At 65.6% G+C, this 224,949-nt stretch carries 214 protein-coding genes, 1 tRNA gene and 7 pseudogenes (2 of these 222 cut by a window edge); 130 read left to right on the top strand and 92 right to left on the bottom strand.

Going from position 1 to position 224,949, the window contains the following annotated elements; translation table 11 throughout:
• From EV675_RS01365 to EV675_RS01350, 4 genes are all read right to left on the bottom strand, one after another.
• Positions 1–933: the 5' portion of an FAD-dependent oxidoreductase gene (locus tag EV675_RS01365; protein ID WP_130355647.1), read on the bottom strand. It extends 708 nt beyond the left edge of the window; only the first 933 of its 1,641 coding nucleotides appear in the window; it begins with the start codon at positions 931–933; its stop codon lies beyond the left edge, outside the window.
• 28 nt (positions 934–961) lie between these two features.
• Positions 962–1,945, bottom strand: a complete 984-nt coding sequence (locus tag EV675_RS01360; protein ID WP_165404377.1) for a Bug family tripartite tricarboxylate transporter substrate binding protein — start codon at positions 1,943–1,945, stop codon at positions 962–964.
• Positions 1,946–2,079: 134 nt separating this feature from the next.
• Positions 2,080–2,526 (bottom strand): MarR family winged helix-turn-helix transcriptional regulator, encoded by a 447-nt coding sequence (locus tag EV675_RS01355; protein WP_165404376.1) that lies wholly within the window; start codon positions 2,524–2,526, stop codon positions 2,080–2,082.
• A 137-nt stretch (positions 2,527–2,663) separates the two neighbouring features.
• On the bottom strand, positions 2,664–2,936 hold the full coding sequence (locus EV675_RS01350; protein WP_130355644.1) for a hypothetical protein: 273 nt from the start codon (positions 2,934–2,936) through the stop codon (positions 2,664–2,666).
• A gap of 142 nt (positions 2,937–3,078) precedes the next feature.
• Here EV675_RS01350 and EV675_RS01345 point away from each other — a divergent pair, with 142 nt between their 5' ends.
• The 3 genes from EV675_RS01345 to EV675_RS01335 all read left to right on the top strand — a co-directional run bounded on the left by EV675_RS01345 (position 3,079) and on the right by EV675_RS01335 (position 6,413).
• Positions 3,079–3,321, top strand: a complete 243-nt coding sequence (locus EV675_RS01345; RefSeq protein ID WP_130355643.1) for a hypothetical protein — start codon at positions 3,079–3,081, stop codon at positions 3,319–3,321.
• 1,518 nt (positions 3,322–4,839) lie between these two features.
• Positions 4,840–5,187 carry a hypothetical protein gene (locus EV675_RS01340; RefSeq protein ID WP_130355642.1) on the top strand — a complete coding sequence of 116 codons (348 nt, stop codon included), beginning with the start codon at positions 4,840–4,842 and terminating at the stop codon, positions 5,185–5,187.
• A 599-nt stretch (positions 5,188–5,786) separates the two neighbouring features.
• Positions 5,787–6,413, top strand: a complete 627-nt coding sequence (locus tag EV675_RS01335) for a TetR family transcriptional regulator (RefSeq protein WP_130355641.1) — start codon at positions 5,787–5,789, stop codon at positions 6,411–6,413.
• Between the two features lie 486 nt (positions 6,414–6,899).
• Here EV675_RS01335 and EV675_RS01330 read toward each other — a convergent pair whose 3' ends face one another.
• The gene (locus EV675_RS01330) at positions 6,900–8,171 is read right to left on the bottom strand and encodes a citrate synthase family protein (protein ID WP_130355640.1); all 1,272 of its coding nucleotides are present in this window, start codon (positions 8,169–8,171) and stop codon (positions 6,900–6,902) included.
• Between the two features lie 78 nt (positions 8,172–8,249).
• On the opposite strand from EV675_RS01330, the gene EV675_RS01325 reads away from it, so the two are divergent.
• The 7 genes from EV675_RS01325 (at position 8,250) to EV675_RS01295 (ending at position 15,419) form a co-directional block, all read left to right on the top strand.
• Complete coding sequence (locus EV675_RS01325) at positions 8,250–9,065, top strand: SDR family NAD(P)-dependent oxidoreductase (protein ID WP_165404375.1); 816 nt, start codon at positions 8,250–8,252, stop codon at positions 9,063–9,065.
• Positions 9,062–10,126 carry a flavin-containing monooxygenase gene (locus tag EV675_RS01320; RefSeq protein WP_130355638.1) on the top strand — a complete coding sequence of 355 codons (1,065 nt, stop codon included), beginning with the start codon at positions 9,062–9,064 and terminating at the stop codon, positions 10,124–10,126. Before EV675_RS01325 ends, EV675_RS01320 begins: the two co-directional genes overlap by 4 nt.
• Positions 10,123–10,569 carry an NAD(P)/FAD-dependent oxidoreductase gene (locus EV675_RS01315; protein ID WP_165404373.1) on the top strand — a complete coding sequence of 149 codons (447 nt, stop codon included), beginning with the start codon at positions 10,123–10,125 and terminating at the stop codon, positions 10,567–10,569. Before EV675_RS01320 ends, EV675_RS01315 begins: the two co-directional genes overlap by 4 nt.
• Before the next feature lie 9 nt (positions 10,570–10,578).
• On the top strand, positions 10,579–11,487 hold the full coding sequence (locus EV675_RS01310) for an alpha/beta hydrolase (protein ID WP_130355636.1): 909 nt from the start codon (positions 10,579–10,581) through the stop codon (positions 11,485–11,487).
• Between the two features lie 40 nt (positions 11,488–11,527).
• Complete coding sequence (locus EV675_RS01305; RefSeq protein ID WP_130355635.1) at positions 11,528–12,526, top strand: Bug family tripartite tricarboxylate transporter substrate binding protein; 999 nt, start codon at positions 11,528–11,530, stop codon at positions 12,524–12,526.
• A gap of 127 nt (positions 12,527–12,653) precedes the next feature.
• A complete protein-coding gene (locus EV675_RS01300) occupies positions 12,654–14,150 on the top strand; it encodes an aldehyde dehydrogenase family protein (protein WP_130355634.1) in 1,497 nt (498 codons plus the stop codon).
• Positions 14,151–14,252: 102 nt separating this feature from the next.
• The gene (locus EV675_RS01295; protein WP_130355633.1) at positions 14,253–15,419 is read left to right on the top strand and encodes an ABC transporter substrate-binding protein; all 1,167 of its coding nucleotides are present in this window, start codon (positions 14,253–14,255) and stop codon (positions 15,417–15,419) included.
• Between the two features lie 154 nt (positions 15,420–15,573).
• Here EV675_RS01295 and EV675_RS01290 read toward each other — a convergent pair whose 3' ends face one another.
• Positions 15,574–16,152, bottom strand: a complete 579-nt coding sequence (locus EV675_RS01290) for a TetR/AcrR family transcriptional regulator (protein WP_165404372.1) — start codon at positions 16,150–16,152, stop codon at positions 15,574–15,576.
• A 166-nt stretch (positions 16,153–16,318) separates the two neighbouring features.
• Positions 16,319–17,362 (bottom strand): DUF6282 family protein, encoded by a 1,044-nt coding sequence (locus EV675_RS01285; protein ID WP_130355631.1) that lies wholly within the window; start codon positions 17,360–17,362, stop codon positions 16,319–16,321.
• Between the two features lie 156 nt (positions 17,363–17,518).
• Between EV675_RS01285 and EV675_RS01280 the strand changes: the two genes are divergently transcribed.
• Both EV675_RS01280 and EV675_RS01275 read left to right on the top strand, forming a co-directional pair.
• The gene (locus tag EV675_RS01280) at positions 17,519–18,496 is read left to right on the top strand and encodes a Bug family tripartite tricarboxylate transporter substrate binding protein (RefSeq protein ID WP_130355630.1); all 978 of its coding nucleotides are present in this window, start codon (positions 17,519–17,521) and stop codon (positions 18,494–18,496) included.
• A 7-nt stretch (positions 18,497–18,503) separates the two neighbouring features.
• Positions 18,504–19,349 (top strand): amidohydrolase family protein, encoded by an 846-nt coding sequence (locus tag EV675_RS01275; RefSeq protein ID WP_130355629.1) that lies wholly within the window; start codon positions 18,504–18,506, stop codon positions 19,347–19,349.
• Positions 19,350–20,033: 684 nt separating this feature from the next.
• Here EV675_RS01275 and EV675_RS01270 read toward each other — a convergent pair.
• The 7 genes from EV675_RS01270 to EV675_RS01240 form a co-directional block, all read right to left on the bottom strand.
• Positions 20,034–21,236 (bottom strand): Gfo/Idh/MocA family protein, encoded by a 1,203-nt coding sequence (locus tag EV675_RS01270; protein WP_130355628.1) that lies wholly within the window; start codon positions 21,234–21,236, stop codon positions 20,034–20,036.
• Entirely contained in the window at positions 21,233–22,174 is a 942-nt protein-coding gene (locus EV675_RS01265) for a PDR/VanB family oxidoreductase (protein ID WP_242621296.1), read from the bottom strand. The genes EV675_RS01270 and EV675_RS01265 overlap by 4 nt, the downstream gene beginning before the upstream one ends.
• A 35-nt stretch (positions 22,175–22,209) precedes the next feature.
• On the bottom strand, positions 22,210–23,172 hold the full coding sequence (locus EV675_RS01260) for an ABC transporter substrate-binding protein (protein ID WP_130357861.1): 963 nt from the start codon (positions 23,170–23,172) through the stop codon (positions 22,210–22,212).
• A 41-nt stretch (positions 23,173–23,213) separates the two neighbouring features.
• Positions 23,214–24,530, bottom strand: a complete 1,317-nt coding sequence (locus tag EV675_RS01255) for a Rieske 2Fe-2S domain-containing protein (protein ID WP_130355626.1) — start codon at positions 24,528–24,530, stop codon at positions 23,214–23,216.
• Positions 24,531–24,646: 116 nt separating this feature from the next.
• Positions 24,647–25,657, bottom strand: coding sequence for a Bug family tripartite tricarboxylate transporter substrate binding protein (locus tag EV675_RS01250; RefSeq protein WP_130355625.1), 1,011 nt, complete (start codon positions 25,655–25,657; stop codon positions 24,647–24,649).
• A 113-nt stretch (positions 25,658–25,770) separates the two neighbouring features.
• Entirely contained in the window at positions 25,771–26,733 is a 963-nt protein-coding gene (locus tag EV675_RS01245) for a Bug family tripartite tricarboxylate transporter substrate binding protein (protein WP_130355624.1), read from the bottom strand.
• An 83-nt stretch (positions 26,734–26,816) separates the two neighbouring features.
• Positions 26,817–28,286 carry an alpha/beta hydrolase family protein gene (locus EV675_RS01240; RefSeq protein ID WP_130355623.1) on the bottom strand — a complete coding sequence of 490 codons (1,470 nt, stop codon included), beginning with the start codon at positions 28,284–28,286 and terminating at the stop codon, positions 26,817–26,819.
• 444 nt (positions 28,287–28,730) lie between these two features.
• On the opposite strand from EV675_RS01240, the pseudogene EV675_RS01235 reads away from it, so the two are divergent.
• Positions 28,731–29,271, top strand: a pseudogene (locus EV675_RS01235) (MarR family winged helix-turn-helix transcriptional regulator).
• A 135-nt stretch (positions 29,272–29,406) separates the two neighbouring features.
• Positions 29,407–29,883 (top strand): rhombosortase, encoded by a 477-nt coding sequence (rrtA, locus tag EV675_RS01230; protein WP_165404371.1) that lies wholly within the window; start codon positions 29,407–29,409, stop codon positions 29,881–29,883.
• A gap of 132 nt (positions 29,884–30,015) precedes the next feature.
• Here the strand turns inward: rrtA and EV675_RS01225 are convergent, their stop codons facing one another.
• Genes EV675_RS01225 through EV675_RS01215 form a run of 3 tightly spaced genes read right to left on the bottom strand, consistent with a single transcriptional unit; the run spans position 30,016 to position 32,426 of the window.
• Positions 30,016–30,807 carry an amidohydrolase family protein gene (locus EV675_RS01225; protein WP_229828157.1) on the bottom strand — a complete coding sequence of 264 codons (792 nt, stop codon included), beginning with the start codon at positions 30,805–30,807 and terminating at the stop codon, positions 30,016–30,018.
• Between the two features lie 57 nt (positions 30,808–30,864).
• Positions 30,865–31,392 (bottom strand): cupin domain-containing protein, encoded by a 528-nt coding sequence (locus tag EV675_RS01220; RefSeq protein WP_229828156.1) that lies wholly within the window; start codon positions 31,390–31,392, stop codon positions 30,865–30,867.
• Between the two features lie 59 nt (positions 31,393–31,451).
• On the bottom strand, positions 31,452–32,426 hold the full coding sequence (locus tag EV675_RS01215; RefSeq protein ID WP_130355620.1) for a Bug family tripartite tricarboxylate transporter substrate binding protein: 975 nt from the start codon (positions 32,424–32,426) through the stop codon (positions 31,452–31,454).
• A 309-nt stretch (positions 32,427–32,735) separates the two neighbouring features.
• On the opposite strand from EV675_RS01215, the gene EV675_RS01210 reads away from it, so the two are divergent.
• From EV675_RS01210 to EV675_RS01195, 3 genes and pseudogenes are all read left to right on the top strand, one after another.
• A complete protein-coding gene (locus tag EV675_RS01210; RefSeq protein WP_130355619.1) occupies positions 32,736–33,473 on the top strand; it encodes a maleate cis-trans isomerase family protein in 738 nt (245 codons plus the stop codon).
• A 23-nt stretch (positions 33,474–33,496) separates the two neighbouring features.
• A pseudogene (locus EV675_RS30265) lies at positions 33,497–34,473 on the top strand (Bug family tripartite tricarboxylate transporter substrate binding protein).
• 86 nt (positions 34,474–34,559) lie between these two features.
• Positions 34,560–35,474 carry a LysR family transcriptional regulator gene (locus tag EV675_RS01195; protein ID WP_130355616.1) on the top strand — a complete coding sequence of 305 codons (915 nt, stop codon included), beginning with the start codon at positions 34,560–34,562 and terminating at the stop codon, positions 35,472–35,474.
• Between the two features lie 357 nt (positions 35,475–35,831).
• Here EV675_RS01195 and EV675_RS01190 read toward each other — a convergent pair whose 3' ends face one another.
• Positions 35,832–36,497, bottom strand: a complete 666-nt coding sequence (locus EV675_RS01190; protein WP_130355615.1) for a TetR/AcrR family transcriptional regulator — start codon at positions 36,495–36,497, stop codon at positions 35,832–35,834.
• A gap of 364 nt (positions 36,498–36,861) precedes the next feature.
• Between EV675_RS01190 and EV675_RS01185 the strand changes: the two genes are divergently transcribed.
• Together EV675_RS01185 and grxB are read left to right on the top strand one after the other, a co-directional pair.
• A complete protein-coding gene (locus EV675_RS01185; RefSeq protein ID WP_165404370.1) occupies positions 36,862–38,133 on the top strand; it encodes an NAD(P)-binding domain-containing protein in 1,272 nt (423 codons plus the stop codon).
• 383 nt (positions 38,134–38,516) lie between these two features.
• Positions 38,517–39,164 (top strand): glutaredoxin 2, encoded by a 648-nt coding sequence (gene grxB / locus EV675_RS01180; RefSeq protein ID WP_130355613.1) that lies wholly within the window; start codon positions 38,517–38,519, stop codon positions 39,162–39,164.
• A 14-nt stretch (positions 39,165–39,178) separates the two neighbouring features.
• Here grxB and EV675_RS01175 read toward each other — a convergent pair whose 3' ends face one another.
• A complete protein-coding gene (locus tag EV675_RS01175) occupies positions 39,179–40,060 on the bottom strand; it encodes a LysR family transcriptional regulator (RefSeq protein WP_130355612.1) in 882 nt (293 codons plus the stop codon).
• Between the two features lie 133 nt (positions 40,061–40,193).
• On the opposite strand from EV675_RS01175, the gene EV675_RS01170 reads away from it, so the two are divergent.
• The gene (locus tag EV675_RS01170) at positions 40,194–41,186 is read left to right on the top strand and encodes an alpha/beta fold hydrolase (RefSeq protein ID WP_130355611.1); all 993 of its coding nucleotides are present in this window, start codon (positions 40,194–40,196) and stop codon (positions 41,184–41,186) included.
• 29 nt (positions 41,187–41,215) lie between these two features.
• On the top strand, positions 41,216–43,177 hold the full coding sequence (locus EV675_RS01165) for an FUSC family protein (protein WP_165404369.1): 1,962 nt from the start codon (positions 41,216–41,218) through the stop codon (positions 43,175–43,177).
• Here the strand turns inward: EV675_RS01165 and EV675_RS30160 are convergent.
• A complete protein-coding gene (locus EV675_RS30160) occupies positions 43,134–43,418 on the bottom strand; it encodes a LysR substrate-binding domain-containing protein (RefSeq protein ID WP_278044764.1) in 285 nt (94 codons plus the stop codon). The two genes, EV675_RS01165 and EV675_RS30160, sit on opposite strands and share 44 nt — an antisense overlap.
• Positions 43,366–44,097, bottom strand: a complete 732-nt coding sequence (locus EV675_RS01160; protein ID WP_278044751.1) for a LysR family transcriptional regulator — start codon at positions 44,095–44,097, stop codon at positions 43,366–43,368. The genes EV675_RS30160 and EV675_RS01160 overlap by 53 nt, the downstream gene beginning before the upstream one ends.
• 118 nt (positions 44,098–44,215) lie before the next feature.
• On the opposite strand from EV675_RS01160, the gene EV675_RS01155 reads away from it, so the two are divergent.
• From EV675_RS01155 to EV675_RS01140, 4 genes are all read left to right on the top strand, one after another.
• Positions 44,216–45,190, top strand: coding sequence for a Bug family tripartite tricarboxylate transporter substrate binding protein (locus EV675_RS01155; RefSeq protein WP_130355609.1), 975 nt, complete (start codon positions 44,216–44,218; stop codon positions 45,188–45,190).
• Entirely contained in the window at positions 45,187–46,497 is a 1,311-nt protein-coding gene (locus tag EV675_RS01150) for a sulfatase-like hydrolase/transferase (RefSeq protein ID WP_242621295.1), read from the top strand. The genes EV675_RS01155 and EV675_RS01150 overlap by 4 nt, the downstream gene beginning before the upstream one ends.
• A gap of 1,315 nt (positions 46,498–47,812) precedes the next feature.
• The gene (locus EV675_RS01145) at positions 47,813–48,922 is read left to right on the top strand and encodes a J domain-containing protein (RefSeq protein ID WP_130355608.1); all 1,110 of its coding nucleotides are present in this window, start codon (positions 47,813–47,815) and stop codon (positions 48,920–48,922) included.
• Positions 48,923–48,934: 12 nt separating this feature from the next.
• Positions 48,935–49,693, top strand: a complete 759-nt coding sequence (locus EV675_RS01140) for a hypothetical protein (RefSeq protein WP_130355607.1) — start codon at positions 48,935–48,937, stop codon at positions 49,691–49,693.
• Between the two features lie 127 nt (positions 49,694–49,820).
• On the opposite strand, the gene EV675_RS01135 is transcribed toward EV675_RS01140, so the two are convergent.
• Positions 49,821–50,036, bottom strand: a complete 216-nt coding sequence (locus tag EV675_RS01135; RefSeq protein WP_130355606.1) for a hypothetical protein — start codon at positions 50,034–50,036, stop codon at positions 49,821–49,823.
• Between the two features lie 205 nt (positions 50,037–50,241).
• Positions 50,242–50,531 (bottom strand): annotated as a pseudogene (locus EV675_RS01130) (integrase); the annotation flags it as partial.
• Between the two features lie 456 nt (positions 50,532–50,987).
• Between EV675_RS01130 and EV675_RS01125 the strand changes: the two are divergent.
• Positions 50,988–51,281 carry a hypothetical protein gene (locus EV675_RS01125; RefSeq protein WP_130355605.1) on the top strand — a complete coding sequence of 98 codons (294 nt, stop codon included), beginning with the start codon at positions 50,988–50,990 and terminating at the stop codon, positions 51,279–51,281.
• Between the two features lie 147 nt (positions 51,282–51,428).
• Here EV675_RS01125 and EV675_RS01120 read toward each other — a convergent pair.
• The 4 genes and pseudogenes from EV675_RS01120 to EV675_RS01110 form a co-directional block, all read right to left on the bottom strand.
• Positions 51,429–51,530: pseudogene (locus EV675_RS01120) on the bottom strand (integrase); the annotation flags it as partial.
• A 16-nt stretch (positions 51,531–51,546) separates the two neighbouring features.
• Entirely contained in the window at positions 51,547–52,293 is a 747-nt protein-coding gene (locus EV675_RS01115; RefSeq protein WP_242621294.1) for a hypothetical protein, read from the bottom strand.
• 48 nt (positions 52,294–52,341) lie between these two features.
• A pseudogene (locus EV675_RS30260) lies at positions 52,342–52,563 on the bottom strand (Rieske 2Fe-2S domain-containing protein); the annotation flags it as partial.
• Positions 52,564–52,637: 74 nt separating this feature from the next.
• Positions 52,638–53,695, bottom strand: a pseudogene (locus EV675_RS01110) (ABC transporter substrate-binding protein).
• Between the two features lie 265 nt (positions 53,696–53,960).
• On the opposite strand from EV675_RS01110, the gene EV675_RS01105 reads away from it, so the two are divergent.
• The gene (locus EV675_RS01105) at positions 53,961–54,884 is read left to right on the top strand and encodes a LysR family transcriptional regulator (RefSeq protein ID WP_130355603.1); all 924 of its coding nucleotides are present in this window, start codon (positions 53,961–53,963) and stop codon (positions 54,882–54,884) included.
• Between the two features lie 395 nt (positions 54,885–55,279).
• Here the strand turns inward: EV675_RS01105 and EV675_RS01100 are convergent.
• The 10 genes and pseudogenes from EV675_RS01100 to EV675_RS01055 form a co-directional block, all read right to left on the bottom strand.
• Positions 55,280–56,098 (bottom strand): annotated as a pseudogene (locus EV675_RS01100) (DUF1501 domain-containing protein); the annotation flags it as partial.
• A 4-nt stretch (positions 56,099–56,102) separates the two neighbouring features.
• Entirely contained in the window at positions 56,103–57,509 is a 1,407-nt protein-coding gene (locus EV675_RS01095; RefSeq protein WP_130355602.1) for a DUF1800 domain-containing protein, read from the bottom strand.
• A gap of 114 nt (positions 57,510–57,623) precedes the next feature.
• Positions 57,624–57,887 (bottom strand): BrnA antitoxin family protein, encoded by a 264-nt coding sequence (locus tag EV675_RS01090; RefSeq protein ID WP_242621292.1) that lies wholly within the window; start codon positions 57,885–57,887, stop codon positions 57,624–57,626.
• Positions 57,877–58,161 (bottom strand): BrnT family toxin, encoded by a 285-nt coding sequence (locus EV675_RS01085; RefSeq protein WP_130355600.1) that lies wholly within the window; start codon positions 58,159–58,161, stop codon positions 57,877–57,879. The genes EV675_RS01090 and EV675_RS01085 overlap by 11 nt, the downstream gene beginning before the upstream one ends.
• A gap of 100 nt (positions 58,162–58,261) precedes the next feature.
• The gene (locus EV675_RS01080) at positions 58,262–58,600 is read right to left on the bottom strand and encodes a hypothetical protein (protein WP_130355599.1); all 339 of its coding nucleotides are present in this window, start codon (positions 58,598–58,600) and stop codon (positions 58,262–58,264) included.
• 68 nt (positions 58,601–58,668) lie between these two features.
• Positions 58,669–59,640 carry a Bug family tripartite tricarboxylate transporter substrate binding protein gene (locus tag EV675_RS01075; RefSeq protein WP_130355598.1) on the bottom strand — a complete coding sequence of 324 codons (972 nt, stop codon included), beginning with the start codon at positions 59,638–59,640 and terminating at the stop codon, positions 58,669–58,671.
• A 41-nt stretch (positions 59,641–59,681) separates the two neighbouring features.
• Positions 59,682–60,629: an SMP-30/gluconolactonase/LRE family protein gene (locus EV675_RS01070; RefSeq protein WP_130355597.1), complete on the bottom strand. Its 948-nt coding sequence runs from the start codon at positions 60,627–60,629 to the stop codon at positions 59,682–59,684.
• Positions 60,613–61,413: an SDR family NAD(P)-dependent oxidoreductase gene (locus EV675_RS01065; protein WP_130355596.1), complete on the bottom strand. Its 801-nt coding sequence runs from the start codon at positions 61,411–61,413 to the stop codon at positions 60,613–60,615. The genes EV675_RS01070 and EV675_RS01065 overlap by 17 nt, the downstream gene beginning before the upstream one ends.
• 37 nt (positions 61,414–61,450) lie before the next feature.
• Positions 61,451–62,002, bottom strand: coding sequence for a carboxymuconolactone decarboxylase family protein (locus EV675_RS01060; RefSeq protein ID WP_130355595.1), 552 nt, complete (start codon positions 62,000–62,002; stop codon positions 61,451–61,453).
• A gap of 45 nt (positions 62,003–62,047) precedes the next feature.
• The gene (locus EV675_RS01055) at positions 62,048–62,917 is read right to left on the bottom strand and encodes an amidohydrolase family protein (protein ID WP_130355594.1); all 870 of its coding nucleotides are present in this window, start codon (positions 62,915–62,917) and stop codon (positions 62,048–62,050) included.
• Between the two features lie 107 nt (positions 62,918–63,024).
• On the opposite strand from EV675_RS01055, the gene EV675_RS01050 reads away from it, so the two are divergent.
• Positions 63,025–63,924: a LysR family transcriptional regulator gene (locus EV675_RS01050; protein ID WP_130355593.1), complete on the top strand. Its 900-nt coding sequence runs from the start codon at positions 63,025–63,027 to the stop codon at positions 63,922–63,924.
• Between the two features lie 21 nt (positions 63,925–63,945).
• Here EV675_RS01050 and hmpA read toward each other — a convergent pair whose 3' ends face one another.
• Positions 63,946–65,124 carry an NO-inducible flavohemoprotein gene (gene hmpA, locus EV675_RS01045; RefSeq protein ID WP_130355592.1) on the bottom strand — a complete coding sequence of 393 codons (1,179 nt, stop codon included), beginning with the start codon at positions 65,122–65,124 and terminating at the stop codon, positions 63,946–63,948.
• Positions 65,125–65,289: 165 nt separating this feature from the next.
• On the opposite strand from hmpA, the gene norR reads away from it, so the two are divergent.
• Both norR and EV675_RS01035 read left to right on the top strand, forming a co-directional pair.
• Positions 65,290–66,873: a nitric oxide reductase transcriptional regulator NorR gene (norR, locus tag EV675_RS01040; protein ID WP_130355591.1), complete on the top strand. Its 1,584-nt coding sequence runs from the start codon at positions 65,290–65,292 to the stop codon at positions 66,871–66,873.
• A gap of 34 nt (positions 66,874–66,907) precedes the next feature.
• Entirely contained in the window at positions 66,908–67,783 is an 876-nt protein-coding gene (locus EV675_RS01035; protein ID WP_165404367.1) for a LysR family transcriptional regulator, read from the top strand.
• Positions 67,784–67,792: 9 nt separating this feature from the next.
• Here the strand turns inward: EV675_RS01035 and EV675_RS01030 are convergent, their stop codons facing one another.
• From EV675_RS01030 to EV675_RS01015, 4 genes are all read right to left on the bottom strand, one after another.
• The gene (locus tag EV675_RS01030) at positions 67,793–68,599 is read right to left on the bottom strand and encodes an SDR family NAD(P)-dependent oxidoreductase (RefSeq protein WP_130355589.1); all 807 of its coding nucleotides are present in this window, start codon (positions 68,597–68,599) and stop codon (positions 67,793–67,795) included.
• A 10-nt stretch (positions 68,600–68,609) separates the two neighbouring features.
• Positions 68,610–69,614 carry a tripartite tricarboxylate transporter substrate binding protein gene (locus EV675_RS01025; protein ID WP_130355588.1) on the bottom strand — a complete coding sequence of 335 codons (1,005 nt, stop codon included), beginning with the start codon at positions 69,612–69,614 and terminating at the stop codon, positions 68,610–68,612.
• 108 nt (positions 69,615–69,722) lie between these two features.
• Positions 69,723–70,835, bottom strand: coding sequence for a mandelate racemase/muconate lactonizing enzyme family protein (locus EV675_RS01020; RefSeq protein ID WP_165404366.1), 1,113 nt, complete (start codon positions 70,833–70,835; stop codon positions 69,723–69,725).
• 35 nt (positions 70,836–70,870) lie between these two features.
• A complete protein-coding gene (locus EV675_RS01015) occupies positions 70,871–71,848 on the bottom strand; it encodes a Bug family tripartite tricarboxylate transporter substrate binding protein (protein WP_130355586.1) in 978 nt (325 codons plus the stop codon).
• A 131-nt stretch (positions 71,849–71,979) separates the two neighbouring features.
• Here EV675_RS01015 and EV675_RS01010 point away from each other — a divergent pair, with 131 nt between their 5' ends.
• Positions 71,980–72,909 carry a LysR family transcriptional regulator gene (locus tag EV675_RS01010; protein ID WP_130355585.1) on the top strand — a complete coding sequence of 310 codons (930 nt, stop codon included), beginning with the start codon at positions 71,980–71,982 and terminating at the stop codon, positions 72,907–72,909.
• 145 nt (positions 72,910–73,054) lie between these two features.
• Positions 73,055–73,912: a universal stress protein gene (locus EV675_RS01005; RefSeq protein ID WP_130355584.1), complete on the top strand. Its 858-nt coding sequence runs from the start codon at positions 73,055–73,057 to the stop codon at positions 73,910–73,912.
• Here EV675_RS01005 and EV675_RS01000 read toward each other — a convergent pair.
• Entirely contained in the window at positions 73,909–74,841 is a 933-nt protein-coding gene (locus EV675_RS01000; RefSeq protein WP_130355583.1) for an AraC family transcriptional regulator, read from the bottom strand. The genes EV675_RS01005 and EV675_RS01000 overlap by 4 nt on opposite strands.
• A 183-nt stretch (positions 74,842–75,024) precedes the next feature.
• On the opposite strand from EV675_RS01000, the gene EV675_RS00995 reads away from it, so the two are divergent.
• The gene (locus EV675_RS00995) at positions 75,025–76,008 is read left to right on the top strand and encodes a Bug family tripartite tricarboxylate transporter substrate binding protein (RefSeq protein WP_130355582.1); all 984 of its coding nucleotides are present in this window, start codon (positions 75,025–75,027) and stop codon (positions 76,006–76,008) included.
• Positions 76,009–76,012: 4 nt separating this feature from the next.
• Complete coding sequence (locus tag EV675_RS00990) at positions 76,013–77,635, top strand: sulfatase family protein (RefSeq protein ID WP_130355581.1); 1,623 nt, start codon at positions 76,013–76,015, stop codon at positions 77,633–77,635.
• Positions 77,636–77,644: 9 nt separating this feature from the next.
• Here EV675_RS00990 and thpR read toward each other — a convergent pair whose 3' ends face one another.
• Genes thpR through EV675_RS00975 form a run of 3 tightly spaced genes read right to left on the bottom strand, consistent with a single transcriptional unit; the run spans position 77,645 to position 80,071 of the window.
• Positions 77,645–78,187, bottom strand: coding sequence for an RNA 2',3'-cyclic phosphodiesterase (thpR, locus tag EV675_RS00985; protein WP_130355580.1), 543 nt, complete (start codon positions 78,185–78,187; stop codon positions 77,645–77,647).
• A gap of 22 nt (positions 78,188–78,209) precedes the next feature.
• Complete coding sequence (locus EV675_RS00980) at positions 78,210–79,175, bottom strand: glycerophosphodiester phosphodiesterase family protein (protein WP_130355579.1); 966 nt, start codon at positions 79,173–79,175, stop codon at positions 78,210–78,212.
• Positions 79,172–80,071, bottom strand: a complete 900-nt coding sequence (locus EV675_RS00975) for a LysR family transcriptional regulator (protein ID WP_130355578.1) — start codon at positions 80,069–80,071, stop codon at positions 79,172–79,174. The genes EV675_RS00980 and EV675_RS00975 overlap by 4 nt, the downstream gene beginning before the upstream one ends.
• 82 nt (positions 80,072–80,153) lie before the next feature.
• On the opposite strand from EV675_RS00975, the gene EV675_RS00970 reads away from it, so the two are divergent.
• The 13 genes from EV675_RS00970 (at position 80,154) to EV675_RS00910 (ending at position 92,515) form a co-directional block, all read left to right on the top strand.
• A complete protein-coding gene (locus tag EV675_RS00970; RefSeq protein ID WP_165404365.1) occupies positions 80,154–80,987 on the top strand; it encodes an alpha/beta fold hydrolase in 834 nt (277 codons plus the stop codon).
• The gene (locus EV675_RS00965) at positions 80,984–81,934 is read left to right on the top strand and encodes a D-2-hydroxyacid dehydrogenase family protein (RefSeq protein ID WP_130355576.1); all 951 of its coding nucleotides are present in this window, start codon (positions 80,984–80,986) and stop codon (positions 81,932–81,934) included. The genes EV675_RS00970 and EV675_RS00965 overlap by 4 nt, the downstream gene beginning before the upstream one ends.
• Positions 81,935–81,975: 41 nt before the next feature.
• On the top strand, positions 81,976–82,977 hold the full coding sequence (locus EV675_RS00960) for a Bug family tripartite tricarboxylate transporter substrate binding protein (RefSeq protein ID WP_130355575.1): 1,002 nt from the start codon (positions 81,976–81,978) through the stop codon (positions 82,975–82,977).
• Positions 82,978–83,103: 126 nt separating this feature from the next.
• Complete coding sequence (locus EV675_RS00955) at positions 83,104–84,420, top strand: aromatic ring-hydroxylating oxygenase subunit alpha (protein ID WP_130355574.1); 1,317 nt, start codon at positions 83,104–83,106, stop codon at positions 84,418–84,420.
• The gene (locus EV675_RS00950; RefSeq protein ID WP_130355573.1) at positions 84,417–84,923 is read left to right on the top strand and encodes an aromatic-ring-hydroxylating dioxygenase subunit beta; all 507 of its coding nucleotides are present in this window, start codon (positions 84,417–84,419) and stop codon (positions 84,921–84,923) included. The genes EV675_RS00955 and EV675_RS00950 overlap by 4 nt, the downstream gene beginning before the upstream one ends.
• 10 nt (positions 84,924–84,933) lie before the next feature.
• Positions 84,934–85,620 carry a GntR family transcriptional regulator gene (locus tag EV675_RS00945; RefSeq protein ID WP_165404364.1) on the top strand — a complete coding sequence of 229 codons (687 nt, stop codon included), beginning with the start codon at positions 84,934–84,936 and terminating at the stop codon, positions 85,618–85,620.
• Positions 85,621–85,658: 38 nt separating this feature from the next.
• Positions 85,659–87,371 carry a dihydroxy-acid dehydratase gene (ilvD, locus tag EV675_RS00940; RefSeq protein WP_130355571.1) on the top strand — a complete coding sequence of 571 codons (1,713 nt, stop codon included), beginning with the start codon at positions 85,659–85,661 and terminating at the stop codon, positions 87,369–87,371.
• Between the two features lie 31 nt (positions 87,372–87,402).
• A complete protein-coding gene (locus tag EV675_RS00935; protein WP_130355570.1) occupies positions 87,403–88,284 on the top strand; it encodes an NAD(P)-dependent oxidoreductase in 882 nt (293 codons plus the stop codon).
• A 54-nt stretch (positions 88,285–88,338) separates the two neighbouring features.
• Positions 88,339–89,313 carry an ABC transporter substrate-binding protein gene (locus EV675_RS00930; RefSeq protein ID WP_130355569.1) on the top strand — a complete coding sequence of 325 codons (975 nt, stop codon included), beginning with the start codon at positions 88,339–88,341 and terminating at the stop codon, positions 89,311–89,313.
• Positions 89,314–89,374: 61 nt separating this feature from the next.
• Entirely contained in the window at positions 89,375–90,151 is a 777-nt protein-coding gene (locus EV675_RS00925) for an ABC transporter ATP-binding protein (RefSeq protein ID WP_124691427.1), read from the top strand.
• A complete protein-coding gene (locus EV675_RS00920; protein ID WP_130355568.1) occupies positions 90,148–90,930 on the top strand; it encodes an ABC transporter permease in 783 nt (260 codons plus the stop codon). Before EV675_RS00925 ends, EV675_RS00920 begins: the two co-directional genes overlap by 4 nt.
• Positions 90,927–91,694, top strand: a complete 768-nt coding sequence (locus EV675_RS00915; RefSeq protein ID WP_130355567.1) for an ABC transporter permease — start codon at positions 90,927–90,929, stop codon at positions 91,692–91,694. Before EV675_RS00920 ends, EV675_RS00915 begins: the two co-directional genes overlap by 4 nt.
• Positions 91,695–91,735: 41 nt before the next feature.
• A complete protein-coding gene (locus EV675_RS00910) occupies positions 91,736–92,515 on the top strand; it encodes a hydroxypyruvate isomerase family protein (RefSeq protein WP_130355566.1) in 780 nt (259 codons plus the stop codon).
• A gap of 15 nt (positions 92,516–92,530) precedes the next feature.
• Here EV675_RS00910 and cobA read toward each other — a convergent pair whose 3' ends face one another.
• The 9 genes from cobA to EV675_RS00865 all read right to left on the bottom strand — a co-directional run bounded on the left by cobA (position 92,531) and on the right by EV675_RS00865 (position 103,883).
• Positions 92,531–93,277, bottom strand: coding sequence for a uroporphyrinogen-III C-methyltransferase (cobA, locus tag EV675_RS00905; protein WP_130355565.1), 747 nt, complete (start codon positions 93,275–93,277; stop codon positions 92,531–92,533).
• A 24-nt stretch (positions 93,278–93,301) separates the two neighbouring features.
• On the bottom strand, positions 93,302–96,010 hold the full coding sequence (locus EV675_RS00900; protein ID WP_130355564.1) for a nitrate reductase: 2,709 nt from the start codon (positions 96,008–96,010) through the stop codon (positions 93,302–93,304).
• A 14-nt stretch (positions 96,011–96,024) separates the two neighbouring features.
• Positions 96,025–96,351: a nitrite reductase small subunit NirD gene (gene nirD, locus EV675_RS00895; protein WP_207221954.1), complete on the bottom strand. Its 327-nt coding sequence runs from the start codon at positions 96,349–96,351 to the stop codon at positions 96,025–96,027.
• Complete coding sequence (nirB, locus tag EV675_RS00890; protein ID WP_130357858.1) at positions 96,351–98,795, bottom strand: nitrite reductase large subunit NirB; 2,445 nt, start codon at positions 98,793–98,795, stop codon at positions 96,351–96,353. Before nirB ends, nirD begins: the two co-directional genes overlap by 1 nt.
• Before the next feature lie 283 nt (positions 98,796–99,078).
• Positions 99,079–100,239, bottom strand: a complete 1,161-nt coding sequence (locus EV675_RS00885; protein ID WP_130355562.1) for a CmpA/NrtA family ABC transporter substrate-binding protein — start codon at positions 100,237–100,239, stop codon at positions 99,079–99,081.
• A 14-nt stretch (positions 100,240–100,253) separates the two neighbouring features.
• Positions 100,254–100,832: an ANTAR domain-containing response regulator gene (locus tag EV675_RS00880; RefSeq protein WP_130355561.1), complete on the bottom strand. Its 579-nt coding sequence runs from the start codon at positions 100,830–100,832 to the stop codon at positions 100,254–100,256.
• Between the two features lie 9 nt (positions 100,833–100,841).
• Positions 100,842–101,642: an ABC transporter ATP-binding protein gene (locus EV675_RS00875; RefSeq protein ID WP_130355560.1), complete on the bottom strand. Its 801-nt coding sequence runs from the start codon at positions 101,640–101,642 to the stop codon at positions 100,842–100,844.
• 17 nt (positions 101,643–101,659) lie between these two features.
• A complete protein-coding gene (ntrB, locus tag EV675_RS00870; protein ID WP_423213205.1) occupies positions 101,660–102,580 on the bottom strand; it encodes a nitrate ABC transporter permease in 921 nt (306 codons plus the stop codon).
• A 22-nt stretch (positions 102,581–102,602) separates the two neighbouring features.
• Complete coding sequence (locus EV675_RS00865) at positions 102,603–103,883, bottom strand: CmpA/NrtA family ABC transporter substrate-binding protein (protein ID WP_130355559.1); 1,281 nt, start codon at positions 103,881–103,883, stop codon at positions 102,603–102,605.
• A 366-nt stretch (positions 103,884–104,249) separates the two neighbouring features.
• On the opposite strand from EV675_RS00865, the gene EV675_RS00860 reads away from it, so the two are divergent.
• Together EV675_RS00860 and EV675_RS00855 are read left to right on the top strand one after the other, a co-directional pair.
• A complete protein-coding gene (locus EV675_RS00860; protein ID WP_130355558.1) occupies positions 104,250–106,466 on the top strand; it encodes a TonB-dependent receptor domain-containing protein in 2,217 nt (738 codons plus the stop codon).
• 67 nt (positions 106,467–106,533) lie between these two features.
• Complete coding sequence (locus EV675_RS00855) at positions 106,534–107,751, top strand: multidrug effflux MFS transporter (protein ID WP_087838538.1); 1,218 nt, start codon at positions 106,534–106,536, stop codon at positions 107,749–107,751.
• Here EV675_RS00855 and EV675_RS00850 read toward each other — a convergent pair whose 3' ends face one another.
• From EV675_RS00850 to hemA, 6 genes are read right to left on the bottom strand one after another with little or no spacing between them, the layout of a single operon-like run.
• Complete coding sequence (locus tag EV675_RS00850) at positions 107,752–108,141, bottom strand: hypothetical protein (RefSeq protein ID WP_087838537.1); 390 nt, start codon at positions 108,139–108,141, stop codon at positions 107,752–107,754.
• On the bottom strand, positions 108,138–108,656 hold the full coding sequence (locus EV675_RS00845; protein ID WP_130355557.1) for a nucleoside 2-deoxyribosyltransferase: 519 nt from the start codon (positions 108,654–108,656) through the stop codon (positions 108,138–108,140). Before EV675_RS00845 ends, EV675_RS00850 begins: the two co-directional genes overlap by 4 nt.
• Before the next feature lie 16 nt (positions 108,657–108,672).
• Positions 108,673–108,999 carry a Grx4 family monothiol glutaredoxin gene (gene grxD, locus EV675_RS00840; RefSeq protein WP_087838535.1) on the bottom strand — a complete coding sequence of 109 codons (327 nt, stop codon included), beginning with the start codon at positions 108,997–108,999 and terminating at the stop codon, positions 108,673–108,675.
• A gap of 37 nt (positions 109,000–109,036) precedes the next feature.
• Positions 109,037–109,858 (bottom strand): peptide chain release factor N(5)-glutamine methyltransferase, encoded by an 822-nt coding sequence (gene prmC / locus EV675_RS00835; RefSeq protein WP_130355556.1) that lies wholly within the window; start codon positions 109,856–109,858, stop codon positions 109,037–109,039.
• A gap of 5 nt (positions 109,859–109,863) precedes the next feature.
• On the bottom strand, positions 109,864–110,943 hold the full coding sequence (gene prfA / locus EV675_RS00830; protein WP_130355555.1) for a peptide chain release factor 1: 1,080 nt from the start codon (positions 110,941–110,943) through the stop codon (positions 109,864–109,866).
• 6 nt (positions 110,944–110,949) lie between these two features.
• Positions 110,950–112,227, bottom strand: coding sequence for a glutamyl-tRNA reductase (gene hemA / locus EV675_RS00825; protein ID WP_130355554.1), 1,278 nt, complete (start codon positions 112,225–112,227; stop codon positions 110,950–110,952).
• Positions 112,228–112,453: 226 nt separating this feature from the next.
• Between hemA and EV675_RS00820 the strand changes: the two genes are divergently transcribed.
• The 4 genes from EV675_RS00820 to EV675_RS00805 all read left to right on the top strand — a co-directional run bounded on the left by EV675_RS00820 (position 112,454) and on the right by EV675_RS00805 (position 115,451).
• Positions 112,454–112,529: transfer RNA gene (locus EV675_RS00820), tRNA-Phe, on the top strand.
• A 361-nt stretch (positions 112,530–112,890) separates the two neighbouring features.
• Positions 112,891–113,433 carry an IclR family transcriptional regulator domain-containing protein gene (locus EV675_RS00815; RefSeq protein WP_165404363.1) on the top strand — a complete coding sequence of 181 codons (543 nt, stop codon included), beginning with the start codon at positions 112,891–112,893 and terminating at the stop codon, positions 113,431–113,433.
• 222 nt (positions 113,434–113,655) lie between these two features.
• Entirely contained in the window at positions 113,656–115,017 is a 1,362-nt protein-coding gene (gene chrA, locus EV675_RS00810; RefSeq protein WP_423213204.1) for a chromate efflux transporter, read from the top strand.
• Positions 115,018–115,043: 26 nt separating this feature from the next.
• Positions 115,044–115,451, top strand: a complete 408-nt coding sequence (locus EV675_RS00805) for a GFA family protein (RefSeq protein WP_130355551.1) — start codon at positions 115,044–115,046, stop codon at positions 115,449–115,451.
• Positions 115,452–115,459: 8 nt separating this feature from the next.
• Here EV675_RS00805 and EV675_RS00800 read toward each other — a convergent pair whose 3' ends face one another.
• From EV675_RS00800 to EV675_RS00785, 4 genes are all read right to left on the bottom strand, one after another.
• Positions 115,460–116,437, bottom strand: a complete 978-nt coding sequence (locus EV675_RS00800) for an amidohydrolase family protein (protein ID WP_130355550.1) — start codon at positions 116,435–116,437, stop codon at positions 115,460–115,462.
• A gap of 2 nt (positions 116,438–116,439) precedes the next feature.
• On the bottom strand, positions 116,440–117,423 hold the full coding sequence (locus EV675_RS00795; protein WP_130355549.1) for a Bug family tripartite tricarboxylate transporter substrate binding protein: 984 nt from the start codon (positions 117,421–117,423) through the stop codon (positions 116,440–116,442).
• A 50-nt stretch (positions 117,424–117,473) separates the two neighbouring features.
• A complete protein-coding gene (locus EV675_RS00790) occupies positions 117,474–118,412 on the bottom strand; it encodes an amidohydrolase family protein (protein ID WP_165404362.1) in 939 nt (312 codons plus the stop codon).
• 288 nt (positions 118,413–118,700) lie between these two features.
• Complete coding sequence (locus tag EV675_RS00785) at positions 118,701–119,483, bottom strand: IclR family transcriptional regulator (RefSeq protein WP_130355547.1); 783 nt, start codon at positions 119,481–119,483, stop codon at positions 118,701–118,703.
• A gap of 139 nt (positions 119,484–119,622) precedes the next feature.
• Between EV675_RS00785 and EV675_RS00780 the strand changes: the two genes are divergently transcribed.
• Positions 119,623–121,548 carry an FAD-dependent monooxygenase gene (locus EV675_RS00780; protein ID WP_130355546.1) on the top strand — a complete coding sequence of 642 codons (1,926 nt, stop codon included), beginning with the start codon at positions 119,623–119,625 and terminating at the stop codon, positions 121,546–121,548.
• Between the two features lie 26 nt (positions 121,549–121,574).
• Here the strand turns inward: EV675_RS00780 and EV675_RS00775 are convergent, their stop codons facing one another.
• Positions 121,575–122,480, bottom strand: a complete 906-nt coding sequence (locus EV675_RS00775; RefSeq protein WP_130355545.1) for a LysR family transcriptional regulator — start codon at positions 122,478–122,480, stop codon at positions 121,575–121,577.
• A 147-nt stretch (positions 122,481–122,627) separates the two neighbouring features.
• Between EV675_RS00775 and EV675_RS00770 the strand changes: the two genes are divergently transcribed.
• The 5 genes from EV675_RS00770 (at position 122,628) to EV675_RS00750 (ending at position 127,023) form a co-directional block, all read left to right on the top strand.
• On the top strand, positions 122,628–124,265 hold the full coding sequence (locus tag EV675_RS00770) for a tannase/feruloyl esterase family alpha/beta hydrolase (RefSeq protein ID WP_130355544.1): 1,638 nt from the start codon (positions 122,628–122,630) through the stop codon (positions 124,263–124,265).
• 71 nt (positions 124,266–124,336) lie between these two features.
• The gene (locus tag EV675_RS00765) at positions 124,337–125,275 is read left to right on the top strand and encodes a tripartite tricarboxylate transporter substrate binding protein (RefSeq protein ID WP_165404361.1); all 939 of its coding nucleotides are present in this window, start codon (positions 124,337–124,339) and stop codon (positions 125,273–125,275) included.
• A 10-nt stretch (positions 125,276–125,285) separates the two neighbouring features.
• Entirely contained in the window at positions 125,286–126,479 is a 1,194-nt protein-coding gene (locus tag EV675_RS00760; protein ID WP_130355542.1) for an FAD-dependent monooxygenase, read from the top strand.
• Between the two features lie 134 nt (positions 126,480–126,613).
• On the top strand, positions 126,614–126,817 hold the full coding sequence (locus tag EV675_RS00755; protein ID WP_130355541.1) for a hypothetical protein: 204 nt from the start codon (positions 126,614–126,616) through the stop codon (positions 126,815–126,817).
• Positions 126,818–126,819: 2 nt separating this feature from the next.
• Positions 126,820–127,023 carry a hypothetical protein gene (locus EV675_RS00750; RefSeq protein ID WP_130355540.1) on the top strand — a complete coding sequence of 68 codons (204 nt, stop codon included), beginning with the start codon at positions 126,820–126,822 and terminating at the stop codon, positions 127,021–127,023.
• A gap of 35 nt (positions 127,024–127,058) precedes the next feature.
• Here the strand turns inward: EV675_RS00750 and EV675_RS00745 are convergent, their stop codons facing one another.
• The 7 genes from EV675_RS00745 to EV675_RS00715 form a co-directional block, all read right to left on the bottom strand.
• Complete coding sequence (locus EV675_RS00745; protein ID WP_130355539.1) at positions 127,059–128,273, bottom strand: PepSY-associated TM helix domain-containing protein; 1,215 nt, start codon at positions 128,271–128,273, stop codon at positions 127,059–127,061.
• Positions 128,274–128,280: 7 nt separating this feature from the next.
• Positions 128,281–130,776, bottom strand: coding sequence for a TonB-dependent receptor (locus tag EV675_RS00740; protein WP_130355538.1), 2,496 nt, complete (start codon positions 130,774–130,776; stop codon positions 128,281–128,283).
• Positions 130,777–130,897: 121 nt separating this feature from the next.
• Positions 130,898–131,914: a FecR domain-containing protein gene (locus tag EV675_RS00735; RefSeq protein WP_130355537.1), complete on the bottom strand. Its 1,017-nt coding sequence runs from the start codon at positions 131,912–131,914 to the stop codon at positions 130,898–130,900.
• The gene (locus tag EV675_RS00730) at positions 131,911–132,435 is read right to left on the bottom strand and encodes a sigma-70 family RNA polymerase sigma factor (RefSeq protein ID WP_130355536.1); all 525 of its coding nucleotides are present in this window, start codon (positions 132,433–132,435) and stop codon (positions 131,911–131,913) included. Before EV675_RS00730 ends, EV675_RS00735 begins: the two co-directional genes overlap by 4 nt.
• A 63-nt stretch (positions 132,436–132,498) precedes the next feature.
• Positions 132,499–133,743, bottom strand: coding sequence for an NAD(P)/FAD-dependent oxidoreductase (locus EV675_RS00725; protein ID WP_130355535.1), 1,245 nt, complete (start codon positions 133,741–133,743; stop codon positions 132,499–132,501).
• Entirely contained in the window at positions 133,734–134,954 is a 1,221-nt protein-coding gene (locus tag EV675_RS00720; RefSeq protein ID WP_130355534.1) for a dipeptidase, read from the bottom strand. Before EV675_RS00720 ends, EV675_RS00725 begins: the two co-directional genes overlap by 10 nt.
• Positions 134,955–134,967: 13 nt before the next feature.
• Complete coding sequence (locus EV675_RS00715) at positions 134,968–135,969, bottom strand: Bug family tripartite tricarboxylate transporter substrate binding protein (protein WP_165404360.1); 1,002 nt, start codon at positions 135,967–135,969, stop codon at positions 134,968–134,970.
• A 132-nt stretch (positions 135,970–136,101) separates the two neighbouring features.
• Between EV675_RS00715 and EV675_RS00710 the strand changes: the two genes are divergently transcribed.
• The 13 genes from EV675_RS00710 to EV675_RS00650 all read left to right on the top strand — a co-directional run bounded on the left by EV675_RS00710 (position 136,102) and on the right by EV675_RS00650 (position 149,281).
• Positions 136,102–136,989 carry a LysR substrate-binding domain-containing protein gene (locus tag EV675_RS00710; protein ID WP_130355532.1) on the top strand — a complete coding sequence of 296 codons (888 nt, stop codon included), beginning with the start codon at positions 136,102–136,104 and terminating at the stop codon, positions 136,987–136,989.
• Positions 136,990–137,172: 183 nt separating this feature from the next.
• Positions 137,173–138,168 carry a Bug family tripartite tricarboxylate transporter substrate binding protein gene (locus EV675_RS00705; protein WP_130355531.1) on the top strand — a complete coding sequence of 332 codons (996 nt, stop codon included), beginning with the start codon at positions 137,173–137,175 and terminating at the stop codon, positions 138,166–138,168.
• Between the two features lie 29 nt (positions 138,169–138,197).
• Positions 138,198–139,154, top strand: a complete 957-nt coding sequence (locus EV675_RS00700; protein WP_130355530.1) for a Bug family tripartite tricarboxylate transporter substrate binding protein — start codon at positions 138,198–138,200, stop codon at positions 139,152–139,154.
• Positions 139,155–139,183: 29 nt separating this feature from the next.
• Positions 139,184–140,083, top strand: coding sequence for an SDR family oxidoreductase (locus EV675_RS00695; protein WP_130355529.1), 900 nt, complete (start codon positions 139,184–139,186; stop codon positions 140,081–140,083).
• Positions 140,080–140,532, top strand: coding sequence for a Zn-ribbon domain-containing OB-fold protein (locus EV675_RS00690; RefSeq protein WP_130355528.1), 453 nt, complete (start codon positions 140,080–140,082; stop codon positions 140,530–140,532). Before EV675_RS00695 ends, EV675_RS00690 begins: the two co-directional genes overlap by 4 nt.
• On the top strand, positions 140,529–141,683 hold the full coding sequence (locus tag EV675_RS00685) for a thiolase (protein WP_130355527.1): 1,155 nt from the start codon (positions 140,529–140,531) through the stop codon (positions 141,681–141,683). The genes EV675_RS00690 and EV675_RS00685 overlap by 4 nt, the downstream gene beginning before the upstream one ends.
• Before the next feature lie 44 nt (positions 141,684–141,727).
• Entirely contained in the window at positions 141,728–142,633 is a 906-nt protein-coding gene (locus EV675_RS00680; protein ID WP_130355526.1) for an SDR family NAD(P)-dependent oxidoreductase, read from the top strand.
• 30 nt (positions 142,634–142,663) lie between these two features.
• Positions 142,664–144,046, top strand: coding sequence for a class-II fumarase/aspartase family protein (locus EV675_RS00675; RefSeq protein WP_130355525.1), 1,383 nt, complete (start codon positions 142,664–142,666; stop codon positions 144,044–144,046).
• A complete protein-coding gene (locus EV675_RS00670) occupies positions 144,043–145,599 on the top strand; it encodes an AMP-binding protein (protein ID WP_130355524.1) in 1,557 nt (518 codons plus the stop codon). The genes EV675_RS00675 and EV675_RS00670 overlap by 4 nt, the downstream gene beginning before the upstream one ends.
• The gene (locus tag EV675_RS00665; protein WP_130355523.1) at positions 145,596–147,044 is read left to right on the top strand and encodes a CoA transferase; all 1,449 of its coding nucleotides are present in this window, start codon (positions 145,596–145,598) and stop codon (positions 147,042–147,044) included. Before EV675_RS00670 ends, EV675_RS00665 begins: the two co-directional genes overlap by 4 nt.
• 27 nt (positions 147,045–147,071) lie before the next feature.
• Complete coding sequence (locus EV675_RS00660; protein WP_165404359.1) at positions 147,072–147,974, top strand: LysR family transcriptional regulator; 903 nt, start codon at positions 147,072–147,074, stop codon at positions 147,972–147,974.
• A gap of 10 nt (positions 147,975–147,984) precedes the next feature.
• Positions 147,985–148,818: an enoyl-CoA hydratase/isomerase family protein gene (locus tag EV675_RS00655; protein ID WP_165404358.1), complete on the top strand. Its 834-nt coding sequence runs from the start codon at positions 147,985–147,987 to the stop codon at positions 148,816–148,818.
• Positions 148,793–149,281: a MaoC family dehydratase gene (locus tag EV675_RS00650; RefSeq protein WP_130355520.1), complete on the top strand. Its 489-nt coding sequence runs from the start codon at positions 148,793–148,795 to the stop codon at positions 149,279–149,281. The genes EV675_RS00655 and EV675_RS00650 overlap by 26 nt, the downstream gene beginning before the upstream one ends.
• Before the next feature lie 46 nt (positions 149,282–149,327).
• On the opposite strand, the gene sorU is transcribed toward EV675_RS00650, so the two are convergent.
• From sorU to EV675_RS00625, 5 genes are all read right to left on the bottom strand, one after another.
• Complete coding sequence (gene sorU / locus EV675_RS00645) at positions 149,328–149,657, bottom strand: SorU family sulfite dehydrogenase c-type cytochrome subunit (protein ID WP_130355519.1); 330 nt, start codon at positions 149,655–149,657, stop codon at positions 149,328–149,330.
• A 64-nt stretch (positions 149,658–149,721) separates the two neighbouring features.
• Complete coding sequence (sorT, locus tag EV675_RS00640) at positions 149,722–150,945, bottom strand: SorT family sulfite dehydrogenase catalytic subunit (RefSeq protein ID WP_130355518.1); 1,224 nt, start codon at positions 150,943–150,945, stop codon at positions 149,722–149,724.
• 35 nt (positions 150,946–150,980) lie between these two features.
• Positions 150,981–151,571, bottom strand: coding sequence for a hypothetical protein (locus EV675_RS00635; protein WP_130355517.1), 591 nt, complete (start codon positions 151,569–151,571; stop codon positions 150,981–150,983).
• Positions 151,568–152,113, bottom strand: a complete 546-nt coding sequence (locus EV675_RS00630) for an RNA polymerase sigma factor (RefSeq protein ID WP_130355516.1) — start codon at positions 152,111–152,113, stop codon at positions 151,568–151,570. Before EV675_RS00630 ends, EV675_RS00635 begins: the two co-directional genes overlap by 4 nt.
• Positions 152,114–152,186: 73 nt before the next feature.
• Positions 152,187–153,152 (bottom strand): LysR family transcriptional regulator, encoded by a 966-nt coding sequence (locus tag EV675_RS00625; protein WP_130355515.1) that lies wholly within the window; start codon positions 153,150–153,152, stop codon positions 152,187–152,189.
• 109 nt (positions 153,153–153,261) lie between these two features.
• On the opposite strand from EV675_RS00625, the gene EV675_RS00620 reads away from it, so the two are divergent.
• From EV675_RS00620 to EV675_RS00570, 11 genes are all read left to right on the top strand, one after another.
• Entirely contained in the window at positions 153,262–154,227 is a 966-nt protein-coding gene (locus tag EV675_RS00620; RefSeq protein WP_130355514.1) for a Bug family tripartite tricarboxylate transporter substrate binding protein, read from the top strand.
• A gap of 2 nt (positions 154,228–154,229) precedes the next feature.
• Positions 154,230–155,006, top strand: coding sequence for an SDR family oxidoreductase (locus EV675_RS00615; protein WP_130355513.1), 777 nt, complete (start codon positions 154,230–154,232; stop codon positions 155,004–155,006).
• 13 nt (positions 155,007–155,019) lie between these two features.
• The gene (locus tag EV675_RS00610) at positions 155,020–156,762 is read left to right on the top strand and encodes a thiamine pyrophosphate-binding protein (protein WP_130355512.1); all 1,743 of its coding nucleotides are present in this window, start codon (positions 155,020–155,022) and stop codon (positions 156,760–156,762) included.
• Positions 156,759–157,550, top strand: coding sequence for an HpcH/HpaI aldolase family protein (locus tag EV675_RS00605; protein ID WP_130355511.1), 792 nt, complete (start codon positions 156,759–156,761; stop codon positions 157,548–157,550). Before EV675_RS00610 ends, EV675_RS00605 begins: the two co-directional genes overlap by 4 nt.
• A 27-nt stretch (positions 157,551–157,577) precedes the next feature.
• Entirely contained in the window at positions 157,578–158,249 is a 672-nt protein-coding gene (locus tag EV675_RS00600) for an RraA family protein (RefSeq protein WP_165404357.1), read from the top strand.
• 144 nt (positions 158,250–158,393) lie between these two features.
• Positions 158,394–159,377 carry a Bug family tripartite tricarboxylate transporter substrate binding protein gene (locus EV675_RS00595; protein WP_165404356.1) on the top strand — a complete coding sequence of 328 codons (984 nt, stop codon included), beginning with the start codon at positions 158,394–158,396 and terminating at the stop codon, positions 159,375–159,377.
• Positions 159,374–160,804, top strand: coding sequence for an aldehyde dehydrogenase family protein (locus EV675_RS00590; RefSeq protein WP_165404355.1), 1,431 nt, complete (start codon positions 159,374–159,376; stop codon positions 160,802–160,804). The genes EV675_RS00595 and EV675_RS00590 overlap by 4 nt, the downstream gene beginning before the upstream one ends.
• 3 nt (positions 160,805–160,807) lie before the next feature.
• Positions 160,808–161,305 (top strand): MaoC family dehydratase, encoded by a 498-nt coding sequence (locus EV675_RS00585; protein WP_130355507.1) that lies wholly within the window; start codon positions 160,808–160,810, stop codon positions 161,303–161,305.
• A 103-nt stretch (positions 161,306–161,408) separates the two neighbouring features.
• Positions 161,409–161,882 carry a MaoC family dehydratase gene (locus EV675_RS00580; protein WP_130355506.1) on the top strand — a complete coding sequence of 158 codons (474 nt, stop codon included), beginning with the start codon at positions 161,409–161,411 and terminating at the stop codon, positions 161,880–161,882.
• 7 nt (positions 161,883–161,889) lie between these two features.
• Positions 161,890–163,461: a class I adenylate-forming enzyme family protein gene (locus tag EV675_RS00575; protein ID WP_130355505.1), complete on the top strand. Its 1,572-nt coding sequence runs from the start codon at positions 161,890–161,892 to the stop codon at positions 163,459–163,461.
• An 11-nt stretch (positions 163,462–163,472) separates the two neighbouring features.
• Positions 163,473–164,240 carry an SDR family NAD(P)-dependent oxidoreductase gene (locus EV675_RS00570; protein ID WP_130355504.1) on the top strand — a complete coding sequence of 256 codons (768 nt, stop codon included), beginning with the start codon at positions 163,473–163,475 and terminating at the stop codon, positions 164,238–164,240.
• A gap of 11 nt (positions 164,241–164,251) precedes the next feature.
• Here EV675_RS00570 and EV675_RS00565 read toward each other — a convergent pair whose 3' ends face one another.
• Positions 164,252–164,878: a glutathione S-transferase family protein gene (locus tag EV675_RS00565; protein WP_130355503.1), complete on the bottom strand. Its 627-nt coding sequence runs from the start codon at positions 164,876–164,878 to the stop codon at positions 164,252–164,254.
• Positions 164,879–164,953: 75 nt separating this feature from the next.
• Entirely contained in the window at positions 164,954–165,748 is a 795-nt protein-coding gene (locus EV675_RS00560; protein ID WP_130355502.1) for an IclR family transcriptional regulator, read from the bottom strand.
• A 149-nt stretch (positions 165,749–165,897) separates the two neighbouring features.
• Between EV675_RS00560 and EV675_RS00555 the strand changes: the two genes are divergently transcribed.
• From EV675_RS00555 to EV675_RS00540, 4 genes are all read left to right on the top strand, one after another.
• Positions 165,898–167,304, top strand: coding sequence for an FAD-dependent oxidoreductase (locus tag EV675_RS00555; RefSeq protein ID WP_130355501.1), 1,407 nt, complete (start codon positions 165,898–165,900; stop codon positions 167,302–167,304).
• Positions 167,305–167,387: 83 nt separating this feature from the next.
• Positions 167,388–168,359 (top strand): Bug family tripartite tricarboxylate transporter substrate binding protein, encoded by a 972-nt coding sequence (locus tag EV675_RS00550; protein ID WP_165404354.1) that lies wholly within the window; start codon positions 167,388–167,390, stop codon positions 168,357–168,359.
• A 214-nt stretch (positions 168,360–168,573) separates the two neighbouring features.
• Positions 168,574–169,713, top strand: a complete 1,140-nt coding sequence (locus tag EV675_RS00545; protein ID WP_130355499.1) for an FUSC family protein — start codon at positions 168,574–168,576, stop codon at positions 169,711–169,713.
• Between the two features lie 99 nt (positions 169,714–169,812).
• The gene (locus EV675_RS00540) at positions 169,813–171,009 is read left to right on the top strand and encodes a GGDEF domain-containing protein (protein ID WP_130355498.1); all 1,197 of its coding nucleotides are present in this window, start codon (positions 169,813–169,815) and stop codon (positions 171,007–171,009) included.
• A 16-nt stretch (positions 171,010–171,025) separates the two neighbouring features.
• Here EV675_RS00540 and EV675_RS00535 read toward each other — a convergent pair whose 3' ends face one another.
• Positions 171,026–171,916, bottom strand: a complete 891-nt coding sequence (locus EV675_RS00535) for a LysR substrate-binding domain-containing protein (protein ID WP_165404353.1) — start codon at positions 171,914–171,916, stop codon at positions 171,026–171,028.
• A 136-nt stretch (positions 171,917–172,052) separates the two neighbouring features.
• Here EV675_RS00535 and EV675_RS00530 point away from each other — a divergent pair, with 136 nt between their 5' ends.
• The 3 genes from EV675_RS00530 to EV675_RS00520 are packed head-to-tail and all read left to right on the top strand — an operon-like array spanning position 172,053 to position 174,385.
• The gene (locus EV675_RS00530; protein ID WP_130355496.1) at positions 172,053–173,033 is read left to right on the top strand and encodes a Bug family tripartite tricarboxylate transporter substrate binding protein; all 981 of its coding nucleotides are present in this window, start codon (positions 172,053–172,055) and stop codon (positions 173,031–173,033) included.
• Between the two features lie 25 nt (positions 173,034–173,058).
• Positions 173,059–174,069 carry an isopenicillin N synthase family dioxygenase gene (locus EV675_RS00525; RefSeq protein WP_165404352.1) on the top strand — a complete coding sequence of 337 codons (1,011 nt, stop codon included), beginning with the start codon at positions 173,059–173,061 and terminating at the stop codon, positions 174,067–174,069.
• 40 nt (positions 174,070–174,109) lie between these two features.
• Complete coding sequence (locus tag EV675_RS00520) at positions 174,110–174,385, top strand: DUF1330 domain-containing protein (RefSeq protein ID WP_130355494.1); 276 nt, start codon at positions 174,110–174,112, stop codon at positions 174,383–174,385.
• 4 nt (positions 174,386–174,389) lie between these two features.
• Here the strand turns inward: EV675_RS00520 and EV675_RS00515 are convergent, their stop codons facing one another.
• From EV675_RS00515 to EV675_RS00505, 3 genes are all read right to left on the bottom strand, one after another.
• Positions 174,390–175,853, bottom strand: a complete 1,464-nt coding sequence (locus EV675_RS00515; protein ID WP_130355493.1) for a GTPase domain-containing protein — start codon at positions 175,851–175,853, stop codon at positions 174,390–174,392.
• Positions 175,846–177,270 (bottom strand): DUF2868 domain-containing protein, encoded by a 1,425-nt coding sequence (locus EV675_RS00510; protein ID WP_130355492.1) that lies wholly within the window; start codon positions 177,268–177,270, stop codon positions 175,846–175,848. Before EV675_RS00510 ends, EV675_RS00515 begins: the two co-directional genes overlap by 8 nt.
• 68 nt (positions 177,271–177,338) lie before the next feature.
• The gene (locus tag EV675_RS00505) at positions 177,339–178,385 is read right to left on the bottom strand and encodes a phosphate/phosphite/phosphonate ABC transporter substrate-binding protein (RefSeq protein WP_165404351.1); all 1,047 of its coding nucleotides are present in this window, start codon (positions 178,383–178,385) and stop codon (positions 177,339–177,341) included.
• 79 nt (positions 178,386–178,464) lie between these two features.
• On the opposite strand from EV675_RS00505, the gene EV675_RS00500 reads away from it, so the two are divergent.
• The gene (locus EV675_RS00500; RefSeq protein WP_242621290.1) at positions 178,465–179,301 is read left to right on the top strand and encodes a GntR family transcriptional regulator; all 837 of its coding nucleotides are present in this window, start codon (positions 178,465–178,467) and stop codon (positions 179,299–179,301) included.
• Here the strand turns inward: EV675_RS00500 and EV675_RS00495 are convergent.
• Positions 179,285–180,235: a ribokinase gene (locus EV675_RS00495; protein ID WP_165404350.1), complete on the bottom strand. Its 951-nt coding sequence runs from the start codon at positions 180,233–180,235 to the stop codon at positions 179,285–179,287. The two genes, EV675_RS00500 and EV675_RS00495, sit on opposite strands and share 17 nt — an antisense overlap.
• A 219-nt stretch (positions 180,236–180,454) precedes the next feature.
• Between EV675_RS00495 and EV675_RS29650 the strand changes: the two genes are divergently transcribed.
• Positions 180,455–180,625, top strand: coding sequence for a hypothetical protein (locus tag EV675_RS29650; RefSeq protein ID WP_165404349.1), 171 nt, complete (start codon positions 180,455–180,457; stop codon positions 180,623–180,625).
• Between the two features lie 19 nt (positions 180,626–180,644).
• On the opposite strand, the gene EV675_RS00490 is transcribed toward EV675_RS29650, so the two are convergent.
• Positions 180,645–181,550 (bottom strand): LysR family transcriptional regulator, encoded by a 906-nt coding sequence (locus tag EV675_RS00490; protein ID WP_130355488.1) that lies wholly within the window; start codon positions 181,548–181,550, stop codon positions 180,645–180,647.
• A gap of 116 nt (positions 181,551–181,666) precedes the next feature.
• On the opposite strand from EV675_RS00490, the gene EV675_RS00485 reads away from it, so the two are divergent.
• The 7 genes from EV675_RS00485 to EV675_RS00455 all read left to right on the top strand — a co-directional run bounded on the left by EV675_RS00485 (position 181,667) and on the right by EV675_RS00455 (position 186,910).
• Positions 181,667–182,650, top strand: coding sequence for a 2Fe-2S iron-sulfur cluster-binding protein (locus tag EV675_RS00485; protein WP_130355487.1), 984 nt, complete (start codon positions 181,667–181,669; stop codon positions 182,648–182,650).
• A 44-nt stretch (positions 182,651–182,694) separates the two neighbouring features.
• Positions 182,695–183,954 (top strand): aromatic ring-hydroxylating dioxygenase subunit alpha, encoded by a 1,260-nt coding sequence (locus EV675_RS00480; protein WP_130355486.1) that lies wholly within the window; start codon positions 182,695–182,697, stop codon positions 183,952–183,954.
• Between the two features lie 18 nt (positions 183,955–183,972).
• The gene (locus EV675_RS00475) at positions 183,973–184,446 is read left to right on the top strand and encodes an aromatic-ring-hydroxylating dioxygenase subunit beta (protein WP_130355485.1); all 474 of its coding nucleotides are present in this window, start codon (positions 183,973–183,975) and stop codon (positions 184,444–184,446) included.
• Positions 184,447–184,453: 7 nt separating this feature from the next.
• Positions 184,454–184,765: a non-heme iron oxygenase ferredoxin subunit gene (locus EV675_RS00470; protein ID WP_130355484.1), complete on the top strand. Its 312-nt coding sequence runs from the start codon at positions 184,454–184,456 to the stop codon at positions 184,763–184,765.
• Positions 184,766–184,788: 23 nt separating this feature from the next.
• On the top strand, positions 184,789–185,166 hold the full coding sequence (locus tag EV675_RS00465) for a chorismate mutase (RefSeq protein ID WP_130355483.1): 378 nt from the start codon (positions 184,789–184,791) through the stop codon (positions 185,164–185,166).
• The gene (locus EV675_RS00460) at positions 185,159–186,145 is read left to right on the top strand and encodes a Bug family tripartite tricarboxylate transporter substrate binding protein (protein WP_130355482.1); all 987 of its coding nucleotides are present in this window, start codon (positions 185,159–185,161) and stop codon (positions 186,143–186,145) included. The genes EV675_RS00465 and EV675_RS00460 overlap by 8 nt, the downstream gene beginning before the upstream one ends.
• Positions 186,146–186,250: 105 nt before the next feature.
• A complete protein-coding gene (locus EV675_RS00455) occupies positions 186,251–186,910 on the top strand; it encodes a TetR/AcrR family transcriptional regulator (RefSeq protein WP_165404347.1) in 660 nt (219 codons plus the stop codon).
• Here EV675_RS00455 and EV675_RS00450 read toward each other — a convergent pair.
• Positions 186,903–187,841, bottom strand: a complete 939-nt coding sequence (locus EV675_RS00450; RefSeq protein WP_130357856.1) for an NAD(P)H-dependent flavin oxidoreductase — start codon at positions 187,839–187,841, stop codon at positions 186,903–186,905. The genes EV675_RS00455 and EV675_RS00450 overlap by 8 nt on opposite strands.
• Before the next feature lie 158 nt (positions 187,842–187,999).
• On the opposite strand from EV675_RS00450, the gene EV675_RS00445 reads away from it, so the two are divergent.
• Genes EV675_RS00445 through EV675_RS00400 form a run of 10 tightly spaced genes read left to right on the top strand, consistent with a single transcriptional unit; the run spans position 188,000 to position 196,848 of the window.
• Positions 188,000–189,562 carry an AMP-binding protein gene (locus EV675_RS00445; RefSeq protein WP_130355480.1) on the top strand — a complete coding sequence of 521 codons (1,563 nt, stop codon included), beginning with the start codon at positions 188,000–188,002 and terminating at the stop codon, positions 189,560–189,562.
• A gap of 25 nt (positions 189,563–189,587) precedes the next feature.
• A complete protein-coding gene (locus EV675_RS00440; RefSeq protein ID WP_130355479.1) occupies positions 189,588–190,547 on the top strand; it encodes a Bug family tripartite tricarboxylate transporter substrate binding protein in 960 nt (319 codons plus the stop codon).
• A 3-nt stretch (positions 190,548–190,550) separates the two neighbouring features.
• On the top strand, positions 190,551–190,835 hold the full coding sequence (locus tag EV675_RS00435) for an extradiol ring-cleavage dioxygenase (protein ID WP_124691327.1): 285 nt from the start codon (positions 190,551–190,553) through the stop codon (positions 190,833–190,835).
• Entirely contained in the window at positions 190,820–191,653 is an 834-nt protein-coding gene (locus EV675_RS00430; RefSeq protein ID WP_130355478.1) for a DODA-type extradiol aromatic ring-opening family dioxygenase, read from the top strand. Before EV675_RS00435 ends, EV675_RS00430 begins: the two co-directional genes overlap by 16 nt.
• On the top strand, positions 191,650–192,957 hold the full coding sequence (locus tag EV675_RS00425) for an aromatic ring-hydroxylating oxygenase subunit alpha (RefSeq protein WP_130355477.1): 1,308 nt from the start codon (positions 191,650–191,652) through the stop codon (positions 192,955–192,957). Before EV675_RS00430 ends, EV675_RS00425 begins: the two co-directional genes overlap by 4 nt.
• 4 nt (positions 192,958–192,961) lie before the next feature.
• Positions 192,962–193,534, top strand: a complete 573-nt coding sequence (locus EV675_RS00420; protein WP_207221900.1) for a 3-phenylpropionate/cinnamic acid dioxygenase subunit beta — start codon at positions 192,962–192,964, stop codon at positions 193,532–193,534.
• The gene (locus tag EV675_RS00415; RefSeq protein ID WP_130355476.1) at positions 193,531–194,364 is read left to right on the top strand and encodes an SDR family oxidoreductase; all 834 of its coding nucleotides are present in this window, start codon (positions 193,531–193,533) and stop codon (positions 194,362–194,364) included. Before EV675_RS00420 ends, EV675_RS00415 begins: the two co-directional genes overlap by 4 nt.
• 10 nt (positions 194,365–194,374) lie before the next feature.
• On the top strand, positions 194,375–195,208 hold the full coding sequence (locus EV675_RS00410; RefSeq protein WP_130355475.1) for an alpha/beta fold hydrolase: 834 nt from the start codon (positions 194,375–194,377) through the stop codon (positions 195,206–195,208).
• Positions 195,209–195,258: 50 nt separating this feature from the next.
• Positions 195,259–196,062 (top strand): 2-oxo-hept-4-ene-1,7-dioate hydratase, encoded by an 804-nt coding sequence (gene hpaH, locus EV675_RS00405; RefSeq protein ID WP_130355474.1) that lies wholly within the window; start codon positions 195,259–195,261, stop codon positions 196,060–196,062.
• Positions 196,063–196,074: 12 nt separating this feature from the next.
• Positions 196,075–196,848: an aldolase/citrate lyase family protein gene (locus EV675_RS00400; protein ID WP_130355473.1), complete on the top strand. Its 774-nt coding sequence runs from the start codon at positions 196,075–196,077 to the stop codon at positions 196,846–196,848.
• Here EV675_RS00400 and EV675_RS00395 read toward each other — a convergent pair.
• Positions 196,835–197,809 (bottom strand): Bug family tripartite tricarboxylate transporter substrate binding protein, encoded by a 975-nt coding sequence (locus EV675_RS00395; RefSeq protein WP_130355472.1) that lies wholly within the window; start codon positions 197,807–197,809, stop codon positions 196,835–196,837. The two genes, EV675_RS00400 and EV675_RS00395, sit on opposite strands and share 14 nt — an antisense overlap.
• A gap of 137 nt (positions 197,810–197,946) precedes the next feature.
• Here EV675_RS00395 and EV675_RS00390 point away from each other — a divergent pair, with 137 nt between their 5' ends.
• Genes EV675_RS00390 through EV675_RS00380 form a run of 3 tightly spaced genes read left to right on the top strand, consistent with a single transcriptional unit; the run spans position 197,947 to position 200,777 of the window.
• A complete protein-coding gene (locus tag EV675_RS00390; protein ID WP_130355471.1) occupies positions 197,947–198,522 on the top strand; it encodes a VOC family protein in 576 nt (191 codons plus the stop codon).
• Positions 198,515–200,017, top strand: a complete 1,503-nt coding sequence (mhpA, locus tag EV675_RS00385; protein WP_130355470.1) for a bifunctional 3-(3-hydroxy-phenyl)propionate/3-hydroxycinnamic acid hydroxylase MhpA — start codon at positions 198,515–198,517, stop codon at positions 200,015–200,017. The genes EV675_RS00390 and mhpA overlap by 8 nt, the downstream gene beginning before the upstream one ends.
• Before the next feature lie 4 nt (positions 200,018–200,021).
• On the top strand, positions 200,022–200,777 hold the full coding sequence (locus EV675_RS00380) for an IclR family transcriptional regulator (protein WP_130355469.1): 756 nt from the start codon (positions 200,022–200,024) through the stop codon (positions 200,775–200,777).
• Positions 200,778–200,782: 5 nt separating this feature from the next.
• Here EV675_RS00380 and EV675_RS00375 read toward each other — a convergent pair whose 3' ends face one another.
• Together EV675_RS00375 and EV675_RS00370 are read right to left on the bottom strand one after the other, a co-directional pair.
• Complete coding sequence (locus EV675_RS00375; RefSeq protein ID WP_130355468.1) at positions 200,783–201,496, bottom strand: GntR family transcriptional regulator; 714 nt, start codon at positions 201,494–201,496, stop codon at positions 200,783–200,785.
• A 117-nt stretch (positions 201,497–201,613) separates the two neighbouring features.
• Complete coding sequence (locus tag EV675_RS00370; RefSeq protein WP_130355467.1) at positions 201,614–202,111, bottom strand: flavin reductase family protein; 498 nt, start codon at positions 202,109–202,111, stop codon at positions 201,614–201,616.
• An 85-nt stretch (positions 202,112–202,196) separates the two neighbouring features.
• Here EV675_RS00370 and EV675_RS00365 point away from each other — a divergent pair, with 85 nt between their 5' ends.
• The 4 genes from EV675_RS00365 to EV675_RS00350 all read left to right on the top strand — a co-directional run bounded on the left by EV675_RS00365 (position 202,197) and on the right by EV675_RS00350 (position 208,422).
• On the top strand, positions 202,197–203,669 hold the full coding sequence (locus tag EV675_RS00365) for a 4-hydroxyphenylacetate 3-hydroxylase family protein (RefSeq protein WP_130355466.1): 1,473 nt from the start codon (positions 202,197–202,199) through the stop codon (positions 203,667–203,669).
• Positions 203,666–205,498 carry a CocE/NonD family hydrolase gene (locus tag EV675_RS00360; RefSeq protein ID WP_130355465.1) on the top strand — a complete coding sequence of 611 codons (1,833 nt, stop codon included), beginning with the start codon at positions 203,666–203,668 and terminating at the stop codon, positions 205,496–205,498. The genes EV675_RS00365 and EV675_RS00360 overlap by 4 nt, the downstream gene beginning before the upstream one ends.
• Positions 205,499–205,546: 48 nt before the next feature.
• Positions 205,547–207,343, top strand: a complete 1,797-nt coding sequence (locus tag EV675_RS00355) for a CocE/NonD family hydrolase (RefSeq protein WP_130355464.1) — start codon at positions 205,547–205,549, stop codon at positions 207,341–207,343.
• A gap of 71 nt (positions 207,344–207,414) precedes the next feature.
• Complete coding sequence (locus tag EV675_RS00350; protein WP_130355463.1) at positions 207,415–208,422, top strand: Bug family tripartite tricarboxylate transporter substrate binding protein; 1,008 nt, start codon at positions 207,415–207,417, stop codon at positions 208,420–208,422.
• An 18-nt stretch (positions 208,423–208,440) separates the two neighbouring features.
• Here the strand turns inward: EV675_RS00350 and EV675_RS00345 are convergent, their stop codons facing one another.
• Entirely contained in the window at positions 208,441–209,190 is a 750-nt protein-coding gene (locus tag EV675_RS00345) for an IclR family transcriptional regulator (protein WP_165404346.1), read from the bottom strand.
• A 200-nt stretch (positions 209,191–209,390) separates the two neighbouring features.
• On the opposite strand from EV675_RS00345, the gene EV675_RS00340 reads away from it, so the two are divergent.
• The 11 genes from EV675_RS00340 to EV675_RS00290 are packed head-to-tail and all read left to right on the top strand — an operon-like array spanning position 209,391 to position 220,861.
• Positions 209,391–210,938 carry an acetolactate synthase large subunit gene (locus tag EV675_RS00340; protein WP_130355462.1) on the top strand — a complete coding sequence of 516 codons (1,548 nt, stop codon included), beginning with the start codon at positions 209,391–209,393 and terminating at the stop codon, positions 210,936–210,938.
• 48 nt (positions 210,939–210,986) lie between these two features.
• Complete coding sequence (locus EV675_RS00335; RefSeq protein WP_130355461.1) at positions 210,987–211,781, top strand: SDR family NAD(P)-dependent oxidoreductase; 795 nt, start codon at positions 210,987–210,989, stop codon at positions 211,779–211,781.
• 14 nt (positions 211,782–211,795) lie between these two features.
• The gene (locus tag EV675_RS00330) at positions 211,796–212,839 is read left to right on the top strand and encodes a WD40/YVTN/BNR-like repeat-containing protein (RefSeq protein ID WP_130355460.1); all 1,044 of its coding nucleotides are present in this window, start codon (positions 211,796–211,798) and stop codon (positions 212,837–212,839) included.
• Between the two features lie 11 nt (positions 212,840–212,850).
• On the top strand, positions 212,851–213,321 hold the full coding sequence (locus EV675_RS00325) for a VOC family protein (protein ID WP_130355459.1): 471 nt from the start codon (positions 212,851–212,853) through the stop codon (positions 213,319–213,321).
• A 26-nt stretch (positions 213,322–213,347) separates the two neighbouring features.
• A complete protein-coding gene (locus EV675_RS00320) occupies positions 213,348–213,947 on the top strand; it encodes an amino acid synthesis family protein (RefSeq protein ID WP_130355458.1) in 600 nt (199 codons plus the stop codon).
• A 1-nt stretch (position 213,948) separates the two neighbouring features.
• Positions 213,949–214,797, top strand: coding sequence for an alpha/beta fold hydrolase (locus EV675_RS00315; protein ID WP_130355457.1), 849 nt, complete (start codon positions 213,949–213,951; stop codon positions 214,795–214,797).
• Between the two features lie 13 nt (positions 214,798–214,810).
• Positions 214,811–215,107, top strand: coding sequence for an NIPSNAP family protein (locus tag EV675_RS00310; protein WP_130355456.1), 297 nt, complete (start codon positions 214,811–214,813; stop codon positions 215,105–215,107).
• Between the two features lie 19 nt (positions 215,108–215,126).
• On the top strand, positions 215,127–216,782 hold the full coding sequence (locus tag EV675_RS00305) for a bifunctional 3-(3-hydroxy-phenyl)propionate/3-hydroxycinnamic acid hydroxylase (protein ID WP_130355455.1): 1,656 nt from the start codon (positions 215,127–215,129) through the stop codon (positions 216,780–216,782).
• Complete coding sequence (locus EV675_RS00300; protein ID WP_130355454.1) at positions 216,779–218,374, top strand: sulfatase-like hydrolase/transferase; 1,596 nt, start codon at positions 216,779–216,781, stop codon at positions 218,372–218,374. The genes EV675_RS00305 and EV675_RS00300 overlap by 4 nt, the downstream gene beginning before the upstream one ends.
• A gap of 55 nt (positions 218,375–218,429) precedes the next feature.
• A complete protein-coding gene (locus EV675_RS00295) occupies positions 218,430–219,407 on the top strand; it encodes a Bug family tripartite tricarboxylate transporter substrate binding protein (RefSeq protein WP_130355453.1) in 978 nt (325 codons plus the stop codon).
• A gap of 26 nt (positions 219,408–219,433) precedes the next feature.
• On the top strand, positions 219,434–220,861 hold the full coding sequence (locus tag EV675_RS00290) for an NAD-dependent succinate-semialdehyde dehydrogenase (protein ID WP_130355452.1): 1,428 nt from the start codon (positions 219,434–219,436) through the stop codon (positions 220,859–220,861).
• On the opposite strand, the gene EV675_RS30155 is transcribed toward EV675_RS00290, so the two are convergent.
• Positions 220,848–221,771: a LysR family transcriptional regulator gene (locus tag EV675_RS30155; protein ID WP_165404345.1), complete on the bottom strand. Its 924-nt coding sequence runs from the start codon at positions 221,769–221,771 to the stop codon at positions 220,848–220,850. The genes EV675_RS00290 and EV675_RS30155 overlap by 14 nt on opposite strands.
• Positions 221,772–221,913: 142 nt before the next feature.
• Between EV675_RS30155 and EV675_RS00280 the strand changes: the two genes are divergently transcribed.
• The 3 genes in view from EV675_RS00280 to EV675_RS00270 are tightly spaced (at most 8 nt apart) and all read left to right on the top strand, a layout consistent with a single transcriptional unit that may run on beyond the window.
• Positions 221,914–222,834 carry a tripartite tricarboxylate transporter substrate-binding protein gene (locus tag EV675_RS00280; RefSeq protein ID WP_165404344.1) on the top strand — a complete coding sequence of 307 codons (921 nt, stop codon included), beginning with the start codon at positions 221,914–221,916 and terminating at the stop codon, positions 222,832–222,834.
• A gap of 4 nt (positions 222,835–222,838) precedes the next feature.
• Complete coding sequence (locus EV675_RS00275; protein ID WP_130355449.1) at positions 222,839–224,290, top strand: sulfatase family protein; 1,452 nt, start codon at positions 222,839–222,841, stop codon at positions 224,288–224,290.
• An 8-nt stretch (positions 224,291–224,298) separates the two neighbouring features.
• A protein-coding gene (locus tag EV675_RS00270; RefSeq protein ID WP_130357853.1) for a thiamine pyrophosphate-binding protein crosses the window boundary here: on the top strand, positions 224,299–224,949 show its 5' end (the start). It continues 996 nt past the right edge of the window; 651 of the gene's 1,647 nt are visible here — the first part of the coding sequence; the start codon lies at positions 224,299–224,301; its stop codon lies off the right edge, out of view.

Raw genomic sequence — 224,949 nt, 5'->3', positions numbered from 1 at the left:
CGGCGACATGGTGTGAGCCGCATCGCCAACCAGGAACACATTATTTTTTCTGAATCGTTCGGCCGTCAGTTCTGTGCGGCGCCAAGGTTTGACTGAAATAAGTTCGAAAGGAATGTCATCGGTTCCCAAACACTGACGAACCGTTTGTTCAGCATCGAATTCGGCAAGGTTCATCATCTGCTCATTGCCGATGATAGTAATGCGCCATAATTCGCGCCCATCCACGACCGTGAGGTTGGCCCAGGTACCGTTAGGACCAACAAAGATATATCGCTCCGCCTCGCCTTTGTCATGCCGCGCCAAAAGTTCACGCGAGCGAATAAAGATGTTTATCGAATAGCTCAGCACTGGTCTGCCCGACATCTTGATTGAAAGCGCCGAGCGCACGCTACTGGCCGCCCCATCGCATCCAACCATGTAGCGCGCACGGATGTGGACGGCTTGGCCACTTCGGCTGTCGTAGCAATGGGCCACCACGTGATCCCCTGCGTCCTCGAAGCCGTTCAGTTTATGAAAGTGCCTGAAGTCGACAGTCTCATATTCCTTCGCCGCGTGCTCCAAAAGCGGGTTGAACCACATCTGCGGGCAGCGCTGACGCTTCACGGGGCTTTGTGGCGGAGGCTGGAGTTCGTTGCAACTCACGTTCTCGTCGCGTCCGAGCAGATATCCAGTCATGCTGGTGCTATACACAACGTTAAGTCGGTAGTCGTTGTTAAAACCGCAGTTGTAAACACGGTCGACAATGCCCCAACGACGGCAGAACTCCATCGTCCGGGTAAGGATAATGCCCAGCCGGGGATGGTCGACCGTTCCGTCGCCCTCTTCGACTACGGTGCACGGGATGCCGCGCCATCCTAACTCGATGGCAAGCGCGGATCCGGCGGGCCCGCCGCCGATGATCAGCACTGGCGTGTCAATAACGGGAGATTGCATATCAAACCTTTAGCCGTGGTCGGGATAATTAGTTTTGGGAAGCGCCGCTGGCTTCGATAACTGCGCGATATGTGGCTGTGTCGTCCGCAATGTTGCGGGCGTATTCCGCCGCCGTGCTACCCATCGGGACGAGGCCCATGGTTATTAACCGCTGCTGAAAACCCTTGTCAGCTAGAACTTCCGTGATTTGCGTGTGGAGGTAGTTAGCCACTGGCACTGGCGTGCCCGGCGGCAGTACGAAACCGACATTGACCGCCACTCTGAAATCCTTGATGCCGGATTCCGACACCGTGGGCAACTCGGGCATGAGAACTGACCGCTCGGGAGTGGCAACCGCCAGCAACCGTACTTCCCCACCGGCAACGTAGTTGCGGATCGAAGGTAGCGCGGTCAGAGCCGCTTGCACTTCGCCTCCGACCAACGCCACTGTTGACTGCGACGCGCCCTTATATGGGACATGCACCATTTTTATGCCGGCGCGGACCGCCAACAGTTGCATGCCCAGATGATGCACGCTGCCAACGCCGGTGCTTCCAAATAGCAAGCCGGGGTGCTTTTTCGCGTAGTCAATAAACTCCTGCACGCTGCGTACTGGAAGCTTGGCGTTGACCGCCAGGAAAAGGGGCGCTGAGACCGCTTCGGTCACGGGAACAAAGACCGTGGATTTGTCGTAGGGCAAATCCTTGTATAGGGACGGGTTGACCGACAACTGTCCGGTATCGGCGACAAACACGGTATAGCCGTCCGGTTTGGCGCGCGCTACATAACTGGCAGCCAAGACTCCGCCGGCGCCGGACTTGTTTTCGACCACAATGGTTTGCCCGACCTTCTTTGTCAGCATCTCCGCCATCAGCCGGGCCAAGGTATCCACACTGCCGCCCGGCGCCATGGGCACGATGAAATGCATCGGCTGACTCGGGTAGGTTTGGGCGTAAGCCGTTGCGATGCCAGTGAACATGAACACGGCAGCCACCGTACGACGCCATGCTTTGCGCGACTGTAATTTTTCCATAGTCTCCTCCATGGTTTGACAGATCTATTTTTTTGTATGACTCCATATCGTATGGATCCATACTATTTCTGTCAAGCGTCCCAAGGGTCCGATCTTCGGCCTCGCGTTCGGGCGGGAAAACTAGCGGTAGGAGCTCACGACTCTAGGTGGTGCAAGGCTCGCGTCAGGAGCGACTTAAGTTCGGCGAGTTCCTTCTTGCTGAATCCTGTTGAGGCCAGGCGATCGATTTCCCCAGCAAAAGGCAACAGCAACGGTTCTAACGCTCGACCTTGGTCAGTCAAAGAAACCAGCCACCTGCGCCGGTCGGTATCGCTGCGCTCGCGAACGATCAGGCCCTGCCGTTCGAGTGAAGACAATATCTGCGTCAGCGACGCTTTTTCCACTCGGATGTTCGCGGCCAAATCTACTTGGCTACAGCAATCCTCCTGCCACAAAGATCGCAACACCGTCCACTGTGCTGAAGTCACGCCATACGGGCCGAGACGCTCCGCCAAGACACGGGCGAACGCCTTGTGGACATGCCGAACCAAGAACCCGATGCCGTGTGGACTGCCTTGGACTGCACCGGAGGAAGCGGACACAGCCGGCTCCTTGGCCGATTTCCTAAATTCGGTAATGGATGACATTGTGCGGCGTAGATTCGCGGATGACTAACAGTGCGTAGTGTATCGAACACGAGCGCCCTTATTAAGCCGCATCGCGCGGGCACTTGCTCCGCTCAATGTACGGTCATGGCTTCTCGCCGCCGAGTGTGCGGCACACCATGCATCCGGTCGGCGCCGCTGAGGTTGGCCATTGCGACGGCCGGATCGCTCTTGGGGCTGACATCGGCATCGCCTTGGATGTTCGTCGTGGCAAGCGCCAGGAACTGTGCGGCGCCAATCAGCTCTTTCCAACCGCAAGCACCTTCCCACTTGGCGCGGCTTTTTGTTTCGGCGCACATTGGGCGAAACAATCGCGGCCTATCGACAAAGGCTGCGTCTCTCCTCATGGTCGGAGCCACTGAACCGGAGATAGGGGTAGAAATAAGTCTGGTGTGATAAGGAGTTAGTACGATTTCGGAGCGCAGTATTAGCTCCTTACCGCGGCTAAGTCGCCCAGGCGCTGTTACCTGATATGGTTCGTGAATCACCATGAAGAGAGCGCAGCAAAGTGTTTCCGTGGCGCGTGATCAGGCACCTGAGGATGTAGGCCATGACCAGGTCGACCGGGTGAATTCCAAAACCTTTTTATTCTTATTCTTCTGGATGGCTGAATCAGAGGAGAAAGAGAATCTAGAACGGTTTTCGCATCAACCTGGTCACCTTGGTCAGCAAAGAAAACCCCACTGCCGCAGCGACTTTTTCCTACCGGACCATGCTGACCAAGCGGAGTAGCACCGCTTGCTAAGTAATGCAGCTGGGACGAGGTGGCGGCCAGCTGACGCCACGACCAGCTCGACCGGGTGGAATCCAAAACTATTTTCTTCTTATTCTTGTGGTTGGATGATTTAGGGACAGAAGAGAACCTAAAAAGTTTTCGCAACAACCTGGTCATCCTGGTCAGCAAAAAAGCCCCAACTGCCGCAGCGGCTTTTTTGCTACCGACCCCTGCTTACCACGTGGAGCAGCACCGCCCACAGCAGCATCATGCAATTCCCACCAACGTCGCTGTTGACCACCAGCCTAGCTGCCCTTCGCAGGGTGCCGGTTGAATGGTCTTGCAAAGCCGTGGTCCGTAGTCAACCGTCGCCATCGCCTACTGGAAGGGGAAATTGCCCCGGTCGTAGAACTCGAGTGCGTGCTTAGTAAGGGCACCTTAGTTAGGCGACATTTCATACCGGAACCGGGACGCTTCTACATGCCCAGACTGAGCCACATTGGACGTTTTGCTGGACCAATCTTTGGAGACAGCCGCTAGTTACCGATGTGGTTGATGTCGCATGAAGCCACTAAGAACAGGCGCTAGGCCGAGCTAGGAGATCGTCCCATCTCACGGGTGGACGCACCTTCACATCTTCATTCCGTCATATCTCAAAGCCCGCCTTTTAAGAAGCGATTTAGAAAAAAGCGAGAAGCTAAGACCTATGAAACGAAGCGCACAGTCTCCGGTTCCCGCAGGCCAGCCAAAATGCGGACTGAGCTAGCGCCCTGTGTCCCACAGGTGGGTGCTGGGGGGGTGATCGAGTGAAGGCCATCATTTTTCTTCGCATGCGTTTTCCGAAAGCGCGGTGAAGTCGCTTAGGCCTCACTTGGTAAATGCTGGCGGCTTCAGCGCCAAGCCTTGCAGTTCGGGGGCGTGCTGGTGCCGCGACCCGGTAGAGGAGCGACTTGGGGAATTGTCACTTGCCCACCTACGGTGTGTCTCGACGCCTACTAGCCGTGCGGAACCTGAGCTTGATGCAAAGGCCGCTCGCTCTCCCTCCAGTGCCATTGGCACCCTCGGTGGCGGTTGCCCGGCGAGGGCGCTCCGAAGTAGGGTGATCACCTCCGAAACGGGGCTCATCCCATACCCTCCGGTAAAGGGGACGGTGTTAATTGATATCCGCCTTTATAGGAGGTAGCAAGCGATTCGTTGCGTGTACCTCTTCACCCTCTGGCAAGCCAACGATTGGCATTCAGTTGCTCGTGCACGTGACAGCAATCTGCGGTCGCAAGGATTCTCGGCCTAGGTCTCATGCGAAGCCGCGTAGGATTACGGCCACAAGCCTCTGTTAGTAAAGATGCAGGCTCTGCGTCAAATAATAGCGCTTTGTGACCGACCGTTTAAAATGGCACCCTGCTCGCTCGCCTGCGTGCTGCGAAGCCTGCAAATCCTGGACAGCCAAGGTAGAGAGGTGAGCCGGAGACATTCCAGCCTAGAAAGCTGCGCCCACAGTTGGGGTCACCTCGTTGTTCTAATTTCAAGGAAATACTGTGTATTCGCTAGATGATTTAGATCCCGCGGTCGCAGAGCAGAGGCGCTGGGATGATGCCTTTGCAAATGACAGCAGCAATAATCCCAACAAGTTTGAAGCACAGCGCCGCGCCGCGCGGCGTACCGTCCGAGAGGTTCGCGCGGACCTAATCCGCTCAGGCCTCAACGAGGAAACAGAATCCGAGAAGCTGACTCGAGAGTTGGACAAGATCCATCCCAACGCCAAGTCCAGCGAAATCGTTGATCTTCAGGGTAGAAAATATCAAATACGCTACTACCCGATAGAGAAAAGTCGCTCTTACAAGACCGTCACAGAGTGGGCACACGAGTGGATTCTCGTCTCATGAATACATCCTGCCTTATCAACGCTTCACCAAAGACCTACTAGGCGGATGGGAGACATCGCTCGGTGACGGCAATTTCAAGATAAAGCAAGGTTCTTGCGCCTACGGACGTGGCAATCTAAGAAGCTCTCGGAACGTTGTGCCTGCGTACTCCGTTCGGAAGGAGCCTCGGCGTTGCAGTTCCGGAATCACTTGGTCGACAAACTCGTCTAACCCTGATGGGAAAACGGCTGGCATCAATGTGAAGCGATCCGCTGCTCCAGCGTCACGCTATGCCTCCATCTGATCAGCAATATCAGTAGCCGTGCCAGCAATCTGCTGATGCCCGCGCGCGAAGCAGCGATTTGCTGCGATAAAAAGAGGTAAGACGTGACTTTTCATCGATCGTCGCGGACAACTGTCCGACCGCGGGCGAAGGTACCGCTTCTCTCGGAAAGAGCTGATCCATGCTATATTTATATACATACGCAAACGTATGTATATCTGAGCTTGATGCCGATTGCCGATGGCATGCCGGGCTCTTCTGTACTGCATTCTTCGCGCTTCACCGCGTAGGTACGACACGAATCCGCCCCGTCGCATCGGGCGGCAAGGCTTAACACATGGCACGCAAGACCAAGAAAGAGGCACTCGAAACCCGAGCGCACATTCTTGCCACCGCTGAACAAATTTTTAGTGAAAAGGGCGTAGCCCACACGACGCTGCAAGACATTGCAGTAGCGGCGAACGTCACGCGTGGCGCCATCTATTGGCACTTCAAGAACAGGATCGACCTTCTTGATGCATTGTTGCAGCGGGTCAAGACTCCCATGGAGGAAGGCTTACGCCGCAGCAGCGACGGTAGCATGTCCGATCCTTTGGGCCAGTTACGTCTAAGTGCCATTGAAACCCTAAATCTGGTTCGTGACGATCCCAGCGCGCGTCGCGTCTGTGAAATCCTGATTTTCAAATGCGAATACGTTGCGGAAACCATTGACCTACAGCGTCGTTACCACGAAGACCGGAATAGTTCTCTCGGGCACTATGAAGCCGCCTTTCGTAACGCCATGGCGCGCGATCAATTAACAGGTGCGGTGGATCCCCGCTACGCTGCGATTGGTTTTCACGCCATGCTGCACGGCATTTTGAAGGATTGGCTACTAGCCCCTGAAGAATTCGATCTAACGGTCGTGGGCACCAATATGGCCGATACGTTCATTGCCGGCCTCAAGATTACGCGCCACGATTGAAAGCATCGTACTGAGTGCCGTCCGCGTGCCAACAGTGCGGTGACCGCTCGGCCTCACTGGCGGGTTCGGACTAATGACACGTCAACTCCGGCATTCCATTTCGTCAGTGACTTCGCGCACTTGACCCGTCGTGTCAGGCAAGCGATCGAATGTCGCGTGAACCAGATACGGCGTGCTTTCGGGCAATAAACCTCACGCGCCGATATTGACTCCCGTCGATTCATCGACCTTCATGTTCAATTGTGCGGCGTCGCATATTTCTGCCGTAAGCGACGCGTACAACGCATCGACGGTAGTGGACGACCGCGTTGCAGATACGGTCCGCTCTCGAACAGATAGCTATAAGCAGTGCCGCCGCCGCACCGGTTGCCGAAGCCGCCGCACGCCGATGGGCCCCAAGACGAATAGCGGGGATCGTTACTGACTAGGTGCCGCTCGTACATATTTCATTGATGAGGGCAGGCGCGCCGAACGCGCCGTCCGGGCTCAAAATGTCTGCGCCATATAGTGCGCCCGTGGCCTGATTTCATGGCCGGCTCTGCGTTGCTCGAGCAAGTGGGCGATCCATCCGGCCGTGCGACCCACTGCCCAAACCGCGCCTGACGAGCGCGCCGGCAGCCCGAGCGACAACGCGAGGATTGCAAGGCCCACCTCGATATTCGGGTGCATTCCAATTTCGTCACGCACATGGTCGACGAACTTTACGGCAAACTCGACTTTGGGGAACCCGGGCGAGATGCCCAACGCCAGCTTGATGAGGATGCGGGCGCGCGGGTCGCCGTCGGGGTAGAGGGGAAGGCCGAATCCAGGCAAGAGCTCACGCCGTTGCTCCGCGTCCCGGATCCGTGATTTCAACTGGGCGTCGGACGAGATGTCCCACAAGATCTGTTCGACGAGATCGCAGGCGCCCCCCAGCCTACTGCCTACCTGCGTAGCGAGCGCCGCTACGACACACGCATGCAATCCTGAGCCAACCGAAGCCGCGATGCGTGCGGCGAAGGTGGCCGGCGCCAACTCGTGGTCAGCGGTCACAATCAGTGCGGCATTCACGGCATGGGTCGCCTGTTCTGTCACCGGCACGCCCAGTGCGCGCAGGAGATGTACTGCCACATGCGTTTCCGCCGGCGGCTCGATGAATCGCTTCTGAGGTCCGATGACACCGCAACAGCCGGCGAAGGCAAGCAGCAACTCATGCGAGTAGTGCGCGATCGACCCGCTGCGAAGCTCATCGGCCAATGAGACGCCACCGAGTGCGGTGGTCGCGACGGCGAACTCCCGCACGATGCGAATGTCCGGATTGCCCACGCTCTCGATCGCACGCCGGATGTCTGCGCGCATGGGCGGGACACGCCAAGGCCGCGGGTCGTCGTGCAGCACACCCGACCACAGAAGCTCCGCAACGTTCTCAAACAGACCTGGGTGGCGGATGAGGTCCTCGGCCAGGTGCCCGCGGTAGCGAGGTCCGAATGGCGTGATCTCGGTAAGGCTGGTGTTCAACACAGGTTGACCCCAACGCATGGCCACGGCAGCCGCTGCTCCATGGCCACCCCGTGCGCTGCTTCGAACCTGGAGGCTCTCGACCTCGGCGCGCCAGTAGCGCTTCGCATTAGTGTTCGGTTGTTGGACCGGCTTGAGGAAACCTCGACTGACATAGGTGTAGAGCGTCGCCGGCTTGATGCCGAGAAGCTCGCAGGCTTGGGGTGCACTGAGCAGCATGCTTTGCTCAGGCTGCGGCACCTGGGTGGCTTTTTTGGGCATCTCTGGAATCCTAGGACTTTCGCGGATCGACTATTGAATCGATATAGATTTTACCTCGATCGACTTCTAGACTTCGCTGTGATCTATGCGCTCACCGTGAAAAACTATTTGGAGTCATCGATGGAAATTGGTCAAACATCCCCTGAAGTCAGGCGCGTTGTCGTCATCACGGGAGCCGGACAAGGGCTCGGACGCGCCTACGCCCTCATGTTCGGAGCACGTAATCATCCAGTCGTTGCAATGGATCTCAACGAGGTCGCGGTAAACGCGGTCGCTTCGGAGATCCGTGAAGCCGGTGGAGAGTGCTTGCCGCTAGTTGTGGATGTCGGGAATGCAAACGCGGTTGAAGAAGCCGTGCGGCGGGTAGAGGAGCACTATGGGCGGGTCGACGTCCTTGTGAACAACGCGGCTATCTTCTCGACCCTTGAGATGCGGCCATTCGAGGAAATCCCGCTGGACGAATGGTCCCGGGTACTCCATGTGAACGTGACTGGAACGTTCTTGATGACACGCGCGATTTCGCCTTTGATGCGCCGCCAGAAATGGGGCCGCGTCATCAACGTCTCGTCGGCGGCAGCGCTGATGGGCAGGCCAGACTACCTTCACTACACCACATCGAAAGCGGCCATTATCGGGATGACGCGAAGCATGGCTCGCGAGCTCGGACTCGATGGCATTACGGTGAATGCTGTACTGCCCGGCGCTACTGACACCGGGATCCCGCGCCAAACCGTCACGCCCGCGCAAAAGCAGGCGCAGATCGCGATGCGCTGCATCCAGCGCGAAGCGAACGTTGACGACCTGACAGGCACTATCGCGTTCCTCGCGTCCGACGAAAGCCGGTTCATTTCGGGACAGTCGTTTGTCGTCGACGGTGGCTTGGTGTTCCTATGAGTGCGGCCCAATCCACTAGTCCTTGCACCTTGCTTGGCGAAACGGAAGTACTCGTTATTGGGGCCGGGCTGGGAGGCGTGGCCGCAGCAGCCAAGCTGCTCCATGCTGGCCATGAAAGCCTTGTTGTTCTCGAGGAAGGAGATCGGATCGGCGGGGTCTGGCAAGTCAACCGATACCCTAACGTCGCATGCGACACGCCCATCGACTTGTACGCCTACAAGTTCTTCCCCGGTGACACCTGGACGACCAACTTCGCGCCGGGCAGTGAAATCCAGACTTACCTTGAACGCGTCGCCGGGCACTTCGGTGTAACGCCCAAGATCAGCTTCAACACTCGTGTTGTTAGCACCGTCTGGTCCGAGGAGGCCGGCCGCTGGCTGGTCACTGCAAGTGATGGCCGGCGCTGGAGTGCTCGCTACGTGGTCTGGGCGGGCGGACTGTTCTCCCAGCCCTTGCTCAGCGTGACAAAAGGGGCGGAGACCTTCACGGGCCTTTCTGTTCATTCGACGGCGTGGGACGACGACATTGACCTGGAAGGCAAGCGTGTCGCGGTCGTGGGAGGAGGGGCAACTTCCATCCAGATCGTTCCTTATGTGCAGGAGCGCGCAGAAAAACTCATCGCCTTCGTCCGCACTCCGTCGTATGTCTCGCCGCGGCCCGATATCATTTTCAGCGATTCCGAGCGGGGAACTCCGGAGTTCGTTGCCCGGATGGCTGAGCGGCGCAAGGAGTGGTTCGACCGCTACGAGGTAGTTACCAAGACCCGCTTCCCCATGAACGAAAAGTTGGTGCGGGAACAGGAGGCAACCTGGAAGGAGCTGTTCGATGCCCAGGTCAAGGATCCGCATGCACGTGAAGTCCTGACCCCACGCTATCGCTATGGCTGCAAACGCCGCTGTTCAGTAGCATGTACTACCCTGCCATCACCCAGGATAACGTCCAACTGGTGGGACGGGGCGTGTCGCACGTGGACCGCGACTTCATCGTTGACAGCGTGGGTGAGCGGTACGCGGTGGATGTCATCATTTGGGCGACAGGCTTTAACACCGAGCGCATGTTGAACGGCATCGACATCCGGGGCAGGGACGGCCGGGAGCTGGCCAAGGAATGGGATCCCAAGCCGCAGGCGTTCTTCGGCACCCTCGCAAAGGGATTTCCAAATCTCTTCCTCATTGCCGGACCAAACACAGGATCTCCTGGAACCAGCGAGATGGTGGAGGGGCAGGTCGATCTCATCATCGACGTGATCCAAAAAGCTCGCGAATTGGGTTCAGGTTCCGTAGAGGTCGATCCGGATGTGTTCGACGCCTTCAACGAAGACATGCGCCGCCGCGGCGACGCGAGCGTCCTGGTTCTCGGCGGCTGCAATTCCTACTACCGCGTGGGTGGCGACGGCGCCGTGTACACGCACTGGCCGGACACCATGGAGTCCTTCGTGGTCCGCTTGGCCAGGGAAGGGATGCAGGGCGTTCGCTTCAACGGGCGCAAGCCCGCTGCTGCCTGAGGAGACGTCATGGCGCTGCATCCACTAGTTCAGCAAAGCTGGGATCGCATCCGTGCAATGGGCTATCTCGGCTTCGCGCGCTTGCCGGTGAATGAGGCTCGAGCGCAGTTCGCAGCCGGCGCGAGCGCGCTGCCGCCGGGACCAGAGATGGCGCGTGTCCAGATGTTTTCGATTCCCGTCGAAAAGGGCGAAATCAAGGTCCGGCAGTACGTGCCTCCAGGAACCACGATCGGACTCTGCGTCTACTTCCACGGTGGCGGATTCATGCTTGGCTCCATCGACGAGTTCGACGCTTTTTGCCGAACGCTCGCACTTCGAAGCGGCTGCACCCTGCTATCTGTCGACTATCGGCTAGCTCCTGAGCACGCGTTTCCGACCCCGATAAATGACGCCATCGCCGCCGTGCGATGGGCAGCAACGCTGCCTGAGGCATCGGAAGGAATAGCAATCGCTGGCGATAGCGCGGGCGGCAATCTTGCCGCTGTCGCGTCACTGGAACTGCTCGGGGAAATCCCCGTTCGCTTGCAGCTGATGTTCAACCCCGTAATAGACACCGATTTCACACGTGGCAGCTACTCGGAATTTGGCAACGACTATCTGTTGAAGGCAGAAGACAGCGAGTACTTTTTGGAGCAGTACGCTCAGGGACACGATCTCAAGGATCCACGGATCGCGCCGCTACGGCGTGCCTGTCTGCGCGGCGCCCCACCGGCGTGGATTGGGGTCGCGGAGTACGACATTCTGCGAGACGAGGGCGAAGCGTACGCCGGAGCCTTGCGCGCGGTAGGTACACCGACAGCCGTGGTCCGATACGAAGGCGTGATGCATGGCTTTGCGCGAGGACATGGAACCGTAGATGTCTCCGACCAGGCGGTATCTGACGCAGCCATCGCGTTACGTGGAGCTTTACGCCGTTAGAGAAACGAACCTTCCTCATGACAACAACGACAACTAATAAATGGAGACTACCAATATGTCATATGCGAAAAACACGTTTGGCGCGTTCGGACTCGCGGCAGCACTATTGATGCCGGTGACTGTCCTCGCTGAAGAAGCGAGCGCGCAATCCCTCTCTAAGAAGCCCGTGACTCTCGTTGTCGCCTTCGGTGCAGGCAGCGGCTCTGATGTGGTGGCCCGGGTGATTGCGGAACCGCTATCAAAGCAGTTGGGTACGCCGGTCATCATAGAGAACAGACCGGGGGCTGTGGGTCAGATCGGGCTTCAGCAGGTTCGCCGTAGCGTGCCCGATAGACACACACTGCTATTTGGCGAGGCGGGCATTCTGGCGATCTATCCGCTCGCGAAGAAGCCTGCCCCTTTTAATCCCTTGAAGGATTTCGTCCATATCTCTTTCATTGGCGAAACTGGTCTTACCTGGCTCGTACCAGCGCAGCGGGGATACAAATCCGTCAAGGACTATGTAGCGCGGCAGCAGGGTCATGATAAGACGATGCTTCTGTCAGTGGCTCTAGCCAACGATGTTGCAACGTCGCTGTTTGCCGATCTCGCCGGATTCAAGTACGAGCCCATTGCCGTCCGAAGCGCGGGGGACGTCGTGCCGCTGATTGCGAGCGGCGATGCGGAGGGCGTCTTTGTATCGAACGCCTTCGCAGCTGCCCAGATTGCCGGCGGTCGGTTGATCGGTCTCATGCAGACCGGTGACTTTCGCTCCAAGATTCTTCCCGACGTCCCGACCGCGGCCGAGGCAGGGTTTCCCCGCGTGATCGCTCCCATGTGGTTCAGCCTGGCCGCGCCAGCGGGGACACCCGGCGCGATCGTTGAGCAACTGAACAAGGCAATAAACAACGCACTTCAAGACAGTGTGGTCCGGCAGAAGCTGGAAGGCTTGGGCGTCGCCCCGGCTGGATCATCCGTGGACTCCATGCACAAGCGACTTGCTAAAGATCTTAGCGATTGGGGGCCGGTAGTCGAAAAGAGTGATGTCCGTGTTCCCTGATGCCGGGTGAGCCTCACGAGCACATCATTGCTAAGGAAGTTCGGCGACAGAACAGGGAACAGAAAGCTGCTGGCGCTCATGGCAATGTCCTCGCACATTTCCCACTTTTTTCTTTATAGGGTTTTTTATGTCTACTGTAATTAACAACGGCGGTGACCTCTCGCCCCAAGTGAACGAGGCACTGCCCAAGCATCTGTCTCACTACTGGGGTGGCGCCTGGCATCCGGGCTCGAGCACCGAACGCCTTCAAACCGTGAATCCGTCGACTGGCGAAAAGCTCGCGGAACTTCCGCTAGCCGTGGCCGAGGATGTCGACGCGGCAGTGGCGGCGGCGAGCGCTGCGTTCCCGTTGTGGGCGAAGACACCTCCTCTGCAACGGGCCAAGTGCCTGCGGGAGGCTGCTGCTCGAATCCGGACGCATGCATTGTCTCTAGCATTGATCGACGCGGCGGATTGCGGCAACCCGGTGAAGGAGCTGATCGCGGACGCTGAGATCGCCGCGACTCAGCTCGAATATTTCGCCGGTCTTGTGCTCGAGATAAAAGGCGAGACCATTCCTACCGGCGATGGTTCTCTGAACTACACCGTGCGCGAACCACTAGGTGTCGTCGCCCGCATTTTCCCCTTCAATCATCCATTCATGTTCGCTGCGGGGAAGATTGCGGCACCTCTGGCCGCTGGAAACACTGTCGTAATTAAGCCGCCTGAACAAGCACCTCTTTCTACGCTGCGGCTGCTAGAACTGCTCGAGGGCGTTTTTCCGCGTGGCGTGCTGAACTGCGTGCTTGGCGGACGTGATACCGGCGCTATGCTCACGGCTCATCCGGATGTTGCCGCAGTGGCGTTGATTGGAAGCGTGCCGGCAGGCAAGGCAGTATGGCGCGCGAGCGCAGATACGATGAAGAAGATGCTCCTCGAATTGGGGGGCAAGAACGCCATGATCATCTACCCTGACGCCGATTTCGAGCGCGCCGTAGAGGGGGCAGTCAGAGGAATGAACTTCACCTGGTGTGGGCAGTCCTGCGGCTCAACCAGTAGGTTGTTTGTCCACGAATCCTTGCACGATCGCTTCGTGGATGCCATGGTGAAGCGCATCGGCCAAGTGCATCGGCCCGGGTTAGCCACGGATCTACGTACGACCATGGGCGCCATCGTCAGTCAGACCCAGTATCAACGTACGTTGGATTTCATCGCCTCCGCTCAAAGTGAGGGAGCAAAACTTGCCTGCGGCGGCGCTCATCCGACCGATGCACATCTTGCCAACGGCTGGTTCATCGAGCCGACGGTCTTTACGGAGGTGCATGGCGATATGCGCATCGCCAGGGAAGAGATCTTTGGGCCCGTGCTCTCGGTATTTCGATGGAATGACGAGGAAGAGTTGATTAGCGTCGTGAACGGGACGGAGCTGGGCCTAACGGCATCGATTTGGACTCGTGACTTACTAACTGCTCACCGGGCTGCGGCGCGGGTGCAGGCAGGTTACGTGTGGATCAACAACTGTTCAGCCCATTTCATCGGAGCCCCTTTCGGCGGCTTCAAGCAGTCCGGACTTGGACGTGAAGAGTCAAAGGAAGAACTGCTTGAATTCACCCAGATCAAGAACATCAATCTTTCGATGTTCTAGGTAATTGGTCGGGTGGGGCCATAGCTCCCTTTGGCCTCACCCCGCACTTCACGCGCCATTGGTGGTACGGCGTTTTCATTTGTTCAAAGAAAAGAGAAAACCATGAACCTTCGCATTGCACAGGTCGCTCTCGCTGCGATATCGCTCTCCACAGTCGCCACAGTTGGTCATGCTCAGACTGCAAAGCTCAAAGTCGGTTTAATGCTGCCGTATAGCGGGACGTACGCCGCACTTGGTGTCGCAATCGAAAACGGCTTCAAGCTGCAAGTCGAGGAAAAGGGCGGAAAGCTTGCGGGTCGCGAAATCGAGTACGTAAAAGTCGACGACGAATCTGATCCGGCCAAGGCGACCGACAACGTCAACAAACTCATCAGGCGTGACAAGGTCGATGTAATCATTGGAACCGTGCATTCCGGTGTGACGCTGGCGATGGCCAAGGCGGCAAAAGAAAGCGGAACCGTGCTCATCGTGCCGAATGGGGGTGCCGACGCGGTGACTGGCCCGATGTGCGCGCAGAACATCTTCCGCAGCTCATTCTCGAACTGGCAGCCTGGATATGCGATGGGGGTGGTCGCCGCTCAGCAGGGCAAGAAGAAGGCCATGACCATCACCTGGAAGTATGCGGGTGGCGACGAACAGGTAGCTGGGTTCAAAGAGGGCTTTGAGAAAGGTGGCGGGAAGGTCCAGAAGCAGTTGACGCTCCCGTTCCCGACTGTCGAATTCCAAGCGCTGCTGACCGAGATCGCTGCTGCGAAGCCCGATGTGGTGTACGGGTTCTTTGCTGGTGGCGGCGCGGTGAAATTCGTTAAGGACTATACGGCAGCTGGGCTTGACAAGACAGTACCCTTGGTTGGCTCTGGCTTCCTTACCGATGGCACGCTTGAGGCGCAAGGCGATGCCGCGCAAGGCCTGCTCACCACGCTGCACTATTCTGATGGCCTCAACACGCCTCGGGACACGGCGTTTCGCTCTGCTTACATCAAGTCCTTCAAGCTTACGCCTGATGTGTACGCAGTGCAGGGCTATGACGCGGCGCAGATTCTCAACATAGGGCTGACCGCCGTGAAAGGTGACATCTCGAAGAAAGGCGAGTTTGCGGCCGCGGTTGAGAAAGGCAGCATCGACAGCCCGCGCGGCACATTCACCATGAGCAAGGCGCACAACCCCGTGCAGGACTTCTACCTTCGCAAGGTTGAAGGCAACGAGAACAAGGTGGTGAACATCGCGGTCAAGAACCTGGCCGACCCGGCCCGCGGCTGCAAGCTCTGAACCATCGCTAGGCGTTGCGCACTTCATGTCGCTGCGCCAACCCCCTGGAGGGCGTGACACCAGCGCCCAGCAGCCGGTTTCGCTGCTGGGTGGCGATCTGCTCCAGTTGCTTGTAGCAATATCGCGATCGTCGCGGTGCGGATTACGGCACCACTTAAGGCGTCTCTTCCTTCTCCCGGATGAGCACGCCGCAGATCATGGTCTTAAGCAAATCGAGTTCGGGCATTGAGCGGGGCGGCGTGCTCTGGTACTGCTTTCGCAAGGCAAGGCCTCGGAATGTGGCCATTGCCAGGCGCCGGACAGTCGTAACGGTAGATCGGCCGAGGCCCGTGCCCGTGAAGATCTGTGCCCAATAGGCGTCGAGTGATGCCTCGTATTTCTTGAGTTTTTGGAACAGCTGGTTGTACAGCGCTTCATTGTGCTGCGCGGCCAGCAAGATTTGTGTGACCGCGAGATATTGTGGGCTGCCAACGATCTTCCAAGAGGCATCGCAGATCTCCTCCACACGCTCTTCAATCGACGCGGAGCTCGCGATGTTGGCCTGTGTGACTGCCTGAAGATGATCGCCAAAATCTTCGACGACGCGAAGAAGCAGACCGTCGCGCGTGCCAAAGTGATGCTGGACGGAGCCCCCGGTGGCATTAGCCCGCCGCGCGATAAGGTTCACAGGAGCTCCCGCCACCCCAAATTCGAGGATGCAGCTGACGGCGGAATCCAGGAGCGCGCGCTCCATGCTCGCGCTGCGTTGCTCTTGCGTCCTGCGGACGGTCTTACTGCTCGGCGATGTAGTCATGGAACAGGATTATAGACAACAGACAAATCGAAAAGTGTTAGGTGCGCCGGGCGTTCGGCGGCATGGCAGCAACAGCGGCACAGCCCGGTTTGTCCGGGCGCTTTGGTCAGCCAGCAGTGGCCCACTGACCCAACTTCACGACTTTGGCAGGATTCTCACAGCAGATTCGCTCGAGTTCAGCTGAAGTGAGGCCGAAGGCTTCCATATAGCCCCGGATCAGCCGCATGCATTCCACTGAATGGGGAAACAGCGGTTCGCCGGCATCGCTCGACAGCGTCACCTGTTCCACACCAATTGCGCGGATGGCGTCGTAGATGCGCTTTGGATCAATTCCAAGCAGCGGAGAAATCTCGTCGTAGGTGAAGTTCAAGTAGATGCCGGCCGCCGCCATGTCCCGCATCTGTTGGGTGGAGAGGTCCACGAAGGGGCTGAACGGATGGTCGATCACCCCTCGCTTGAACCCCAAACGCACGATCAGGTCGGCGAGCGCTTCGATCTCCGGATGTGTCGCGTGGCCGAAGAAAAGCGCGACGTCGTGGTCCGCCACCATGCGCACCACGTCTTCGTAGAACGGCTTCAGGCGACCTTGCGCGTCGATCATATAGTGACCATGCTTCACGGCCTCGTCCCAGGGCAGAGGAGGCGTATGTGCGGCCGGATCGGCGGAGCTGTCCATCCAGATGGCCTTGCCGCCAACCTTGTTGTAGGTGTTCGCGTGGTTGAAAACCGGCAACCAGATACCTGCCACGCCTGACTCCAGGTGGTGCTGGAGCTTCTCGAGCGACGGCGTCTTGTTGTCCATCGTGATGCCGTACCCGGCCCAGCACTGTATCGGTGCGATGCCGGTCTCATCGGCCCAGCGATGCAGGCCCTCGCGGACTTTTTCCATCTCTCGCGCCGGCTGGTACTCCCCCGAGATCGGGCCGACGGTTTTGTACAGAATGCCCGCCATTCCGCTCTCTGAAGCCAGCTTGGCCAGCGACAGGGCGTCCTGCTGGCCCTCATGCGCGTGGCAGTGGATGTCGATCGTCCCCTGGACGCCAGGCACTTTCGGAGGGTGGACCACGCCCGGCCGATACGCCCGCCGAGCGGGATACGACGTCACACACCGTTCGCGCACCGGGGTAGTATTTTCTTCTCGCTGTTCCATGATTGCCCTAAAACATTGATTGCACAACGTATGTTTGTATCTTACCATTCGTTGGACGTCAAGGCTTTGGCGACCAGCCGTGTTGTAAGCGGCGGGAAGGCGGCCTGGGGCCACGTGCTTTCAAAAGGCGTCGGCCGATAACATAAAGGAGACAACATGAATAAACCCCGCTCAAGTCTGCGCCGACTCATGCTTGCTGCCGCATTGGCCAGTCCGGTCGCCAGCTTCGCGCAGCTTCCGTATCCGAATAAGCCGATCCGCATCGTTAACCCGTTTCCGCCGGGCGGCAGCGCGGACGTCCTGGCGCGCGTGATCGGCGAGAAGTTGCAGGACAGCTTGAAGCAGCCCGTGGTGGTCGAGTCCCGGCCGGGAGGCAATACGCTGATCGCGGCCGGCTACGTCGCTAACGCAGCGCCGGACGGCTACACGCTCATGATTGCGATTGATTTCACTCTCACTCTGACGAAAGCCCTCTATCGGCAGCTTCCTTTCGATCCGGATCGCGATTTCGCCCCGGTCAGCCTCTTGACGACGCAACCGCTCCTGCTACTGTCTAACCCGAGAAAAATGTCGGTAAAGTCGGTGCCGGAGATGATTGCTTACGCCAAGGCGAACGGCGACAAGATGAATGTCGGGGTTGGAGCGGTTGTTTCGCAACTGGTCTGGGAAGCGATGAAGGGCTCCGCTCAAGTGCAGGGCGAACTGATCAGCTATCGCGGTTCGCAGCCAACCACCACGGCCCTTCTTGCTGGCGATATCAATCTCTCCATAGACGCTCCGCTGACCAACCTACCCTTTATCAAAGAGGGGCGCATTGCACCGCTTGCAGTCACCTCGCGCGTTCGCATGCCGTCTTTGCCTGAGACGCCGACCGTGGGTGAGCTTGGACTGCCAGCGATGGAGCTGCTTTCGATGTTCTGTCTCGTCGCACCTGCGCGCACTCCGCAGGACGTGCTCTTGAAACTGAACCAGGAAATGCGGCGAATTATGGCTTTGCCTGATGCGCAGGCCAAGTTGAGCGAGTACGCGCTAACCGCCACATCCAGTACCCCTGAGGAACTCCAGGGGATGCTGAAGGCGTTTTCCGAGCGGTGGAGCCCGGTTGTGCGGCGTGCCAACATTCGATTGGACTGAGAACACTATGACTTATCAAACTCCTCCCGACGCGTGGGATTGCCACTTTCACGTGTTTGAGCACGGCGCCGCCACGCGTGCCGCCGGCACCGGCGCCTACCAGCCGATGGAAGCGACCGTTCAAGCCCTGGATGCCATGCACGCACGCATCGGTATCCACCGCGGGGTCGCTGTCCAGAGTACGGCAGAAGTGGCCGACTACGATGCCTTTGGCGCCATGCTGCTGCGCAATCCACGATTGCGCGGCGTAGCTCGCTTCACAGAGACGATCACGGAGCGTGACGTTGAGGCGCTGCACGCGTCTGGCGTGCGTGGTCTGCGGTTTGCATTTGCATCCTTCATGAAGCAACAGCGTGTCCCGCGCGAAGTGTTCGAACGCGCCGTGGCCATGGTCAAGCCCTTCGGATGGCACATCAAGGTCCATGTCGAGGGCACCGACCTGCTGGAACTTGAAGAATGGCTGCGTGCAGTGGACGCCCCGCTGGTCATAGACCATATCGCACACATGCGACCTCAGGGTGGTGTGGATCAAGCCGCCATGCGACTGCTCCTGGATCTGCACCGTCGAGAGAATGTCTGGGTCCTACTGTGCAACTCCGATCGATGGTCTGTCGAGGGCGCACCCAATTACTCCGACAGTCTGGCAATAGCTCGTGCTGTCTTGCACAGTGCTGCGGAGCGCGTGATATGGGGAACCGATTGGCCGCATCCGATGTACCGAAACCCTTTGGAGCCGGGTGAGGCGCCGCCAGATGATGCGCGGCTGCTGGACATTCTTGCGCGTGCCGCGGAGCAGGACGACCAGTTGCTGCGGCAGGTGCTCGTCACCAATCCCGCGAACCTATACACCTAACTAAGCGGCCTGCCGGTGGTGTTATTGTCGACCGCGCGGTTGGCGATGCGCTGCCCCCCCCCGCCGAAAGGTGGCGGGTGTCGTGCCGATCAGCCGTTTTCGGCCGGCAAGGCCGCGTCCTTCGAACCAGCAAACATTGAAGAAACACCCTTCACGCTGGACACCACCTGCCTTGCTTTATCCGCTCTGGCGTAAGGTTTTCACGCTGCTCCGCATGGTGGACATCGGCGTCGTGTGCCTGACCGGCAATATCGTGCCGCGCGCTGACGTGTGCACCGGCAGAGTCGACATCAAGCCGACCGGGACTTAAACATGGAAGACATTGAAGCGATTCGGGTGCTAGCCGACCGTGCGTGTGGGTGGCAGAGCACGTGTTCATCGTGCCACGGGTCGACAAGCCGAAGCGGGTCCAGAAGTGATGGTGAACCTTAGCAATCACGACGATGAGGTGATTGCTCGCCTTGAGCGGTTTTAAGAGATGGCAAACGATATCGCCAACGCACTCTTACCCCAGCTGCGGTCGCGGTCATCTTTGCCAAACGTCGTGCTGACGACGATGCGGCGGCTAGTCGATAGGCAGTTCATAGGGTCAACATGTACCGCGGCGCTCGCTCGGCGCGCATCGCAGTTGACTAGCGCTGCCGACATTGAGCCTTCACGGCACACATCTCGGCAGCTTCCTGGTCAGCTTCCCTGATGTACCAGAAGAACATCCTGCCCCTGACTATCTGAGTTCAGCATAGCAATGCAAATTTCGAGCGTTGCCTTCGCCCACACCCCATCATGAAGCGGCGGGACGCCGTTTCGCACAGCGCCAATGAGTTCATCGATTACTTCCGCACGAGGAACGGTAGGTTGGGGTAAGGGTATCCAATCTTTTGTGTAATGCCCGTACACCTGAATGCCGTGCGGCATGGGGCGCAGGTCACCTTGATCGAGGGAAACGATAATCGGACCGAAATGCTGATACCAAGATCGATTCTGCTCAGGCCCCGCGGGCTTGGGCGGCTGGTACGACGGCCCGCCATACGTGCTTTTCGCTTTAAGCTCTGCCTCCTCCTGCGCGGACGCTACCGTGTCTAGCTTGCGCCTCGCCGAACCATAGGCTGAGGGGTCTTTGGTCTGCCCCATCTCACCGGTCCAGTCCATCCACTCGTCCGAGTCAAAGTGGCCGTAGCCGTTGTAGCTAAGCGATGCATAGGCGCCATTCTCGAACCACAGGAGCGCCGAATAAGCACCTTCGGTCGGCCGGGCAGGGTCCCAGTTTCCGACCGCTGCGCGCAATCGAGTAGCGCGGCTCCCAGCCAGCAACCTCACAATATCCACTTGATGTGCGGCCTGGCTGAAAACGGCACCTCCGCCTTCCGAGGTCATCAACTCTTCAGGCCGACGCGGACGCAGCAAATAATCCGTATAGTTCATCGCCTGGATCATGCGGACCGCGCCAAGTCGGCCGCTACTTACTTCCTCCCGCGCGGCCAAATAGGGCGCGTCAAAACTGTGACAGTGGCCAACCAGCAAATGCACGCCGGCTTGCCTACAAGCATCGATCATGGCGTCGCACGCTTCCAATGACAGGGCCATCGGCTTCTCGACCAATACGTGCTTGCCATGCGCGGCCGCGAGCCGCGTATGCTCAGCATGGAACTGGTGCGGACTCGCAATGTAGACCACCTCGACATTGCTATCAGCTACCAGGCCCTCAATGGAGTCGTACGTCGGTGCGTCGAAATCACGTGCGAACTGCGCCCGCGCCGTCTCTCGTGTGTCGCATGCAGCTACCAGTTGCAGACGCACATCACCCAGAAACGTAGGCAACATCAACGAGAACGCGCGTCCAAGTCCTGCGACGCCTACACGGAGGGGGGGCGAGAGAGCAACGCTCATAGATCCAACACCAGGCGATCGGATTTAGCACGGGAGACGCACACCATGATCTGGTTGTCTTCCTGTTCAGGCATCAGAACCATATCGCGGTGGTCCGCGACCCCTTCAAGTAACCCAGTGCGGCAGGATCCACAGGTACCGCTTTCACATGAAAACGGCACTTTGACTTCTGCCTTACGCAGAACTGACAAAATCGACTGACCAACGGGAATTTCGAACTCAAGCCCGGATTTTGCCAGTTCAACCGTAAACGGCGTGTCGTCAGCCCGTTTCTCTCCGCCTTCCAGGAAGCTCTCGAAGTGAATGTTCGCAGGCGACCAATGCCCCGTCATATCGCGAACCGCTTCCATCAAGCCTCGTGGGCCACAGCAGTACACATGACCCTTATTCGGCTTTTCGAGCACGGGCCACAAATCAAACACGTTGTCCGGATCGGCTCCACTGTGGTGCACCTTAACGTTCTTGATCCACTCAGGCGCAGCCAATTCTTGAAGGAACGCAGTCGTCTCGGCCGACTGGCTCAAGTAGTAGAGCTTCCAGGGCGCGGGTGGCAACTCGCCAAACGACCGGATCATCGACAGGATGGGCGTGATGCCGATACCGCCCGCAATGAAAATGTAGGCCGATGCTTTCTCGACCAGCGGAAAAGCGTTGTCGGGCAACGATGTGGGCAGCGTGTCGCCTTCCTTCGCCTCGTCGACCAGGCTGATCGACCCGCCCCGTCCGTTCGCATCCCGCTTGACCGTGATGACGTATTTGCTCAGGTCTTCCGGATCGCCGCACAGCGAATACTTCCGGAATTCATCATTGGGAACTTGCACCTTGACATGAGATCCGGGGGTAAATGGAGGCAGATCATGCCCTTCCGGATGCACCAGCTCGAAGCTGCGAATGCCGACCGCCGCATCGGTCGCCCGTGCTATACGAAGTGGCATCATGCTATTTGTATCGTTAGCGTCTTCCATCTCAGGACCTAGATTTTATAGGATTCGTAGGTGGCAGGATGGAACAGCTCTTCCACGGGCACCTGACGCGACGACAGTCCCTGCGCGTGGTGATGCCGCACAAAGGTTTCCAGAGTCCGCATATTAGGTTGCACGCCGTAGGACCAGTAGTCCTCGCCCATCGTCTCTTTCGCGGCCTTCAGTTGCTCTTCAACGAAGGGCAGGGTGACCTTGGTGGCGGACGTGTCCGCCAGCTTGTCCAGTGCGGCAGCCTTGGACTTTTCAAACGCTTTGACCAGCGCCGCCGGCAGCCACGGGTGCTGCGCCGCCAGTTCCTTGCGCAGGCCCACCACATGCATGATGGGGAAGACGCCGGTGCGCTTGAAGTAGTCCTTGGCCACCGCGGTCGGATCATCGAACAGCCAGCCCACGTTCGGGTTGTGCCTCGCGGCGCCGCCTGGCGGGCGCGGGGCCATGAAGCCATCAATCTCGCCGCGATCCAGCAGGTCCGAAATCGTGCTGCCCTCGGGCGCATCAATCATCGTCACATTTCCCGGCAATTGCAGCTTGATCTTTTCCGGACGGCCGGGCTCGTCAATACCCCCGCGCACCCAGGTAACGTCTGATGGTTTTACACCGTAGTCGTCTTCAAGAATGGAGCGCGCCCACACGTTGGCCGTCAGCTGGTATTCGGGCACGCCGATTTTTTTGCCCTTCAGGTCACCCGGCGTCTTGATCCGGTCCTTACGCACGTAGATCGATGTATGCCGGAAGGCGCGCGACAGGAAGATTGGCAGCGCAATGTACGGGCATTCGCCCTTCGCATGCTTGACCAGATAGCTCGAGAACGACAGTTCGCTCACGTCGAAGTCGATGCTGCGGAACGCGCGAAAGAACATTTCTTCCGGGTTGAGCAGCATAAAGACCGGATCGACACCGTCGATCTGCACGCCGCCGTCGAACAACGCGCGGTTACGGTCATAGTCGCCCATGGCGATGGAAAGTCGCAGGTTCACATCTGTCTCCGTGACGATCAGGTCGTCTGGTAGTTGCTGTCGAGTTGTGGGGCGTTCGCGTCCGTGGTCCACACCGGGCGGGCGGCAAAGTCACGCCAGTCAGTAGTCTTCGGAATGATTGCCTGGAACGAGCAGATTTCAGACGGAATTCGCAAGTCGCCTGTGCCGATGGCCGGCTGGCCTTCCTGGAACGCCTTGACCGCTTCCAGCATCTGGCGCCGGAACTCGACGATTGCGAAATCGCTGGCGCCCAGCCGGTCGTCCGACCGATTGGCGATTGGACCCATCGTTACCCACATCGCGATGTCCTGATTTGGAAAGCCCGTGATGCCGGTGAAGTTGCCAGCTTTCATGGCCTGGCGATCCTGCTTGAAACGGTTATCGGCATTGCGGAATGGGTAGTATTGAGCATCAACGTCAATGCCGATCTGCGCGCCCAAGAACTTGCGCCAGGTTTCGGTATCCGGGGCTTTGGCCGGATCGCCCCAGGAAATGAAGTAGAACGCCGTATTCGTGTCGTCCATTGGAACGTTGATGTTGGCGACGTTGTACAGGTTGTTGGGCGGGATCAGCACGGTCCCTGGCGCCACGAATACGGTGGACCGCACATAGTTGTTCTCGGATGCCTTAGTGATCGGCCGGCGAATGGCCGCGTAGCGGAAACCGTAGCCACCCCACTGCACCTGCATGCGCGGCGCCTTGTCGGTCGACGGACGCAACCAGTTCTTGCCGGTCGCTTCGGCACCGCCAACGCGTGCAGGCAGAAAGTCGGACGAGTGCAGGCTGTCGCTGTGCGCCGAGTCGATCGCGCCCTCCAGGATCTGCGCCCAATTGCAAGGGATCAGGATCTTGGCAATGCTGACTTTAGTGTCTTTCGTGGGTGCCCAAGGCGGCGGCACGAACTCGGGGATGTTGTCTTGAGGACCCATATAGGCCCACACAAACCCACCCCATTCCTGCACCTTGTAGGCCTTGTGCTTGACCTTCTCCGTCATGGCACTGGCCGACGGCTCGGAAACCATCTCGATCACCGTGCCTTCCACGTCCATTTTCCAGCCGTGATACAGGCAACGCAGGCCGCACTCTTCATTGCGTCCATACACCAGCGATACGCGACGGTGCGGACAGAACTCATCCATGACACCTACGCGGCCTTCGGTATCGCGAAACACTACCAGGTCTTCGCCGAGCACGCGCGCCTTGACGGGCGTGCCATCGGGCTCGCTCACTTCCTCGCTCAGACAGACTGGGGTCCAGTGCCGGCGCATCAATTGGCCCATCGGGGCATCGCCCTCGACGCGGCACAGCAGATCGTTTTCTTCGTTGGTCAGCATGATTTGCCCTCGACAGATGTTTGCAGAATCTTTATTCGATTCGTTAGATATCTAACTAAATTGGAGTGTATGAGAAGCCTGGGGTTTTGTCCAATGCAGGTTGCTCTCTGCTCGAATTACTCAGCTTTGATGCCTGCTGCCTTGATCGCGCCTTGGTAGCGTTTTCCTTCCTCGGCAATGGCCGCGGCGTAACGATCAGCGGGACCACCAACCGGCTCAATTCCAAGGGTGTTCAATTGTTTGATGACTTCAGGCGTCTTGAGAGCACGAGTCACCTCAGCGTTTATTTTGGTAACCGCGTAGGACGGCGTCCCTGTTGCGGCCAGAACGCCGACTGTCACCGCGAAATTGAAGCCGGGAATGATTTCCGAGATAGCGGGGATGTCGGGAGCAAGCGCCGAGCGCGAAGCGGAATTTGTGGCCAGGATTTTTACCTTGCCGTTCTCGGCAAATCCCGACAAAGAAGGCAGGGCGGCGAATACAACGCCGACCTGATTGCCTACAAGCGCCGGCACCGACTGACCCGACCCTCGAAACGGCACATGGCTAATTTGAAGGTTCAGAGCAGCTTTGACTGCCTCCATGGTCAAGTGGTGGCTGCTGCCGATGCCTGATGATCCGTAATTCAACTCGCCCGGCTTACTTTTGGCTAGCGCAACGAATTCCTGAAGCGTGTTGACCTTGAGCTCTGTGTTTGCGGCTAGAAACAACGGCGATGTAGCAACGAGCGATACTGGAACGAAATCCTTGGCTGGGTCGTAGGCCAGGTTTTTATAAATGGCTGGATTGATCGACATCATTGAGCCGTCAGTGACCAAGAATGTGTATCCATCCCTGGGGGCGCTTTTCAACGTCTGGGCAGCAATCACCCCGTTGGCGCCTGGCTTGTTCTCGACGACCACACTCTGCCCCATGTGTTCGGTAAGACGCTGGGCTACGACGCGGGCGACTGTGTCTGGCAAGCCGCCCGGGGCGTAAGGCACCACGAAACGAATGACTCGATTCGGGTAGCTTGCGCCGTCATCGGCTGCGAATGCGGGGCCGATGGCCACGGAGGCCGCCGTCCCAAACAATGCAAGAGCTAGGGTCAGAGGAAGCGGGGTTGCCCGCAGGAAGGACAGGGACATGGAATGCTCCAGAAGCGGATAGGCGCGTGGTGCGCAAATGGGTTGAGTGAGAAGAAGCGTTGAAGGGCATGCGGCATTCGTCGCCGTTATGGCTGCTGATCCGCAACGATGCCCTACGACTTGATGACGTCTGTCCAGCGCGCCAGGTCGCTTGCGGCGAGTGCGCGCAGGGCGTCTGGCGTGGTGGATTTGGCCTCGATGCCCTGCTGAGCCAGTGTTTCGATCACCGCAGGGTCGGCCAGCGTGTTGCGTGTCTCAGTCTGAATCTGGCGCACGACGTCGGCCGGCGTGCCTGCTGGTGCAACTAACGCAATCCAGATGTCGCTGCGGTAGGCCGGGTAGCCAGCCTGGGCAATTGTTGGTACATCAGGGAGCAACTGCGCGCGAGATTCGCCGGCGACCGCCAGCGCCCGCAATTTGCCAGACTTGATGTGGGGAAGAACAGAATTGATCGGCGCAAACAGTACTTGCACTTGACCGGCAAGAACGTCCGCAGTTGCAGGCGCAGCGCCCTTGTACGGCACATGCGTCATCCGCACGCCAGCCAATTTGTTGAAAAGTTCAGCAGACAAATGCTGGGGCGAACCGGTTCCTGAAGATGCATAGTTCAACTTGGTTGGGTTCGCTTTGGCGTAACTGACCAACTGCGCGACATCCTTGGCTGGCAAACTGGGGTTGACGACCAGCACTATCGGAACCGTGCCCAGCAGACTGACGGGTGCGAAATCCTTGGCCGGGTCGAAGCCAAGTCGGTACAACGCCGGATTCACGGACATCACGTTGTTGGCAGCGATCAACAACGTGTAGCCGTCTGAGGGAGCGCGGGCAACGAGTTCAGCGCCAATGTTGCCCGCTGCACCAAGCTTGTTCTCAACGACGACCGGTTGGCCCCATGTCTTGCCAAGATGTTGACTTAAAGAACGGGCGAGAACGTCATTGCTGCCACCTGGCGTAAACGGAACGATCATCCGGATGGGCTTCTTTGGCCAGGCTCGATCGGCGTCTTGTGCGATCGCAGGCAGGGTGACAGCAAGAGCTAGCACGCCGGCGACGGCGAGTCGGAGGGGAGATGGCATGGTGATTCCAGACGTGAGTTAGCCCTTCGCACAGACGAAACTGCGCGAGGGGCGGAGTAGAAAAGTCAGTCGTATCCGTGCGTTCAGCGGCGGGCCCGAAGTCCAATCAAATGAGTGACGAGACCACGCCAGCGCGTCAAAGCGATGAGTGCAGCCAGGACAGCCAACCCGGCCAAAGCTTCGAGCGACATGCTGCCGCCTCCGCTCAGGACGGGACTGGAATCTGCCCGGTATCTTGGGGAAGCCCAGCCGTCGACGTAATCAAATAGGTTTTTGACGCTATTCGAATAGGCCGCAGCGCCACCTGTGTTCATGCAGTTGGCGCAGGGCGTGAAGCCATGCGTTGCGCCTTCAATGAACACCAGATCCTTGTCCTTGGCCGCCGAAGCATCAAATTCCTCTTCGGAGTCCCGGATGAACAGATAGCCTCCCATCCCCATGACAAGGGTTGGCACTGAGATCGCACCTACCGCGCAGATCGTTGAGTTGTTGCTCGAACAATGGTCGATCCCATCCAGCGAGTTTGTAGAGCGCACCGCTTGGGTGGACAGGAACGAGCGCAGCGATAACTGCTTCGTACCGCGGTTGAACGACATCGTCGAAGCCAGCGTATCGAGCTCCACTGGGCTCACGGTTGTCACAAGCTGGCGGTCGATCGAGCCATCGTTGCGGATCAACTTTTGAGGACGCTGGGTTTTGCGCAGTGAAATTTGCGGATCGAGGCTATGCAGCTGCGATGCTCCGCCAGGACCTGCTCCCGGATTGCCGCCATGCGGAATCGCGAATTGATCGTTGTCGGGGAAAGGCCCTTTGCCGGCCGCAATGTCTTTGGTGCGGCGATCAGCTTCGGCGATCAGCGAATTCATGCGGCGCGACTGGGCAGCAAAATAACGCGCTTGGAAGTCGGGTGAGTAAGTCGAGGCGCCCGCAGCGTTATAGCCATTGGCGGGGCTGTAAGGATCAAGCGCCGGATCAAAGGCGCCCGGCGTTTCGCGCAACACCGATCCATTCAGGCTACGAAGCAAGATGACCGGAACACCTGGGTGCGCATCGGCGAGGATCAGACCGTCGGCTGGGGGAAGATTCGCTAGGTCGTTATTGCAGGGAACGATCTTGCGCGTGTCCTGGCAAAAACCGATGCCTTTCTCCGCTACGGCTTGGTAAAAACTTACGGTCGGCCCGCCGCCGCTATGACCGAAGAGGATCACTTTCTCGATCCCCGGCTGCTTACGCAAATATTCGACACCGACCTTTACGTCGAGTGCAATGCGGTCCCAATCGACCTGGAACTCGTTGTTCTCGAAGCGGGTGTTCATGCAGAAAACCGCATACCCGCGCTTGGAAAGCTCCGAACAACCAATGTGGCTCAAATAATTGCCCGTGCGATGCACGATGAGAAAGGCCACCTTCGGATTGGGATTTGCGTCGGGCGTGTAGTACAGCGCCTTGACACCGCCACTCGTGTAGTAAGTCGGGCGGCTTTGGGCCTGAGCAGCGCCGCTTGCGCACGCAACAGCTGCGAGCAAACAGGCCACTATCCTGATTGGGTTCATTGTCTTGTCTCCTGATGTACGTCGTTATGTGCCGCCGCATTCGATGTCGCAGGCGTGCCATGCAGTTGGGCCAGAACGCTACCTCAACCTCTTCTAAAAAAGCTAAGCAATCTAATAATTTAATTAGCTCTCTAATAGAATATTGATTAAGGTTCGGTGTGTCAAGCGCATCGAGCCGATTCGAGTGAGAGGAGAAACCCTTGAGCTGCTTGCAATCGCGTACGAACCGGCAACGCGAAGGCGTGAGCACAAATCGGGAGGAATCCAAGCGGACTGAATTAGGCGCTTCGGAAAATGTCGATTGCACGCCGCAAAGCGCTCTCCTTCGCCACTTAGTTCTTCGCTATCAAGGGCGTTTATAGTGAGTGCCTTGCAGCAGCCCGGCTATGCTTCCGCCGGGTCACCTACCTCTGGCCATCTCTTAAACATGAAGCGTTGCGAAGCATGAATTCAAACGAAGAAACGCGGACCGTCCTCGACCATTGGCGCGAGGCCGTTCCCGACGATCGCCTGGCTCACCTTGTGAAAGACGCGACGCGCGCATTGGTACGCGGCCTTCAGATGCGTCTGACGGAGCATGATGTCTCGTTCGGGCACTGGGCGTTTTTACGGATCCTGTGGGAGTCTGATGGGCTGACGCAACGCGAATTGAGTGAGCAAGCTGGCGTGCAGGAACCGACCACCTTTTCGGCGATGAAGGCAATGGAAGCTTTGGGCTACGTCGAGCGCAAGCACCTGCCGGGCAACAAGAAGAACATGCATGTTTTCCTGACGCGCAAAGGTAAAGCACTGAAAAAGAAGCTGGTGCCGCTGGCTGAAGAAATCAATGACATCGGCACCAAGGGGCTTAAGCCCGCCGAGATCCGTACTGCGCGCAAAGTGCTGCTAGCGATCATTACTAACTTGGCCGAAGACGAGGCGCACGTGAACAATGCCTTCGACGCGGGAGCTCTCCCGACGCATAGCCGAGAGCGCCGAGCTCTGAGTGCGTGAGTTGCCGACCATGTCGCCGCCTCAAGAAGTGCCCCAAAGTGACAAACCGTTCGGGCGAGGCTTTGGCAATTCCAGTGCAGTCGTTTTGATGCTTCTCGTGCTTCAATTGTTGGCGCCGGAGTCGACGATGTCTCTGCGCTACGATCGCGCCGCAATTCTTGACGGCGAGGCGTGGCGCTTGCTTACCGGGCAGCTGGTACACCTTGGCTGGACTCATTGCCTGCTTAACGTAGGTGGGTGGATAGTGGGCGCATTGCTGTTTCCCAAATTGTTCGCCCGCCGCCGATTTTGGCTGGAAGTAGGTGCGATGGCGATAGGCGTTGGGCTCGGCCTGCTGTTGCTTGACCCGAAGTTAGCCCATTACGTAGGACTGTCGGGCGTGATCTATGGTGTGTTGGTGCGAGGCAGCTTGCCATCTGCGGGCCGCGACTGGCGTATGACCACTCTGTTGCTCCTGATAGTCGGTCGGCTTGCCTCCCAGGTTTGGGTTGGGCCCGGCGCATCGGAAGAGGAGATGATCGGCGGCGCGATCATCGTATCTGCTCATGTGTATGGTGCAATGATGGGCGCGTTGCTAAGTCTCGGCCCGCGAGTCCTACGGTAATGACCGCTCTTCTTCGCCTCGAAGGGCGTCTGGTGTGAGAACTGCATTCTCTAGAAGCCATACCGCTCGGCTGGGTTTTCGACCAGGATCTGCTCGAGAACAGCCGTATCAGGAATCCAGGCGGTCATCTGATCAAGCAGATCGGCCGTATCCGGCATCGAACCCTTCAAAGGACACGTGAGGCCAGTCGCTCCCCCATAGCAGGTGGTTAGCGTTTTGTTCCAGAAGCGCTTGAACGAATGGCACCAGGTCGCTGTATGGCGGAGAGGTGTTCGACAACCGGTATCCCGCAGAGAGCTTCACCCAAGTCCTTCCGCGCCCGACGAGCCTCAGCAACGCTTGGAATCCCTGTTGGTCAATGCCGTCGGAGGCTCGCAGAGATCCCAGGTGGTCTATGACCACGTCCACTGGAAGTCGGGCCAAGGTCGACTCCATGTCGGCCAGAGGCACGCCGCCTCCATCGTTCATCACGTGCAACTGCACATGCCAGCCCAACCGCTTAATCCTTTCGGCCAGGATGGGCATCTCGGTCAGCGGGGCGGCTCCCGCATGTTTAATCGTGTAACGCACGCCGCGCACGCCAGCTTCGTGCATTGCGTCGAGGTCTGGGTCCGGCGTATCGGCCCGTAACGCAGCGATCATCCGGGCTGGACGCCCGACTTCGCGCATCGCGTCAAGATGGCGCCGATTATCTACGCCGTACCCGCTTGGTTGAACCAGGACAACACGATCGATTCCCAGCCGATCAAGCGTGCCTGCCAAATCTGCGGGAAGCGCCTCGGGCACATCGAAAGTCCTCGTTGAAGCGAGCGTGTAATCGCTGTTCGGGCCGTAGACATGGACGTGGCAATCGGTCGCGCCCTGAGGCGCACGCACAGTGGGGCGGCGTTCCGAAGTCAACGGTGGTTGGCAAAGGATAGGCATAGGGTGTGCTCGGGGATGTCAGTAGATAAGGGAGCTTGATACGTCACTTGGCAGGCGTTATTCGAACCACTGGTCTTCATGCAGGCGATATGCGACTTCCTTGTTCTTTTCCGAGTAGCCATCGAAAGGCATGCCGTCAGGATCGACACGCGCAAGCACATCGGTATCCGGGTTGACGGCAGCGCCAATGCGCAGCATCACGAGCGGCTCGTTTGCTTCAGCCTGGAACCAGTAAAACGCGCCGCAAGGAATCAGCACGCACTCGTTTTTCACCACACGCCGCGTTTCTCCCCGCGGGCCGTAAAACAAGGCACTGCCTTGCATGACGACAAAGACATGATCCTCGTTCGAATGAGCGTGCAATTCGTTTTCACCGCCGCTCGCATAGGTCTTCAGCACCACGTTCATGTGCCGTGACGCGCCCAGTACCTGATTGGTGCGGCCCTCGATCGGAAGTCTCGCGCGAATTTTAAAAAAACTCGGTACGGCCGACTGCGACAAGCGGGCCATCTCATCTCGCCATTCATCGGCACTATTGGCAATAGGCGCGACGGGAGCAGCTTCAGTTGTGGGCAAACTCGACATGATGATTCCTTTATTGAGGGGCAATGCTGAATTTAAGGGGCGACGCGGAATCGCCGGGTTCATTGGATCTTGATTGCAGCGCGCTCGATGACGGGCTTCCAGCGGGCAGATTCCGCCCTAATCAGCTGCTTGAGCTCTGCGGACGTGCCGGCCTTTGGCACCAGACCGGCTCCCAACAGTTTTTCTTGAACGTCAGGCTTCTTTAAAGCAGCGCTGACTCCTGCCTCGATTTTTTGGATGACCGCGTCGGGTGTCCCGGCGGGAGCAACTAGCGCCATCCAAACAGCTACGTTCATCTCGTGCAAGCGCGGGTGATCGGCCGCTGGGCTCAATGCGGGCAGGTCCGGGATGCGAGTTTGGCTGAGGTTCGCAAGGGCGTGGAGCTTGCCACCCTTGATATGGGGAAGAGCTGTGGCAACGCCGTCGATGACGAACGTGACATCTTGTGAAAGCATCCCTTGGATTGTTCCGTTACTTCCGCGATAGGAGACGCCGACCATGTCCAGCCCCAGCTCACTCTTCAACATCTCGCCAGCCAACTGGGATGTGATAGTTCCGTAGCCATGAGAAATCTTGCCCGGCTGAGCGCGTGCCAATGCAGCAAGTTCATCAAGCGTCTTCGGGCCATCCTTCCCACTGACCAAGATCAGTGGAGAATCGGCCACCTTGGCGATTGGAGAAAAATCTTTCACCGGGTCATAAGAGAGCCGGCTATGGAGGAACTGATTCATGACGAGCGTGTTGTCCACAGCCATTAGCAGTGTGTAGCCGTCAGGAGCAGAGCGGGCGACCAGCTCGGCGCCTATCAACGTATTCGCGCCTGACTTGTTCTCCACAACGAAAGGCTGCCCAAGACTCTCTGAGAGGTGCTGGCCAAGCACGCGGGCCAAGATGCCGGTCGGTCCACCGGGCGGGAACGGCACCACCATACGGACGGGACGGCTGGGATACGCATTGCGCTCGGCAGCATGCGCCGGGGCCGTCGTTAGGACCATACGGGCTGCCATCATTGATGCAAAAGGGCGCCATCTCATATCTTGTCTCCTATCGAATTTTTATAAGATCTCGAGAATATCGTTCGAGTTCTAAGTATTTTATGGACTGTCAGACGATGCGCAATGTGCGATGACGCATTGAGCCTATTCGTTAGATGAATAGGGGAGCGGTGCCCGCAAAGACAGGCTCATTGAAATTCTGAATACTCTGTATTCGCGTCCACCGCTTGGCGGGCCAGCGGGCATGCTGAAGAATCCAGCCAAGCAAAAAAGCCGGCAACACGGCATGCCAACGGAGGACGACATGAACATTGCACATGGACCGGGCGCGTTATCCCGAACGGACTCGTGAGACAAATCAACTATGGGACGCGGGCCCGGCTGGGGCTGATCTTGCCTTCAGGAAATCAGCTCGCCGAGCCGCAGCTGGCCGCATTGATGCCTTCTGGTGTGTCCATGCACACGACCAGACTTGCGTTGACTGGATCGTCGCAGCATGAACTGATGCGGATGGCAGATAGCGTTGAAGAGGCGGCAAGCCTGCTGCGCGATGCTGAACCGGACTTGATCCTTTTCCATTGCACCGCCGTATCGTCATTCAGCGAAGCGCTCGAAGCGCAGCTTGTGCGACGTATCGAGTCATCGGGCGGACGCCGCGCAACTACCACTGCACAAGCCCTTATTGCATCGCTAACGGCCGTGGAAGCGAGACGCATCGTGATGCTGTCGCCCTACTGCGACGAGGTAAATGCTAGAGAAGCAACGTTCTTCCGGAGTGCTGGGTTTGATATTTGTGCGGTAGCGGGATTCGGCTTCCGAGGAGTTGCCGACATGATGGCCATTACTCCGGAGCGATGGAAGGAATTTGCGGTCGACCATCGCGATCCGTCCGCAGACGCATACGTGATCAGCTGCACGGCGACACGATCGTTGGAGGCGATACATGACTTGGAAGCAATATTGGGGCGACCGGTCATAACAAGCAACAGCGCTGCGTTCTGGCACGCCATGGCGCTCATGGGCATCGACGATCCAATCTCGGGAGCCGGTCAGCTTTTGATGCAACCCCTCCGCTCCGCTCGATAACAATTCAAAGATCAGGACAAAACATGCTGCCCAAGAGCCCTTTCACCGTTGTGCTGTCGTGCGCCTTGATCGCTCTGATGCCGATCAAAGTTCTGGCTGACACAGCGTCGTACCCGTCCCGCCCGGTACGCTTGGTTGTACCGTTTCCCGCCGGCGGGCCAGCAGACATCCTTGGCCGGATCATCGCCCAAGGTTTGAGCGAATCGTTGGGTCAGCAGGTCATCGTCGACAATAGAGGGGGAGCCAATACAGTTATCGGTGCGCAGACGGTCGCCCGTGCTGCGCCGGATGGTTACACCTTGCTATTGGCGATCGATTCCACTTTGGCAATGAATCCGAGCCTGTACAGCAAGCTCGCCTACGATCCTGCAAAGGACTTCGAACCGATTGGCCTTTTTGCAGAAGTGCCTTGCATCATTGCCGTATACAATTCGTTTCCGGCAGAGAATCTCGCACAGTTGTTGGCACTGGCCCGGGTAAGTCCTGGCAAGATCAACTTCGCCCATGGAACTGTGACCATGCATGTAGGCGGAGAGCTCCTCAATCAAATGGCCAAGGTGCGCATGACCCCTGTGGCCTACAAGGGTGGGGGGACGTCGATCGTCGCTGTGATGGGGGCGAGGTCCAGGTGACTATGGAAGCCGCGGCGACTATTGTTCCAAACGCACAGGCCGGTAAGGTCAGGCCGTTAGCCGTGATGGGCGCTCGTCGCATAGCAGCGATGCCCGATTTGCCCAGCGTCGCAGAGTCGGGCGTTCCTGGCTATGACGTCTCCGTGTGGCAAAGTTTGGTCGCACCAGCCGGCACTCCTCTGGAAATCATCAACCGACTCAACCGGGACATTACGGCGCTTATGAATCGCGCAGACACCAAGGCCACGCTAGAAAAGGTCGGTCTTGCACCCCTGACGAGCTCACCGCAGGAGCTTGCCGCATTCATAAAGGCAGAAACGGCCAAATGGTCGGCCGTGATTCAGGATGTTGGGCTGCGTATCAACTAGACGACCCCACAGCCGAACTTGGGGTAAAGCCTCGCCTACCAGTAGACCAGATCGTGGGATGATCTTGACTTTTGCTGGGTGGCTTCATGGGCTTACACGGACTGGACCTGAATTTTCTGCTGGTATTCGAAGCGCTGTGGGAGACACGCAGCGTGTCGCGCGCAAGCGAAAAACTTGGCCTTAGCCAGCCAGCGACAAGCCATGCACTTGCAAAAATGCGGTCGCTCTTCAATGACCCCCTTTTTGTGCGTGTCAAGAACGACATGCAGCCCACTCCTCGCGCCGTCGAGATGGCCCAACCGATCCAGCAGGTCTTGGAATTTACGCGCGTCCAGATCCTTAGCACGCAGCCGTTCGATGCAGCGCGCGCAGACAAGACGTTCACATTCTGCATGACCGACGTTGGCGAAACCGCCTATCTGCCGGCGATCGTCGAAGAAATACGGCGAACCGCTCCGGATGTCCGTCTCAGGACCGTTTCGCCAATTGCCGCCAAGATTGAAGAGACACTTGAATCAGGAGTCGTCGATCTTGCGCTCGGCTATTTTCCTGACCTAAAAAACCAGGGCATGTTTCAGCAAAACATTCTACGGACCAGCGGCTTCGTCTGTTTGACCGATAAAGACAATCCGCGGCTCGACGGCGGGCAGTTGTCCATGGATGCTTTTATAGGCAGCACCCACGTCGCGATCAAGACCGAAGGGCGAAGCCAGGAGGTCATCGACAAGACAATGCAGGATCTCAAGATCAGGCGCCGCATTTTCCTAGTCGTTCCTCACTTTCTTAGCTTGCTGAGTTTGATCCCGCATACGGAACTGGTTGCCATCATCCCGGTGGACGTATCGTTGGCGTTTCAGAACAACCCACGCTTGGTAATCCATCCGCTGCCCTTCTCGAGTCCGACCGTAGAAGTGACGCAGGTATGGCATGCCAAGCATCACAAGGACGCATCAAATTTGTGGTTAAGGGGTCTTGTGCGGCGGGTGCTCCAGCATCGTTGATCCGGCGGCCCGGACGTATAGCTCTCCTTGGGCGTCACTTACGACCACAGGATTGGTTTGAGGGACAACTTGGTATAGCTCGGAGGCACATTAAATTGACGATGAGCTCAGAAGGCTTGATCATTTTCATACGGAGCAGGTGGAGACGTGCGTCCACGTTGCGACGGCGATACCAACTCCTTCGGACTACGACCTGTCTAATTCGGTCAATTTCGAGTGGCTACGCGTCCATAGGGCAAGCCCCGTGCACGCTGCGCCAGCGCAGTTAAGCACCAATTGCTTCCGCCAGTCGACATCCATCACGACTGCGATCGCCAGAGGTTGCCGGAAAGCGCCGCTTGTGGTTTCAATGCCGTGTCATGGTTCTTCATCGGCCAGAAAACCGGGAACGGAAAACTCGATCACGCGTGCGGTCAACGCTGCAAAGTCGGGCGTGTTTCCCGGCTTTTGCAGCAGCTTGCTGAAACTGTGTTCGTCGACGCGGGTAGCAAGCATCACTGCTCCGCTCATGAAGAAGAGCCGCCGCACCAAGCTCTCCCGGGAAAGGTGCGGCGCGAGCTTGCGCATCAGGTTCAAAAAGCGCTCGTTGACCTCCGTGTAGGTCTCGGCAATCAACTGGTTAAGCAGATCCCGCTGTTCTTCACCCAAGCTGAAGGACAGCGCCGCAGTGGGCCGTGAGCCGTGAATGAATGCCGGCTGGAAGATGGGCTCGATCCACGCACGCAGTACATCTTCAACCGAGTACCCGCCTGCCTTTTCCAGCCGCATGAAGTTGTCCGTGCGTTGCTGGTTCATTGGCGCAATGGCGTTCTGAAACACAATGCGGAACAGTTCCTCTTTGCTGCCAAAGTGATAGGCGATCAGCGCAGAATTGACGCCAGCATTTGAAGCTATCGTCCGGATCGACGCTGCCGAAAATCCTTTTTCAAAGAACTGGTCCTCTGCGGCCTTGATGAGCCGCTCGCGCGCGTTGGGGACTTCGACGGAAGCCGCACGTCGCCTTTTCGGGGGGGCGGTCGTCATCTCGTCTGGCCCGGCAGACAGACGATTTGAATCAGTGTCACGTGAAGGGTTCCTTGGCTGGTCGGGTGGTCGTAAGTCTAAGGGAAAACGACGACCCCAAACTCGTGTTCAGGCAATTGCTAAGTTCAACTCTTGCAGCCTACTATTAATCACTGATTAACGTAATTGATCACTGATTAGATGGCAGGGGACACATGGATAGGGCGACGAACCAAACGACGGACGACTTGCAATGCAGGCAGGTGGCGCAAGGCTGGATAGATGCCTTTGCATCGGCATTGGAGGAGGGCGATTACGGCGCCGGTGCAGGCCTGTTTCGCGACGACGGTTACTGGCGCGACATTCTGAGCTCACGTGGGATGTTGTGACCTTCCAAGGTCCGGAACAAATTGCGCAGGCGTTGCAGGCTACCCATCCTTTGTGCCGAGCGCGTCGCTTCCAGCTCGATGTTCAGCCACCTGTGCGAAGCGAACTTGGCCCACATTCCACAATTGACGCCTTCTTCCTTTTCGAAACGGACACAGTGCTCGGACGCGGGTTCGTCCGCCTCGTATCAAATGCCGATGATCCAGAAACCGCGCAGGCGCTGAACGTCCTGACGCTGGTGAAGGAGCTCAAAGGCTATCCGGGTGATCCGTTCGTGCACAGGCGGCGGGAGAACACGCCTCAGCGCAGTGTGGAGAACTGGGCCGACCGCCGCAAGCGCGATGCGGCCTTTGAAGGTGTGGACCCCGAAGTGGTCATTGTCGGCGCCGGGCAAGCGGGTCTCGCGCTCGGTGCGCGCTTGAACCAGCTGGATGTCAGCACCCTCATCGTCGACAAGATGGAACGAGTCGGGGATAACTGGCGTAAGCGCTATCACTCGTTGACGCTCCATAACGAGATCTGCACCAACCACCTGCCTTATCTGTCGTTTCCTGAAACTTGGCCGGTCTACATCCCGAAGGACATGCTCGCGAACTTCATGGAGTTCTACGCGATGAGCATGGAGCTGAATATCTGGACGAGCACGACGTTTCTTGGCGGCGAGTACGATCCGGCGCAAAAGCGCTGGACCGTGCAAGTCCAGCGCGCGGATGGCAGTGTCCGGACGCTGCGTCCAAGCCAGGTCGTCATGGCGGTAGGGGTCAGCGGCATCCCCTCCATTCCAACCATACCGGGTATGGACCAGTACACCGGGCAGGTCGTGCATTCGAGCCGCTCGACCCATGATCTCGATGTAGCCGGCAAATCGGTGCTCGTGGTGGGGGCCGGGACGAGTGCACACGACATCGCGCAGGATCTGCACCTGCGCGGTGCCGACGTGACAATGCTCCAACGATCCTCGACGACCGTCGTGGGGCTGGAACCGGCGTCGGTACGAGCGTACTCGCTGTATCGACAAAACGAAGGTCGCCGCCCGATCGCAGACACCGACCTGATATTGGCGGACCGGGCCTCGCTGGCCCGTATCAGTGCGTTCATCGGGCATGGCAACGAGGACACGAAGCTGCCTGTCGAGTGGGCAAATCGCGCGGATAAGTGGCTGTCGGATCTTGGGATCGCGCACGACACCTGTTTGCATCCTGGCGACCATGGCATCTCTAAGGCAATGCTAGCGGACTTCACATCCTGGTTTGATAAGGTGTTGCGGTAGCGCCTGGACTTCCGCCCAGGCGCGCACGCAATTCGCTCTAACGCGTCACCAGCAATGTTCCTGCTAATGCATATCGTCCTTTGGACGACAGCGCATTGGTGTAATCGGATGCTCTCACGACGGTCCCCTCCAGGTCTTGCAATAAGCACAATAGTGCAGACATTTATTCTTTGATCGCTAAGTTAGCGTGAGTAATCATGCATTTTATTGCGTCGTTCAGTCTTTAGGTGCTTACCCGATCATGCAAGGTCGATTCAATCCTGGGAGTTTCGATTGACGAGTGCTTTGCCTGCTTTTTCTTGTATGTGGCTATACATAGAATCCATTGATCGACCCCGACGTCCCGAAGGTCATCTGACTATTTGCACAATACCGGAGCAGTCATGAAGTTGTACGTCTACGAGCACTGCCCATTTTGCGTTCGCGCGCGCATGATCTTTGGTTTGCGCAAGATGCAGTGCGAGGTCATTTACCTGCCCAACGACGACGAAGCGACGCCAAACGCTCTGATCGGAAGAAAGATGCTTCCCATTCTCGAATTGGACAGCGGCGAAGTGCTTAGCGAAAGTTTGGACATCGTGGGGCGCGTCGATCAGCTCACAGGCAAGCGTGCGTTGACCCAGCCGGTGGTTGACGGAGTGGGCGCGTGGATCGACACCCACTCGGCGACCATCTACAAGCTGGCGATCCCGCGCTGGGCTTACTCCGACTTTCCGGAGTTTCGCGATCTCAGCGCACGCCAATACTTCATAGACAAGAAGCAGCGGGTGTTCGGCACCTTCTCTCCACTCGTGAGCGTAAGTGGCGTTCTTGTCGACAGCGCCAACAAGGCTCTTGTGGATCTGGAGCGCTTACTCAAGCGTTCGAAAATGTCTGAAACGACCTGGTCCACTACAGATGTATTGCTCTTTCCGGTACTGCGGTCCCTGTCGATTGTGAAGGGAATCGTCTGGCCTGCTGGGGTGCTCGCATGGTGCGAGCGCATGTCGGAAGCGTGCGAAGTGCCCCTGCACACCGATATCGCCCTCTGATCGATTTGACACGGTCACCCGAAAGCGTCGAGAGCGAAGTCCAGAAAGGTCCGTAGCTTCGGGGTGACGCGCCGATCAGGCGCATACAAAACATGCATTTCCCGCGATGGCACCTTGTAGTCGTGGAGAATTTGGACAAGCGTGTCGTCGGCCAGCGCCTCGCGCACCACCTCCAGCGGTTGCAGGAGAACGCCCAGACCTGCGACCGCAGCACGTAAAAGCGGCTCACCGTGGTCTGCGACAAAGCGGCTGGAGATAGGGACAACGACCGTTCCTTCCGGCCCATCGAACGTCCAACGGGCACGCAGTTCGGTGTGGGCGAATCCAAGACAGGCATGACGTGCGAGATCGGCCGGGGTGGCGAGGGGCGGACTGCTCGCCAGGTAGGATGGCGCCGCGCACGCTGACAAACGATAGGGCGCCAGCGCCCGTGCAATCAGCCCGCTGTCCGACAAGGTGCCAATGCGAAATACCGCGTCATAGCCTTCGTCGATAAGGTCAACCGTCCGATTGCTCAAGGTCAGCTCAACGTCCACCTTGGGATAGGCCTTCAAAAAATCCGGCAGGGCAGGTGCGAGCGTGTGCATACCAAAGCTGACCGGCGCATTGATCCGAAGCTTTCCTGTCGGGACCACTCGAGTTTCAGCGGCCAGGCCTTCAGCAGCCTCGACCTCGGCAAGAATGATTTTTGCTCGGTCATAGAACAGGCGGCCGAAGTCCGTGACGCTCTGGCGCCGAGTGGTGCGCGCCAGAAGGCGCATGCCAAGACGATGCTCAAGGCCTTGTACATGTTTACCGACGAGTTGGGGCGACATGTTGAGCGCGTCGCCCGCAGCACTGAACGACCCAAGATCAACGGCCTTGACGAAGATGGCGAGGCTCGTGAGCCGGTCCATGAGGAATTCCTTGTTCGATGCGGCAGAACGCTTTCCAAACGGCCCGTTTGCAATGATGAACCAAACCAGCAATTTATCTCGATTCTTATCATATCTACACTGAATCGCTACCCTTATTTCAGGAACACCCATCATGCTGCGACGTCTTGCCGTTGCCTTCGGCATTGCCCTGGTCTCTGCCTCTACAGCCATAGCCGAACCCGCAATTCAGGTGCTGGGCGGCGATTTCGCCTTTCCCAACCGCATTGAGGGCGTGCCACAGCGGCTGTCAGATTTCCCGTCGCTTCAAATCAATCGGTTCACCACATCGGACGGAGTCGACCTGGCGTACTGGGAAGCCGGCCAAGGCAAGCCCTTGATCTTCATTCCGGGATGGTCAGCGAACGGCGCCGAATTCGTCAACGTCATGTATTTGCTGAGCAAGCACTACCACGTGTACGTGCTCGACCCGCGTAACCAGGGGCTCTCGCAGCGCGTCGCTCATGGCGGCAGGATCGCCAGATTTGCCATGGACCTGAAGGAATTGGGTGATCACCTGGGAGTCAAAAAGGCGGACTATGCGGGATGGTCCATGGGCGCCTCTGTGTTGTGGAGCTACATCGATCTGTTTGGCACGAAGTCGATCAACAAGGTTGTCTTTGTCGACGAGCCTGTCTCGATCTATTCGCATCAGGACTGGACCGAGCAGGAGCGGCTCGATGCCGGGGGGACGACGACCTCGCCGGAGCGCATGGTGTCCGGCTTTACGCAAGGTACGCCCCTGAACAGCCTGGTTACCGACTTGGCGCCATGGCAACGGGCCATGGAGATGGACTCGCCGTACTACGTGAATTCAGAAGCGTTTGCGCGCACGTACATCAAGAACGACCCGCAGGCGATCGCCCGAGTCCTGTTCGACCACATCACCAACGACTGGCGCGACGTGATTAAGAACAAGATTGACGTGCCCGTGGCCGTGTTCTCTGGTGAGTACAGCAACAATCTTCCAAGTCAGCGCTGGATTCATAAAACCGTTCCAGGCTCTGCCCTATACGTCTACGCGAAAGAAGAGCAGGGCGATCATTTCCTGATGTTCAAAAACCCGCTGAAGTTCACGCGAGATCTCATGAAGTTCCTCGACAAATAGTCAGTTGCCGTTTTCGTTTGGTGGAATCGTTGAAGCACCTTATCACTCCGTTTCTGGACCCCAAAGTACGCAATGTGGCAACCCGCCTGACGATCGCGTCATTGCTGGCAGTGTCGCTTGCCACTGCATCGGGATTGGACTATCCCTGGTGGGCGGCGATGGCTGTATGGATGATCGGCCAGCCTCCCAAAGGGCTACTGCTGGAACGCAGTTTTGCGCAGTTCACCGGGACGCTGCTTGGTGCAGTTGCAGGCGCATTACTGGTCTATGTCGGGGAAACATCCATTGCCGCCGGGCTTGTCGGCCTGGTTGCATGGATTGCGATATGTTGTGGCGTTGCAAATGCGATGCGGCACCAGCGTGCGTATGGTGCGGCGCTGTGCGGACTGACGTCGGTGGTGATCGTTGCCCTCACGCTTGATACCTCAATCGACCCGGCACAGTTTGCGGCTGCCCGTGTGTTGGACACCCTAATCGGTGTCGCATCGGCGGTCGGCGTTTCGATTCTCCTTGGACCGCCCGCTGTCCGGTTCGACACGCCCAATCGTGTGGAAGCGCTGGTCGCGCAGGTTCTTGAGCTTATCGGCGATGCGTTGGTGGGACAGAATGAGCAGACGGTCGTGCGGGAGCGCGAGTTCCTGATTTCATTGGCTGCGCTAGAAGGCACTGCCGAAGATGCCGCAGCAGGATCGCTCGAGGGCAGGAGACAGTTGAACGAACTGAACGCGCTGTTCGCCTTGCTGCTCGACCTGATCGTGCTCGCGCGAGCAATTCGATCGCGCGAAGGCTCGCCCACCGCACCTGGACATGCAGAACTTGCCGAACTCAAAGACGCCTTTGACGGGGCTGCGATAACGCTACGCAACACAGGCATGTTGGACATCCAGTCCGTCAATGTCATCGCTCGCCGCCTGGAAGCAACGGATCCCATTTTGTCTCCGGTTCTGGAAGAACTTCGCACATTGCTCGTCCGCGCCGCAGACGGCTTCGGCAAGCTCTCACAGCGCAGCGTGGAAGGTAGGCGGCACGTGTCCTTGCCACATCCCGACTTGGATGCCCTGCGCTTGGGCATGCTTCGCGGGGCCGTCGCCACGACAATCGCCGGCTCGGGTTGGTACCTGTCCGGGTGGGAGCCGCTAAGATATCTGCTGCTCGGGACCGGTATCTTCGTGGTTCTCTTTTCCATGGTGGATGAGCCAGCCCGGGCGGTTCGTCAGATCCTTATCGGGGGCCTGGCCGCCGTAGTCCCGGCGGCACTGTGGCGCCTCGGTGTCATCCCGGAAGTCTCCACGGGCTGGATCTCTCTGCTGCTGGCAGTGCCGCTGCTGCTGGGTGCCTCGTTCTTCCAGGCAAGACCAAAGACGCAATTTGTCGGACTGGCCTTCAATATGCTGTTCATCGTCCTAGCACGTCCGGTTGACATCAGCCAGAGCTCCGCGTTGGTTGTGGTCACGAACGAGGCGATGCTGATCGTTGGCATTGCCCTGAACTACGCGCTATTCCGTTGGACTTTGCCTATGAATTCCGGCCGGCGAATGGGGCACCTCCGTGCATCCATCCGCAGGGAGATCCATGCCATTTCGGCACGAGCGGGTACTCCCTTGGCAGAGCGCCACCTCGGCCGGTTGCGGTATCTCGTTTTCAGCGTTGCGGTGCGTTCCCGAGGGCAGGTCCAGCAGGTGGAAGAGGCGCTCGCGGCGCTCAGCCTGGGTCACGCCCTTGTCATGCTTGGCGAAAGCAACGGGCCGTCAATGCCAACAGCCGGACGCCTTGCTGCGGAGGAAGCGCTCCGCCTGATGCGTGCGCCCCTTCATAACCCTGCGGATGTGGGCCAGAAATTCATGGCCATCTCTCATACCGTCAGTACCACTGAAAGCAGTCAGGCTGCGCGATGCTGCTGGCTGCTCAAGCTGGCCGCTCGTGAACTTCGTGCCTGCCCAGCGGCGTTCACAACGCCAGCTCTGAAACCGAGGCGCATGCTGCGCGCTTGAGGCATTCCATGAGAGCTTGCATGCCGGGAGACAGGGATAAGCTCCGATGACGCACGATTCCCAGCGGACCAAATGTCGCTGGCAGTTCAAGCGGCAAAATACAGATACCGGAGTGCCGCGAATGGAACGCTGCGACCGCCCGGGGCACAAGCGACACATGTTCCCCCAATGTCATCATCACCATATTGTTAAGGACGGAGGCTGACTCGACCGAGGCCACAGGCGCGACGCCATGCCGCAGGAATAACAGGTCGAGGCCGGCTCGTACGGGGCTGCCGGCTGGGGGGCAAGACCCATGGAAAGGTGGTGACTTCCTGCCAGGTGCACGATGTGCGCCCCGCAAGAGGGTGATTTGCGGAGGCGACGACGCACATCGGTTCGTCGCCCAATACATCCTGTACGAGATCAGGATCCACTGTGTCGGGGCCAAGACGAGCAATCAGCAAGTCAAGCTTTCGGTTCTGGACGTCAGGCAACAAAGCCTCGATCGAGCCTTCACGAATCAGCACGCGCGCATTCGACCATTGCGGCAGCGCTATCAGCGCGTGAGGCATCAGAAACGCCGCAGTCGAAGAATTCACGCCTGCGCGGATCGTCTCGCTATGCGGCAGATGGCCACTGCTCCATTCCGCCCCCATTCTGTCCAGATCTCCAAGCACCCATCTTGCATGCCGAATCATTGACGCACCGCGAGCCGTCGGAAAGGTGCCTTTGGATGTGCGTGTGAAGAGGGAGGCGCCCACGAGCTTTTCGATCTCGGCAAGCATCTTGGAAATGGCTGGCTGGGTCGTCGCCATTTGGCGGGCGGCCTCGCCAACATGGTTCACGTCATCGAGGACAACCAGCAAACGCAGGTGCCGCAGGCGCAACCGGCCCCTCAGGTACCAATCCGGTCGCAGTGCCGGCGCATCGTCCGCCATGGGTCATGCCTGTTCGTGTATGGGGTGAGCCAAATATAGCATTGGACGTATATGGTTTCTCCGCCCACCATTCGCGATCACAGTGCGGGTCACGCACGAGATTTGGAGGAGACGCACCATGTTCAACATTTTCCGGTCGATGCTCGGCATCACCCTGCTTGCAGTGTCACTGACGGCCTTCGCAGAGAACTACCCGACAAAGCCGATCACCCTGATCGTGCCGTCGGTTCCAGGTGGAGCGGCCGACGCAGTCGCCCGGCTTGTCGCCGAAGGGCTGGGGCGGGAGCTTGGCAAGACCGTCATCGTCGAGAACCGGCCAAGCGGCGCTGCGATCATTGGCACCCAGGCTGTAGCGCGCGCAGCGCCGGATGGCTACACCCTCCTGCTTGGGTTGGATGCAGCCCTCGTGGCGTCGCCGTATCTGCTTGCGAAGGCGCCCTATGACGCGAAACGCGATTTTTCAGCGGTAGGCACCCTCGCAACATTGCAGTACGTATTGGTTGCGTCCCCAGCAGCAAAATTCCACTCGGTTCCCGAACTTGTCGAACAGGCTCGCGGCTGTTGCGTCGGCATGCTCACCTACGCAACCGGAGGCGAGGGTTCAGTCCACCATCTTGCAATGGAATTGCTCCAGCACGACGCGCGCATGGAGCTCAAGCACGTTCCCTACAAGGCTGCGCCGCAAGGGTTCACGGATCTGATGGGCGGGCACATCGACCTGATGTTCATCGCAGCAGGCACGGCATCGGGACCCGTCAAGGCAGGCAAAGTCCAGGCCTTGGCCGTCAGCGGTGCGACGAAGCTGAACGATCTTCCCACCGTGCCACTGTTGTCCGATTCAGTCAGTGGCTTCGTCTTCGAAAGCTGGTTTGGCCTGCTCGCACCGGCCAAGACGCCCTCGCCCGTTCTGAAACAGCTGTCGTCCGCACTCGGGAAGTTTCTCAGCACGCCCGACGCGCGCAAGAAGATGCAGGCGATCGGCGTGAACGCGGCGGAAGGTGATGCGGCGGCATTGCAGCAACGCATCGAATCGGACACACAGCGATACGCGCCGATCATTTCGAAACTCAAGCAGACGCAGGCTCAGCCATGACGCAAGACAGCAAGAAAAAGCCCAACATTCTCTTGATCACGACCGACCAGCATCGCGGCGATTGCGTGGGCTTTGCTGGTCGCAAGGTGAAAACACCGCATATCGACGATATGGCCCGAAGGGGCACCGTATTTTCATCGTGCATCACGTCGAACATCGTGTGCCAGCCATCCCGCGCCTCGATTTTGACAGGCTTGCTCCCCCTTACCCATAGCGTGTGTGACAACGGTATCGATCTACCGGAAGCTACCGGCGAAGCCGGCTTCGCCGGAAGTCTTGCCGCGTCGGGATGCCAGACCGGCTTCATCGGCAAAGCGCATTTCTCGACGCACCACACCTTCCAACCGACGGGTCGGCCAGAGTGCCAATACAGCGAACCAGAATTCGGTGCCGATTGGAATGGCCCCTACATGGGCTTCAATCATGTCGAACTGGTTGTCGAAGGCCACAATTACTGGCTGCCAACGCCGCTTCCCGGCGGCCTGCACCACTCGCGTTGGTACTACGGTGATGGCCTGGGCGACCTGCGCAATGAACGGTATAAAACCGATCTTGGCCCGCCGAGCGGCGCACCGCAGACGTTCCGATCCGCGTTGCCTGCGGCCTGGCACAACTCCACATGGATCGGCGACAGGACCATCGAATTCCTGCGCAACCAAGGTGATACGCCATTCTGCCTGTGGGCGTCTTTCCCAGACCCGCATCACCCCTTCGATTGCCCAGAACCCTGGTCGCGGCTGCATCATCCCGACGACGTGGATCTTCCCAAGCATCGAACCACCGATTACGACCGCCGCCCGTGGTGGCATCGTGCAAGCATGGAAAATCGTCCGCAGGGAAACGCAGAGGTACAGGCGCTACGTCAGAATTTCAGTCGCATGCCCACGCAGCCTGACGCGCAGCTGCGGCAAGTCATTGCGAACTACTACGGCATGATTTCGCAAGTCGACCACCAGATCGGTCGGATCAACACAGCGCTGCATGAGCTTGGCCTGGACGACAACACCCTCGTGGTCTTCACGTCGGATCATGGAGAGTGGCTGGGCGATCACGGTCTGATGCTGAAGGGTCCAATGGCATACGACGGCGTACTGCGCGTCGCCATGGTGGCGACCGGGCCTGGGGTGGTCGCGGGGCAGACCGTACAAGATCCGGTGTCGACGCTCGATCTGGCAGCCACATTCTCGGACTACTCGGGTGCGTTACCGTTGGGCGAGCATCACGGTCGCAGCCTGCGTGCAATCGCTGGCGGTGTTGACGGGTCAACAAAAGCCGGTTTCTTTGGAGAGCATCTTGACGCCGTCTGAACGCCACGCGCTCGAACAATTCGATAGAGCTGCCGGCTTGCTACGCGAAACGTATGTGCAGGCGAGTGACGCTGGCTTGGACCCCAAGGCATGGGAAGCCTATTCCGTCGCCAGGGAACAAGTGAGTGCCGCAGGGCACCTTTTATTTAGACTATCGCTGCGAGTACGTACTGGGCAGTCCGCGGAGATCGAACATCTGAACGCGGAGACATGTCGCCGAAATTTTGCTGAAGGCATCGTCACACCAGAGAGTCCCACTGGTAAGTAATGCGGCTCGAGTAGGTGCCTACGCTTGATGCGGCTAGCTCTTCTGTCGGTTACAGTGGTGCGGTGCCGTTTGCGCTGAACACGCCTTGAAGTAAGTGCCTGTGATCCCGACAACAATCGACGTCTTAGACGCTGAGGGAAATCGCTTCGTAGCGTCAAGAAGGTTTCTCGACACTGGCATTGATGCAGTGATCTTCCGGATAGCCGATGGACAGCTGATCTACCAACAGCCCGACGGCACATTTACGGATGCCAAGAAGAACCGCTTTCATCAGGCTGAGATTCGGCGATCCAAGTCTTGAGGAATGGGCCGATGACCTGTCGCGCCAGGATGCCGACGAAGGCCGCTGGCTTACGACTGGTCGGCTAGGCCGCACAGGCTGGCCAGTGGTGACGCCTCCACTCACTCGATAATCCGAGCACTCGGTCTAGGTCGACCGTAATACTTAAAGTATCAGCCGAAAGCTGCGTTTCAAAAGGCATTGCTCTACGCGATGTTCCATACGCTGCAATCGACCCTTTCAAAGTGCTTCTCAGTGCCCGCTCTGCGCGATGGCTGCCTCCTGTGCAGGGTGGGTGATAGCTTACCCATAGACATTGGCGAGCGCATTCCAGATTGTCGAATGCAATCGGGCAAAGCTCGGTGTCCCGCATGCCGTGGTTCGGCTAACCGGCGTCGAGTAAGGCACATCTCACGCTCTCGGGTTGTAAGAGCGTTGCGCTAGCGGCAACGGTGGCGCAACTTCTCGCGCGTGGCTGAAGGGCTCGCTGGGAGAGGAGAAATGACCCCGTCTACCCGGCGAAGATACGGCCAATGCGGTCTTGGCTCAACACTAATTGATTTCTTCCAACGGGCGCATTTCGCTGTGGACGCCGCCAGAATCGACAGATAAGATTTCTCACGTACCGGGCTCTGTGCCGGGGCGCGCCGCTTACCTGCGGTTATGTCTTTCGCTGCTGCCGAGCGATCGCTAGACACTTCCACCTACGGCAGACGGGCAACGAGCGCCGAGAGCGCTCATGCCCATCCTCAAATCGGGGGTAGGCCGTGGCGCTGCACACTCACTACGACAGTCTTCAGGTGAAGCGTGATGCCAGCCTTGACGCCATCAAGGGCGCGTACCGATATCTGTCGCAGAAGTGGCACCCCGACAAGCAGCCTCCAAGCAACCGGGCTGAAGCCGAACGAATCACCAAGCAACTGACGAGCGCCTATGAGGTGTTATCCGATCCAGTTGCGCGCATTACCTATGACGAGTGGATCGAGGAGCAGGAGACCCATCATGATGATGGAACTGCTGCCCGTGAAGATCCGCAACCGGCCTCTTCAACCTTGTCTGCGTATGAAAGAGTGCAGATGTCTGAACGCATTGCCGCTGCGTTCTGGCCGGGTGCGATAGCAGGCGCCACCTTTTCACTGTTCCTACTGTTCGTACTGGTGGCGCAAATTGACGCCGCTAAGCAATGGTCTGAAAGACACCCCGTCATTGTCACGCTCGCGCTCCTTGCAGCCATCATTTTCTCTGCGAGGTCTGCAATCGAGCAGCGCGCGCAGAAGGTGCGTTCAGCCAACGACGACGAATCGCTCGCAGTCTTGTTTCGATATACCTCCCGAACAAAAACCCTGATAACAACCTGCGCGACGGTGGTCGGTCTCGCAGCTGCGCCGATCATCCTATCGTCGATGTTCAACGAATCTTCCTCCTCGTCATCGCCTTCAGTGCAACCAGCGCAGACGTCTCCATCGTTGGCTTCGACTGAAAGCTTGGCGCAGCAGGCCCCACAGCTTTCGGAACCAGCGAAACCGACAACGCTGACGTCGACCTACAAGCGCGTGTACGCAGACGTCGATTGTGGACGGCCCATCATGCTTGGCCTCAGATATCTCCAGGACTACAAGCGAATTTTGGGCATATGGCAGGCGAAAGCGAACTCACGCGATACGGCGCTATTCAATGACCGAGCCCTGCTCAAAGTGCCCGCTGACGATGTCTTTTTTTTCGCTATGACGACAGATGGGGCATATGTGTGGGCCGGCTCCGGAAACGACACAGAGCTGCTTGAATTCGAAGGAAAGACTCGAAGATTTGCCCGCGTGCCAGTGACGGACGCGCCACACATCTATATCCGCCTTTCCTGTAACGAGCCGTCGAGATAACCGGAGGGCACTATGAAGCTAGTCGTCTCATTGTTGCTTGCGGCCTTGCTCGGTGTGGCCGGGCAGAGTCATGGCGTGCCGCTAGCTTCGATCGATGTGGGCGACTCGTACTATCTCCGAAAGGGGATGGATGAGCCGCTCGTGACCGTCGTTTCGGTCAACGCAGGCGCCCGCCGCGTAAAAGTCATGTACGCCAATGGAGCTGTCGACTGGGTTGACCCGAGCGATCTGATAACGCAGGGCAAAAAAGATAGGGAGAACGACGCGTTCAATGCCGAGCTGGCCAAGACGTTTCTGTGTGCGCTAGACGGATCGAATCCAGCTTGCAAGGAGAAGCCTTGGCGTCCTGGTTCGTCGCATCCGCGCTTTGCCCACGTCATTGCTGCATCGGAGAAAAACGTTTGGCAACCGGAGGCTGGTTATGACTGGGTGACTTCAGACAAACTCGGACCGGCTGCATGGTCTCCAGGCAACCGCCACCCGCAATATGATCACGTTATCGCCGCGACGAAGGAGGGGCACTGGCTTCCATCGCCGGGCTACAGGTGGCTAAATCCGCCCGGGCTAGGGCCGGTGGTATGGGTGCCTGGAACGACGCACCCACGGTACGCAGCGATCAATGCGTCAGACAAGGAGCGTCAATGGAATCCAGCTGCCGGCTATCGTTGGGCCAATCCTTCTGACCCCGCCAATTTTTCGGTTGTTCCTGCTGTTGGCTTCCGCTGGGTGAACCCAGGTGATCCTGCTGATTTCGCCGTCGTCCCTCGATAGCCTGTAGTGGCGATCAACGTGAGCGACCACCGTTTGGACTTAGGACCGGCGTCGAGGTAGCTACTCATCCGCCAGCGGCGCATTCGTCCAGCCAGCGTCGTCCTTAGGAAACACGATAGCTCCGCTGCTAGATCTCTGCTCCCGCATCACCAGCGCCGTCCTCACGCAAATCGCTCTTACGGTAAGTGACGCCCTTCCTATCCTTGAAGGAGCCATCCCCTTGCTTGTAGACAATAACGCCATCATCGAGGCGATAGACCGCGATGTTGCTGCCAGGCACTGTGCATAGGACTGCGCGATAGGTGCGGCCAAGTGCATTTTCGAGCGAAAGCACAGGTTCCATAGAAGTATGACCTCGTCTCAGTTACCCAAATAATACCGGGCAGACCCACGTTTAATGTCGTCCCGTGCCGACTCGTTGTAGCGATTGGTCCCATCACTGCCGAAGTACAGCGGACTGCCCCGATAGGCGGCGCGGCTCACGTGCTGGAGAAGGGTACCTGCCTCGATCACAGGCGACGGCGACTGGATGCTCACGAGTGACCTCTTCAATGCACCTGCACGCCAGCACGTTGAAGATCGCGCTTGCTAGGCGATGGATCGAACAGGGCTCCACTGCTTCCACCGGTGAGCGTCCGCCCAGGCCTTCGAGCTGTTCCGCCAGCGCACGGTAGATCGTCCAGTGATCGATGCCCTCACCCTCCTGGAGCACCGTCTGCGTCAGTTGCTGCTTGAGCAGGTCAAGCTGCAAATCCGAAAACTTCTGCCCGCGGGGCCCAACATTTAAGGCAAGCAAGCGACGGGAATCAACATCCTTGTAGATTTGCTGGCGATTCTTTCTTATTTTTCTGGATAGCTGATTCAGAAGAATAAGAGCACCTATAAAAGTTTTCGCTACATCATGGTCACCTGGTCAGCACAGAAGCCCTGACAGTCGCAGTGGCTTTTTGCTACCGAACCATGCTTACCAGGTGGAGCGGTACCGCGCGCGGCGGCATAAGGCGACGCTTATCGACTCTCTCGTTGACTGACGGTCTTAGCCGCCCTTGGTAGCGCCCGCCGGTTAGATCGGCATGCTGAGCAGTGAGCTGTACTCGACGGTCGCAGACACATGACGGCCGAGGCAAGTAAGCAGGTTGCTTCAACAAGGCGATCAACCGGCTCGTGTGCCTCGCGGCGGGCAGGGCGCCACATCATTGCAAGCAAGCATCTGACCGAAGCTGGCGAGTGCACACACTTAAATTGCACGGCGACCTATACACAGGTAGGTCATCTACATTTTAGGAGTGCTGCAATGAACGTCGAAATTTCCCCGGCCCTGGTTATCAACGCGCCGGAGTTTTTCGCCGACCCGGACTTCCAGTCTTGGCTGAACAACAGCGATCGCAAATTTACCTGGCACCGCAACGGCGCGCCCGATGAATGGTCGGACACCGTCGTCATGGTGGATCCCGGCTTAACGGGTGCGGGATCCGACTCAGACATGCCCGAGGCCATCTGGGACCAAATTGTGTCTACCTGCCGACTGCATATTGCACCTCGGCGCGGCGTGCCGCATGTCATGGTCCGTCTTACCAACATGCAATAAGCAACACCTCGCGCCCCCGGTTTTCTTGGGGGCGTTTCCTATAAATAGTGCTCGTGCCCGCTCGGCGCCGCGGCTCAAGCGCTGGAGGAGGGTACCTGCCTCGATGGCGTGAGCAACGGCAATGTGATGCTCACGCTAGCGGCATCTTCAACTCACCTGCACGCCCAGCACGTTGAACACCGCGCTCGCCACGTGATCGACTGAACCGGGCTCTACTGCTCCCACCGGTGAGCGTCCGCCCAGGCCTTCGCTCCCTGCCGTATTTCTATTGCGCGCTACTGACTCTGTTGTCCGACGCTGCTGACATGAGTCGCCCCAAGCTGCGTCGGATGCGAGTTGGACCCCCATCTGTGCCCATCAACACTGGATGTGCGGCATAAAGGTCGGTTGTCCCGAGCAGTGCCTGCTGTGCTTCGAGGATTGGTTTGTCCTCTACGTGAAAAACATCCGTCATGAGCGCTTGGCGCAGACGCGTTAGGTCCGCATCTTCGGGCCGGTAGTCCCGTCCAAGCCAATACCAGTAGTGCGAGGTCGTCGCCGTGCAAGGCGTCACGATGTGAGCGTTGAAGGTGCGCAGCCCGCTTTCAGGCGCTTCCCCAACTGGCACGACGCTGATGTCTAGCTTGAGCACGCCGGGAGCCATCCAGGTAACCCTGTTCATCAAGTCGACTTTGACGCCTGGTGTTGCCAAAAATCGGTCATAGACCGGCGGTGCGGCAACCGCCTCACTCAACTGGGTGATCGTCACGACTGTATCGTTTTCGCTACCTGCGACCCGGGGCCGTGATCCGATGAAGGCGCCGCCTCCCAGCGTTGACGCGTGCAGGTATTCGACATGGCTCAGGTCCGCCACGTTATCGATGATTAACAGATAACTGCAAGCCGAGGGCATTGTGCCTTTGGACTGCGCCAGGGCCGGAAGCGCTTGAATGTGAGATAAGTCCGGAATTGCTTCCTCAACGGGGGGTTCGTCGCCCATCCAAATCCACAAAATGCCGTGTGCGTCAGCCATGGGAAAGCTCTTTACCCGCGCAGCAGGCGGTATAGCCCCGTGCGGGTTCTGAATGCATGCACCGCTACCGTCAAATCGCAGGCCATGATAAGCACATTGCACAGCGTTACCTAGGTGGATGCCACGACTCAATGGCACCACCCGGTGGGGGCAGCGATCCAAGAGCGCCGCGGGCGTTCCATCGGACCGCCGAAACATTACGACCGGCTGGTCAAGAAACGTTCGCGCGACCAACTGCGAGCCAGGGACGTCATCGCTCCAGCCCGCCATGTACCAACAGTTCATCAAGTAGTCCATGCTGTTCTCCCATACGTTGTATGCAAACGAACCTTGGTCGCACGTGCTCAGCCGTTGTCTGCGGCAATCGACGGCATCTTGCATGCGGAAGCAAAACTGTCCGCACTGTCTGGCAGCGGCTTTGACACAGTGCGCAAACTGACTCGGCCTAGCCCATCCTTGTCGACTACAAACATGTAGAAGTCTTGTATAGGGAAGTGGTTGTGGTTAAACCGGAAGTTGCCTCGCACGGAGGCGAAGTCCGCAGCTTGCAGTGCTTTAGCGAACGCAGCCTTGTTGGCGACGTTCCCTCCAGTGGCTTTAAGCGCCGACCCGATCAGGAGGGCCGAATCATAAGATTGAGCTGCATATTCCGACGGGACACGCTTATAACGAACTTCGAACCTTCGAACGAAGTCTTGGTTGACGGCGTTCGGCAGATCGGGAGCCCAGTTTGCGCTATTGAATACCCCGATCGCGCTGTCTTTGAGCGCAGGCAAGGCAGTGCCATCGACAGCCGCGTTGGTCAGTAAGGGGATCTGGCCAAGCAATCCTGCCTGCTGCCAGGCCTTGATGAAAGCGACCCCATTCGCCCCGGATAGAAGGCATACACAGCGTCAGGTCGCGCAGCTGTCACTCGACTTATTTCGGCCGAGAAGTCCAACTGGGTAAGCTGGGTGTACATCTCTTCTTCGAGCGGTGAGCCGAAGTTTCGTTTGAAGCCCGCAATGAAGTCCTTACCGGCCTGATAGTTCGGAGCGAGCGCGATGACCTTGCTGTAGCCTTTTTGCTTGGCGTAACTCCCACTGGCCTCAGCGAACTGATCGTTTTGCTTGGCTGCCGAGAAAAAGTACGGGGAGCAGGCAGCCCCTGCGAGCGGTGACGGGCCTGCATTGCCTGACACCATAAAGACCTTTCGAGCCGCTACTTTCCGCTGTATTGCCATGGCAATGTTCGAGAACGACAACCCTGCAATGATTGGCACGCGCTCTTTCTCGATCAGCTCGTCAGCAATCTGATTTGCAAGTTATGGCTTGAGTTGACTGTCGCGGCGCAACACCGAGACAGCAATTCCGCCTAAATGCCCGTTCTCTTGCTCGACAGCCAACATGAAGCCGTCCAACATGTCTTCACCAAGCGTAGCCTGCGGGCCTGAGAGCTCGGCAATGAATCCGATCTTTACTTGGGCAAGGGCAGGGAAGGACAGCAGTACGCCAGCAGTCATTGCGAAAGCGTTGACGCGTTTGATCATGAATGTCTCCTTGGGTTCGGGCTGTCGCACCTTAATAAGCGTCGCAGTCCGATGTGATCGAACTTTACGAGCAAGAGCCCCAATAGACATAGCAAATGTTTTCTATTTAAAGTATTCGTTTCCTAGATGGTGGATCGGCGTGAAAACGGACCTGAACCTGTTGCGCATTCTCTTGGCGATCTACGAGACGGGAACGGTGACTGCCGCGGCAGAGCGAATGCGTATGAGCCAACCCGCAGCGAGCGCAGCGCTCTCGCGGCTGCGCGAGTCGCTGGGAGATGAGCTGTTTGTGCGGAACGGGGCGCGCATGGAAGCCACCGCCCGCGCGCAGAGCATCATTGCGCGGACACGCGACGTCATTGAGGTCATTGACCGAGAGATTCTGCCCAATCCTGCTTTCGAGCCGTCCCGCTTCACCGGCGACATCGTGTTGTGTATGAGCGAGATCGGTGAGCTGGTGTTCTTACCTCGATTGCGGTTGCAACTGCGCCAGCAAGCACAGCAGGCCCGCGTAGTCACCTTGGGTTTGTCACCGCGCGAACTTGAGGAGGCCTTGCATGACGGTACTGTTGATGCAGCCGTTGGTTACTATCCGGACCTGACCTCACCGGCCATAAAGCAGTGTCCACTTTACAACCATGACCTCACTTGCCTGGTGAGATCAGGACATCCGATCGCCACCGCTCGCATGGAACTCAGCGACTTCATCGAAGGCGAACACGTTTTGGTCAAAGACGGGGGGCGCAACCAGGAAATGTTCGAACAAGAACTGGCGACCCGCAAGGTGGAACGCAAGATCGTGCTGCGAACCTCTCACTACATGAGCGTCCCGAGCGTCCTCGTCGACAGTGATTTGATTGTCGTGCTTCCCCGCGCGTTAGCTGAGTTTTTTGTCGCACGCGGAGGCGTTCGAACCATCGAGCCGCCTTTCGAGATCGGGAGGTACGACCTCAAATACTACGAGCACAGAAGATATACCCAAGACCCAAAGGTCCAATGGCTGCGTGCCATCATTGTTGAGCTCTTCGCCACAGTGCCATTTCCCGTGAACACACGCGCGTAGCCGACCGCTATCCCTCTACTAAAGCGTCTGATCGTAAGGCAAGCGGCTTCTTGAGCCTGCGCTGGGATCGCAGTTCAAACTACTCGGGGGTCGTTCGCCGCGTTTGGCAGGATAGTCAAATCTCCATCTGCATTGCGCGTGATCGTGACTTGTTCGCCGTCGAGCAGCGCTGTTGCCTGGCCCTGCGTTACCAAGAGTGCCTCGAGCCGACGTGCGCCGCTCACGACATCAACGCCGTTTTCCGTCCGGGACAGGATTGGGTGGGACATATTGCTCCTCAGGCTTGGTTGGGGATGACCAAGCCCATCATCCCATATTGACAGTGCCCGATCGAAGGTTCGTGCACCCCTTCCCGAACCGCCCTTACCTGATAACTACTATTATCAGGTAAGGATTTTCAGCGCGACCAGCAGCGCGTCGAGGTTTTTCAATTGCGCGGCCAGCCGGGCGTTCTGGCCGGCATGGGTATCCCAGCCGCCTGTCTCCACCATCGCGATGCGCGGGCCGTCGGGCCGCTTCAGGAACGTGGCGGCCAGCTTGCCCAGTTCGGCAGGGTTCTGCCGGGTCCGGCCGGGGCCCGCCATGTCGCGCGCTTCCATGGCGGCGTCCCACAGCGCATGCAACTGCGCATCGGGTTCGTACAGTTGCTGGACGCGCAGCAGCAGGTCGTCCGAGGGCGGGGGCAGGGCGGATGGCGCGTACGAGGCGACCCGCCCCTGGCCGCGCAGCGCCAGCGGGACGGTGGGCGCCAGGGCAATCGCCTCGGCGTCCTTCCGGCCGGGCAGCATGCCCAGCAACCGGTTCAACCATCCGTCCTTGCGCTGGTAGGGCCGGACACCGCCGGTCTCCAGCACGTTCTGGCCGTCGAAGTGGGAGCGTTCCCGATAGGGGGAGGCAACGGCATGCAGGAACAGCGCCTGACCGGCGCGGTAGAACTCGCCGGTGGCCGCCAGCGAGGGATGCAGGGCGAAGCTGCCGTCCAGCCGTATCGCCTGGGCGGGATCGATGGCCAGTTCGCGCCGAAGCCCGGCATAGGCCGGATCCGCATAGGGAATCACGGTGTTCAGACCGTCGGCCGCACCACGTTGGATGATGAAGATGAAGCGCCGGTCGGTTTCGGCCCGCGCGAACAGCACGCGCGGCGCGAACACCGTGGCGGCCGTGGCAAGCGCGGCCTGTGTGAGCCAGCGGCGCCGGGGATGGTCGATGGTCATGGCTTCATCTCCTCAGGAACTCGGGCGACACCAGCAGCAGCGCCATCGCGGTGCGGCCGGACTCGGCGCGCGACAGCGCAGTGGCGGTGGCCTCGCCCAGCAGTCCGGGCAGCAGTCGGGGTGCCAACTGGCGCGCGTCCATGCCGGCGTCCGGCAGGCTGGCCAGGCGGCCCGCCAGCTCCACGCGCCGCATCAGCGCGTCGGGGGCGGCCCAACTGCCCGCCACGTCGTCGTAGCCGGCGGGCGAACCAGGACGCCACAGCGGCTGGCCCAGTTGCTGCATCAGGGCCGCCACCCGCACGCCTTGCAGGTCGGTGCGGCCCAACCCGCGCAGCGCGGATACCAGCCATTCCCAGGGCGTCTTGAACTTGGCGGGGGCGGGGCGCCAGGCTTGCGGGGACGCGATCAGCGCCTGGTAGACCGGCTTGAGTTCGCCGTCGTGATCGCGGTAGGCCCGGGCCAGCCGGTCGACGACCGCGGGTGGCGGATCGTCGGCCACGAAGTGACGGGCCAGCTTGGTGGCCACGTGGTGTGCCGTGGCATCGGCGCGCGCGAAATCGCGCATGATGGCGGCGGCCTGCTCCTGCCCGGCTTCGCCATAGCTGCGGCCCAGGACCTTGCGCGGGCCGGGCTCGTGGCGGTCGGCCTGGAACACGTAGCCCGTGCCTTCGTCCAGTTCGATGCCTGGCCTGGGCGTGTCGGGCGCGCCCAGGCCGGCCACCGACCAGCCAGTCAGGGCGCGCGCGAACTCCGTCACGTCTTCCTGGCCGTAGCCGCTGCGCACGCCCAGCGTGTGCAGCTCCATGATCTCGCGCGCCAGGTTCTCGTTCAGTCCGCGCTGCTGTGCCGGATTGCGCCGCGCGGCACGGGTCGCGGCCACGCTGCCGGGGCCGATCGAGGCGTTCTGGTTCAGGAACAGCAGCATCGCCGGATGACGCTCCACCGCCAGCACCATGTCCTCGAAACGGCCGAGCACGTGCGGGCGGATGGCCTCGGCCTCGAAGCTGCCGGCCAGCATCGCGACGGCGGGGTTCTCGACCGAGATGGCAAAGTGATTGGCCCAGAAGTGCACCAGCCGTTCGACGAAGGGCGTAGGCGCATCCAGCGCCGACAGCGCGCGCATGTCGATGGCATCCAGGTAATGCTGGCGCTGCGCCTTGCGCAGGGCGTCCCGGACCGGGGCCTGCTGGTCCGGGGGCGTGCCGCGTATCTCGCGCTGGCGGGCGACCACGTCGCGGACCAGGTCGCCAGAGGTCGGCAGTGGGTCCCAGGCTGGCGGGCGAGGCTCGTAGCGGCCGAGCTGTCCCCGCAGCCACTGTCTGCCATCGGCGGGCGCCGTGTCGTCGGGGCGCGCGCCCAGTCCGAAGCGGTTGAGGGCGATGCCGGGCATCGCGGGGTCATGTACGGCCATGCCTGCTCCCGTGGGTCCTGCCGTTGGACCCGCCGTTTCACGATTCTTTCGCGGCGCGGGGCGTGGGGGTGTAAGCGCGTGTAAGGCCGGCTGGCTTCTCGCGGCCAAGCGGGGTCACGCTGGTTCGTGCGTCTCCAGCCATTCTTTCAGCGCGGTATCGACGCGCGTCTGCCAGCCCGTGCCAGACGCCTTGAAACGTTCCACGACATCGCGCGAAAGCCGGATGGTGACCGGAACCTTGGTCGGGGTCTTTTGAGGACCACGCCGCCGGGTGCCGATTTTCTCCCGCAGGGATTCGGGAAGAACTTCGTGTGGGGAACCGAAGCGCTTCAGATCTTCCGCGCCAAGCTCCCGGACTTCTCCGGAGTCATCGGTCAACGGCCGTTTGTTTCTGCTCATAGGCTCGGACCTCGCGAGAGTTGGCCTTGCGCAGGCTGATGATGCGCACGCCCGTTGGGATTTCCATGAACACTGCAACGTGCAGCCGATGAGCGATGTAGCCGATGGCGACGTATCGGATTTCTCCATAGTCCCGGTGAATGTCGCGGGCGACCAGAGCCGTGTCGAAATCGAACTGCTCCATCAATTCGAACGGCAGTCCGCGCTCCTTGAGGTTGCGAGCGCTCCTGGCTGTGTCGTAGACCAGATCCACAGGATAATTTGTATGTACATTTTGGTCAATGTCAGCCTGTAGATATAAAGTCTGGCTAAGTGCGGGTAAAGCCCGCCGTGGACAGAAATGTCTCGACGGGTCAGTCTGGCTGCTGGTCGCACACCGCCTGCGCATCGGCATAGGGAACGACGGTTTCCGGGGCGGCCATCATGGTCGAGCCGCCCGCTGCGTGCCACTGTCGCACGGATTGGCCTTCCTGGTAGGACACGGCATAGACCCGGCCCTGGCACAGTTCGTCCAGGCGCTGGTCGAGACGGGCGCGCAGCGCCGCGGGGGAGTCGCCGGGCTGGCCGACGACCCGGACGGCGCGCGCGCCCGGACCCAGTTCCGTTTCGATCGCCAGTGGTTCGGCGGCGGCCGTGCTGGCGGCCAGGCAGCCGCCCCAGGCCAGCATGCGCCATATCGTTCGTATCGTCATCCCGCGTCTCCTTGCCTGCGATGCGGAGCAACGATACGTGGGCGGGGAGCCGCCGGCAAGCGGCGGGCTTACTCGTCGGCCTTGATCCCTTCCGCCCGGATCAGGTCGCCCCACTTCTTGGCGTCCTTGCGGCCCAGGTCGTCGAATTCCTTGGGCGTGGTGGGCGACAACTCGACCCCGCTCGATTCGGCATAGGCCTTCAGCTCGGGCGAGGCCAGCACCTTGCGGACGGCGGCGTTCAACGCGGCGACCTTGTCGGCCGGGGTTTCCTTGGGCGCGTACAGGCCGTACCAGTTGTTGGCGTAGACGTTGGGCACGCCCAGTTCGTCGAAGGTCGGGACGTCGGGAAGCAGGGGCGAGCGCTTGGGTGCGGCGATGGCGAGCGCCCTGGCCTTGCCCGCCTTGATGTTCGACATCAGGCCGGAGATGTCGCCGATGAAGCCGTCGACCTGTCCACCTATGGTGTCGGTGATGGCGGGCGCGGCGCCCTTGTAGGGCACGTGCAGGACGTTGGCCTTGGTCGACAGCTTCAATTGCACGATGGCCATGTGCGGCATGCTGCCCACGCCGGAGGAGGCCATCGTGACGCCTTTCTGCGTCTTGGCGCGCGCGACGAAATCCTTGGCGGTCTTGCTCGGGTGGCCGGGGCCGACGATCAGCACTTCGGGCGTGGAGACCAGCAGCGAGACCGGCGCGAAGTCCTTGACGGGATCGTAGATCAGCTTGGGGTACAGGGCGGGATTGATCGAGATCGCACCCACCGAGCTCAGGAACAGCGTCTGGCCGTCGGGCCGCGCGCGGGCCACCTGGCTGGCGGCGATGGCGCCATTGCCGCCCGGCTTGTTTTCGATGACCACGGTCTGCTTGAGTTCTTTTTCGAGCTGGGTGGCGACGACGCGCGCGAGCGAGTCGGCGGGGCCGCCGGGCGGGAAGGCGACGACGATGCTGGTGACGGACTGGGCCTGCGCGCCGAAGGCGGCCAGGCCCAGCAGGGCCGCGGCGAGCGGCGCGAGGGCGTGGAAACGGGTCGGATGGAACATGGTGTTCTCCTTTATCGTTTTGGAGACCGGGGTACGGGCGTTCAGCCGCCGAGGGCACCCTGGGTATTGACGAACAACGAGTAGATCGACGTGCAGGACGCCATGAACAGGCGGTTGCGATGCTTGCCGCCAAAACACAGATTCGCGCAGCGCTCGGGCAGGGCGATGCGGCCCAGGAGTTCCCCCCGGGGCGAGTAGACGCGGACCCCGTCGAGCTCGGGCGTGCCCATGCCCCAGCCGCACCAGAGGTTGCCTTCGACGTCGACGCGAAAGCCGTCGGGCGTGCCGTCGGCGGCGTCGAACAGCACGCGCTGCGGGCCCAGCCGGCGGCCGTCGTCCGATACGTCGAATACCAGGACGTTGCGGGGGCGGGCGCGCGATTCGATCACGTACAGCTGTTTCTCGTCGGGCGAGAAAGCCAGCCCGTTGGGGCCGTTGACGGTGTCGCAGACCAGCTCGACCGCGCCGCTGTTCGGGTCGATGCGATAGATGGCGGCGGGAATTTCCTGTTCGGCCTTCTCGCCCTGGTAGTAGCCGATGATGCCGAAGGGCGGGTCGGTGAACCAGATCGAGCCGTCGGATTTCACGACGACGTCGTTGGGCGAATTCAGGTGTTTGCCCTGGTAGCGGTCGGCCAGCACGGTGATGCGGCCGTCGTGTTCGGTGCGGGTGACGCGGCGCCCCTGGTGCTCGCAGGTGACCAGGCGCCCCTGGCGGTCGCGCGTATTGCCGTTCGCGTGGCCGGACACGGTACGCCAGGCGTGCGTCTGCCCGGTGATCTCGTCCCAGCGCATGATGCGGTCGTTGGGCACGTCGCTCCACAGCAGGCAGCGGGCATCGCCGAACCACACCGGCCCTTCGGCCCAGCGGCATCCCGTGGCCAGGCGCTCGACGGCCGCCAGCGGCAGCGTGAGCTTCTCGAATCGCGGATCCAGCGCGATGACGGCCGGATCGGGATAGCGCACGGGGGTGTCAGTCGCAGCGCGCACTCATGCCTCCGTCGACCACGATCTCGGTGGCGGTGATGAAGCGGGCTTCGCTGGATGCCAGGAACAGCGCGGCGTTGGCGGTATCCAGTCCGTCGCCCATGAAGGGCAGGGGGATGCGCGACTGGCGTTGCGCCAGCAGCTTTTCGACGTCGCCCCCCGCGCGTTGTCCGGCCAGCCGGACTTCGACCATGGGAGTGTGCATCTGGCCCGGAATGACCGTGTTGCAGCGGATGTTTTTCTTGGCGTATTCCAGCGCCACGACGCGCGACAACTGGATGACGCCGGCCTTCGCGCTGGAGTAGCCGACCTGGGCCGAGCCGGTCCAGCGCGTGCCCGAGGTCGAGGCGATGTTGACGATCGCGCCGCCGCCCTGTTCCTCCATCAGCGGCAGCACGTGGCGGCAGCCCAGGTAGACGCTCTTCAGGTTGAAGTCGATCTGCGCGTCCCACGCCGCCTCGTCCAGATCCACCGGGCCGCCCTTGCGCGAACCGCCCACGTTGTTGACCAGGATGTCCACGCCGCCCCAGGTGTCCACGCAGGCGCGCACCATGTCTTGGACTTCATCCGACGAGGTGACGTCGCAGCGCCAGATGGCGATCTCGCCGCCGATCTCGCGCACGCGGGCCACGGTTTCTTCCATGGCCGCGGGGTCGCGGTCCACCGCGAAGACGCGCGCGCCTTCCTGCGCGAAACGGTAGGCGATGGCGCGGCCGTTGCCCCAGCCGGGGCCGACGCTGCCCGCGCCGGTGACGATCGCTATCTTGCCTTGCAGGCGGCCAGTCATGGTGTGTCTCTCGTATCTGGTGATAGGTGTAAGTGGATCAACGTCCGAATTCGACGGTGCTGCCATCGGGCGTGGGAATCTCGAAGACGCTCAGCGTCATCGAGATCAGGGTGTAGTAGCCGGCCATGCCGACCAGGTCGACGACGCCGTCCTTGCCCAGGATCTCCAGGGCCTCCTGGTAGAGCGCGTCCGGGACCTGCCGCGTTTCCACCAGTTCGCGCACGAAGCGGTAGACGACCGATTCGTCCCGCTGGGCGAACACGGGCGTGGCGCCGGCGCGGATCTGCTCGGCCACCTCCGCGTCCAGCCCCGCCTTCAGGGCGATGGGGTGGTGCGCCCACCATTCGAAAGGCGCGCGCCACAGCGCGGCCATGGTCAGGATGGCCAGTTCGGACAGGCGCGGCGGCAGGCTGGAGTCGTAGCGGCAATACTGGCCCAGGGCCTGTGCGTGTTCGGCCAGGCCGGGGCGGTGCAGCCAGATCGCCAGCGGTCCGCGCACCTTGCCGCGCGGGCCCGAGGCGATGGCGTCGTAGACGCGGCGCTGGTGTTCGGACATCTGTTCGACGTCGGGGGGATTGAGTCTAGGCATGGTCGGGTCTCCTGGTGTCCTGGGCGAAGTGGAACACGCGCCGTGTCATTGCGCGAACCGGAACAGTTCCTGCGGGTTGTCCGCCAGGATGCGCTGGCGCGTGGCCGCATCGGGGCACAGCCGCAGGAAGGTGTTCAGCAGTTCGCCGTCGTCGGGCATGTCGCCGCGCACGTTAGGATGCGGCCAGTCGGTGCCCCACAGCAGGCGCTCGGGCATGGACTCCAGCAGCGCCGACACCAGCGGCTCGGCATCCTGGAACGGCCGCTTGCCGCTGCTGGAGGTGCGGTCCAGTCCGGAGATCTTCACCCAGGCACCGGGATGGTCGCGTAGCGCGAGCAAGGCCCGGAAGGCCGAACCCTGCGTGCCTTCGGCGGCGGCCACACGTCCCATGTGATCGATCACGAATGGAACGGGCAGCGTCCTGAGCCTGGGCAGCAAGCCTTCGAGCGAGGCCTGGTCCGAATGGATGCAGACGTGCCATCCGAAGGGTGCGATGCGGGGCACGATGCGGGCCAGTTCGTCCCAGCCGGCGTTGGCCAGGTGGGCCACGAAATTGAAGCGCACGCCGCGCACGCCACGGCGGTCGAGTTCGGCGATGCGGGCCTCGTCGGTGGCCGGATCCAGCAGGGCGATCGCCCGGTACTGGCCCGCGCCGCGGTCCAGCGCATCGAGCGTGACCGACAGGTCATAGCCGTGGCAGCCCGGATGCACGATGACCCCGCGCTCGAATCCCAGCCGCCGGTGCAGGTCGCGCAGCCGTTCGAAGGGCGCGTCGGGCGGCGTGTAGGGACGGTCGTCGGCGTAGGGGAAGACGTCGGCGGGGCCGAAGACGTGGAAGTGGGTGTCGCAGGCGCGCGCCGGCAGGGAGTCGGCGGGAGGCGAGATCTTGGCAAGGGGGGGAGCGCAGTCGGGCATGGCGGGGTAGCGGTGAACGTCAACCTCGCATCATGCGCAAGCCCCCCGGGCCGAGCAATGCGCCCAGCCTGACTTCTGATATAGGAAAAACGTATACCATTGCATCCATGGACCTCCGGCAAATCCGCTACTTCATCGTCGTCTGCGAAATGCGCAGCCTTTCCCGCGCGGGCGAGGTGCTGGGCGTCTCGCAGCCTTCGCTCAGCCGGCAGATCCAGCTGCTGGAAGCCGAACTGCGCCACCATCTGCTGGTGCGCACCGGCCGGGGCGTGGAGCCCACCGAGGCCGGGCTGCGTTTTCTGGAGCACGCCAAGACGCTCGATGCCATGGCCCAGCACGCGCGCCAGGACATGCGCGCCTTTCGCGCCGCCGCGCAGGACAAGGTGCGGCTGGGCATGCCGCACCGGGTCGCGCGCCGCATGGCGCCGCACATCGTGCAGTCGTTCCGGCGCCTGCATCCCGATGCCGCGCTGACGCTGGCCGAGGGCCTGAGTTCCGAGATGAACGAATGGCTGGTCAAGGGCAGGGTGGACCTGGCGCTGCTGTACGACCCGCCGTCCTCGTCCCTGCTGCGGTTCGAATCCATCTACCGCGAGGACCTGGTGCTGGCCTACGGCAAGGCCTGCCGGCCCGTGCCGCCGCCGCGCGTGCGCGCGCGGGACCTGGGCCGCTATCCGCTGGTGCTGCCCAGCGCGCCCAATACCATCCGCGCGCTGGTGGACCGCACCTGCCGCGAAGTGAACGTGACGCTGGACGTGGTGGCCGAGGTGGACGTGGTGCACACCATCCTCGAGACCATGGCCAAGGAAGGCATGTTCACCATCATCCCGCGCTCGGCGCTGAGCGACATGGCGGGCCAGGATTTCCTGGCCTTCTCGTCCATCGTCGAGCCGGTCATCATGAACAACCTGACCCTGGCCACGCCGGCCAGCGGCCCGCTGCCTGCGCTGGCGGAGGCGACCGCGCAGATCATCCGCGGGCTGGAGATGAAGCAGTTCTTCGCGTAGCGCGGCCCTGTACCGGCAGGCCTACGCCATCGCCTCCGGCCCGAAGAACTCATACCGCGTCTGCGTCTCCGGCACGCCCAGCTCCTTCAGGTAGCGCTGCACGTTGCGCATGAAGGGCTTGGGACCCAGGAAGTAGACGTCGACGTCGCGATCCTGCGGCAGCCATTGCGCCAGTTGTTCCTTGGTCAGCAGGCCGACCGCATCGGGTCGCTGCGCCGTCTCGCCGGCCTCGTCGTAGCAATAGAAGCGCTTGAGCTGCGGGAACTTGCCGGCCGCGGCATCCACGTAGTCGCGGAAGGCGTGCACGGCCTGGTTGCGGGCGCAGTGGATGAAGTGGATGGCGCGCGATCCGCCCAGGGCCGCTTGCAGCATGGCCAGGGTGGGGGTGATGCCGACGCCGCCGCTGATCAGCACCAGCGGCTTGTCGCTGGCCTGCAGCGTGAAATTGCCCGACGGCGGAAACAGGTCCAGCGTGTCGCCTTCGCCGATCCTGTCATGCAGGTGGTTGGAGACGACGCCGTCACCCTGGCGCTTGACGCTGATGCGGTACTCGCGGCCGTTGGGCGGCGCGGACAGCGAGTAGTTGCGGCGGACTTCCTCGCCGTCTACGACCAGCTTCAGGCCGATGTATTGGCCGGGCTGGAAGTCCAGCAGCGAACCGCCGTCGGCGGGCACGAGGTAGAACGAGGTGATCTCCTGGCTTTCCTGTTCCTTGCGGGCTACGCGGAAGGCGCGCGCGCCGCGCCAGCCGCCGGCGGCCTTTTCCTGGGTGGCGTAGCACTGTTCCTCGGCGCCGATCAGCAGCGTCGCCAATTGCTGGTAGGCCGCGCCCCAGGCTTCGATGACTTCGTCGGTGGCGACGTCGGGACCGAGTACTTCGCGGATGGCGCGCAGCAGGCAGGCGCCGACGATGGGATAGTGTTCGGGCAGGATCTGCAGTCCGACGTGCTTGTTCACGATGCGGCCGACCAGCCCGCCCAGGGGCGTGAGGTCGTCGATGTGGCGCGCGTAGGCCAGCACGCCGTTGGCCAGCGCGCGCGGCTGGTCGCCGCTGGCCTGGTGGGCCTGGTTGAACAGAGGCCGGACTTCCGGGTACTCGGCTAGCATCAGGCGGTAGAAATGGGTGGTCAGGGCTTCGCCGCCGGTTTCCAGCAGCGGGACAGTGGCCTTGATGATGGCTCGTTGTTGAGCGGACAGCATGGTATCTCCTGCAAGAGCGGCCGGCCGGGAAAGGGGACGGCCTTCGCTTTTCCTCATTCAAGATACGTGCCAGGCCGATGCTCGCGGCGCTGCGCCATTTTCCGATGGTGTGGGTCATAATGACCTACAATCTTTATGTGTCTTTATGACTTTGTGTTGGTCAAAATGACTTCAAATGCCCTGCTGCACGCACTTGTTCCACTGGTGGATGACCTGGCGCGAGACCTCGCCGAAGGGGAACGCTATCGGCGCCTGCTGGAAGCCGTGCGCACCCTGGTTCCTTGCGATGCAACAGCCCTGCTGCGGCTGGATGGCGAATGGCTGGTGCCGCTGGCCGTTGACGGCCTGAGCAGCGACACGTTGGGCCGCCGTTTCAAGGTGGACGAGCATCCCCGCTTCCAGTTGCTGCTCCAGTCCGACGGTCCCACGCGCTTTCCGGCCGGAAGCCGCCTGCCCGACCCCTACGACGGCTTGGTCGAAGGGATGGAAGGCGAGCAGCTGGAAGTGCACGATTGCCTGGGCTGTGTCCTGCGGGTGGGCGAGCGCCCCTGGGGTCTGCTGACGCTGGACGCGATGGAGGCCGGGCGTTTCTCGGCGCACGACCTGGACGCCTTGCAGACCTTCTCCAGCCTGGCCGCGGCGACGGTCAGCGTGGCCGACCGGTTGCAGCTACTGGCCTCGCGCGCCAGCGACGAGCACCAGCGCGCCGAGATCTATCGCGCGGCGGCGGCCGAAACCGCGCCGCGTCCGCTGCTGGGACACAGCGCCGTCATCCGGCGGCTGCTGGACGAGGTGCGCACCGTGGGCGCCAGCGACCTGACCGTGCTGGTCACCGGCGAGACCGGCGTCGGCAAGGAACTGGTGGCCCAGGCATTGCACGCGGCCTCGGCGCGGGCGATGCGGCCGCTGGTCAGCATCAACTGCGCGGCCCTGCCCGAGGCGTTGGTGGAAAGCGAGTTGTTCGGCCACGTCAAGGGCGCGTTCTCGGGCGCGGTGGGCGACCGGCGCGGCAAGTTCGAACTGGCCGACGGCGGCACCCTGCTGCTGGACGAGGTGGGCGAACTGCCGCTGGCGGTACAGGCCAAGCTGCTGCGTGTGCTGCAAAGCGGGCAGTTGCAGCGCCTGGGCTCGGACCGCGAGCATCACGTGGACGTACGGCTGATCGCGGCGACCAACCGCGACCTGGCCGAGGAAGTCCGCAAGGGGCGTTTCCGCGCCGACCTCTACCACCGCCTGAGCGTCTACCCGCTGCGGGTGCCGCCCTTGCGCGAACGGGGCCGCGACGTGCTGCTGCTCAGCGGCGCCTTCCTGGACGAAAACCGCTCGCGCCTGGGGCTGCGCAACCTGCGCCTGGCCGCCGAGGCGCAGGCGGCCCTGCTGGCCTACGACTGGCCGGGCAACGTGCGCGAGCTGGAACACCTGATCAGCCGCAGCGCGCTGAAGGCACTATCCCGGCAGACGCCGCGTCCGGCCATATTGACGCTGACCGTGGCGGACCTGGGGCTGGAGGAAGGAGAGGCCGTGCCCCCCGTTTCCGCGCACGACAACCCGGCGGCCGCTCGCGCGCGCGTTCCCGCGCAGCCGCTCAAGCAGGCGGTCGAGGGCTACCAGCGCGGCCTGATCGCCGCGGCCCTGCGCCGCCATGGAGACAACTGGTCGGCGGCCGCGCGCGAACTGGGCGTGGACCGGGCCAACCTGGCTCGCCTGGCCGCCAGGCTGGGACTCAAGTCGGCGGCTACCGAGCCCTGACGAACCCGGCGGCGCAAGCGGAAAAGGAAAGGACATGGACCTGCAAAGCCTGAAGACCTTCGTCGCATGCGTCGAGGAAAAAAGCCTGAGCCGTTGCGCCGACCGGCTGAACGTCGTGGCCTCGGCGGTGAGCAAGCGGTTGGCAGAGCTCGAGCGCGAGCACGGCGTATCGCTGCTGCGACGGACCGGCCGGGGCGTCGAGCCCACGGCGGCGGGAGAGGCGCTGTACCGTCATGCGACCTCGCTGCTGTCGGCAGCCCGCCAGTTGGAGCGGACCCTGGCGAGCTTCCGCGACGACGGCGAGTCCCACATCCGGATCGCCGCATGCCGGTCGGTCGTGCTGCAGTACCTGCCGCGCGCCATCAGCCTGCTGCGCCGCGTCTGCCCGGGTCATCGCGTCGACATCGTGGAGGCATCCAGCGTGGAGATCCCGGCGCTGGTCACCCAGGGAGAAGCGGAGATCGGAATCTATCACGCGCCGTTCCCGCCCCCGGGCCTGCACTTCGTGGAGTACCGCCGCGAACGGGTCGCGCTGGTCGTCCCGAGAGGGCACGCGCTGGCGCGTGGCGGTCCGGTGCGTTTCTTCGATACGCTGGACCATGACTACGTCGGCTATTTCCCGCGCCACGATCTGGCCAACTTCCAGCGATTGATCGGCGAAAACCTGCCCCGGCCCATCAACGTCAGCGCGCAGGTCTCCAATCCCGAGGCGCGCTGCATGCTGGTGCGCGAGGGGCTGGGCCTGGCCCTGATGGCCGAGGGGTTGGCGCGGACCTATGCCGACCGGACGGGGGTGGAGGTCGTCGCGCTGGCGGACGAATGGGCCGGCCGCCAGATCTGGATGGCATGCGTCGATCCCGCGGCCCTGCCCGAGGGCGCACGCGAACTGTTCGCTCGCCCCCAGGCCTGAGGCCCGCGCTCAGCCCCGCTTGAGCAGCAGGCCGCCATCGACCGGAAACAGTACGCCGGTGACGTAGCGCGCTTCGTCCGAGGCCAGGAAAAGCGCCGCGTTCGCGACGTCGGCGGCTTCGCCCATGTAGCCCATGGGCACCAGCGCATCGCGCTCGCGGCGGATCACTTCGCGGGGGACGCCAGTTTCCTCCGCGCGTCGCTCGATGGCCATGGGCGTGTCGATCAGGCCCGGCAGGATCGCGTTGGCGCGCACGCCGTGCTTCGCGTTCTCGAACGCGATGTGCTGGGTGAGCGTGTTGACCGCGCCCTTGCTGGTCTTGTACGTGACCGTGGGCCGGCCCGACAGCGACGACGTGGACGACACGTTGATGATGCAGCCGGACCGCTGGGCGATCATCTGCGGCAGTGCGTGCTTGCACATCAGGAACATGCCGGTCAGGTTGGCGTCGATGATGCGCTGCCACGACTCCAGCGACAGTTCGTCGGTGCGGGCATCGCCCTTGGAGAAGCCGACGTTGTTGTGCAGGATGTCCACGCGCCCCCATCGTTCGACGCAGGACGCCACCACTCGGCGGCAGTCGTCCTCGCGGGTGATGTCGGCAACCGCCACCTCTGCGGGAGCGCCCAGCGCGCGCACCGCCGCCATCGTGTCCTGCGCCCACGCGTCGTTGATGTCCACCAGCAGAAGCCTGGCACCTTCCCGCGCGAAGCGCTCGGCGGTCGCGCGCCCATTGCCCATCGTCGTGCCCGGGCGCTGGCCCGCGCCCACGATGATGGCCGTCTTGCCAGCCAGACGTTGGCCGTTCGTCGTCATGTTCAGTCCTTCAAGTGGTGGTGATCTTGCCGTCGTGGATGACCTGGCGCCAGCGCGCCTGCTCGGACTGGCGGAAGGCGCGCATCTCCTGCGGCGTGCCGGCCGCCACCTTCATGCCGTCGGCCGAGACCCGCGACTTGTAGCCGGGATCGTTGGCGGCCTTGTTCAAGGCGCCGTTCAGCGCGGCGACGATGTCGGGCGGCGTGCCCGCCGGAGCCAGGATCGCGTACCAGACCTCGGCCGAGTAGCCGGGCACCAGTTCGGCGATGGTGGGAATGCCGGGATAGGCCGGCGTGCGTTCGCGCGAGGTCAGCGCGACGGCTTGCAGCGTGCCTTCCTCGACGTATTTCGCGACGCCGCCCGCGGTGGCGAAAACGAAGTCCAGGCGGCCGCCGACCAGGTCGGTGTAGGCCTGCGCCGCGCCCTTATAGGGGATGTGGGTCAGGTCGACGCCGGCCTTCATCTTGAACAGTTCCGCGGCCAGGTGGACGGCCGAGCCGTTGCCCGAGGAACCATAGGTCAACTTGCCCGGATTGGCCTTGGCGTAGCGGATGACCGCGTCCAGCGTCTTGAAGCGGCTCTTCGGATGCGTGACCAGCACGTTCGGCCCGACGCAGATCAGGCCGATGTCGCTGAAGTCGCGGTCGGTGTCGTAGGGCAGGTCCTTGACCAGCGTGTCGTTGATGGCCAAGGCAGTGGTCGTCAGCAGCAGCGTATAGCCGTCGGGCTTCGCCTTGGCGACGATGTTCGAGCCGATGACGGTGCCGCCCCCCGGCCGGTTGTCGACCACGATGGATTGCCCCAGCGCCTCGGACATGGCGGCGGCCAGGGAGCGTCCGACGACGTCCGTGCCGCCGCCCGGCGTGAAGGGAACGACGAGGCGCAGGGCGCGAGTGGGGAAGTCCTGGGCGCCTGTTTCGGATGCCAGGGCGGGGATGCCGGGCAGCGCGCCGGACGCGGCGGTGGCGCCCAGCAGGCCCAGCATGCGGCGCCGGCTGGTCGAGGTGTGGCTCATGATGTCCCTCCTATGTGCTGTTCTGATCAGGGCATCATAGGAAGCGGCGCCGCCGCCGGCGTGAAATTCAGGAACGGAAGCGGTTCCCGGATTTCACGTTGGGCCGAGTCAATCCGTCCGATACCGCTCGATGAACTCCGGATCGAACTCCACGCCCCAGCCCGGCCCCTGCGGCAGGGCGTAATGGCCGTTCTCGATCGCACCGCGCCCGATCAGCATCTGGTGGAAGATCGGGTCGCGGTCGGGATGGTGCGTCTCGACGTAGGTGCCGTTCTCCACCGCGGCCAGCAGGTGCGAGCCCACCATGGGTTCGCCGTGGTGGCCCATCTGCACGCCGAAGCAGGCCGCCATGCGGGCCACGCGCAGCCAGGCGGTGGGGCCGCCGCCCCAGCTCGCGTCCAGGTTGCAGACGTCGATGGCGGCGTCCAGCATCAGGTCGCGGCAGTCCTGGGTGGTGATCTCCGACTGGCCGGCGGCGATGGGCATGCCCGTCTGCGCGCGCAGCAGGGCGAGGTCGCGCCGGTCGTCGTCCCAATGGCAGGGTTCCTCGAACCAGCGCAGGTCCAGGTCCGCCGCCTGCCGGCAGAAGGCCAGAGCCTGGGTGCGGCTCCAGGCGCGGTTGGCATCGGCGAACAGCAAGAAATCGTCGCCACCGGCGCGCCGCGCTGCCCGCGTGCGTGCCAGGTCTTCTTCGACCTCGCGGCCGCCCACCTTGAATTTGCAGCCGGCCAGCCCCAGGGCGCGGTATTCCTCCATCTCGGCGCCGTAGTCTTGCGGCGCGTAGCCGTCGCGGTACTGGCCGCCGATGGCGACGATGGGCAGCGTGTGGCGCGCGCCGCCCCACAATTGGTACAGGGGCAGCCCGGCGCGCTTGCCCAGCAGGTCCCACAGCGCGCTGTCCACGCAGGCCACGGCGCGCACGGCAGCCCACTTGTCGCGGCCGCCGCGATGGGTGGACGTCCACATGCGCGACCACAGGGTTTCGATGGCGGTGGGGTCCTGGCCGATCAGCAGGGGGGCCAGTTCCCGGTCGACGATCTCGCGCGCCTGGCGATGGACGTCGAAATTGCCTTCGCCGTTCACGCAATGGCCGACCAGGCCCTCGTCGGTATGGATGCGGGTAACGATGGCGTTCTTGCGCGGCACGCTGTAGACGCTGCCGCCATAGTCGCGATTGAGCGCGATGGTCAGCAGGATGGTTTCGACGCGGACGATTTTCATGCGGGGTTCCTGCGTGGGGGCGGCCGGGGCCGCGATCATTGCTTGGGGATGCCGGCGCGCTCGACCAGTTCGATGTAGGTGCGGGCTTCGGTCGGGATCATCTGCGCGAGCTGTTCGCCGTCCAGGACCTGGGCTTCGCCGAAGGTCTCGGTCAGCCTGGCGACGTTGTCGGGCGTGGCCATGACGGACTTCGTCGTCTGGCGCAGCGTGCGCAGCACGTCGGCGGGCGTGCCGGCCGGCGCGAACAGGCTGATCCAGTTGACGACCTCCACGCCCGGTACGCCGGCCTCGGCGGCGGTGGGCACGTCGGGCAGCTTGCTGTCGCGCCGCGATCGCAGGATGGCCAGCGGCCGGACCTTGCCGGCCTCGATGTTGCGCAGCTGATTGGTGAGCGAGTCGAACATGACCTGCACGTGCCCGCCGGCCAGGTCGGTGGCGGCGGGGGCGCCGCCCCGGTAGGGGACGTGGACCATCTTGGTGCCGGTACGGGCCTGGAACAACTCGCCGCCGAAATGCTGGACGGTGCCTATGCCCGACGAGGCGTACGACAGCTTGCCGGGGTTGGCCTTGGCGTAGGCCACGAGTTCGGCCAGCGTGCGGATGGGAAGCTGGCTGTTGACCACCACGACCTGGCCGGGCGTGACGATGCCCCAGACCGGCGCGAGATCCTTGACCGGGTCGTAGGGCAGCTTCTCGTACAGCGCGGCCGCGAATGAGATGGGCGAGGCCGTGGTGACCAGCAGCGTGTGGCCGTCGGGCGCCGCCTTGGCCACGTAGTTGGCGCCCACGGTGCCGCCGGCGCCGGAGCGGCTTTCGACGACGACGTATTTGCCCCAGGCCTGTTCCAGGTTCTGCGCGACGAGGCGGCCGACGTACTCGACGGGCGATCCGGGCGGGAAGGGGTTGATGACGTGCACGCCCTTGGACGGAAAGTCGGGGCGGGGCTGGGCGTGGGGCGCCCCGCAGGCCAGCAGCGCCGCGAGGGCCAGCGCGGGAGCCAGCAAACGTTTCATGGGTGTCTCCTGTCGTCATGGGACGCCATGGGCGGCGTCCTGGAAGCCAGGCAGTATCATCGTCCGGGGCGGCCTGGGGCAACGGGCCGGTACCCTATATGGAATATAGGTAATAGCCTATTGGAGGATGCATGATCAGCCTGTCCCCGCGCGGACTCGAAGTGCTGGTGGCGGTGGCCGAGACCGGCAGCTTCGCCGGCGCGGCCCAGCGCCTGGACATCGCCCAGCCGTCGGTCAGCCAGCACATCCAGGCCCTGGAGCGCCGGGCGGGGGCGGCCCTGTTCCTGCGCCAGCGCGGCCGGCGCGCCACGCTGACCGAGGCGGGCGAGCGCGTGCTGGCGCATGCCCGCGCGGTGCTGGACGACGCGGCGCGGCTGTCCGAGGATCTCGGCGGCGACCGCCCGGCCGGGGAGCGGCGCATCGTCCTCGCCTGCCAGCGACCGGTGGCCAACTCGGTGCTGCCGCCCGCGCTGGCCGGATTCGCCCGCGAGCATCCCGAATACGAACTGGCCATGGTGGCCGGTACGCTGGACGAAGTCCTGGCGCAACTGCGCGACGGCAGCGCCGACCTGGGGTGCTTCCTGAGCCGGTGGCCGCCGGAGGGCGTGGCCGGCCGGACCATAGGCGTCGAGCGCTTCGCCCTGGTGGCCGCGCCCTCCCATCCTTTGGCGGGCCGCGTCGCGGTACCGCCGCGCGAGCTGGCCCGGCACAAGTTCGTGCGGGCCGCGCATCGCTCGGGTTTCTCGGTCCATATGGCCGACATGCTGCGCGCCGCCGGCATCGCCGGCACGCCGGTGGCCTCGCGCGCCACCGAGTCGGGCATGGTGCGGGAGCTGACGGCGGCGGGCGTGGGCATCTGGTGCGTGCTGGCCAGGACGGTCCGGCAGGACATCGAATCGGGCCTCCTGGCCGAGCTGTCGCCCGGCGGGCCGCCCATGACGATGGGATTGTGGCTGGCCCATGACGACCGGCGGCCGTTGTCGGCGGCCGCCCGGAGCCTGGCGGACTACATCGAGGCCTGCGCCACGCTCGAGCGCGAGGCGCCCCGCGCATCGTCGTGATTGGCAGGGCCGCCTTCCGTTGGTATCGTAGGTCCGACGGGGGCGCCGTGCGATCCGCGGCCTTCCCGTCCCGCCTCCGGATCCTCGCCCGCCCAGCGGGCCGCCTCACGCGCGCCGCCGCGTCCGCCACACCAGGGAGATCAGCATGGAAGGACCCTCTACCGAAAAGCTCCGCTGCATCCTGCTTGCCACCGATCTGAGCGCCCGCTGCGACCGCGCCCAGGACCGGGCCGTACAACTGGCGCGCGAGCATGGCGCCAAGCTGGTCGCCGTGTGCGTGAACGAGACATCGCTGGGCGACGTGCTGACCGCCCGGCGCAGCCAGGTGGTCGACCGCAATGCCGCCGAACGGCGCTTCCGGGCCGGTCTGGGCAGCGCCGATGTCCAGGCCGAGCTGGTGCTGGAACCGGGGCACGCGGTCGAGGTCATCCGCAAGACGGCCGAGGCGCGCCATTGCGATCTCATCGTCACCGGCGTGGCCCGCGACGAGACCCTGGGCCGCCTGCTGCTGGGCACCACGGTCGAGAAGCTGGCGCGCGAGGCCGTGCAGCCCATCCTGGTCGTGCGCGAACGCCCCCATCATGACTATCGCGACTTCGTTGCCGCCGTCGATTTTTCGGAAGGGTCGCGCCAGGCCCTGCAGGCGGCGCTGACCTTGTTTCCGGATGCGCGCCCGCTGTTGTTCCATGCCTTCTTCACCCACCAGGCCCATGCCGAGGCGGCGGTGGTGGAACAGGCAAGGGCGAGGGCCGACAACGAGGTGGCCGAGTTCATGAAGCGCAACGCGGCGCTGTTGAACCGGCCCGACATCGAATGGAAGATCGAGCACGGCCTGCCCGAGGACGTGCTGCCCGACTATGTGGCGCGCCATCCCACCGAGCTGCTGGTGGTGGGCACCCACGGCCGCACGGGCATCCTGCGCACGGCCATCGGCAGCGTGGCCGAACAACTGATCCAGCACACGCCCTGCGACGTGCTGATCGTGCGCCAGCGGCAGCCCTAGCCTGCGCGCCGCCCGTATTCGCCGGGCGGCACGCCCGCCCAGCGGCGGAAGGCGCGGGCGAATATCTTTTCCGAGCCGTAGCCGACCAGTTCGGCCACGTCGGCCAGGCGCACCGACCCCAGCCGCAGCCGTTCGGCGGCCCGCTCCATGCGGCGCGCCGTCAGGTACGAGATCGGCGAGACGCCCACCAGTTCCCGGAAGCGCGCGCTGAAACGCGAGCGCGACATGCAGACTTCGTCGGCCAGCGAGGGCAGGCTCCAGGGCTTTTCGGGCCAACGGTGCATCAGCATGATGGCCTGGGCGATCTTGGGATCGGCCAGGCCGCGCAGCCAGTTCGGTTCGGTGTCGCGGTGCCGCAGCAGGTAGGCGCGCAGCACGTGCACCATCAGCAGGTCGCCCATGCGCGCGGCCGACAGCTTCCAGCCCGGCTGGCGGTTCAGGCTTTCTTCGATGAACAGGCGCATGGTGGGCGCCAGGCACGAGGCCAGGTTCACGTCGTCCTCGCGCAGATGGATCAGGCCGGGCAGGAAGCGCAGCACGGTGTTCTGGCCGACGGGGCCATAGTCGACGATGGTGGTGAAGAGTTCGGTGGGCGTGCCGCCTTCGCCGTGCGTGAACACCAGCGGCTTTTCCCCGCGTTCGCGCATGCCGTGCGCGGCCAGTACCTCGGCGAAGGGAACGGGCGCGAGCCCCGGCTCGGACGAGATGGTGTGCCGGCCGCCGCGCGGCAGCACGACGAGGTCGCCCGCGGGCACCCGCACGGGCGCCATGCCTTCGGGCTGTATCCAGTAGGGCGCGCCCCGGGCGATGCGGAACATCGCGCCCTGCAGGCCCGTCGATTCCAGCGACCATGGGGCATGCAGCGTGAAGCGGCCGGTCGTGGCGCTGTCGGCCCGGCAGCCGGACAGGACCTCGCTCAATACATCCACTTCCTTCTCCGTCGATCGCGCAGCGTCGATTTTATCGGCAGGCGGGACGAATTGCGCCCTAATGAAGCGTTATTGGGGTGGAGGCGGGCGGATTTTCAGGGAAGAATCTGCCCTTCTCCGCGTTCGGAGGCGCCGGCCGCGCCCCGCGCGGCGTCGTCCGCCCCGTATCTCATAGGTGCCTCCATGTACGCATTGCTTCGCAAATTCGCCCTGGCCCTGGGCTGTCTGCCGCTTGCCGCGCTGACCGCGCACGCGCAAGGCAACGATTTTCCCGTCAAGCCCATCACCATCATCGTCGGCTACCCCGCCGGCGGCGGGCCGGACATCGGCGCACGCATGCTGGGCGAGAAACTGGCCGCGCGCCTGCACCAGTCCGTCATCGTCGAGAACCGCCCGGGCGTCAGCGGCATGATGGGCGCCTCCGCCGTCGCGCGGGCGCCGGCCGACGGCTATACGCTGCTGTTCGCGCCCAACACTTTCCTGATCGCTCCCCACGTACTGTCCAAGGGCACGAACGTCAATCTGGACGTGTTGAACGACTTCGTGCCGGTCGTGGCGCCGTCCAAGGGCGCGATGATGATGGTGGCCCACCCGTCGCTGGGCGTGAAGAACGCCAGGGAACTGGTCGCGCTACTGAAGAAGCAGCCTGGATTGGCCTACGCCACCCCGGGCAGCGGCTCGCCCATGCACATCGCCGGGGAACTGTTCAAGAAGTCGGCGGGCGTGGACATGCTGCACGTGCCCTACAAGGGCGTGGCGCCCGCGATCGCCGACGTGCTGGGCGGGCACGTCAAGATCACCTACGCCAGCATCGGCGTGGTGGCGCAGCACATCGCCGCCGGCCGCCTGGTGGCGCTGGGCATGGCCGAGAAAGAGCGTTCGCCCCTGATGCCCGAACTGCCCACGCTGGCCGAACAGGGCTATCCCAACACCGCGACCGGCGCCTGGTACGGCGTGTTCGCGCCCAAGGGCACGCCGCCCGCCGTGGTCGAGAAGCTGAACCAGGAGTTCAACACCGTGCTGCGCCAGCCGGACACCGCGGCCAAGCTCAAGCAGCAGTGGGAAGTGCCGCTGGGCGGCTCGTCCGAGGACCTTGCCCGCATGGCCAGGGCCGAGTACGAGAGCTACGGCAGGATCGTCAAGGAATTCAACATCTCGGCCGATTGATCGCATGGATCCGCGCGCTTCCAAGCGGCCCAACATCCTGCTGGTCATGACCGACCAGCAGCGGGCCGATCACCTGGGCTGCTACGGCAATCCCATCCTGCGCACGCCGCACCTGGACGCGCTGGCGCGCGACGGGGTGCGGGCCTCGCAGTTCTACGTGGCCAGCCCCACCTGCATGTCCAACCGGGCCACGCTGATGACCGGACGCATGCCTTCGCTGCACGGCGTGCTGCACAACGGCATCCCGCTGTCGCGCGAGGACGTCACCTTCGTCGAGCTGCTGCGCGACGCGGGCTACGCCACGGCGCTGATCGGCAAGTCGCACCTGCAGAACTTCGGCTACAACAATCCGCCCATCCGCGGCTGGGAAAACCTGAACGGCGGCACGCCGCCTGCGGACGCGATGAAGGATGCGCACCGGCATCATCGGCGCGGGCGCGAGTACGACAACGAGTGGACGCCCTACTGGAAGACCGATCCGTCCTTCCACGTGCAGACGCCGTTCTATGGCTTCGACGACGTGCGCCTGTGCACCATGCACGGCGACCGCGTGCAGGGCGACTACGCGCGCTGGCTGGCCGAGCGCCATCCCGACCCGGACAGCCTGCGCGGCCGCGAGCACGCCATTCCCGACGACCGCTACGATTCGCCGCAGGCCTGGCGCACGCGCATGCCGGTGGAACTGTATCCCTCGACCTACGTGGCCGAGCAGACCTGCGAATGGCTGGCCCGGCACGCGCGGCGGGACGATGACGCGCCGTTCTTCATCCAGTGCTCGTTTCCCGACCCGCACCACCCGTTCACGCCTCCCGGCAAGTACTGGGACATGTACGACCCCGCGGATATTCCGCTGCCGCCATCTTTTCACCAGGAGAACATGCCGGCGCTGCTGCGGGCCGTGCATGAGCGCACCCGCGCGGGCGCCTCGCGCGAGGCCTACGTGCCGTTCGCCCTGAACGAGCGCGAGTGCCGCGAAGTGACCGCGCTGACCTACGGGTCGATCAGCCTGGTCGACGATTCGATCGGCCGGGTGCTGGCCAAGCTGGACGAACTGGGGCTGCGCGAGGACACCGTGGTGATCTTCACCTCCGACCACGGCGAGATGATGGGCGACCACGGCATCGCGCTCAAGGGCGTCATGCACTATCGCAGCGTGACCCAGGTCCCGTTCATCTGGCACGACCCGCAACTGCCCGGACCCAGGCGCGGCGCGGTGGTGGACGACGTGGCGGGCACGATAGACATCGCGCAGACCATCCTGGCGCGCGCGGGCCTGGCGCCCTTCAACGGCATCCAGGGCGCGAACCTGCTGCCGGCGCTCCGGGGCGAAGCCGCCCCCCCGCCGGAGCGTGCCGGCATCGTGGTCGAAAGCGAGCCGCTGCAATACGCGTTCGGACGGCCGCGCCGCTTCAAGGTGCGCACGCTGTTCGACGGCCGCTACCGGCTGACGCTGTCGGACGATCCGGCGGTGTGCGAGTTCTACGACCTGGAAGCCGACCCGCACGAGGTCGAGGACCTGTGGAACGAGCCGTCGGCCCGAGGCCAGCGGGATCGCCTGGTGGCCGCGCTGGCGGTGGAGATGATCCGCCTGTCGGAAAGTTCGCCCCTGCCCAGCGCGCAGGCCTGAAGCCGGCGCTCAGGCCAGGTCGAACCGGAACAGCGCGGCATAGCGCCGTTCCGATCCGGCCGGCGCCGAGGCATACAGTCCCAGTGTGCCGAAACGCGCCGTCGGAATTGCCGGCATGGGCCGCGGCAGGTCCGGCATGGCCTGGCCCGCCTTGAAGCGGGCCAGCGTCACATGCGGCCGGAAGGGGCGGCCCTCCACCGGCAGCCCCATGCCACGCACGATGCCTTGCGTGTCCTCGACCAGCCGGCGCAGCGGCGCGGGCAGCGAGAAGCTGGCCACCGCCACGCGCGGCCGGGCCGGCTGCGGCCACAGTTCCAGCGACTGGCCGTCCAGCACCGGCAGGGCGCGCGCCAGGGGCGCCAGCGCCGCGCGCAGCCGGGTCTCGTGATCGGGAGTGAGGCTGCCCAGGAAAGCGAGGGTCAGATGCAGGTCGGCGGGCAGCAGGCGTGCCGGCGGCAGGCCGGCGCCCAGCGCGGCCAGGCGGGCTCGCGTGTCGTCGTCGGGGCCGAGGGCGATGAAGCAGCGGGAACGGTCGGAAGCGGTGGTGGGCATGGCTTAGGATACCCCGGCTGGATCAGTGTGCCCGGATCAGGTCGCCCATGGTTTCTATCCGGTTCGTCCAGACGTGGCCGGGAAAGCGGGCCGGCACGCGCGCCAGGTCCGCCGGCGTATCGATGCCCGAGTTGAAGCCGCCGCCCGAGTAGGGACCCATCACGATGACCTCGCTGCCCGCCGCGCGCAGGCGGGCGGCGAAACGATAGGGCCAGCCCCACAGGGGCCACCCGTAGTTGACCGGCACGATCACCAGCGTATTGCGGCAGGCGTCGGGCACGATGCCGCTCCAGCCCTGGAGCTCGTAGCGCAGCAGGCACGACAGCGTGGATGCGCGATCGTAGCCGCGCAGCCCCGGCACGCGCGCGATGCTGGCGCGCGTGGGCTCGGCGCCGCCGTAGACGCCTATGACCGCCTCGCGCCAGGCGGGATGGGCCGCGAGCATTTCCGCCAGGGCCCGGCCTTCCTCTTCCCGCCGGCTCTTGAAATTGACCAGGAAGCGGCCGCCGGGGAAGGCGTCCAGCACCTCGTCCAGCGTGGGCATCTGGCCCACGCCGCGGCCCCGCAGCGGCCAGGTCCTGGCGCCGTCGGCGGTATAGCCATGGCCGACGTCCAGGGTCCGCAACACCGTCATGGGCGTGTCCTGGGTGACGCCGTGGCCGTTTGTGCGGCAGTCCAGCGTCCAGTCGTGGAAGACCGCGAATTTCCCGTCCGGCGTCAGGTGCACGTCCAGTTCGACCGTCCGGGCGCCGGCCTCGAAGGCGGCACGCATCGAGGCGAGCGTGTTTTCCATATAGCCGTGCACGGGCGGCCGGATCCTGGCCGCGGTGCAGGTATCGGCGTCCAGGTCCCGCACGGCATAGGCCTGGTGCACGCCGCGATGCGCCAGGGGGAGCGGGTGGCCGGCCCGGGGCGCGTGGAACAGCGAGGTGTTGCCGGCCCATAGCGCCACGGCGGCCAGGGCCAGTAGAGCGGCGATCTTCTTCATGTCGTCGGTTCTCTCACATGCCTGACGAGAACGTCGATGAATTTGCACGCTGCCGGGGACAGATAGGCCTCCTTGCGCAGGTGCAGGCCGTATGGCCGCGTCAACACGACGCCCTCGAGCGGCAACGGTGCCAGCAGGCTGCCGACTTCGGGCGACCGCAGAGCTCGTCTGGACACGATCGAGAGCAGGTCGGTCGCGGCGATCAGGCGCGGCTGGGCGGGAGCCAGGTTGGTCTCGATGACGACGCGCGGCGCGGGCAGGCCGTGCCTTGCCAAGAGTTGTTCCAGCCAGCGTCGGGTGTCGACGCCCGAGGCCGGCAGGGCCCAGTCCGCATTGACCAGGTCGGCCAAGCGCAATCCTGGCCGGGCCAATCGGTGGCCATGGCGGGCAACGACCACGCTTTGTTCTTCCCAGAGCATCCGCCAGGAAAGGGCGGGGTCGAGGGGACTCGATAGTGGACCTATCCAGATGTCCAGTTCACCCTGCCGCAAAGCATGCGCGAGCGCGGCGCCCGTGTCCAGCACGACCTGGAAGGTGGCGCCAGGGGAGCGGGCCAGCACCTCGGGCAGCACGTCCGGCAGCATCTGGCCCATGATCGGTGCGCCTGCGCCGACGCGCACCAGGCCCGCCGTGCCCTCGGATAGATCGGCGATATGCCGTCTGGCTTCAGCCGCCTCGCGGCGGATGCGGTCGGCGCTGGCGAGCAGTACGGCGCCGCTTTCTGACAGCTCCAGTCCGCGTCCCCGGCGGTGGAAGAGCCTGCCGCCGATTTCGCCCTCCAGGCGGTGGATGCATTTGGTCAGGGCAGGCTGTGTGCGGCCCAGCAGTTCGGCGGCCCGACTCATGTTGCCCAATGTGGCGATCACTTCAAAGCATCGCAGATCGTGCAGATCCATTCCCAGCCCCCATATCCAGCGGGAATCGTTTTATGAAAACTATGAATTGGAAAGAATAATTCGCCGCGCGCATGCTGGCGACATGAAAAAGCGCCGCCATCTCGTTCCCACCCGCCTGGGGCAGGTCCATTGCCTGGAGGCGGGCGCTGGGTCATCCGGGGTCTTGATTTTTCACATCAACCAGCAGTCCTCGGCCTTGTGCGAACCCCTGGTGGACACCCTGGCGCCGCATGCCCGCATCGTGGCCATGGACTATCCTGGCCATGGCATGTCGGACCACGTCGGCTTCCAGCCGACCATCGCCGACTATGCCGAGTGCGGCCAGACGGCCATGCGTGAACTGGGAATTGGACGCTACGTCGTGGTGGGCGAGGCGACTGGCGCGGCGACGGCCATCGAGACGGGGATACGCGATGCGGAGCATGTGGCGGGCGTCGCGCTGCTCAACTGCCCCTACTATCGAGATCGCCTCCATGCCGAGGAACGGCATGCATCGCTCAGGACGGGCCTGCGCCCGGCGGATGACACGGGGTTTCCGCTCCTGCGTTCGCTGACGTTCGTCATCGAGCAGGACGGCGAGCATGCTCCGATGCATCCGACGCAAGCGTGGATGGATCGCATCAATCGTGCGCAGGTCGAGGCGGGGCGCGACCGGTGGCAGGCGTTGAATGCGCTGCACGCCTACGATTTGGCGGAGCGGCTCGCGCAACTGGACCGCGACACCGTGCTGCTCATGGGAGAACATTTCTTCTACGCGCCATATCTGGCCGACCATGTCCGCCGCATCCGCCGGCTCGTCGCAGCGGAGATCGTGCCCGGCGCGCGCTTCGGCATGGCCTGGGAGCGCCCTGAGTCCGTCGCGCCCTTCATCCAGCGGCTGCTGGGCCAGCGGGCTTCCCGGAGCGGATCTCCATGACCTTCAGAATCGTCGTGCTCGATGACTACTCCGACATGTTCCGTAGCGCACCCCGGATCGGCGAGTTGGCTGATTGCGGGATCACCGTGTGCCGGGAGGCCATCGACGACCCGCTGGCCAGGGCCGGGCTACTGGCGAATGCGGACGCGGTCATTCTTACACAGCAGCGTAGCGCCTTTCCCCGCGCGCTGATCGAGCGCCTGCCGAGGCTGCGGTTGATCGGCCAGACCGGCTCAAGGACCTGCCATATCGATCTCGGCGCCTGCGCGGAGCGAGGCATCGTCGTCGCGACGGGCGGGCCAGGCATTACGTATCCGACGGCGGAATTGACCTGGGCGCTGATCCTGGCGGCGCAACGGCATCTGCCGTACGAGATCCGCCGGCTGAAGCAGGGGCAATGGCTATCGACGGCAGGCATCAGCCTGCGCGGAGCGACGCTGGGCATCTACGCCTACGGCAAGGTCGGCCGGCAAGTGGCCGAAATCGGCCGGGCGTTCGGCATGCGGGTCGTCTGCTGGGGCAGAGAGACATCCACCGCGCGCGCCCGCCAGGACGGATTCGAGGTGGCGGCCGACCGGGCGACGTTCTTCGGGCAGTCGGACGTGCTCAGCCTGCACCTGCCATTGTCGGAGGAGACGCGCGGCATCGTCACCGCCGGCGATCTGGCGGGCATGAAGCCCGATGCGCTGCTCGTGAACACCAGCCGTGCCGCGCTTGTGGACGAATACGTGCTGATCGATGCGCTGAGGCGAGGGCGTCCCGGCCGCGCCGCCATCGATGTCCATTACCGTGAGCCTGTATCGGACGGAGGGCATCCGCTGCTGCGCATGGACAACGTCCTGTGCACGCCCCATCTGGGATACGCCACCACGGACAACCTGCATCTGCTCTATGACGGTGCCATTGGACAGGTACGCGCGTTCCTGGACGGGCAACGGGTGTCCTGACCCGCAACTTGCGCGCCGGACACGGTTTCTGGAGAGTCGCCATGCCCTCAATGCATCTACGATTTCGGCGCGCGCGCAAGTGCGCCGCCTGTTTGTGCGTGCTGCTGGCCGCCGGCATGGCCGAGGCCGCCGAAGACGCGGCTCGCTATCCCAGCCGGCCGCTCAAGCTGATTGTGACCTATCCGCCGGGCGGAGGCACGGACATCGTGGCGCGCATCGTGGCGCCCAGATTGGGCGAGCTGCTGGGTCAGCCTGTAGTGATCGACAACGTGGGCGGCGCGGGCGGTACGATAGGCACGGCCCAGGTGGCCAGGGCGGCACCAGACGGCTACACGCTGCTGTTCGGCACCACTTCGGGCCTGGTCATCAACCCTTTGCTCAAGAAAAACCTGCCCTACGACCCGGTGCGCGATTTCACCTCGGTCGGCATGGTGGTCAGCACGCCGCAAATGCTCGTGGTCCGGCGTGGGCTGCCGGTGGCTTCGGTAGGTGAGCTGGTGGCCTACGCGCTCAGGCATCCTGACACGCTGAACTACGCCTCGGTCGGGGTCGGTACGCCCAACCACCTGGCGATGGAGATGTTCAAGTCCATGACGGGCACCCGCCTCGTACACATACCCTACAAGGGCGCCGGACCGGCCATCAATGATCTGCTGGGCGGGCAGGTCGACCTGATGTTCAATCCCATCGCACCCCTGCTGCGCCAGGTCGCGGCCGGCACGATCAAGGCGCTGGCTGTGAGTTCGGCCACGCGCTCGAGCGCTGCGCCGATGCTGCCCACCGTGGCGCAGGCGGGGGTTCCCGGCTTCGAATCGGACCTATGGTATGGCGTTTTCGCGCCTGCGGGGACGCCCGGACCGGTGGTCGAGCGGCTCAGCGCCGCGCTGGGCCGCGTCCTGCGGGACCCCGATATCGCCCGCAAATTGACGGAGCAAGGGGCAGAGCCCCGTCCGGGCTCGCCGGAAGAACTGCGCCGCATCATGGACGAAGCCTCGCGGCGCCTGGCCCGACTGATCAACGACGCTGCGATTACCGCCGAATAAAGGGGCTGCGGCCCCGCGTTTCCGCTGGCACGGGTAAACCCTCTGGTCATCGTGGTCATCCGCTTGCTAGGATTTGATCAAAGATCGAATATCCAATATCGAATTCTGGCGCGCCTCGGGGAATCCATGCCGGCAGACATCGCCCAACTCATCGACGACCGGCCGGCGGACGGCGTATTCCGCGTCCATCGCGACGTTTTCCGTCGCCAGGATGTCTACGCCCGGGAAATGGACCGCTTTTTCCATGGCGGCTGGGTGTTCGTCGCCCATGCTTCCCAGGTGCCCAACCCGCAGGACTACCTCACGACCAGCATCGGCCGGCAGCCGCTGGTCGTCATGCGCGGCCAGGACGGCACGCTGCGCTGTTTCCACAATTCCTGTCGTCACAAGGGCGCCCTGGTCTTCCACCAGCGGCGCGGCAATCGCCGCACCCATGTCTGCCACTACCACGGCTGGGCCTATGGCAGCGACGGGCGCAACCTGGGCGTCAAGGGCAGGGCCCAGGGCGAGTATCCCGCCGCCTTCGACGACGACAGCCACGACCTCCAGCCGGTGGCCCGCTTCGCGGAATACCGCGGCTTCCTGTTCGCCAGCCTGGCGGCCGAGGTGCCGCCGCTCGAGACACACCTGGGCGACATCCGGCGCTTCATCGACATGGCGGCCGACCAGAGCGAGGCCGGCCTGGAGATCGTTCCCGGCGCGGTCACCTATACCTATCGCGCCAACTGGAAGCTGCAACTGGAGAATTCCACCGACGCTTATCACTTCACGTCCACGCATCCGTCCTACCTGCGGCTGCTGGACCGGCGCTCGGGGATGGCGGGGCGCACCGACGTCGAGGCGGCGATCTGGCAGGCCGGCGGCAAGAAGCGCGAGGAAATGATGGGATCCTTCGGCTTTCCCAACGGGCACGCGCTGGTATGGACCACCTCGCCGGTGGAGAACCACCCCTTGTATGCGCGCCTGCCGGAACTGCGCGCGCGCGTGGGCGATACGCGCGCCGAATGGATGCTGCGCACGCGCCAGTGCAACATCTTCCCCAACCTGCAACTGGCTTCCAACGCGGCCCTGCAGATGCGCGTCATCCGTCCGCTTGCGGTGGACCTGACCGAGATCACCTCCTATTGCCTGGCGCCGGTGGGCGAGGATGCCGAACAGCGGCGTCAGCGCCTGCGCCAGTACGAGGACTTCTTCAATCCCAGCGGCCTGGCCACGCCCGACGACACGGTCACCTTCGAGGACTGCCAGCGCGGCTTCGAAAGCGGCGAGATCGAATGGCAGCAAGGCTATGCGCGCGGCATGGGGCGGATGGTGACGGGGGCCGACACCCACGCGGCGGAACTGGACATCGCGCCCGACACGTCGATCTCGGGGTCGTTCGAGATGAGCGACGAGACCGTGTTCCACGCGCTATACCGCAACTGGTCGAGGAAATTGAAATGAGCAGGCTGGCGCTGGAAGTACAGGCCGACGCCCAGGCGGTCGTGTTCCAGGAGGCCGCCCACCTGGACGCGCAGCGCTGGGACGACTGGCTGGCGCTGTATGCCGAGGACGCGAGTTTCTGGCTGCCGGCCTGGACCGACGAGCATCGGCTGTCGGTGTCGCCGGACAGCGAACTGTCGCTGATGTATTGCGCGGCGCGCGCCGGGCTGGAGGATCGCGTCTGGCGGGTGCGGTCCGGGCTGTCGGTGGCGTCCACCCCCTTGCCCCGCACCTGCCATGCCGTGACGGGATGCGTGGCGACGGCGGCCGGCGAAGGCCGGGTGCGGGTCGAGTCGGCCTGGACCTGCCATGTCTACAACGTCAAGCGCCGCGACCAGCACACCTTCTTCGGCCGTTACGAGCACCTGCTCCGGCCCGATGGCGACGGCTGGCGCATCGTCGCCAAGAGGATCGTGCTGATGAACGATGTCATTCCCACCATGCTCGATTTCTACTGCGTCTAGGATGGCCGCCATGCTCCCTGCCCTGGGCGAAATCAAACCCGTCGTGCGGTCCTCGGTGTCAGACGCGGTCTACCAGACCCTGCGCAACAAGCTGATGCACGGCGAATATCCGGCCGGCCAGCTGCTAGGCATCCAGGACCTGGCCAATGCGCTGGAGACCAGCACCATGCCCGTGCGGGAGGCGTTACGGCAACTGGTGGCGCAGCAGGGGCTGGAGCCCATGCGCAGCGGCACCGTGCGCGTGCCGCTGATCACGCCCGAGCGGCTGGACGACATCCGGCGCTCGCGGGTGCTGGTCGAAGGCACCGTCACCGAATGGGCGGGGCCGCGGCTGACCGCGCGCCAACTGGACGACCTGGAACAACTGGCCGCCGAGATCACCGTGGCGCGCCGTTCGCGCGAAGGGCTGGTCGACAGCCTGGAGAAGAACCGCATCTTCCACTACACCATCTACCAGGCCGCGCAGTCGCCCGTGATGCTGGCGATGATAGACAGCCTCTGGCTGCAATCGGGCGCGTACCTGCGCGCCACGCGCGAATTCCTGCACACCGATACCATCGCCGCCGACCGCCTGCACGAATCCGCCGTGGCGGCCATGCGCGCGGGCGATTACGCGCAGGCACGAAAATTCATCGAGACCGACGTGAGCTGGGTATTCGACCGGCTCAGCGCCGTGCCCGATGCCATGAGCCGATAAGGCCGGCAACGAAGACCCAGAATCCGGAGTAGAAGAGAATGAAAACCAAGCGCCTGAGATCCGACATCACCCGCGAGGGACTGGACCGGACGCCGCACCGCGCCTTCATGCGCGCCACGGGGCTGGACGACGAGGACATCGCCAAGCCCATGGTCGGCATCGTCAGCATGCGCGGCGACCTGAGCCCCTGCAACATGACCCACGCGCCGCAGGTCGAGGCCGCGCGCATGGGCGTCGCCTCGGCCGGCGGTACGCCGCGCGAGTTTTCCACCATCTCGGTGTCCGACGGCATAGGGATGAACCACGAGGGCATGAAGTTCTCGCTGGTCAGCCGAGAGTTGATCGCCGATTCCATCGAGGCGGTGGTGCACGGCCATGCGCACGACGGCCTGGTGGCGTTCGGCGGCTGCGACAAGACCCTGCCCGGCGCGATGATGGGCCTGGTCCGCTGCAACGTGCCGGGTGTGTTCGTCTACGGCGGCAGCGCGCTGCCGGGCCGCTTCGAGGGGCGCGACATCACGGTGCTGGATGCCTACGAAGCGGTGGGCGCGGCGCAGACGGGCAAGATGACCGAAGAGAAGGTCATGATGCTCGAGCGCGCCTGCAAGCCCACCATCGGCGCGTGCGCCGGCCAGTTCACGGCCAACACCATGGCCATGGTGGCCGAGGCGCTGGGGCTGACCGTGCCGAACTCGGCCATGGTGCCGGGCGTGTATTCCGAGCGCCTGGACATCGCCCGCCGCGCCGGCCAGATCGTCATGCGCATCATCGAGAACGAGGGGCCGCTACCGCGCGACATCGTCACGCGCAAGGCGCTCGAGAACGCCTGTGCGCTGGTGGCGGCCACCGGCGGCTCGACCAACGCGGCCCTGCATATCCCCGCCATCGCCAACGAGGCCGGCATCGCCTTCGACGTGGACGACGTGGCGGCGGTGTTCGCGCGCACGCCGCTGATCGGCGACCTACGGCCGGGCGGCAGGTACGTGGCCAAGGACGTCTACGACATCGGCGGCGTATCGGTGCTGATACGCGAGCTGATACGCAGCGGGCACATCGACGGCAGCTGCATGACCGTGACCGGCCGCACGCTGGCCGAGGAGCACGGCGCGGCGCCCGAGCCCGACGAGAAGGTGGTGCGCCGCGCCGACCAGCCCATCCTGGTGGACGGCGGCCTGGCGGTGCTCAAGGGCAACCTCGCGCCCAGCGGCGCGCTGCTGAAGGTCGCCGGCCTGGCCAAGCGCGTGCACGAAGGTCCCGCGCGCGTGTTCGACGGCGAGGACGCGTGCGCCGAGGCCGTCAGCCAGCGGCGCTACGCCGAGGGCGACGTGCTCATCATCCGCTACGAGGGTCCGGCCGGCGGTCCCGGCATGCGCGAGATGCTGGGCGTGACGGCGCTGATCTACGGCCAGCAGATGGGCGAGAAGGTGGCCCTGCTGACCGACGGCCGGTTTTCGGGCGCCACGCGTGGCATCTGCGTGGGGCACATCGCGCCCGAGGCGGCCGCGGGCGGCACCCTGGCGCTGGTGCGCGACGGCGACCGCATTCGCGTCGACGGCGACGCGCGCACGCTGGAACTACTGGTGGACGACGCCGAACTGGCGCGCCGCCGCGCCGCCTGGCAGCCGCCGCCGCCCAACCACAGGGCCGGGCTGCTGTCCAAGTACGCCAAGACCGTGGGGCAGGCCGACACCGGCGCCGTCACCCATGACGGCGGCGCGCAGTGGCCCGAACCGGCGGCCCCCTCCGCTTGAACGACACGGTATTCGAAGAAAAGGAAGCATCATGAGCAGTACGGCACGATTGGGATATCTGGGCATGGGCCTGATGGGCCTGCCCATGTCGCTGCGGTTGCGGGCGGCGGGTTGCGATCTCGTGGTCTGGAACCGGTCGGCGGCCAAGGCCGAGCCGGCCCGGGCGGCCGGCGCGCGCGTGGCCGCCAGTCCCGCCGACGTGGCGCGCGAGGCGGACATCGTCTTCATGTGCCTGACCGACGCCGCCGCGGTCGAAGACGTGGCGTTCGGCCCGAACGGGCTTGCGTCCGTGTCCGGCCAGGGCAGGATCGTGGTCGATTTCTCGTCCATCACGCCGGACGCCACGCGCGACATTGCGGCCCGCCTGGCCGCCGCCAACGGCATGCGCTGGATGGACGCGCCGGTGTCGGGCGGGACCAAGGGCGCCGAGGAGGGCTCGCTGGCCATCATGGCCGGCGGCAGCCAGGATGACTACGAACGGGTCCGGCCCTACGTGGCGCACATGGCCCAGCGCTTCACGCTGATGGGTCCGCTGGGGGCGGGGCAGACCACCAAGCTGTGCAACCAGATCATCGTCGGCGGCACCATGGCCATCCTGGCCGAGGCCACCCGGCTGGCGGCGAACTCCGGCATCGATCCGATGCTGCTGCCGCAGGCCCTGGCCGGCGGGTTCGCCGATTCCAAGCCGCTGCAGCTGTTCCTGCCGCGCATGGCGCAGGGCATTCACAATCCCCCCATCGGCCACACCTATACCATGCTCAAGGATCTGGACAGCGTGGTCGAATTGGCCCGCCAGACCGGCACGCCGGTGCCCATGACCGCCGTCGCTTCGCAGATGTTCCGGCTGGTCAACGCCACGCGCGGCCCGGAGTCCGAAGCGCTCGAGATCTACAAGCTGAGCGAAAGCCGCTGACCCCCCAAGCATCGTGGAATTGAAATCCGATCGTCAACCTGCCAGGAGTCATTCATGAAGAAAATCGCAGCGCTCGCCCTGACCGGCCTCATCGCCGCATGGTCCGTACCCGCCGCCGCCCAGCAGGTGATCCGCGTGGGCTGGCTGATTCCCGCCGAGGAAGCCAAGTACTGGATGATGAAGCGCCCCGCCGAGTTCCCGCAGCTGGGCTCGAAGTACAAGATCGAGTGGGTGCAGTTCCAGGGTACCTCGCCCGTCATGCAGGCCTTCGCCGCCAAGGCGGTTGACTGCGGCACGCAGACGCCGCTGTCCGTCGGGCAAGGCCTGATCGAGGCCAAGGTGCAGACCTCGATCATCGCCCAGCACGTGTTCGAGACGCCCACCAGCTTCTCGGTGTACTGGGCCGTGAAAGACGATTCGCCCATCAAGTCCGTCAAGGACCTCAAGGGCAAGCGCATCGGCGTGTCGGTGCTGGGTGCCGGCGTCTACGCGCCGCTGGTGCAGATGCTGGAGAAGAACGGCCTCGACCCCAAGACCGACGTGAAGATGATCGAGACCGGTTTCGCGCCGTCCGAGGATGCGATCCGTTCGGGCCGCGTGGACGCCGGCGTGCTGAACCAGCCTTTCGCCGCGCGCGCCGAGGCCAAGGGCGGCCTGCGCAAGCTGTTCTCGGTGGCCGACCAGCAGCCCAATTTCGTGCACATCCTGGAAGCGTGCCGCAAGGATTTCGTGGACCAGAACCCCGAGCTGGTGAAGGCCTACATCCGCGACCTGACCTCCGCCATGGGCAAGGTGCTGGCCAATCGTCCCGAGACGCTGAAGGTCGTGTCCGAGGTGACCAAGGCGCCGGTGTCGGTGCTGGACACCTATCTGCTCAAGGGCAACGACTTCGCCCGCGATCCCGGCATGGCCCCCAACTTCCCGGCCATCCAGAGCCTGCTCGACAGCTTCACGCAGGCGGGTCTGATGTCGCAGAAGGTGGACGTGGCCTCGTTCAGGAACGGCGACATCCACGCCCCGATCAAGTAGCGCCCCGGCGCGATGCAAGGACAGGCCCCGCGCAGGCGGGGCCGCGCTCTGGAACCTTTCCATGATTGCCATCAAGCACGTTTCCCAGGTCTTCGCCGTCGGCAAGGGCGAGCGGCATGTCGCCTTGTCCGACATCTCCCTGGACCTTCGCGACGGCGAGTTCATTTCCATCCTCGGTCCCTCGGGCTGCGGCAAGTCCACGCTGCTGTACATCGTGGGCGGATTCGTCAAGCAGACCTCGGGATCGGTCGAGATCGACGGCCGGCCGGTCACCGGTCCCGGCCCGGACCGCGGGCCGGTGTTCCAGGAGTTCGCGCTCTATCCGTGGAAGACGGTGCTGGGCAACGTGGCCTACGGCCTGCGCCAGCAGGGCGTGGCGCGGGCGCCGGCCGAGGCCCGTGCGCGCGAACTGCTGGCCATGGTGGGGCTGTCGGGCTACGAGAATTTCTACGCCAAGCAGTTGTCGGGCGGCATGAAGCAGCGGGTGGCCATCGCCCGTACGCTGGCCTACAACCCCGCGGTCCTGCTGATGGACGAACCGTTCGGCGCGCTGGACGCGCATACCCGCAACCGCCTGCAGAACGACCTGCTCAAGATCTGGGAACGCGACCGCAAGAGCGTGCTGTTCGTCACCCACAGCGTGGAGGAAGCGGTCTATCTGTCGGACCGCGTCGTGGTGCTGACCAAGTCGCCGGGCCGCATCAAGGAAATCGTCGACATCGACTTGCCCCGGCCGCGCGTGCGCGCCGAGCTGCTGCTCAATCCGCGCTACCAGCAGTACGTCATCGACATCGAGGCGATGATCGACAACCAGCCCGAGCAGGAGGAGGCGGCGTGAATAAGGTGCTGCGAGCGCCTGGCGTTTCCGCGCTGCTGGTGTGCCTGGGGCTGCTGGTGGCGTGGGAACTCGCCGCGCGCCTGTACGACAACCCCGGCCTGCCGACGGCCGCGCAGGCCCTGGCCGAACTGCCGCGCATCTTCGCCGATCCGCAGGCGACCTTCGACATCCTGGATTCGCTGCGGCGCATGCTGATCGGCTTCGCGCTTGCCCTGGTGGTGGCGGGTCCCATCGGCCTGCTGATGGGCCGTTCGCCGATGGTCGAGGCGCTGATGAATCCGCTGCTGATGGTGGTCTATCCCATCCCGAAGGCCGCGCTGATGCCGCTTATCATGCTGTGGCTGGGAGTGGGCGACGCGTCCAAGATCCTGGTCGTCTTCCTGGGGGTCAGCCTGCCGTTGCTGTACCACAGCTACCAGGGGGCGCGCGCGGTCGAGGAAAAAATGCTGTGGTCCGCCGCGGCCATGGGCATGAACGGCGCGCAGCGCATGTTCCGGATCGTGCTGCCGGCCGCGCTGCCGGAGATACTGACCGGCTGCCGCACCGGCATCGTGATGGGCCTGATCACCATGATCACCAGCGAAATGATCGCCCGCCAGACCGGCGCGGGCAACATCCTGTTCAACGCCATGGACATGGCCCAGTACGAGACCGTGTACGCCATGATCATCGTCATCGGCGTCCTGGGCATCGTGCTCGACATGTGCTTCGAGGCCGTGCGCGCGCGGCTGACCCGCTGGGCCGACCGCCAGACCGATGCCACCGCGGGGGCGCTATGAAGCCGGCGCGTCGCATTTCTCCCCTCATCGGCATCCTGCCCCTGGTCCTGATCCTGGCCGCGTGGCAAGGGCTGGCCATGTCGGGCCGGGTCACCGAGAACCAGTTGCCCAGCCTGTACGTCGTGGTCATGCGGCTGCTCGAGCAACTGGCCTCGCCGGCCTATCTGTCCGACGTCGGCATTACCTTGTTCCGGCTGTTCGTGGGCTTCTTCATCGCCCTGGTGCTGGGCGTGGGCCTGGGCATGGCGGCGGCCCGGTCGCGCGTCGGCGCCGCGGTCGTGGTGCCCATCGTCCGGGTGCTGGGCCCCATTCCCAAGGTGGCGCTCTATCCAGCCTTCATTCTGCTGCTGGGCTTCGACCATTCGTCCAAGATCGCGCTGGTCGTGGCCGACGCCGCCTTCCCCATCCTGCTGGCGACGCTGCACGGCGCGCGGTCGGTGGAGTCCAAGCTGATCTGGTCGGCGCTGGCCGCCGGTACGCCGCGCTCGCGCATCGTGACCTCCGTCGTCCTGCCGGCGGCCATGCCGTCCATCCTGACCGGTTGCCGCATCGGTCTGGTCATTTCCTGCGTGGTGGTGTTCCTGGCGGAGATGATCACGTCCACCGACGGCCTCGGCCACCAGCTCGTGATCGCCTCGCGCAGCTTCCTTACCGTCGACATGTTCGTCGCGCTGATCGCGATCTCGCTGCTCGGCCTGGTGTTGAACTTCCTGCTGGGGCGCGCCCGCCGGTTCTTCCTGCGCGGCTTCCCCGAGGAGTCCTGAAACCGTGCCCGCCCTTGTACCGAACCTGACCTGATCCCGCCATGATCCGATTCTCGGCCAATCTGTCCATGCTGTTCCTCGAGGTGCCCGAACTCGAACGGCCGGCGGCCGCCCGCCGGGCCGGCTTCGACGCCGTCGAGGTCCAGTTCCCCTATGGTCACGAGGCCGGGCTGTGGCGCGACGCGCTCCAGGCCGCGGGGGTCGACCTGGCACTGTGCAACGTGCCCGCGGGCGACCTGATGACCGGTGGGCAAGGCCTGGCCGGCGTGCCCGGGCGGGAAGCGGCCTTCCGCGAGGCGGTGGCACAGGCCGTGAAGGTGGCGCGGGTGCTGCGGCCCCGCAACATCAACGTGCTGGCCGGCTGCCCCGGGCCCGAGCACGAACGCGAGCGCTGCCTGGACACGCTGGCCGGCAACCTGGCCCATGCCGCGCAGGTCCTGGGCGACCTGGGCATAGGCGTGGTGACCGAGGCGGTCAATACCGTGGACCGCCCCCGCTACCTGATCGACACCACGCAGGCCGCGCTCGACGTGATCGACCGCGCGGGGCATCCCAACCTGCGGATCCAGTACGACCTCTACCATATGCAGATCATGGAGGGCGACCTGATCCGCAGCCTGCGCACCCACTGCGCGCGCATCGGCCACATCCAGTTCGCCGACACGCCGGGCCGCCACGAACCGGGCACGGGCGAGATTCATTTCGCCAACGTGTTCGCCGCGCTGGACGAACTGCCCTACGACGGCTTCGTTGGCGCCGAGTACGTGCCTTCCGGGCGGACCGAGGATACGCTGGCCTGGATGGAGGGGCGCCGGCGCTGATGCCGCGCCGCCCGGTCAGGCGTGGTGACGCATGGCCGCGGGCATCTGCGCGCGAGCCAGCCCGATCGCGTCCCCGACCAGGATGATGGCGGGACTGCCCAGCGCGGCTTCGCGCGCATCGTCCGCGAGCCGGCCCAGGCGGGTGACCAGCCTGGTCTCGCGCGGTGTCGAGGCCCACTGCACCACCGCGGCCGGCGTGCTTGCCGGCAGGTGCGCCAGCAGACCCGCCGTCACGTCCTCGATGCGACGCATGCCCATGTAGATGACCAGCGTGGTCCGGCTGCGCGCCAGGGCCTGCCAGTCCGGCGGCGAGCCGTCCTGCGTGTGGGCGGTGACGAAGCTCACGCCGTGGCAATGGTCCCGGTGCGTGAGCGAGATGCCCAGGGCCGCGGCGGCCGCCATGCCGGCGCTGATGCCGTTCACCAGTTCGACCTCGATGCCGGCGGCTTCCAGGAAGGCGATTTCCTCGCCCGCGCGCCCGAACATCAGGGCTTCGCCACCCTTGACGCGGACCACCGTCCGGCCTTGCAGCGCGTAGCGGCGCATCAGCCGCTGGATGAAGGGCTGGGGCGTGGAGCGGCAGCCGCCGCGCTTGCCCACGCGCAGCACGCGCGCCTGGGGCGCGAGTTCGGCGATGTCGGGGGGAACCAGTTCGTCCAGCAGCAGCACGTCGGCCGACAACAGCGCGCGCACGGCCTTGCGAGTCAGCAGGTCGGGGTCGCCGGGGCCGGCGCCCATCAGGATCACTCGTCCTGGCTTCATGTCATCGTCCTCGTCGATGCGGAGTCATGCCGACATCCGCGAGTTCCCGCACAGGCGGGACAGTTCCGGCACGCAGGATCCGCACACGGTCCCGCAGCCCAGCGTGGCTTTCAGCGCCGGGACATCGGCGCCGCGCGCGATGGCGGCGGCAATGGCCGACTCCGGCACACCCTTGCATTGGCAGATCGTGCGGTCACGCGCGGGGGCGCTGCCGTCCGGGGTGAACACCCGCAGGCGCGAGCCGCTCCACGGCGCGTCGGACAGCAGGCGCTCGATCAGCGGATCCGCATGACTGGCATCGCCGGCCAACAGGAAGGCGCGCAGCCGGCCGGTTTCCCAGCGCGCGCACTTGCGCACGCCCTGGCCGCGATCGCGGTACTCCAGGACGTCGGGACTCGCTCCCATGCCCAGCGCGCCGGCCAGCGCGTCCAGCCAGGCCTCGTCCGGAGCCGCCATCGCGGCGGTCAACGCCAGCACGCAGCGCGCGGCGTCGCCGCGCAGGCCCAGCGCCGCGTAGCCGCAAGGCGCCAGCAGGGGCTGCAGTGCGGCGCGCAGCCGCAGCGCGTCGTCCTGGTCGGTGGCCTCGATCGCGGCGCGTATCCGCCACCCCAGGTCGGCCTTCTCGACCCGGACCGCGCTGTGCTTGAGCTCGGGCTGGAAGGACTTGTCGTCCACGGCGGCATTGCAGACTTCGTTGATGCCGCCGCTGTTCAGGAACTGTGCGTTCCAGTGCATGGCGGCGAACAGGCAGCCCGGCGGCACGTCGTCGGTCAGCCGCAGCGGCAGCACCATCGCGCCGTCGCGGCTGGCCACGCGCACCAGGTCGCCGTCGGACAGTCCGCGCCGGACGGCGTCGGCCGGGTGCATGTCCAGCGTGGGGTCGGGCGCGTGCGAGAACGCCTGGGCAATGCGGCCGGTGCGGCTCATGCCGTGCCATTGGTCGCGCAGCCTGCCCGTCGTCAGGTGGAAAGGAAGGCGCGCGCTGGTCGCCATCGCCACGGGCCGGTAGGCCACGGGCTGAAAGCGCGCGCGTCCGGTGTCGGTGGCATAGCGGCCGTCGGTGTAACGGCGCGCGAGACCCCGGCCCTGGCCGGCGGGGAAGGGCCATTGTTGCGGCCCGTGCGCCTCGAGCAGGCCGTAATCCAGGCCGCCGATGTCCAGGTCGCGCCCGCGCGTCAGCGCCCGGTGTTCGTCGAAGATCTCGCGCGGCGCCTGGTAGGGGAACAGGTCCGGCGCGGCTGGACGGAGCAGGGCCTGCATGCGCCGTCCGACCTCGGCCGCGATGCGCCAGTCGGCAAGGGCCTCGCCGGGCGGCGCCACGGCGGGCCGCACGCGCGAGATGCGGCGTTCCGAATTGGTCACGGTGCCGTCCTTCTCGCCCCAGCTCGATGCCGGCAACAGCACGTCGGCGTAGGCGACCGTGTCGGTGTCGGCATAGGCTTCTTGCACCACCACCAGTTCGGCCTGGCGCAGCGCGCGGCGCACGGCCGAGAGATCCGGCAGGGAATGGGCCGGGTTGGTGCAGGCTATCCATATCGCCTTGACCTTGCCGGCCTCCAGGGCCCGGAAAATGTCGATGGCGGTCAGTCCCGGCCGGTCGGAAACCGTGTCGACGCCCCAGAAGGCCGCCACTTCGGCGCGGTCCGCCTCGCTGGCGATGTCCCGGTGGGCGGCCAGCATGGTCGCCATGCCGCCCACCTCGCGGCCGCCCATGGCGTTGGGCTGGCCGGTCAGCGAAAAGGGACCCGCGCCTGCGCGGCCGATCTGGCCGGTGGCCAGGTGCAGGTTGATCAGGGCCAGGTTTTTGTCCGTGCCATGGCTGGACTGATTCAGGCCCATGCAGTACAGCGACAGCGTGGCCGGACTGCGGGCGAACCACTCCGCCGCCTGGCACAGGTCGCGCTCGCGGATGCCGCACAACGCCGCGGCCACCGACGGGGGCGTGTCGCGCACCAGGCGCTTGACGGCGTCGAAGCCTTCGGTGCTGTCCGCGATGTGCGCGGCGTCCAGCCAGCCTTCCCAGATCAGGTGGTGCAGCATGCCGTTGAACAGCGCGACGTCGGTGCCCGGCTGTATGGGCAGGTGCAGGTCGGCCATCGCCGCGGTGTCGGTGCGCCGCGGGTCCACGACGATCCAGCGCGTGCCCGGCCGCGCCTCGCGCGCGGCTTCCAGCCGGCGATACAGCACGGGATGCGCATAGGCCATGTTGCTGCCCGCGATCAGCACCGTGTGCGCGTGATCCAGATCCTCGTAGCAGGTGGGCGGCCCGTCGGCCCCCAGCGACAGCTTGTAGCCGGTCACGGCGCTGGACATGCACAGGCGCGAGTTGGTGTCGATGTTGTTGGTGCCGACCAATCCCTTGGCCAGCTTGTTGAAGACGTAGTAGTCTTCGGTCAGCAACTGCCCGGATACATAGAAGGCCACGGCATCGGGGCCGTGCCGCCGCACGACGTCGGCCAGCCGGGTGGCCACGTGGTCCAGCGCGGTGTCCCAGTCGACCGGCGCGAGCGGCGCATCGCGCCGCGGCCGCCAGGCCGGACGCAGCGCGCGGCCGGCATCGCTGTGCGCGGTCTGCGCCAGCGACAAGCCCTTCGAGCACAGCCTGCCGGCATTGGCGGGGTGATCGGGATCGCCGCGCACGCCCGTGATGCGGCCGCCCTCGCTGTCGATCAGGACGCCGCAGCCCACGCCGCAGTAGCAGCAGGTCGATGCGGTGGTTCGTGGCTCGCCCATGTCTCCTCCCGTCCTCAATCCAGGCTCAGGTACACCACGCCCTCGTCCACGCGCACGGGGAAGCGTCGCGCGCATCCCTCGTCGGGAGCCCGGGCGCGGCCGTCCTCCAGGCCGAGCTGCCAGCCGTGCAGCGGGCAGGTTACCGACTCGCCGTGCACGATGCCTTGCGACAGCGGTCCGGCCTTGTGGGGACAGCGGTCCAGCAGCGCGAAGACCTTGTCCTGGGCGGTGCGGAACACCGCCAGATTGCCTTCCGCGCGCTCGACGACGCGGCTGCCCAGGCGCGGGATGTCGTCCACCCGGCACAGGCGTATCCAGGGGTGTGCGTCGTGGGCGTTCATCATGCGATTTCCTCGGAGACCAGTTTCAGCGGGATGTATTCGCGGGCGGCCTTGCCGTCCACCCGTTCGGCCCAGGGGTCGCGCAGGCCCTGCAGGGCATGCAGCAGGCGCTCGTGCAGCGCGCGGCGGCCGTCGGCGTCCTCGACGATCCGGCGCTTGACGTAGTCCAGGCCCACGCGCTCGATGTAGTGCACGGTCCGGTCCAGGTACCAGGCCTCTTCCCGGTAGAGCTGCAGGAAGGCGCCGGCGTATTCCCTGACCTCGTCCGGCGTCCGCACCTTGACCAGGAACTGCGCCACTTCGGTCTTGATGCCGCCGTTGCCGCCCACGTAGATCTCCCAGCCGCTGTCGACCGCGATCACGCCCACGTCCTTGATGCCGGACTCGGCGCAGTTGCGCGGGCAGCCCGACACCGCCAGCTTGACCTTGTGCGGACTCCACATGTTGGCCAGCATGGTCTCCAGTTCGATGCCCATCTGCGTGCTGTTCTGCGTGCCGAAGCGGCAGAACTCCATGCCCACGCAGGTCTTCACGGTGCGGATGGACTTGCCGTAGGCATGGCCGGAGTTCATGCCCAGGTCGCGCCAGACGGACACCAGGTCTTCCTTCTTCACGCCCAGCAGGTCGATGCGCTGTCCGCCCGTAACCTTGACCATGGGGATGGCGTACTTGTCGGCCACGTCGGCGATGCGGCGCAGCTCGGCGGCGTTGGTCACGCCGCCCTTCATCTGGGGCACCACCGAGAAGGTGCCGTCCTTCTGGATGTTGGCGTGCGCGCGCTCGTTGATGAAGCGGCTTTGCGGGTCGTCCACCGCCTCGTGCGGCCAGGTCGAGACCAGGTAGTAGTTGATCGCGGGCCGGCAGGTGCTGCAGCCGTTGGGCGTGCGCCAGTCCATGAAGTCGTGGACCTGGGCGTGGCTCAGCAGCCGGTGCTCGCGTATGGCCTGGCGCAGCGCCGCGTGGCTGTGGTCGGTACAGCCGCATACCGCCTTGGTCTTGGGTGCCTCCTGGAAATTGGAGCCCAGCGTGTTCATCAGGATCTGTTCAACCAGGCCGGTGCACGAGCCGCAGGAACTCGCGGCCTTGGTGTGCTTCTTGACGTCGTCCACGGTGAACAGGCCCTGGTCCTGGATGGCGCGCACGATGGTGCCCTTGCAGACGCCGTTGCAGCCGCAGACCTCGTCGGCGTCCTGCATGGCGGCCGCGCGGCTTTGCCCCTGCACGCCGGCGTCGCCCACGCTCGATTCGCCGAACATCAGCCGGTCGCGCAGTTCGCCGATGGCGCGGCCTTCGCGCAGGAGCTTGAAGTACCACGCGCCGTCCACGGTGTCGCCGTACAGGCAGGCGCCCACCAGCCGGTCGTCCTTGATGACCAGTCGCTTGTAGACGCCGCCGGCCGGGTCGGACAGCACGATGTCCTCGGTGTTCCCGCCGCCGGTGAAGTCGCCGGCCGAGAACAGGTCTATGCCCGTGACCTTGAGCTTGGTCGACAGCACCGAGCCCTTGTACGCGCCATAGCCCAGCTCGGCCAGGTGGTTGGCGGCCACCTTGGCCATCTCGAACAGCGGGGCCACCAGGCCATACGCCGTGCCGCGATGGTTGACGCATTCGCCCACCGCGTAGATGCGCGGATCGAAGGTCTGCAGCACGTCGTTGACGACGACGCCGTTGCGGCAGTGCAGGCCGGCCGCTTCGGCCAGCGCGGTGTTGGGCCGGATGCCCACGGCCATCACCACCAGGTCGGTGTCGATTTCCGAGCCGTCCTTGAAGCGCACGCCGCGCACGCGGCCGCCTTCGTCGCCCAGGATCTCGCTGGTCGAGCGGCCCAGCAGGAAATCCAGTCCGCGATCGGCCAGCGAGGCCTCCAGCATCTTGCCCGCCGTGCGGTCGAGCTGGCGCTCCAGCAGCCACTCGCCCAGATGCACCACGCTGACGTCCATGCCGCGCAGCTTCAGACCGTTGGCCGCCTCCAGGCCCAGCAGGCCGCCGCCGATGACGACCGCGCGGCGCTGGGTGCGGGCCGCCGCGATCATCTTCTGCGTGTCCTGGATGTCGCGATAGGTAATGACCCCGTCCAGGTCCTTGCCCGGGATCGGCAGGATGAAGGGGTTGGACCCGGTGGCCAGCAGCAGGCGGTCGTAGGGGGCCTCGGTGCCGTCGGCGGCCACCACCACGCGGCGGCGCCTGTCGATGCGCGCGACCGGCGTGCCGGTGCGCAGGGCGATGCCGTGCTCTTCGTACCAGGACACGGGATTGAGCACGATGTCCTGGAAATCCTGTTCGCCGGCCAGGACCGGCGACAGCAGGATGCGGTTGTAGTTCGGGTGCGGCTCGGCGCCGAAGACGGTGATGTCGTAGCGGTCGGGCGCCAGCGCCAGCAGCTCTTCCAGCGTGCGTATGCCCGCCATGCCGTTGCCCACCACAACCAGTTTCGCTCTGTTCATCATGTTCGACTCGGTCAGACTGTTCCGGAAGCGACAACGGCGTCCCGCCGCAGCAGGGCTGCGAGGGGACGCCGTTGTCCGGGTTCGGGCCGCGCCTGCGGCCGTATCCCGTACTAAGCAAGGGGCGTGCCGGGCCGGCGGAAAACCAGGGATGCCTGCTGTGCGCGGGCGGGAGGCCGGGTCGATGGGGGGAGCGGGTCCGGTGCGGCGCACCGGCCTTGTGCATTCCGGGCGCGAGGCGCACCCCGGCGGGGCGGCCCGCGCCCGATCCCCGCGCGCGGCGTCAGGCCTGGATATCGAAACCGCGCGCGTAGCCCGCGGCGTGGCTGCCGTCCCAGATCCGGCCGTCGATGAGCCGGCTCGAGCGCATGGTGGAGACGGGTACCGGCACGCCCAGCTGCGCGGCGGCTTCGCGATACAGGTCCAGGCGGTTGATGGACTGCGCAATGCCCAGGTAGTCGGGGTCCTCGCGCAGCATGCCCCACCGCCGGTACTGAGTGGCCATCCACATGCCGTCCGACAGATACGGAAAATTCGCCTCGCCGTCGGCGAAGAAGCGTATGCCCGGTGCGCTGCCGTCGGCGGCCTTCTCCGGCAGCAGGCGCGAGGCGATCACGTCGCGCGGCGCATCGACGAAATCGGGCAGCGCCAGCCACGAGGCCGCTTCCTCCCGGTGGGCCGGTACGTCCAGGTAGCGGCAGGCTTCCAGCAGCGCCATGATCAGGGCTCGCGCCGTGTTCGGATGGCGATCGGCGAAGTCGCGGGTGCAGGCCAGCACCTTCTCGGGATGATTGGGCCACACTTCGGAAGTCAGCGCGACGGTGATGCCCTGGCCCTCGCTCTGCGCCAGCGCGTTCCAGGGTTCGCCCACGCAATAGCCGTCCACGTCGCCGCGCCTCAGGGCCTCGGCCATCTGGGGCGGCGGGATGACGGTGCTGCGCACGTCATGCAGCGGATGGATGCCGTGCGCGGCCAGCCAGTAGTACAGCAGCATGGCGTGGGAGCCGGTCGGAAACGTATGGGCGAAGGTCGGGCGTTCGGGCGATCCGTGGATGTGTCGGGCCAGCGCCGCGCCGTTGCGTGCCCGGGAGGCCAGCGCGCGCGACAGCGTGATGGCCTGGCCGCCCTGGTTCAGCGACATCAGCATCGCCATGTCGCGCTGCGGGCCGCCCAATCCCAGCTGGATGCCGTATCCCAGTCCGTACAGGGCGTGCGAGGCATCCAGGTCGCCCGACAACAGCCTGTCGCGCACCGCTGCCCACGAAGGCTGCCGTTGCAGGACGATCTCCAGCCCGTACTTGCGGTCGTAGCCCCGCGCCACGGCGATGACCAGCGGCGCGCAATCGGTCAGCGCGATGAAGCCCACGCGCAACTGAGGCTTCTCGGGTGCGTCGGACCCGGCGATCACGTGGCCCGCCAGCGGCGTCGGAGGAGAGGAAGACATCGGGGAATCTCCGTTCATGGGCCCGGCTGGCCCGGCATCGACAGCAGTTGCCGCGCGACGTCGCCCAGCCTGACGCCTTGTTTCATGGCCTGGCCGCGCAGCAGCTCGAACGCCTCGGCTTCGCTCAGCCCGTGCCTGTCCATCAGCCATCCCTTGGCGCGGTCGATGTCCTTGCGGTCGGCCAGCTGCTGCTCGACCTCGGCCAGGCGCCGCCGCAGCTTGTCTTCCTCGTCGAAGCGGGCACAGGCCACTTCCAGGATGGGCGCCAGCTTGGCGGGCGCCATGCCGTCGACCACGTAGGTCGTGACGCCGGCGCGCACCGCGGCCCGGATGACGGACTGGTCGGCGGCGTCCGAGAACATGACCACCGGCCGGGGCGCCGCGGCATTCATGACCGCCAGTTGTTCCAGCGTATCGCGGGTGGGCGATTCGGTATCGATCAGGATCACGTCCGGCCGCTGGGTCTCGACCGCGTGCAGCAGCGCGCGGGCGTGCGCGACGTCGGCCAGGATCTCGTAGCCGGCCCGCTGCAAGGCCTCGCGCAGTTCGGCGATGGGCTTGTCGGTATCGTTGACCAGCAGGACTCGGGGCATGGAAGACGGTCAGGCCGCCTCGCGCGCGGGATGGCTCTGTTTACGGTACAGGAAATCGATGACGGCCGTGCGGCAGGCATGGTAGCGCTCGTCGTCGGCCAGCTCGATCCGGCTGCGCGGCCGCGGCAGGCGCACGTCCAGGATCTCGCCTATGGTGGCGGCCGGGCCGTTGGTCAGCATCACGATCCGGTCCGACAGCAGCACCGCTTCGTCCACGTCGTGGGTGACCATGATCACCGTACTGCCGGTCTTGGCCACGATCTCCAGCAGCTCGTCCTGCAGGTGCGCGCGGGTCAGCGCGTCCAGCGCGCCGAAGGGTTCGTCCATCAGCAGCACGTCGGGCTCGATCGCCAGCGCGCGGGCGATGCCCACGCGCTGCTTCATGCCGCCCGATATCTCGTGCGGCAGCTTGTGCTCGGCATGGGCCAGGCCTACCAGTTGCAGCGCGGCCAGCGTGCGCTCGCGCAGCCGGGCCTTGCTTTCGGTGGCGCCGAACACCCGTTCCACGCCCAGGTGAATGTTCTTGTAGCAACTCAGCCACGGCAGCAGGGAGTGGTTCTGGAACACCACCGCGCGCTCGGGACCCGGGCCGTCGATCTCCCGTCCGGCGCAGATCAGCGCGCCGGAGGTCGGCCGCGTCAGCCCCGCTACGAGATTGAGCAGCGTCGACTTGCCGCAGCCCGAGTGGCCGATCAGGGAAATGAATTCGCCCTTGGCGACGGTCAGGTCGATGTCGCGCAGGGCCACGAAGCTGCCCTTGCGCGTCTTGAAGACCTGGCCCACGTTTTCGATGCTGAGGAACTTGTCCATGGCGATTCCTTGAGATGTCAGTCGGCGTAGGTGAAGCGCTTGACCAATTGCGTCAGCAGGACCTCCAGCACCAGGCCGACGATGCCGATCACGAAGATGGCGATCACGATGTGCTCGACCTTGAGGTTGTTCCATTCGTCCCACAGCCAGAAGCCGATGCCCACGCCGCCGGTCAGCATTTCCGCCGCCACGATCACCAGCCAGGCGGTGCTGATGGACAGCCGCACGCCGGTCAGCATATAGGGCAGAACGGCCGGAAGCAGCACGCGCGTCATCACCTTCCATTCCGACAGCTTCAGCACCCGCGCCACGTTCATGTAGTCCTGCGGCACGCGCGTCACGCCGACGGCGGTGTTGATGATCATCGGCCAGATGGAGCAGATGAAGATGGCCCAGATGGCGGCCAGGTTGGCCGCCTTGAACAGCAGCAGGCCCAGCGGCAGCCAGGCCAGCGGCGAGACCGGGCGCAGCAGGCTGATAAGGGGCGAGACCACCGCGCTGACCGCGGCGAAGCGGCCGATGACGAAGCCGGCCGGAATGCCCACCAGCGCCGCCAGGCCGAAGCCGATGGCCACGCGCCGCAGCGACGACAGCAGGTTCCAGCCTATGCCCTGGTCGTTCGGGCCGTTGTCGTAGAAAGGATCGGCGAACAGCGCCAGGGCCGCCTTGCCCGTCACGGCGGGGGAGGGGATCTCGGGGATCGCGTTGGACACCAGTTGCCAGCCCAGGATCAGCAGGGCAAAGCCCAGGCAGGGGCCGGCCACGGTCTTGACCAAGGTTTCCCAGACGCCGCGCCAGTCGACGCGGGCGAGCAGGGGGAGGCGGGACGGCGCCGCGGCGGCCGGCGGCGAAGGCGACGCCGCATGCAGGTCGATGACCTCGGCGACGGGCGGGGCGGCGGCGGGGCCGGCGGAAAGGGTACGGACCGTGGCGGTCATGGCGGGGCTCCCGGGGCGGCGCTCAGGCCGCGTTGATCTTGAAGCCGTCGGCATAGGCGGCGGGATTCTTGCCGTCCCAGACGATTCCGTCGACGAGCTTGGACGAACGCATCTCGGACTTGGGCAGCGAGACGCCGGCCGCGCTCGCCGCCTGCTTGTAGACGTCGATGCGATTGACCTGCCGCGCCGTCGCCAGATAGTCGGGATGGCTCTTGAGCAGGCCCCAGCGCTTGTGCTGCGTCAGGAACCACATGCCGTCCGACAGATAGGGGAAGTTGGCGGCGCCGTCGTTGAAGAATTTCATCGCGTCGGGGTCGTCCCAGGTCTTGCCCAGGCCGTCCGAATAGCGGCCCAGCATGCGGTCCAGGATCACGTCCATGTCGGTGTTCACATAGGATTTGGCGGCGATGGTCTCGGCCGTCTTGCGGCGGTTGGAGGCCGAGGCGTCGATGAACTTGCCCGCCTCCAGCACCGCCGCCGTCACGGCCCGCGCGGTATTCGGATAGCACTGCACGAACTCCGCGGTCGTGCCCAGGACCTTCTCGGGATGGTCGGTCCAGATCCCTTGCGTGGTGGTGGCGGTGAATCCGATCTTGTCGATGATGGCCCGCGCGTTCCAGGGCTCGCCCACGCAGAAGCCATCCATGTTGCCCACCCGCATGTTCGCAACCATCTGCGGCGGGGGCACCGTGATCACCTTGGCGTCGCGCATGGGGTTGATGCCGTAGGTGGCCAGCCAGTAATAGATCCACATCGCGTGGGTGCCGGTGGGGAAGGTCTGGGCGAAGGTGTATTCGGCCTTCTCGCTCTTCATCAGCTTTGCCAGCGAGGCGCCGTCGCGGGCGCCCTTGTCCCGCAGCTTGTTCGAAATGGTGATGGCCTGGCCGTTGTTGTTCAGGTTCATGAGCACGGCCATGTCCTTGCGCGGGCCGCCTATGCCCAGCTGCACGCCGTAGATCAGGCCGTACAGCACGTGGGCCAGGTCCAGTTCGCCGTTGACCAGCTTGTCCCGCACGCCGGGCCACGATGCTTCCTTCACCGGCGTGATCTTCACGCCGTACTTCTTGTCCAGGCCCAGCGTCGACGCCATCACCACCGAGGCGCAGTCGGTCAGCGGGATGAAGCCGATCTTGACCTCGGCCTTCTCGGGGGCGTCCGAGCCCGCCGCCCAGGCGCCGGCGCGTACCAGCGGATCGACCAGGCTCATGAGGCCCGTGGCGGCACCGGCGGCCAGCAGCCTGCGCCGCCCGCCGTCGGGCGTGGCGGCTACGGGGGAAGAGTCATGCGTAGGGGTGGGTTTCATCCGGCGCTCCAGGCAAAAAAAAGCGTTCCGCGCGAACAAGGCCGTGCCTGGTCGCCGCGGAACGCCGTTGTTCCTACCGCTGAGTTGTCTGTCGGCCCTCATTGGCCGGCATTTCCATCAAGCAATAGGCGTGCCACCGGCCACATGGCAGGGAAACGCGGGAATGGCGCCGCTTGCGCACCCCAATCTTGTGCAATGCACCACGAAAGTGCCCAGAAACGAGGCGGGGCCTCGATTCGACAAATGATGATAAGAATGATTACTATTCGTGTGTTTCAGCTTGTTGTAAGTCAGTTTTTTGTCAGGTTCGTCCAAGGCGTTCTGCGGCGCCCGGGCGGATTCCCCTTCACCTGGAGAATTTCAAGAATGGCTTTAGCCAACCGGGGCGTTCCTTTCCTGTTGTCCACGTCCCATCTTGCCGTCCTTGCCGCGCTCGCCTCCGGCAAGGTCCTGGCTCAGGAACCCACGACCGAACTCGCGCCCATCGTCGTGACGGCGACGGGATACGAACAGGAACTCAAGAACGCTCCCGCCAGCATCACCGTGATCGGGCAGGAAGCCCTGCAGGAGAAGCGCTACAACAACCTGGCGGAGGCCTTGAGCGAGGTCGAGGGGGTGGACGTGCGCGGCAATACCGGCAAGACCGGCGGCCTGAACATCAGCATCCGCGGCCTGCCCAGCGAATACACGCTGATCCTGATCGACGGCCGGCGCCAGAATGCCGCCGGCGACGTGACGCCCAACGGCTTCGGCGAGACCAGCACCAGCTTCATGCCGCCGCTCTCGGCCATCGAGCGCATCGAGGTCATCCGCGGGCCCATGTCCACGCTCTACGGCTCGGACGCCATGGGCGGGGTGGTCAACATCATCACCAAGAAGGTCGCCACGGCCTGGGGCGGCTCGGTCACTTTCGACAAAGGCATCCCGCAGAACAGCGACTTCGGCGACACCTCCAACGCGAATTTCTACGTAAGCGGTCCCCTGGTGCCTGAAATGCTGGGCCTGGCCGTGCGCGGCAGCATCTTCAACCGCGGCGCGACCGACATCGACCTGCCCGAAGGCACGGGCAGCATCAGCAAGCGCGGCCCGGCGCCGGTGGAGTCGCGTATCTACACGGCCGGCGCCAAACTCACGCTGACGCCGAACAAGCAGCACGATTTCTGGCTGGACGTCGACCGTTCGCGCCAGTGGTACAACAACGACGAAAGCCAGCTCGGCACGCTGGACGATCCGTCCACCAACACCTACAACGGCTACGGCCGCGACCTGCGCTTCAACCGCGACCAGGTGGCCGTGGGCCACACCAGCCGGTTCGAGTTCGGCACCGTGCAGTCGAGCCTGATGTACAACAATACCGAGACGCTGGGCCGTACCGTGCCCAACATCGCGGCCAATTCGCCGCTGGCGGCGGTGCTGGTGCCGGGCGCGCCCCGCAAGCTGGAAACCACCAACGTCGTGCTCGACACCAAGCTGGTCAAGGCCATCGGCGATGCGCACATGCTGACCGTGGGCGGCCAGTACTGGGATGCCGAGATGACGGACGGCCTGGCCACCAAGCGCTACAAGCAGGCCACCAAGTCGCTGTTCGCCGAAGACGAATGGCGCCTGCGCGAGGACCTGGCCCTGACCACCGGCGTGCGCTACGACCACCACGATGCCTTCGGCGGCCATTTCAGCCCGCGCGGCTACCTGGTGTGGAACACCACCCCCAACTGGACGGTCAAGGGCGGCGTCAGCCGCGGCTATCGCACGCCGCGCCTGAACCAGTTGCACGACGGCATCAACGGCATCAGCGGCCAGGGCCGCACGCTTACCATCGGCAACCCCAACCTCAAGCCCGAGGTCAGCACCAGCACGGAAGTCGGCGTCAACTACGACAACCTGGCCGGCCTGACCGCCAACGCGACGCTGTTCCACAACCGCTTCAAGGACAAGATCTCCGCCGCGGCCAACGGCATTCCCAACTGCGACTACGCGGCCAACCCCAACCAGCCGGGCTGCATCTCGATCGGCGCGCTGCCCACCCAGGCGGAGTTCGGCCAGCAGGTCAACCTGGAGCAGGCCACCACGCGCGGCCTGGAGCTGGGCACCCGCGTGCCGCTGGCTCCGCGCTGGACGCTGGGGCTGAACTACACCTTCACCGACAGCGAGGTGAAGAACGGCGGCGTCTACGGCGGCAAGCTGGCCGACACGCCCAAGCACATGGCCAACGCCAACCTGCGCTGGCAGGCCACCGACAAGTTCGCCATGTGGCTGCGCGCCGAATTCCGCGGCAAGAGCCGCCGTTTCGACGGCGATCCGGCCGCGCTTACCGGCGACAACCTGCGGGCCCAGCAGGCGGTGGGCGACCTGAAGGCCTATTCGCTGCTGCACCTGGGCGGGTCCTACAAGGTCTCGAAGACGGTGACCCTGACCGGCACGGTCTACAACCTGCTGGACAAGGACTTCATGAAGTTCAAGTCCTACGTGAACGGCGCGGGCGACACGGTGTACCTGAACGAGTACATCCATTCCTCGCAATCGACCCGGGGCACCATCCAGCCGGGCCGCACGTTCTGGCTGGCCGCCAACATCACGTTCTGACGCGGCCCGTGGTCCGGCCCCGACCGGGGGCCGGGCCGGCCGGGGCAAAGGCGGTAAACTGCCGGCCATGCGCATACGTCCCGACTCCGCGGCATTCGTTCTGCTTCTGGCCTCATTGTCCGCGCTGCCGGCGCTCTCCACCGACATGGCGCTGCCCGCCCTGGCCGCCATCGGCCTGGACCTGCACGTTCCTCCCTCCAGCGCCGCCCTGACCCTTAGCCTGTTCCTGGCCGGCTTCGCCATCGCGCCGCTGGCCTACGGCCCCCTGGCCGACCGCTACGGCCGCCGCCCCATCGTACTGTTCGGCGGGGTGCTGTTCTCGCTGGCCAGCGCGGCGTGCGCACTGGCGCCCAGCCTGGCTTCGCTGCTGGTCTTCCGGGTGCTGCAAGGGGTGGGGGCGGGCGCCGGCTCGGTCATGTCGCTGACCATCGTGCGCGACCTGTTCCAGGGCCACATCGCGCGCGCCCGCCTGTCGTATGTCGCCAGCATGCGCATCGTCGCGCCGATGATCGCGCCCACGCTGGGCAGCTGGGTCATGTACTTCGCCGGCTGGCGCTCGATCTACGGGGTGATGGCCCTGGCGGGCGTGGCGACGACCCTGGCGGTGTACCTGGGCATGGCCGAGACCCGGCCGGCGGATGCCGCGCCCGTGCGCATCTCGGTGGGCGCGCTGCTGCGCACCTACGCGCGGGTGCTGAGCAATCCCGTCCTGCTGGGCAACACCCTGGTCAACGCGCTGACCTTCGGCTGCCAGTTCGCCTACATCACCGGATCGCCGCTCTTGATGATGCAGCTGCTGGGCATGTCGCCGCAGGCCTTCGGTGCCGTGTTCGCGATGACGGCATTCGGCATCATGGCGGCCTCGCTCATCAACGGCCGCCTGAACGCGCGCGGCATCGCGCCCCACAAGCTCCTGTGGACCGGACTGATCCTGTCGAGCTCGACCAGCGTGCTGCTGGCGGTGCTGGGGTTCGCCGATGCCCTGTCGGCGTGGTCGCTGGTGCCGCTGCTGATGCTGAACACTTTCTCGTTCGGCATGATCGCGCCGAACGCCTCGCACGCGGCGGTGGAACCGCTGCCCGAGGTGGCGGGCGTGGCCTCGGCCGTGGTCAGCTGCGTGATGATGGCGGTGGGTGCGCTGTCGGGATCGCTGGTGACCATGCTGTACGACGGCCACAGCGCGCGGGCCATCACCGGCATCATGGCCGTGTGCACGCTGTCGGCCCTGTCCCTGTATGCGTTCTGGGTGCGGCGGCTGCCCGCGGCCGCCCACCGGCGGGCCTGATCAGCGCAGCACGAAGCCGCCGACCTTGCCGCCCTGCAGGTTCAGCGTGCCCACCAGGTCGTCGCCGCCGTCCTTGAACGTGATCTTCCACAGCGAGAATTCGTAGGACTGCTGCCGGTAGTCGCCCAGGCGCTGCACCTGGTAGCCGGCATGCAGGCGCGGTCCCAGCTGCGTCGCCACGGCATCGAACTGGGCGCGGTCCAGCTTGGCGAAATCGGCGCTGCCCGAGGACACGAATTGCTGGTAGTTGCCGGCTTCGATGGCCGTCAGCAGTGTCTTGAGCATCTGCGTCTCGGTCTCGATGGCGGCCGCGTCGGCGGCATGGCCTTGGGGGGCATGGAGCGCGGCGGCCAGCGCCACGGCCGCGAGCGCGTTGCGCGTGACATTCATGATGACTCCTGGTGAGAGGGAGAGGCCGCATGCGCTGCGGCAATGGCTTGCAGGCAGTCGTCGGGGCCACCCTGGACCAGGGTGACGCTGCAGGCCAGCATCAGGTTCAGGCCCAGTCCGAAATTCTCGACCAGGTGGCCCCCGGCGTCGACCGGACGGCCTTGGGCATCCGTGCCGGTGGCGACGCGCTGCGCCAGCGGCCGCGTATCGTCGGCGTAGGCCCAGACGGGCTTGCCCCGCGCGGCCGCATAGCCGATCTCGAACGCCGTGCCCGAATCCGGCTCCTGGCCACGGAAAGGCGCCAGATTGGCCATCACCACGTCGGCCCGCTCCAGCAGCGCCAGGTTGGCCCGGTAGATGCCCCGCGCCGCGTCCGGGGACGCGGCGTGCGTAACCGGTTCATCCAGGGGAAACAGCCCTTCATGGCCGTGCCGGGCGCAGGCCGCCTTCAGCCGTTGGCCATGGGCGCGGGCGTCGGGCCGGAATACGTCCGGCCCGGCCAGGTAGATCCGCATGGCGGGCGGTTCCGGATCAGGCCACGACGCCGGCGTCCGTCAGCAACTGCTTCAGTTCGCCGCTTTCGTGCAATTCGGCCAGGATGTCCGAGCCGCCGATGAACTCGCCCTTGATGTAGAGCTGCGGGATGGTGGGCCAGTTGGAATATTCCTTGATGCCCTGGCGGACCGCGTCGTCTTCCAGCACGTTCACGGTGGCCAACTGGCGCACGCCGTTGGCCTTGAGCAGCTGGATGGCGCGCCCCGAGAAGCCGCATTGCGGAAACTGGGCGGTGCCCTTCATGAACAGCACGACAGGGTTGTCGGTAACGGTCTGCCGGATGAAATCTTGCACGTCGCTCATGGCGATCCTCGTACAGAGTGAAAGGTGATGATGTCGATTATAGGTACCCGCCGGAAATCCGCTCGATGCCCGCCAGGTCGCGGCGGCTTTCGACGCGGGCGAATCCGGCCGCGTGCAGCAAGTCCCGCACCCGGGCGGCCTGGTCCCAGCCATGCTCCATCCAGAGCGCGCCGCCGGGCTTGAGCCAGGCCGGGGCGCCGCGGACGATGGCGCGCAGCGCCTCCAGCCCGTCGGCCCGGTCCGTCAGGGCCAGCGGCGGTTCATGGCGCAGGTCGCCTTGCGACAGGTGCGGATCGGCGGCGGCGATGTAGGGCGGATTGGAGACGATCACGTCATAGGTGGGGGCGGGCGCGGCACCGTTCAAGGCCCCGTACCAGTCTCCCCGGGCGAACGTGACGGCAGCGCCCAGCCGCGAGGCGTTGGCGGCGGCCACCGCCAGCGCCTCGGCGCTCAGGTCCGTGGCCTGGACCGCCGCGTCGGGACGCGCCAGCGCGATCGAGACGGCGATGGCGCCGCTGCCGGTGCCCAGGTCCAGCACACGCGGGGTGGCCCGGCCGCGCAGGTGCTCCAGCGCGGTTTCCACCAGCAGCTCGGTTTCGGGGCGGGGAATCAGCACCGCCGGCGACACCTGGAAATCGTGGCCCATGAACTCGCGCTCGCCCAGCAGATAGGCCATGGGCTCGCCATTGCCGCGCCGCCGCGCCCAGTCCCGGAAGACCGCGGCCCGGTCGTCGGGCAGGGCTTCGCCGTCGTGAGCGATCAGCCACGCACGGCCGACGTCCAGGGCCCGCTCCAGCAGCATGCGGGCCTCCAGCAGCGGCAGGCCGCTGCCGGCGATCAGCTCGCGCGCGGTGGCCATGGCGCTCAGTCGTCGCCCAGCGCGGCCAAGAGTTCGGCCTGGTGTTCCGAGGCCAGGGCGGAGATCAGCTCCTCCAGGTCGCCGTCCAGCACGTTCTGCAGCTTGTACAGCGTCAGGTTGATGCGGTGGTCGGTCACCCGGCCCTGCGGGAAGTTGTAGGTGCGGATGCGCTCGGAACGGTCGCCTGAGCCAACCAGGCTCTTGCGGTGCGCGGCTTCCTTGGCATGGCGCTCGCGCTGCTCCTTGTCCTTGATCCGCGCCGCCAGCACCTTCATCGCCTTGTCGCGGTTGCGGTGCTGCGAACGGTCGTCCTGGCATTCGACCACGATGCCCGTGGGCAGGTGGGTGATGCGCACCGCCGAATCGGTCTTGTTGATGTGCTGCCCGCCCGCGCCGCTGGCGCGGAAGGTGTCGATGCGCAGGTCGGCGGGGTTGATCTGCACCTCGGCCACCTCGTCGGCTTCCGGCATGATCGCCACCGTGCAGGCCGAAGTGTGGATGCGGCCCTGCGTTTCCGTGGCCGGGACCCGCTGCACGCGATGCCCGCCCGATTCGAACTTGAGCTTGCCGTAAGCGCCGTCGCCCGCGATGCGCGCGATCACTTCCTTGTAGCCGCCCAGTTCCGACTCGCTCATCGACATGATTTCCACCTGCCAGCGATTGCGCTCGGCATAGCGGGTATACATGCGCAACAGGTCGCCCGCGAACAGCGCGCTCTCGTCGCCGCCCGTGCCGGCGCGCACTTCCAGGAACAGGCTGCGGCTGTCGTCGGGGTCGCGCGGCAGCAGCAGGATGCGCAGCTCGCCTTCCAACTCCTCCAGCCGTTCCTTGCCCGCCCGCAGCTCTTCCTCGGCCATGGACTTCATGTCGGGATCGCCCAGCATCTCCTGGGCCGTCTGGATGTCGGCCTCGGTGCCTTCGTACTGCTTGAAGCCATTGGCAACAGGTTCGATTTCCGAGCGTTCGCGCGACAGCTTGCGGAAGGTGTCCATGTCGCTGGCGGTTTCAGGCGCCGCGAGCAACGCGTCCAGTTCGGCAAGGCGTCGAGACAACTGCTCGAGCCGGGCCCGCATCGATGCTTTCATGAAAGACTAATGGTTGCGCTCGGAACGCGACGAGAACAGGCGCGGCAACCAGGCCAGCAGCTGCTGGCGGTCGGCGCCTTCGCTATGGTTGAGGGCGGACAGCGGGCCGTGCAGATACTTCTGCGTCAGGCCGTGTGCCAGTTGTTCCAGGACTTGTTCCGGGGCATCGCCACGGGCCAGCGCCTTGCGGGCGCGGTCCAGCTCGGCCTGCCGCATCGCGTCGGCCGCCTGATGCAGGTCGCGGATGACCGGCACCACCGTGCGCGTATCCATCCAGTGCATGAAATTCTGCACCCGCGTCTCGATGATGGCCTCGGCCTGCACCACCGCCGCCTTGCGTGCATCGGACGCGTTCTGCACCAGCCGGCCCAGATCGTCCACCGAATACAGATACACGTCGTCCAGCCGGCCGACCTCGGGTTCGATGTCGCGCGGCACCGCCAGGTCTATCATCACCATCGGCCGGTGGCGGCGCGTCTTGGTGGCGCGTTCCACCATGCCCAGCCCCAGGATGGGCAGCGAACTGGCCGTGCTCGACACCACCACGTCGAAATCCGCCAGCTTCTCGGGCAGCTCCGACAGCCGCATCGCGCCGGCCGAGAATTTCGAGGCCAGCGTCTCGGCCCGTTCCACCGTGCGATTGGCCACCACCATCTTCTTCGGATGATGCGCGGCCAGGTGCGTCGCACAGAGCTCGATCATCTCGCCCGCGCCGATCAGCAGCACATTGACTTCGGCCAGGTCGCCGAACACCCGCTCGGCCAGCCGCGCCGCTGCCGCGGCCATCGACACCGACTGCGCGCCGATCGCGGTTTGCGAACGGACTTCCTTGGCCACCGAGAACGTGCGCTGGAACAACTGGTGCAACAGCGTGCCCATCGCCCCGGCTTCCTCGGCGGCGCGCACTGCGTCCTTCATCTGCCCGAGAATCTGCGGTTCGCCCAGCACCATCGAATCCAGCCCGCTGGCCACGCGGAACGCGTGCCGGACGGCGTCGTGATGGATGTGGCGATAAAGATGCGGTTGCAGCGACCGGTCGTCGAACTGCCGATAGCTCGCCAGCCAGGCCGGCAGATGCTCGGCCACGCCCGGTTCGGCCGCACAGTAGATCTCGGTGCGGTTACAGGTGGACAGGATGGCCGCCTCGCGCACCGCGCCGCCGAACGCCGACCGCAGCCCCGCCAGCGCCGGGCTGACCAGCTCCAGCGGCAGCGACACCCGTTCCCGCACCGAGACCGGGGCGGAGACGTGATTCAGGCCGAATGTAAGAACGTCGACGGACATGGGACAGGAGGGGAAAAAGGCCACGAATGACAAGGGCCACCCGCCATTATAAAGGGTAGGGAGGGAGGAGGGGTGCGACGCGGGGTCGCTAGGGTGGGGTAACGGGGGATTTGGCGGAGCGTTTTGCCAACGGCCCAAAAAGTGTGTAATATCCTGCGTTCTTTACGGGACGCGCGTAATTGACGCCGCGGCCGGTGAAGCTTCGTTGCAGCGCTCGTTGCGACATGGCCTGGTAGCTCAGTTGGTAGAGCAGCGGATTGAAAATCCGCGTGTCGGTGGTTCGATTCCGCCCCAGGCCACCAAGGATTCGATGCCCAGCCTTAAAAGCTGGGCATTTTCATTTCTTGCGGGTACGGGTAGATCACCAAGCGTCAGACACGGTAATCGGTTTCCGGGGTCAGTGCCCGATCCACGCGCCTCCTCATCGCTTCGAAGACCTGCGCCGGTAGCTCCGGGTCGATCGGTCGCTCTTCGCGCCGCTTGCATCTCGAGTGCACGAAAGTTGCGACCTACCCAGGTGGTGACCACGTCGTCTACCTGGGCCGCGTCGAGCGTATTGGCCAGGGTGGTCGACGGCCTTTGGCGTTCGGGCAGGGACGCTACATGGTTCCGTATGCGCACGACCTTGGGCCGCGGTCGTTGGGGCTGGGCCTGGCGCCTCCGGTGAAGCCGCAGGCGCTGCGTACGGCCATCGACGCGATGCCCGGCATCAGCACTGCGCTGGGTGATCACACGCTCTGCCTGTCCGTGTGGGGTAACCACGGTCCCACGGCCATCCACTTTGAGCCGGGGGCGCAACCGGTCAGCGGCGACCTGCGCACGGGATTGGTCGTGAGTGTGACGCGGTCGGCCGCCGGCCGTGCGTTCGCGGCCTTCCTTCCCACCGACATCACACGCAGCTTCGTGGCGGAGGATCTGCGGCTTTCGCGTACTTCAATGGAAGATGCGGCGGCGCAGCAGGCGGCATTCGAGCTTGAGATGGAGCAGGCGAGGGCCAGTGGCGTGGCGCGATCAGCAGACCCCGGGCCGTCGCCGATACAGGGCTTCGCAGTGACCGCATTCAGTGTTCCGATTCGCGACAGCCTGGGGAACATGATCATGGCCCTGACCATCATTTCGCATGCCAGCCGATTGCAGCCGGACCGGGACGCAGAGGTGCCTACTCGCCTGGCTCAGGCCGCTGCTTCGATTGCGGTAGACGGATAGGCAGCCGTTCGCGGGACAGCGACCGTACCCCGGCCCGTACCGTCGCCTGTCATTTCGGTGAATACACCCACAGACTGGTGTAGAGATTTTTGTGGGCGTGTGCGATGTGCATGATCCCCATCGCCTCATGCTAAGATGAATTCACTCGGGATTTCAGCCTCCCGCTCTTCCAAGATAGACGGTGTCCCGTCCAAGCGCTGGTACTCTCAGCCGGAGTTATCCGTGGACACCGCTACGTCAGCATCCATTCCTTCAGATATCGCTTCGCGCCAGCTTTCGCTGGGCACCGCTTTGCGCTTTTGGCTGAAGCTGGGGTTTATCAGCTTCGGCGGTCCGGCGGGGCAGATCGCCATCATGCATACCGAGCTCGTTGAACGCCGACGTTGGATCAGCGAAGGGCGGTTTCTTCATGCGTTGAACTATTGCATGTTGCTGCCCGGCCCGGAGGCCCAGCAGCTGGCGACCTATATCGGGTGGCTTCTACACCGCACGTGGGGGGGCGTGGCCGCCGGGGTTCTTTTTGTTCTTCCTTCCTTGTTCCTCCTGATCGCGCTGTCATGGATCTATGCCGCATACGGCAACCTGCCCGTGGTCGCAGGCTTGTTCTACGGAATCAAACCTGCAGTCACTGCCATCGTGTTGCACGCAGCGCATCACATTGGCTCCCGAGCCCTGAAGAACCATGCGCATTGGCTCATAGCAGGAGCGGCGTTCCTCGCCATCTTCGCGTTTAACGCCCCATTTCCGCTTATTGTGGCCATCGCGGCACTGACGGGGTATCTGGGCGGAAGGTGGCGGCCGGAGCTATTTCGAACGGCTAGCGGGCATCACGCAGCGGCCCAGGAAGGCGGGGTAGTGGCGCTCATCGACGATGACACTCCGACGCCCGAACATGCGCGTTTTCGCTGGTCGCGGCTCTGCATCCTGCTAATTGTCGGCCTTGCCCTTTGGGGGGGCCCAATGGCTGTGCTCACCGTGTTATTTGGGTGGCATGGAGCCTATACGCAGATGGGCTGGTTCTTCACCAAAGCTGCACTGCTTACCTTTGGGGGAGCTTACGCTGTTTTGCCTTATATTTTTCAGGGGGCCGTGGAGCATTACGCCTGGCTTACGCCCACCCAGATGATTGATGGTCTGGCATTGGGAGAGACCACACCGGGCCCCCTGATCATGGTCGTCGCCTTCGTGGGCTTTGTGGCCGCCTATTTCCATGAATTGCTGGGCTCGGCGTCCCCGTTCATCGCAGGCGCTTTGGGCGCGACCCTGGTTACGTGGTTCACCTTCCTGCCGTCATTTGTGTTCATTCTCGCAGGGGGGGCTGTGGTGGAGGCAACCAAAGAGGACTTGAATTTCACTGCGCCGCTGGTTGCCATAACGGCCGCGGTGGTCGGCGTCATCATCAATCTGGCACTGTTTTTCGGCTACCACGTGTTATGGCCCACGGGGTTGACCGGGCGATTCGACTGGGTGTCGGCGATCATAGTGGTAGCGGCGGCAGTGGCGTTGTTCCGCTATAAACGCGGGGTGATCCAAGTTATCGTTGGGAGTGCAGTAGTTGGCCTGGTAGTTTCCTTCATGGCCTAAACGCCAAAGCGTCATGGGAGAGAGCAGTGAAAGTACAGGGGCAATGCCATTGCGGCGCGATCCGCTACGAGGCCGAGGTCCAACCTGGATCGATGCGGATTTGTCATTGTTCGGACTGCCAGATCATGTCGGGTTCGGCCTTCCGCACGAACATCGCCGCGCCGGCCGAGACGTTTCGCTTACTGCAAGGCAAGCCGCGCCACTATGTGAAGACCGCCGACAGCGGTGCGCAGCGGGTCACGGGTTTTTGCGAGCACTGCGGCACGCAACTCTATGCGACCGATCCGGGTACTCCAAAGCGCTATTCGCTGCGGGTCGGCACCCTTGCGCAGCGGGATCAGGTGGGGGGGCCGCAGACGCAAATCTGGACGCGCCGCCGTGTCAGCTGGATGCCGCCGCTCGACGGCGTTGATGAGGTCGACGGGCAGCCGTAGCCTTGCCGTCAGGCTTGCGCAACCCAAGGCAGGTCCACCGAATCGAGCCGCAGCAGCCGCCTGGCATTACCGCTTTCGATCGCCGCACGATGCTCCGGCGACAGCTCGAGCCTATCCATCTGCTCCACCGCATGCCGCAACGGGAACCGGTCGTAGTCGCTGCCGAACAGGAGCTGGCTGACGGGGACCCGGCTCATGAGCAGCGCCATCTGTTCCGGGGAATAGGCCTGTGCACATTCGAAGTACAAGCGGCGGAACTCCGCCGTGATGCCTTCGGGAAACAGTTCGGCCATGCGCTCAGGCCCCACCGTGACCCAACCCGAGAAGCCTTCCAGGCGCGCGATCAACGGGGTGAAAGCGCCGCCGCCGTGGCAGAACACGAACTTGATGCGCGGGTGTTTGCGCAGTGTGCCGGTCACCATCAGGTGCAGGATCGTCCGGGCGGTGTCGAAGGGATATTCCAGCCAGGCATCGCTCAGGTGCGGCGCCTGGTAGTCGAGGATGCCGCAGTCGCAGGCGCCCGCCCATCCTTGCGGATGCACGAACACCACGGCCTCGCGGCGGTCCAGCTCGTTCCAGACAGGTTCGAAGGCGGCATCTCCCAACCACGAGCGCGCGTAATGGGTGATCAAGCCGATGCCGTTCGCCTTCAGTACGTCGAGCGAATATTCGATCTCGCGCAGCGCGCCGTCCACGTCCGTCAGCGGGGGCGGCGATGCGAACAGGCCGAAACGCTTGTGCCGTCCCTGGACGATCTTCGCGCCGAACTCGTTGAGCATGCGGGCGCGATCGCGTGCCGCCTGCACCGTCTCGGCAACGACCGGCCCGGGCCACCCCATCGCCAGTTCCACGCCCGCCGCGTCCATCTCGCCGATCGCCTTCTCGGGTGTCCAGTCAGGCTGGCCGCGCCCACCCGGCGCGTTGAAATGATGATGCAAGTCGATCTTGCCGGAGGTGGTCGTGTTCTTCTGTTCACGTGTGCCCATGACTACTCCTTGGGAATGACCCCACTGGCCACGAGCGCCTTGTTGCTCTCGGATTCCGCGCGGATCGCTTTCGCCATCGCATCCGCGGCCCCGACGCGAACCTCCATGCCCTGCGCGGAGATGAGTTCGCGAACGGCAGGCTTGTCCATCGCCTTGAGCAGGTCGGACTCGATGCGGTGCGCCACCGCGGGCGGAATGGCGGCCGGCGCGACGAAGCCGAACCAGTTCTTCAGGTCGAACCCCGGATAACCCTGTTCCGCGGCGGTCGGGACCTCCGGCAGGGCGCTGGCGCGGGTGCCGGTGCTGACCGCGAGCGGAATCAGCTTGCCTTGCCGGATGAGCGGGTAGGCGCCGGCAATGCCGGACCACATCGCGTTCACCTGGTTGCCCGCCAGGTCCACCAGCGGCGACTTGTTGCCGTAGGGCACGTGCAGCAGGCGGATGCCCGCCATCTGCTGCAGCCGGAGCATGGACCGGTTGTGCACCGAGGCGGGCCCTTGCGAGGCATAAGTCAGCCCATCCGGGGCAGCCTTGGCCTTTGCGACGAACTCTTTCAGGGTGCGCACGCCCAGTTGCGGCGGCACGACGAGAACCACGGCTGCATCGACCGCCTGGGCGATCGGTTTGAAGTCGGCCTGGGGCCGGAACGGCAGCTTGTCGTTGACGTAGGGCAGCATGGTCAGGAGGGAGTCGGACGCCAGCAGGAGCGTGGTCCCGTCGGCCGGCGCGCGCATGACCTGGCTCGCCCCGACCACGCCATTGGCGCCGGGTCGGGACTCGACGATCACCGACGTGCCTCGGCGGACTTCCTCCAGGCTTTGCGCAATGGTGCGCCCCAGGAAGTCGGGCACCGATCCCGGAGGGCCGGTCACTACCAGCTTCACGGGCTGGGTCGCGTAGGCATCGTTCGGCGCCGGCTGTGCCGTGGCCGCTAAAGCGGCCAGCGCGGAGCACGCGCCCACGGCCATTTTGAAGGTCAGCTTCATCGGTGTCTCCAGGTATTTTTTAAGGTTGCCGGCCGGACAGGCCGGACGCGTCAAGCCCGCCAGCGCGGAAACAGCAGTTCGGCGTTTCCGGAACGCAGTTGCCGTTTGCGGTCCTCGGACCAAGGCAGCGCGGCGATGCCGCGTGCCGCGGTGGCCATCTGGTCCTTGGGGCCGAACGGGTAGTCGCTGCCGAACAGCAGGCGCTCCATCCCGACCTCGGCGACCAACGCATCGAGCGTGGTCGGCGACAAGGACAAGGCGCAATCGAAATACAGCTTGCGCAGTTCCGCCGAGAAACCCTGCGGGATCCACTTCCGCAGCTCGGGCTTGTTGGTGGTGAGCATCTCGACCCGCCCCGCCAGGTAGGGAATGGCGCCCCCCGCGTGCGAAAAGATCCAGCGGATGCGGGGATAGCGGATCAGGACGCCGGCAAGCACGATGTCGGCGACCGCGCGGGTGGTGTCGAACGGAAATTCGAGCGTCGACGGCGACAGGCCGGCGACCAATTGCATGCTGGCCGGAGTCGTGGGATGGACGAACACGACCGCGCTACGGCGATCCAGCTCCTCGTACAGGGGATCGTAGACGGGCGATCCGAGGTAGTGCCCACCGTGATTGGTCAGCACGCACACGCCATCCGCGCCCAGGCGGTCGAAGCCATGCTCCACCTCGCGCAGGCTGGCGTCGATATCCGGCAGCGGCAGCGCGGCGAAGAATCCGAACCGCCCTGGATGGTCGGTGCCGATCTGCGCGGCAAGCTCGTTGCACCAGCGCGCCAGCGCGGCGGCAGGTGCCGCGGCCAGGGGGGCGAAGCCGGGCGCCGAGATGGAGTTGATGGCCGTGCGGATGCCCGCCGCGTCCATGCCCTGCAGAGCGCCTTCCACGCTCCAGGGCGGCAGGCGCGTCGATGAGCCTTGCGCGGTGATGTAGGCCTCGCCGACTTCCTGGACGTACCGGGCGGGAAGGAGGTGCTGGTGGACGTCGATCATGGGGATGTCCATGCCCAAGGAGCCGAATCGGTCTGCTCAGGCATCTTTTGAGTTTCTAATAATGAGATTATTGCATCATGATTTTTATTTTTTCAAGAAAAAAATATCTATTTTTGATATTCAATGGGTTCTGGCGCGGCGTGCGTGTAGACGCACGTGCTTATGAGGGGACTCTGGACGAAGCGCAGGACGAACCGGGCACCGCAGGGCGTGATGGCCTGCATGCAGAACTCCAGGTCTGGGAGAGTGCCGCGGCTCGGGCCCAGCCCGTGCCCGGCCGAGCCGCCGTTACGCCGGGTTTTCCACCGCGGCGGCCGCATCCGCGGGCAGCGGCGACAGGGCGAGGTGATCGGAGATCTCGCGCGCACGCTCCATCACCAGGTTGCCGAGCCGGTTCGTATCCAGGAATTCGCCGTGCGGAAGTTGTAGAAGCAGGGTCAAGGCGCCCGCTACCCCGCCCTCGGCGTTGAAGATGGGGGCCGCCACGCCGGCCACGTCGCTGTCGACCTCGCCTTTCGAGACATAGAAACCGCGCTGGCGGATGGCTCGGAAGTACTTGCTGAATGCCGGCCAGTCCTGCCCCAGGGCCAGCACGTCCGGCTCATTCCCGTGCTCGTCGAAGAGCCGTTTCAACCTGGCCGACCCCAGGTGCGCGAGAACGACCTTGGACGCGGCGCCGCGAAACGGCGGCAGCGCGCGGCCCCTGCCGAAGCTGGCGGAGACGTGCGCGCGATGTTCGTCCTGATGGATGTTCACCACCTTGTCGCCGAAGACGCCCGACAGCATGGCCGAGCATTGGGTTTCCTCGGTCAGCCGGGCCATGACATCCCGCGCGGCAAGCAGCAGCGGGTCCGATCGCCGGCTGCGGTAGTCCAGTTCCATGATCCGGGCGCCGATCGCGTAACGGCCCGACAGCCGCGACACCAGGCCCGTTTCGGTAAGCCATCTCAGGTAACGAAAGGCGGTAGGTCGAGAAACAGCCAGCAGATCGCTGACCTCCTCGGCACTCAATGTGGTCCGCTCCTCGGTGAAGAGGTCGAGCACGTCGAAGACTTTCTGGAACTGGGACATGGCCGGAGTTTACTTGAGGCTCATACGGGTAGCAGTTCCAGGATTGAAGTGTTGAAATTTGATAGTGAAAAAGTTTTTTTATTAGAAAAACAAGTGATAGTATCTATTTTTGATATTTATATGAAAAAATGACCTACCCATGACGCAGCCTACCCACGTCGCCCCGGCCACAGGAAACAGCGACTTGCCTCGGATCCCGCCGCTCGGCCCAGCCCTGTTGGCAACCTATCCCTTCACGCCTCCGCCGGAACTCGGCGGCCAAGGGACGCCACACCCGCACCCGGTCGTGATTGTCGGTGCCGGGCCCGTCGGACTCACGCTGGCGTTGACGCTGGCGCGTGCGGGCGTCCGCTCCGTGGTGCTCGAGAACGACGATCGCGTCTGTGGCGGCAGCCGCGCCCTGGGCCTGTCGCGGCGCACACTGGAAATCTGGGACGCCCTGGGGGCGGCCGAGCCGGTGGTGGCGTCCGGCAAGCGGTGGAACGGTGGGCGCAGCTTCTTCGCCGGGCGGACCATCCTGCAGTTCGAGATGCCTGACGACGGTGCGGTGCGGCACCGCCCGATGCTCAACCTGCAACAGTGTTACTCCGAGCAGTTCCTGGTGTCCCGGGCCGCGATGTCGCCATTGATCGATCTGCGCTGGCAGAGCCGCTTCACGGGTCTGCGTCAGGAAGGTGATACCGTCCGGCTGGAGGTCGAGACGCCGCAGGGCAGCTACGCGCTGCAGGCCAGCCATGTCGCCGCCTGCGATGGAGCGCGCAGCGCCGTGCGAGCCGCCATGGGTCTCAAGCTGGAGGGGACTTCCTACGAAGCGGATTACGTCATTGCCGATATCGAGATGGATACCGATGCCGCGACCGAGCGGCGCTGCTGGTTCGACCCCCCTTCCAATCCGGGGCTGAGCGTCCTGATGCACGGCCAACCCGGCGGAATCTGGCGCCTGGACTATCAACTCGGCGCGGGGGAAGACCCGAAGCGCGCCGTCGAGCCCGCACAGGTGTACCGGCGCATCCAGCAACACCTGGACTACATCGGGGAGACGGCCGCATGGCGTCTCGAGGACGTGAGCCACTATCGCGTGCACAGCCGGTCGCTGCGCAGCTTCCGCAGCGGCCGAGTGCTGTTTGCCGGCGATGCCGCCCACCTCATGCCCATCTTCGGCATCCGCGGCCTCAATTCTGGCGTCGAGGACGCCTGGAGTCTTGGCGACAAGCTGGCCCAGGTGTTGCAGGGCACGGCCCCGGAGTCCCTGCTGGAGGTGTACTCGCAGGAGCGGCGCGCGGTCTTCGACGAGAATGCGGCGGCGGCGAACCGCAACGCCGCATTCATGACGCCGACATCGGCGGGGATGCGGCAGGTACGCGACGCGGCCCTCGTGCTGGCGCTTGGCGACACGCCTTTGCAGGACTTGCTCAATCCGCGGCAGGCCGCCTATGTGCCGTTGAGGCAGTCCCCCTTGTCCACGCCGGATCGCGACGAATGGACGGGCGGACCCGCTCCGGGCGAAGTGCTTCCCGACCTGCAGTTGCCCACGCTGCCGCAAGGCCATCTGCTGGCGGCGATCTCGACCCGCCCGTGCGCGATATGGTTTCGGGATCCGGCCGACACCGGCCTGACGAAGGCAGCGCTGCAACGACTCGGCCTGGACGTCATCGTCGTCACAGAGCGCGCGGTACCTGCGGGCGGCGAGCAGGTCCATGACCTTGACGGAACATTGCGTGACCGCATGGCGGCCGATTCCGGTGCCCTGTACTTGGTCAGGCCAGACCATAACATCGCGGCACGCTGGAAGCGGCCGGACCTTCGCAGCGTGCAGGAGGCCGTGAACCGTCTCGTCTTGAAGACGGCGGTGAACCACGAGCCGACACTGCCGCAGCCGGCGCTCAGCGCGACGGAGCGGGTGTACAACAGTTTGGGCGAGTTGCTGGATCGCACGCAGAACAAGCTGGAAACACTGACGGCCCTGGCGTTGCGGCTAGGCGTGGACTTGGGGGACGCCGAGGCTTTCGAGCGGGCGGTGCATGCGGTAGAGGCCGCACAAAAAGCGCGCGCAAAAACGCCTTGAACAATGGCTGTCGTAGGATTCTTGCCCTATCTGCGAAGTGGAGCGAGCAGGTCGGACAGAAAGTCGAGCAACGCTCGAGTCTTGGCAGGCAACAGCTGGGAGGTCGTCACCGCGTAGACCGGCAGGCTCGTGGCACTCCAATCGCAAAGCACAGGAACCAACCGGCCGGCCTCGACTTCCGGAATGGCGAAAACATCGGCCATGACGGCAATGCCATTCCCCGCCACGGCCAGATTGCGGATGAAGCCCACGTTATTGGCTGCCGCGCGACCCCGAACTTCGACTTCCACGGAGCGTCGAGAGGCTCGCAACGTCCAACGCCGCTCGATCTGGTCGGAACCGCGTTCGCTGCGAAGCACGCACTGGTGCTTCGTCAGGTCCTGCGGGATGCGCGGATGCCCGAAGCGAGCAAGGTAGTCGGGAGAGGCATACAGCCGCCTGGGCAAGTCGCCAAGGCGCCGGATGACGAGCGATGAATCGGGAAGCTCTCCCATGCGCACCGTGACGTCATACCGCTCCGCAAGCGGATCCATCCACTTGGGAGTGAAGTGCAGGTCCAGCGTGACGTCGGGGTACCGATCGAGGAATTCCCGCACCTTGTCCGCGGTGAGGCGGACCGTGAAATCGATGGGAGCTGCGATGCGCAAGGGGCCATTGGGCCGGGACGGCGCCGTCTGTGCCAACTGCGTTGCCATGGCGATTTCATTCATCCCCCGGTTGCATTGTTCGAAGTAGCGCTGTCCCTCTTCCGTCAGCACCAGCGTCCGGGTGGTGCGATTGATCAATTTGATGCCCAGCTCTCTCTCCAGGGCAGTAATGCTGCGGGAGGTCGACGACTTCGGCATTTCCAGCGCGTTCGCCGCCGCCGTGAAGCTGCCCGTTTTCGCGACCTCGAGAAAAACGCGGACGTGATGAATCAGGTGGGGTTTCATGACGATCTTGATTGTTCCTGGTTGGGAACAATGTTATCCGGAAAAGCTATTTTTGGAACGACTTGGCCTCAATAGAATGGCTGCGGCGTAACGATCCGGTGCCTATAGGGCCTTGAGAGATCACCGCCCAAAGAACAAGGAGACAGCATGTTCAAAGAGCAACTTGTCCGCGTACTGGCGATTTCCGCCTTGCTGGGCTTGATGGGGATGGCGGGTTGCGGAGGAGACGGCAGTGCGCCGGCCGCTGCTCCGGCAGAAACTTTCGCCGCCGCCACCAGTTGTGAAAGCCTCCGGAGCCTTCGGCTGCAGAACGTCGAGGTCACCGCCGCCCAGGCCGTGCCTGCGGGGACTTACCAACCGGCTGGAAGCACCGCGGCTTTCGGCAATCTTCCCGCATTCTGCAGGGTGACTGCCAGTCTGGCGCCGGTACCGGGGTCCAGGATCGGCGTCGAGCTATGGCTGCCCGCCACGTCTTGGAATGGCCGGTACCAGCAGTTGGGGCAGAACGGCTGGGGCACGGCATTCTCCTCCTACTGGAGCTCGATGGCGCCTCATCTCCGGAACGGCTACGCCATCGCCATCACCGACGGAGGGCACGCCGCGACTGCCGTCACCGATGCCACGTGGGCGATCGGCTTTCCGGAGCGCATCGTTGATTTCGCGTATCGCGCCACGCATGAGACGGCGGTCGCGTCCAAGGCGATCATCAAGGGGTTCTACGGGAAGTCCGCGGTCTACTCCTACTTCAATGGCGCTTCGACCGGGGGCAGAGATGGCCTGATGTCGGCGCAGAAATTCCCGACGGACTTCAATGGCGTGCTTGCCGGCTCGGCGCTGATCAACTGGACCCGCGTGGCGACGCAGAAGCTCTACGCGAGTCAACAGTTGCTGAAGGCAGGGATCCAGGGCGCGGCGGGCGCCTCCTTGCTGGATCTGGCAAGGAAAACGGCCATCGCCGCATGCGATGCCGCCGACGGTACTTCAGACGGCATCTTGCGGGATCCGCGCTCCTGCCGATGGGATCCTCACGCGCTTCTGTGCCATGCCGGACAAGACCCATCGAGCTGCCTGACCAGCCTGCAAGCCGATGCGCTGACGACAGTCCTGTCCCCGTTGCGCGACCCGGTCACGCTCGAATACCTGTACCCGGGGTACCTGCATGGGTTCGAAAACGACTGGACAGGGTTTGGCTACGTGAATGGCACGCCTGCACACGCGGCCACGGTCTACAAGATCGCGCTGGGGAAGCCCGACTGGGATGCTTCCACGTTCGACGTTCACTCTGACCTGCCCCAGGTCGAGGCCACGCTGGGCTTCATGAACGCCGACCAGCAGGCTGACCTGAGCGCGTTCAGGCAGGCCGGGGGCAAGCTCATCCAGTACCACGGCTGGCAAGACGCGGTGACGATGCCGGAACGCATCGTCCAGTACTACGAAGAGGTCCGGAACCGCACGACAGGTGGCGACCTTGCCGCGGAGCAAAGCTTCTATCGCCTGTTCATGATGTCAGGAGTCGGGCACGGAGGCGCCGGCGAAGGTGCATGGCACTTCGGGGCGATTGCGCAACAGGCCGTGGCGGGCGATGCCGAACATGACGCCGTCCTGGCACTGCGCAATTGGGTGGAGAAGGGCACCGCGCCGGAAAAATTCGTCGCGACGAAGTTCCAGGACGGCGACGTCACCAAGCCGGTGATGTTGCAGCGCCTGATGTGTCCGTACCCCCGTCAGGCTGTCTACAGGGGCAGTGGCGAAACGCAGTCGGCCGACAGCTTCTACTGCGGCTAGACCGGGGATCGTCCGTATTCATCAACTTTTCAGGGCATAGGCAAATGATAAAGAGACGAACATTCCTGGGCATGTCCTCGCTGTTGGCCGTCCCGCTGATCTCGCGCGCGAATGATTACCCGCGGATGCCGATCAACCTGGTGACCCCGCTCGCGGCGGGGGATGCCGCGGACCGCGCGGCGCGCCTGATCGGGCAGGAACTCTCGAAGTCGCTGGGCGTTGCCGTCACGGTCATGAACCGCCCGGGCGCCGGTGGTTCGCTGGGGACCCAAGCCGTCATCCGGGCGCCCAAGGATGGATATACCTTGCTCTACGCACAGAACAGCCCGTTGACCATCCGGCGCGTGATCGATCCCGAGGCGGCCAACTACGATCCATTGACGGACCTGACGCCACTGGCGCTGACGACCAGAAGCCCGTCGGTACTGGTGGTCCACAAAGACGCGCCTTTCAAGACCATCAAGGAAATGGTCGACCTCGCACGGCAGCGTTCCGGCGGCATCAACATCGGAAATGCCGGACCCGGATCCGTCGGCGAGATAAGCGTCCAGTTGATGAATGCGGCGGTGGGCGCCCCGTTGAATTCGGTGAACTACAAGGGCGCGGCTCCCGCCGTGACCGATCTGCTCGGCGGCTACATCGATGCGGTGATCCTTGCGCTGGGCGCCGTAAGCGCCCATATCCGCAGCGGATCGTTGCGCGCTTTGGCGATCTCGTCGCCGTTCCCGGATTTTCCCGCCATCCCGACGCTGCGCAAGCTCGGATACAACGCCGATCTCCTGGGCGTATGGTTCGGCTTTTTCATGCCCGCCGGCGTTCCCGGGCACGTCATCGACACCTTGCTTCCCGCGCTGGAACAGGCGGCACGCAGCCCCGCCGTCTCGGCGCAATTGCTCCCATCGGGCATGACGCAGGAATGGGGATCCCGCCAGGCGCTGGCCGAGGAAATTGCCACCGAGTATCGATCCATCAAGGAGCTGCTCGGTCCCACTTCAAAGAACGGAAAATGAAGGATCAGTGATGTCGAAAAGCATTCAGGTAGCCATTGTGGGTGGCGGCATCGGCGGGCTCGCCGCCGCAGTGGCGTTGTCCTATCGAGGAATCCAAGTCGCGGTCTATGAACAGTCGAGCGTGCTGCGGGAAGTCGGCGCAGGCCTCTTTGTCTATCCCAACAGCCTGAGGCAGCTCGAGCGGATCGGCCTGGGCGAAGCCCTGGCCCGGGTCGGCGCCAGGGTGGGCCAGGGGTCGGAGTATTACCGCATGGACGGTTCGGTCGTCGGCAAGATACTGACCACCGACTCGAGCGGCTGGAACGGGATGTATGGCATGCATCGCGCCGATCTCCTGAAGGTATTGGAGGATGCGATGCCCGCGGGGTCCATACATACCGGTCATCGGTGCATCGGCTTCAGCCAGGATGAAGCGGGAGCAAGCCTGACCTTCGACAACGGCCATGTCGCGCGCGCGGACGTCGTGATCGGGGCCGATGGCATCAATTCGGTCTTGCAGAAGTACGTCGTGGAACCCTCGGCCCCTGAATACGCGGGCTTCCGGGCGTACCGGGGCTTGATCTCCTCTGACCGGATTCCTGAATGGAGACGGGAGGCGCACCAGGTCTGGATGGGGGACGGCAAGCATTTCATGGTGTTCCCGGTCCGCCGAGGCGAAATGGTGAACTACGTCGGTTTCGTCCCGACAACGAGCGAGACGGCAGAATCCTGGTCCGCCGTCGGCGACCGTGATGAGCTGGCGGCGTCATTCGCCGGCTGGGACCCGCGCGTGACCGGATTGCTCGCCAAAGTCGAAACGTGTTTCTGGTGGGGACTGTTCGACCGCAAGCCGCTCGAGAAATGGGTGAACGGACGCCTGGCATTGCTTGGCGATGCGGCCCATCCGATGCTTCCCCACCTGGGGCAAGGCGCGAACCAGGCCATCGAAGATGGAACGGCCCTGGCGGTCCTGCTGCAAGGATGCGCCGATGGCGACTCGGTCCAGGACGCGCTGAAGCGCTATGAGGCGCTGCGGCGCCCGCGTACCGCCATGGTTCAGGCCGAGGCCCGGAAGAATGGCTTGCGCTATGACTCCAAGTACGCGGATCTCGGACAGCGCGACCGGGAGATCGCCAACTCCGCGATGTTGCGCAAGTCGCTGTACGACTACGATATCGAGAAGGAGGCCATCAAGCTGCTCCGCCTTGGCCCTGTTTCTGCGTAGGCTCCGATCCTCGCCCGGGTCAGCCGCCCCGTACGAATTTAGCAGGCCTATTCGAGCATTAAGAAATGGTCGCTTGGTGGCCGGGGCTTCGCGCCATAGCATGGCTCATCACTATGTTGGCGCGAATCTGAAGCATGGTCGGGAACTCGTTCGGCTGTACCGTCATGGCGACGATGGCGGTGAAGAATGCACTGGTCCGCCTGTTGCCCCGCCTGGAAGAAGCGGCCGGGCGAGCCGTGACGCTGCGTATGGGCACCATAGCCGACCTCCAGTCGGAAATCGAATGGGGCGCGGAATTCGACGTGGCGACCTGGATCAACGGGGCTTGCCGGGGGTAAGTGTGCTGACGACCGAGTTCCGCGATGCCTTTGCCAAGCAATGCGCGGCGATCGGCTTTGAAGGGGCATCGCGTTACGTGCCGCATCCCATGCAGAACTGCACGACCGCGGAACTACATCGACTCGCCGAGGACTCGTTCGAAAGCATTCTTGCAAGCCTGACTGCCAGCGCCGGGCAGGCGTGTGCGTCCGTATCCGGCGCCTAAGGCTGCATGTCGGCGGGAGCGGGATCTGCTTTTGATCACCTGCGAACCCTTACCTTCCGCCGCCAGACCAGGACGCCCGTCGCGCTCAGCATGGCGACCATCACCCCGGCCATCGCAACGAGCGCCTGAAGCGGCCAACCCCACCGCGCAGCCATGTGCAGGCCGGCCAGCCAACTGGTGATCGTGTCGCCGTTGGCGGCGCCGGTGGGAAACCAGGACAGACGCAGCTCGCCCGTGTTGCCATCGAAGGCGACGACAGTACGGCCCACGCGCTCGCGCACGTCCAGGCTGCTGAGCACGTAGTAGCTGAACAGCGCGCGCCGTGGGTCGTAGTACAGCAGATCCTCGCGGTGCACGGAGAATCCCCTTGACGACGCCTGCTGTCCCATCAATCGTCGGCCAGTCTCCAGCGCCTGTTGCCAGCTCAGACCGGGCTGAACTTGCGGTACAGCCAGCATCGGCAATGAGCGCGTGGTGGCCTGGAACGACAGGCCGCCGCGTGCCATGACCGCGTCGTAGGCCGGCGCCAGGTTGAACGCAACGCTGCTCCACGCGAAAACGAAGAGTGCGGCCCAGACCCAGAGGCCGCCCGCCCGATGCAGGTCGAACGTGAGTTTGTAGCTGCCGCCTTGCCAGCGTACCCACCACGCAGGCATCCATCGCCGCAGCCAGGATTTGCCGGCCATTCCGCCGGCCCGCCGCGGCGAGGCCGAAGCGGCCGGCAGGGTCAGCCACAGGCCGACGAAGCAGTCCACCGTCCAGAGCAGCGCCGCGGCGCCCAGCATCAGCGTGCCCGCCAAGCCCAGCGCCAGCGAATGGTGTAGGCGATAGATGAAGGGCATGATGTACCGGACGCCAGGTGCGGCCTGCCCCAGGACACGGTCGCCGAGCACCTGGCCGGTATAGGGCTGGACCAGCACCTGCGCCACCGGCGGGACAGGCTTGTCGGTATCGTCAGGACCGGGCGCGGCAAAGAAGACCGCCGAGCGGCCTGGAGGTTGGCTCAACGGTACATGGTTGACCCGCCGGTGCGGATACGCCTGCGCCACCCGTGCGCGCAGCGCCAGGGCATCCAGCGGCTGCGCGGCGCCGGGAGACGGGTGCGCCGTCAACAGCCGTGGTGCGAGCAAGGCATCCAGCTCGTCGTACCAGGCCAACAGCGCACCGGTCAGGCCCGCGACCAGCAGGAAGCCCGCGGTCACCAGTCCGATCCAGCGGTGCAGCCGCGCGATTGCCGGCCGTAAGCGCATGCCGGGCTCAGAAGTCGATCGTGGCCGAGAGGTAGACCGTGCGCGGCGCCGACAGGACGATGCCGCCGGATCCCGCGCTGCCTTCCCAGTAGCTGCTGTTGGCCAGGTTCAGCACGTTCGCGCGCAGGGTGACGGGGTACCCGAGCGCCCGCGTCCGGTAGCGCGCGCCGGCGTCCCAGCGGGTCCAGCCGGGCAGCCGCAGGGTGTTGGCCGCATTGACGTATTGCTTGCCGGTGGCGAGCACGCGCGTGGTCAGCGTCAGGCCGGGCAGGAAGGGGGCGTCCCACTCCAGGCCGACGTTGGCGATCCAGCGCGGCGCCACGATGGCGTCCTTGCCGTCGTTGGTACCGCCCTGCGTGCGTATCTGCTTGGCCTGCAGGTAGGTCATGCCCCCCAGCAGCCGCACGCCGCGCGCCAGTTCGCCGAAGGCGCTGAGTTCCATCCCCCGGTTGCGCTGTTCCCCGTCCATCACGTAGCGATAGGCCAGCGGCGTGCTGCCGGGCACGGTGATCGCGTTGGGCTGCTTGAGCTCGAAGAGGGATACGGTGCCGATCACCCGTCCGAAGTCGATCTTGGCGCCCAGTTCCTTCTGCTTGGTCTTGACCGGCGGAAAGGTCTCTCCGCTGTTCTCGGCATCGGCCGGTGCGGTGGCGCCGGGGCTCAGCCCTTCGATGTAGTTGGCATACAGCGAGACGTGGTTCCAGGGCTTGACCACCAGGCCGACAGCGGGCGAGTTGACCGTGCGTTCGTAGCCGGAAGTGCGCGGATTCACGGGCGCGGTGGCCGCATAGTTGTCCACGCTGATCTTCTGCCGGCGCACGCCCAGAATGAGCCGCACCGCATCGTCGTTCCAGGAAATGCTGTCCGAGATGCCCACCGACGACAACTGCGTTTCCGAGGCCTTGCGGGTATCCAGAAAGCCCGCGAACGGCGCGCCGGCTTGCAGCGGGTCCGGGATCCTGGCGGGGTTGTACAGGTTGGAGGCGGTACCCGCCCATTGTGCAAATCCGTAACCGGCCGTGGTGTCCAGCGAGGATGCCGCCACGTTGATTTCGTGCAGGGCGTTCAGCGCCTCGAACTTCATCCGGGCGCCCGCCAGGAACGATTTGGACTTGGATGTTTCCGGATAGTTGACGGGCGAAGTGGCAAGATCACCCGCCGGGTTGAGGATGCGAGACTCGGTGCGGTAGTTGCTGTGGCGGTGGTCGCGCGCGCCAGCGGCGCCGTAGACCATGAGCGACGACGACACGTCGAACTCCATTTGCGCGACCTGGTAGTCGTCCACATACTTGCGCCGTTCCCAGTCCTGGGCGAAGCGCGCGCCGGTCTTCGGCGCGGCGGGCACGGCCGTGAGCGCGGGCGCCAGGCGATAGCCCACGGACGCGGCGCGCGCGTCGTCGGACTGGTATCCGAGATCCAGCGAGGCGCGAAGCCGCTCGCCCCGGTAGTCCAGGCCCAGCGACGCCGCGCCCAGCTTGACCGATTGTCCCGACGTCGCGGTGTCTCCGCTGCGATAGACGCCATTGGCCCGCACGCCGAACTGATTCTGTTCGCCGAATCGCCGGCCCAGGTCCACATGCGTTCCCCACAGCGAATCAGAGGCATAGCTGCCCGTCAGCCGCGTGATGGGCGCGTCGGTCGCGCGCTTGGGCACCACGTTGATGGCTCCGCCCACTCCACCGCTGGGGGCCATGCCTGTCAACAGCGCGCTGGGACCCTTGAGCACCTCCACGCGTTCTACCGTTTCCAGCGACAGCGTGCCATAGGGCAGGACGCCGTACAGGCCATTGAGAGAGATATCGCGGTTGCCCAGTCCGAAGCCGCGCAGGAAGAAGTTGTCGCCGCCGCCCACGCTGGTATTGCGCCCGCGCGAACTCATGCGCACGGCGGGGTCGTTGTCCAGGACATCGGCAAGGGTGGCTGACTGCTGGTTCTGCATCAGTTCGCTGGTGTAGCTCGCCACATTGAAGGGCGTGTCCATCACGTCCTGATTGCCCAGCAGGCCCAGCCGGCCGCCGCGCGCGACCTGTCCGCCGGCGTACGGCGGCGGAAGTTCGGCTTCGGATTCGCCGCGCGCCGTCACGGTGATGGTCGGCAGCATCGTATCGCTGGCCGATGGCAGGAGCGGCGCGGCGCGCAGGACATAGCCACCGCCGGCCGTGGCCACGGCTTCCAGCCCCGAGCCGGCCAGCAGATGCGCCAGGCCGTCGCGTACGCCGAAATTGCCCGACAGGCCCCGGCTGGTCTTGCCGGCGGTGAGCGAGCCGTCGATCGACAGCGTGATACCCGCGGCGGCGGCGAAGCGATTGAGTGCCTGGTCCAGCGTGCCCGAGGGAATCTCGTGCCGAAGTACCGCATCGCCTTGCGCCGCGGCCTGGGCCCGGGTCGCGGCGGGCAGTGCCAGCGTGCCCGCCGCCAGGCAGAGCATCAGCGCCGCGCGCGCCAGCGGCGTGCGCGGGCAAGAGGGCGGGGTATGGGGTCGGCTGCGGTGGCGCGGATGCATGGTTTTCCTTTCCGAGGGGAGCGTTGCGGCCTCGTATCTGCGCGAGGGCCTTTCCTGGTATCCCGGATGAAAAGGAAAAAGTGCTACGGCAAAAGAAAAAATAATCGGTTCGACGTGGCGGTTAACCCGCCCGCGCGCGGACCGTCACCCAGTACCGCGTCACGCTGTCGATGCGCACCGGCAGCGCATGGGCCAGGGTCGACAGGGCCAGGTCCGTATCGTCGAGCGGGTACACGCCGGAGACGACGAGGTCCTGCACCGCCGGGTCGCAGCGCAGCAGGCCGCTGCGATAGCGGCCCAACTCCGCCAGGAAGTCCCGCAACCGCATGCGCTCGGCCACCAGCCGTCCACGTGTCCAGGCGGAATCCCCAGGCAAGGATGCCCCCGGCGAGTCCACCGTCGACGCGGAGAACCATGCACGCTGTCCCGCTTCAAGCCGTACCGGGCCCGCGGCGGCCAGGAGCGGCTGGATCCGCACCGCGCCTTCGTCGACCGACGCCATCGATCTGCCGTCGGACAGCCGCACGGTGAATCGCGTGCCGATGGCCCGCACGGCACCGTGCCGGGTATGTACGGTGAAAGGGCGCGAGGCAAGACCCCCGGAGCCCAGCGGGTCCGGCGCCGTCGCGATGAAGACCTCGCCCGTGCGCAGGAGCACGTCGCGCGCCTGCGCCGTGAACCGCAGGTCGATCGCGCTGTCGGTGTTGAGCACCAGGCGCGTGCCGTCGGGCAGCAGCAGGTCCCGGCGTTCGCCGCGGCTCGTGCGATGCTCGGCCAGCATGGATTGCATCGGTGCCGTGTTTCGCGCCGCGTAGGCGGCCACGCCTGCTGTCGCGAACAATCCCGCGGTCCGCAGCAGGGTGCGGCGGGTGGCGGCCCGACGCGCGTCATCCGCCGCGCGCAGCGCTTCGCCTTCCACCGGTCCGGTCAGCGACCGGACGCGCTGGCCGGTGCGTTGTACCTGGCTCCAGGCCCGCGCATGGTCGGTGTCCTGCGCCAGCCAGCGGTCGAATGCGGCGCGCTCGCGCGGCGTGACTTCGCCCGACCAGAATGTCACCTGCCATTCCAGCGCCCGCTGCACCGCGGACTCCGGGACGCCGGAAGATTCCGGGGCCGGTGAAGCATGCGCGGCACTCATCGCTCGTTCCCCCCTTCCGCGGCCAACATGGCTGCGTGCAGCGATTGCGCCGTCCGCAGCATGTACTTGCGCACCGTGGCGAATGAAATGCCCAGGGTTTCGGCGATCCGGGAATACGTCAGTCCGTCGAGCTGCGACAGCAGGAACGTCTGGCGCACCTTGGCCGGCAGCGCGCCCAGCACGCGGTCCACCAGCAGCAGTTCTTCGATGATCAGCGCCCGTTGTTCAGCCGAGGGGACCTGCGCCTGAGGCCGGTGCGCCAGGGCCTCCAGATAGGCGGCTTCCACCAGCCGACGGCGGTGGAGGTCGATCACCAGACCTTTGGCGACTTGCGTCAGGTGGGCGCGCGATTGGTCGGCCTCCGGCGCTCTTCCCGTCAGCAGGATGCGCAGGAAGGTGTCATGCGCCAGGTCGGCCGCATCCCCCGCGTGGCCCACGCGCCGGCGCAGCCAGCCCTGCAGCCAGCCGTGGTGGTCGCTGTACAGGGCGTGGAACTTGACGGTGGTGTCGCCGGAGGGCATGTGGGGCCTGCGCGGGGTGGAGCATATTGATGCGAACGATTCTCATTATATGCGTTGACCTGATTATGGCAATAAAGATGGCTCGACATCCGGCCCCAGCATCCCATCCGCAATCCTCCGCGCGGTATTGACCGAGTCGGTCATGCCAAGATGACCGTGTCCCACCGCCAGCCAGAGACCTGGCTCGGTGGCCGGGCCGATGACGGGCAGCGAATCGGGCATGCAGGGACGATGGCCCATCCAGTGCGTAGCCGTTGCGTTAGCCAGTCCGTCGAAGGTTTCGCGCACGATGCGTTCGAGCAGGCGCGCGCGGCGCATGTCCGGGGGACGGTCGAGGCCCGCGATCTCGACCGTGCCGCCTACCCGCAGTCCGTCCTCCATGGGGGCAAGGAATATCTTGCGGTCGGCCAGCACCACCGAGCGCGAGACCAGCCCGGCACAGCCCGAGAACTGTGCGTGATAGCCGCGCTGGCTTTCCAGCGGCAGCCGTATGCCGAGCGGATCCAGCAGGCGCGTCGACCACCCGCCGGCCGCCACGACGACGCGGGAAAAGCGTTCGCTGCCGCGCCCGCAAACCAGCTCCCATCCTTGGCCGTCGCGCTTGAGCGCCCGCACCTCGTCGCGCCGTACCTCGCCGCCGCGCGCGGCGAACGCCCGCACGATGGCCTGGACATAGCGCAGCGGATTGAGGATGGTTCCGTCGTCGGGCAGGAATACGCCAACCGTGTAGCGCTTGCCCACATGCGGTTCCAGTTCCAGGATGCCGGGACGGTCGAGCAGCGTGAAGGGCAAGCCGTGCGAGGCGCGTAGCCGCCACGCGGCTTCGTCCTGGGCGTGGGCACGGCTGTCGGGATAGAGGTGAAGCTGGCCGCGCTGAAGGATGAGTTCCGGGACGCCGACTTCGCGGGCAAGGGCCTGGTGCGCCGCGACGGCGCCGGCGTGCAGGCGTGCCAGCGTGCGCGACGCTTCCGCGACCTTGGCGGCGCGGGCCGACGCCAGGAACCTGAGCAGCCAGGGCAGCGCTCGAGGCAGGTAGCCCAGGGGAAGGAATAGCGGGCTTTCGGGATCGCGCAGCATGCTGGGCAGCGAGGCCAGGATGCCGGGCATGGCCAGCGGGGCGACGGAACTCATGCTGATCGCGCCCAGGTTGCCGAAGCTGCAACCGCGGCCAGGCTCGTCACGGTCGATCAGCACGACGTCGGCGCCACGTCGGCGCAAGGCATGAGCGATACATGCGCCGACGATGCCCGCGCCTATCACGGCGATACGCTGTTCCGGGCCGGGCGATGGCGTTGCCGCTATCCGCATATCTCGCGGAATACGCGCATGTAGTTCGCGCCGACGATCTTGACGACGGTGGATTCGGCCATGCCCCGGCGCAGCATGGCGGCGGTCAGGTTGGGCCACTTGTCCCAGGTTTCCAGGTCCAGGGTCTGCGCGTTCGGATCGAAGCGGTCCTGCGGGCGCCAGCCTACCCAGTTGAAACTGCCGCTCTCGGGCCGGATCATCGACGGCGTCCAGGCCAGTGCGTTGTAGTAGGGCTTGCCCCAGTCGGTACCGACGCCGACGTGATCCTCGCCCATCACATTGACCAGGTGCTGGAGGTGGTCGACGACGGTGTCGAGCGTGGCCCAGCTGCGCGGCTTGCCGTGTTTCTCGGCGCGGCCGTCGCCTTCGGCCGGCAGGATGAAGGCCGGCAGCACCACCACGCCGGCGTAGCCCCCGCCGTTGGCGATGCCCTTCAGTACGTCGTCGGGCAGGCCTCGGGGGTGGCCGCTGAGCGCGCGGGCGGCGGTGTGGGTGGCCACGATCGGCGTCCTGGATGCGGCCACCGCGTCGCGCGCTGTGTTCGCGCTGGCGTGCGAGAGGTCGACCATCATGCGGCACGCATTCATCTTCTCGATCAGCGCGGCGCCGAAGCGGCTCAGGCCGCCGTCGTTCGTCTCCAGGCAGCCGTCGGCGAAGCGGGTGCGCAGGTTGTACGTGAGCTGCATGCTGCGCACGCCGAGTTCGTGCAGGACTTCCACCCGATCGAGGTCGGCCCCGACGGGCTCGGCGTTCTGCAGGTTGTACATGACGGCGTGCCGGCCGTCGCGGTGCGCGGCTTCGAGTTGCGCGGCGTTGGTGGCCAGCGTCACCTGTCCGCCCAGCGAGGCCATGAGCGTTGCGGCGCGCCGCGCGCTGGTGATCGTCGCATCCAGGGCAGTGTCGGGCGGACCGGATGCGTACAAGGTGTAGTTGCATGCCGTGACACCCGAGCGCCGCCAGTACGAAAGATAGGTTTCGCGCGTTTCGGGATCCTGCGCGCACTGGGCGATGAGATGTTCGGCCATGGCCTTCTTGATGGCCGGGCGCGAGCCGCCCTGGGCCTGCAAGGCCTTGCCGATCTCGATCATGGCGGGCGTCAGCGCCCATTCGTCGACGAAGCTGGGCGCGAGCGAATCGATGACGATGTGCTCGGCGTGGATGCGGCGGGCGGTTTCCTCTGCCTGGGCCGCCGTGGGAGTCGGTCTGTTCATGGTTGTCCCCGTCTTATTGAGGCTGGATGCCGGCCAGGGAGACCAGTTCCTTGAGCTTCGCGATGTCCTGCTTGATGATCGCCGCGTACTCCTCCGGCGTGCCACCCAGCGGACGGGCGCCCGCTGCCTGCATCTGCCGGATCGTTTCTGGCGACTTCAGGATCGCGTTGATCTCGCGATTGAGCCGGTCGACGATATTGCGCGGGACGTTGGCCGTGGTGAGCACGCCCTGCCAGCTCCTGACCGCGTAGCCCGGCAGGCCCGTCTCGTCGCAGGTGGGGGCATCGGGCAGCAGCGCGCTGCGTCGGACGTCGCCCAGGCAGACCACCTTGAGGCTGCCGTTCCTCAGGTAAGGCAGGTAGGCGGTGACGGCGTCGATGGTGACCTTGACCTCGCCGGAAACGATGTCGCGTATGGCTTCGCCCGTGCCCTTGTAGGGCACGTGATTGACCTTGATGCCGGCCATGCTGGTGAACAGGACCTGCGCCATGTGGCTGGACGAGCCGATGCCGGTCGAGGCCATGCTGACGCCGCCCGGGGCCGCCTTCGCATAGGCGATGAACTCCGCGGCGCCGCGCACAGGCAGGGACGGGTGGGCGATCAGCGCATTGAGCGTGGTGGTCACCGTCGTGATGGGCTGGAAATCGGCCACGGGATCGAAGGGCAGCGATTTGTAGAGCGCGGCATTGATGGCGTGGGCCGCCGAGGTGTAAAGAAGGGTGTAGCCGTCGGCGGGAGCCTTCGCCACGGCGCTGGCCGCGATGCTGCCGCCTGCGCCGGGACGGTTTTCCACGACGACCGACTGCCCGAGCCGCTCGGACAGTTGCAGCGCGATCATGCGCGCGGACAGGTCGGTGGCGCCACCCGCCGAGAAGCCGACCAGCATGCGGATCGGCCGGCTGGGGTAGTCGTCGGCCGCGCCTGCGCCGGGCGCGAAGGCCAGCCCGCCCGCCACGACCGCGGCCATCGACGCCTCCAGAGAGAACTTCAAGCCCCACGCTGTTGCATGTTTCATGATTCTTCCCCCGGGTTCGAGCACTATCATTTCTGTGGATGCGCTACTGTCCCCAGCATACAGACGCCGAAATCCGCGATCCAATCCTGTTTTTTTCTGAATCCATAAAAATCGCCTATACCTGGTCCCGCCATGTTCAAAGTGCGTCAGCTCGAGGCTTTCCACGCAGTGATGGTCGCGGGAACCGTGACGGGGGCCGCCGCGCGGCTCGGGTTGTCGCAGCCCGCCATCAGCACCCTGATAGCGGGGCTGGAGTCCGACCTTGGCTTTGGCCTGTTCGTGCGCGAAAAGAACCGCCTGCAGCCTACCGAAGAGGCCAAGTATCTGCACGGCGCGGTGGTGGGCGCGCTTCAAGGGCTGGGCGGCATAGAGCAGCTGGCGGCAGATATCCGCGATGCGAAGGCGGGCAGCTTGCGGATCGCGGCGCTTCCGATGTTGGCGCTCGAGTTCCTGCCGCGCGTCGCCGCCCACTTCCTGCGGGACTATCCGGGCGTCAACGTTACCTTGCAGGCACGCAGCTCCCCCACGGTCGTGACCCTGGTCACCACCCAGCAGTTCGACATCGGATTCTCGGAGACGGCGTATGACCCAGGCTGGGTCGACGCCGAAAAACTGCGCCTGCGCTGCGTCTGTGTCCTGCCCGCGCAGCATCCGCTGGCGGGCAACGAGGTCATTCGCCCGGCCGACCTGAGCGGACTACCCATCGTGACCGCGCCGCGCGACCACATCCGCACGCAGCGCCTGCAGGAGCTGTTCGCCGAGAACGGTGCCACCTTGTCGATCAAGGTCGAGACGCCGCTGTTCGCGTCGATGTGCGCGTTCGTGGCCGAAGGCGTGGGCTACAGCATCGTCGATCCCGTCACGGCTCACGATTTCTCGGGCCGCGGCGTGGTCGCGCGCCGGTTCGAGCCGGCCTTCTTCAATGACTTCGCGATGCTGTTTCCGGCGGGAAAGCCCCGTTCGCTGGTCACGCAGGCGTTCGTGGGCCTGGTTGCCGAATTTCTGAAGGACTACGACTAGTGCGCAGGGTGGAGCATATTGACAAGAACGATTCCCATCGTATGCGCTGACCCAGTCGTGGCAATAAAGATCTGTTAGGTCTTAATCATGCGAATTTAAGTGTTAGACGAGCATGGATCGTCCTCCTACCATAGCCTCACAACAAGGCCATGGCTGGCGTAGCCAGTCGCACAGGAGACGATCATGTTCTTTTCCCAACGCCCACGCGCCGGCTTGCTCCCTCGCATGCTGGCCCTTGCATTCGCGATAGCGGCCGGCGCGGCTGGCGGCACGGCGGTGGCCGATGATTTTCCTTCCCGCTCCATCAGGTTCGTCGTTCCGTTCGTGCCCGGCAGTATCACCGACATTGCCGCCCGCTATTACGCCAAGCGGCTGGGTGAGGAGACGGGCCAGTCGGTCGTCGTGGAGAACAAGGCGGGCGGAAATGGTCTCATCGGTGTCAGCGCCGTGCTGAACGCGCCGCACGATGGCTACACGATGCTGGTGGGAACGACCTCCATCCTGGCAACCAACGTCGCGCTGTACCGGGCTCTTCCCTACGATCCGCTCAAGGATCTGGCGGCATTGGGCATGATGGCTTCGGTGCCGAGCGTCATCGCCGTACCCGTGGGGTCCGAGCGCTCCAGCATCGAAGCGCTGGTGAAGGCCGGCCGCGCCAAACCCGATTCGTTGAACTACGCCGCCGGTGCGACGAGCTATCAGTTGATGGGTGAGTTGCTCCAGGAAAAGGCGTCCTTCACCGCTCGCGCGATTCCTTATAAAGGCGTGGGCGCGGCGCTCAATGCGCTGATCGGCAAGGAAGTCGACTTTTCGATCGTCGACGCGACGAGCGCGCTGGGGTCGGTGCAGGGCGGAACGATTCAGGCTCTGGCCGTAGCATCCCGGGAACGGCTCCCGCTGCTTCCCAGCGTGCCTACTACGGCCGAGGCAGGTCTTCCCGACTTCGTGGCCTCCACCTGGGTCGCGGCTGTTGCGCCGGCCCAGGTTCCCGCGGCCCGGCTCGCCAGGCTTGAACAATTGTTCGCCAAGATCGCCAACGATCCCGCCGCCCGCAAGTTCTTCACCGAGCGCGGCGCGGAAGTCCCGGGCGGCGGAGCTGCCGCGCTCCGCACCCGCCAGAAGGAAGAGATCGAGTTGTGGTCGCGCATCGTCAAGAGCGCAAAGATCGAACAGCTCTAGGCGCCAACGAACGATAGGGAGAACTTCCGATGCTCATCGCCCGATTCGCGCGCGGCGCCGTCCTGGCTCTGCTCGCCGCCGCTTCTGCCGCGAAAGCGGCCGACTGCTCCGTCATCACGCTGGTCGCGCCGTTTCCCGCCGGTTCGACCACCGATACGATTGCCCGCGCGCTTGCCAAGGACATGGGCAAGCAGCTTGCCACGGCCATCGTTGTCGAGAACAAGCCCGGCGCCGAAGGCCAGATCGCGGCGCTTGACGTGCTCAAGGCAAAGCCCGATGGCTGCCGGCTGCTGTTCGCCACCTCCGGCAATCTGTCCATCGCGCCGCACATTCGCCGCCAGCCGCCCTATGAAGTCCATCGGGACTTCACCACCATCGCCGACGTCGGGCGCTACACCTATCTGCTGTACACGAGCGCGAGCTTTCCGGCGCGCAACTACGCCGAGTTCGTCGCCCAGGTCAAGCACAAGCCGGGCCAGTACAACTACGGAACAGGCTCCAACACCAACCTGATGGCCTTTGCCCATCTGAGCCAGAAATCGGGGTTGGAGATGACCCGAGTCCCGTTCAAGGGAGAGCCACCCGCCATCCAGGAAATCATCGCGGGGCGCGTGCAAGCCATCGTTGCGACGACCATGGGGATTCCCTACGTGGAGAGCGGCCGATTGCGCGCCCTCGCGGTCATGGGACCGCGGCGCGCGGAGCTGCTGCCCGACACCCCCACGCTGGCCGAATTGGGCGTTCCTCCCTTGGACATTGTGCCATGGGCCGGGCTGTTTGGCCCCGCTGGCGTGCCGCCCGTCACGGCCGATCGCTTGCATGAGATCGTCAACAAGGCGCTGGTCAACAAAGAAGTCGCGCAGGCGGCGCGCGCCGCGGGCTTCGAACTCAATGCATCCTCCAGGCAGGAATTCGAACGGCTCATCGCCGAGCAGGACACCGTCTACCGACAGAAGATCCAGGAACTCGGCCTGTCGGAAGACTAGCCTTCGCCTCACTAAGGAACGAATAGGACATGTTTGCACCGGGCATTTTCAAGGGACATCGGATTCTCGTCACCGGCGGCGGATCCGGTCTCGGCAAGGAGATCGGCGGCCGGCTGCTGGAGCTGGGAGCCACCCTGTACATCTGCGGTCGGCGCGAGAGCGTGCTGCGGGATGCCGCCGATGAACTGCAACAGCGCTACGGGGGACAGGTCATTCCAGTGGCCGTCGACATACGCGACGCCAGGGCCGTCGATGCGATGGTGGCACGGATCTGGGAAGACGGCCCGCTGACCGGCCTGGTTAACAATGCGGCCGGAAATTTCGTCAGCCGCACCGAAGACCTGTCGGCGAACGGTTTTGACGCCATTGCCAACATCGTGCTGCATGGCACTTTCTATGTGACGCAATCGGTCGGCAAGCGCTGGATCGAGCAAAAGAGAAAGGGGTCGGTGCTTTCCATCGTCACGACCTGGGTGCGTACCGGATCGCCCTTCGTCGTGCCGTCGGCCATGTCCAAGGCCGGGGTGGACGCCATGACCAAGTCGTTGGCCACCGAGTGGGGGCGCCATGGCATTCGCTTCAACGCGATTGCGCCGGGGATCTTTCCGACCGAGGGTGCGACGGCCCGCTTGCGCCCGGGGAGCGACCCGCACGCCCGCGAGATCGCGGACAACCCCTCGGGGCGGCTCGGCCAGATGCACGAACTGGCGAACCTCGCGGCTTTTCTGATGGCGGACGGCTGCGAATGGCTGAGCGGCGAGACCATCGCCATAGACGGCGCGTACCACTTGGCGCAAGGCGCGTATTTCACCCACTACATGGAGTGGGGGGACGAGCAATGGCGCGAGTCGCGTGAGCGGATCAAGGCGCAGACCGAGGCGGACCGCAGGCAGAGGTCGGTGGACGTCAAGGCGGGAGGCCAGGCATGAGCCGACCCCAAGCAGGCGACTACGCCTATGACAGTCTGAATCGCCTGGCCGAAGAATCGCCATACGGACGTTACCTGGCGTTTCTCGAGCAAGGAAAGCTGGCGTTCCAGCGTGAGCCCGAGACCGGCCGCGCCGTCTTCTATCCACGGGTGACCGCACCGGGCACGGGCGCCTGCGGCCTGGCATGGGAAATCTCGGCGGGGACGGGCACTGTCCATGCCATCACCACGATTCATTACCGCGGTGAAGCGCCGCTGAACGTCTCGCTCATCGACATGGACGAAGGGTTCCGGCTGATGAGCCGGGTCGAAGGCACCCCGGCTTCGGAGGTCAGGATCGGTATGCGCGTACGGATGCGCGTTCATCGTCCGGATGAAGGCCCGCCTTATCCGGTATTCGACGTCGACGGGCCGGATTCGCCGTCGCCCCGAGAGGAGCGAGAGCCATGAATGCTTCGATGCGCGGACGCGTGGCGGTAGCCGGCATCGCGGAGTCCGATCTCGGTCAGATGGCGGCCGGCACCACGCCGCTGGACCTGATGGCCCAGGCCACGACGCGGGCCCTGGCGGACGCGGGCTTGTCGCTGCGGGACGTGGACGGCCTGTTCGTCGCCAGCGCGCAGGTCCGGTTCGGGCCGATGATGCTGGCGGAATACTTGGGCATTTCGCCGCGCTGCTTCGACGGCACACAGATCGGCGGCTCGTCGTTCATGTCCCATGTGGCCCATGCGGTGCAGGCCATCGAGGCCGGCGCCTGCCAGGTCGCCTTGATCGCCTATGGAAGCACCCAGCGGTCGGTGTCGCGGACCACGGCATCTCGTCCCGACCCGAACCCCTACGAGGATCCGTTCAGGCCGCTGCTTCCGGTCAGCGCCTATGCCCTGGCCGCCTCGCGCCACATGCATGAATACGGGACGACGCGCCGGCATCTCGCGGAAGTGGCCGTGGCGGCCAGGCAATGGGCGCTCCTGAACCCCAAGGCCTGGGAGAAAGAGCCGCTCGCCGTCGAGCAGGTGCTGTCGTCGCGCATGGTCTCTGAACCGTTGACGGTGCGCGACTGCTGTCTGGTCCTGGATGGCGGCGGCGCGATGGTGCTGACCTCGGCGAGCCGCGCCCGTTCATTGCGCAAACCCCCGGTCTATGTGCTCGGGGTGGGCGAAGCGCTGGGGCACGGCACGATTTCGAACATGCCCGAGCTGACCACGACCTGCGCCGTCCAATCGGGGCAGGCGGCTTTCGCCATGGCGGGGTTCGGGCCTGCCGACGTGGACGTTCTAGGTCTCTACGACGCTTTCACGATCACGCCCATCTTGTTCTTGGAGGACCTGGGCTTCTGCGCGAAGGGGGATGGCGGCGCATTCGTCGCCGATGGCGCGATCGCGCCGGGCGGGCGCCTGCCCGTCAACACCAATGGCGGCGGTTTGTCGTACTGCCACCCCGGCATGTACGGCTTGCTCGCCATGATAGAGATCGTGCGGCAGATACGCGGGGAGTGCGGCGAGCGCCAGGTTGCTTCCTGCGACGTCGGCCTGGCGCATGGCAACGGCGCCGTCCTGTCGAGCCAGTGCACGGCGCTCTTCGGCAGCGCGGGCACGCTTTGATGCCGCCTGCCACATCATCTGAAGACTGAGGAAAGACAATGGGCATGCTGGATGGAAAAGTCGCGCTCGTGACGGGCGCGGGACGGGGTATCGGCCGCGACATTGCATTGGCCATGGCCGCGCATGGCGCGAAAGTCGTGGTCAACGATCTCGGCACGGCGCTGGACGGCAGCGGGACCGACTCCGGCCCGGCCGCCGAAGTCGTCCGCGAGATAGGCGCGGCCGGAGGAGAGGCCATTGCCAATACCGACTCGGTGTCGGATTGGGATTCGGCGCAGAACATGGTGGATACCGCGATCCGCCACTTCGGGCAGCTCGACGTGGTGGTCAACAATGCCGGCATCGTTCGCGACCGCATCTTCCACAAGATGTCGGTGGAAGAATGGAAAGCCGTCGTCGATGTGCATCTGAACGGCTCGTTCTACGTCAGCCGCGCGGCGGCACCGCACTTCAAGGCCCGCAACGGCGGCCGCTACGTATTCATGACTTCGGCCTCGGCGCTGGTGGGTAATTTCGGACAGGCCAATTACGCGGCGGCCAAGCTGGGCGCCGTGGCGCTGGCGAAATCGGTGGCCCTGGATATGGCGCGCTACGGCGTCACCGCCAACGCGGTGTGTCCTTTCGCCTGGAGCCGGCTCATCGGCTCCATTCCCGCCGACACGCCGCAGGAGCAGGCCCGGGTCGAAAAGATCAAGACCATGGAGACCGCCAAGATCGCTCCCATGATCGTCTACCTCGGCTCGGAAGCCGCCGGCGACGTGACCGGACAGATATTCGCCGTGCGCGCCAATGAGCTCTTCCTGATCAGCCAGAACCGTCCGCTTCGCTCGGTGCAACGCAGCGAAGGATGGACGCCCGAGGCGATCGCGGAGCATGCCATACCCGCCATGCGTTCCGGTTTCTACGCGCTGGACCGCTCCGCAGACGTATTCAGCTGGGATCCGGTTTGAGGCCCACGGACAAAGGATAGAGAGACAAGCATGAGCACGACTCCCATCGATTCGCGGATCTTCGGCGATATGTTCGGCACGGCCGACATGCGTGGGGTTTTCTGCGATGACGCCCTGGTCGGCCGCTATGTGGAGGTCGAGGCGGCATTGGCCCGGGCGCAAGCCCGCGTCGGCATCATCCCCGCCCAGGCAGCAGCCGACATCACCCGCGCCGCGAGCGCCTTCACCGCCGACTTCGACCGACTGGCGCGCGAGACGCTGATCGTCGGCTATCCCATCCTCCCCCTCGTCAGGCAATTGTCCGAAGCGGCGGGAGACGCGGGACGCTACGTGCACTGGGGCGCCACGACACAGGACATCATGGACACCGCGCTGGTTCTGCAGCTTCGGCAAGCGTTGCAGCTGACAGAGGAACAGATCGGCACTCTTCGGGCCGTGCTCGCGCGCATGGCTGGCGAGCATCGCGAGACCCTGCTGGCGGGTCGCACGCATTTGCAGCACGCGCTGCCTATTACGTTCGGCTACAAGGCGGCGGTGTGGCTGTCGATGTTCGACCGCCATATGGCCAGGCTGCAAGAGCTCAAGCCCAGGTTGCTGGTGGGATCGTTCTCGGGGGCGGCCGGCACGCTCGCGTCGCTGGGAGACCATGGCCTGCAAGTACAGCGCGCCCTGTGCGAGGAACTGGGTCTCGGCATTCCCGCGATCACCTGGCACGTGGCGCGCGACAACCTGGCCGAGGCGGTCGGCCTGCTGGCCCTGCTGACGGGGTCGCTCGCCAAGATCGCCACCGACGTATCGCTCATGATGGCCAACGAATTCGGCGAAGTGGCCGAGCCATTCGTGCCTGGCCGGGGCGCATCCAGCACGATGCCGCAGAAACGCAATCCCATTTCGTGCGAGGTGATCATCGCGAACGCCAAGGCGGTACGCCAGAACGCCGCCCTGATGTTCGATGCGGCCGTGCACGACTTCGAGCGTTCGACTGGTCCCTGGCAGGCGGAATGGCTGGCCATTCCGCAAAGCTTCGTGCTGGCAGCGGGCGCCTGCGCGAACGCGATTTTCATGCTCGAAGGCCTGACCGTCGACAAACAGCGCATGTGCCGGAACCTGGATCTTACCGGCGGGCTGATCGTGGCGGAAGCCGTCATGATGGCCGCCGCCAAAGCATTGGGCCGGCAGGCTGCCCATGAGCGCGTCTACGATGCCTGCAAGCAGGCGGCGGAAAGTGCGCGACCGCTTTGGGAAATCCTGGCCGGACAGGCGAATATGCGCGACGCGCTGGGTGGCGAGGAGGGTATCAGACGGCTGTGCAGCCCGGAATCCTACCTGGGCAGTACGCTCGCCATGGTCGACGGCATGCTGGCGGCTGACGGCCGCCGTCCCGCAAACACTTCGGAAGGCCGATCCGCATGAAGCACCCGTGGGCCATGCCCGATCCGAATCTCCAGCATTGGCTGGCCAAACATGCGCAAAGAAGTCCCGATGCCCTGTCGGTAGTCTATTGGAGACAGGGGGAGGAAACGGAGCGCTGGACATATGGGCACATGCACCGGATGACGCAAGGCTTGGCGGCCTGGATGCGCGCGGCGGGCGTGCGGCCCGGCGATCGCGTCGCGCTGCTGGACTTCAACGACGTGCGATTTCTGGTGACGATGTTCGCCGCCGCCAGCATCGGCGCGATCTTCGTTCCGCTGAATTTCCGGCTGAGTACGCCCGAGGTGGTGGCGATGGTGCAAGACTGCAGCGCCGCGCTGTTGATCCATGGCGCGGAATTCGCGCCCATCCAGGCGGAGGTGGCGCGGCAGACCGAGTGCCGTCTTTTCCTGCGTTCGGACCGCCAAGGCGGCGACGAATTCGCCCACGCTTGCTCGGCCGCGCCGGACGCCCACGCGAGCCGTCGGCTGGCCGGATGGGACGAGACCGCCTGGCTGCTCTACACATCGGGCAGCACGGGCCGTCCCAAGGGTGTCATGTTGAGCCACGGCAACATCTTCTGGAACACCCTCAACACCATTCTCATCCAGGGCGGGCTGCCCACCGACAAAGTGCTCGTCTCCGCGCCCCTGTTCCATGCGGCCCCGGTCTCGACGGTGATGGAAAGTTTCTTGCGCGGTGCGACGATTCACCTGGAGAAGTCGTTCGATCCCGGCAGCATCATCGGGCGCATCGCCTCGGAGCGCATCTCCATCATTGCCGGCGTACCGGCCATGTACCAGTTCCTCGCGGAACAGGACGACTTCCACCGCGCGGACCTGTCCAGCCTGCGCGGCATCATCGTAGGGGGAGCTCCCGTTCCCGACACGCTGATCAAGCGTTATCACGACCGAGGCATCGCCGTGATCCAGCGCTACGGCCTGACCGAGGCCGCGCCGCTGGTGACCGCCCTTGCCCCGGGCGCGCCCGCCGCCAAGGCGATGACGGCCGGCCAGGCGCCCATGTTCGGCGACGTCCGCATCGCGGCCGCCGGCATCGACGGGATCGGCGAGATCCAGATGCGGGGCCCCAACGTTATGCTCGGCTATTGGGACCAACCAGCCGAATCGGCGGCCGCGTTCGAAGACGGATGGCTTCGAACGGGCGACCTGGGGCGGCTGGACGGTGACGGTTTCCTGACCGTGGCCGGACGCATCAAGGAAATGATCGTCAGCGGCGGCGAGAACATCTACGCCGCCGAGGTGGAAGCCAGGCTGGCCGAGAATCCGGACGTGCTGGAGTCCGCCGTCATCGGGATTTCGCACCCGAAATGGGGCGAGACCGTTTGCGCCGTCGTCAGTCCGGTTCCGGGATGTGGCCTGGACGAACATCGAATCATGGGCCATCTGCAAGGCAGGCTCGCCCGCTACAAGCAGCCGACGAAGATCGTCATCGTGGACGAGCTGCCCAAGAATGGGGCAGGCAAGGTCGACAAGCTCACGCTGAAGCGGCGATATGGCGACGATAGCGATCGCCGCGTGGAGAACGCATGACGTCCGAATCAAGCCTATGGGCCGCACGGATTCCGGCCGGCGCGCGCCCCGATGCCGACCCGGTCGCCGATGCGCAACTGGACGCATGCCTGGCGGTCCTGGGATTGAAGCGAACGGATGCCGGCGGCGAGGTGTCTATCACCGGGGCCGACCCCGCCATCGACAGCCCCCATCGGCTGGCGGGCGCCATGGCGGTCGCCGCGGCGGCGCAGGGAACCGCGCTGGCCAGTCTCGCCAGGGAACTGGGGCATGCCGGCCAGGACGTGTCCGTGGAGATCGGGCGGGCGGCGCATGCGCTGCACCCTTCGCGATACCTCAAGCAGAACGGCTATCCGATAGGTTTCGACTTCACCTTCAACGAGCCCGGCAATGGCTATTTCCGGACGCGGGACGGCCGGTGGGTGTATCTGGTTTTCACTCGCCCGCAATTGCGCAACGAGTTGCTGACGCTGTTGGGCGCTCCGAACAACCGGGATGCGGTGGCGCAGGCGGTCGCCGCTTGGTCCGGGCAAGAGCTCGAGGATGCGTGCATCGCAGCCAACTTGCCGGTGTCGCTGGTCCGTTCGCCGGAAGAATGGCGCCTCCACCCGCACGCCCGGGCCCTGTCCAGGCTTCCCGTGATCCATATCGAACGGGCGGCGCGGGGTGCTCCCCGGTTGTGGCGCCAGACCGGTCCTCGGCCGCTGGCCGGGCTGCGGGTACTGGACCTGAGCCATATTCTTGCCGGCCCGGGGCTGACCCGGACGCTGGCGGAGCAAGGCGCCGACGTCCTGCGTATTTCCGCCCCGACCCAGACGGATCCGCTGAACTTCATGCTGGATACCGGCTTCGGCAAACGCAGCGCCTTCCTCGACCTCGATACGCCCAGGGACCTGGCCACCGTCCGTGAACTGATTGCCGGCGCGGACGTCGTCGTTCAATCGTACAGCCCCGGCAGTCTTGCGCGGCGGGGCCTGTCGTTCGAGCACATGATCGCCGGCCATCCCGGTCTGGTCTACGTCGAATTGAGCGCCTATGGCGATGCCGGCGGGCCATGGGCGCACCGTGTGGGATTCGACCACAACGCGCAGTCGACGACGGGTATCAGTTGGGTGGAGGGCGGGCCGGATTCTCCTCGCCTGCCGCCCACCACCCTGGTGGCGGACTACACCACAGCCTACCTGGGCGCTGCGGGCGTGCTGGCCGCGCTGCGGCGCCGCGCGGCCGACGGGGGCAGTTATCGCGTCAGCCTGGCGCTGGCCCGGACGTGCATGTGGGTCCAGGACATGGGCCTGGTGGGGGCCGGCGCACCGGCGGCGCCGCTGGAGCCGGACGTGCTGCAGATGGACAGCCCCTTCGGGAAGCTCGATTATCTTGCTCCGATCACCCAGTTCTCGAGTACTCCGGCCTTCTGGAGCGACCCTCCTCTGCTACTGGGAGCAAGCCTGCCGCGGTGGTCATCCTAGCAAATGTTCACTGGAGCGGCCCCGGCCATGGATTTGAGACAACTCCGTTATTTTCTTGCCGTTGCCGAAGAACTCCACTTCGGCCGCGCGGCCGAGCGCGTGCACATCGCCCAATCGCCGCTGTCGCGGCAAATCCGGCTTTTGGAGGAATCCCTGGGCGTCGTGCTGTTCGTCCGGACCAAACGGCATGTGGAACTGACGGACGCCGGCCGCGCCTTTCTTCCCGAGGCCAGGGACATCCTGAGGGCGGCCGAGCGCGCGCGCGACACGGCCATACGCGCCGACGCGGGGCAGATGGGCAGGCTCAGCCTGGGCTTCACCAACTCGGCCATTTACTCCGAGCTGCCGCGGCTGCTTGCCGACTATCGCAGTCAGTACCCCCAGGTCCAGTTGGAACTGCACGACAGCATGCTGACGCCCCAGCAAGTGGAGGCCATTCTCCAGGGAAAACTGGATCTGGGCATCGTGCGGCCGCCCGTCGCCTCGCCCGATATCGAGCTGCTCCCTTTCGCCAGGGAACACCTAGTCGTGGCGCTCCCGGCGGGCCACCCGCTGGCCCAGCGCGAAAAGATAGACATCGCCCTGTTGGCCGGCGAACCGTTGATCACGTTCGGCCGAGCCCTGGACTCCTCGCTCTCGCACCGCATCACCCGCCTCTGCAATGACGCGGGCTTCCATCCCCGTGTCGCCCAGGAAGTGGGCGACATACCCAGCATGATCATGCTCGTATCGAGCGGGATGGGGGTGGCGCTTGTGCCCTCTTCGTCGAAGAACATCAAGATGAAACAAGTCACATTCCGGCCGTTGGCCGGGCCGGCGGGCCCGCTTACCTTGACGCTGGCGCTTGCATGGAATGGCAGCGTCGAGTCCCAGCTGCGGGAGCGCTTCATCGCGCTCGCCAGGAAACGGCTGTCCTGCCAACTGGACTGAGAGGCCTGAGATGAGCCAGTCATTCGTTCACTATCGCGTCGACGGGCACGTTGCGTCCATCACCCTGGCGCGGCCGGAAAAGCGCAATGCCATGAACCGAGCCATGCGCGACGAACTCTGGCGATCGTTCGATCGCGCCGGGAGCGACGAGTGTGTCCGGGCGGTTCTGGTGCGCGCCGAGGGCGGTCACTTCTGCGCCGGTGGGGATATTGCGGACATGCGTCCCGGCGAGCTGGACGCCGAGGCGGGCCGCGACCGCATTCTTTCCGCCACGGCCGGCGCGCGCCGCCTGCTGGAACTCCCCAAGCCGGTTGTCATGGCGGTGGACGGATGCGCCTATGGCGCGGGCTGCAGCCTGGTGCTGGCGGCCGACCTCGTGATCGCGACGGACCGGGTTCGGCTTGCCATGTCGTTCCTGCGCATCGGCCTGGTGCCCGACCTGTGCTCGTTGTTCACGCTGCCGCGCATCGTGGGATGGGCGCGCGCCAAGGCGCTGCTGTATTCGAACCGCGAAATCGGTGCGGAAGAAGCATTGCAACTGGGCATTGCCAGCGAAGTCGTTTCGCCCGACGCGCTTGACCATCGCACCGGAATGATCGCACGGGCGCTGACCCGGCTGCCGCGCAGTGCGTTCGCCATGACCAAAGCGGCTCTGGCCAGATCCCTGTCCGCCGATCTCGACTCGATGTGCGATACGGAAACATCGGCGCAGGCCATCGCCTACTCCACGAGCTATCACGCGGACGCAGCCGGAAGGCTGTTGGCGCGGGAGCCGCTGCCTTACCAATGGCCCCTTTTTTCATTAGCAGGAGACAAGGATGCGGACAATCCGGACGCTCGATGAACTGCGTGAACAGATAGGAAAGGAGGTTGCCATCAGTCCGTGGGTACGGGTGGACCAACAGCGGATAGATCTGTTCGCCCAAGCTACGGGCGACCATCAATGGATACATGTGGATCAGGAGCGGGCAAGCCAGGAGTCGGCATTCGGCACGACCATTGCGCACGGCTATCTGACGCTTTCGCTCTTGCCGGATCTGATGAGCCAGGCGGTGACCCTTCCTCCTTCGGAGATGAGCATCAACTATGGGCTCAACAAGGTCCGCTTTCCCGCGCCTGTACCTCAAGGCAGCATGTTGCGGGCCCGTATCAAGCTCAAGGATATGCGCTGGCTGCCGGCCATGGCGGGTCAGCCTGAGGTCAGGGTCGTCGAACTGATCTGGGAGTCCAGTATCGAGTGCGACGGTATGTCCAAGCCCGCGTGCGTCGCCGAGACCATCAGCCGGCGCTACGACAGGATCCAATAGCGCCGGGCTCGGAGCCGTCCGGATAGGGCTGCCTGCCCAGGTCCACTCAATTTCCCCGGCTGGCCTTGCTCACATACAGCGCCAGCGCCTCGATATCCGCATCGCTCATCGTGGCCTTGAACGACGGCATGCTGCCGATGCCGTCGCGCAGCGCGCGGGCGACGCGGGGGGCGTCGGGTTTCAGTTCGTCCAGCACGGGGCCGATGGCGCCTTCGGCGCCGGCGTCCTTGAGCGTGTGGCACACGGCGCAGGCCGGGGTGGCGGTGGTGAACAGTTTCTTGCCGCGCGCCATTTGCGCGGCGTCGTCGGCGGCATGCGCCGGGGTGGCGGCCAGGGCCGAGAGGGCCAGCGTACAGAAGGTGAGGACGTTCTTCATTTCGAGAGTGGTGGCTTGATGGGAAACATGCCCGGGGAGTGCTCTCCCCGGGGCGTACCGTCGCTTAGGCGACGGTGATGGTGACGGCGTGGTCGGCCCAGCTGGTGTTGTTGTAGCCGCTCTGGTTTTCACCGCGCGTCTCGGGTTGGACGTTGCCCCGGTCGTCGGTGGCGCGGCTGGCCAGTACGTGCTTGCCCTTGGGCAGGGTGGCTTGCAGTACGAACTGGCGCCAGGCGTATTTGCCCATGTCGGGGCCCACCAGGCGCGCGGCGCGCCAGGTCTTGCCGCCGTCCAGCGAGACTTCCACGCCCTTGATGCCATGCAGGCCGCCGAAGGCCACGCCGTGGATCTGCACGGTGCCGGCCGCCTGGGCCCCGTCTTCGGGGACAGGGCTGTTGATCCAGGACTTGACGCTCATCTCCTGCACCGACGGTTGGCTGGGGTCGCCCTTGCCGCCGGGGGGCGTGATGCGATAGCCGTGCGACATGATGCGCGCGTCGCTTTCCTTGGGGGTGAAGGCAAGCTGCTTGATGTACTTGATGTTGTTGACGCCGGTGTAGCCGGGCACGATCAGGCGCAGCGGGCCGCCGTGGGCCAGGGGGATGGGCTCGCCGTTCAGTTCCCAGGCCAGGATGGCATCCTGCATGGCAGCGACGGGCACGGAGCGTTCGACGATGACGGTCTTGGGGTCGATGCCGGCCGGCAGCACTTCGCCGCCGGTGCCGGTCATGTAGGGCACGCCGTCCATCAGGCCGCCCAGGGCCTGGACGACGTCGCGCACGGGCACGCCGCTCCAGGTCACGCAGCCGGCGGCGCCGACGGTCCACGGGGTGCCGCTGGGCTTGCTGGGGAAGAAGCCGCGGCCGTTGCCCGAGCATTGCAGCACCATGGTCACGGTTTCCAGGCCCATGGTCTTGAGTTCGCGCAGGCTGACGGTCCGGGGCTGCTTGACGCCCGAGACCTGCAATTGCCAGGCGTCGCGGTCGGCCACGATGGTGTCGGCGGGCGTGGGCAGGTTGTTGCGCACGTAGAGCTGGTTGGTGGGCGTGACCACGCTGGTGCCGAAGGCGCTGCGCTTGGTCTCGATCGTGGTGCTGCTGTGCACGACGACGGCGTCGGCATTCTTCCAGCCGGCGTAGCCTGGCAGGGGTTTGGCCGCCGCGGGCGCGGCGGCGGCCTGGGCCAGCGCCTGGCCGTGCAGGCCCGCCAGTCCGGCGGTGGCGACCGCCGTGGCGCCGCCGGTAAGCAGGCGGCGGCGGGGCAGGGAGGTGGGGGTGGTGTCGTGCATGGTCTCTCCTTGTTGTTGTGGATGAGAACGGGAAATCAGGAGGCGGGGGCGGCTTCGGGCCGCCCCAGCGCGCGCGAGGCCACGGACAGGGCCTGTTTCTTCTGGGCGATGAGTATCAGCGGACGGCCTTCGTGCGAGCGCACGACTTTCCAGTAGGTGTTGGCCCACCAGCCTTCGCCGTCGGGGATGCGCTGGAACTGCTCGAAGGACAGCACGGTGACGATGCCGCCTTTCTCGAAAAAAGTGGTCAGGTGGTAGGCGCGTTCGCGGTCGATGTCGCAGGGTCGCATCAACTGGATGTAGCCGGGCAGTGCCTGCTGCGGCGGCAGGTCCAGGTGGCGCGCCATGTCGGTGGCGGAAATGAAGCTGCCGCGCAGCGTGCGCTCGTAGTATTCATGCTCGATGGCGGAGCGCACCAGGTCGGGCGGGCGCATGGCGAAGACGGCGCCCGCCGCGGAGCAGCCGACCAGCAGGGTGGCCAGCATGCCGCGCAGGCCGCGCCGCGCGTGCCAGGGGGTATGGCGCAGCAGGTGCGGCGGCGGATCGCCCGGCTCGAACGCCAGGGCCAGTTCGGCGCGGGCGCGCAGGTCGAATTCCGTATCTTGGAGGCTGTCGTCGCAATTCATGGAGTCTGTTTTCGCAGCGGAATGACACTGGCCGCCGTTTCCGGCGCGGCAGGGCGCGGAGGAGCCTGCAGGGCGGCCTTCAGGGCATCGCGGGCGCGTGCCAGGCGCGACAGCACGGTGCCGGGCGCGATGTCCAGCGCTTCGGCCATCAAGGCGGTGGGCATGTCGTCGAAGTAATAGAGCACCAGGACTTCGCGGTGGATGGGGGCGATGCGGGACAGGGCCTTGACCACGTCCAGTTGTTCGTCCAGCGCATGCGCGCGGGGATCGGCTTCTTCCTCGACCTGGCCGTCCCCCTGGGGCGCCGCCTGGGCCGGATCGAGATTGCGGTACGCATGGCGCCGCATGATCTGGAACAGCCAGGCGCGTGCCATGGCGGGATCGCGCAACTGGTCGCGAAAGCGCCAGGCGCTGGTGAAGCAGTCCTGCACCACGTCCTCGGCGATCGCCCGGGAGCCGGTCAGGGCCCAGGCGCTGCGCAGCAGGAAGCGGTAGTGTTCGCGCACCCATTGGTTGTAGCGCGACTCGGCGGAAGAGATCATGTTGTAGAAGAGCGCATTGAGCGGGGTTTCATTCCATCCAATGAAGAAATAAGGGTATTCCCTGGTTCGACTGTCACGGCCCCGGCACCACCATGCGGGCGCCTTTCCAGGTGCCATCGGCCACCAGCATTTCGCACTGCGACCGCAGCATCCGCAGGAACTGCCACAGTCCGGGCGTCATCGACCGGTTGTTCGCGTAGGCGATCACGAGCCGGCGGGACAGGTCGGGCTTGCGGATGGGCAGCGCCGCGAGCCGGCCGCCTTCCACCTCGTCATGTACGCCGGAGAACGGCAGCACCGTGCAGGCGAGGTCCGTCATCGGCATCTGCTTGGTCAGCGTCAGCGAGGTATCGAATTCGTGGCGCACGTCCAGGCGCACCCGGTGCACCGCGGCCTGGTCTTCCAGCAGCTCGCGCAGGCCGTGCGGGCGGCTGGGAAGGGACAGGGGAAAATCCCCCAGCTGCGAAAAGCTGACGGATTTCTTGTTGCGGGCGCGCGCGGGCGTCATGACCAGGCACAGTTCTTCGTCCATCAGCGGGTCGGCATGCAGGCCGGCGATCGGGATCATCGTGTAGAGCAGCGCGAAATCGAGGTGCCCCCGATGCAGGGAGTCGACCAGGGCCCGGTGGAAGCCCTCGACGACGTGCATGCGCAGCGTCGGCAGCGTGGTCCGCACGGTGTCCAGCAGCCGGGGGCCCAGGATGTTGGCGACCGAGGGCGGCAGGCCCATGGTGACCTGGCGCAGGCCGGCGTCGTCGACTTCCGCCATCGCCAGCCGGCGTCCGTTCAAGAGCTGTTCGAAGCCCGGCAGCACGGCCTCATACAGGCGCCGCCCCGCCGCCGTCAGCGTCACGCCCCGGCCCACGCGTTCGAACAGGCGGGCGTGCATCTCGCGTTCCAGCTTCAGGACGTGGCGGCTGAACGTCGGCTGGCTGACGCCGGCGCCCAGGGCGCCGCGCGACAGCGATCCCGCCTGCGCGGCCAGCACGAAGAAGTGCAGCGAGGTGAAGTCGGCATTCTGGAGTTCCCCGAATTTCACGGTCGATGCTTCCTATTTGATTTTGAATAGTAAGTATACGAACTTGTATTCATGGACGGGGTACGGGCCAGTAGAGTGGAGCCACAACACAAAGCACAGGAGACATGCCATGGCTTTCATCCGGGTACTCGTCATGCTTGGCGTATTGGCCGTGCTCAACCCTCCCGCGCAGGCCCAGGACTACCCGGACCGGGCCCTGCGCCTGATCGTTCCTTTCTCGGCCGGCGGTGTCACCGACCTGGTGGCGCGCATCTATGCCAGCGAGCTGGCCAAGGGGCTGGGGCAGGCGGTGGTGGTGGAGAACAAGACGGGCGCGGCTGGCGCGGTGGCGATGGATGCGGTCAAGCAGGCGGCGCCGGACGGCTACACCCTGATGCTGGCGACCATAGGCACCCAGGCCATCAATCCCGCGCTGCTGCCGAACCTGCGCTATGCGCCGGGCGACCTGGACTACGTGACCATGCTGATCACCGTGCCGCAGTTGCTGGTCGTGAACGCGAAATCGCCGATACGCACGGTGGCCGAACTCGTGGACCACGCGAAGAAGAATCCGGGCAAGTTGTCCTACGGCTCGTCGGGCATCGGTTCGGCGCCGCATCTGGCGGTCGAGATCTTCGCCTCGCGGGCCGGGTTCCGGGCCGTGCACGTGCCCTATCGGGGCAGCTCGCAGTCGATCACCGACCTGATCGCCGGGCAGCTCGATTTCATGATCGATCCCGTGACGACCACCCTGCCGTACATCCAGTCCGGCAAGCTGCGGGCCCTGGCCGTGTCGACGCCCCAGCGTCTGCCCGCGCTGCCGGACCTGCCGACCATCGCGGAATCCGGATACGCCGACTACGACGTGGGCGTGTGGAACACCATCGCGGTGCTCAAGGGCACGCCGCGTTCCGTCGTCAAGCGCCTGGCCGCCGAATCGGCCCGCATCCTGGTCGCCGAGCCGGTGCGCAGGCGGCTGCTGGACGTGGGCGCGGTGCCGGTCCCGGCGTCGCCGGACGAGAGCCGCGCGTTCGTGGAGCGGGAACAGGCCAAGTACCTGCAGATCGTCCGCGATGCCAACCTGAAGGTGGAATAGGCATGGATCTCGGTCTTCAAGGACGCCGCGCCGTCGTATGCGCGGCCAGCAGCGGCCTCGGGCTGGCCTGTGCGGAGGCGCTGGCCGGCGAGGGCGTGGAGGTGGCCATCGTCGGAAGGGACCAGGCCCGGCTGGACGCCGCGGCGCGGCACATCGCCGGCACCGGCGCCAAGGCGGCGGTGGCGACCGTCGTCGCCGATCTGTCGGATCCACGGGTGTGCGGCGAGCTGCCGCGCCGCACCGGCGTTCCGGACATCCTCGTCATCAATGGCGGCGGGCCGCCCGTACGGCATGACGCGACCGGCATCGACGGCGCGCTATGGGAATCGGCGATGAACGGCCTCTTCCACGGTCCCAGGGCATTGATCGGCGCCTGCGTGGACGAGATGCGCGCGCGGGGCTTCGGCCGCATCGTCAACATCTCTTCCGCCGCGGTGCTGAGCCCACGCTCCGGGTTCGCGCTGTCGGTGTCGCCGCGCGCGGCGCTCATTGCCTTCTGCGATCTGCTGGCGCGCGAGGTCGCGCCGCACGGCGTGACGGTGAACCATCTGCTACCGCACAGCATCGAGACGCAAAGGCTGAGCGACAACCTGGCGGCGGAGGCCGCCAACCTGGGAGTCGGCGCCGACGAACTGCGCGCGCGCCGCGTGGCGTCGATACCCGTGCGGCGATCCGGCCGTCCGCAGGAGCTTGGCGCCTATTGCGCGTTCCTGTGCGGCACGCAGGCAGGCTATGTGACGGGGCGCAGGCACGTCATCGACGGTGGGACCTATATCTGATGGAGAGGATGCAATGAACGAATCCGCGGCGGCATCGCCGAGCGGCGGCGAGCTGCTGGTGCGTTGCCTGATCGGGCAGCAGGTGGACCTTGCCTTCTGCGTGCCCGGCGAAAGCTATCTGGATGCCCTGGACGCGCTGTTCGCGCAGCGCGAGCGGCTGCGCCTGGTCGTATGCCGCCACGAGGCGGGGGCCGCCAACATGGCCGAGGCCTACGGCAAGCTGACCGGCAAGCCGGGCGTGTGTTTCGTCACGCGCGGACCCGGCGCCACGCATGCCAGCATCGCCGTGCATACGGCGCACGAGGACGAGACGCCGCTGGTGTTGTTCGTCGGACAGGTCGCGCGGGGACACATGGGGCGCGGCGCGTTCCAGGAGGTCGATTACCGCGCCATGTTCGGCGGCATGGCGAAATGGGTGGCCCAGGTGGACGACCCGGCCCGGCTGCCCGAAATCGTCGCTCGCGCCTTCCAGGTCGCGGCCGGCGGCCGGCCCGGGCCGGTCGTGCTGGCGCTGCCCGAAGACGTGCTGGAAGCGCGCGCCCCCGCTTGCGTCGCGCCGGCGCGCGCGTGGTCCCGGCTAGGCATCGAACCGACGGCGGCCGCGCTGGCCGGCGTGTACGGCGAACTGGCGCGCGCCCGCAAGCCGCTGTTGATCGTCGGCGGCGGTGGATGGAGCGCGCAGGCCTCGGAAGCCCTGGCCGATTTCGCGCGCGCGCTGCGACTGCCCGTCGTGGCCGAATTCCGCTGCCAGGACTACCTGGACAACCGCCACGACAGCTATGCCGGCGACCTGGGGCTGTCGACCAATCCGGCGCTGGCGGCCCGCGTGCGCGACAGCGACCTGTTGCTGGTACTGGGCGGGCGGTTGTCGGAAGCGCTGACCGGCGGCTATCGGCTGGTGGACGTACCCCGGCCGAAGCAGCGGATGATCCACGTACATGCCGACGTCGACGAACTGGGCCACGTCTACCAGGCCGACGTTCTCGTACCCGCGACGCCGGAGGCCTTTCTGCGCGCGGCGCTGGCCGCCCGCCCGCCGTCGCTTGGGGATGTTGCGCCGTGGCAGGACTGGACCCGCGAGGCCAGGTCCGATTATCTGCGCTTCCTCGCGCCCACGCGCGAGGGCGGCTCGTTGGACATGGCCCAGGTGGTGGCGGCGCTGGACCAGGAACTCGCGCCGGATGCCATCGTGACCAACGGCGCCGGCAACTACACGACGTGGCTGCACCGGCACTACCGGTACAAGCACTTCCGCGGCCAGCTCGCGCCGCTGAACGGCGCCATGGGCTACGGCCTGCCCGCGGCCATCGCCGCCAAGATCCACGAGCCGGGGCGTCAGGTGGTGTGCCTGGCGGGCGACGGCTGCTTCCTGATGAATGTGCAGGAACTGGAGACGGCCGTTCGCTACAACGCCGCCATCGTCATCGTGGTCGTGGCCAACGGCTCGTACGGCACCATCCGCGCCCACCAGGAGCGCCGCTTTCCCGGGCGAGTCTACGCGACCGACATCGGCAATCCGGACTTCGTGGCGCTGGCCCGCTCATTCGGCCTGTCCGCCGAACGGGTCCAGCGCCATGAAGATTTCGCGCCTGCGCTGCGGCGCGCGCTGGAAGCCGGCGTACCGAGCCTGATCGAACTGCCCACGGACATCGAGCACCTCAGCGCCCAGAGCCGGCTGTCGGCCGTCCGCGACCGCGCGCTCGCCGCCGAGCGGCAGCATGTTTCCCAACCCTGGATCCCGAGAACGCCATCATGATTCCCAACCCCCTCGTCAAGAAACTCGCCGCCTCGCAGACCGTGCTGGGCGTCGCGGTGCGCCAGGCCCGCACCGTGGACATCGCGCGCATCATGAAGACCGCGGGCTACGATTTCCTGTTCATCGACACCGAACACACGCCGGTGCCGGCGGACGTCGTGAGCCAGATCTGCCAGGCCGCCCTGGGTTCGGGCATCGCGCCCATCGTGCGCACGCCCAACCTGGAACGCGTCCACGCCATCCATGCGCTGGACAGCGGCGCGCAAGGGCTGGTCTTTCCGCACGTGGAAAACGCCGACGAGGCGCGGCACATCGTCGACATCTGCCGCTATGCGCCGGTGGGCCACCGCTCCATGGCCTACGGCCTGCCCCATGTGGAGTTCGCCAGCCACGATCCCCGCGAGCTGATGGATTTCGTGAACCGCGAAACGCTGATCGCCGTCATGCTGGAGACGCCCCAGGCCATCGAGCGATGCGAGGAAATCGCCGCCGTGCCGGGCATAGACATTCTTCACGTGGGCACCCAGGACCTGTCCGCCGAGATGGGCATTCCGGGCGAAGTGGGCGCACCGGCCGTCGCCCAGGCCATCGCGCGGGTGTCGCGCGCCTGCGCGGCGCACGGCAAGGTGCTGGGCGTGGGCGGATGCTATGAGCCGGAGTTCATCCGGCGCTACGTCACCCGGGAGCAGGCCCGCTTCTTCGTGGTCGGCAGCGATCTCGGCTACCTGCTGGGCGCCGCCCGCGCGCAGGCCGGCAAGGTGCGCGCGTCGCTGGAACTTCAGGGTTGAACGGCCATGGCCGAGGAGAAGAACGTCATGCACGACATCCATGAACGGCTCCGGTCCGCCGGCGCCAGCACCGTGTGCGCGGTGCTGGACATGCTGGGCGTGGCCGGCACCATCACCGGGCTGCCCGCCATCCGTCCCGGCGCCTCGTTCGCGGGTCCGGCCTTCACCGTACAGGCCTCGACGGGGCCGCTCGGGACCTATGACCCGGGCGATTTCGACATCGCGCGGTATGCCGACCACGCCGGCGCCGGGCAGGTGATCGCGATCGACGCGGGCGGCGCGCGCGTCTCGGTCGCGGGCGGCATTGCCGCGCTGGCCAGCGCGCGGCGCGGCGTGGCCGCCTGGGTGGTCGACGGCGGCATGCGCGACGTGGACGAGCTGGGAGAAGCCGGCATTCCCATCCATGTCCGCCATGGCGTGGCCGTTACCGGCCGCACCCGCGTCCGCATCGAACGGGTCAACGGCCCCATCGTCATCGACGGCGTTGCCGTCGAGCCCAAGGACGTGCTCGTCGGCGATGCGAGCGGGATCGCCTGCGTGCCGGCGCAGCGGCTCGATCGGGTCGCTGCCATGGCCGGCTGGGTCGCCGGCAGGGACCGGATCGCCGGCCGGCTGGTCCGGGAAGGACTATCGTTTTCCCGCGCTTTCAAGGAAGCGACCGCGGAGTACGCGGCCCTGCACGGGCCGCTGGAAAACTGAGCCTGCTCAAACTTTTCACCCACCGAAAACTTCCAAAACTCGCCTTGCTGGCGAATGACGCCGGGGTGCATTCTTCATCGAAAAAAGCGGAGCCCGCTTCCCGCGGGCTTCTCGACATGCTGGACACAGCACATGGAGACAACGATGAAGCCCTACGCATCCCCCCGCGCATGCGCCACACTGGCGGCGCTGATACTTGCCCTGCAGGGGGCCGCCGCCCAGGCGGACGGCCCCTGGCCCAACAAGCCCGTCCGCGTCATCATGCCATTCGCCGCCGGTGGCAGTTCCGACCTGGTCGGACGGCAGGTGGCGCAAAGCCTGAGCGCGCACTACGGCCAGCAGTTCGTGGCCGAGAACCGCGCGGGCGCCGGCGGCAACATCGGCGTCGATGCGGTGGCGAAGTCGGCACCCGACGGCTACACCCTGGGCATCGGCACCTCCGGCCCGCTGGCCAACAACAAGTCGCTCTACCACCCCATGCCCTTCGACGCCGAGAAGGACCTGACGCCGATCGCGCTGGTCGGTGAAATTCCGGTCGTGATCGCGGTCAATCCGGCGGTGAAGGCGAACACGCTGGCCGAGTTCGTCGCCCTGAGCAAGTCGTCCGCCAACGCGGTGACGGTTTCCAATCCGGGCAACGGCACCATCGGTCACCTTGCCACCGAGTACCTGAGCATCCACACTGGGGCGAAGCTCCAGCCGGTGCCGTACAAAGGCGATTCGCCGGCGATGGTGGATGCGATGAGCGGCTCGGTGTCGGCGGTCGTGGCGCCGGTCACGTCGCTGATTCCCAATATCCAGGCCAACAAGCTCAGGGCGCTGGCGGTGATGTCCAAGACGCGGTTCCCGGGCCTGCCCGACGTGCCCACGGCCAACGAGCAGGGCGTCAAGCTGGAAGCCACGGTATGGAGCGCCATGGTGGGGCCCGCCGGCCTGCCCAAGTCCGTCGTCTCGTCGCTGAATGCCGAGATCAACAAGTACACGGCGTCGCCGGAAGGCAAGGCCAAGCTGAACTCGCTGGGCATGGTGCCGCTGTCGGGCACGCCCGAGCAGTTGCGCGAACTGATGAGGAATGAGGCGACGAAGTGGCAGGAAGTTGTCAAGTCCGCGCGGATCTCGATCGAATGACCATGGACGCATTGAAGTTCTATATCGATGGCGCCTGGGTGGATCCGCTGGCGCCGAAAAGCCTGGAGGTCGTCAACCCGGCCACCGAGGAAAGCTTCGCGCGCGTCAGCCTGGGCTCGCCGCAGGACGTGGACCGCGCCGTGCGGGCCGCCCGGCGGGCGTTCCCGGCCTACGCCGCGACGAGCGTGCAGGCGCGCCTGGGTTGGCTGGAGAGGATCGTCGCGGGTTTTCGCGCGCGGCTGCCGGAGCTGGCGCGGGCGATGACGCGGGAGATGGGGGCGCCCATCACGTTCTCCACCGAACGCCAGGCCACCGTCGCGCTGTTCCACTTCGAGGAGGCGCTGCGCGTGCTGGCCGACTACCCGTTCGAGGAACGCATGGGTAGCGGCATCGTGCGGCGCGAGCCCATCGGTGTCTGTGGGCTGATCACGCCGTGGAACTGGCCGCTGAATCAGGTCGCGTCCAAGGTGGCGCCGGCGCTGGCGACCGGCTGCACCGTCGTGCTCAAGCCCAGCGAGATCGCGCCGCTCAGTTCGCTGCTGTTTGCCCAGGTCGTGCACGAGGCCGGGCTACCGCCCGGCGTCTTCAACCTGGTCAACGGCGACGGGCCGACCGTGGGCGAGGCGATCGCCGGCCATCCCGAGGTCGACATGGTGTCGTTCACCGGCTCCACGGGCGCGGGGGTGAAGGTGGCCAAGCTGGCGGCCGATACCGTCAAGCGCGTGGCGCAGGAACTGGGCGGCAAGTCCGCCAACATCATCCTGCCCGATGCCGACCTCCGGGCCGCGGTGATCGCGGGCGTGCACGCGTGCAACACGAATGCCGGCCAGAACTGCCAGTCGCCCACCCGCATGCTGATTCCGCGAAACCGGCGGGACGAGGCATTCGCGGCGGCGCGCGAGGCGGTGGCAGCGATACGCCTGGGCGATCCGATGGACCCGGCCTGTACGATGGGGCCGCTGGTCAGCCAGGCGCAGTTCGACAAGGTCCAGCAGTTGATCCGCTCGGGCATGGACGACGGCGCCACGCTGGTGGCGGGCGGCACAGGCCGGCCGCCCGGCCTCGAACGCGGCTACTACGTGCTGCCCACGGTGTTCGGCGACGTCACGCCCGACATGCGGATCGCGCGCGAGGAGGTCTTCGGCCCGGTGCTGTCCATCATGAGCTACGACACCGAGGACGAGGCCATCGCCATCGCCAACGACACGCCCTTCGGGCTGGCCGGTTTCGTGCAGTCGCCCGACCTGGAGCGGGCGCGGCGCGTGGCCAATGCGATCCGCGCCGGCCGCGTCTACCTGAACGGCGCGCCGTTCGACCGCAGCCTGCCTTTCGGCGGCTACAAGCAGTCCGGCAACGGACGCGAATTCGGTGTCTTCGGATTCGAGGAATATCTTGAAGTGAAAGCCATACTCGGCTACGGAAACTGACTCATGACGACTGTTGCAACGCCTGCCTCCCCGTCCGCCGCGAACGGCGGGGAGGCCCGCTGTTTCGAGGATTTCCAGGTTGGGGAACGCTGGACCAGCGAACCCACGGTGATCACCGAGGAAGAGATCATCGCCTTCGCCCGCGCCAACGATCCGCAACCCATGCACCTGGACCCGGAAGCCGCGCGGGCCGGCCCCTTCGGCACGCTGATCGCCAGCGGCTGGCAGATCGCCGCGCTGTCGATGCGCGTCTTCCTGCAGGCGGGGGGCTATGGCAAGACGCCCATGGTGGGCATGGGCCTGGACGAGTTGCGGTGGACCAAGCCCGTGAAGGCCGGCGACACGCTGGTGGTCGAGCGCGAGGTGATCGAGACCGTGCGGTCGAAGTCCCGTCCGGGCATGGGCATGATCCGCACGCGCGTCACCGTGCGCAACCAGGATGGCGATGCCGTGATGTCGCTGGTGTCGCTGGGCAGGGTGCCGGCGCGAGCGCAGGTCTGACAGTTTTTTCATCGTAGGGCCGTCCCAAGATGAAAAAAGCCCCCTTGGGGGGCAGCGCCGCCGCGAAGCGGCAAGCGTGGGGGTATTTTTCAAGGGAGTCGTCATGGTGGTTCTCGACCGTCCCGCCGATCTGGAGGCGTGGATAGGCAAGGAAATAGGGGTCAGCGAATGGCTGGCCATCGATCAGTCGCGCATCGACGATTTCGCCCGGATCTCGGGCGACGATCATTGGCTGCACGTGGACGTGGAGCGCGCGCGGCGCGAGATGCCGGATGGCAAGACCATCGCGCACGGCTTCATGACCCTGTCCCTCATTCCCTATCTGGTTCGCTCGGTCTATGCGATCACGCACCGGGGCCGCGGGTTGAACTACGGCACCAACAAGATCCGCTTCGTCAATCCGGTCCAGGTCGGCGACCGCATACGCCTGCGCCAGCGCATCAAGGCGGTCGAGCGCGGCCAGGGCGGGGGCCAGGAAGGCGCTACCCGCGTGGTGTCGGACTGCACCATCGAAATCGAAGGCAAGGAGCGTCCGGCGCTGGTCGCCGAGTTCCTGATGCTGGTCTATGACGAGTGACGCCGCCATGACCCGGAACGTTCAAGACATCCTGGCGCGGCAGGCGCAGCAGCCCTTCGTCGATTTTCCTTCCCTGATCGCCCGGCATGCGGGCGAACGGCCCGACGCGCCTGCCTTCGTGTGCGGCGACGATGCGCTCGACTGGGGCGGACTGGCCCGGCAGGCGGACTGCGTCGCCGCCGCGTGCGCCGCCATGGGCGTGGGGGCCGACGGCAAGGTCGCCTTGCTGGCCTCGCCCGGTCTGCGCGCGATCCAGGCTTTCTTCGGCGTGGTGCGGGCCGGCGCCTGCGTGGTGCCGCTGGCCACGTCGGCGACCGCGGCGACCCTGATGGGCATGCTGGGCGATTCGGATGCCACGGTGCTGGTGGCCGACGCCGACGCCCGCGAGACCCTGAAGACCGTCGAGGCCGAATTGATGGCCGCGTTTTCCCAACGCCTGGTCGCCCTGGATTTCCAGGCGCCGGGCTGGCTGGGCTGGGACGACTGGCTGGCCGGGGGCGGCCGGCCTCCTGCCGTCGACCTCCGGGCGGACCAGGCCTTCAATTTGATCTACAGTTCGGGCACCACCGGCAAGCCCAAGGGCATCCTGCATCACCATGGCATGCGGTCGCGGCAGGCCAACCGCCGCAGCTTCGGGCTGGGGCCGGACAGTGTGATGCTGTTGTCGACGCCGCTGTATTCGAACACCACGCTGCAGCCCATGCTGGCCACGGTGGCCAACGGCGGGCTGACGGTGCTGATGCGCAAGTTCGACGCCGCCGAATACCTGCGGCTGTGCGCAGCGCATCGGGTCAGCCACACCATGCTGGTGCCCGTGCAGTACCAGCGCCTGCTCGCCCACGATGATTTCGCGCGTACCGACCTGTCGTCCTTCGTGCTCAAGCAATGCACCGGCGCGCCGCTCGACGCCCGGCTCAAGTCGCAGATCCTGGCGCAATGGCCGGGCGGGCTGCGCGAGATCTACGGCATGACCGAGGGCGGATGCAGTTGCGTGCTGGATGCCCACGAGTTCCCGGACAAGCTCGGCACGGTCGGCCGTCCGGCGCCGGACCACGACATGCGCATCGTCGACGACGACGGGCGGGTGCTGGCGCAGGGGGAGGTCGGCGAGATCGTCGGCTGGTCGCCGTACATGATGGCCGGCTACTACAAGCAGCCGCAGGCCACCGAGGCCTTCTACTGGCGCGACGAATCGGGTATCGCCTTCCATCGCAGCGGCGACATCGGCCGTTTCGACCAGGAAGGTTTCCTGATCCTGCTCGACCGCAAGAAGGACTTGATCATCTCCGGCGGATTCAACATCTATGCGACCGACCTGGAGTCGGTGACCGCGGCCCATCCCGAGGTAGCCGACGTGGCCGTCATCGGCATTCCCAGCGAGCAATGGGGCGAGACGCCGCTGGCCCTGGTGGTGCTCGAGCCGGGCAGCGCGCTGGATCCGGAGGCGCTGCGCGCGTGGGTAAACGCCCAGGTCGGACGCACGCAGCGGCTGGCCGCCGTGGAGTATCGAAGCGAGCTGCCACGTTCCGCGCTGGGCAAGCTGCTCAAGCGCGAACTGCGCCAGCCTTACTGGACATGAAAGGGGAAAGCATGGAACAAGTCTGCCTGGTGACCGGCGCGACCGGCCGCAACGGCGCGGGGTCGGCCACCATCAAGTTCTTCGCCAGGCAGGGCTGGCGAGTGGTCGTCAACTACTCGCGCGACGAGGCGGCGGCGCAGGAGGTAGCGGCCGAGTGCCGCGCGCTGGGCGCGGCCGACGTGCTCGTGGCCCGCGCCGACGTGACCAGCGACGACGCCTGCCGCGCCATGGCGCGCGACATCGAGCAGCGCTGGGGGCGACTGGACGCGCTGGTCAACAACGCGGCCGTGACCACCTTCAACGACCACAAGAACCTGGACGGCCTGTCGTTCGACGACTTCCAGCGCGTCTTCGCGGTCAACGTCTCGGGAGTCTATGTCGTCACGCGGGCAATGGCCGCGCTGCTGCGGCGGACCGGCAATGCCTCGGTCGTCAACATGTCCTCGGTCGGCGGACTGCGGGGCACGGGTTCGAGCATGGCCTACGCCGCGTCCAAGAGCGCGTTGAACGCCATGACATTCTCGTTCGCGCGCGTGCTGGCGCCCGAGGTCCGCGTCAACGCGCTGCTGCCCGGTTTCATCGAAGGCGACTGGCTGATCAACGGCATGGGGCGCGAGCGCTACGAGGCCGTGCGCGCCGCGCTGATCGCCAAGAACCCGCTCAAGTCGGTGCAGACACCGGACGAGATCGCCGAGGCGGTGTGGTGGCTGGTGCATGGCCCGGCCGCGCTGACCGGGGAACTGATGCAATTGGATGCCGGGGGCAGATTGGTGGTGTAGCTGCGGCAGGCTCAGTCGAGCTTGCGGGCGAATCCGCGCTGCACCGCGGGCCGCTCCATCAAGGCCGCATACCAGCGTGCCACGTTGGGGTAGGCCGCCAGGTCGACCTGATGGCGCTCGTGCCGCCAGGCCCAGCCCAGGATGGCGAAGTCGGCGATGGACAATTCGCCGGCCACGTAGTCGGTCGAGGCCAGGCGGGCGTCCAGCACGCCGTAGAGCCGGTGCGTTTCCACGCTGAACCGCTGCAGGCCGTAGCGGCGGTCGGTCTCGTCGGCCACCGCGCGGAAGTGATGGACCTGCCCCGGGATGGGGCCGAAGCCGCCCATCTGCCACATCAGCCATTCCATGACCGCGGTCTGCGCGCGCAGGTCGGCCGGCAGGAATTTGCCGGTCTTGCGCGCCAGGTAGAACAGGATGGCGCCGGACTCGAACACGCTGATCGGCTGGCCGCCGGGCCCGTCCGGATCGACGATGGCGGGGATCTTGTTGTTGGGGCTGATGCGCAGGAAGGACGCCTCGAACTGCTGCCCGTTGCGGATGTCGACGGGCACCACCTCGTAGGGCAGTTCCATTTCTTCCAGGGCCACGCTGATCTTGCGGCCGTTGGGCGTGTTCCAGGCGTGGAGCTCGATGGTCATGGGCGCGGATACCGGTTGGTGGAGGTCGGAGCCATTATCCTCCACCGGCGTCCGGCGCTCTGTCGTGTCCCGGGCCTAGGACGAGAACGCCGCGCCGGCATCGGCCAGCGTCTCGCCGAGCTTCGCCGCTTCCGCGTTCATCATGCCCACCACTTCCTCGCGCCTGTCCCCCCGCAGCCGGTGGTTCAGCGCGACGATGCTGATGGCCGCGTAGTGGCTGCCCAATAGCGTCGGCACGACCACGCCCAGGCCCGTCACCTCGGGCAGGATGTCGCCGTCGTTCAGCGCGTAGCCCAACTGGCAGGCGCGTTCGACCATGTGGTCGAGCACGGTCTCGGATAATTTTCCGTAGCGGTTCAGCCGGTGCCGGTTCCTGCGCATCACGTCGTCGCGCTCGGCCGCCGGCATGGCGGCCAGCAGGGCCAGGCCGCCGGCCGTGCTGCCCAGCGGGCGACGCTCGCCCACCATCTGGGTCAGGGCCTTGACCGGGTAGCTGCCTTCCGCGCGTTCGATCACCACGCTGTCGGTGCCGCTGCGGGTGGTCAGGAACACGGTGTCGCCAGTGTCGCGCGCCAGCCGGTTCAGCACCGGGCCGCACAGTTCGCGCAGGTTGAAGTGGCAGTTCGCCGCCAGCCCCAGCTCGTAGGCCAGCATCCCCAGGAAGTATTCGCGCCGGGTTCCCCGCTGCATCAGCAGTCCCTGTTCGACCAGGCAGGCCAGGATGCGATGGGCCGTGGGGGACTTGAGCCCGGTCTCGCGCGCTACCTCGGCCAGCGTGATGCCCGCCGTGTTGCGCGCGGCCACCTTCTTCAGGACCAGGATGGTCCGTTCTATGCTTTGCGTGCCCGTAGGGTTAGCTTGACTTTCCATATTATGGACTCGTATTGACAGCGATGTTCTGAAGAAAACACACTGGATCAACGCGAAAGGCGTAATAAATCCACATTTTATTCCATATTGTGGATTTAAGGGTTTTCTTCAACCGATCACTACAGCCTGCTATCCAGGGAGACAGGAAGATGGCGCAGCAACTGAATCAGGCGCACTACGACGTCGTCGTGCTGGGCGGAGGCGCCGCCGGCGTCGCGGCCGCCGCGGCAGCGGCCAGGAACGGCCGCAGGACGCTCATCATCGAGGTCAACCCCATCCTGGGCGGGGAACTGCTCAGCGGCATGTCGCTGGACGGCGTGCTGAACGCGCGCGGCGAATATGTGGTGGGCGGTATCTCCGACGAATTGTTCGACGAATGCCGGCGCATGAACGGCTTCATCGGCCCGGTGCACGACCATCGCCTGATCTGCTACGTGTGCGTCGATCCGGAGATCATGAAGATCGCCGTGATGCGCGTGCTCGACCGCCATGGCGTGACCGCCTGGGTCAATTCGTTCGCCGAGGACGTCGTGGTCCGGGATGGCGTGGTCACCGGCCTGGTGGTGGTCAACAAGAGCGGCCGCACGCTGGTGACGGCGGATCATTTCCTGGACTGCTCGGGCGATGGCGACCTGGCGGCCCGCGCCGGCGCGCCGTTCGAGATGAGCGACGACAGCGGCGACCTGCAGCCGGTGTCGCTCATGTTCCGCGTGGGCAACGTGGACAGCGCGACGCTGCTGCGCTTCGCGCGCGAGAATCCCGCGTCGATGGCGGTGGGCGAAAGCGACTACATCCGCGGCGACAAGACCGACGAGCAGTTGCTGGACCTGCTGGTCGAGCAGGGCCAACCCTCGGTGTTCTTCAAGAGCGAAGGCCCTTTCCTGGGCGATGCGATCCGCCGGGGCGACCTGGCGCCCACCGCGCTGATCATGATCCAGCCGACCTCCGCCGCCCGCAAGGAAGTCTGCGTCAACGCCACCCGGGTGGGGGGCAATATCGACGGGACCGACACGGCGGCGGTCAGCGCCACGGTGGGCACGCTGATGGAGCAGGTCTGGCAGACCTATGAGTTCGTCAAGGCCCACCTGCCCGGCTTCGAGCACTCGGTGTTCGCCGGACTGGCCCCGCGCGTGGGCGTGCGCGAGACGCGCCGCATCATGGGCGACTACCTGCTGACCAAGGAAGACGTGGTGTCGGGCCGCAAGCAGCCGGACTCGGCCGTCGCCAAGGGCGCGCAGCACGTCGACATCCACCAGTCCGGCACGACCCAGATACGCATTCCCATCGCCAATGGCGGTTCGTATGACATCCCGTTCGGCTGCCTGTTGCCCAAGGGGCTGAAGAACGTCATGGTCGCGGGCCGCTGCCTGTCGGCCACGCGCGAGGGCATGGGCACGGCGCGTACCATGGGCCCCTGCATGGCCATGGGGCAGGCCGTGGGCACCGCGGCGGCGATGTGCGCCGAGCGCGGCGATGCCGACGTACGCGCCCTGCCGGTGAAAGAGCTGCAGGCCCGGCTGCGGGCGCAAGGGGGCGTGATCGACGGCGTGTATTGAGCGCCGCACCGTCCGGCGCCACCCTCCGGGAACAAGCGATGGGGTGCCGGGCGTCTTGCCGACAACGAGGAAGGAGACCAACCATGCATCGTTATCTTGCCAAGTTTTCCCTGGCCCTGTCGCTGGGCTGCGCGGTTTTCGCGGCCTGGGCGGGGGCCTATCCGGACCGGCCGCTGAAGATGATCGTGCCGTTCGCCGCCGGCGCGTCCAGCGACATGCTGGCGCGCACCGTGGCCGACGGGCTGGCCACGCGCCTGGGCCAGCCCGTGGTGGTCGAGAACCGGGCCGGCGCGGGCGGCAACATCGGCGCCGACCTCGTCGCCAAGGCCGCGCCGGACGGCTACTCGCTGGTCATCGGATCCATCGGCACCCATGCGACCAACAGCCTGATCTATGGCTCCATGCCATACGACACCGTGAAGGACTTCACGCCGATCACCCTGGTCGCCGCGGTGTCGCTGGTGCTGGTCGTGCATCCCTCGGTACCCGCGCGCGACGTCAAGGAACTCATCGCCTACCTGAAGGAGCGGCCGGGCAAGGTCAGCTATGCGTCCGGCGGCGTAGGCGCTTCCCAGCACCTGGCCGGCGAACTGTTCAAGCATCTTGCCAAGGTCGACATGGTGCACGTGCCCTACAAAGGCAGCGCGGGGTCGATTCCCGACCTGATCAGCGGCCGGGTCCCGGTCATGTTCGCCGACCTGCCGCTGGTGCTGTCCTACATCCAGAACGGTTCGCTGCGCGCCCTGGCGGTGGGCGACCGCGAGCGCAGCCCGGTGCTGCCGTCGGTGCCCACGCTGGCCGAATCGGGCGTGCCCGATTACCAGGCCAATGCCTGGTATGGCTTGTTCGCCCCCGCGGGCACGTCGCCGGACATCGCCAGCCGCCTGCAGCGCGAAGTCGCCGCCATTCTGGAACAACCCGACGTGCGCAAGCGCCTGGTCGCGCAGGGCGCCAATCCCAGCGGTATGGCGCCCGACGCGTTCAAGACGTTCCAGCGCAAGGAGATCGATCGCTGGAAGACGGTGGTGCATGCGGCGAACATCAAGATGGATTGATATCTAGGGTAAACCCTAGGTATGAGGTAGAATAGTCCTTTATCGCGCTTGCGCCTGGCCGCAGGCGTCGACGCGCTGAACGCTCCGCCGCGCAGGCGGAGCCGTCCTTTCCGCGGTTCCCCCATCGCCTCCGCCGGTACGGTATCCGCCGTTCCGGCGCGCACGCGTTGTTCCGGCAGACCCGGCACGGCGCGCGGTTTTTTTCAGGATGCCCATGATTGACGAAGACGATCGCCGTCCGCCTGCGCCTGCCCGGCCGCGCGGGACGACGCGCGCCACCGCGGCGCGGTACCTGCTGACCCCGGCCCAGCTGGAAGAGAGCCTGGCCATGACCGCGCCGCCGTCCGTGCGCAACGCCGTGGTGGCGGGGTTGCAGGCGACCCTGGCCGTGGTCGCGGCGCTGGCGTGCTTTCACTATTCGCCCTGGCCGCAACTGGTGGGCTTTGGCGCGTTGGGCGCGCTGGCCTCGCTGTTCGGCCGCTATGCCTCGCGCGCCCGCCGCCGCCGCATGGTCTTCCTGAGCGCCTTCCTGCTGGTCGCGGCCACCTTCGTGACGTCGGTGGCGGCCCACGCCGGGGCCTCGCCCACGATGATGGTGCTGGTCCTGGCGCTGGTGGCGGGGGCGTCCACGGTCGCGGTGTCGAGCTGGAGCCTGGGCGGCCCGGGCGCCGTCATCATCGTGTTCGCGGCGGGCGCGGCGCTGGGCGGGGCCGGGTCCTGGGAAGCGGTGTTCGCGCACGCCGCCGCCACGGCGGCGGGCGGCGCGCTGGCCTGGATCGTATGCGTGCTGACCGACCGTCTCAGGCACGAAGAGCCCGCGACGGGCGCATTCCCCAGCGATCCTCCCCGCCCCATGCGGCACCGGCTGATCGCCGCCGGCCGCATCGCCGTGGGCGCCGCCGTGGCCGCGCTGGTCGCGCACGCGGCCGGCTGGCAGCATCCGTCGTGGGCCGCCATAGGCGCGACCGCCGTCATGCAGGGCGGGCATCTGCACATCACGATGAGCCGCGCACTGCAACGGATGGCCGGCACCGTGGCGGGCGCCTGCCTGGTGGGCGCTATCCTGGCTCAGTCGCCCTCGTTCTGGGTCGTGGTGGGCCTGATCGCGGTCTTTCAGTTCGTGACCGAGATCATCATCGGCTACAACTATGCGCTTGGACAGATCACCGTGACACCCATGGCTCTCCTGATGACGCATCTGGCGGCGCCCGCCATGGCCGGCAACATGGCGCTCGAGCGCGTATTCGACACCATCGTCGGCGCGGCGGCGGGCATCGTCCTGGCGGTGCTGTTCTCCAGCCTGGACGACCGGGCCTACCTGGCGCGCCACCGAGGGGCGGCGGCGCGCGGCTGATCAAGGCCGCGCCCGCCAGGGCCCACGCCCGAAATGCTTTATCATCGGGCGGCTCTCACGCGCAGGCTCCGGTCGCCGCGCGGACTCCTGCGGCGTGCCATGCTAGACCCCATCAGCGTCATCTTCGTCACGATTTTCTCCGCCATCATGAGCACGGCGGTGCTGGGGTCGCTGCTGCCTACCGCCATTCCCGGGGTCCGGCGCTGGTTCAACGCCAGCGTGATGGCCATGGTGGCGCTGGCGCTGTTCCTGCTCCAGAACGTCGGCCCGCGCTGGCTGACCATCCTCGTCTCCAACCTGTTGCTGGCCATGGCCATGCTGGTCATCCTGCAAGGGTGCCGGCAGTTCGTCGGGATGCAGCCCGTGCGCCGCGCGGAATACGCGGGCTGGGGGGCGCTCTTGGCCGCCATGGCCTACTGGACCTATGTGGTGCCGGACATCAACACCCGCATCGCGCTGGTGTCGGCGTTCTATACCTATGCCTACGTCGTGGTCGCCGTGACCGTGTTCATGGCGCGCCCGCTGTCCCGGCCGCACTACGCCTATTGGTTCGTCAGCATCGGCGCGTGCCTCGGGGCGGTCGGCCACGTGGGCCGGGGCCTGGCCTACGGCGTGGGATGGGTCCGGCAGACGGAGCTGCTGCAATCGACGCCCGTCAACATCGCCTTCCTGGCGCTGGGCGTGCTGGCGCTGCCCTGGCTGTCGATCGGCATGGTGCTGCTGGCTCATGACCGGCTGGCCCACCGGCTCGAGCGCCTGGCGAACCTGGATGAACTGACCGGCATCCTGGCGCGGCGCGCGTTCCTCGCGCAGGCCGACGCCGCCGCGCGCACCGCGTCGCGTTCCGGGCGGCCGCTGGTGTTCGCCATCATCGACATCGATCACTTCAAGAGCGTCAACGATACCCATGGGCACGCCACCGGCGACCGCGTGCTGGCCCATTTCGCCGGCGTGGTGGCCAGCAACCTGCGCGCCGGCGACGCGTTCGGCCGGCTGGGCGGCGAGGAGTTCGCCGTCCTTTGTCCGGACACGTCCATGCGGGACGCCGTCAAGCTGTTGAACCGGCTGCGCGCCAGGGTCGCGCAGGCCGAAAGCGCGCTGCCGGGGCGCAAGCTCAAGGTCACGTTCAGCGCGGGGGTCGACCAGTACCGCCGTGGCGAGGAACTGAGCAGCCTGATGGCGCGGGCGGATGCCGCGCTCTATACGGCCAAGGCGATGGGGCGGGACCGTGTCGTGACGGTGGCCGCGGACGAGGACCCGGTTTCCGCCGAGCGGTCGCCCCGCCTGGCGGAGTAGCGGCCGGCCGGGCGGCTCAGTCGGCGGGTGCGCCCGTCTGCCGCATCAGCCAGCCGCGAAACGCCTGCAAGGCCGGCAGCGTCACGTTCGCTGGCGGATAGACGAGATAGTACGAAGTCGGCGAGCGCACCACCGGCCCGAAGGGCGAGACCAGTCGGCCATCCTCCAGCTCCTCCTCCACCAGCAGGCGCGGCATCACGGCGGCCCCCAGGCCCGCCACGGCCGCCCGCAGCACCAGCGAGAACGATTCGAACTTCATTCCTCCGGTCGTGCCTTCGGCGGGCAGGCCGCTGGCGGCCAGCCAGTCGTGCCAGGCGTGCGGCCGGAACGTCATCTGCAGCATGGGCACGCGCGGCAGGTCGTCCGGCGTGCGCAGCGTGGCGGCCGCCATCTCCGGTGTACAGACCACGATCATGTGCTCGTCCATCAGCCAGTCCGAGCGGGCGCCGGGCCAGCGCGTGTTGCCCAGGTTGATGGCGGCGTCCAGGCTGTTGTTCTGGAAGTTGAACGGCAGCCGCGTGACCAGGGTGAGCGTGATGCGGGGATGCTCGCGCTGGAAGTGGGGCAGGCGCGGGATCAGCCATTGCGTGGCGACCGCGGGCACGACGCCCAGGCGCAGCACGCTGGAGGCGGGCTCGGTGGACACGGTTTCGATGATGGCCGATTCCAGCGCGTCTAGCGCCGGCGTCAGCCGCAGCAACAGGATCTCGCCAGCGGACGTCAGTTGCAGGCGCTTGCGCACGCGCTCGAACAGCCGTACGCCCAGGAAGTCCTCCAGTGACTGGATCTGGTGGCTGACGGCGCTCTGCGTCAGGCTGAGCGAGTCCGCCGCCTGCGTGAAACTCAGCGTGCGCGCCGACAGCTCGAACGCCTGGAGCATGACGGGCGAGGGGATCTTGCGGCGCATGTCATTAATCCTGCTAATGAATTCATGATGAGACGTCGCTTGTGGGCAGGCGGACGTCTCCGATAACTTAGTCCCGCGTTTTCGTGGTTGCGGCACCGGCATTGTGCAGGAAGTCTGCTTGCATGGGAGTGAGTCGATGAATCGTCGCGATGTACTGCGTCTGGGAATGGCAGCGGGCCTGGGGGCCGCGGGCAGAGCATGGGCGCAGGAGGAGTTTCCGAACCGCCTGATGAAGGTGGTCGTACCGTATCCGCCCGGGGGCATTACCGACCTGTTGGGGCGCGTGCTGGCGGACATCCTGGCCAAGGAGTTTCCCGCCAAGCCGGTAATCGTCGAGAACAAGGGCGGCGGCACCGGCACCGTGGCCCAGCAGTACATCCTGCAGCAGCCGCACGACGGCCACCTGCTGTTGTCCGGCGGCCTGGGCGGCCTGATCCTGCCGACCATCCTCAACCCCAGCCTGCCCATCAACCCGCAGGAGAACTTCGTTCCCGTGGCGCAACTGGCCGAGCTGATGAACGTACTGGTGGTGGGGCGCGACGTCGAGGCCCGCACGCTGCCGGAACTCGTCGCCTACGGCAAGACGCGCGTGGGCAAGCTCAACTACGGTTCCAACGGCGTCGGGACGCTGGCCCATTTCACCTCGGTGTTGTTCAACCAGCGCGCGGGCACGCATTTCGTCCATATCCCGTACCGCTCTAGCGGCGAGATCATCACCGGCCTGAAGAACGGGGACATCCAGGTGTCCTTCGCCAACCTGCCGTCGGTGGCGGCGCTGGTGCGTTCGGGCTCGCTGCGCGCGATCGCGGTGACGGGGGCCAGGCGCGCGCAGGCGCTGCCCGACGTGCCGACCCTGGTGGAACTGGGCATGGAGGACTTCGTCGCCACGGGATGGCTGGGCGGCTACGCGCCAGTGGGCACGCCGCAGGCCAACATCGACAAGTTGTCCGATGCCATCGTCAAGGGCGGCAGGCAGCCCGAGAACATCCAGCGGCTGCAAACGGCGGGCTTCGAAGTGACGGTGCGCGGCCACGCGGACTTCGCCGCCTGGAACCGCAGCGAATTCGTCAAATGGAATGAACTGGCCCGCCGGGAAAACATCCGGCCCGAGGCCTGACCGGGAATTTCAACGAGGACCGCACATGCTGCCCACCGCAAGAAAACTGGTTTTTTCGGAAGTGCCCATCGTCGACCTGGGGCCGGCCTGGCGCGATGACGCCGGCCGCGCCGAGGTGGCCGACGCCATCGCCGCCGCCGCGGGAACCGTGGGCTTTTTCTACGTTCGCAATCACGGCCTGGCCGAACGGGACGTGCGCGACATCTTCCAGACCGCCGTGGATTTCCACAGCCTGCCCCTGGAAGCCAAGATGGAGGTTTCGCTCAAGCTCAACGACCATGCGCAGGGCTACCTGCACGGCATGACCAAGGGCAACGACGCAAACATCAGGGAGAACCTCCAGGAGGCGTTCCAGATCCGCCGCCCGCTGGCCGACGACGATCCCGACCTGCTGGCCGGCAAGCCCCTGCACGGACGGATTCCCTGGCCGCCGGCCATGCCGGACCTCAAGCCGCGCATGATGGCGTACTACGACAAGGTCAACGGCCTGGGCTATCGGCTGCTGGACCTGTTCGAGCTCAGCCTGGGCCTGGCGGCCGGCACGCTGAAGGCCAGCTTCGCCAAGGACATGAACTCGCTGCGCCTGCTGCACTATCCGCCGCAGCGCCCCGACGAGTCGGGCGAGCACCTGGGCGCGCGCGGCCATACCGACACCAACGCCTTCACCATTCTGGCGCAGGATGCGAACGGCGGACTGGAAGTGCGCAACCGCGACGGCGAGTGGGTGGCCGTGCCGCCGGTCGAGGGAACGCTGGTGGTCAACGTGGGCGAGGTGCTGAAGGTCTGGACCGACGGCGTGTTCACGTCGGCGGTGCACCGGGTGATCAACCGCTCGGGCAACGAGCGCTATTCCATTCCGTTCTTCATGTATCCCAGCTTCGACGCGTGGATCCAGCCGCTCATCCGCAACCCCGATCCGGCCAACGTGGCGCCAGAGGATCTGCCGACGTCGTTCCCGCGCGACCGGCCCTTCGTCTACGGCGAACTGAAGGCGCGCAACGTCGCGCGCATCATGCCGCAGAAGAGCGCGGCCTGACGCGCGGCGATCGATCATCGACGGACCTGGAGGGAAGGACATGGCGGCCTACGTCATCGGCGAGGTGAAGATTCTCAAGCCCTCGGAAATGGGCGAGTACGGCCGCATGGTGGCCGAGGCGGTGGCCGCGCATGGCGGGCGCTACCTGGCGCGCGGCGCCGAGCCCGTGGTCCTGGAAGGCGGGCCGGCCCATAACGTGCTGCTGATCGAGTTCCCGGACAAGGACGCGGCCCTGGCCTGGTACGCGTCGCCCGCCTACCAGGCGGCCAAGGCGCTGCGCGAGGGCAAGAGCAACCTGAGGCTGATCGTGATCTGAGGGCTCAGCGCGTGGAGGCGAGCGCCGTGGGATAGAGCTTGCGCAGGATCTGCTGGCAGGCGTCTTCCAGCACCTTCGTCAATTCCGCGATCGCGGGCTGCGGCTCGGCCTCCTGGCGGGCGCGCGCCCAGATGCGCTGCAGCGCGGCGTCGCGGGCCTGCACGACTTCGATGACCTCGTCGCGCCAGAATGCCGGCGCCTCGCCTTCGACGTAGTCGCCCCGGCCCCGGCCGAAGTGGATGATGGCGAGATAGCGCAGCAGGTCGGCCACCACCAGCGCGTGCAGGAATTCGTCGGTCAGGCGGGCCGTGGCGTGTTCGGTGCCCTTGGCCTTGTTGATGCCCCATGCCGCGCCCGCGAAAGTGGCCGCGCCGACGACGGCGCCCACCAGCATGCCGCCGCCCAGGGTCAGGCCGCCGGCCAGCAGGTCGGCCGACGCGCCGGTGGCGGCGCCCGACGCGATGGCGCCCAGCAGCCCGGCCTGCTTCACGTCGACGGGCGCGCTGAAGGCGAAGTTCTCGCGCAGCCGCTGGTTCAGCGGGGCCGCCGCGCTGCCCTGGAGTCCATGCAGCGCCAGCAGCCTGGCCGTGGTCTGGGCGCCGGCGCGCGACAGGCGCGTGGTGATGGCGGACATGGCCGCTTCCCGCGAGCTTTCCGACGCCGACCGGGCCAGGCCCAGGGTGCCCAGCGCCGACCGGATGGCCGAGGCATCGCCCACCGCTTCGGCGTCGCGGGCGGCCTCGACGATCTGGCGGGCGATCAGGTCCATGGATTGCTGGAAACGGTCGAGATTGCGCTTGTCCCAGGCCGCCGCCAGCCGGGCGCCGCCGGGCTGCGTGGCCGCCGGCAGGCAGGCGCGGATGGCGTCGAACAGCACGCGTTCGTGCACCCAGCTGCGGGCGAAGGCATCCAGCGGCACGACATCGCGCACCACGCCGCAGGGCCGCAGATGGTCCGTCCAGCGCGAGACGTCTTCCTGTTCGCGGGCGGGGGGGCGGGGCGGGCCCATCTGGTTGAGCAGCACCACCACGGGCTTGCCCAGCCACTGGAGGATCTGCATTTCGGGCGCGACGTAGCCCGCGTCCTGCGGATCCTCCGAGGCGTTGACGAGATACAGCACTACGTCCGCGTTGTCGCGCGCCGCCTGCAGCGCGCGCTGGCTGAGCCAGAAGGCGCGGTCGCTGACCCGGTCCCAGACCTCGGTCAGGAACCAGCCGACCGGGTTGCCCGCCATTCCGAGCCGCCTGGCCAGCCGCGCGGAATCGCCGAAGCCCGGCGTATCCCACAGGTACAGTTCGTCGCCGTCGGCGGTCGCGAGCAGGCGGTAGGCGTCGGCGGTCTGGGTGACGTGGGCCGCGTCGCGGACCTCGCCCACGTCCGCGCCCAGCAGGGTGCGGGCCAGCGTCGTCTTGCCGGCGTTGGTGTGGGAGACCAGGCAGAGCTGTATGCGGACGGGTTTGTCAGGCATCGGGAGGATGGAGCAGATCGACGAAGGTGACCGGCACCTTGTGCAGCGTGCCGAAATCCTGCCACAGGCGCCGGCGTTCTTCCAGGCGGCGGTCGGCGCCGGCCTGGCCGTCGAGGCGCGCAACATAGGCCGACTGGTCGACGGCCAGCACGATCTTGCCGGGCAGGGCGCGCGCCAGGTGATCGAGGAAGGCGCCGTGGTTCTCGGCCTCGGGCGTGGCCGACAGGTTTACCAGCGCTGCAGTGACGGTCGCGCCTTCGTCCGCCGCGTCCGGCGCGGGCATGTCCTGCGGGTCGGCGCCATAGTCCCAGCCGGGCATCACCGCGGCCTGGGCGGTGTCGCCCAGCATGGAGCGCGCCAGCGCCTGCAAGGCCTGGCCGCGCGCCGCGTCGACGGCGAAGCTGTAGGGAATGACGCGCAGGCGCAGCGGCACCGGGCTGAGCGAACCCAGCAGCTTGCGGTAGTAGGGCTGGCCCATGTCCAGCGGAAAGTCCGCGCGCAGGCGTGTCTCCTTCCAGCGCGCCGCGGCCGCCAGCGCCAGGCGGGGAATCACGACCACGATGGCCAGCAGCGCCGCGTACAGATGGACCCAGCGGGCGCCGCCCGGCACGAAGCCGGCGGCGTCGAATCGCAGCGCGGCGATTTCCGCCGGCGTGAAACCCGGCAGGCGGAACAGCCAGGTCGCCGGCGCGAACAGCACGCCCAGGATGGCGTGCACCTGGCCGGCATCGAGGAAGGTGCTTTCCCAGCCGACGCGGTATTCGACGGTCAGCCCACGTGCGTAGAGCGACAGGGCGACGCCTGCACCGAACAGCGCGGCGCAAAGATGAAGGATGCGCTTGCCGCGCGCCAGGTGCAGCGGCGCCGCCAGGCGCTGCCAGTCGAGCGCGAAGCGCGCCCCGGCGGCGGCCAGCGCGGGCGAGCCCCGGCGCCGGCGCCAGCCTTGCGGCAGCCAGGGCCGCGCGAACAGCGCCGCGCCCCGACGCCGCAGGGGCGGCACCGCGACGGAGACGGCCAGGAGCGCATACATCAGCAGGTTCCAGCCCAGCACGGCCAGCAGCGGTGGCGACAACAGGTCCATGCGGTGCGGGTTGGCGATGCGTTCGGTCAGCGCGCCGGCCAGGAAGGCCGCCAAGGGAAGCAGCCAGCCGGCCAGGGCGGCCAGGCGAGGAGGATGGCGCATGGCCTTGAGCGCCGGCGCGCGCCGTTCCAGCCCATCCAGCAGCAGGGCCGCGCGGGTTTGCAGGAAACTGCCGGCCGGGTCCCGTCCGGCGTCGCGGCCGCCTTGCAATCCGCACAGGTTGCGGGCGCTCAGGCTGGCCTCGCGGCGATCCTCGGCGCGCAGCAACTGGTGTTCGTCGTCGGTGGTTTCCAGGGCGTGGGCCAGCACCACGTCCCTGGCCGCTCGTTCGTCCATCGGCGTCCTGATCGGGTCTACAAGCCGACAGACTATATAGGAATCGGCGCCCGGGGGCAGTGCGGGCCTTAGTGCGACGTGTCCGCGGCGGACATCGTCTGGGCCTTGCGCCGGGGCGGCCGGTCCAGCGCCGCGCGCAGGGAGGCGTACTCCTGATCGATGCGCGTCAGCCGCGTCTGCCGCGCGGCCTCGTCGGTCCAGCTGCCCTGCAGCGCGCTTTGCCGGTCGAAGCGGTACACCAGGCCGGCATTGTCCAGCAGCGCGGCGTCGCCCGCGGGCTCGAACCCGGCAAGATCGTGCCGGGCCAACTGTTCCTGGCCCGGACGAGTCTGTTCCAATGAAGTCAGGTGGGCGGCCAGGCGCGCCCGCACGGATTCCGGCAGCGCGCGCCGGGCCACGACCAGCGGCGCGGGCAGCGGATCCGATCGCCACAGCATGGCCAGCCGGCCGTACTCCATCGGAAAACGTTCCTTGAAGCGCGCCAGGTCGGAGCCGGTGGTCAGGCCCACGTCCGCTTCGCCGTTGGCGACCGCCAGCGCATTGGTCTGGTGGCTGCCCTGGACCTCGGCCGCGAAGAAGGCTTCCATGCGCAACCCGCGCGGCAGGAACAACTGAAGCTGCGGGACCAGATAGCCCGAGAAGGAGCGCGCCTCGCCCCGCGCCAGGCGCCACTTGGCCGACAGGGCCAGCATCTGGTCCAGCGTGGCGGGCGCGGCGCCGCGGCGGGCGATGAGGACGGTGCGATGACGGTCGGAGTCGGCGGGCAGGCCGCGGGCGATCACCGTCATGCCATAGCGGGTGACGGCGTCGATGGCCAACTGGCCCGACAGCACCGCCAGGTCGATGTCGCCCCGCCGCAGGGCCGCGGCCATGGCGTCATAGGAGGTCGGCGCGAGCAGCCGGGCCGGCTGGCCGAGCGCCCGCGACAGGTCCGCGACCAGAGGGGCCCAGTCGTTGCGCGTTTCCAGCGGGCCTTCGACCGGCAGTACGCCCAGCCGGAGCGATTGGCCATGGACGGCGGAAGCAGCGGCCACCAGCCCCAGCGCCGCCAGGCGCAGCAGGGCGGGCGCCACGGACCGGGAAGGGCGCCGCGGCGGACGGCGAAAAACAGGCATGGGCGCGTCCTGATGAATCGGATCTGTGCTTATGGATTTATTTTTGGTATCTTGTTTTCCGTAATTGGATTCTTTTTTCATGTCCATTGCAAGGCGCGTCACAATATTTCCCTTCGAGCCCTTCCTGCCCATGCCCCTGCAAGCTCCCGGCCCGGCCGACCCGGTATTGGAGTTGCTGCTTTCGCGGCTGCGCCTGCACGACACCGTCACCACGCCGTACTACATCCAGCTGCAGCGCCAGATCCAGGCGCTGATCGACGGCGGCGAACTGCGCCCCGGCCACGGGCTGCCGTCCGAGCGTGTGCTGGCCCAGGCGCTGAACCTCAGCCGCACGACCATCAAGCGTTGCTACGACGCCCTGCGGGATACTCAGGCGGTGGCCAGTTCGCAGGGGCGCGGCGGCACCGTGGTAAAGGCCGCCCCCCGCGTATCGCCGGCCATGCAGCGGCTCAAGGGGTTCACCGAGGAAATGCGGGAGCTGGGGCTGGTTCCCTCGACCCGGGTGCTGGCGCGCGCCGTGGTCCAGGACCGCATGGTGGCGTCGATCTTCGGGCGGCCCTCGAATGCCGAGTTCCTGAAGCTGGTGCGGGTGCGCCTGGCCGACGACGCGCCCATGTCGCGCGAGGTCGCGTGGTACGACCTGGCCGTCGCGCCCGGGCTGGCGGCATGGGATGGCAAGGGGTCGGCGTACGCCCACCTGCGCGAACACTGCGGCATCGAACTGGCCTGGGCCGACCAGTCGGTCGAGGCCGTGTTCAGCTCGCCGGAAGAAGGCGAGGTCTTCGGCTTCGCGCAGCCCGGGCCTTGCCTGCTGCTGAAGCGGCGATCCCATTCGGCCCAGGACGTCCTGGTCGAATACGTGGAAGGCACGTTCCGCGGCGACGCCTACGTCTACCGGCTCAAGCTCCGGTCCTGAGCATCGCGCGCAGCCCGTCGCGGTCCGGCAGCGAGGCCAGGATGCCGGGATGCGCGATCGACCACGCGGCGCAGGCGCCGGCCGTCTCCAGCGCGGCCGCCATGCTTCGTCCGCCGGCCAGCGCCCGGCACAGGCCGGCGCTGAAGGCATCGCCCGCGCCTATGGTCTTGACTATGCGGGTGGGAATGGGCGCGGCCACGTGGTGTGCGCCGTCGCGGCTCCACGCCGCGCTGCCCTGGTCGCCCAGCGTGACCACCAGCCAGTTTCCCGGCCAGCGCCGCCAGAGCGCGGGCAGGGCGGACGCGATCGCGCGCAGCCGCTGGTCCCGGCCGGCCGGCAAGGCGCATTCCAGCAGGGCCTGCGCTTCGCCTGCGTTGACGACCAGCACGTCGGTGCAGGCCAGGACGTCGTCCGGCAACGCCTGCCAGGGCGACGGATTGAGCACGGCCAGAACGCCGTGCGCGCGCGCCCGCGCCAGCGCGGCGCGCACCGTGTCGAGCGGGACTTCGAGCTGGGCGTAGAGCAGCGCGGCCGACGCGATGTCTTCTTCCGCCGCGGCGATCTGGTCCGGTCCCAGTGCCTCGTTGGCACCGGGGTGCACGACGATCTGGTTGTCGCCGTCGGCGCCGATGAATCCCGCGCCGTGGCCCGAGGGCTGGCCGCAGCGCAGGATCCGGCGGGTGTCCAGTCCTTCGCCGTGCAGCCATGACAGCAGGCTATCGGCCGGGGCGTCGTTGCCGATCGCCATCAACAGGTCGACCCGGGCGCCCAGCCGGTGGCATCCCACCGCCACGGCCAGCCCCTTGCCCGCCGCCTCGGCGACGAAGCCGCGGGCCCGCAGCGTTTCGCCCGGCCGGGGCAGCCGATCCACGCTCCAGCAGCAGGCCTGCATGAAGCTGCCCAGGACGGCGATGCGCGGCGGCGTGGCGGACATGGCAGGGTCCTCGTGTCGCGGGTGGCCTTTCATGGTCGAGCAAACCCTTCCTGCGCCGGCGAGCGCCTTGCATTACGACTTCGTAATGGTCTTTGGCGCCCGAATCGCGCGTATGACGGGCGTGAGCGCCAAATGGCCCCTTTCCGGATAGTAACCGTCCAGGCGGCCACGGCGGGGGGGCCGACACTAGACTGGAAGCTCTCAATAGGAGGACTCGCCATGGCTACATTTCTGGTCTTTATCGGCATCATCGCGGCAACGGTGGCCGTCATATACATCCTGGTCAAGCTCCTGATGATGTTCAACGGCGGGGACAAGAATGAAGAGACCCCGCAGGATGTCGCTTCCTCCGATCACCATCACGGCAAGGTGGAAACGGTCCGGAAATAGCCGTGGGCCACGCGCGGCCTCACGGGTCCGAAAACTCGTCGAAGATGAGGCCGCGCAGCCACTGGTTGGACGGCTCGCGGTGGAACTTCGCGTGCCAGAATAGATTGATGCCGATCCGGGGCAGCGCCACCGGATGGTTCACCGCGGTCAGGTTGAAGGGCTCCAGGCACTCGTTCGCGTAGCGCTCGGGCACGGTGGCGATCATGTCGGTCGATCGCAGGATGTGGCCGATCGCCACGAAGTGCGGCACGGTCAGGCGCACCTTGCGCTGCACGCCTTTCTTCTTCATGAATTCGTCGACGATGCCATGCCCGGTGCCGGCCGACACCGCCACCACGTGGTCGGCCTTGCGGAACGCATCCAGCGTGAGCTTGCGGCCGTCCAGTTCGTGGCCGCGCCGGAACATGCAGACGTACTTCTGCGTGAACAGCCGGCGCTGGAAGAAGCCGGCGTTGAGCTGCGGCAGCAGCCCGATGGCCAGGTCCACGTGGCCGGCTTCCATTTCATCCCTGAGGTTGACCGTGGTGTTGCGCACCGTGTTGATCGACACGCCGGGCGCGATCCGGGCGGCGGCCTCCATCAGCCTGGGCAGGAAATAGATCTCGCCTATGTCGGTCATGCCCACCGTGAAGGTGCGGTTGCTGCTGGCCGGATCGAAGCTGCTGCGGAAATTCAGCGTGTCCTGGATGGTGCCGAGCGCGTAGGCGATCGGCTCGGCCAGCTGCCGCGCGTAGGGCGTGGGCTCCATGCCGCGGGTGGTACGCAGGAACAGGTCATCGCCCAGCAGCTTGCGCAGCCGGTTGAGCGCGTTGCTGACCGCCGGCTGCGTCAACCCGAGCTTCTGGGCCGCGCCGGATACCTTGCGTTCCATCAGCATCTGGTTGAAGACGACCAGCAGGTTCAGGTCGATGTCTTTCAGTTCCATGGGCGTCACCATTCACGTTGGTGATTGAGTCTATTCACGATATTCTATATATAAATAATCCGCCCGTTCCTATACTTTCGTCGACGAATACAACTACTCCAAGACGCGAGACACACATGGAATTGGTCGTTCAGCCCATGGGCCGCTCGCTGGCGGTGGAGCCGGGCGCGAACCTGCTGCAGACGCTGCGCAGCAACGACGTGCCGGTGTCCTACAGCTGCATGGCCGGCCGTTGCGGCACCTGCCGATGCAAGGTGCTGGACGGCGGCGTGCTGGAGTCGGGCCGCGAGGCCAAGCTCACCAACCCGCATGACGGCCGCTACGTGCTCGCCTGCATGAGCGTGCTGACGGACAACTGCACCATCGAGATCCCCGAGGTCGACGAACTGGTGGTGCACCCGGCCAGGGTGCTCAAGGCTTCGGTGGCCAGCATCGAGGCCGTCACCCACGACATTCGCCGCGTGGTGCTGCAATCGTCCAAGACGCTGGAGTTCTCGCCCGGCCAGTACGCGACGCTGCAATTCACCCCCGAGCACATCCGGCCGTATTCGATGGCCTGCCTGAGCGGCAACGAGCTGGAGTTCCACGTGCGCGTGGTGCCCGAGGGGCGCGTCTCGGGCTACATCGACACCCGATTGAAGGTGGGCGACCAGGTGCGCGTCAGCGGCCCGCTGGGCACGGCCTACCTGCGCCGCAAGCACACCGGTCCGATACTGTGCGTGGCCGGCGGGACCGGGCTGGCGCCCGTGCTGTCCATCGTGCGCGGCGCGCTCGAGGCGGGCATGCGCAACGACATCCACCTGTACTTCGGCGTGCGTTCCGAACAGGACGTCTACGGCAAATCCTGGCTCGACGCGCTGGCGGCCCGGCACGACAATCTGCGCGTGCACATCGTCGTGGCGGCCGGGGCCGAACTGCCGGGACATCGCAGCGGCCTGGTGACGGACGCGGTCGACGCCGACTGGGCCGGCCTGGCGGGCTGGCGCGCCTACCTGTGCGGGGCGCCGCCCATGGTCGACGCCGCCGCCCTGGTGCTGGCGCGCAAGGGCCTGTCCGCCGACCACGTCTACGCCGACGCTTTCTACGCAAGCAGCGATTGACCGCGCCCGCGCGCGATCCCAACCATCACGACAAGGAGGCAAGCATGGGCGAAACCACCGTTTTCCCGCGCGAACTCGAATGGAAGGACAGCGGTTCCAGCCGCATCCCGTTCTGGGCCTATACCGACGAGTCGCTCTACAAGAAGGAGCTGGAGCGCTTCTTCTATTCGGGCCATTGGAATTACGTCGGCCTGGAGGCCGAGATCCCCAACCCGGGCGACTTCAAGCGCACCGTGGTGGGCGAGCGCTCGGTCATCATGACCCGCGCCGAGGACGAGACCATCCATGTGATCGAGAACGTCTGCGCGCACCGGGGCATGCAGTTCTGCCGCGAACGCAGCGGCAACCGCAAGGAACTCGTCTGTCCCTATCACCAGTGGAACTACACGCTGAAAGGCGACCTGCAGGGCGTGCCGTTCCGGCGCGGCGTCAAGCAGGGCGGCAAGGTCAACGGCGGCATGCCGGCCGACTTCAAGACCGCGGACAACAACCTGAACAAGCTCAAGGTCGCCACCCGCGGGGGCGTCGTGTTCGCCTCGTTCGACCATGACGTGCCGTCGTTGGAGGAGTTCCTGGGGCCGGTCATCCTGGGCTATTTCGACCGCCTGTTCAACGGCCGCAAGCTCAAGCTGCTGGGCTACAACCGCCAGCGCATCCCGGGCAACTGGAAGCTGATGCAGGAGAACATCAAGGACCCGTACCATCCGGGCCTGCTGCACACCTGGTTCATCACCTACGGCCTCTGGCGCGCGGACAACAAGTCCGAGCTGAAGATGGACGAGCGGTTCCGCCACGCCGCCATGATCTCCACGCGCGGCTCGGCGGGCGTGAAGTCCGAGGTTACCGCCGGCGTGACCAGCTTCAAGGAAACGATGGAGATCAACGACAAGCGCCTGCTCGACATCGTGCACGAGCCGTGGTGGGGCGAACCCACCGCCGTGATGATGACGATCTTTCCCAGCGTGATCTTCCAGCAACAGGTCAACAGCGTGTCCACGCGGCACATCCAGCCGAACGGCCATGGTTCGTTCGATTTCGTCTGGACGCATTTCGCCTTCGAGGACGATACGCCGGAGATGATCCAGCGCCGCCTGGTCCAGGCCAACCTGTTCGGCCCGGCGGGATTCGTCTCGGCCGACGACGGCGAGGTCATCGAGTTTTCGCAAAGCGGTTTCGAGCAGAAGCCCTACCACCGCGCCCTGGCGGAACTGGGAGGGACAGCGGTCGAGAACACGGACCACATGGTGACCGAGACGCTGATCCGCGGCATGTACGAGTACTGGCGAAAAGTGATGGACGTCTGAGGGCCTGGAGAAACGAACATGAACGATGTGCAGACCTATCTGGAAGTGGCCCGCCTGCATGCCGACTACGCGGCGGTCGTGGATAGCCGCCAATGGGAGGCGTGGCCCGACTTCTTCCTGGACGAATGCGAGTACAAGATCCAGCCGCGCGAGAACTTCGATCGCGGGCTGCCGCTGGCCACGCTCTACCTGATCAGCAAGGGCATGCTCAAGGACCGCGTGTACGGCATCAGCGAGACCCTGTTCCACGATCCCTATTACCAGCGGCACGTGTGCGGCCTGCCCCGCGTCCTGAAGGACGAGGATGGCGAGTTGCACGTGGAGGCCAACTACGCCGTCTTCCGTACCAAGCTGACCGGCGAGTCCACGGTCTTCAACGTGGGCCGCTACATCGACCGCATCCGGCGCACCCCCGAGGGGCTGAAGTTCGCGTCGCGCGTGTGCGTGTTCGATACCGAGATGATTCCCAATTCCCTGATCTATCCGATTTGAGGTGACCATGGCTGACTGGACCGATGTGGCGGCGACGGATGACGTGCCGGAAGACGACGTGATCGGCGTGCAGGCGGCGGGCAAGGACCTGGCGCTGTACAGCGTGGAAGGAGAGTTCTACGCTACCGACAACATCTGTACGCACGGCCACGCGCGCCTGTGCGATGGCTTCCTGGAAGGCGCGGAGATCGAATGCCCGCTGCACCAGGGCCGCTTCGACGTGCGCAGCGGCAAGGCGATGTGCGCGCCGTTGACCGAAGACATCAAGACCTACCCCCTCAAGGTCGAGGGCGGACGCATCTGGCTGCAACTGGCCTAGAAACTCGCGACAAGGAGACATGCATGCAGGAGCCTGACCAGGCGGGCCGCCCGCTACGGGCGTACACCGATCCGGCGTACCGGCCGCTGTGCGCGACGCTGGCCGAGGTCCGCGCCAACATCGACCGGCTCGACGACCAGATCGTGGCGCTGCTGGCGCAGCGCGCCATGTACGTGAAGGACGCCGCGCGCTTCAAGAAGGACGCCTTCCAGGTCAGCGCCCCGGCGCGTCAGGCCGAGGTGTTCGCCAAGGTGCGCGCGCTGGCCACCCGCCACAATCGGGGGTTCGAAGGCCTGGAGGACGTGGTGGATGCCGGCTACCGCGCGCTGGTGGTCGCGTTCATCGCCGTCGAACAGAAGTATCACGACAGAATGACCAGCACGGAGGACGGACATGCATAAGGAATGGAAACGCGCCGCGGCGCGAGGAGTGATGGCCGCGCTGGTGGCCTGCGCGCTGCCGCTCGCGGCCCAGGCGCAGGCCTGGCCGGCCCATCCGCTGAAACTTATCGTGCCGTTCGGGCCCGGTTCCAGCCCCGACCAGGTCGCGCGCGTGGTGGGCGACCGCCTGGGGGGGCTGCTGGGCCAGACCGTGGTGGTCGAGAACCGTCCTGGCGCCAGCGGCAACATCGGTACCAATGCCATTGCCAAGGCGCCGCCGGACGGCTACACCTTCGGCGTGTCGATTACCGGCCCGTTGGTCAACAACACGGTGCTGTTCGACTCGCTGCCCTACGATCCCGCCAAGGACGTTGCACCGCTGACACTGGCGGTGCACCAGCCCAACGTGCTCGTGGTGCCGACCGCGTCGGGCATCGCGAACGTGGCGCAATTGCTGGACACGCTCAAGAAGAATCCGGACAAGTACAACTTTCCGTCCACCGGCGCCGGCACGGTATCGCACCTGTCGGTGGAGCTGATGCTGCAGCAGATCGGCGCCAAGGCCGTGCATGCACCGTATCCGTCGTCCCCCGCCGCGCTGACCTCGCTGCTGTCCGGCGACACCCAGTTCGCGGCACTGCCGCCCATCGCCGTCATGCCCATGGTGAAGGACGGCCGGCTCAAGGCCCTGGCCGTGACTTCGTCCAAGCGTTCGGCGCTGCTGCCCGACATCCCGACCCTGGGCGAGGCCGGCGTGCCCGGCATCGAGGGTTCGGCCTGGATAGGCTTCGTGATTTCGTCCAAGGTGCCGGCCGACATCCAGAAGAAGCTGTCGGATGCGCTGATTACCGCGTTGAAGGACCCCGAGGTCGGCAAGAAGCTCGAGACGCAATACATGGAGCCGGCCGCCACAACGCCGCAGGCGTTCCGCCGCTACATGGACGACGAGCTCAAGCGCTGGGCGCCGTTGATCAGGAAGCTGGGGTTGAAGGGGCAATAGACGGGAATCCTGCCCAGACTGGCGGGCATGCTGCAAAATAGGAGCCGATACCCCGCAAGCCGGCCTGTCGCGCTTGCGGGGGAAGATCAGGATGGCTCATTGCATATGAAGAACGAAACTGGAACGAAGCGCAAGCCGCGGGCCGAGCCGGAGAAGGCGGCGGCCCCGAAGCCGAGCCGTCGGGCGGCCTCGGCGCGAGGCGTCAAGACCGACCTGCAGCGGGCCGATTGGGTGCGCGCAGGCCTGCGTGTGCTGGCGCAATCCGGGGTGGACGCCGTGTTGATCCCGCGCCTGGCCACGGACCTGGGAGTGACCAAGGGCAGCTTTTATTGGCATTTCGAATCGCGCGACGACCTGCTGCTCGCGCTGATCGAGGAGTGGAAGCAGCACGCCACGCTGCGCGTGATCGAGATCGTCGAAAGCGCGTCTACGTCCCCGCAGGAAAAAATCCGCCTGATCGCCTTCATCGGCACCAACTCGCCCATCGACGAATTCGGCGGTGCCATCGAACTGGCCGTGCGCAACTGGGCCCGGACGAATCCCGCCGTGCGCAGCGCCGTGGCCGACGTCGACCAGCAGCGGCTGACCTACCTGACCAGCTTATATGCCGAGATGGGCGCCAAGGTCGATCCGGAACTGCTGGCCTGCCTGCACTATAGTTTTTCCACGGGCCTGCGCCTGATCTTCGCCTACCCCGAGAAGCAGAAACTGGCGATGCGGCAGGCCGCGCTCGACACCATTTTCTTCCCTTCGCCCGTCAAGTAGCCCGCCCGGCCAAGCGTTCGAGATCCGCCAGGGCCTGGACATATTCGGCCGCCAGTCCATCGACGATGGCGGCGGTGGAGGCGATGCCGGTGACTGCGCCCACGCCCTGGCCGGCGCTCCAGACGTCGCGCCATGCCTTGGCCTCGCCGCTGTCCGCCCGCTTGCCGAATGAAAAACTGCGGCGTTCGCGGGACGCCAGCGTGCCGATGTCGACTCCCGCCGCCTCGAAACTGCGGACGAGGTAGTTGGCGGGCAGCCCCGTGACCGCATCGCTGCAGACGATGTCGGCCGCCGTCGCATCTACCACCATGTTCTTGTAAGACGCCTGGGCGTTGGCCTCGTGCGAGGCGATGAAGCGCGTGCCGATGTAGGCCAGGTCGGCCCCCATTGCCTGTGCGGCCAGCACCTGGCGGCCTTCGGCGATGCACCCCGACAGCACGATGAGTCCATCGAAGAAACGCCTCGCTTCGGCGGTGAACGCCATCGGGTTGATGCTGCCGGTGTGTCCGCCTGCGCCCGCGCAAACGAGGACGAGGCCATCGACGCCGGCATCGACGGCCTTGCGAGCATGGCGCAGCGTCGAGACGTCGTGCAGCACGATGCCACCGTAGGCGTGTACGCGGTCGACCACTTCACCGGGGGGATTCAGGCTGGTGATGACGATGGGCGATTCGTGTTCGCAGACGATCTCCAGGTCGTGGGCCAGGCGTGGATTGCTCGGATGGACGATGAGATTGACCGCGTAGGGGGCGGCGGGCCATGGCGGCGAGCCGCGGTTCCATTCATCTATCTGCGCCTGCACATGGGAGAGCCAGAGCGACAGCTCGCTTTCCGGGCGCGCGTTCAAGGATGGGAAGGCTCCGATGATGCCCGCCTTGCATTGCTCCGCCACCAGTTCCTTCGACGAGACGATGAACATGGGTGAGCCCATCGCGGGGATGCGCAGGCGCCATGGATGAGCAACGCGGTGCGATCGCGGACGAGGCGTGTTCAAGGGTTTCTCCCAGGGTTGACGGTCATGGGGGCGTTCAATAGAGTAGCTTCCATACCGACCAGTATGGAACGGAATCCAGTTCAAGGCAAGAAGCAATGACGAGCTCCGATCACTCTTTTGGCCCAGCATCCGGTCACGCGTCGATCGGCGAACGCAGCGTTGCGCTGCGCTCGCTCTGGTCCCGCGGCGCGCGTCTGGCTCAGGGCCTGCGCGAGGGAGGTGTCAGGGAAGGCGACGCGCTCGCGATACTGATGCGCAACGACCTCTGCTTCCTTGAGGCCATGATCGCCGCCAGCCTGCTCGGGGCCTATGCGGTGCCCATCAACTGGCACCAGAAAGCGGATGAATCGGCATTCATCCTTGCCGATGCGGCGGCGCCGGTACTGCTGGCTCATGCGGATCTGCTGGCGGGGATGGGCGGGGCGATACCACGCGGCGTGCGGGTCATCGCCAGTCCCACGCCGCCCGAGATCCAGAGGGCCTACGGGTTGGACGCCGGATGCTGTGCCGTGCCTTCCGGGGTGGAGAGCCTGGAGCAAGTGATCGCGGCCCATGGCGAGCTGGAGGATCGCTCCGCGGCGGGCACTCGCGGCAGCATCATCTATACCAGCGGAACCACGGGGCGGCCCAAGGGGGTGCGGCGCGCGGCGCTCGAGCCGGACGCGGCCCGCCGCTTCGCGGCGCTGTCGCAGCAATGGTTCGACCTGCGCCCCGGCGTGCGTACCGTCATGGCCGGCCCCATGTATCACAGCGCGCCCAACACCTATACCCGGTCGGTCCTGAATTCGGGAGGCAGCATCGCATTGATGCCGAGATTCGATGCCGAGGAATTGCTGGCGTTGATCGAGCGCGAGCGCATCACCCACCTGCATCTGGTTCCCACCATGTTCGTGCGGCTGCTTCGCCTGCCCGAGGCGGTCAGGGCACGCCATGACCTGAGTTCGCTGGAGTTCGTCATCCACGGCGCGGCGCCCTGTGCCCGCGAGATCAAGCAGGCCATGATCGATTGGTGGGGGCCGGTCATCCACGAGTACTACGGGGCGACGGAAACCGGCATGGCCAGCCGCAGTTCGTCCGAGGAGTGGCTGGCCCGGCCAGGAACCCTCGGCCGGGCCTGGCCGGGACGGGAGCTGCGTGTCTATGGCGAGAATGGCGAGCGCCTTGGCGCCGGGCAGATCGGCGAGATCTACGTGGGACTGCAAGGGGTGCCCAACTTCACCTACCTGAACGCAGACGCGCAGCGGGTCCAGGTCGACCGCGACGGGCTGGTTACCAACGGCGACGTCGGCTATCTGGACGAAGACGGCTACCTGTTCCTGGTCGATCGGAAGAAGGACATGGTCATTTCCGGTGGCGTGAACATCTATCCCGCCGAGATCGAATGCGCGCTGGCCGAGCACGAGGGCGTGGCCGACAGCGCGGTGATCGGCGTGCCCGATGCCGAGTACGGGGAAAGGCTGGTGGCCTTCGTGCTGCCGTCCGATGGCCTGGCCCTGTCGGAAGACGCGCTGCGCGGCTTCCTGAAGAGCAAGCTGGCGAATTTCAAGGTTCCCCGGGAGTTCGTCTTCGTCGATGAGCTTCCCCGGGACGACTCCGGCAAGCTGATGAAGCGCAAGTTGCGCGATCCCTATTGGGCCGGGCGGGCGGCGGCCATCTGAACGAGCACGCACCGAGGAGACGACGATGCGAACTATTGCGGTCGCGGCGGCCCTGTCGGCCGCCTTGGCGGGATTCCCCTGCTGGGCGAAGTATCCCGAACGCCCCATACGGCTGATCGTGCCGTATCCGGCGGGCGGCACCACCGACGTGCTGGCGCGCCTGGTGGCCAAGGTCATGGCCGAGGCATTGGGGCAGGAGGTATTCGTCGACAACCGGGCGGGCGCGGCCACCATCGTGGGCGTGGACGCCGCTGCCAGGGCTCCCAACGATGGTTACACCATCCTGCTCGCGACGGCCACGTCGTTCGCGGTCAATCCCCACATCTACAAGAAGCTCCCTTATCGCCTGGACGAGTTCATTCCGATCGGGTTCATCGGCGAAGCGCCCATCCTGCTGGTTTCTCCCGTGTCGTATCCCGCACGCAACCTGCCCGAACTGGTCTCCAGACTGAAGGCCGATACCGCCGGCACGGCCATCGCGACTACCGGCAAGGGCGGCTTCTCGCATTTGACGGCCGCCATGTTCTTCAACGCCATCGGCGCCAAGTACCGCGACGTGCCGTACCGTGGGGAAGCTCCGGCCATCCAGGACGTGGTGGGGGGCCAGGTGAACCTGTACTTCGGCAGCATGCCGGGCACGCTTCCCCATGTCAGCGCCGGACGGCTGCGCGCCTATGGCGTGACGTCGGAACAGCGGTCGCCGTCGGCGCCCGCCATCCCCTCATTCGCCGAGCAGGGACTGCCCCAGGTGGTCGCCACGTCCTGGTTCGGGCTGTCGGCGCCCAAGGGAACGTCGTCCGACATCATCGCCACGCTCGGGGCGGCGCTGGCGAAGGCGATGAAGGAACAGAGCATGCGCGACAGGCTGGCGCAGGAAGGCGCGGTCACGCGCGAGATGTCGCCGGCCGGGTTCGCCGATTACATTCGCCGCGACAACGAGCGCTGGGGCGTCATCGTGCGGGCGGCCGGCGTGGAAGCGGAGTAGGCCATGAGCGGATACATGCTGGAGCAGGTGTTGTACGACCTGGGAACGCGCCGCGATGCGCGTGAGGCTTTCGCGGCTGATGCCGCGGGGTTTCTTGCACGCTACCGCCTGGAACCCGCCCAGGCCAGGATGGTCGTGGAATTCGACGTGGCGCAATTGCAGCGCGAGGGCGTCAGCCCATTGCTGACCTATGGCTATTGGATGATGAACGCGCCGTCGCGGACGAGGGCCTCCTATCTGGCGAGGCTGCGCGAAGCGCGGGAGGAGGGGGCATGGCAAGCATCGTAGGCGGCTTCGTCATGCCGCATGAACCCGGCATCTTCTACATGCCCAGGGAGCGCTGGACGGAAGGCCAGCACCGGGTCATGGCGGCCTATGGCGAGATCGCGCGCCGCATAGGCGAACTGGAAGCCACCGCGGTGGTAGTGGTCGGCGCCGACCACTACGTGCTGTTCGGGCCGGGATGCCTGCCGAGCTATCTGATCGGGATAGGCGAGGTCAGCGGACCTTATGAGAAGTTCGCCGGCATCGACCAGGGCGAGATTCCCAACCATGCGCCGCTTGCCGGGCACATCGCGCGCCATGGCCGGGACCATGGATACGACTGGGCCGTGGCCAAGGTGCTGCGCGTGGACCATTCGATCGGCCTGCCCGCGCGCGTGTGCGCGCTCGTCAATCCCTCGGTGCGCGGCGTGATACCGGTCTACCTGGCCAGCGGCGTGGAGCCGGTGATATCGCTGCGGCGGGCCCACCAACTGGGCGGCGCCCTGCGCGCGGCGGTCGAGGCCTGGGACACCGACGACCGCGTCGTGGTGATCGGTTCCGGTGGCATCAGCCATTGGGTCGGCATGCCGCAGATGGGACGGGTGAACGAGGCCTTCGACCATCGCGTGCTCGATTGCGTGGCGCGGGGCGATTCCCATGGCCTGCTGGAGATGAGCGATGCCGAAATCCTGGAGCAGGGCGGCAACGGCGCTTTCGAGATAAGGAATTTTCTTTGCATGATGGGCGCGCTGCCGGGCCGGACCGGACGAGTGCTGTGCTATGAGCACGGCGAAGAATGGGTGACCGGCCTGGGGTTCGCCGAAGTCCTGGAGCCAGCATGACGACTGACGTTATTCAACCCGGTCCGGACGAGCTCCGCGCGCTGGTGGATCTGGAACGTGGCGCGATCGACCGCCGCGTGTATTGGGACGAGGCCGTCTACCGGCTGGAGCTCGAACGCATCTTTGCCCGCTGCTGGCTGTTCGTGGCGCACGAGAGCCAGGTCGCGGAGCCCGGCGACTTCCTGACCACCTACATGGGCGAGGACGGGGTGATCGTGGCCCGGGACGGCAATGGCGCGATCAACGTCTTCCTGAACTCCTGCACGCACCGCGGCAACCGCATCAGCCTGGCCGAGGTCGGCAATCGCCGGCGCTTCACCTGCAACTATCACGGCTGGACTTTCGGGCTGGACGGCGCGCTGGTGGCGCTGCCCCAGGAGGACGTCTATCGGCAGACCTGCCCTGGCTTCGATCCGGGCGATCTCGGCCTGCACCGGGCCCGGGTCGCATCCTACAAGGGACTGGTGTTCGCGACCTTCGACGAGGAAGCGTCCGGCCTGGAGGATTACCTGGGCGACTATCGCTGGTACCTGGACGTGCTGCTGGACAACGATGAGGACGGTACGGAATTTCTGGAAGGCAGCATCAAGTCGCGCATGGCATGTAACTGGAAGTTCCCGGCGGAGAACTTCGCCGGCGATTCGTACCACGCCGCCTGGACGCACAACTCGGGCGCGATGGCGATGCTGGGGATGGGCGTGGGCAAGTCGAACCAGGAGAACAGCTACCAGATCAACGTCAACGGACATGGCTGGCAATTCGGCCTCGACATGGTCGGCAACGCGATGGTGCTGGGCGAACAGGACATCGTCGACTACCTGCGCGAGCGCGAGGAGCAAGTAGCCGCCCGCCTGGGCAAGCTGCGATCGCGCATGGTGGGGTCCATCAGTTCGGCCAACCTGTTTCCCCATATGTCCTTCCTGCCCGGCCAGAGCACTTTCCGCACCTGGCATCCCAAGGGGCCGAAGGGAATAGAACTGCATACCTGGGTGCTGGTCAACAAGTCCGCGCCTGAAAGCCTCAAGAGCCTGTACATGAAGGGGGTCATGAGGACTTTCTCGCCGTCGGGCACCTTGGAGATGGACGATGGCGACAACTGGGAGAACTCGACGCAGACCAACGATGGCGTGGTGACCCGGCGCCAGAAGCTGCACTACGCGCTGGGCCTGGACAGCGGCATCCAGCATCCCGAGCTGAAGGGGGCGGTGCATCTGCGCAAGTACAACGATTCGAACCAGCGCGCCTTCTACCGCCAGTGGCTGAAGCTGATGTGCGACGAGCGCGCGCACGCATCCAGGAGCTGAGCACATGCCCGTGAACCTAGGCGAGACCCCCATCCTGCGCAAGCCGGTCGCGCCGCCCCCGCCGATGCTGCCGCCGCGGGACCTGGTGTTCGAAGTGGAGCAGTTCCTGTATCGCGAGGCCCGCCTGCTGGACGACGAACGCTACCAGGAGTGGCTGGGACTGATGACCGAGGATGTCCATTATTGGATGCCCGGTATCCAGTCGCGTCACCGGCGGGACAAGAAGCCCAGGCTCGATCCCCGGCGCATGGCATTCTTCGATGACGACCTGCTGAACATGCGGCGGCGGGTGACCCGCTTTCTCGATCCCACGGCATGGGCCGAGGATCCGCCGACCCGCTCCTGCCACATCATCTCGAATATCGAGGTCGAACTGACCGATGCGCCCGGCCAATACCGGGTGTACTCCGCCTTCGTCAATTGCCGTGGCAGGGGCGAGGCGGAAGAGTACTGGTTGTCCGGCCGCCGCAACGACGTGCTGCGGCGCGTGGAGGACGGAGGCCTGCGCCTGGCGTCGCGCGAGATCGTCATCACGCAGACCGTCCTGCTGGCCAAGAACCTGAACGTATTCCTATGAATACACGGGCTCTCGAACGCGGTGCTTCTTCCTCGTCCGGCTGGCTGGCGGGGCAGGTCGCGGTCATTACCGGAGCGGCCAGCGGCATCGGCCGCGCCGTGGCCGAACGCTACCTGGAAGAAGGCGCGCTGGGCGTGGTATGCGTGGATGCCGACCGGGGTGGCCTGGACGAGTTGGCCCGGGAGCACGGGAGTCGCGTCGAACCGGTGATCGGCGACGTACGCGACCATGCGGTCCACGAACGGGCGGTCGAACGCGCGCTGGCAAGCTACGGCGGCCTGGACGTGCTGGTGGGCAACGCGGGGCTGTTCGATTTTCGCCGGCCCTTGAGAGGCTATACCGCCTCGGCCCTGGCGGCGACGATGGACGAGTTGTTCGCGGTCAACCTGCGCGGCTATCTGTACGCGGCCATGGCCGCGCGCGAGGCGCTGGAGGCAGCCGGTGGCTGCATGATCTTTACCGCCTCAGTGGCCAGCTTCCATGCGGGGGGCGGAGGCGTGCTCTACACCATGGGCAAGCACGCCGTGGTCGGCCTGGTGCGTCAGTTGGCCCTGGAGCTGGCACCCAGGGTGAGGGTGAACGGCGTCGGGCCGGGCGGCACGCTGACGGGACTGCGGGGCACGCAGACGCTGGGACATGGCGACCGCCAGATCGATGCCGATCCGCGCGCCTTTGACGAACGCGTATCGGCGGCGGTGCCGCTGGCGTTCGCCCAGCGGCCGCGCGACCACGCCGGTCTTTATGTGCTGCTGGCCAGCCGCGACAACGCGCGCGCGGTCACCGGCGAAATATTCATGAGCGACGGCGGCGTGGCCGCCCGCTCGATCTGAGGAAACGGGCATGGACACTTCCGCGAGACATCCGGCCGTGGGCAAGACCGTCGAGGCCAACGGATTGCGCACGAACTATCACGAGGCGGGCGATGGGCCGCCGGTCATTTTTCTGCACGGCTCGGGAGCGGGGGTCAGCGGCTGGGAAAACTGGCATGGCGTCATGCCGGCGTTCGCGCGCCGGCACCGGGTGCTGGTCCCGGACATCGTCGGCTTCGGTTTCACCGAACGCCAGCCTGATGCACGGTACAACATCAAGGTGTGGGTACAGCACCTGCTGGGATTCATGGATGCCATGAACGTGCAGCAGGCCGATCTGGTGGGCAATTCGTTCGGCGGCGCGCTGGCATTGGCCGTGGCGCTGCGCAATGGGCACCGCGTCCGCCGGATGGTGCTCATGGGCACGCCGGCCGGAGAGTTCGAGCAGCGCGCCTCGTCGGCGCGGTCCTGGTACTACCAGCCATCGCTGGAGAGCATGGCGGAGCTGCTGCGCACCTTTCCCTACGATCCGGCCGTGATCACCGACGAGATGGTGAGGCTGCGCCACGAGGTCAGCCTGCAGGCGGGCGGCATGGACGCCTACCGCAAACTGTTCCCCGAGCCCGGGCAGGCGGGGGAGGTCAAGATGGTCAAAGGCATTCCGGAACGGGACCTGGAGTCGATCGCGGCGCCCGTCCTGGTGCTGCATGGGCGCGACGACCAGCGCGTACCCGTGGAGTGCGGGCTTCGTATCGCCCGGCGGTGTCCGCGCGCCGACCTGCTCATGTTTGGCCAATGCGGCCACTGGGTGCAGATTGAACGGCAGGATGCCTTCGTCCAGTCGGCCATGTCCTTCCTGGCCTGACCGCCAGGCTGTCTGTGCGATTCGCGCCCTCTACCCGATAAGGAAAGCCCGTGCTCGATTCCGATACCTCATTGCGGCTCGCGAAGGAGCTGGAAGCGGCTCAACACAGCCGCGTGCCGGTGCGGCAGTTCTCGCTGCGCCATCCCGACATGACCGTGGACGACGGCTATGGCATCCAGCGGGCGTGGATGCGCCTGAAGCGGGAGAGCGGCCGGACGCTGCGCGGGCACAAGATCGGCCTGACCTCGCGCGCCATGCAGCAGTCCAGCCAGATCGACGAGCCCGACTATGGCGCCCTGCTCGACGACATGTTCCATGAGTCGGGTCATGACATCGCGCACGACCGGTTTCTGGCGCCGCGCGTGGAAGTCGAGTTGGCTTTCGTGCTCGGCCGGCCGTTGCGCGGACCGGGAGTGACCGTCTTCGACGTATTGCGCGCCACGGACTACGTGGTGCCCGCGCTGGAGATCATCGACGCGCGCATCGAGCAGACGGATCGGGAGTCGGGCCGGCCGCGCAAGGTGTTCGATACCATTTCGGACAACGCCGCCAGCGCGGGCGTGGTGCTGGGAGGCCGGCCGGTGCGGCCGGACGCCGTGGACCTGAGGTGGTGCGGCGCCCTGCTGCACAAGAACGGGATCATCGAGGAGTCGGGGCTGGCCGCCGCCGTGCTGGGGCACCCGGCCACCGGCATCGCGTGGCTGGCCAATAAGCTGGCGCGCCACGACGAAATGCTGGGCGAGGGCGAGATCGTCCTGGCCGGATCCTTCACCCGGCCCGTACCGGGCGCCCGGGGGGATACCTTCCATGCGGACTACGGTCAGCTGGGTTCGATCGGTTTTCGCTTCGCCTGACGGGGACATGGCATGAATCTGCCCGAGAATGCCTTCAAGCGTGCGCTCATCGACCGCCGGCGGCTTATCGGCCTATGGGCCGCGATGGCCGATCCCTATAGCCTGGAGATCTGCGCCCAGGCCGGATTCGACTGGCTGCTGCTGGATGGGGAACATGGTCCCAACGACTTGCGCAGCGTCCTGGCGCAGTTGCAGGCATTGGCCGCCTATCCGCCGGCGCCGGTTGTTCGCGTGCCCGACGGCGACGCCGTGCTGTTGAAGCAGTACCTGGAGATCGGCGTCCAGAATTTCCTCGTTCCCATGGTCGAGTCCGCGGAGCAGGCGCGGGCGATCGTCGCGGCGACGCGTTATCCGCCGCACGGGACGCGCGGCGTGGGGAGTTCCATCGCGCGGTCCTCGCGGTGGGCCACCTATGCGGACTACCTGTACGCGGCGAACGGGCAGATATGCGTGCTGGCGCAGGTCGAGACCGCGGCCGGCGTGGACCGTGTCGCGCAGATCGCCGCGGTGGACGGCGTCGACGGTATCTTCATCGGTCCGGCCGACCTGGCTGCTTCCATGGGGCACCTGGGGGAGCCGGGTCATCCCGAGGTGCGGGCGGCCATCGATCGGGCAAGGCGGGGGGCTTTGTCGCATGACAAGGCGGTGGGTACGCTGGCCACGGATTCCGCCCTGATACGGCAACATCTGGAGCAAGGCGCCAGTTTTGTCGCTGTGGGAGTGGACACCGCTTTGCTGGCGCGCGCCACCCGCGAACTGGCCGCCGCCTGGATCAATCCAGCCTGACCTTGGCCTTGCGCACGACCTCGCCCCACTTGGCGCGGTCGGCCGCGATGAACGCCGCGAATTCCGCCGGCGTGTCCCCCTTCAGTTCTCCCCCATACGAGCGCCATTTCTCGGCCAGCTCCGGCGACTGCGCGGCCTTGCGCATGGCTTCGCTCAGCTTGTCGACGATGGCCTTGGGGGTGCCGGCCGGCGCCAGCAGCCCCTGCCAGGCGATGGGTTCGAAGTCGGCGATGCCCGACTCGGCGAAAGTCGGCACGTCGGGGAAGGTGGGGTGCCGCTGCTTGCCCGTGATCGCCAGCAGCTTGAGCTTGCCCGCGCGGATGTTGCCCGCCGCCGCCGGAAGCCCGTCGAACATCAATTGCACCTGGCCCGCCAGCAGATCCGCATAGGGGCTGTTGCTGTTGTAGGGCACGAAATTCAGCTTGGTGTCGGCGCTGAAACCAAACCATTCGCCCGACAGGTGGGAGTAGCTGCCCGGCCCCTGGGTGGCCACGTTGACCGCATCGGGCCTGGATTTCATCAAGGCCAGCAGGGCGCGGACGTCGTTGGCGGGCAGCTTGGGCGTGGCGATCAGGCCGGTGTTCAGGATGCCGAGCAGGCTGACCGGCGTGAAGTCCTTGGCCGCGTCGAACGGAAGCTTGGAATACAGGTGCGGCACCACGGACAGCGTGCTGGTGGTGCCGATGTACAGGGTGTAGCCGTCGGGCGTGGCGCGCGCGGCCGCCTCGGTGCCGATGATGCCGGAAGCCCCCGGGCGGTTGTCCACGAACACCGTCTGTCCCAGGACCTTGGTCAGTTCGGCCGCGATTTCGCGGGCATTGGCGTCGGGGCCGGTGCCGGCGGCGAAGGGGGCGATGATGCGGACCGCCCGCGCGGGGTAGTCCTCGGCATGGGCGCCGGTCGAAACGAGGGCCGCCAGGGCGATGGCGGGCAGGCCGATGCGGCGTAACAGCGGATTCATGGGGCGTCTCCTGGGTTCATCACTTCCGTGATTTTGTTTGTCTATTATCAAAATAAGAGAATTGGTATATATTTAAAACACACGACAACCAAAAAATCAACTTTTATTCTCCTTTAAAGAGAACGAAAGGAGGAGTAATGGCAGTGCAACCCTCCCACGCCCCCCACGCCGGCCTGTCGCTCGCCTTCAGTCATCTTGGGCTGTATGCGCGCGATATCGACGCGATGGCGCAGTTCTACCGGACCGTGCTGCGCTTTACCGAGACCGACCGCGGCAACCTGGGCCATACCCGCCTCATCTTCCTGAGCCGCGATCCGGCCGAGCATCACCAGATCGTCCTGGTATCGGGCCGGCCCGAAGACCTGCGGTTCAGCGTCGTGAACCAGATCTCGTTCCGCGTTCCCGACCTGCCCACGCTGCGGCGCTTCCATGAGCGGCTGGTCGAGGCCGGTGTGGACGACATCCAGCCCGTGACCCACGGCAACGCGGTCTCCATCTATTGCCGCGATCCGGAAGGCAATCGGCTGGAACTGTTCATGGACACCGACTGGTACTGCGAGCAGCCACTGCGCGAACCGGTCGATTTCCGCGACAGCGACGAGGAGATCCTGCGCAAGGCGCAGGCCATCGCCCGCCGCTATCCGCGTTTCCAGCCTCGCGCCCAATGGCAGGCCGAGGTCGCACGGCGCATGGAAGCCGACCAGCATGCGTGAACGTCCATCGATGACGGCCGACGTGGCGATCGTCGGCTACGGGCCGGTGGGGGCCCTGCTGGCCAACCTGCTGGGGCAGGCGGGGTTGTCGGTGCTGGTGCTGGACAAGGAGCGCCAGGTCTATCCTTTGCCGCGCGCCATCCATTTCGATGGCGAGGTCATGCGCATCTTCCAGAGCGCGGGCCTGCGGGAGGCGGCGCTGGCGGTGTCGCGGCCGGGTAACCAGGGCATGCATTTCGTCAACGCCGAAGGCCGGACCCTGCTGATCCGGGGCGGCACGGCCGACGACGGGCCGCACGGGTGTGCCAACAATTACTATTTCCACCAGCCGGAACTGGAGCGTGTGCTGCGCGAGGGCGTTGCCCGCCATGCGGGGGTGGCGGTCCGGCTGGGCTGCGAAGTGACGGCCTTGCGCGAACGCGGCGATTGGGTCGAACTGGACCTGGCGGACGGCGGCACCGCGCGCGCCCGCTATGTCGTCGGCTGCGACGGAGCCCGGTCGCTGGTGCGCAAGACCATGGACAGCAGGATGGAGGATCTGGGCCTGCACCAGCCGTGGTTGGTCTTCGACGCGATCCTGAAGGACGATGGGCCGTCCCTGCCCGCGCACACCGTGCAGTATTGCGATCCGGCGCGGCCCATGACCTATTGCAACGTGGTCGGCCGCCGGCGACGCTGGGAGATCATGGTCATGCCGGGGGACGATACCGCCGCGCTGGTCCGGCCCGATACGCTGTGGGCGCTCGTTCGCCGCTGGGTCACCCCGGAGCAGGCCGACCTCGAGCGCGCCGTGGTCTACACCTTCCACTCCGTGCTGGCGCATGGCTGGCGCAAGGGCCGCATGCTGCTGGCCGGCGACTCGGCGCACCAGACGCCGCCCTTCCTGGGGCAGGGCATGTGCGCCGGCATGCGCGATGCCGCCAACCTGGCGTGGAAGCTCGAGGCGGTATTACGCGGGCGGGCCGGCGATGCGCTGCTGGATTCCTACGAGTCCGAGCGCGCGCCGCATGTCCGGGCCTTCGTGGAGCTGGCCGTGCGCCTGGGCGGCATCATCCAGGCCACCGATCCGGACGCGGCCCGCGAACGCGACCGGCGCTTCTCGGCCGGCGAGCCGGAGATCTTCGAATTCCCCTCGCCCGCCCTGGGGCCGGGACTCCAGGGCGACGCGCCCGCGCCCGCGGGGCTGCCCTTTCCGCAGCCGCGCCTGGACGACGGCCGGCTGCTGGACGAGGCGCTGGGCAACCGCATGGCGATCATCGGCGCGCCCGGCGTGGTGGCCGCGGTGGGAGACGCCACGCGCGAGCGCTGGCGGACGATGGACGCGGTGGTGCTCGACCGTCCGGGCCGTACACTAGCGGCCTGGCTCGACGCGCACGGCGCGCGGGCCGTCGTGCTGCGTCCCGACCGCTACCTGATGGGCGTGGCGCGCACCTCCGACGAACTCGAGCGCATCACGGCCCGCCTGCCCGCGGCCGAGGTGGCTCTGTCCCGATGACCGCATGGAAGAAAAATCCGCCACCAGCCTGGAACGCATGCTGCGGGTGCTGGACCTGTTCGACGACGAGCACCTGACCCGCACCGCCGAAGAGATCGCGTCGCTGCTGGACGTATCCCTGCCCACCGGCTATCGCTACGTGAAGACGCTGGGCGATGCGGGGCTGCTCCAGCGCGCCGGCGACTCGCGCTATGCGCTGGGCCCGCGCATCGTGGTGCTGGACTACTACATCCGGCGGGCCGATCCGTTGTTGCAGGTGGCGATTCCCCACATGGCCGAACTGGTGGAGAAAACCGGCTTCGATTGCGTGACCTCGGCCTGGTTCGGTTCGCAGATCCTGGACACGCACCGCGAACTGGGCAAGGCGCCCGCGACGCTGTCCTATGGGCGGGGGCGCCCCCGCCCGCTGTTCAGCGGCGGCGCGCCCAAGGTCATCCTGGCTTCGTTCGCGCCCGCGCAACTGCGCAAGCTGTTCGATGCGCACCCCGCCGACATCGCCCGGGCCGGCCTGCCCTCCGAGTGGCCGGCTTTCCGGAAGTACTACGCCGCGATCCGCCGGGCCGGCCATTACGTGTCCCGCGGCGAACTCGAGCCGCAGCTGGCAGCCATCGCGGCGCCCATACCCAAGGCCGACGGCGCTGTCTGGGGGGCCTTGTCGGTAGTGATAGACATGCCGCGCATCGACGTGGTGGACGTGCCGCGCGTGGTGCAACTGGTCAGGCAGGCCGCAGGCCGGATCGCCGACGAACTGGCGGGCTGAGGGCCTTAGCCCCGGTCCGACGGCTCGGCTTGCGCGGCAAGCGCCGTCTTGCTGGCGTGGGCCTGGATTTCCGCGACGAAGGCGAGCAGATGCGCTTCGGCCAGCCGCCCCGCGGTCACGCCGTCCCGCCGCGTCAGCGCTTCGATGATCTCGTCGTGCTCGTCCAGCGCGGCTTCCACCCGTTCGCCGAAGCGGACCGTGCCGACGCCGGCGCTGATCAGGAATTCGCCCCGGTCCCACAACGAAAAAGCCAGTTCGTTCAGGTTGGTCGCGCGCGCGATGGTGTGCAGCATCAGGTGGAATTTGCGGTTGCCGAGCCGATAGGCCTCGTCCCTTCCCGATGCGGACGAGGCCCGGTTGAAGGCTTTCCTCATCCGGTCGTTGATCGACTGCAGTTCGTCGATTTCCTCGGGCAGGGCGCGCTGTGCCGCCAGCCGGGCGAAATAGCCCTCGATCACCGCGAACAGGCCCAGGAAGTCGGTGACGTCGGACAGCGATGGCGTGGAGACGCGGCAGCCCACCTGGGGCGTGATCTCGACGAACTTCTCGATTTCCAGGCGCTTGAGCGCTTCCATGACGGGGAAGCGGCTGCTGCCTATGGCGGCCAGGACGGCGTCGATGTCGATCAACGCGCCCGCCGGCAGCTCGCCATTGAGCATCTGGGCTTTCAGGTGGTCGTAGGCCTGGTTCGCGAGCGGCTGCTTGCCCCTTGATTCCATGCGTATCTCGTATTCGTGGGTAGGCCCGGCACTGCGGGCTCCGGAGCAGTGCGGCGCCTTCCTGTGACGCGGCTGGCCGGCATTATAGCCGCCGGGTCATGGCCGATGACGCCCCGTTCAGGCGTGCGGAGCAGGCGCCTCGCCGGAGAAACGGCCGAAGCGGCCACGGTAGTAGACCAACGGATCGGCATCGTCGCCGGACTCCACCGCCACCACGTGTCCGACCAGGATGACGTGGTCGCCGGCGTCGTACTCGCAGGCCGTGTCGCAGAGCATGGATGCGTGCGCATCCGGCAGGCGCGGCGGTTCGAGGCCGGCATGCGGCGCCGCCGGCTCGGCGAACTTGGCCACGCCGCGCTTGGCGAAACGCATGGCCATGCCGGCCTGTTCCTGCGCCAGCACGTGGACACGGAATTGCTTGCTGCCCGAGAAGACCCGGCGCGACAGCGCGTGCTTGTCCAGGCAGAACAGGATCAGGGGCGGAGTCAGCGAGACGGAGGTCAGGGAACTGACCGTCACGCCCACGGGCGTGCCGTCCGCCGCGGTGGCCGTGACCACCGCGACTCCGGTGGGAAAGCTGCCCATGCAGCGCTTGAATTCGTCGGACGAGAGCATGTCGCGGGCCTTTCAGATCGTATTGACATGTTAACATGTTAGTCCTACGATGCGGACAAATCAACAAGGCTCAAGGAGAGCATCGATGGGTGTGCGCAGCGGATCGGAATACTGGGACCACTTGCGGTCCCAGCCCCGGGAAGTCTGGGTCGAGGGGCAGCGGGTCGAGGATGTGGTGCGGCATCCGGCCTTCGGCCGCACCGCCAGGCAGGTCGCCAAGCTGTACGACCTGCAATCGGATCCGGCGCACGCCAAGGTCCTGGCCGCGGCCGCCGACGCCTGCGGGCAGGCCTGCGCCACGGCCTTTCTCGTGCCCAAGACCCCGCAGGATTTGCGCATCAGGCGGGCGGCCTTCGAAACGGTGGCCGAGCAGACCTTCGGGCTGCTCGGCCGCTCGCCCGATTTCATGAACACCATGCTGGCCGCCTTCCTCGACGGCCGGGGCTATTTCCGCAAGGCGGGCGCGCGCTTCGAGGACAACCTCGTGCGCTACGTCGAGCACGTACGCGATAACGACCTGTTCCTGACGCACGCCCTGATCACGCCGCAGAACGACAGGTCCAGGGCCTCGCACGAGCAGGCCCAGTCCGACCTGCATCTGGGCGTGGTGCGCGAAACCGGCGAGGGGTTGATCGTGCGCGGCGCCCGCATGCTGGCGACCATGGGGCCGGTCGCCGACGAGGTACTGATCTACAGCCTGCCCATGCTCAAGCCGGGCGACGAACGCTATGCGGTCGCGTTCGCGCTGCCCCTGGCGACGCCGGGCCTGCGCCAGATCGCCCGGCCGCCGTTCGAGAAGGGACTGGCCAGGGACCACTACGAGCATCCGCTGGCCAGCCGCTTCGAGGAACCCGACTCCCTGCTGGTGTTCGACGATGTGCTGGTGCCCTGGGACCGGGTGTTCATCAACCAGGACGTGGAGTTGTCCAACGGGATGTACGGCGCAACGGCGGTGCGGCAGTTCACGGCGCAGCAGACGTCGGTGCGGGGCCTGGTCAAGCTGAAGCTGGTCACCGGCGCCATGATCGCCGTCGCGCGCGCGATCAAGGCCGATATCCACCTGCATGTGCAGAACATGATCGGTGAGTGCCTGGATGCGGTCGAGATGGTCGAGTCCTGCATCGTGCGCGCCGAACTGGAAGCGGAAGCGGCGCCCAACGGCACCTTGCGGCCCAACCTGCGGCCCTATCACGCGATCCGCACCTTCCTGCCCACCATCTATCCGCGCGCGGTCGAATACCTGCAGAAGATAGGTGCGGGCGGCCTGCTGATGATGCCGGCGGAGTCCGATTTCGCCAGCCCGGTCGCGCGCGACGTGCTCAAGTACTACCAGGGCGCGGCCACCGGTTCGGTCGACCGCATCCGCATCTTCAAGCTGGCGTGGGACCTGTGCGGCGACGCCTTCGCCAGCCGGCAGATGCAGTACGAGCGCTACTACGTGGGGGACCCGGTACGCCTGTTGGCCAGCTCCTACCACGAGGGCAATCGATCGGCCTGCACGGGGCTGGTCGACCGGGCCCTGGCGCTGGCCGGCGAGCCGGCGGGGATGGAGCGATGAGCGCGCCGCATCGGTCCGGCACGGGATGCCGGCGAGTGGGGCGCCTGGTCCTGGCGGCCGGGCTGGCGGGCGCGGCGGTGGCCGTGGCCGGTGACAGAAAGCCCGATCTGCCGACGGCGTATCCCGCCGAATGGGACGTCGCGTTCACGCAGCGCGCGCCGCTGAAGGTCGGCGAAGGCTTCTGCCAGCCTCCCGTCGGCCCCGGCGTATCTTCCGGCCTTTGCTACGGGAAGTACCTGGGATTCGAGCCGAAGAAAATCTCCTATGCCAAGGGAACCCGTCTGTTCGCGGCTTCCCGGCCGCTGGCCTGCGACATCGAGATGGACCAGGACGTCGCCATCACGCTGCGCGACGGCGTGAAGATCTACGCCGACGTGCTCCGTCCCGCCGGGCAGGGCAAACTGCCCGCGATCGTTGCATGGGGACCGTATACGAAGTCGCTGCCCCAGGATCCCGAGTGGGTCTATCCCAAGGAAATGGGCGTGGATCCGGGATGGCTGACCGGCCTGGCGAAGTTCGAGGCGCCGGATGCCGGCTACTGGTCCTGCCACGGCTATACCGTCGTCAACGTCGATCCGCGCGGGGTCGACGTGTCGGAAGGGGACATGCAGTTCTTCGGCCGGGTCGACGCGGCCGACGGCTACGAGGTGGTCGAGTGGGTGGCGGCGCAGCCCTGGAGCAACGGCAAGGTCGGGATACATGGCAGCTCGTGGCTCGCCATGGTCCAGTTCCACATCGCCGCGCTGCGGCCCCCGCACCTGGCGGCCATCGCCCCGGCCAGCGCCCACATCACGGACCTGTACCGCCATCGGCTCATGAAGGGCGGCATTCCCAATACGCGGCTCAACACGGTGCTCACCCGGAGCATGCGCGGCTCGAATCGCTACGAAGAGCCATCGGTCATGGCGTCCAGGCAGCCCTTGATGAATGCCTACTGGGAGGACAAGATCGCCGACATGTCCAAGGTCGAGGTTCCCATGTACCTGGTCGGCAGCTATGGGCTGGAGGTGCAGGCGGCGGAAATGGACGGCTTCTTCCGGGTCGCGTCCAGGAACAAATGGCTGCGCATCACCGACAAGGGGACGTGGGCCGACCAGTACATGCCCGAGAACGTGGACGACACGCGGCGCTTTTTCGACCGCTATCTGAAAGGGGTGGACAACGGCTGGGAGCGGACACCCAGGGTCCGGCTGGCCGTGCTCGATCCCGGCGGGAAGGACCGCGTGAACGTGCCCGCGAGCGACTGGCCGCCGGCGAACACGCAATACCGGAAGATCTACCTGGATGCGGCGAACGGCACGCTGTCGCCGCGGCCGGTCGGCTCGGCCTCGTCGGCAAGCTACGACGCCAGGACGGGGAAGCGCACCTTCGTCTACCGGTTCGACCGGGATACGGCCGTCGTGGGGTATCTGCGGCTGCGCTTGTGGGTCGAGGTGGCCGGCGCCGAAGACGGGGATTTCTTCGTCACGGTGCAGAAGACCGGCGCCGATGGGAAAGTCATCGAGGCGGCCAGGGGATACAAGGGGACCGGGGGCCGCCTGCGGGCGTCGATGCGCGCGCTCGATGCCGGCCTGTCCACGGACTTCCTGCCGGTCCCGTCGTTCCGCAAGCGCGAGCCACTGGACGCCGGGCAGATCGTGCCGCTGGACATCTCGATCTCGCCGACCGGCATGATGTGGCGCGCGGGCCAGGAACTGCGATTGACCGTGGCCGGAGACGTGTTGAAGGGCACCACCGCGCCCACCAATGCGGGCCGGCACGTCATCCACGCCGGCGGCAGGTACGACGCCTATCTGCAGATTCCCGTCGTCGCGCTGAGCGGCGGATAGCCTGCGGCCGGAAACAGACAATCAATCAGAACAGGAGAGGGGACAGACATGCATTCCAAGCGATCTTTCATGGTCCTGGCGGCGGGGCTCGCCGGCGCGGCGGCCGTCGCCGCGCACGCCGCGCCGGGCAGCGGCAGGCCCGAGCTGCCGGCCGCGTATCCCCAGGCATGGGACGTGACGTTCACGCAGCGCGCGTCGCTGAGAACCGGCGAAGGCTTCTGCCAGCCCGCCGCGTCCGGGGCGTCGGGGCTCTGCTACGGGAAGTATCACGGGTTCGATCCGAAGAAGATCATCTACGCCAAGGGAACGCGTCTCTTTGCTTCCACGCTGCCGCTGGCCTGCGACATCGAGATGGACCAGGACGTCGCCATCACCTTGCGCGACGGCGTGAAGATTTATGCCGACGTGTTCCGTCCCGCCGGCCAGGACAGGCTGCCCACGATCATGGCATGGGGGCCGTACACGAAATCCGTGCCCCAGGACCCCGCCTGGGTCTATCCCAAGGGGATGCTGGATCCGTCCTGGATTTCCGGCCTGGCGGCGTTCGAAACGCCGGATCCCGGCTACTGGTCCTGCCATGGCTATACGGTCGTGAACGTCGATCCGCGCGGGGTCGACATGTCGGAAGGGAACATGCAGTCCTTCGGCCGGGTGAACGCGGCCGACGGCTACGAGGCCATAGAGTGGGCGGCCGGGCAGCCCTGGAGCAACGGCAAGGTCGCGATGCATGGCAGCTCGTGGCTGGGGATGGTGCAGTACCAGATTGCCGCGCTGCGGCCGCCGCACCTGGTGGCCATCGCCCCGATCGGGGTCCACATCTCGGATCTGTACCGCGACCGACTGATGAAGGGCGGGATCCCGAACACGCGACTCAATACCTTTCTGCTCAGGAGCATGCGCGGATCGAATCTGTACGAGGAGCCTTCCGTCACGGCGCAGCGGCATCCGCTCATGAACGCCTACTGGGAGGACAAGATCGCCGACATGTCCCGGATCGAGATCCCGATGTACCTGGTCGGCAGCTACGGCCTGGAGATCGCCGCCGCCGAACTGGACGGGTTCCATCGGGTGGCGTCGCGCGACAAGTGGCTGCGCATCACGGAAAAGGGGTTGTGGAACGACCAGTACACGCCGGAGAACGTGGAGGACTACCGCCGCTTCCTGGACCGCTACCTGAAAGGGCTGGACAACGGCTGGGAGCGAACCCCCCGGGTCCGGATGACGGTGCTCGACCCCGGCGGCAGGAATCAGCGGCACGTGCCCGCGAGCGACTGGCCGCTGCCCGATACGCGATACCGGAAGGCCTACCTGGATGCGGCAACGGGCACGCTGTCGCCCCGGCCGGTCGGCGCGGCCTCGTCGGCGAGTTATGACGCCAGGACCGGGACGGCCGTGTTCGTCCATCGGTTCGACCGCGACACGCGCCTGATCGGATACCTGAAGCTGCGCTTGTGGGTCGAGGTGGCGGGGGCCGACGACGGGGACTTCTTCGTCACGGTGCAGAAGACCGGGGCCGACGGGAAAGTCCTGGAGACCGCCGAGGGATACAAGGAAACGGGGGGGCGGCTGCGGGCGTCGATGCGCGCGCTCGATGCCGGCCGGTCCAAGGACTTCATGCCGGTCCATGCCTTCCGCAAGCCTGAGCGCCTGCGGGCCGGCCAGGTCGTGCCGCTGGACATCGCCATCGCGCCGACGGGCATGGTGTGGCGCGCGGGCCAGGAGCTGCGGCTGACCGTGGCTGGCGACGCGCTGAAGGGTGTCACGGCGCCCAGCAACGCGGGCCGCCATGTCCTGCACACCGGCGGGAAATACCAGGCCTATCTGCAGCTTCCCGTCATCGACTGAAACGTAGTTCCCCCGCGCCATGCCTCGCACCGGCGGTGCATGGCCAGCAACGCGTATCCCAGGAGAATTGGATGAACCAGGTTTTCACGGCAGCACCCGCTTCCTCGTCCCCGCTGCGCCGCCACCTGCTTGCCGTGGCCGGCGTCCTGCTGCTTGCCGCATCCGGCGCGCAGGCCCAGACATGGCCGGCGCAGACGGCTTCCATCGTCGTGCCCTATACGCCGGGCAGCGCCCCCGACGTGCTGGCGCGCGGCCTGGCCGAGCGGTTGAGCGGCGCGACGGACAAGACCGTCGTCGTCGAGAACAAGCCCGGCGCCAATGCCATCGTCGGCAGCGACGCCGTGGCCAAGGCTGCGGCCACCGGCAACACCTTGCTGCTGGTCGACCGGCTGACGCTGTCGGTCAACCCGGTGCTCTATGCCAAGCTGCCATACGCGGCCCGGGACCTGACCGGCGTGTCCGATGTCGCCAGCGTCGATCTGGCGGTCGTCTGCCGCGCCGACGCGCCGTTCAAGACCTGGAGTGAGATGATCGACCACGCGCGCAAGCATCCGGGCGCGCTGATGGTTGCCACGGGCGGCCAGGGCAGCGTGCACCATCTGAGCCTGGAACTGATCGAACGCCACTACGGCGTGCAGATCACCGACGTGCCGTACAAGGGCATGGTGCCGGCGGCGGCCGCCGTGGTGGGCGGGGGCGTGCCCTGTGTGGTGACGGGGCCCGAGACCGTGCTCGAACACATCCGGTCGGGCCGGCTGCGCGGGCTGGTCGTGGGCAACGCCAGGCGTTCCCCGCTGATGCCCGACGTGCCGACGCTGGCCGAGGCCGGCGCGCCCGGCGATCTGCTGATCCCCACCCATTTCACCCTGTTCGCTCCCGCCAGGACGCCGCCGCAGGTGATCCGTGGCATCAACGCCGCGGTCGCGCGGGCACAGGCCGATCCAGGTTTCGTCTCGACCTTCGCGGCGCGCGGGCTGGTGATCGCGCCCGGCACGCCCGAGCAGGTGAACGCGGGAGTCGAGGCCGAGACGGCGCGCCTGGGCAAGCTGATCCGCGACGCGAACATCCGGCTGGAATGAGATGCGGCCCGAAGTGCCTCAGGCCTGCGCGCCCTGCGAGATCCTGCGCGTGATTTCCTCGGCGGCCTCGCGCAGCCGCCTGGCCAGGTATTCCTCGTTGAATGCCTGGAAGCGGTCCACCGATCCCACGGCGGTGATGCTGCCCAGTATCCGCTTGCGTTCGTCGAAGATGGGGGCCGCGATCCCGGCCTTGTCCGGGTCGAGGTCGCCGACGGACAGGCAATATCCCGCCCGACGTATCTCCAGCATGGCGCGCGAGAAGTCCTTCCAGCTTGCGCCCAGCCGCTGCATGTCCGCTTCCTGCGCGTGTTCGTCGTACAGGCGGCGCAACTGGCGAGGCGGCAGGCTGGCCAGTACCACGCGCGCCGTGGCGCTGCGCAGCAGGGCCATGGGGCGGCCGCGGCCGAAGCGCAGCGGCTCGGCGTCCCGGCCCGGGTGGTGGTGCACGGTGATGACCGTGCTGCCGTACAGCTCGCTCAGCAGCACGTTCAGGCCCGTTTCTTCCCCCAAGGCCTCGATCAGGTCCCGGCTCTCGGTAAGCATCGGGTCGTATTCGCGCATCTGCAGATCGAGCTGGATCACGCGCGGCCCCAGCGCATATCCCCCCGGAAGCCGCACCAGGAGGCCCACCGCGCAGAGCTCCCGGATGTAGCGATAGGCCGTGGCGGGCGCGTAGCCGAGCTGGTTGCAGATCACGTCGACATCGACGGCAGGCTGGTCGGGCCTGAAGAGGTCGAGGACGTCGAGCATGCGGCGAAGGCTGTTCATGAGAGGCGGATGGCGGGGAAAACGAAGCCCGCCAGGGTGCCGCAATGGCGCCGCTTTGGCAAGCCAGAGCCTTGCACTACCTCGTCTTGTTTTACAAATTTATCAAATAAGCAAATTTCTATCGAAATAATAGGGTCAATATTTTTATTGAATTTACATTTTTATCGAATAGCGATAATACTGAAAAAAAGGAGTTCGACATGACGACTGGAGCGCAAGCCTTGCTGGCGGCCTTGCAGGTGGAAGGCGTGGAGGTGTGTTTCGCCAATCCCGGCACGACGGAACTGGACGTCGTGCGGGCGTTCGACGCCGTGCCCGGCATGCGCTGCGTGCTGGGCCTGCAGGAGAACGTCTGCACCGGCGCCGCCGACGGCTATGGCCGCATGCGTGGCGCGCCGGCGGCCACGCTGCTGCACCTGGGGCCCGGCTTCGCCAACGGGATCGCCAACCTGCACAACGCCCGGCGCGCCCATACCCCCATCGTCAACCTGATCGGCGACCACATGAGCTGGCATCTGCCGTTCGATGCGCCGCTGACTTCCGATATCGAGTCGCTGGCGCGGCCGGTGTCGGGCTGGGTGCATCGGGTGGCCAGCGCCGGGGATGCCGCGTGGGCCGGCCGCGAAGCCGTGCGCGCCAGCCTGGCGCGCGGCGGGCAGGGCGCGACCGTGATCTTCCCGGCCGATTTCCAGGTGGGCGAGGCCGGCGGGAGCGATGAAGCCGCCGGCGCCGATACCGGCGAGGAGCCGGCGCCCGCCCCCGACCTGGCGGCCTGCGCCGCGCGGCTGAAGTCCGCGCGCAAGGTCCTGTTCCTGCTGGGCGGAGGAGGGCCGGCCAGCGGCCTGGGCGCCCGCGGGCAGCGCGCCGCCGCCCGGCTGTGCGCTGCGCTGGGCGCGTCGGCCTACGCCGAGACCTTCCCGTCGCGCGCCGAACGCGGCGGCGGCCTGCCCGATTTCGACCGCCTGCCGTATTTCCCCGAACCCGCCCGCGCGGTGCTGGACGAAGCGGACGTCGTGGTGCTGGCCGGCGCGCTGCCCCCCGTGACCTATTTCGGCTACGAAGGCCATCCCAGCCGGATGGTGGAGCCCGGCCGGCTGCTGGCGCTGGGGGCGCCGGGCGAACCGGTGGCGGACTACCTGGAGGCGCTGGCCGGAATGCTGGACGGGCCCGGCTGGCAAGACGCCGCGCCGGCGCCCCTGCCCGTGCAGCAGGGCCGGCTGACTCCCGCCGCGATCTCGGCCACGGTGGCGCGCCTGCTGCCCGAGGACGCCATCGTCTCGGTGGAGGGCGGCACCTGCGGCTATCCGTTCTACGCCGCCTCGGCGGCCTCGGCCCGCCACACCGCGTTGACCAACACCGGCGGCGCGATCGGACAGGGGCTGCCGGTGGCGCTGGGCGCGGCGATCGCCAGCCCCGGGCGCCGGGTGGTGGCGCTGCTGTCGGACGGCAGCACGCAGTACACGGTGCAGACGCTCTGGTCGCTGGCGCACGAGAACCTGCCGGTGGTCGTGCTGATCGCCGCCAATCACCAATACGGAATCCTGCGCAAGGAACTGGCGCGCGGCGAGCAGCCCGGCCCGCAGGCCGAGGCGCTGACCAGCCTGGACCGACCGCGCATCGACTGGACGCGGCTGGCCGACGGCTACGGCGTGCCGTCCAGCCGGGTCGAGACGGCCGAGGAACTGGCCGAGGCCTTCGCCGCCGCCTGCGCGCGCTCCGGGCCGACCCTGATCGAAATGCAGCTGTAGTGCCGCCGGCCCTGGGGGCCGCGCCGATAACGATTGATTGGAGAAATGATGGACCTAGAACTGAAAGGCCGCGCGGCGGTCGTGACGGGCGGCAGCCTGGGCATAGGACGGGCGACCGCCGAGGCCCTGGCGGCCGAAGGCGTGAACGTGGCGATCGTCTCGCGCAACCAGGCCCAGCTCGATGCGGCAGCCCGCGAGATCCGCGCCGCGCATGGCGTGGAGGTGCTGCCGGTGGCGGCCGACGTGTCCGACACCGCGCAGGTGGCGGCGATGATCGATCGCGTGGCCGGGCACTTCGGCCGTCTGGATATCCTGGTCAATGGCGCCGCGCATCCGGGCGGGCTGGTGCGCAGCGAGATCGAGCTGGCCGATCCCGAAGGACTGCTGCAGGACATCAACATCAAGGTCGTGGGCTACATGCGTTGCGCCAAGGAAGCGGCGCGGCACATGAAGGCCGGCGGCTATGGCCGCATCGTCAACATCGGCGGCCTGACCGGGCGCGGCAGCAAGCAGCTCTCGGGGATGCGCAACGTGGCCGTCTGCCATATGACTAAGACCCTGTCGGACCAGCTCGGGCCCCATGGCATCACGGTCAACGTGATCCATCCCGGCGTGGTCGACACGCCCCATATCCGCGAGCTGTACGAGAAGGAAGCCGCCAAGCAGGGACTGAGCGTGGACGAGGTCGAGGCCAACTACATCCGCGCCACGCCCATCCGGCGCACGCTGACGCCCGCCGAGATCGCCGACACCATCCTGTTCCTGGCCTCGCCCCGGGCGGCCGCCATCACCGGCGAGTCGATAGGCGTGGACGGCGGCATCACACGCGGCATTTTCCTTTGAGCGGGAGAAGAACCATGCAAGGCACGCTATTGGTGGGAACGGCCGGACAGGGCATCCTGCGCAGCGTCGACGACGGCGCGAGCTGGCACCGGCTGGGCCTGAAGGAAGCCATCGAGTTCGACGGCGTGGTCCGCTGCCTGGCGGTGGACCCGGCCGATCCGCGCCGCGTGTTCGCCGGGGCCGATTGCGGCATCTGCCTGAGCACCGACGGCGGCGCGCATTTCTCGCGCATCGCCTCGCCTGCGGACGGCATGACGGTCTGGGCCCTGGCCATCGATCCGCGCGATCCGTCCGTGATGTACGCCGGCACCGGCGCGCCCTCGCGCGCCGCCATGTTCCGGTCGCTGGACGGCGGCGCGAGCTGGACCCGGCTGCCGCCGGAGATCCCGGAGTTCTGCCGGGGCGTGAACCGGCCGCGCATCCTGGCCATCTGCGTGGACCCGGCGGTGGCGGGCGAGGTCTGGTTCGGCGTGGAAGAGGGCGGCGCCTGGCGCAGCGGCGACCGCGGCGACACCTGGACGCGCGTCGACCAGGAGGGCGCGCGCGAAGGCGCGATCGCCAATCCCGACATCCACGGCGTCACCATTCTCGCGCCCGCGGACGGGCAGCCCAGGAAGACGCTGGTGCTGTCGGTCAACACCGTCTATGCCAGCACCGACGACGGGCGGACGTGGGTGGGCGAACCCTCGCGCCTGCGCTTCGACGGCATGTACTACACCCGCACCGCCCAGCCCCTGGCCGACGGCAGCGCCTTGCTGCTGGCCATCGGCGACGGCACGCCCGGCACGCGCAGCCACATCTACCGCTCGGCCGACCGGGGCGCGACCTGGGAGCGGGCGCTGCTGCATGCCGCGCCCAATTCGACCTTCTGGGCCTTCGGCACGCACGCGGCCGATCCGCGCTTCGTGCTGGCCGGCACCAAGTACGGCCACCTGTTCCGCTCCATGGATGGCGGGCGCAGCTGGTTCAAGGACTGGCGCGATTTCAGCGAGATCACCTCGGTCGCGTGGACGCCCCACGTGGCGCCGGTGCACGCGCATCCGCAGTCCATTGCCTGAGGAGACACGCCATGCAGGACATCAAGCCCCGGATCACGCGCACGCATCTTTCCCTGTTCGTGGCCGACCCGTTCAAGTCGGGCCCCTGGTACGAGGAGGTGCTGGGCATGACCGAGACCGCGCGCGGCGAGAAGTGGGTGTTCCTCTCGTTCGGCGTCAAGCACCACGACATTGCGCTGATCCGCGCCGAGTCCGCCGACGGTTCGCCGCTGTCGCGCGGCCAGATCAACATGCAGCACTACGGCCTGGAGATAGACGGCGACGTCGACGAGTTGCGCCGCCTGTACGGGATGCTGCTGCGCAAGGGCGTCGAGGTGGTCAAGACCACCGACCACAAGGTCGGCTACGGCGTCTATTTCCACGATCCCGACGGCCATCGCCTGGAGTTCTTCTGCCACACGGTGCACGACGACGAAGAGGGCAAGCGCATCCTGCACCGGTATCACGCGCCCAGCGACCCCATCGACCTGCAGCCGCTCTGAACCCTTAACGAATCACGGAACCCACCATGAAATCCCCCAACTTCGGCCCCTACCATATCCGCAAGTGGTACCTCCAGATCGAGGACACGCTGGCCACCGAATCGGGCATGCCCGCCGACGGCGACCCGCTGCGCAAGATCGTCGTGGGCGCGGTGCTGCACAACCCCTACGCCGGCCGCCACGAGGACAACCTGGGCGCTTACATCGAACCCTCGAACCTGCTGGGCGCGGAGTTCGGCCGCCGCATCCGGGATGCCGCCGCCGGCACGCCCATCGAGAGCTACGGCAAGGCCTGCCTGGTGGGAGCGGACGGCGAGTACGAGCACGGCAACGCGCTCCTGACCACGGTGTTCGCCAACCCCGTGCGCGATGCGGTGGGTGGCGGCCAGTCGTGGGTGCCGTCCACCGGCAAGCGTGGCGGCCCGGGCACGGTCATCGACATTCCGCTGGCTCACAAGGACGCGCTGTACGTGCGCTCTCACTACGACACGGTGTCGGCCATGTTCAACGATGCGCCCAACCGCGACGAAGTGCTGATCGCCTTTGCCTTCGCCACGCGCGGCCGGCTGCATGCCCGCCTGGGCGGCTTGAAGGCGAGCGAAATCGTCGGCGACGGGCTGAATTGACATGGACCGCCGCGACCATACCGTCCGTTGCGCGGGCCTGAACCTGCACGTCGCGGACTGGGGCGATGCCGGCGGCTGGCCGGTGCTAATGCTGCACGGCATACGCAGCTTCGCCGACACCTTCGAGGGATTGGCCGGCGCGTTGCAGCCGGGCTACCGGGTGCTGGCGCTGGATCATCGCGGCCGCGGGCAGAGCGACTGGGACCCGGGTCGCAACTACTACACCGATGCCTATGTCCAGGACGTGCGGGCGGTGGTCGAGCAACTGGGGCTGTCCCGCTTCGATCTGCTCGGGCACTCCATGGGCGGCATCAACGCCATCGTCTACGCGGCGGCGCATCCCGACCGGGTGCGCAAGCTGGTCGTGGAGGATGCCGGACCGGGAGCCTTCGACGATAGCGATGGTGCCCGGCGCATACGCGCGGAGCTGTCCCGCACGCCCGAGTCCTTCGCCGACTGGAGCGCGGCCGAGGCCTTCATGCGCGAGATCCGGCCGACCGTGACCCCCGAGGCCATCGCGGCCCGGCTGCGCCACATGCTGGAGCCGCACGGCGGCCGCCTGCGCTGGCGCTACGACCATGCGGGCATCAAAGCCGCCCGGCTCGATCCGGACCCGGCACGGGTGGTCGACCTGTGGCCGCCGGTCCAGGCGCTGCGCTGCCCCACGCTGGTCTTGCGCGGCGGCCGGTCGGACTACCTGGGCGTGGCGACCGCCCAGGCCATGGCGGCGCGCAATCCGGCGATCGCCTGGCGCGAGATCCCCGATGCGGGCCACTACGTCCACGATGACCAGCCCGAGCGGGTCGCGCGGGCGGTCGCGGAATTTCTCGGCGCGGCCCCCGCGCCCTGAGGAGATACACATCATGATGGTGGAAATGCGGACCTACACGCTGGTGCCGGGCGGCGGCGCGGAATACCTGCGCATCTACAGGCAATCCGCCCAGGCGCTGCAAACGCGCATCCTGGGCAACCTGGCGGGCCTGTACCAATCCGAGACCGGCGAACTCAACCAGCTCGTCTTCCTGTGGGCCTACGAATCGCTGGACGAACGCGCCAGCCGCCGCGCGGTATTGGCCGCGGACGCCGAGTTCGCTGCCTTCCGCAAGTCGGTCCGGCACCTGCTGGTGCGGCAGGAAAGCCGCATCCTCGCGCAGGCCTGAGGCACATCGGAGATCAGGGATGAACAAATCCTGCGATGTGCCCGTGCTGGTCGTCGGCGCCGGTCCGGTGGGCGCGACGCTGGCCAATCTGCTGGGTACCTACGGGGTCGGCACGCTGCTGGTCGACCGCAGCCCGGCGATCCTGGAGTATCCGCGCGCGGTGGGCCTGGACGACGAAGCCATGCGCACCTTCCAGGCCGCGGGCCTGGCCGAGGCCATGCTGCGCGACATGATCCAGAACGTGCCCATGCGCATGTACGGCGCCCGCAAGCAATGCTTCGCCGAGATCCTGCCCGCCACGCGCGAGTTCGGCTGGTACCGGCGCAACCTGTTCTCGCAGCCCCTGGCCGAACAGACCCTGCGCGCCGGCCTGGCGCGCTTTCCTCACGTCGCGCTGGAACTGGGCGTGGAACTGGTGGCGCTGGAGCAGGACGAAGGCGGTGTGACCGCCACGCTGCGCCGCGCCGACGGCACCGAACGCCAGATACGCGCCGCCTACCTGCTGGCAGCCGACGGCGGCCGCAGCACCGTGCGCGAAGGATTGCTCAAGCTGCCTTTCGGCGGCCAGACCCACGCCCACAAATGGGTGGTGATCGAGTGCGACCGGGATCCCCTGGACGCGCCCTATACTGCGCTGCATTGCGAGCCGGCGCGCCCCTATGTCTGCCTGAAGCTGCCGTACGGCCTGCGCCGCTGGGAGTTCATGCTGTTCGACGGCGAGGACGAAAGCCAGATCCTCGACCCGGCCAAGGTGCGCGAACTGCTGGCGCCGCACGTGCCGGATCCGGAGGCGTTGAACGTGATCCGCGCGCGCGTCTACACCCATCATTCGCGGATCGCCGGATCCTTCGTGGTCGGACGCGTCTGTCTGGCCGGCGACGCCGCCCACCTCACGCCGCCCTGGATCGGGCAGGGGCTCAACGCCGGCCTGCGCGATGCCTGCAACCTTGCCTGGAAGATCGCGTGGATCGTCGGCGGCCGCCTGCGTCCGGAGGCGTTGCAGTCTTACCATGACGAGCGGCACGCGCATGCCAAGGCGATGATAGACCTGGCCGACCGCTTCGGCGCGGTGCTGTCGCTGCGCAACCCCTGGCTGGCCCGGCTGCGCGACGCGTTCTTCGGCGCGATCCGCGGCATACCGGCGGTGCGCGACTACGTCCTGCAGATGAAGTTCAAGCCCATGCCCCGGTATCGCGCCGGGGTCGTGCAGGACAGCGGCCAGGCGGCGCGCGACGACCGTGTCGGCCGCATGTTCATCCAGCCGCTGGTGGAGAAGGACGGCGGCGATTTCCAGAAGCTGGACGATGCGCTCGGCCCGGGCTTCGCGCTGCTGGTGCGCGTGCCGGCAGCGCCGCTGCCGCCCGGATTGGGCGAGGGGTTGCGGCGCCTGGGCTGCCGGCTGGTCGTCGTCGCGCTGCCCCGCAGCGGTCCCGCGCCAGGGGCGCGTCCGCCGGCGCCGGCCGGCATGAGCCTGCTCGAGGATACCGAGAACGCGCTGCATCGATGGTTCGCGGCGGCGGGCGCCGACTGGGTGCTGCTGCGTCCCGACCGCTACGTGGCGGCGGCCGGCGGTCACGCCGACATGCACGGCGCGCTGGCGCGCTTCGTTGCCGAGTTCCTGCCGGCTCCGGCCGAGCCGGCAGCCGCCACGCCCGTCCTGGAGGCCGCCGCATGAACGCGCCGAACGCCATTCCGACCCATGCCGCCCGCAACGTGCTGTTCATCATGTGCGACCAGTTGCGGGCCGATGCCTTGTCCTGCTACGGCGGGGGCGGCGCGCTGCGTACGCCCAACATCGACCGCCTGGCCGCGATGGGCGCGCGCTTCGAGCGCGCCTACGTCAGCTCCGCGGTGTGCGGGCCGTCGCGCACTTCGTACTACACCGGCCGTTATCCGGGTTCGCATCGTGTGACCTGGAACCGCGTGCCCATGCCGGCGGACGAATGGAGCCTGGGCGACTACCTGGCCGAGGCGGGCCGCGACTGCTGGCTGCTGGGCAAGACCCATTTCGTGCCGGACCGGCGGGGGCTGGCCGCGCGCGGCCTGTCGGCCGATGGCGCGGCCGGCGAGCGGCTGATGGAAGGCGGCTTCAAGGTGCTGGAACGCTATGACGGCCATTTCGAGATGGACGCGGGCAGCGGTTATCGCCGCTACCTGATCGAGCGCGGCTACGACCGCGACCGGCCCTGGGAACGCGACGTGATCGGCAGCACCGGCCCGGACGGCAGTTTCGCCACGGGCTGGCTGCTGCGCAACGCGGGTCTGCCGGCGCGGGTGGCCGAGCGAGACTCGGAAACCGCCTACCTGACCGACCGGGCGATCGATTTCATCCAGGACCAGGGCGAGCAGCCGTGGGTGCTGCACCTGTCCTACATCAAGCCGCACTGGCCCTACAAGGCGCCCGCGCCCTACCACGACATGTACTCGGCGCAGGATGCCGCCGCGCCCGTGCGCGGCCAGGCCGAGCGCGAGCGTCCCCATCCGGTGCACGGCGCCTACCAGCGCCACGAGGAATCCCTGTCGTTCGCGCGGGACGAGGTCTGGCGCGCCGTGCGGCCCGTCTATATGGGGCTGGTCAAGCAGATCGACGACCACGTCGGCCGCCTGCTCGATCACCTGGAGCGCGCGGGCCGCTTGCGCGACACGCTGATTGTCTTCTGTTCCGACCACGGCGACCTGCAAGGCGACCACTGGCTGGGAGAGAAGGAGTATTTCTTCGAAGGGGCGGTGCGCGTGCCGCTGATCGTCTACGACCCGTCGTCCGCCGCCGATGCGCGTCGCGGCCGGGCCGTGGCCGAGACGGCCGAGTGCGTGGACGTGGTGCCCACCATTTTGGACGCGCTGGGCCTGGACGTGCCCGCGCATCGCGTCGAGGGGCGGTCGCTGCTGCCCTGGGTGCGCGGCCAGGCGGGCGGACCCCCAAGGGAGTTCGCCGTCGGCTTCCTGGACTATGCCTATCGCGAGGCGCGGCTGTTCCTGGACCGCGGGGTGACCGAGTGCAACGGCATGATGCTGGCGGACGGCCGCTACAAGTTCTTGTATTGGCAAGGCCTGCGCCCGCAGCTGTTCGATCTGCGGGAGGACCCCGGCGAATTGCGCGACCTGGCCGAAGAGGCCTGGGCCGCGCCGGTCCTGCGCCGCATGGGCGACGCGCTGTGCGACTGGGCCTGGCGCCGCCAGCGCCGCTGCACCGAGACCTTCGAACAGGTCGCCGCCCGCACGCATGCGCACGAACGCATGATGAACATCGTCATCGGGCGCTGGTAGGCCCGCTTCCTCGTGGAGGCCGGAGCATCCGGCCCCGTCGTCATCGGAGAGCATCATGGCAAGTCTGAAGTCCCTTTGCGTCTTTCTTGCGCTGGCCTGCACGGCGTGCCTGCCGGTCCGGGCCGAAACGCCCTGGGGGCCTGAGCAGGTCCGCATCGTCGTTCCCTACCCGCCTGGAACCGAACCCGACGTGCTGGCCCGCGACCTGGGCAACCAACTGGCCAAGCGCACCGGCAAGGTGTTCGTGGTGGAGAACAAGCCCGGCGCCAACGCCATCATCGGCGCGGGCAACGTGGCGAAGTCGGCGGGCGACGGTTCGACCCTGCTGATGGTCGACCGGCTGGCGCTGGTCGCCAATCCCTTCCTGTACGCCAACCTGCCCTACGACTGGCGCAAGGAACTCAAGCCCGTGGCCGACGTCGGCCACATCGACCTGTACGTGGCCGTGCGCAGCACCCTGGGCGTGAACGACTACAAGAGCTTCATGGAGAAGGCGCGCGCCGGACGCGGCGCCATCAACGTCGGCACCGGCGGGAATGGCCACGTGTCCCACCTGGGCATGGCCATGCTGGCCGCTTCCGAGGGCGTGGACTTCACCTACGTGCCCTTCAAGGGCGTGGCGCCCGCGCTGACCGCGCTGCTGGGCGGCGAGGTCGACGCCTTGATGGCCGGCGGCCTGGTGATGAGCCAGCAGGCGCAGGGCGGCAAGATCAAGGTGCTGGTAAGCGGGGCCGACAAGCACAGCGGCTTCATGCCCGAGGTGCCGACGCTGGCCGAGGCCGGCGGCAAGCCCGGGTCGATCCCGTCGACGGTGTTCTCGGTGTTCGCGCCGGGCACGATGTCCGACGCGCTGGCCGCCCACATCAACAAGGAGATCCGCACGGCGATGGACGACGCGGTGCTGCGCGGCAACTACGGCAAGCGCGGCGTGGAGATCCGCGTACCCGCTCCCGAGCAGACGCGCGCGGAGATGGAGCGCGATGCCGCCGTGTACGGCCCGCTGATCAGGAAACTGGGCGTGACGGCGCAATGACGACACCTCGAAACAGGAATGCAGACATGTACCGCAAGCTGGCTTTCTACATCGACGGCGAATTCCTCGGCGGCGACGCAGGTTCCGGCGGCGAGGTGGTCAATCCGGCCACCGGCCAGGTCATCGGCCGTCTGCCGCACGTGGGCGCGGCCGAACTCGACCGTGCCATCGCCGCCGCCGAGCGCGCGTTTCCAGGCTGGCGCCGCACGTCGCCCCTGGCACGGTCAGACCTGTTGCGGCGGGTGGCGGCGCTGGTCCGCGAACGCGCCCCCCGCGTCGCCCGAGACATCACCCTGGACGAAGGCAAGCCGCTGGCCGAGGCCCTGGTCGAGGTCGAGTCCTGCGCCGAGCACCTGGAGTGGCACGCGGAGGAATGCCGGCGCATCTACGGCCGCGTGATCCCGCCGCGCCAGAGCGGCGTGCGGCAATTGGTGGTGCGCGAACCGATAGGCGTATGCGCGGCCTTCTCGCCGTGGAACTTCCCGTTCGCGCAGGCCATCCGCAAGGTGGCCGCCGCGCTGGCGGCGGGCTGCACGCTGATCCTGAAGGGGCCGGAGGAGTCGCCCAGCGCGGTGGTCGCGATCGCCGAGCTGTTCCACGATGCCGGTTTTCCGCCGGGCGTGCTCAACATCGTCTGGGGCGATCCCGCGGCGATTTCCCGCCACCTGATCACCGCGCCGGCCGTGCGCAAGATTTCCTTCACCGGGTCGGTGCCGGTGGGCAAGCAACTGGCCGCGCTGGCGGGCGCGCACATGAAGCGGATGACGATGGAGCTGGGCGGCCATTCCCCGGTGCTGGTGTTCGCCGATGCCGACATCGACCGGGCGGCGGCGATGCTGGCGCGCTTCAAGCTGCGCAACGCCGGCCAGGTATGCGTGTCGCCGACCCGCTTCTACGTCCAGCGGGCCGCCTATCCGCGTTTTCTGGATGCCTTCGCGCAGGCCATGGCCGAGACCCGGTTGGGCGATGGCCTGGAAGAAAACACGCAGATGGGGCCGCTGGCCAACCCACGCCGCGTGGCGGCCATGGCGGCGCTGGTCGAGGACGCGGTGGGACGCGGCGGCCGCATCGTGACCGGAGGCGGCCGGCGCGACGGGCAGGGCTTTTTCTTCGCCCCGACGGTGCTGACGGATCTGGCCGACGATGCGCGCATCATGCAGGAGGAACCCTTCGGCCCGGTGGCGCCGGTAGTGCCCTTCGACACCGAGGACGAGGTCCTGCGGCGCGCCAATGCGCTGCCCTTCGGCCTGGCTTCGTACGTCTTCACCGAGTCGCTGAAGACGGCCACGCGCGTGGCCGACGGACTGGAGGCCGGCATGGTGAACATCAACCATTTCGGCATGGGCCCGGCGGAGATCCCCTTCGGCGGAATCAAGGACAGCGGGATGGGAACCGAAGGCGGCGCCGAGACCTTCGACGGGTACCTCGTGACCAAGTTCATCACGCAGGTCTAGTCCAGGCTTCGCCGGGGCCGGCGCGCAGCATCCGGATGGCGAGCTCGCAGGCGGGATGCCGCTCGCCGGCGCGCAGCAGGATGGCGCCTATCTGCTGCGGCGGCAGCGTCAATCCTTCCACGCAGGACACCGTGCCCGCTTCTTCCAGCCGCCGCGCCTCGCTGCGCGGCGCCAGCGCCAGCAACGGCTGGGTCTCGACCAGCCGGACGTCGCCCGGCCCCAGCGTGGATACGATGCCGGGCGCGGGCGGGGTCAGGTTCTCGGCCAGGAACGCCTGTTCCACCAGATGGTGGGCGAAGGTGCCGGGCGGCGGCAGCACCCAGGTCTGCCCCGCCAGTTCCTCCAGGCTGGCCGTCCTGCCCGCTAGGGGATGATGGCGGCCGCACACGATCGCATAGCTCTCGGCGTACAGCGGGTGGTATTCGAAGTCGGGCAGGCGGAATCCCGCGTCGCAGCGCCCGAACGCCACGTGGATGGACTTGGCCGCCAGTTCGCTGTGCATCTGTTCGCGCGTGCCGTGGCGCAGGCTGACGCGCACGCCGCGTTCGGCCAGGGCATGGGGCAGGGCCGTCGCCACCACTGCTTCGGCGATGCGGGTCAGGCCCAGGCCGAGCGGCGTATCGCCGGCGCGGCCGCGCCGGGCGGTGTCGCGTTCCAGGTCTTCCACGTTGCGCAGGATCGCGCCCGCCCGTTGCAGGGCGGCCTTGCCGGCCGGCGTCCAGGCCAGTCCGTCGGGCGTGGGCTCGAACAGCGGGTCGTGCAGGATGTCGCGCAGATCGCGGATGGCCTTGGAGACGGCGGGCTGGGTGATGTGCAGCAGCTGGGCCGTGCGGGTGACGCTGCCGAGTTCGCCCAGCATGACGAGCAGGCGCAGGTGACGCAGGGTGAGTCGGCGGATCAGGTCGCTCATGGGCATAAACCGCGGGTTATGGGCGGCACAGCGCTTTTCATTATCCGGGCGGCGGGCGGCTCCCTAGAATGAGCGCTCCATCCCCGCTTTGGAGGCGACGATGCTCACCCGGCGCTACTTCCTCTGTGCTGCAGCGGCATCCATGATGACGTGCCGCGCGGCACGCAGTCAACCGGCCACGCGGCTGCGGCTGCTGGTGGCGGGACCCGCCGGCGGCGCGGTCGACGTGGCCGCGCGCATGGCCGGCGAACAACTGCGCGGCGCCGGCTATCTGGCCATCGTCGAGAACCATGCCGGCGCCGCCGGACAGATAGGCGTCGAGGCGCTGCTGCGATCGCCCGCCGACGGCGGCGCCGTGCTGATCACTCCGCCCGGCGTGTTCACGATCGCGCCGCACGTCAACGCGGGCCTGGGCTACAGGATGAGCGACGTCGCCGGCCTGACCACGCTGTGCGGCTACCAGTTCGGCGTCGCGGTCGGCGCCTCGGCGCCAGCGCGGACGATGGCCGATTTCCTGGGCTGGGCCAAGGCCCACCCCGGCGAGGCGTCCTACGGCACGCCGGGCGCGGGCACCGAGCCGCATTTCATCGGCACCGAGATCGAACGCCTGTCGGGCGTGCCGCTGATCCACGTGCCCTACCGGGGCGGGGCGCAGGCGCTGAACGACATCTCCGGCGGCCACCTGCCGGCCGTGATCTCGGCCCTGCCCAACCTGGTCACACCCTACAAGGCCGGCAAGGCCCGCGTGCTGATGATGACCGGCACGCGGCGCAGCGCCTTCATGCCCGACGTTCCGACGGTGGCGGAATGCGGATTCCCCGATCTTGCCAGCGACCTGTTCTATGGCGCGTACACGCAGACCGCGGTGCCGGCGCCGGTCCGGCAGGCCCTGGCCCAGGCTCTCGCCAAGGCTTGCCAGGCACCGGCCTACCGGGAAGGGCTGGCGCGCATGTCGCTCGATCCGCTGGCCTTGTCCAGTCAGGAGCTCGACGCCTCCATGCGCGCGATGGACGCCAAGTGGGCCGCGGTGGTCAAGCGCACCGGTTTTTCGCTGGAGAAGTGACGCCATGGCCGAACCGACCAACGTCCTGGTGCTGCTGTCCGACGAGCACAACCCCTGGGTAGCGGGGTTCGCCGGCCATCCGTGCGTGCGCACGCCCAACCTGGACCGGCTGGCGCGCCGGGGGACGGCGTTCGAGCGCGCGTGGACGCCCAGCCCGCTGTGCGTACCTGCGCGGGCCAGCCTGGCAACGGGAAGGTACGTGCACGAACACCGTTATTGGGACAACGCCATCGCCTACGATGGCCGCGCGCGCTCCTGGATGCAGGAGGTGTCCGACGCCGGCCTGCTGGTCGAGTCCATCGGCAAGCTGCATTTCCGCCGCGCCGAGGACCCCACCGGTTTCCGCCGCCAGTGGCTGCCCATGCACATTCCCGGCGGCATCGGCCAGGTCTGGGGATCGGTGCGCAACCCGCTGCCGGCAAGCTCCATGCCGTCTGGCATGTTCAAATCCCTGGGCGCGGGCGAATCGACCTACAACGAATACGATCGCACGGTGGGCGCCACGGCCTGCGAGTGGCTGCGCACGCATGCGGCCGATCCCGCGCCGTGGGCCTTGTTCGTGGGCATGGTCGCGCCGCATTTTCCACTGGTCGTGCCGGAGCGCTACCTGCGCCGGGTGCTGGAGGATCCGCTGTTCGACGACTGCCTGCCGGAGCCGGCCGCCGCGCGCCACCCCTGGGTCAGGCGGTCGTTGGCTTACATCGACCATGGAGCGGGGCTGGAAGGGCCCGGGCGCGTCCGGCTGGCCGTTGCGGCCTACTTCGCGCTGGTCGAGTTCATGGACGAGCAGATGGGCGCGGTGCTCGACACGCTGGACGACACCGGGCTGTCGGCGCGGACCACGGTGATCTACACATCCGACCATGGCGACAACCTGGGCGCCCGCGGCCTGTGGAACAAGGGCACGCTGTATCGCGAGGCTTCGGGCATTCCCCTCGTGCTGGCCGGCCCCGGCGTGCCCGCCGGACACCGTTGCCGCACCGACGCCAGCCTGGTGGACGTGTATCCCACCGTGCTCCAGGCGATGGGCCTGCCGCCGGCCGCGGCCGCGCTGCCGGGCCGTTCGCTGCGGGACCTGGCCGTGGGAGCGGACGAGTCCGATCGCGTCGTCCTGGGCGAATACCACGGCGTCGGATCGCCCAGCGCCGCCTACTACCTCGTGCGCGGCCGCTACAAATACCACCACTACGTGGACTATGGCCCCGAGCTGTTCGACATTGTGGCCGATCCGCACGAACGCACGGATCTTGCCGCCCGTCCCGAAATGGCCGCCACCGTGCATGCCATGCGCACCGCGCTGTGCGCGCGGCTCTATCCCGAAGAGATCGACCGGCTCGCCAAGCGCGACCAGGACGAACTGGTCCGCCGGGCCGGCGGCCGCGAAGCCGCGCTCGGCACCGGGCATCGCGGCGCCACGCCTGTTCCTCAATCCGCCACCGAAGGCCTGCACTCATGAACGCATCGATGTCCAACCGGCACACCGTGGGCGACGCCCTGGTCCAGTATCTGCGCGAGCTGGGCGTGCGGCAGGCCTACGGTGTCCTGTCCATCCACAACATGCCGCTGCTCGACGCGCTGGGGCGCGACGGGCGCATCCGCTACATCGGCGCGCGCGGCGAAGCCGGCGCCGTGGGCATGGCCGATGCCTGCGCCCGCGCCACGGGCGCGCTGGGCGTGGCTTTCACCAGCACGGGCACGGGCGCCGGCAATGCGGCCGGTGCGCTGGTCGAGGCCTGGACCGCGGGCACGCCGCTGCTGCACATCACCGGGCAGGTCGCGCTGCCTTACCTGGACCGGGGCCGCTCCTACGTCCACGAGGCCAAGGACCAGCTCGGCATGCTGCAAGCGGTATCCAAGGCGGCGCTGCGCGTGTGGTCGGCCGAGACGGCCCTGGCCACGGTCCAGGAGGCAGTCCGGTTGGCGTTGACCGCGCCCACGGGGCCGGTCAGCGTGGAGATCCCCATCGACCTGCAAGGTGCCCTGGTCGCCATGCGGCCGCCGCCGGCGCCGCCGTTCATGGCGCCGGTCGAGCCCGACGACGCGGCCGTGGACCGGATGGCCGACCTGCTGGCGGACGCCCGGCGGCCGGTCCTGTGGATAGGCGGCGGCGCCCGT

The organism is Pigmentiphaga kullae (assembly GCF_004216695.1).
Classification (GTDB): domain Bacteria; phylum Pseudomonadota; class Gammaproteobacteria; order Burkholderiales; family Burkholderiaceae_B; genus Pigmentiphaga; species Pigmentiphaga kullae.
Note: the sequence above shows the minus strand (reverse complement) of the source record. Positions and strands in the feature narration are given on the sequence as shown.

What these genes read in the sequence shown, in the direction of transcription:
- EV675_RS00735 (WP_130355537.1), bottom strand. Translation starts at nt 131,914, where the DNA reads ATGAGTGCCGCGCATGCTTCACCGGCCCCGGAATCTTCCGGCGTCCCG.
- EV675_RS00275 (WP_130355449.1), top strand. Translation starts at nt 222,839, where the DNA reads ATGGCCGAACCGACCAACGTCCTGGTGCTGCTGTCCGACGAGCACAAC.
- EV675_RS00760 (WP_130355542.1), top strand. Translation starts at nt 125,286, where the DNA reads ATGTCGAAAAGCATTCAGGTAGCCATTGTGGGTGGCGGCATCGGCGGG.
- grxD (WP_087838535.1), bottom strand. Translation starts at nt 108,999, where the DNA reads ATGAGCGACGTGCAAGATTTCATCCGGCAGACCGTTACCGACAACCCT.
- EV675_RS29650 (WP_165404349.1), top strand. Translation starts at nt 180,455, where the DNA reads ATGGCTACATTTCTGGTCTTTATCGGCATCATCGCGGCAACGGTGGCC.
- EV675_RS00435 (WP_124691327.1), top strand. Translation starts at nt 190,551, where the DNA reads ATGAGCGGATACATGCTGGAGCAGGTGTTGTACGACCTGGGAACGCGC.
- EV675_RS00935 (WP_130355570.1), top strand. Translation starts at nt 87,403, where the DNA reads ATGAGCAGTACGGCACGATTGGGATATCTGGGCATGGGCCTGATGGGC.
- EV675_RS01250 (WP_130355625.1), bottom strand. Translation starts at nt 25,657, where the DNA reads ATGTCCCTGTCCTTCCTGCGGGCAACCCCGCTTCCTCTGACCCTAGCT.
- EV675_RS00350 (WP_130355463.1), top strand. Translation starts at nt 207,415, where the DNA reads ATGAACCAGGTTTTCACGGCAGCACCCGCTTCCTCGTCCCCGCTGCGC.
- EV675_RS00505 (WP_165404351.1), bottom strand. Translation starts at nt 178,385, where the DNA reads ATGCCTGTTTTTCGCCGTCCGCCGCGGCGCCCTTCCCGGTCCGTGGCG.
- EV675_RS01155 (WP_130355609.1), top strand. Translation starts at nt 44,216, where the DNA reads ATGTTCAACATTTTCCGGTCGATGCTCGGCATCACCCTGCTTGCAGTG.
- EV675_RS00930 (WP_130355569.1), top strand. Translation starts at nt 88,339, where the DNA reads ATGAAGAAAATCGCAGCGCTCGCCCTGACCGGCCTCATCGCCGCATGG.
- EV675_RS00955 (WP_130355574.1), top strand. Translation starts at nt 83,104, where the DNA reads ATGCCGGCAGACATCGCCCAACTCATCGACGACCGGCCGGCGGACGGC.
- EV675_RS00325 (WP_130355459.1), top strand. Translation starts at nt 212,851, where the DNA reads ATGCAGGACATCAAGCCCCGGATCACGCGCACGCATCTTTCCCTGTTC.
- EV675_RS01330 (WP_130355640.1), bottom strand. Translation starts at nt 8,171, where the DNA reads ATGCCCAAAAAAGCCACCCAGGTGCCGCAGCCTGAGCAAAGCATGCTG.
- EV675_RS00770 (WP_130355544.1), top strand. Translation starts at nt 122,628, where the DNA reads ATGTTCAAAGAGCAACTTGTCCGCGTACTGGCGATTTCCGCCTTGCTG.
- EV675_RS00400 (WP_130355473.1), top strand. Translation starts at nt 196,075, where the DNA reads ATGAATCTGCCCGAGAATGCCTTCAAGCGTGCGCTCATCGACCGCCGG.
- EV675_RS00775 (WP_130355545.1), bottom strand. Translation starts at nt 122,480, where the DNA reads ATGAAACCCCACCTGATTCATCACGTCCGCGTTTTTCTCGAGGTCGCG.
- EV675_RS00850 (WP_087838537.1), bottom strand. Translation starts at nt 108,141, where the DNA reads ATGAATGTCACGCGCAACGCGCTCGCGGCCGTGGCGCTGGCCGCCGCG.
- EV675_RS00865 (WP_130355559.1), bottom strand. Translation starts at nt 103,883, where the DNA reads ATGAAACCCACCCCTACGCATGACTCTTCCCCCGTAGCCGCCACGCCC.
- EV675_RS00725 (WP_130355535.1), bottom strand. Translation starts at nt 133,743, where the DNA reads ATGCGGATAGCGGCAACGCCATCGCCCGGCCCGGAACAGCGTATCGCC.
- EV675_RS00395 (WP_130355472.1), bottom strand. Translation starts at nt 197,809, where the DNA reads ATGAATCCGCTGTTACGCCGCATCGGCCTGCCCGCCATCGCCCTGGCG.
- EV675_RS00615 (WP_130355513.1), top strand. Translation starts at nt 154,230, where the DNA reads ATGGATCTCGGTCTTCAAGGACGCCGCGCCGTCGTATGCGCGGCCAGC.
- EV675_RS01215 (WP_130355620.1), bottom strand. Translation starts at nt 32,426, where the DNA reads ATGAGATGGCGCCCTTTTGCATCAATGATGGCAGCCCGTATGGTCCTA.
- EV675_RS00845 (WP_130355557.1), bottom strand. Translation starts at nt 108,656, where the DNA reads ATGCGGATCTACCTGGCCGGGCCGGACGTATTCCGGCCCGACGCCCGC.
- EV675_RS00610 (WP_130355512.1), top strand. Translation starts at nt 155,020, where the DNA reads ATGAACGAATCCGCGGCGGCATCGCCGAGCGGCGGCGAGCTGCTGGTG.
- EV675_RS01150 (WP_242621295.1), top strand. Translation starts at nt 45,187, where the DNA reads ATGACGCAAGACAGCAAGAAAAAGCCCAACATTCTCTTGATCACGACC.
- EV675_RS00475 (WP_130355485.1), top strand. Translation starts at nt 183,973, where the DNA reads ATGAACGATGTGCAGACCTATCTGGAAGTGGCCCGCCTGCATGCCGAC.
- EV675_RS00745 (WP_130355539.1), bottom strand. Translation starts at nt 128,273, where the DNA reads ATGCGCTTACGGCCGGCAATCGCGCGGCTGCACCGCTGGATCGGACTG.
- EV675_RS00730 (WP_130355536.1), bottom strand. Translation starts at nt 132,435, where the DNA reads ATGCCCTCCGGCGACACCACCGTCAAGTTCCACGCCCTGTACAGCGAC.
- EV675_RS00740 (WP_130355538.1), bottom strand. Translation starts at nt 130,776, where the DNA reads ATGCATCCGCGCCACCGCAGCCGACCCCATACCCCGCCCTCTTGCCCG.
- EV675_RS00390 (WP_130355471.1), top strand. Translation starts at nt 197,947, where the DNA reads ATGGCAGTGCAACCCTCCCACGCCCCCCACGCCGGCCTGTCGCTCGCC.
- EV675_RS01360 (WP_165404377.1), bottom strand. Translation starts at nt 1,945, where the DNA reads ATGGAAAAATTACAGTCGCGCAAAGCATGGCGTCGTACGGTGGCTGCC.
- EV675_RS00355 (WP_130355464.1), top strand. Translation starts at nt 205,547, where the DNA reads ATGCATTCCAAGCGATCTTTCATGGTCCTGGCGGCGGGGCTCGCCGGC.
- EV675_RS00595 (WP_165404356.1), top strand. Translation starts at nt 158,394, where the DNA reads ATGAAGCCCTACGCATCCCCCCGCGCATGCGCCACACTGGCGGCGCTG.
- EV675_RS01225 (WP_229828157.1), bottom strand. Translation starts at nt 30,807, where the DNA reads ATGCCTATCCTTTGCCAACCACCGTTGACTTCGGAACGCCGCCCCACT.
- EV675_RS00585 (WP_130355507.1), top strand. Translation starts at nt 160,808, where the DNA reads ATGACGACTGTTGCAACGCCTGCCTCCCCGTCCGCCGCGAACGGCGGG.
- EV675_RS01270 (WP_130355628.1), bottom strand. Translation starts at nt 21,236, where the DNA reads ATGAGCGTTGCTCTCTCGCCCCCCCTCCGTGTAGGCGTCGCAGGACTT.
- EV675_RS01035 (WP_165404367.1), top strand. Translation starts at nt 66,908, where the DNA reads ATGGACCTGCAAAGCCTGAAGACCTTCGTCGCATGCGTCGAGGAAAAA.
- EV675_RS00490 (WP_130355488.1), bottom strand. Translation starts at nt 181,550, where the DNA reads ATGGAACTGAAAGACATCGACCTGAACCTGCTGGTCGTCTTCAACCAG.
- ntrB (WP_423213205.1), bottom strand. Translation starts at nt 102,580, where the DNA reads ATGACCGCCACGGTCCGTACCCTTTCCGCCGGCCCCGCCGCCGCCCCG.
- EV675_RS00795 (WP_130355549.1), bottom strand. Translation starts at nt 117,423, where the DNA reads ATGAAGCTGACCTTCAAAATGGCCGTGGGCGCGTGCTCCGCGCTGGCC.
- EV675_RS00945 (WP_165404364.1), top strand. Translation starts at nt 84,934, where the DNA reads ATGCTCCCTGCCCTGGGCGAAATCAAACCCGTCGTGCGGTCCTCGGTG.
- EV675_RS00455 (WP_165404347.1), top strand. Translation starts at nt 186,251, where the DNA reads ATGAAGAACGAAACTGGAACGAAGCGCAAGCCGCGGGCCGAGCCGGAG.
- sorU (WP_130355519.1), bottom strand. Translation starts at nt 149,657, where the DNA reads ATGAAGAACGTCCTCACCTTCTGTACGCTGGCCCTCTCGGCCCTGGCC.
- EV675_RS00500 (WP_242621290.1), top strand. Translation starts at nt 178,465, where the DNA reads ATGTCCATTGCAAGGCGCGTCACAATATTTCCCTTCGAGCCCTTCCTG.
- EV675_RS00755 (WP_130355541.1), top strand. Translation starts at nt 126,614, where the DNA reads ATGGTCGGGAACTCGTTCGGCTGTACCGTCATGGCGACGATGGCGGTG.
- EV675_RS00780 (WP_130355546.1), top strand. Translation starts at nt 119,623, where the DNA reads ATGACGCAGCCTACCCACGTCGCCCCGGCCACAGGAAACAGCGACTTG.
- EV675_RS01240 (WP_130355623.1), bottom strand. Translation starts at nt 28,286, where the DNA reads ATGAACCCAATCAGGATAGTGGCCTGTTTGCTCGCAGCTGTTGCGTGC.
- EV675_RS00790 (WP_165404362.1), bottom strand. Translation starts at nt 118,412, where the DNA reads ATGATCGACGTCCACCAGCACCTCCTTCCCGCCCGGTACGTCCAGGAA.
- EV675_RS01025 (WP_130355588.1), bottom strand. Translation starts at nt 69,614, where the DNA reads ATGAGCCACACCTCGACCAGCCGGCGCCGCATGCTGGGCCTGCTGGGC.
- EV675_RS00440 (WP_130355479.1), top strand. Translation starts at nt 189,588, where the DNA reads ATGCGAACTATTGCGGTCGCGGCGGCCCTGTCGGCCGCCTTGGCGGGA.
- EV675_RS00660 (WP_165404359.1), top strand. Translation starts at nt 147,072, where the DNA reads ATGGATTTGAGACAACTCCGTTATTTTCTTGCCGTTGCCGAAGAACTC.
- EV675_RS01005 (WP_130355584.1), top strand. Translation starts at nt 73,055, where the DNA reads ATGGAAGGACCCTCTACCGAAAAGCTCCGCTGCATCCTGCTTGCCACC.
- EV675_RS00545 (WP_130355499.1), top strand. Translation starts at nt 168,574, where the DNA reads ATGATTGACGAAGACGATCGCCGTCCGCCTGCGCCTGCCCGGCCGCGC.
- cobA (WP_130355565.1), bottom strand. Translation starts at nt 93,277, where the DNA reads ATGAAGCCAGGACGAGTGATCCTGATGGGCGCCGGCCCCGGCGACCCC.
- EV675_RS00460 (WP_130355482.1), top strand. Translation starts at nt 185,159, where the DNA reads ATGCATAAGGAATGGAAACGCGCCGCGGCGCGAGGAGTGATGGCCGCG.
- EV675_RS01310 (WP_130355636.1), top strand. Translation starts at nt 10,579, where the DNA reads ATGGCGCTGCATCCACTAGTTCAGCAAAGCTGGGATCGCATCCGTGCA.
- EV675_RS00880 (WP_130355561.1), bottom strand. Translation starts at nt 100,832, where the DNA reads ATGCCCCGAGTCCTGCTGGTCAACGATACCGACAAGCCCATCGCCGAA.
- EV675_RS01075 (WP_130355598.1), bottom strand. Translation starts at nt 59,640, where the DNA reads ATGTTCCATCCGACCCGTTTCCACGCCCTCGCGCCGCTCGCCGCGGCC.
- hmpA (WP_130355592.1), bottom strand. Translation starts at nt 65,124, where the DNA reads ATGCTGTCCGCTCAACAACGAGCCATCATCAAGGCCACTGTCCCGCTG.
- EV675_RS01290 (WP_165404372.1), bottom strand. Translation starts at nt 16,152, where the DNA reads ATGGAGCGCGCGCTCCTGGATTCCGCCGTCAGCTGCATCCTCGAATTT.
- EV675_RS00720 (WP_130355534.1), bottom strand. Translation starts at nt 134,954, where the DNA reads ATGAACAGACCGACTCCCACGGCGGCCCAGGCAGAGGAAACCGCCCGC.
- EV675_RS00680 (WP_130355526.1), top strand. Translation starts at nt 141,728, where the DNA reads ATGCTGGATGGAAAAGTCGCGCTCGTGACGGGCGCGGGACGGGGTATC.
- EV675_RS00320 (WP_130355458.1), top strand. Translation starts at nt 213,348, where the DNA reads ATGAAATCCCCCAACTTCGGCCCCTACCATATCCGCAAGTGGTACCTC.
- EV675_RS01345 (WP_130355643.1), top strand. Translation starts at nt 3,079, where the DNA reads ATGAAGAGAGCGCAGCAAAGTGTTTCCGTGGCGCGTGATCAGGCACCT.
- EV675_RS00965 (WP_130355576.1), top strand. Translation starts at nt 80,984, where the DNA reads ATGACCTTCAGAATCGTCGTGCTCGATGACTACTCCGACATGTTCCGT.
- EV675_RS00310 (WP_130355456.1), top strand. Translation starts at nt 214,811, where the DNA reads ATGATGGTGGAAATGCGGACCTACACGCTGGTGCCGGGCGGCGGCGCG.
- EV675_RS00510 (WP_130355492.1), bottom strand. Translation starts at nt 177,270, where the DNA reads ATGGACGAACGAGCGGCCAGGGACGTGGTGCTGGCCCACGCCCTGGAA.
- EV675_RS00445 (WP_130355480.1), top strand. Translation starts at nt 188,000, where the DNA reads ATGACGAGCTCCGATCACTCTTTTGGCCCAGCATCCGGTCACGCGTCG.
- EV675_RS00980 (WP_130355579.1), bottom strand. Translation starts at nt 79,175, where the DNA reads ATGAAGAAGATCGCCGCTCTACTGGCCCTGGCCGCCGTGGCGCTATGG.
- EV675_RS00765 (WP_165404361.1), top strand. Translation starts at nt 124,337, where the DNA reads ATGTCCTCGCTGTTGGCCGTCCCGCTGATCTCGCGCGCGAATGATTAC.
- EV675_RS00800 (WP_130355550.1), bottom strand. Translation starts at nt 116,437, where the DNA reads ATGGGCACACGTGAACAGAAGAACACGACCACCTCCGGCAAGATCGAC.
- EV675_RS00970 (WP_165404365.1), top strand. Translation starts at nt 80,154, where the DNA reads ATGAAAAAGCGCCGCCATCTCGTTCCCACCCGCCTGGGGCAGGTCCAT.
- EV675_RS01285 (WP_130355631.1), bottom strand. Translation starts at nt 17,362, where the DNA reads ATGGAACAGCGAGAAGAAAATACTACCCCGGTGCGCGAACGGTGTGTG.
- EV675_RS00860 (WP_130355558.1), top strand. Translation starts at nt 104,250, where the DNA reads ATGGCTTTAGCCAACCGGGGCGTTCCTTTCCTGTTGTCCACGTCCCAT.
- EV675_RS01125 (WP_130355605.1), top strand. Translation starts at nt 50,988, where the DNA reads ATGAACGTCGAAATTTCCCCGGCCCTGGTTATCAACGCGCCGGAGTTT.
- EV675_RS00450 (WP_130357856.1), bottom strand. Translation starts at nt 187,841, where the DNA reads ATGGGCTCACCCATGTTCATCGTCTCGTCGAAGGAACTGGTGGCGGAG.
- EV675_RS00480 (WP_130355486.1), top strand. Translation starts at nt 182,695, where the DNA reads ATGGGCGAAACCACCGTTTTCCCGCGCGAACTCGAATGGAAGGACAGC.
- EV675_RS00295 (WP_130355453.1), top strand. Translation starts at nt 218,430, where the DNA reads ATGGCAAGTCTGAAGTCCCTTTGCGTCTTTCTTGCGCTGGCCTGCACG.
- EV675_RS00690 (WP_130355528.1), top strand. Translation starts at nt 140,080, where the DNA reads ATGAGCCGACCCCAAGCAGGCGACTACGCCTATGACAGTCTGAATCGC.
- EV675_RS01010 (WP_130355585.1), top strand. Translation starts at nt 71,980, where the DNA reads ATGATCAGCCTGTCCCCGCGCGGACTCGAAGTGCTGGTGGCGGTGGCC.
- EV675_RS00380 (WP_130355469.1), top strand. Translation starts at nt 200,022, where the DNA reads ATGGAAGAAAAATCCGCCACCAGCCTGGAACGCATGCTGCGGGTGCTG.
- EV675_RS00495 (WP_165404350.1), bottom strand. Translation starts at nt 180,235, where the DNA reads ATGTCCGCCACGCCGCCGCGCATCGCCGTCCTGGGCAGCTTCATGCAG.
- rrtA (WP_165404371.1), top strand. Translation starts at nt 29,407, where the DNA reads ATGTCTCTGCGCTACGATCGCGCCGCAATTCTTGACGGCGAGGCGTGG.
- EV675_RS00705 (WP_130355531.1), top strand. Translation starts at nt 137,173, where the DNA reads ATGTTCTTTTCCCAACGCCCACGCGCCGGCTTGCTCCCTCGCATGCTG.
- EV675_RS01275 (WP_130355629.1), top strand. Translation starts at nt 18,504, where the DNA reads ATGACTTATCAAACTCCTCCCGACGCGTGGGATTGCCACTTTCACGTG.
- EV675_RS00410 (WP_130355475.1), top strand. Translation starts at nt 194,375, where the DNA reads ATGGACACTTCCGCGAGACATCCGGCCGTGGGCAAGACCGTCGAGGCC.
- EV675_RS00515 (WP_130355493.1), bottom strand. Translation starts at nt 175,853, where the DNA reads ATGCCTGACAAACCCGTCCGCATACAGCTCTGCCTGGTCTCCCACACC.
- EV675_RS00415 (WP_130355476.1), top strand. Translation starts at nt 193,531, where the DNA reads ATGAATACACGGGCTCTCGAACGCGGTGCTTCTTCCTCGTCCGGCTGG.
- EV675_RS00855 (WP_087838538.1), top strand. Translation starts at nt 106,534, where the DNA reads ATGCGCATACGTCCCGACTCCGCGGCATTCGTTCTGCTTCTGGCCTCA.
- EV675_RS00280 (WP_165404344.1), top strand. Translation starts at nt 221,914, where the DNA reads ATGATGACGTGCCGCGCGGCACGCAGTCAACCGGCCACGCGGCTGCGG.
- EV675_RS00915 (WP_130355567.1), top strand. Translation starts at nt 90,927, where the DNA reads ATGAAGCCGGCGCGTCGCATTTCTCCCCTCATCGGCATCCTGCCCCTG.
- EV675_RS00995 (WP_130355582.1), top strand. Translation starts at nt 75,025, where the DNA reads ATGTACGCATTGCTTCGCAAATTCGCCCTGGCCCTGGGCTGTCTGCCG.
- EV675_RS00665 (WP_130355523.1), top strand. Translation starts at nt 145,596, where the DNA reads ATGACGTCCGAATCAAGCCTATGGGCCGCACGGATTCCGGCCGGCGCG.
- EV675_RS00345 (WP_165404346.1), bottom strand. Translation starts at nt 209,190, where the DNA reads ATGAACAGCCTTCGCCGCATGCTCGACGTCCTCGACCTCTTCAGGCCC.
- EV675_RS00485 (WP_130355487.1), top strand. Translation starts at nt 181,667, where the DNA reads ATGGAATTGGTCGTTCAGCCCATGGGCCGCTCGCTGGCGGTGGAGCCG.
- EV675_RS01190 (WP_130355615.1), bottom strand. Translation starts at nt 36,497, where the DNA reads ATGACGACCGCCCCCCCGAAAAGGCGACGTGCGGCTTCCGTCGAAGTC.
- EV675_RS00580 (WP_130355506.1), top strand. Translation starts at nt 161,409, where the DNA reads ATGGTGGTTCTCGACCGTCCCGCCGATCTGGAGGCGTGGATAGGCAAG.
- EV675_RS00950 (WP_130355573.1), top strand. Translation starts at nt 84,417, where the DNA reads ATGAGCAGGCTGGCGCTGGAAGTACAGGCCGACGCCCAGGCGGTCGTG.
- EV675_RS00925 (WP_124691427.1), top strand. Translation starts at nt 89,375, where the DNA reads ATGATTGCCATCAAGCACGTTTCCCAGGTCTTCGCCGTCGGCAAGGGC.
- prmC (WP_130355556.1), bottom strand. Translation starts at nt 109,858, where the DNA reads ATGGCCACCGCGCGCGAGCTGATCGCCGGCAGCGGCCTGCCGCTGCTG.
- EV675_RS01195 (WP_130355616.1), top strand. Translation starts at nt 34,560, where the DNA reads ATGGGCTTACACGGACTGGACCTGAATTTTCTGCTGGTATTCGAAGCG.
- EV675_RS00305 (WP_130355455.1), top strand. Translation starts at nt 215,127, where the DNA reads ATGAACAAATCCTGCGATGTGCCCGTGCTGGTCGTCGGCGCCGGTCCG.
- EV675_RS00605 (WP_130355511.1), top strand. Translation starts at nt 156,759, where the DNA reads ATGATTCCCAACCCCCTCGTCAAGAAACTCGCCGCCTCGCAGACCGTG.
- EV675_RS00365 (WP_130355466.1), top strand. Translation starts at nt 202,197, where the DNA reads ATGGGTGTGCGCAGCGGATCGGAATACTGGGACCACTTGCGGTCCCAG.
- EV675_RS00785 (WP_130355547.1), bottom strand. Translation starts at nt 119,483, where the DNA reads ATGTCCCAGTTCCAGAAAGTCTTCGACGTGCTCGACCTCTTCACCGAG.
- EV675_RS01280 (WP_130355630.1), top strand. Translation starts at nt 17,519, where the DNA reads ATGAATAAACCCCGCTCAAGTCTGCGCCGACTCATGCTTGCTGCCGCA.
- prfA (WP_130355555.1), bottom strand. Translation starts at nt 110,943, where the DNA reads ATGAAAGCATCGATGCGGGCCCGGCTCGAGCAGTTGTCTCGACGCCTT.
- norR (WP_130355591.1), top strand. Translation starts at nt 65,290, where the DNA reads ATGACTTCAAATGCCCTGCTGCACGCACTTGTTCCACTGGTGGATGAC.
- grxB (WP_130355613.1), top strand. Translation starts at nt 38,517, where the DNA reads ATGAAGTTGTACGTCTACGAGCACTGCCCATTTTGCGTTCGCGCGCGC.
- ilvD (WP_130355571.1), top strand. Translation starts at nt 85,659, where the DNA reads ATGAAAACCAAGCGCCTGAGATCCGACATCACCCGCGAGGGACTGGAC.
- EV675_RS01255 (WP_130355626.1), bottom strand. Translation starts at nt 24,530, where the DNA reads ATGCTGACCAACGAAGAAAACGATCTGCTGTGCCGCGTCGAGGGCGAT.
- EV675_RS00910 (WP_130355566.1), top strand. Translation starts at nt 91,736, where the DNA reads ATGATCCGATTCTCGGCCAATCTGTCCATGCTGTTCCTCGAGGTGCCC.
- EV675_RS00370 (WP_130355467.1), bottom strand. Translation starts at nt 202,111, where the DNA reads ATGCTCTCGTCCGACGAATTCAAGCGCTGCATGGGCAGCTTTCCCACC.
- EV675_RS01160 (WP_278044751.1), bottom strand. Translation starts at nt 44,097, where the DNA reads ATGGCGGACGATGCGCCGGCACTGCGACCGGATTGGTACCTGAGGGGC.
- EV675_RS00300 (WP_130355454.1), top strand. Translation starts at nt 216,779, where the DNA reads ATGAACGCGCCGAACGCCATTCCGACCCATGCCGCCCGCAACGTGCTG.
- nirD (WP_207221954.1), bottom strand. Translation starts at nt 96,351, where the DNA reads ATGAACGCCCACGACGCACACCCCTGGATACGCCTGTGCCGGGTGGAC.
- hemA (WP_130355554.1), bottom strand. Translation starts at nt 112,227, where the DNA reads ATGTCCGTCGACGTTCTTACATTCGGCCTGAATCACGTCTCCGCCCCG.
- EV675_RS00340 (WP_130355462.1), top strand. Translation starts at nt 209,391, where the DNA reads ATGACGACTGGAGCGCAAGCCTTGCTGGCGGCCTTGCAGGTGGAAGGC.
- EV675_RS00425 (WP_130355477.1), top strand. Translation starts at nt 191,650, where the DNA reads ATGACGACTGACGTTATTCAACCCGGTCCGGACGAGCTCCGCGCGCTG.
- EV675_RS01295 (WP_130355633.1), top strand. Translation starts at nt 14,253, where the DNA reads ATGAACCTTCGCATTGCACAGGTCGCTCTCGCTGCGATATCGCTCTCC.
- thpR (WP_130355580.1), bottom strand. Translation starts at nt 78,187, where the DNA reads ATGCCCACCACCGCTTCCGACCGTTCCCGCTGCTTCATCGCCCTCGGC.
- EV675_RS01065 (WP_130355596.1), bottom strand. Translation starts at nt 61,413, where the DNA reads ATGACTGGCCGCCTGCAAGGCAAGATAGCGATCGTCACCGGCGCGGGC.
- EV675_RS00555 (WP_130355501.1), top strand. Translation starts at nt 165,898, where the DNA reads ATGGCGCAGCAACTGAATCAGGCGCACTACGACGTCGTCGTGCTGGGC.
- EV675_RS00590 (WP_165404355.1), top strand. Translation starts at nt 159,374, where the DNA reads ATGACCATGGACGCATTGAAGTTCTATATCGATGGCGCCTGGGTGGAT.
- EV675_RS01140 (WP_130355607.1), top strand. Translation starts at nt 48,935, where the DNA reads ATGAAGCTAGTCGTCTCATTGTTGCTTGCGGCCTTGCTCGGTGTGGCC.
- EV675_RS01030 (WP_130355589.1), bottom strand. Translation starts at nt 68,599, where the DNA reads ATGACGACGAACGGCCAACGTCTGGCTGGCAAGACGGCCATCATCGTG.
- EV675_RS00695 (WP_130355529.1), top strand. Translation starts at nt 139,184, where the DNA reads ATGTTTGCACCGGGCATTTTCAAGGGACATCGGATTCTCGTCACCGGC.
- EV675_RS00635 (WP_130355517.1), bottom strand. Translation starts at nt 151,571, where the DNA reads ATGAATTGCGACGACAGCCTCCAAGATACGGAATTCGACCTGCGCGCC.
- EV675_RS00315 (WP_130355457.1), top strand. Translation starts at nt 213,949, where the DNA reads ATGGACCGCCGCGACCATACCGTCCGTTGCGCGGGCCTGAACCTGCAC.
- EV675_RS00575 (WP_130355505.1), top strand. Translation starts at nt 161,890, where the DNA reads ATGACCCGGAACGTTCAAGACATCCTGGCGCGGCAGGCGCAGCAGCCC.
- EV675_RS00620 (WP_130355514.1), top strand. Translation starts at nt 153,262, where the DNA reads ATGGCTTTCATCCGGGTACTCGTCATGCTTGGCGTATTGGCCGTGCTC.
- nirB (WP_130357858.1), bottom strand. Translation starts at nt 98,795, where the DNA reads ATGAACAGAGCGAAACTGGTTGTGGTGGGCAACGGCATGGCGGGCATA.
- EV675_RS00375 (WP_130355468.1), bottom strand. Translation starts at nt 201,496, where the DNA reads ATGGAATCAAGGGGCAAGCAGCCGCTCGCGAACCAGGCCTACGACCAC.
- EV675_RS00335 (WP_130355461.1), top strand. Translation starts at nt 210,987, where the DNA reads ATGGACCTAGAACTGAAAGGCCGCGCGGCGGTCGTGACGGGCGGCAGC.
- EV675_RS00570 (WP_130355504.1), top strand. Translation starts at nt 163,473, where the DNA reads ATGGAACAAGTCTGCCTGGTGACCGGCGCGACCGGCCGCAACGGCGCG.
- EV675_RS01170 (WP_130355611.1), top strand. Translation starts at nt 40,194, where the DNA reads ATGCTGCGACGTCTTGCCGTTGCCTTCGGCATTGCCCTGGTCTCTGCC.
- EV675_RS01080 (WP_130355599.1), bottom strand. Translation starts at nt 58,600, where the DNA reads ATGACGATACGAACGATATGGCGCATGCTGGCCTGGGGCGGCTGCCTG.
- EV675_RS30155 (WP_165404345.1), bottom strand. Translation starts at nt 221,771, where the DNA reads ATGAGCGACCTGATCCGCCGACTCACCCTGCGTCACCTGCGCCTGCTC.
- EV675_RS00650 (WP_130355520.1), top strand. Translation starts at nt 148,793, where the DNA reads ATGCGGACAATCCGGACGCTCGATGAACTGCGTGAACAGATAGGAAAG.
- EV675_RS01060 (WP_130355595.1), bottom strand. Translation starts at nt 62,002, where the DNA reads ATGCCTAGACTCAATCCCCCCGACGTCGAACAGATGTCCGAACACCAG.
- EV675_RS00290 (WP_130355452.1), top strand. Translation starts at nt 219,434, where the DNA reads ATGTACCGCAAGCTGGCTTTCTACATCGACGGCGAATTCCTCGGCGGC.
- EV675_RS01260 (WP_130357861.1), bottom strand. Translation starts at nt 23,172, where the DNA reads ATGGGCGACTATGACCGTAACCGCGCGTTGTTCGACGGCGGCGTGCAG.
- EV675_RS01015 (WP_130355586.1), bottom strand. Translation starts at nt 71,848, where the DNA reads ATGAAACGTTTGCTGGCTCCCGCGCTGGCCCTCGCGGCGCTGCTGGCC.
- EV675_RS00630 (WP_130355516.1), bottom strand. Translation starts at nt 152,113, where the DNA reads ATGATCTCTTCCGCCGAGTCGCGCTACAACCAATGGGTGCGCGAACAC.
- EV675_RS00330 (WP_130355460.1), top strand. Translation starts at nt 211,796, where the DNA reads ATGCAAGGCACGCTATTGGTGGGAACGGCCGGACAGGGCATCCTGCGC.
- sorT (WP_130355518.1), bottom strand. Translation starts at nt 150,945, where the DNA reads ATGCACGACACCACCCCCACCTCCCTGCCCCGCCGCCGCCTGCTTACC.
- EV675_RS01055 (WP_130355594.1), bottom strand. Translation starts at nt 62,917, where the DNA reads ATGCCCGACTGCGCTCCCCCCCTTGCCAAGATCTCGCCTCCCGCCGAC.
- EV675_RS00530 (WP_130355496.1), top strand. Translation starts at nt 172,053, where the DNA reads ATGAATCGTCGCGATGTACTGCGTCTGGGAATGGCAGCGGGCCTGGGG.
- EV675_RS00990 (WP_130355581.1), top strand. Translation starts at nt 76,013, where the DNA reads ATGGATCCGCGCGCTTCCAAGCGGCCCAACATCCTGCTGGTCATGACC.
- EV675_RS01050 (WP_130355593.1), top strand. Translation starts at nt 63,025, where the DNA reads ATGGACCTCCGGCAAATCCGCTACTTCATCGTCGTCTGCGAAATGCGC.
- EV675_RS01020 (WP_165404366.1), bottom strand. Translation starts at nt 70,835, where the DNA reads ATGAAAATCGTCCGCGTCGAAACCATCCTGCTGACCATCGCGCTCAAT.
- EV675_RS01350 (WP_130355644.1), bottom strand. Translation starts at nt 2,936, where the DNA reads ATGAGGAGAGACGCAGCCTTTGTCGATAGGCCGCGATTGTTTCGCCCA.
- EV675_RS00550 (WP_165404354.1), top strand. Translation starts at nt 167,388, where the DNA reads ATGCATCGTTATCTTGCCAAGTTTTCCCTGGCCCTGTCGCTGGGCTGC.
- EV675_RS00470 (WP_130355484.1), top strand. Translation starts at nt 184,454, where the DNA reads ATGGCTGACTGGACCGATGTGGCGGCGACGGATGACGTGCCGGAAGAC.
- EV675_RS01245 (WP_130355624.1), bottom strand. Translation starts at nt 26,733, where the DNA reads ATGCCATCTCCCCTCCGACTCGCCGTCGCCGGCGTGCTAGCTCTTGCT.
- EV675_RS00885 (WP_130355562.1), bottom strand. Translation starts at nt 100,239, where the DNA reads ATGTCTTCCTCTCCTCCGACGCCGCTGGCGGGCCACGTGATCGCCGGG.
- EV675_RS00960 (WP_130355575.1), top strand. Translation starts at nt 81,976, where the DNA reads ATGCCCTCAATGCATCTACGATTTCGGCGCGCGCGCAAGTGCGCCGCC.
- EV675_RS01320 (WP_130355638.1), top strand. Translation starts at nt 9,062, where the DNA reads ATGAGTGCGGCCCAATCCACTAGTCCTTGCACCTTGCTTGGCGAAACG.
- EV675_RS01115 (WP_242621294.1), bottom strand. Translation starts at nt 52,293, where the DNA reads ATGGCTGACGCACACGGCATTTTGTGGATTTGGATGGGCGACGAACCC.
- EV675_RS00675 (WP_130355525.1), top strand. Translation starts at nt 142,664, where the DNA reads ATGAGCACGACTCCCATCGATTCGCGGATCTTCGGCGATATGTTCGGC.
- EV675_RS01305 (WP_130355635.1), top strand. Translation starts at nt 11,528, where the DNA reads ATGGAGACTACCAATATGTCATATGCGAAAAACACGTTTGGCGCGTTC.
- EV675_RS00875 (WP_130355560.1), bottom strand. Translation starts at nt 101,642, where the DNA reads ATGGACAAGTTCCTCAGCATCGAAAACGTGGGCCAGGTCTTCAAGACG.
- EV675_RS00700 (WP_130355530.1), top strand. Translation starts at nt 138,198, where the DNA reads ATGCTCATCGCCCGATTCGCGCGCGGCGCCGTCCTGGCTCTGCTCGCC.
- EV675_RS00535 (WP_165404353.1), bottom strand. Translation starts at nt 171,916, where the DNA reads ATGCGCCGCAAGATCCCCTCGCCCGTCATGCTCCAGGCGTTCGAGCTG.
- EV675_RS01095 (WP_130355602.1), bottom strand. Translation starts at nt 57,509, where the DNA reads ATGGCCGTACATGACCCCGCGATGCCCGGCATCGCCCTCAACCGCTTC.
- EV675_RS00670 (WP_130355524.1), top strand. Translation starts at nt 144,043, where the DNA reads ATGAAGCACCCGTGGGCCATGCCCGATCCGAATCTCCAGCATTGGCTG.
- EV675_RS00685 (WP_130355527.1), top strand. Translation starts at nt 140,529, where the DNA reads ATGAATGCTTCGATGCGCGGACGCGTGGCGGTAGCCGGCATCGCGGAG.
- EV675_RS01300 (WP_130355634.1), top strand. Translation starts at nt 12,654, where the DNA reads ATGTCTACTGTAATTAACAACGGCGGTGACCTCTCGCCCCAAGTGAAC.
- EV675_RS01265 (WP_242621296.1), bottom strand. Translation starts at nt 22,174, where the DNA reads ATGATGCCACTTCGTATAGCACGGGCGACCGATGCGGCGGTCGGCATT.
- EV675_RS00900 (WP_130355564.1), bottom strand. Translation starts at nt 96,010, where the DNA reads ATGGGCGAGCCACGAACCACCGCATCGACCTGCTGCTACTGCGGCGTG.
- EV675_RS00520 (WP_130355494.1), top strand. Translation starts at nt 174,110, where the DNA reads ATGGCGGCCTACGTCATCGGCGAGGTGAAGATTCTCAAGCCCTCGGAA.
- EV675_RS00715 (WP_165404360.1), bottom strand. Translation starts at nt 135,969, where the DNA reads ATGAAACATGCAACAGCGTGGGGCTTGAAGTTCTCTCTGGAGGCGTCG.
- EV675_RS00975 (WP_130355578.1), bottom strand. Translation starts at nt 80,071, where the DNA reads ATGGATCTGCACGATCTGCGATGCTTTGAAGTGATCGCCACATTGGGC.
- EV675_RS00655 (WP_165404358.1), top strand. Translation starts at nt 147,985, where the DNA reads ATGAGCCAGTCATTCGTTCACTATCGCGTCGACGGGCACGTTGCGTCC.
- EV675_RS00465 (WP_130355483.1), top strand. Translation starts at nt 184,789, where the DNA reads ATGCAGGAGCCTGACCAGGCGGGCCGCCCGCTACGGGCGTACACCGAT.
- EV675_RS00710 (WP_130355532.1), top strand. Translation starts at nt 136,102, where the DNA reads ATGTTCAAAGTGCGTCAGCTCGAGGCTTTCCACGCAGTGATGGTCGCG.
- EV675_RS00360 (WP_130355465.1), top strand. Translation starts at nt 203,666, where the DNA reads ATGAGCGCGCCGCATCGGTCCGGCACGGGATGCCGGCGAGTGGGGCGC.
- EV675_RS01175 (WP_130355612.1), bottom strand. Translation starts at nt 40,060, where the DNA reads ATGGACCGGCTCACGAGCCTCGCCATCTTCGTCAAGGCCGTTGATCTT.
- EV675_RS00540 (WP_130355498.1), top strand. Translation starts at nt 169,813, where the DNA reads ATGCTAGACCCCATCAGCGTCATCTTCGTCACGATTTTCTCCGCCATC.
- EV675_RS00600 (WP_165404357.1), top strand. Translation starts at nt 157,578, where the DNA reads ATGCACGACATCCATGAACGGCTCCGGTCCGCCGGCGCCAGCACCGTG.
- EV675_RS01135 (WP_130355606.1), bottom strand. Translation starts at nt 50,036, where the DNA reads ATGGAACCTGTGCTTTCGCTCGAAAATGCACTTGGCCGCACCTATCGC.
- EV675_RS00430 (WP_130355478.1), top strand. Translation starts at nt 190,820, where the DNA reads ATGGCAAGCATCGTAGGCGGCTTCGTCATGCCGCATGAACCCGGCATC.
- EV675_RS00525 (WP_165404352.1), top strand. Translation starts at nt 173,059, where the DNA reads ATGCTGCCCACCGCAAGAAAACTGGTTTTTTCGGAAGTGCCCATCGTC.
- EV675_RS01220 (WP_229828156.1), bottom strand. Translation starts at nt 31,392, where the DNA reads ATGTCGAGTTTGCCCACAACTGAAGCTGCTCCCGTCGCGCCTATTGCC.
- EV675_RS00565 (WP_130355503.1), bottom strand. Translation starts at nt 164,878, where the DNA reads ATGACCATCGAGCTCCACGCCTGGAACACGCCCAACGGCCGCAAGATC.
- mhpA (WP_130355470.1), top strand. Translation starts at nt 198,515, where the DNA reads ATGCGTGAACGTCCATCGATGACGGCCGACGTGGCGATCGTCGGCTAC.
- EV675_RS00420 (WP_207221900.1), top strand. Translation starts at nt 192,962, where the DNA reads ATGCCCGTGAACCTAGGCGAGACCCCCATCCTGCGCAAGCCGGTCGCG.
- EV675_RS00560 (WP_130355502.1), bottom strand. Translation starts at nt 165,748, where the DNA reads ATGGAAAGTCAAGCTAACCCTACGGGCACGCAAAGCATAGAACGGACC.
- EV675_RS01335 (WP_130355641.1), top strand. Translation starts at nt 5,787, where the DNA reads ATGGCACGCAAGACCAAGAAAGAGGCACTCGAAACCCGAGCGCACATT.